This window comes from Pseudoalteromonas sp. 23_GOM-1509m (assembly GCF_000518425.1).
In the GTDB taxonomy this organism is placed as follows: Bacteria; Pseudomonadota; Gammaproteobacteria; order Enterobacterales; family Alteromonadaceae; genus Pseudoalteromonas; species Pseudoalteromonas tetraodonis.
Genome location: NZ_JADO01000011.1, coordinates 1 through 185,574, shown reverse-complemented (window position 1 = coordinate 185,574; position 185,574 = coordinate 1). Strand labels below are relative to the sequence as shown.

The 185,574-nt window shown below is 40.7% G+C and carries 168 protein-coding genes, 3 tRNA genes and 1 riboswitch; of the genes, 67 read left to right on the top strand and 104 right to left on the bottom strand.

Annotation, left to right across the window (positions count from 1 at the left end; translation table 11 throughout):
- Positions 1–250: 250 nt before the first annotated feature.
- The 3 genes from N523_RS0105540 to prlC form a co-directional block, all read right to left on the bottom strand.
- Positions 251–1,006 (bottom strand): class I SAM-dependent methyltransferase, encoded by a 756-nt coding sequence (locus N523_RS0105540; protein ID WP_028834539.1) that lies wholly within the window; start codon positions 1,004–1,006, stop codon positions 251–253.
- A 76-nt stretch (positions 1,007–1,082) separates the two neighbouring features.
- On the bottom strand, positions 1,083–2,261 hold the full coding sequence (locus N523_RS0105535; protein WP_013463997.1) for a response regulator: 1,179 nt from the start codon (positions 2,259–2,261) through the stop codon (positions 1,083–1,085).
- A gap of 162 nt (positions 2,262–2,423) precedes the next feature.
- The gene (gene prlC / locus N523_RS0105530; protein ID WP_028834538.1) at positions 2,424–4,475 is read right to left on the bottom strand and encodes an oligopeptidase A; all 2,052 of its coding nucleotides are present in this window, start codon (positions 4,473–4,475) and stop codon (positions 2,424–2,426) included.
- Positions 4,476–4,727: 252 nt separating this feature from the next.
- On the opposite strand from prlC, the gene gorA reads away from it, so the two are divergent.
- Positions 4,728–6,089 (top strand): glutathione-disulfide reductase, encoded by a 1,362-nt coding sequence (gene gorA, locus N523_RS0105525; RefSeq protein WP_028834537.1) that lies wholly within the window; start codon positions 4,728–4,730, stop codon positions 6,087–6,089.
- A 165-nt stretch (positions 6,090–6,254) separates the two neighbouring features.
- Here the strand turns inward: gorA and zapE (N523_RS0105520) are convergent, their stop codons facing one another.
- On the bottom strand, positions 6,255–7,343 hold the full coding sequence (zapE, locus tag N523_RS0105520) for a cell division protein ZapE (RefSeq protein WP_008465128.1): 1,089 nt from the start codon (positions 7,341–7,343) through the stop codon (positions 6,255–6,257).
- Between the two features lie 133 nt (positions 7,344–7,476).
- Between zapE (N523_RS0105520) and N523_RS0105515 the strand changes: the two genes are divergently transcribed.
- The 3 genes from N523_RS0105515 to N523_RS0105505 all read left to right on the top strand — a co-directional run bounded on the left by N523_RS0105515 (position 7,477) and on the right by N523_RS0105505 (position 10,556).
- Positions 7,477–7,911 (top strand): YhcB family protein, encoded by a 435-nt coding sequence (locus N523_RS0105515; RefSeq protein ID WP_008115546.1) that lies wholly within the window; start codon positions 7,477–7,479, stop codon positions 7,909–7,911.
- Positions 7,912–8,033: 122 nt separating this feature from the next.
- Positions 8,034–9,386, top strand: coding sequence for a Do family serine endopeptidase (locus N523_RS0105510; RefSeq protein WP_008465125.1), 1,353 nt, complete (start codon positions 8,034–8,036; stop codon positions 9,384–9,386).
- Between the two features lie 87 nt (positions 9,387–9,473).
- Positions 9,474–10,556, top strand: a complete 1,083-nt coding sequence (locus N523_RS0105505; protein ID WP_013463993.1) for a trypsin-like peptidase domain-containing protein — start codon at positions 9,474–9,476, stop codon at positions 10,554–10,556.
- Between the two features lie 91 nt (positions 10,557–10,647).
- On the opposite strand, the gene murA is transcribed toward N523_RS0105505, so the two are convergent.
- The 7 genes from murA to N523_RS0105470 are packed head-to-tail and all read right to left on the bottom strand — an operon-like array spanning position 10,648 to position 15,314.
- Positions 10,648–11,907, bottom strand: coding sequence for a UDP-N-acetylglucosamine 1-carboxyvinyltransferase (gene murA / locus N523_RS0105500; RefSeq protein WP_008465122.1), 1,260 nt, complete (start codon positions 11,905–11,907; stop codon positions 10,648–10,650).
- Positions 11,908–11,921: 14 nt separating this feature from the next.
- The gene (locus N523_RS0105495) at positions 11,922–12,179 is read right to left on the bottom strand and encodes a BolA family protein (RefSeq protein WP_007378312.1); all 258 of its coding nucleotides are present in this window, start codon (positions 12,177–12,179) and stop codon (positions 11,922–11,924) included.
- A gap of 5 nt (positions 12,180–12,184) precedes the next feature.
- The gene (locus N523_RS0105490; RefSeq protein ID WP_008465119.1) at positions 12,185–12,478 is read right to left on the bottom strand and encodes an STAS domain-containing protein; all 294 of its coding nucleotides are present in this window, start codon (positions 12,476–12,478) and stop codon (positions 12,185–12,187) included.
- Positions 12,471–13,151, bottom strand: a complete 681-nt coding sequence (locus N523_RS0105485; protein ID WP_028834536.1) for an MlaC/ttg2D family ABC transporter substrate-binding protein — start codon at positions 13,149–13,151, stop codon at positions 12,471–12,473. Before N523_RS0105485 ends, N523_RS0105490 begins: the two co-directional genes overlap by 8 nt.
- Before the next feature lie 5 nt (positions 13,152–13,156).
- Positions 13,157–13,705: an outer membrane lipid asymmetry maintenance protein MlaD gene (gene mlaD / locus N523_RS0105480; protein ID WP_013463990.1), complete on the bottom strand. Its 549-nt coding sequence runs from the start codon at positions 13,703–13,705 to the stop codon at positions 13,157–13,159.
- Positions 13,706–13,719: 14 nt separating this feature from the next.
- The gene (gene mlaE, locus N523_RS0105475) at positions 13,720–14,499 is read right to left on the bottom strand and encodes a lipid asymmetry maintenance ABC transporter permease subunit MlaE (protein ID WP_013463989.1); all 780 of its coding nucleotides are present in this window, start codon (positions 14,497–14,499) and stop codon (positions 13,720–13,722) included.
- Positions 14,499–15,314 (bottom strand): ATP-binding cassette domain-containing protein, encoded by an 816-nt coding sequence (locus N523_RS0105470; protein WP_013463988.1) that lies wholly within the window; start codon positions 15,312–15,314, stop codon positions 14,499–14,501. Before N523_RS0105470 ends, mlaE begins: the two co-directional genes overlap by 1 nt.
- Positions 15,315–15,580: 266 nt before the next feature.
- Between N523_RS0105470 and N523_RS0105465 the strand changes: the two genes are divergently transcribed.
- From N523_RS0105465 to mgtE, 12 genes are all read left to right on the top strand, one after another.
- Complete coding sequence (locus N523_RS0105465; RefSeq protein WP_024601341.1) at positions 15,581–16,549, top strand: calcium/sodium antiporter; 969 nt, start codon at positions 15,581–15,583, stop codon at positions 16,547–16,549.
- Positions 16,550–16,552: 3 nt separating this feature from the next.
- Entirely contained in the window at positions 16,553–17,524 is a 972-nt protein-coding gene (locus N523_RS0105460; RefSeq protein WP_016900276.1) for a KpsF/GutQ family sugar-phosphate isomerase, read from the top strand.
- A complete protein-coding gene (gene kdsC, locus N523_RS0105455) occupies positions 17,525–18,076 on the top strand; it encodes a 3-deoxy-manno-octulosonate-8-phosphatase KdsC (protein WP_028834535.1) in 552 nt (183 codons plus the stop codon).
- Complete coding sequence (lptC, locus tag N523_RS0105450) at positions 18,073–18,627, top strand: LPS export ABC transporter periplasmic protein LptC (RefSeq protein WP_024601343.1); 555 nt, start codon at positions 18,073–18,075, stop codon at positions 18,625–18,627. The genes kdsC and lptC overlap by 4 nt, the downstream gene beginning before the upstream one ends.
- Complete coding sequence (gene lptA / locus N523_RS0105445) at positions 18,617–19,156, top strand: lipopolysaccharide transport periplasmic protein LptA (protein WP_016900279.1); 540 nt, start codon at positions 18,617–18,619, stop codon at positions 19,154–19,156. The genes lptC and lptA overlap by 11 nt, the downstream gene beginning before the upstream one ends.
- The gene (gene lptB / locus N523_RS0105440) at positions 19,153–19,878 is read left to right on the top strand and encodes an LPS export ABC transporter ATP-binding protein (protein ID WP_013463982.1); all 726 of its coding nucleotides are present in this window, start codon (positions 19,153–19,155) and stop codon (positions 19,876–19,878) included. The genes lptA and lptB overlap by 4 nt, the downstream gene beginning before the upstream one ends.
- A 69-nt stretch (positions 19,879–19,947) precedes the next feature.
- The gene (locus tag N523_RS0105435) at positions 19,948–21,447 is read left to right on the top strand and encodes an RNA polymerase factor sigma-54 (RefSeq protein ID WP_024601344.1); all 1,500 of its coding nucleotides are present in this window, start codon (positions 19,948–19,950) and stop codon (positions 21,445–21,447) included.
- Between the two features lie 26 nt (positions 21,448–21,473).
- The gene (gene hpf, locus N523_RS0105430) at positions 21,474–21,761 is read left to right on the top strand and encodes a ribosome hibernation promoting factor (RefSeq protein WP_010390562.1); all 288 of its coding nucleotides are present in this window, start codon (positions 21,474–21,476) and stop codon (positions 21,759–21,761) included.
- A gap of 4 nt (positions 21,762–21,765) precedes the next feature.
- Positions 21,766–22,218: a PTS IIA-like nitrogen regulatory protein PtsN gene (gene ptsN / locus N523_RS0105425; RefSeq protein ID WP_013463980.1), complete on the top strand. Its 453-nt coding sequence runs from the start codon at positions 21,766–21,768 to the stop codon at positions 22,216–22,218.
- A gap of 19 nt (positions 22,219–22,237) precedes the next feature.
- Positions 22,238–23,080, top strand: coding sequence for an RNase adapter RapZ (gene rapZ, locus N523_RS0105420; RefSeq protein WP_010390558.1), 843 nt, complete (start codon positions 22,238–22,240; stop codon positions 23,078–23,080).
- 19 nt (positions 23,081–23,099) lie between these two features.
- Complete coding sequence (locus N523_RS0105415) at positions 23,100–23,372, top strand: HPr family phosphocarrier protein (RefSeq protein WP_013463979.1); 273 nt, start codon at positions 23,100–23,102, stop codon at positions 23,370–23,372.
- A gap of 139 nt (positions 23,373–23,511) precedes the next feature.
- On the top strand, positions 23,512–24,870 hold the full coding sequence (mgtE, locus tag N523_RS0105410) for a magnesium transporter (RefSeq protein ID WP_024601347.1): 1,359 nt from the start codon (positions 23,512–23,514) through the stop codon (positions 24,868–24,870).
- An 87-nt stretch (positions 24,871–24,957) separates the two neighbouring features.
- On the opposite strand, the gene N523_RS0105405 is transcribed toward mgtE, so the two are convergent.
- Positions 24,958–27,141 (bottom strand): YgiQ family radical SAM protein, encoded by a 2,184-nt coding sequence (locus N523_RS0105405; protein WP_028834534.1) that lies wholly within the window; start codon positions 27,139–27,141, stop codon positions 24,958–24,960.
- A gap of 289 nt (positions 27,142–27,430) precedes the next feature.
- Here N523_RS0105405 and N523_RS0105400 point away from each other — a divergent pair, with 289 nt between their 5' ends.
- A complete protein-coding gene (locus N523_RS0105400) occupies positions 27,431–27,979 on the top strand; it encodes an SRPBCC family protein (protein ID WP_028834533.1) in 549 nt (182 codons plus the stop codon).
- On the top strand, positions 27,948–28,829 hold the full coding sequence (locus N523_RS0105395) for a TIGR03899 family protein (RefSeq protein WP_016900283.1): 882 nt from the start codon (positions 27,948–27,950) through the stop codon (positions 28,827–28,829). The genes N523_RS0105400 and N523_RS0105395 overlap by 32 nt, the downstream gene beginning before the upstream one ends.
- A 76-nt stretch (positions 28,830–28,905) precedes the next feature.
- Here the strand turns inward: N523_RS0105395 and N523_RS0105390 are convergent, their stop codons facing one another.
- The 8 genes from N523_RS0105390 to N523_RS0105355 form a co-directional block, all read right to left on the bottom strand.
- Positions 28,906–29,676 carry a TIGR04219 family outer membrane beta-barrel protein gene (locus tag N523_RS0105390; RefSeq protein WP_013463974.1) on the bottom strand — a complete coding sequence of 257 codons (771 nt, stop codon included), beginning with the start codon at positions 29,674–29,676 and terminating at the stop codon, positions 28,906–28,908.
- A gap of 3 nt (positions 29,677–29,679) precedes the next feature.
- On the bottom strand, positions 29,680–30,666 hold the full coding sequence (locus N523_RS0105385) for a DUF2333 family protein (RefSeq protein ID WP_013463973.1): 987 nt from the start codon (positions 30,664–30,666) through the stop codon (positions 29,680–29,682).
- 8 nt (positions 30,667–30,674) lie between these two features.
- The gene (locus tag N523_RS0105380) at positions 30,675–31,184 is read right to left on the bottom strand and encodes a copper chaperone PCu(A)C (RefSeq protein ID WP_024601351.1); all 510 of its coding nucleotides are present in this window, start codon (positions 31,182–31,184) and stop codon (positions 30,675–30,677) included.
- Positions 31,185–31,262: 78 nt separating this feature from the next.
- Positions 31,263–31,589 (bottom strand): hypothetical protein, encoded by a 327-nt coding sequence (locus tag N523_RS0105375; protein WP_016900286.1) that lies wholly within the window; start codon positions 31,587–31,589, stop codon positions 31,263–31,265.
- A gap of 10 nt (positions 31,590–31,599) precedes the next feature.
- A complete protein-coding gene (locus N523_RS0105370) occupies positions 31,600–31,806 on the bottom strand; it encodes a PspC domain-containing protein (RefSeq protein WP_013463970.1) in 207 nt (68 codons plus the stop codon).
- A 10-nt stretch (positions 31,807–31,816) separates the two neighbouring features.
- Positions 31,817–32,497: a PspA/IM30 family protein gene (locus N523_RS0105365; RefSeq protein ID WP_028834532.1), complete on the bottom strand. Its 681-nt coding sequence runs from the start codon at positions 32,495–32,497 to the stop codon at positions 31,817–31,819.
- A 235-nt stretch (positions 32,498–32,732) separates the two neighbouring features.
- Positions 32,733–33,665: a tRNA dihydrouridine(20/20a) synthase DusA gene (gene dusA, locus N523_RS0105360; protein ID WP_013463968.1), complete on the bottom strand. Its 933-nt coding sequence runs from the start codon at positions 33,663–33,665 to the stop codon at positions 32,733–32,735.
- Between the two features lie 123 nt (positions 33,666–33,788).
- Complete coding sequence (locus N523_RS0105355; RefSeq protein ID WP_008115498.1) at positions 33,789–34,409, bottom strand: MarC family protein; 621 nt, start codon at positions 34,407–34,409, stop codon at positions 33,789–33,791.
- A 92-nt stretch (positions 34,410–34,501) separates the two neighbouring features.
- Here N523_RS0105355 and N523_RS0105350 point away from each other — a divergent pair, with 92 nt between their 5' ends.
- The 3 genes from N523_RS0105350 (at position 34,502) to N523_RS0105340 (ending at position 35,892) form a co-directional block, all read left to right on the top strand.
- Positions 34,502–34,936: a transcriptional repressor gene (locus N523_RS0105350; protein ID WP_013463967.1), complete on the top strand. Its 435-nt coding sequence runs from the start codon at positions 34,502–34,504 to the stop codon at positions 34,934–34,936.
- Between the two features lie 63 nt (positions 34,937–34,999).
- On the top strand, positions 35,000–35,467 hold the full coding sequence (locus N523_RS0105345) for a chemotaxis protein CheX (RefSeq protein WP_013463966.1): 468 nt from the start codon (positions 35,000–35,002) through the stop codon (positions 35,465–35,467).
- Positions 35,464–35,892: a secondary thiamine-phosphate synthase enzyme YjbQ gene (locus N523_RS0105340; RefSeq protein WP_024601659.1), complete on the top strand. Its 429-nt coding sequence runs from the start codon at positions 35,464–35,466 to the stop codon at positions 35,890–35,892. The genes N523_RS0105345 and N523_RS0105340 overlap by 4 nt, the downstream gene beginning before the upstream one ends.
- 311 nt (positions 35,893–36,203) lie before the next feature.
- On the opposite strand, the gene N523_RS0105335 is transcribed toward N523_RS0105340, so the two are convergent.
- The 4 genes from N523_RS0105335 to orn form a co-directional block, all read right to left on the bottom strand.
- Positions 36,204–36,279 (bottom strand) — tRNA-Gly (locus N523_RS0105335).
- A gap of 106 nt (positions 36,280–36,385) precedes the next feature.
- A tRNA-Gly gene (locus N523_RS0105330) sits at positions 36,386–36,461 on the bottom strand.
- Positions 36,462–36,668: 207 nt separating this feature from the next.
- Positions 36,669–36,744, bottom strand: a tRNA-Gly gene (locus tag N523_RS0105325).
- Positions 36,745–36,917: 173 nt separating this feature from the next.
- Positions 36,918–37,463: an oligoribonuclease gene (gene orn, locus N523_RS0105320; protein ID WP_028834530.1), complete on the bottom strand. Its 546-nt coding sequence runs from the start codon at positions 37,461–37,463 to the stop codon at positions 36,918–36,920.
- Between the two features lie 122 nt (positions 37,464–37,585).
- On the opposite strand from orn, the gene rsgA reads away from it, so the two are divergent.
- On the top strand, positions 37,586–38,644 hold the full coding sequence (gene rsgA / locus N523_RS0105315; RefSeq protein WP_013463964.1) for a small ribosomal subunit biogenesis GTPase RsgA: 1,059 nt from the start codon (positions 37,586–37,588) through the stop codon (positions 38,642–38,644).
- A gap of 14 nt (positions 38,645–38,658) precedes the next feature.
- Positions 38,659–39,525: an archaetidylserine decarboxylase gene (asd, locus tag N523_RS0105310; protein WP_016900290.1), complete on the top strand. Its 867-nt coding sequence runs from the start codon at positions 38,659–38,661 to the stop codon at positions 39,523–39,525.
- A 108-nt stretch (positions 39,526–39,633) separates the two neighbouring features.
- Here asd and N523_RS0105305 read toward each other — a convergent pair whose 3' ends face one another.
- The 8 genes from N523_RS0105305 to N523_RS0105270 all read right to left on the bottom strand — a co-directional run bounded on the left by N523_RS0105305 (position 39,634) and on the right by N523_RS0105270 (position 47,264).
- Positions 39,634–40,413: a HesA/MoeB/ThiF family protein gene (locus tag N523_RS0105305; RefSeq protein ID WP_028834529.1), complete on the bottom strand. Its 780-nt coding sequence runs from the start codon at positions 40,411–40,413 to the stop codon at positions 39,634–39,636.
- Positions 40,397–41,923 carry a thiamine phosphate synthase gene (thiE, locus tag N523_RS0105300; protein WP_028834528.1) on the bottom strand — a complete coding sequence of 509 codons (1,527 nt, stop codon included), beginning with the start codon at positions 41,921–41,923 and terminating at the stop codon, positions 40,397–40,399. The genes N523_RS0105305 and thiE overlap by 17 nt, the downstream gene beginning before the upstream one ends.
- Before the next feature lie 12 nt (positions 41,924–41,935).
- Entirely contained in the window at positions 41,936–42,727 is a 792-nt protein-coding gene (locus N523_RS0105295) for a thiazole synthase (RefSeq protein ID WP_013463960.1), read from the bottom strand.
- Positions 42,728–42,731: 4 nt separating this feature from the next.
- Positions 42,732–42,926, bottom strand: a complete 195-nt coding sequence (gene thiS / locus N523_RS0105290) for a sulfur carrier protein ThiS (protein WP_013463959.1) — start codon at positions 42,924–42,926, stop codon at positions 42,732–42,734.
- 7 nt (positions 42,927–42,933) lie between these two features.
- Entirely contained in the window at positions 42,934–43,935 is a 1,002-nt protein-coding gene (locus N523_RS0105285; RefSeq protein ID WP_028834527.1) for an FAD-dependent oxidoreductase, read from the bottom strand.
- Positions 43,936–44,038: 103 nt separating this feature from the next.
- Positions 44,039–45,991, bottom strand: coding sequence for a phosphomethylpyrimidine synthase ThiC (gene thiC, locus N523_RS0105280; protein WP_028834526.1), 1,953 nt, complete (start codon positions 45,989–45,991; stop codon positions 44,039–44,041).
- Between the two features lie 142 nt (positions 45,992–46,133).
- Positions 46,134–46,240, bottom strand: a riboswitch (TPP riboswitch).
- A 100-nt stretch (positions 46,241–46,340) separates the two neighbouring features.
- Positions 46,341–46,739, bottom strand: coding sequence for an META domain-containing protein (locus tag N523_RS0105275; protein WP_013463956.1), 399 nt, complete (start codon positions 46,737–46,739; stop codon positions 46,341–46,343).
- 126 nt (positions 46,740–46,865) lie between these two features.
- Positions 46,866–47,264, bottom strand: a complete 399-nt coding sequence (locus N523_RS0105270; RefSeq protein WP_008465083.1) for an acyl-CoA thioesterase — start codon at positions 47,262–47,264, stop codon at positions 46,866–46,868.
- A gap of 102 nt (positions 47,265–47,366) precedes the next feature.
- On the opposite strand from N523_RS0105270, the gene N523_RS0105265 reads away from it, so the two are divergent.
- Positions 47,367–49,466, top strand: coding sequence for a TonB-dependent receptor (locus N523_RS0105265; RefSeq protein WP_028834525.1), 2,100 nt, complete (start codon positions 47,367–47,369; stop codon positions 49,464–49,466).
- A 101-nt stretch (positions 49,467–49,567) separates the two neighbouring features.
- Here the strand turns inward: N523_RS0105265 and epmA are convergent, their stop codons facing one another.
- Entirely contained in the window at positions 49,568–50,542 is a 975-nt protein-coding gene (gene epmA / locus N523_RS0105260) for an elongation factor P--(R)-beta-lysine ligase (protein ID WP_028834524.1), read from the bottom strand.
- Between the two features lie 61 nt (positions 50,543–50,603).
- Positions 50,604–51,170 (bottom strand): elongation factor P, encoded by a 567-nt coding sequence (gene efp / locus N523_RS0105255; RefSeq protein ID WP_010390517.1) that lies wholly within the window; start codon positions 51,168–51,170, stop codon positions 50,604–50,606.
- Between the two features lie 40 nt (positions 51,171–51,210).
- Here efp and epmB point away from each other — a divergent pair, with 40 nt between their 5' ends.
- The gene (gene epmB, locus N523_RS0105250) at positions 51,211–52,224 is read left to right on the top strand and encodes an EF-P beta-lysylation protein EpmB (RefSeq protein ID WP_028834523.1); all 1,014 of its coding nucleotides are present in this window, start codon (positions 51,211–51,213) and stop codon (positions 52,222–52,224) included.
- Here the strand turns inward: epmB and N523_RS0105245 are convergent.
- The gene (locus N523_RS0105245) at positions 52,221–52,430 is read right to left on the bottom strand and encodes a hypothetical protein (RefSeq protein ID WP_024601670.1); all 210 of its coding nucleotides are present in this window, start codon (positions 52,428–52,430) and stop codon (positions 52,221–52,223) included. The two genes, epmB and N523_RS0105245, sit on opposite strands and share 4 nt — an antisense overlap.
- 116 nt (positions 52,431–52,546) lie before the next feature.
- Here N523_RS0105245 and N523_RS0105240 point away from each other — a divergent pair, with 116 nt between their 5' ends.
- On the top strand, positions 52,547–52,837 hold the full coding sequence (locus tag N523_RS0105240; protein ID WP_013463950.1) for a hypothetical protein: 291 nt from the start codon (positions 52,547–52,549) through the stop codon (positions 52,835–52,837).
- Positions 52,838–52,892: 55 nt separating this feature from the next.
- Here the strand turns inward: N523_RS0105240 and N523_RS0105235 are convergent, their stop codons facing one another.
- Positions 52,893–53,378: a DUF3016 domain-containing protein gene (locus N523_RS0105235; RefSeq protein WP_028834522.1), complete on the bottom strand. Its 486-nt coding sequence runs from the start codon at positions 53,376–53,378 to the stop codon at positions 52,893–52,895.
- A 251-nt stretch (positions 53,379–53,629) separates the two neighbouring features.
- Between N523_RS0105235 and galE the strand changes: the two genes are divergently transcribed.
- Complete coding sequence (galE, locus tag N523_RS0105230; protein WP_013463948.1) at positions 53,630–54,646, top strand: UDP-glucose 4-epimerase GalE; 1,017 nt, start codon at positions 53,630–53,632, stop codon at positions 54,644–54,646.
- Between the two features lie 72 nt (positions 54,647–54,718).
- On the opposite strand, the gene zapE (N523_RS0105225) is transcribed toward galE, so the two are convergent.
- Positions 54,719–55,828: a cell division protein ZapE gene (gene zapE / locus N523_RS0105225; RefSeq protein WP_028834521.1), complete on the bottom strand. Its 1,110-nt coding sequence runs from the start codon at positions 55,826–55,828 to the stop codon at positions 54,719–54,721.
- A 58-nt stretch (positions 55,829–55,886) separates the two neighbouring features.
- On the opposite strand from zapE (N523_RS0105225), the gene rsuA reads away from it, so the two are divergent.
- The gene (rsuA, locus tag N523_RS0105220) at positions 55,887–56,585 is read left to right on the top strand and encodes a 16S rRNA pseudouridine(516) synthase RsuA (RefSeq protein ID WP_028834520.1); all 699 of its coding nucleotides are present in this window, start codon (positions 55,887–55,889) and stop codon (positions 56,583–56,585) included.
- A 75-nt stretch (positions 56,586–56,660) separates the two neighbouring features.
- Here the strand turns inward: rsuA and N523_RS0105215 are convergent, their stop codons facing one another.
- Positions 56,661–57,434: a YggN family protein gene (locus N523_RS0105215; protein WP_008115461.1), complete on the bottom strand. Its 774-nt coding sequence runs from the start codon at positions 57,432–57,434 to the stop codon at positions 56,661–56,663.
- A 139-nt stretch (positions 57,435–57,573) separates the two neighbouring features.
- Positions 57,574–60,003, bottom strand: a complete 2,430-nt coding sequence (locus tag N523_RS0105210; protein WP_028834519.1) for a zinc-dependent metalloprotease — start codon at positions 60,001–60,003, stop codon at positions 57,574–57,576.
- A gap of 154 nt (positions 60,004–60,157) precedes the next feature.
- On the opposite strand from N523_RS0105210, the gene N523_RS0105205 reads away from it, so the two are divergent.
- A complete protein-coding gene (locus N523_RS0105205; protein WP_008115459.1) occupies positions 60,158–61,126 on the top strand; it encodes a class 1 fructose-bisphosphatase in 969 nt (322 codons plus the stop codon).
- A gap of 128 nt (positions 61,127–61,254) precedes the next feature.
- Here N523_RS0105205 and N523_RS0105200 read toward each other — a convergent pair whose 3' ends face one another.
- Positions 61,255–61,581, bottom strand: coding sequence for a hypothetical protein (locus N523_RS0105200; RefSeq protein ID WP_028834518.1), 327 nt, complete (start codon positions 61,579–61,581; stop codon positions 61,255–61,257).
- A 43-nt stretch (positions 61,582–61,624) separates the two neighbouring features.
- Here N523_RS0105200 and N523_RS0105195 point away from each other — a divergent pair, with 43 nt between their 5' ends.
- Positions 61,625–61,975 carry a DUF5522 domain-containing protein gene (locus N523_RS0105195; protein WP_028834517.1) on the top strand — a complete coding sequence of 117 codons (351 nt, stop codon included), beginning with the start codon at positions 61,625–61,627 and terminating at the stop codon, positions 61,973–61,975.
- Position 61,976: 1 nt separating this feature from the next.
- Here N523_RS0105195 and N523_RS0105190 read toward each other — a convergent pair whose 3' ends face one another.
- On the bottom strand, positions 61,977–62,807 hold the full coding sequence (locus N523_RS0105190) for a sulfurtransferase (protein WP_028834516.1): 831 nt from the start codon (positions 62,805–62,807) through the stop codon (positions 61,977–61,979).
- Positions 62,808–62,938: 131 nt separating this feature from the next.
- On the opposite strand from N523_RS0105190, the gene N523_RS0105185 reads away from it, so the two are divergent.
- Positions 62,939–63,685: a glycosyltransferase family 25 protein gene (locus tag N523_RS0105185; protein ID WP_028834515.1), complete on the top strand. Its 747-nt coding sequence runs from the start codon at positions 62,939–62,941 to the stop codon at positions 63,683–63,685.
- A gap of 37 nt (positions 63,686–63,722) precedes the next feature.
- Here the strand turns inward: N523_RS0105185 and N523_RS0105180 are convergent, their stop codons facing one another.
- The 5 genes from N523_RS0105180 to N523_RS0105160 all read right to left on the bottom strand — a co-directional run bounded on the left by N523_RS0105180 (position 63,723) and on the right by N523_RS0105160 (position 69,173).
- Positions 63,723–64,142, bottom strand: a complete 420-nt coding sequence (locus N523_RS0105180; protein WP_028834514.1) for a group I truncated hemoglobin — start codon at positions 64,140–64,142, stop codon at positions 63,723–63,725.
- Positions 64,142–64,948 (bottom strand): DUF3034 family protein, encoded by an 807-nt coding sequence (locus N523_RS0105175; protein ID WP_442960087.1) that lies wholly within the window; start codon positions 64,946–64,948, stop codon positions 64,142–64,144. Before N523_RS0105175 ends, N523_RS0105180 begins: the two co-directional genes overlap by 1 nt.
- A 13-nt stretch (positions 64,949–64,961) precedes the next feature.
- On the bottom strand, positions 64,962–67,277 hold the full coding sequence (locus N523_RS0105170) for a bifunctional diguanylate cyclase/phosphodiesterase (RefSeq protein ID WP_028834512.1): 2,316 nt from the start codon (positions 67,275–67,277) through the stop codon (positions 64,962–64,964).
- Positions 67,267–67,932 carry a methylamine utilization protein gene (locus N523_RS0105165; protein WP_028834511.1) on the bottom strand — a complete coding sequence of 222 codons (666 nt, stop codon included), beginning with the start codon at positions 67,930–67,932 and terminating at the stop codon, positions 67,267–67,269. The genes N523_RS0105170 and N523_RS0105165 overlap by 11 nt, the downstream gene beginning before the upstream one ends.
- A 137-nt stretch (positions 67,933–68,069) precedes the next feature.
- Positions 68,070–69,173, bottom strand: a complete 1,104-nt coding sequence (locus N523_RS0105160; protein ID WP_028834510.1) for a phosphoribosylaminoimidazolesuccinocarboxamide synthase — start codon at positions 69,171–69,173, stop codon at positions 68,070–68,072.
- Between the two features lie 217 nt (positions 69,174–69,390).
- Between N523_RS0105160 and N523_RS0105155 the strand changes: the two genes are divergently transcribed.
- Genes N523_RS0105155 through N523_RS0105140 form a run of 4 tightly spaced genes read left to right on the top strand, consistent with a single transcriptional unit; the run spans position 69,391 to position 72,877 of the window.
- A complete protein-coding gene (locus N523_RS0105155) occupies positions 69,391–70,425 on the top strand; it encodes a CDP-glycerol--glycerophosphate glycerophosphotransferase (protein ID WP_036949900.1) in 1,035 nt (344 codons plus the stop codon).
- A gap of 6 nt (positions 70,426–70,431) precedes the next feature.
- Positions 70,432–71,118, top strand: coding sequence for an ABC transporter ATP-binding protein (locus N523_RS0105150; protein ID WP_028834508.1), 687 nt, complete (start codon positions 70,432–70,434; stop codon positions 71,116–71,118).
- The gene (locus N523_RS0105145; protein ID WP_028834507.1) at positions 71,115–72,362 is read left to right on the top strand and encodes an ABC transporter permease; all 1,248 of its coding nucleotides are present in this window, start codon (positions 71,115–71,117) and stop codon (positions 72,360–72,362) included. The genes N523_RS0105150 and N523_RS0105145 overlap by 4 nt, the downstream gene beginning before the upstream one ends.
- 14 nt (positions 72,363–72,376) lie before the next feature.
- A complete protein-coding gene (locus N523_RS0105140; protein ID WP_028834506.1) occupies positions 72,377–72,877 on the top strand; it encodes a DUF3299 domain-containing protein in 501 nt (166 codons plus the stop codon).
- Between the two features lie 48 nt (positions 72,878–72,925).
- Here N523_RS0105140 and N523_RS0105135 read toward each other — a convergent pair whose 3' ends face one another.
- The 11 genes from N523_RS0105135 to N523_RS0105085 form a co-directional block, all read right to left on the bottom strand.
- Positions 72,926–73,174 (bottom strand): hypothetical protein, encoded by a 249-nt coding sequence (locus tag N523_RS0105135; protein WP_231485782.1) that lies wholly within the window; start codon positions 73,172–73,174, stop codon positions 72,926–72,928.
- A 30-nt stretch (positions 73,175–73,204) separates the two neighbouring features.
- Positions 73,205–73,774 carry a DUF2799 domain-containing protein gene (locus N523_RS0105130; protein WP_081745111.1) on the bottom strand — a complete coding sequence of 190 codons (570 nt, stop codon included), beginning with the start codon at positions 73,772–73,774 and terminating at the stop codon, positions 73,205–73,207.
- A 174-nt stretch (positions 73,775–73,948) separates the two neighbouring features.
- On the bottom strand, positions 73,949–75,388 hold the full coding sequence (gene tldD, locus N523_RS0105125; RefSeq protein ID WP_028834503.1) for a metalloprotease TldD: 1,440 nt from the start codon (positions 75,386–75,388) through the stop codon (positions 73,949–73,951).
- Entirely contained in the window at positions 75,385–76,224 is an 840-nt protein-coding gene (locus N523_RS0105120) for a carbon-nitrogen hydrolase family protein (RefSeq protein WP_028834502.1), read from the bottom strand. Before N523_RS0105120 ends, tldD begins: the two co-directional genes overlap by 4 nt.
- Positions 76,221–80,069 carry a YhdP family protein gene (locus tag N523_RS0105115; RefSeq protein WP_028834501.1) on the bottom strand — a complete coding sequence of 1,283 codons (3,849 nt, stop codon included), beginning with the start codon at positions 80,067–80,069 and terminating at the stop codon, positions 76,221–76,223. Before N523_RS0105115 ends, N523_RS0105120 begins: the two co-directional genes overlap by 4 nt.
- Positions 80,069–81,541, bottom strand: coding sequence for a ribonuclease G (gene rng / locus N523_RS0105110; protein WP_013463925.1), 1,473 nt, complete (start codon positions 81,539–81,541; stop codon positions 80,069–80,071). Before rng ends, N523_RS0105115 begins: the two co-directional genes overlap by 1 nt.
- A gap of 1 nt (position 81,542) precedes the next feature.
- Positions 81,543–82,112, bottom strand: coding sequence for a Maf family protein (locus N523_RS0105105; protein ID WP_028834500.1), 570 nt, complete (start codon positions 82,110–82,112; stop codon positions 81,543–81,545).
- The gene (mreD, locus tag N523_RS0105100; protein ID WP_016900308.1) at positions 82,112–82,591 is read right to left on the bottom strand and encodes a rod shape-determining protein MreD; all 480 of its coding nucleotides are present in this window, start codon (positions 82,589–82,591) and stop codon (positions 82,112–82,114) included. The genes N523_RS0105105 and mreD overlap by 1 nt, the downstream gene beginning before the upstream one ends.
- The gene (gene mreC / locus N523_RS0105095) at positions 82,584–83,426 is read right to left on the bottom strand and encodes a rod shape-determining protein MreC (protein ID WP_016900309.1); all 843 of its coding nucleotides are present in this window, start codon (positions 83,424–83,426) and stop codon (positions 82,584–82,586) included. Before mreC ends, mreD begins: the two co-directional genes overlap by 8 nt.
- The gene (locus tag N523_RS0105090; protein ID WP_013463921.1) at positions 83,426–84,469 is read right to left on the bottom strand and encodes a rod shape-determining protein; all 1,044 of its coding nucleotides are present in this window, start codon (positions 84,467–84,469) and stop codon (positions 83,426–83,428) included. Before N523_RS0105090 ends, mreC begins: the two co-directional genes overlap by 1 nt.
- Positions 84,470–84,603: 134 nt before the next feature.
- Positions 84,604–86,610 (bottom strand): formylglycine-generating enzyme family protein, encoded by a 2,007-nt coding sequence (locus N523_RS0105085; protein ID WP_028834499.1) that lies wholly within the window; start codon positions 86,608–86,610, stop codon positions 84,604–84,606.
- Positions 86,611–86,945: 335 nt separating this feature from the next.
- On the opposite strand from N523_RS0105085, the gene N523_RS0105075 reads away from it, so the two are divergent.
- Positions 86,946–87,854, top strand: a complete 909-nt coding sequence (locus N523_RS0105075) for a 1-aminocyclopropane-1-carboxylate deaminase/D-cysteine desulfhydrase (RefSeq protein ID WP_028834498.1) — start codon at positions 86,946–86,948, stop codon at positions 87,852–87,854.
- A 29-nt stretch (positions 87,855–87,883) separates the two neighbouring features.
- Here N523_RS0105075 and N523_RS0105070 read toward each other — a convergent pair whose 3' ends face one another.
- The 3 genes from N523_RS0105070 to N523_RS0105055 all read right to left on the bottom strand — a co-directional run bounded on the left by N523_RS0105070 (position 87,884) and on the right by N523_RS0105055 (position 91,989).
- Positions 87,884–89,530: an EAL domain-containing protein gene (locus N523_RS0105070; RefSeq protein WP_028834497.1), complete on the bottom strand. Its 1,647-nt coding sequence runs from the start codon at positions 89,528–89,530 to the stop codon at positions 87,884–87,886.
- Positions 89,531–89,899: 369 nt separating this feature from the next.
- Entirely contained in the window at positions 89,900–90,601 is a 702-nt protein-coding gene (gene ssb, locus N523_RS0105060; protein ID WP_024602151.1) for a single-stranded DNA-binding protein, read from the bottom strand.
- Between the two features lie 20 nt (positions 90,602–90,621).
- A complete protein-coding gene (locus tag N523_RS0105055; protein WP_024602150.1) occupies positions 90,622–91,989 on the bottom strand; it encodes an MFS transporter in 1,368 nt (455 codons plus the stop codon).
- 163 nt (positions 91,990–92,152) lie between these two features.
- Between N523_RS0105055 and uvrA the strand changes: the two genes are divergently transcribed.
- Entirely contained in the window at positions 92,153–94,978 is a 2,826-nt protein-coding gene (gene uvrA, locus N523_RS0105050; RefSeq protein ID WP_024602149.1) for an excinuclease ABC subunit UvrA, read from the top strand.
- 29 nt (positions 94,979–95,007) lie between these two features.
- On the top strand, positions 95,008–96,069 hold the full coding sequence (locus N523_RS0105045; protein WP_028834496.1) for a hypothetical protein: 1,062 nt from the start codon (positions 95,008–95,010) through the stop codon (positions 96,067–96,069).
- Between the two features lie 146 nt (positions 96,070–96,215).
- Here the strand turns inward: N523_RS0105045 and N523_RS0105040 are convergent, their stop codons facing one another.
- Positions 96,216–98,360 carry a winged helix-turn-helix domain-containing protein gene (locus N523_RS0105040; RefSeq protein ID WP_028834495.1) on the bottom strand — a complete coding sequence of 715 codons (2,145 nt, stop codon included), beginning with the start codon at positions 98,358–98,360 and terminating at the stop codon, positions 96,216–96,218.
- Between the two features lie 284 nt (positions 98,361–98,644).
- Here N523_RS0105040 and N523_RS0105035 point away from each other — a divergent pair, with 284 nt between their 5' ends.
- The gene (locus N523_RS0105035; RefSeq protein WP_013463912.1) at positions 98,645–98,995 is read left to right on the top strand and encodes a hypothetical protein; all 351 of its coding nucleotides are present in this window, start codon (positions 98,645–98,647) and stop codon (positions 98,993–98,995) included.
- 27 nt (positions 98,996–99,022) lie between these two features.
- On the top strand, positions 99,023–99,943 hold the full coding sequence (locus N523_RS0105030) for a TraB/GumN family protein (protein WP_028834494.1): 921 nt from the start codon (positions 99,023–99,025) through the stop codon (positions 99,941–99,943).
- Positions 99,944–100,065: 122 nt separating this feature from the next.
- Here N523_RS0105030 and trpS read toward each other — a convergent pair whose 3' ends face one another.
- The 3 genes from trpS to rpe are packed head-to-tail and all read right to left on the bottom strand — an operon-like array spanning position 100,066 to position 102,452.
- Positions 100,066–101,070 (bottom strand): tryptophan--tRNA ligase, encoded by a 1,005-nt coding sequence (gene trpS / locus N523_RS0105025; RefSeq protein ID WP_008115060.1) that lies wholly within the window; start codon positions 101,068–101,070, stop codon positions 100,066–100,068.
- 33 nt (positions 101,071–101,103) lie between these two features.
- Positions 101,104–101,769: a phosphoglycolate phosphatase gene (locus tag N523_RS0105020; protein ID WP_028834493.1), complete on the bottom strand. Its 666-nt coding sequence runs from the start codon at positions 101,767–101,769 to the stop codon at positions 101,104–101,106.
- Complete coding sequence (rpe, locus tag N523_RS0105015; protein WP_028834492.1) at positions 101,769–102,452, bottom strand: ribulose-phosphate 3-epimerase; 684 nt, start codon at positions 102,450–102,452, stop codon at positions 101,769–101,771. Before rpe ends, N523_RS0105020 begins: the two co-directional genes overlap by 1 nt.
- 296 nt (positions 102,453–102,748) lie before the next feature.
- Between rpe and N523_RS0105010 the strand changes: the two genes are divergently transcribed.
- Both N523_RS0105010 and N523_RS0105005 read left to right on the top strand, forming a co-directional pair.
- Positions 102,749–103,048, top strand: a complete 300-nt coding sequence (locus N523_RS0105010; protein WP_028834491.1) for a hypothetical protein — start codon at positions 102,749–102,751, stop codon at positions 103,046–103,048.
- Positions 103,049–103,052: 4 nt separating this feature from the next.
- On the top strand, positions 103,053–103,238 hold the full coding sequence (locus tag N523_RS0105005) for a DUF2970 domain-containing protein (protein ID WP_013463909.1): 186 nt from the start codon (positions 103,053–103,055) through the stop codon (positions 103,236–103,238).
- Here the strand turns inward: N523_RS0105005 and N523_RS0105000 are convergent.
- From N523_RS0105000 to N523_RS0104960, 9 genes are all read right to left on the bottom strand, one after another.
- Positions 103,201–104,052 carry a Dam family site-specific DNA-(adenine-N6)-methyltransferase gene (locus N523_RS0105000; protein ID WP_008115051.1) on the bottom strand — a complete coding sequence of 284 codons (852 nt, stop codon included), beginning with the start codon at positions 104,050–104,052 and terminating at the stop codon, positions 103,201–103,203. The two genes, N523_RS0105005 and N523_RS0105000, sit on opposite strands and share 38 nt — an antisense overlap.
- Positions 104,053–104,105: 53 nt before the next feature.
- Positions 104,106–105,422 carry an SPOR domain-containing protein gene (locus N523_RS0104995; RefSeq protein WP_028834490.1) on the bottom strand — a complete coding sequence of 439 codons (1,317 nt, stop codon included), beginning with the start codon at positions 105,420–105,422 and terminating at the stop codon, positions 104,106–104,108.
- On the bottom strand, positions 105,423–106,493 hold the full coding sequence (aroB, locus tag N523_RS0104990; RefSeq protein ID WP_008115047.1) for a 3-dehydroquinate synthase: 1,071 nt from the start codon (positions 106,491–106,493) through the stop codon (positions 105,423–105,425).
- A gap of 29 nt (positions 106,494–106,522) precedes the next feature.
- Positions 106,523–107,041, bottom strand: a complete 519-nt coding sequence (gene aroK, locus N523_RS0104985) for a shikimate kinase AroK (protein ID WP_008466255.1) — start codon at positions 107,039–107,041, stop codon at positions 106,523–106,525.
- Between the two features lie 447 nt (positions 107,042–107,488).
- Positions 107,489–109,579 (bottom strand): type IV pilus secretin PilQ, encoded by a 2,091-nt coding sequence (locus N523_RS0104980; RefSeq protein ID WP_013463907.1) that lies wholly within the window; start codon positions 109,577–109,579, stop codon positions 107,489–107,491.
- Positions 109,566–110,102 (bottom strand): pilus assembly protein PilP, encoded by a 537-nt coding sequence (locus tag N523_RS0104975; RefSeq protein ID WP_008115036.1) that lies wholly within the window; start codon positions 110,100–110,102, stop codon positions 109,566–109,568. Before N523_RS0104975 ends, N523_RS0104980 begins: the two co-directional genes overlap by 14 nt.
- Positions 110,102–110,704: a type 4a pilus biogenesis protein PilO gene (locus N523_RS0104970; RefSeq protein WP_008115035.1), complete on the bottom strand. Its 603-nt coding sequence runs from the start codon at positions 110,702–110,704 to the stop codon at positions 110,102–110,104. Before N523_RS0104970 ends, N523_RS0104975 begins: the two co-directional genes overlap by 1 nt.
- Positions 110,694–111,266, bottom strand: coding sequence for a PilN domain-containing protein (locus N523_RS0104965; protein ID WP_028834489.1), 573 nt, complete (start codon positions 111,264–111,266; stop codon positions 110,694–110,696). The genes N523_RS0104970 and N523_RS0104965 overlap by 11 nt, the downstream gene beginning before the upstream one ends.
- On the bottom strand, positions 111,254–112,333 hold the full coding sequence (locus tag N523_RS0104960) for a pilus assembly protein PilM (RefSeq protein ID WP_013463905.1): 1,080 nt from the start codon (positions 112,331–112,333) through the stop codon (positions 111,254–111,256). Before N523_RS0104960 ends, N523_RS0104965 begins: the two co-directional genes overlap by 13 nt.
- A 131-nt stretch (positions 112,334–112,464) precedes the next feature.
- Between N523_RS0104960 and N523_RS0104955 the strand changes: the two genes are divergently transcribed.
- Complete coding sequence (locus tag N523_RS0104955) at positions 112,465–114,939, top strand: penicillin-binding protein 1A (protein ID WP_028834488.1); 2,475 nt, start codon at positions 112,465–112,467, stop codon at positions 114,937–114,939.
- Positions 114,940–114,987: 48 nt separating this feature from the next.
- Here N523_RS0104955 and metL read toward each other — a convergent pair whose 3' ends face one another.
- Complete coding sequence (gene metL, locus N523_RS0104950) at positions 114,988–117,333, bottom strand: bifunctional aspartate kinase/homoserine dehydrogenase II (protein ID WP_028834487.1); 2,346 nt, start codon at positions 117,331–117,333, stop codon at positions 114,988–114,990.
- Between the two features lie 49 nt (positions 117,334–117,382).
- Positions 117,383–118,630 (bottom strand): cystathionine gamma-synthase, encoded by a 1,248-nt coding sequence (metB, locus tag N523_RS0104945; RefSeq protein WP_028834486.1) that lies wholly within the window; start codon positions 118,628–118,630, stop codon positions 117,383–117,385.
- Between the two features lie 198 nt (positions 118,631–118,828).
- Between metB and metJ the strand changes: the two genes are divergently transcribed.
- A complete protein-coding gene (gene metJ / locus N523_RS0104940) occupies positions 118,829–119,149 on the top strand; it encodes a met regulon transcriptional regulator MetJ (protein ID WP_008115021.1) in 321 nt (106 codons plus the stop codon).
- A gap of 69 nt (positions 119,150–119,218) precedes the next feature.
- Here the strand turns inward: metJ and N523_RS0104935 are convergent, their stop codons facing one another.
- Entirely contained in the window at positions 119,219–120,460 is a 1,242-nt protein-coding gene (locus tag N523_RS0104935) for a malic enzyme-like NAD(P)-binding protein (RefSeq protein ID WP_016899301.1), read from the bottom strand.
- Positions 120,461–120,984: 524 nt separating this feature from the next.
- Positions 120,985–121,200, bottom strand: a complete 216-nt coding sequence (gene rpmE / locus N523_RS0104930; protein WP_008115018.1) for a 50S ribosomal protein L31 — start codon at positions 121,198–121,200, stop codon at positions 120,985–120,987.
- A gap of 230 nt (positions 121,201–121,430) precedes the next feature.
- Here rpmE and priA point away from each other — a divergent pair, with 230 nt between their 5' ends.
- From priA to N523_RS0104905, 5 genes are all read left to right on the top strand, one after another.
- On the top strand, positions 121,431–123,614 hold the full coding sequence (gene priA, locus N523_RS0104925) for a primosomal protein N' (protein WP_016899302.1): 2,184 nt from the start codon (positions 121,431–121,433) through the stop codon (positions 123,612–123,614).
- 20 nt (positions 123,615–123,634) lie between these two features.
- The gene (locus N523_RS0104920) at positions 123,635–124,162 is read left to right on the top strand and encodes an SPOR domain-containing protein (RefSeq protein ID WP_028834485.1); all 528 of its coding nucleotides are present in this window, start codon (positions 123,635–123,637) and stop codon (positions 124,160–124,162) included.
- An 80-nt stretch (positions 124,163–124,242) separates the two neighbouring features.
- Positions 124,243–124,761: an ATP-dependent protease subunit HslV gene (hslV, locus tag N523_RS0104915; RefSeq protein WP_008115012.1), complete on the top strand. Its 519-nt coding sequence runs from the start codon at positions 124,243–124,245 to the stop codon at positions 124,759–124,761.
- Positions 124,762–124,773: 12 nt separating this feature from the next.
- Complete coding sequence (hslU, locus tag N523_RS0104910; protein ID WP_013463899.1) at positions 124,774–126,102, top strand: HslU--HslV peptidase ATPase subunit; 1,329 nt, start codon at positions 124,774–124,776, stop codon at positions 126,100–126,102.
- A 65-nt stretch (positions 126,103–126,167) separates the two neighbouring features.
- Entirely contained in the window at positions 126,168–126,542 is a 375-nt protein-coding gene (locus tag N523_RS0104905; RefSeq protein WP_013463898.1) for a gamma-butyrobetaine hydroxylase-like domain-containing protein, read from the top strand.
- Positions 126,543–126,612: 70 nt separating this feature from the next.
- On the opposite strand, the gene N523_RS0104900 is transcribed toward N523_RS0104905, so the two are convergent.
- Complete coding sequence (locus N523_RS0104900) at positions 126,613–128,493, bottom strand: methyl-accepting chemotaxis protein (protein ID WP_028834484.1); 1,881 nt, start codon at positions 128,491–128,493, stop codon at positions 126,613–126,615.
- A 428-nt stretch (positions 128,494–128,921) separates the two neighbouring features.
- On the opposite strand from N523_RS0104900, the gene rraA reads away from it, so the two are divergent.
- Together rraA and N523_RS0104890 are read left to right on the top strand one after the other, a co-directional pair.
- On the top strand, positions 128,922–129,419 hold the full coding sequence (gene rraA, locus N523_RS0104895; RefSeq protein WP_008115004.1) for a ribonuclease E activity regulator RraA: 498 nt from the start codon (positions 128,922–128,924) through the stop codon (positions 129,417–129,419).
- A gap of 1 nt (position 129,420) precedes the next feature.
- On the top strand, positions 129,421–130,470 hold the full coding sequence (locus tag N523_RS0104890) for a formimidoylglutamase (RefSeq protein WP_013463896.1): 1,050 nt from the start codon (positions 129,421–129,423) through the stop codon (positions 130,468–130,470).
- Between the two features lie 6 nt (positions 130,471–130,476).
- On the opposite strand, the gene N523_RS0104885 is transcribed toward N523_RS0104890, so the two are convergent.
- Positions 130,477–132,201 (bottom strand): GGDEF domain-containing phosphodiesterase, encoded by a 1,725-nt coding sequence (locus N523_RS0104885; protein WP_028834483.1) that lies wholly within the window; start codon positions 132,199–132,201, stop codon positions 130,477–130,479.
- A gap of 59 nt (positions 132,202–132,260) precedes the next feature.
- On the bottom strand, positions 132,261–133,508 hold the full coding sequence (hutI, locus tag N523_RS0104880) for an imidazolonepropionase (protein ID WP_028834482.1): 1,248 nt from the start codon (positions 133,506–133,508) through the stop codon (positions 132,261–132,263).
- Positions 133,509–133,618: 110 nt separating this feature from the next.
- Between hutI and hutC the strand changes: the two genes are divergently transcribed.
- From hutC to hutH, 3 genes are read left to right on the top strand one after another with little or no spacing between them, the layout of a single operon-like run.
- On the top strand, positions 133,619–134,347 hold the full coding sequence (gene hutC, locus N523_RS0104875) for a histidine utilization repressor (protein ID WP_028834481.1): 729 nt from the start codon (positions 133,619–133,621) through the stop codon (positions 134,345–134,347).
- Positions 134,348–134,369: 22 nt separating this feature from the next.
- Positions 134,370–136,049, top strand: coding sequence for a urocanate hydratase (gene hutU, locus N523_RS0104870; protein WP_028834480.1), 1,680 nt, complete (start codon positions 134,370–134,372; stop codon positions 136,047–136,049).
- Positions 136,046–137,578, top strand: a complete 1,533-nt coding sequence (hutH, locus tag N523_RS0104865) for a histidine ammonia-lyase (protein ID WP_024602136.1) — start codon at positions 136,046–136,048, stop codon at positions 137,576–137,578. Before hutU ends, hutH begins: the two co-directional genes overlap by 4 nt.
- On the opposite strand, the gene N523_RS0104860 is transcribed toward hutH, so the two are convergent.
- Positions 137,575–138,345 (bottom strand): NADP-binding protein, encoded by a 771-nt coding sequence (locus tag N523_RS0104860; RefSeq protein ID WP_028834479.1) that lies wholly within the window; start codon positions 138,343–138,345, stop codon positions 137,575–137,577. The genes hutH and N523_RS0104860 overlap by 4 nt on opposite strands.
- A gap of 621 nt (positions 138,346–138,966) precedes the next feature.
- On the opposite strand from N523_RS0104860, the gene secA reads away from it, so the two are divergent.
- Both secA and mutT read left to right on the top strand, forming a co-directional pair.
- Positions 138,967–141,675, top strand: a complete 2,709-nt coding sequence (secA, locus tag N523_RS0104855; RefSeq protein ID WP_013463887.1) for a preprotein translocase subunit SecA — start codon at positions 138,967–138,969, stop codon at positions 141,673–141,675.
- 70 nt (positions 141,676–141,745) lie between these two features.
- A complete protein-coding gene (mutT, locus tag N523_RS0104850) occupies positions 141,746–142,144 on the top strand; it encodes an 8-oxo-dGTP diphosphatase MutT (protein WP_013463886.1) in 399 nt (132 codons plus the stop codon).
- Between the two features lie 421 nt (positions 142,145–142,565).
- On the opposite strand, the gene N523_RS0104845 is transcribed toward mutT, so the two are convergent.
- The 3 genes from N523_RS0104845 to pmbA all read right to left on the bottom strand — a co-directional run bounded on the left by N523_RS0104845 (position 142,566) and on the right by pmbA (position 146,816).
- A complete protein-coding gene (locus tag N523_RS0104845; RefSeq protein WP_028834478.1) occupies positions 142,566–144,638 on the bottom strand; it encodes a M13 family metallopeptidase in 2,073 nt (690 codons plus the stop codon).
- 239 nt (positions 144,639–144,877) lie between these two features.
- Positions 144,878–145,357, bottom strand: a complete 480-nt coding sequence (locus N523_RS0104840) for a DUF721 domain-containing protein (RefSeq protein ID WP_028834477.1) — start codon at positions 145,355–145,357, stop codon at positions 144,878–144,880.
- Between the two features lie 109 nt (positions 145,358–145,466).
- A complete protein-coding gene (gene pmbA / locus N523_RS0104835) occupies positions 145,467–146,816 on the bottom strand; it encodes a metalloprotease PmbA (RefSeq protein ID WP_013463883.1) in 1,350 nt (449 codons plus the stop codon).
- A gap of 145 nt (positions 146,817–146,961) precedes the next feature.
- Here pmbA and yjgA point away from each other — a divergent pair, with 145 nt between their 5' ends.
- Positions 146,962–147,486, top strand: a complete 525-nt coding sequence (gene yjgA, locus N523_RS0104830; protein ID WP_013463882.1) for a ribosome biogenesis factor YjgA — start codon at positions 146,962–146,964, stop codon at positions 147,484–147,486.
- Between the two features lie 116 nt (positions 147,487–147,602).
- On the top strand, positions 147,603–148,976 hold the full coding sequence (gene hemN / locus N523_RS0104825; protein WP_028834476.1) for an oxygen-independent coproporphyrinogen III oxidase: 1,374 nt from the start codon (positions 147,603–147,605) through the stop codon (positions 148,974–148,976).
- A 71-nt stretch (positions 148,977–149,047) separates the two neighbouring features.
- Here hemN and N523_RS0104820 read toward each other — a convergent pair whose 3' ends face one another.
- The 3 genes from N523_RS0104820 to N523_RS0104805 form a co-directional block, all read right to left on the bottom strand.
- Positions 149,048–149,563 carry a DUF2489 domain-containing protein gene (locus N523_RS0104820; protein ID WP_024602131.1) on the bottom strand — a complete coding sequence of 172 codons (516 nt, stop codon included), beginning with the start codon at positions 149,561–149,563 and terminating at the stop codon, positions 149,048–149,050.
- A 12-nt stretch (positions 149,564–149,575) separates the two neighbouring features.
- A complete protein-coding gene (gene yihI, locus N523_RS0104815) occupies positions 149,576–150,160 on the bottom strand; it encodes a Der GTPase-activating protein YihI (protein WP_013463879.1) in 585 nt (194 codons plus the stop codon).
- A 732-nt stretch (positions 150,161–150,892) separates the two neighbouring features.
- Positions 150,893–151,525, bottom strand: a complete 633-nt coding sequence (locus N523_RS0104805; RefSeq protein WP_013463877.1) for a c-type cytochrome — start codon at positions 151,523–151,525, stop codon at positions 150,893–150,895.
- A 281-nt stretch (positions 151,526–151,806) separates the two neighbouring features.
- On the opposite strand from N523_RS0104805, the gene yihA reads away from it, so the two are divergent.
- Entirely contained in the window at positions 151,807–152,463 is a 657-nt protein-coding gene (yihA, locus tag N523_RS0104800) for a ribosome biogenesis GTP-binding protein YihA/YsxC (protein WP_013463876.1), read from the top strand.
- On the opposite strand, the gene N523_RS0104795 is transcribed toward yihA, so the two are convergent.
- The 3 genes from N523_RS0104795 to polA form a co-directional block, all read right to left on the bottom strand.
- On the bottom strand, positions 152,464–152,982 hold the full coding sequence (locus N523_RS0104795; RefSeq protein ID WP_013463875.1) for a DUF1285 domain-containing protein: 519 nt from the start codon (positions 152,980–152,982) through the stop codon (positions 152,464–152,466).
- The gene (locus N523_RS0104790; RefSeq protein WP_013463874.1) at positions 152,979–153,566 is read right to left on the bottom strand and encodes a YceI family protein; all 588 of its coding nucleotides are present in this window, start codon (positions 153,564–153,566) and stop codon (positions 152,979–152,981) included. The genes N523_RS0104795 and N523_RS0104790 overlap by 4 nt, the downstream gene beginning before the upstream one ends.
- 500 nt (positions 153,567–154,066) lie before the next feature.
- A complete protein-coding gene (polA, locus tag N523_RS0104785; protein ID WP_028834475.1) occupies positions 154,067–156,802 on the bottom strand; it encodes a DNA polymerase I in 2,736 nt (911 codons plus the stop codon).
- Between the two features lie 509 nt (positions 156,803–157,311).
- Between polA and elbB the strand changes: the two genes are divergently transcribed.
- The 3 genes from elbB to N523_RS0104770 all read left to right on the top strand — a co-directional run bounded on the left by elbB (position 157,312) and on the right by N523_RS0104770 (position 161,314).
- Entirely contained in the window at positions 157,312–157,959 is a 648-nt protein-coding gene (gene elbB / locus N523_RS0104780) for an isoprenoid biosynthesis glyoxalase ElbB (protein ID WP_028834474.1), read from the top strand.
- A gap of 223 nt (positions 157,960–158,182) precedes the next feature.
- Positions 158,183–158,575 carry a c-type cytochrome gene (locus tag N523_RS0104775; RefSeq protein WP_016899314.1) on the top strand — a complete coding sequence of 131 codons (393 nt, stop codon included), beginning with the start codon at positions 158,183–158,185 and terminating at the stop codon, positions 158,573–158,575.
- Between the two features lie 174 nt (positions 158,576–158,749).
- Positions 158,750–161,314, top strand: a complete 2,565-nt coding sequence (locus N523_RS0104770) for a bifunctional diguanylate cyclase/phosphodiesterase (RefSeq protein ID WP_028834473.1) — start codon at positions 158,750–158,752, stop codon at positions 161,312–161,314.
- A gap of 13 nt (positions 161,315–161,327) precedes the next feature.
- Here N523_RS0104770 and rep read toward each other — a convergent pair whose 3' ends face one another.
- Positions 161,328–163,346 carry a DNA helicase Rep gene (gene rep / locus N523_RS0104765; RefSeq protein ID WP_016899315.1) on the bottom strand — a complete coding sequence of 673 codons (2,019 nt, stop codon included), beginning with the start codon at positions 163,344–163,346 and terminating at the stop codon, positions 161,328–161,330.
- Positions 163,347–163,459: 113 nt separating this feature from the next.
- On the opposite strand from rep, the gene ubiK reads away from it, so the two are divergent.
- A complete protein-coding gene (gene ubiK, locus N523_RS0104760; protein ID WP_008112735.1) occupies positions 163,460–163,723 on the top strand; it encodes a ubiquinone biosynthesis accessory factor UbiK in 264 nt (87 codons plus the stop codon).
- Positions 163,724–163,771: 48 nt separating this feature from the next.
- Here the strand turns inward: ubiK and N523_RS0104755 are convergent, their stop codons facing one another.
- From N523_RS0104755 to ilvG, 8 genes are all read right to left on the bottom strand, one after another.
- Positions 163,772–164,416, bottom strand: a complete 645-nt coding sequence (locus tag N523_RS0104755; RefSeq protein ID WP_028834472.1) for an NAD(P)H-binding protein — start codon at positions 164,414–164,416, stop codon at positions 163,772–163,774.
- 1 nt (position 164,417) lies between these two features.
- Positions 164,418–165,083, bottom strand: a complete 666-nt coding sequence (can, locus tag N523_RS0104750; RefSeq protein WP_028834471.1) for a carbonate dehydratase — start codon at positions 165,081–165,083, stop codon at positions 164,418–164,420.
- A 10-nt stretch (positions 165,084–165,093) separates the two neighbouring features.
- On the bottom strand, positions 165,094–166,278 hold the full coding sequence (locus tag N523_RS0104745) for a methyltransferase (RefSeq protein WP_028834470.1): 1,185 nt from the start codon (positions 166,276–166,278) through the stop codon (positions 165,094–165,096).
- A gap of 133 nt (positions 166,279–166,411) precedes the next feature.
- Positions 166,412–167,395 carry an ABC transporter substrate-binding protein gene (locus N523_RS0104740; RefSeq protein WP_036949924.1) on the bottom strand — a complete coding sequence of 328 codons (984 nt, stop codon included), beginning with the start codon at positions 167,393–167,395 and terminating at the stop codon, positions 166,412–166,414.
- 144 nt (positions 167,396–167,539) lie between these two features.
- Positions 167,540–169,093, bottom strand: a complete 1,554-nt coding sequence (gene ilvA, locus N523_RS0104735; protein WP_028834468.1) for a threonine ammonia-lyase, biosynthetic — start codon at positions 169,091–169,093, stop codon at positions 167,540–167,542.
- 2 nt (positions 169,094–169,095) lie between these two features.
- Complete coding sequence (gene ilvD, locus N523_RS0104730) at positions 169,096–170,952, bottom strand: dihydroxy-acid dehydratase (RefSeq protein ID WP_013463862.1); 1,857 nt, start codon at positions 170,950–170,952, stop codon at positions 169,096–169,098.
- Between the two features lie 102 nt (positions 170,953–171,054).
- Positions 171,055–171,297 carry an acetolactate synthase 2 small subunit gene (ilvM, locus tag N523_RS0104725; RefSeq protein WP_028834467.1) on the bottom strand — a complete coding sequence of 81 codons (243 nt, stop codon included), beginning with the start codon at positions 171,295–171,297 and terminating at the stop codon, positions 171,055–171,057.
- Positions 171,294–172,943, bottom strand: a complete 1,650-nt coding sequence (ilvG, locus tag N523_RS0104720; RefSeq protein ID WP_028834466.1) for an acetolactate synthase 2 catalytic subunit — start codon at positions 172,941–172,943, stop codon at positions 171,294–171,296. Before ilvG ends, ilvM begins: the two co-directional genes overlap by 4 nt.
- A gap of 529 nt (positions 172,944–173,472) precedes the next feature.
- Here ilvG and N523_RS0104715 point away from each other — a divergent pair.
- The 4 genes from N523_RS0104715 (at position 173,473) to N523_RS0104700 (ending at position 178,418) form a co-directional block, all read left to right on the top strand.
- Positions 173,473–175,146 carry a phosphoethanolamine transferase gene (locus N523_RS0104715; protein WP_028834465.1) on the top strand — a complete coding sequence of 558 codons (1,674 nt, stop codon included), beginning with the start codon at positions 173,473–173,475 and terminating at the stop codon, positions 175,144–175,146.
- The gene (locus tag N523_RS0104710; RefSeq protein ID WP_008112748.1) at positions 175,143–175,514 is read left to right on the top strand and encodes a diacylglycerol kinase; all 372 of its coding nucleotides are present in this window, start codon (positions 175,143–175,145) and stop codon (positions 175,512–175,514) included. The genes N523_RS0104715 and N523_RS0104710 overlap by 4 nt, the downstream gene beginning before the upstream one ends.
- On the top strand, positions 175,505–177,439 hold the full coding sequence (locus N523_RS0104705; RefSeq protein ID WP_013463858.1) for an LTA synthase family protein: 1,935 nt from the start codon (positions 175,505–175,507) through the stop codon (positions 177,437–177,439). Before N523_RS0104710 ends, N523_RS0104705 begins: the two co-directional genes overlap by 10 nt.
- A 100-nt stretch (positions 177,440–177,539) precedes the next feature.
- Complete coding sequence (locus N523_RS0104700) at positions 177,540–178,418, top strand: TraB/GumN family protein (RefSeq protein ID WP_028834464.1); 879 nt, start codon at positions 177,540–177,542, stop codon at positions 178,416–178,418.
- 6 nt (positions 178,419–178,424) lie between these two features.
- Here the strand turns inward: N523_RS0104700 and modF are convergent, their stop codons facing one another.
- The 5 genes from modF to N523_RS0104675 all read right to left on the bottom strand — a co-directional run.
- On the bottom strand, positions 178,425–179,876 hold the full coding sequence (gene modF, locus N523_RS0104695; RefSeq protein WP_028834463.1) for a molybdate ABC transporter ATP-binding protein ModF: 1,452 nt from the start codon (positions 179,874–179,876) through the stop codon (positions 178,425–178,427).
- Between the two features lie 67 nt (positions 179,877–179,943).
- Entirely contained in the window at positions 179,944–181,668 is a 1,725-nt protein-coding gene (locus N523_RS0104690; RefSeq protein WP_028834462.1) for a response regulator, read from the bottom strand.
- Between the two features lie 119 nt (positions 181,669–181,787).
- Positions 181,788–184,118, bottom strand: coding sequence for a fatty acid cis/trans isomerase (locus N523_RS0104685; RefSeq protein ID WP_028834461.1), 2,331 nt, complete (start codon positions 184,116–184,118; stop codon positions 181,788–181,790).
- Positions 184,118–184,480, bottom strand: a complete 363-nt coding sequence (locus tag N523_RS0104680) for a hypothetical protein (protein ID WP_013463853.1) — start codon at positions 184,478–184,480, stop codon at positions 184,118–184,120. The genes N523_RS0104685 and N523_RS0104680 overlap by 1 nt, the downstream gene beginning before the upstream one ends.
- Positions 184,481–185,206: 726 nt before the next feature.
- Positions 185,207–185,574 (bottom strand): hypothetical protein (locus tag N523_RS0104675; protein WP_028835957.1); only part of this gene is annotated, 368 nt, incomplete at its 5' end.

Genomic DNA, 185,574 nt, shown 5'->3' with positions numbered 1-185,574 from the left:
CGGTCAGCGGTCAGCGGTCAGCGGTCAGCGGTCAGCGGTCAGCGGTCAGCGGTCAGGTAGTAAAATAAAACACCGAGCCTTATGCAAGCCCAGTTTTTATATTATAGGCGAGAGTTTACCTCGCGCACTTTCACAACATGTCAAACTACCTGCGCGGCGTAAAGCCCGGCCTACGTTTAACCCAAACACCGTACTTGGCTTAATCTTTTGCTAACAACTGACAGCTGAAGACTAAAAACTGTTCTTTAACCTAAACCATTGCGGCTTTTACATACACATCAAAGCGGTTCTTCTTGGTTTTGATTTGCATGCTTGGGGGTTTATCATTTAAAAATGGTGCGTAATCGGGGCGTTTAACTACAACACGTTTGCTGGCAAGAGGGTAAGCAAACTCGAGTAAATCATCGGCGTCGGTATCGCCACCTACTAATTCTTGGAATACGCGCATTTCTTTTTTAACCAATGCTGATTTTTCACGGTGCGGAAACATAGGATCTAAGTACACTACATCGGGCATGCTGTCACATTGAGCAAGTAAGGTATGGCTTGAGCCAAATATTAAGCTCATATTTTGCTGCATCCATGGGCCAATTTCACTATCGTTATAAGCACGTTGTAAACCGTCATATAACAGCGCGGCAACCACGGGGTGGCGCTCATGCAAAATCACTTTACAGCCTAGCGAAGCTAAAACAAAACCATCACGTCCAAGCCCTGCGGTTGCATCGAGTACCACTGGCGTTGCACCCTTATTAAGACCAACGGCTTTAGCAATTGATTGCCCTTTACCACCACCAAATTTACGCCTATGTGCAACGGCACCAGTTACAAAGTCTACGTTAATTGCACCTAGTTTAGGCTCATCAGTTTTATATAGGCTTAATCCTTTATCATCGTAATGCAAGCTAAAACCACTGCTTTGCTCTGCCCATTGAGCAAGCCCAAAGCGTGCTTCTAACTCATTTAAATAAGGTCGACACTCTTTAAACGCACACTGTATAACCACTTCACACTCCGATGATAAATTTCATCGCTATTATACCCAAACAGCAGCAATATACGAAGTTCGCAAGGTGTATAGTTTAAAACAACTCAATATCGTTATTTTCACTCTCAGATTCTGGCTGCGCTTGTTGTTTACTTAGTTGTGTTTGAGTAATTAAGTCATCACGCTGTTGAGTAGTTGTTTTTAGTTGGTGCTTAATAAAGGCTAAGTCATTCGTGGTTGCAACCAGCTGCTGTGATGTATGGCTAAGCTGAGTTATTTGCTCATTGAGCTGCGAAGCTGGTAAGTCATTTTGTGTTTGCATTAATGATTGGAGTTGCTCGAGCTGCTCTGTAAGCTGGCTAATCGCATTCGTTTGCATGGCGTTTTGATTTTTAAGCTGGGCAACAATATCTTTAAAAGCAAGGGTGAGCTCATTGTCGCGCATTAGTCGATATTGGTGCTGCTGTATAGTAACTACTTTTTCGTTAGTTACTTCTAAAATATGCGGAAATAAATCTTTATAGCGACCATACAGTGATGGCGTATCTATTGGCATATTTTTAATTAACAGTGAAATATTAGGGTAATTAATAATAGTACTATGACCAATATCAACAAAGCGCTCTGCATTTTTATGCTGCATGAGTAGCTCTTGCTCTAATGGGCATACGCCCGTCTCTTGGCTATAAAACACTCCCTGGTTATTTTGCCAAAAAACAACCACGACATTGAGATGTAATGGCGTAAAAAAGCCTAAAAAGTATTCACTTAATAGTTCTAAATTATCAGCATGGTAGCTTTGACAAACAAAGCGCATAATGCGTCCCATGTCACCGGTTTCAATCATCGCCATTTCAGCTGTTTTATTGGCCTTTGCTATATCATACTGCAGTGCTGCGCATTGCTTGCGGTACTGGTAAAGAATTTTAATACGTGCCATCAGCTCCTGTGCGTTAAAAGGCTTTAAAATGTAGTCAGCCCCGCCAACACTAAACCCTTTAATACGTTCAGCCTGCCCCACTTTGGATGATAAAAACATTACCGGAATGTCTGTTGTGGCTTTATTTTGTTTAATACTTTGGCAGACCTCATATCCAGACATGCCCGGCATTTCAACATCAAGTAAAATAATATCAGGGTTATACTTGTTTGCTTGTCTTATGCCATCTTCACCATTTTTGGCATGGAGCACTTTACAAAACCCAGCTAAAGACTCTTCAATAATATGGTGCATTAATTTATCGTCATCAATTGCCAGTATTAACTTTGCCATGCGTTAGTCCCTTTTAGTACTTTGTTCAAAGCATAGTACGCTATGTTGAAACTACTAAAATTTATTCAAAATATTCTTTAACAACACTGTGTTTTAGGCAATAAAAAAGCGCCACTGGGGCGCTTTTGTAATTATATTTTAATCCGCAAAGGTCAACAGACCCTAAGCGGCAATGCCACTGTGGCGTAGTAGTGCGTCTACACTTGGCTCACGACCACGGAAGTTTTTAAACAATGTCATCGGCTCTTCGCTGCCGCCTTTTTCAAGAATGTGCTGCATAAACGCTTGGCCTGTTTGTGGATTAAAAATCCCCTCTTCTTCAAATTTAGAATAGGCGTCTGCCGAAAGTACTTCAGCCCATTTGTACGAGTAATAACCTGCACTATAACCGCCCGCAAAAATATGACTAAAGCCATGCTGAAAACGATTAAACGCTGGCGGCTTAATGACTGAGGTACGACTGCGTACATCATCAAGCACAGCTTGAATGTTACATGGTTTGTCTGCCACGTAATCGTGGTGGATTTTAAAATCAAATAACGAGAACTCAAGTTGTCTTAACATTTGCATACCTGAGTTATAATTTTTAGCCGCAAGTAGTTTATCAAGCAACTCTTTAGGTAGTGGCTCACCGGTTTCGAAGTGACCTGAGATAAAGCTAAGCGCTTCTTCCTCGTAACACCAGTTTTCTAAAAACTGACTTGGCAACTCAACGGCATCCCATGCCACACCATTAATACCGGCAACGGGGGCTGCATCTACTTGAGTAAGCATATGATGAATGCCGTGACCAAACTCATGAAACAGTGTGGTTACTTCATTATGGGTAAATAACGCCGGCTTATCGCCAATCGCTTTATTAAAGTTACAGACTAGGTAAGCAACCGGTGTTTGTAGCTCACCATTTGCGCGCACTTTTCGACCCATACAGTCATCCATCCACGCACCACCACGCTTGTGATCGCGCGCATACAAATCTAAGTAAAAACGACCACGTAAAGTGTTATTGCTGTCATAAATTTCAAAAAAGCGTACATCTTTATGGTAGCTATCAAAATCAGCGACTTCTTTTACAGTAATGCCAAATAGGCGATTAACCGTTTCAAATAAGCCACTCAGTACTTTATTTGCTGGGAAGTACGGGCGAAGGACTTCATCTGAAATCGCGTACTTTTCTTGCTTTAGTTTTTCACTGTAATAACCAAAATCCCACGCCTGCATTTCACTAATACCATGCTTTTGCTCTGCATATTGTTGCAGCTCTTTAAGTTCTTGCTCTGCTTGTGGTTTAGACTTAGCAGCTAAGTCTTCTAAAAATGAGAATACCTGCGCGGGTGATTCTGCCATTTTTGTAGCCAACGACTTTTCAGCGTAGTTATTAAAACCTAATAATTGTGCTAATTCATGACGCAGTGCAAGTTCTTCGCTCATTATGGCTGAGTTATCAAACTCTCCCGCATTAGGGCCCTGATCGGATGCACGGGTTGAAAACGCGGTGTATGTTTCTTCACGAAGTTCACGATTATCTGCATAGGTCATGATCGGCAAATATGAAGGGAAATCTAGGGTAAATACCCAGCCGTCTAAGTCTTTACTTTTTGCCGTATCGGCCGCTAATGCAAGCGCTGATTCCGGTAAACCAGCCAATTGGCTTTCATCGGTAATATGCTTATGCCATGCAAGCGTGGCATCCATCACATTATTACCAAATTTTGAGGCAAGCTCTGATAAACGCGCACTAATTTCACCGTAGCGTTTTTGTTGCTCAGGATTTAACGCAATACCTGAAAGCTTAAAGTCACGTAATGCGTTAGTAATGGTTTTTTGCTGGGCAGTAGTGAGTGTTTTAAATTCGTCACTGTTATAAAGTGCGTTGTAAGCCTCATACAAACCTTGGTGCTGACCAACAAAAGTAGAGTATTCAGAAATAAGCGGTAAACATTGCTCGTAGGCTTCGCGAAGTTCATCATTGTTCATTACTGAGTTCAAATGCGATACCGGTGAAAACAATCGCGATAGTTTATCGTCAGCTTCTTCAAGGGGTAATACTAAATCTTCCCATGTGTATGATTGCTTTGCTAATACATCATCAATTGCACTGCGACAGTGCTCAATACCTTTTTTTAGTGCCGGGACAACATGCTCTGGCTTTATTTTTGAAAAAGGCGGTAAACCTTCAAGCCCGATTAGGGGATTAGTATGTGCATTGGTCATAGTGATTCTCGGTTTATGCAAAATATAAAAATTTAAGTTGGGGCAAAATACGTAAATACAAGGGCAAACCTGCTTTACTAGTTAACGAGTGCGTATCTGTAAATGATCACCTAGCAGCTTGATCTGAAATAGCATATCTTTCGTTTGATGAAGGATGTTTGATAGATTTTAGCAGCCCCGAACAAGTGACTTGCTCATCGCATATGCTATCATCGGCACAGAAAAGTTAAATTAATATTTAGAGGATTAAACATGGCTCAGCATTTTGATTACATTGCAATTGGTGGCGGTAGTGGTGGTATTGCATCAGCTAACCGTGCAGCAATGCGTGGCGCAAAAGTAGCATTAATTGAAGCTAAACACATGGGTGGCACCTGCGTAAACGTAGGGTGTGTTCCTAAAAAAGTAATGTGGCATGGCGCTCAAGTTGCTGAAGCAATTAATCTTTATGCTCCTGATTACGGTTTTGATGTTGAAGTTAAAGGCTTTGACTGGTCAAAGCTAGTAGAAAGCCGTGAAGCCTATATTGGCCGCATTCACAAAGGCTATGATAATGGTTTAGCTAAAAATGGCGTAACTGTGATCAAAGGCTTTGCAAAATTTGTGGATAGTAAAACCGTTGAAGTAAATGGTGAGCATTACACTGCTGATCACATTTTAGTTGCCGTAGGCGGACGCCCTACTATTCCTAACATTCCAGGTGCTGAACACGGTATTGATTCAAACGGCTTTTTTGAGCTGAACGAACAACCTAAGCGTGTTGCCGTTGTTGGTGCCGGTTACATTGCCGTAGAAATCGCTGGTGTGCTACACAGCCTAGGGACACAAACCCATTTATTTGTTCGTAAGAGCAAGCCGCTGCGCACCTTTGACCCATACATTATCGACACACTGGTTGATATTATGGCAAAAGAAGGCCCTACTCTGCACACTGAGTGTTCGCCAAAAGAGGTGGTAAAAGAGGCTGATGGCAGCTTAACTATTCATTTTGAAAACGGTTACAGCGAAAATGTTGATCAGGTTATTTGGGCGATTGGTCGTACACCTACAACCGATAAAATTAACCTTGCTGCAGCAGGCGTAGAAGTAAACGAAAGCGGCTATGTAAAAGTAGATGAATACCAAAACACCACGGCTAAAAATGTATACGCTGTGGGTGATATTATCGAAAATGGTATTGAGCTTACACCAGTTGCTGTAAAAGCGGGTCGTACTCTATCGGAGCGTTTATTTAATAAAGCGCTGCCGGATGATTTGAAAATGGACTACAGCCTAGTACCAACCGTGGTATTTAGCCATCCACCTATCGGCACCATTGGCTTAACTGAACAAGAGGCGATTTCTCAGTACGGCGAAGAAAATGTAAAAGTATATAAATCAAGCTTTGCGGCTATGTACACCGCAGTTACTCAGCATCGCCAAGCATGTAACATGATGCTTGTGTGTGCAGGCGATGATGAAAAAGTTGTGGGCTTACACGGTATCGGTTTCACCGTTGATGAAATGATTCAGGGCTTTGCTGTCGCCATGAAAATGGGCGCGACTAAAGCCGATTTTGATGCGGTTGTAGCACTACACCCAACAGGGTCGGAAGAATTTGTTACCATGAGATAGGTCGAGGTTCGAGAAAATAAAAAAACCTTGCGGTTAACATCGCAAGGTTTTTTATTTTAAATGACCAACTTTACGCGGGGTAAACCCGCTGCTAGGTAATTTCAACTCGTAGCCCGTAGCCCGTTGCTCGTAGCCCGTCGCCCGTCGCCCGCTAACCTTCGTATTTTAAGCTAAATGCTCTCGGGCTAAATATTCTAACGATTGCATTTCTTGCAGGCGACTAATACAGCGTTTAAATTCAAAGTTTAAATTGCCTTGTGTATAGAGCTCGGTAATGGGTTTTTCTGCAGAGATAATTAACGTCACATTGCGCTCATAAAACTCATCTACCAACGCAATAAAACGCCTTGCTGCATCATCATTATTTTGTCCAAGCTGTTTTACGTTTGATAAAATCACCGTGTTATATAATCGGCTTATTTCCATGTAATCCACTTGGCTACGCGCGGTTTCACACAGTTCGCTAAATTCAAACATAACGATGCAATCAGACACCTTACGGGTTTTGATCATCCGCCCTTCTATTTCAATTGGGGTGTCTACTTTACCGGCCTCAGGGGAGAGCTTATCAAAGTATTCAAATAGGTTTTTATCAGCTTGCTCATCAAGCGGGCTGTGAAAAATTTCTGCTTGTTCCAGTGTACGTAACCGGTAATCAACACCGGAATCTACATTAACTATTTCAGTATGCTTATTCACTAAGGCAATAGCCGGTAAAAAACGAGCGCGTTGTAAGCCATTGCGGTATAAATCATCAGGTATAATATTAGAGGTTGCAACTAACACAATACCACGAGCAAATAGCGCTTCCATTAAACCACCGAGCAGCATGGCATCGGTAATGTCTTGTACAAAAAACTCATCAAAACAAATTATGTCTGTTTCTGCTTTAAAAATATCGGCAACTGTTTCTAATGGGTTTGCTGTGTTGTTTAACTTTTTAAGCTCGTCGTGTACTCGGTGCATAAAACGGTGAAAATGCACTCGCATTTTTCTATCGCCCGGTAAAGCTTCGTAAAAAGTATCAACAAGGTAAGTTTTACCACGGCCTACGCCACCCCAAAAGTATAAACCTTTAATGGGAGCTGGCTCTGCTTTATTAAAAAGCTTTGCAAAAAAACCTTTAGATTGTGGTTTTGCTTGTGTTAAATCGTCGTATAAACGCTGTAAATGACGAACTGCATTTTCTTGTGCTGCGTCATGTACAAAGTCATCGCGTTGAAGGTCTTGCTGGTATGTTTGCCAAGGAGTCATATCTATTTACAGTTAAAACACAGTTTAATTTGTAAAGCATATTAACACGCATCAATACTCAGGGTATATTAGACTAAGTATGAATTATTATTGAACTAAATTTTTTTAGTTATTTTCGCATAGAGGTGAATTTATGGGTACATTTACATGGGTAGGTTTAGTGATAGTGGTTGCTATTGCTGCATTTTTCGTTGGTGCCTTTGTCACTAAAAAACAATTTAAACAAGATGAGTTAGAGCAACAAGCAGAGCAAGCTAAGCATTCGCTTGAGCAGTATCGTCAAGATGTTGCCGACCATTTAGCGAACACTGGTAAGTTAGTAAACAAAATGAAAGAAAACTACGACCAGTTATTAAGCCATGTTGAAGAAACCAATCAACTATTACTTGAAGACAGAAATAAAGCCCCTGCTGAACCGTTTTTCTCTAAAGAAACCACAGAGCAGTTACAAGCGTCATTAAAAGAGCGTAGTTCAGATCGCTCAAACGCCGATGCTCAACCAGCTGATTATGTGTCGGGTAAATCAGGATTATTTGCTGGTGATGTGAATACTTCTAAAGCATCTTGATGAACTTTTTTTTGACCCCATAGTCTTTAGATATAACAGCTTTGTTGTTTTATCTTACTGATATACTTTTTTGAGGCTGCTTATTGCAGCCTTTTGCTTTTTAAGTGGAGTAAACCCTGACTATGAAAATGAAATTATCACTTATCAGTGCTGCTATTTTATCTACTAGCTTATTACTAAGTCCAACCGCCTCGTTTGCTAAATTGCCGGTTGCCGTTAATGGTCAACAATTACCAACACTTGCCCCTATGCTTGAGCAAATTACCCCAGGTGTAGTGAGTATTCAGGTTTCAGGCTCTAAAGAGGTTCGCCGACGCGGTGACCCGCTCGATTTCTTTTTTGGCAACCCGCAGCCACGTAGCCAAAAGCGCCAGTTTAGTGGTTTAGGCTCAGGAGTTATTATTGATGCTGACAAAGGTTATGTCGTTACTAACAACCATGTAGTGCAAGACGCTGAAAAAATGGTGGTCACCCTTGAAGATGGCCGCGAATATGAAGCAACAAAAATTGGTAGCGATAAAGAGTCTGATATTGCGCTACTACAAATAGACGCAGATGAATTAACCGCAGTAAAGCTAGCTAACTCAGATGACTTACGTGTCGGTGATTTTGCCGTCGCAATTGGTAACCCTTTTGGTTTAAGCCACACGGTTACCTCAGGTATTGTTAGCGCATTAGGCCGCAGTGGCTTAAATATTGAGGGTTACGAAGATTTCATTCAAACCGATGCCGCGATAAACCAAGGTAACTCAGGTGGGGCTTTAGTTAATTTAAACGGTGAGCTGATTGGTATTAATACCGCTATTTTAGGTGCATCAGGCGGAAATGTGGGGATTGGCTTTGCTATTCCGTCAAATATGATGAAAAACCTAGTTGATCAAATTGTAGAGCATGGTGAAGTACGCCGTGGTTCGTTAGGTATTTCAGGCCGCCCTCTTGATGCAGGTCTTGCTAAAGCACAGCAGCTTGATGTTAAACAAGGGGCTTATGTTATGCAGGTAATGGATGACACCGCAGCCAGCAAAGCGGGAATTAAAGCAGGCGATGTAATTATTAGTATTAATGGTAGTGAAATTAGTGGCTTCCATGAACTACGCAGTAAAATTGCCACCTTAGGTGAGGGTCGTGAAGTACAGTTGGGGATTTACCGTGACGGTAAAGTTAAAAATGTGGAAGTAACCCTAGATGGTGCATCAGGCATTACCGCTGCGGGCGAAGAGTTACACCCAGCATTCCAAGGTGCAACGCTTGAAAACGTGAAGAAGAACAAAATGAAAGGGATTGAGGTGACCTCTGTAGACCCTCGTTCGCCATCAGCACGGGTTGGCCTTGAAGAAGGCGATGTTATTGTGCAAGTAAACCGTCAACGAGTAGAAAGCATTCGCGACATGAACAAAATTATCGAAGATATTCAAGGTAATATTGTGTTAGGTGTAAAACGCGGGCGTGAGTCTATTTTTGTATTAATTCAGTAATAATACAATAAAAGTAACAGCGGCACTTGCCGCTGTTATTTTTTTTGTGCCATCATAAAGGGATTGCTCACTAACAATAAGAATACCGTGCTAAAACTTCTAAAATTTGTACTTCCTCCTCTATTTGCCGGTTTAGGCATTGCTTTTTTAGTGGTTTTTTTTAGCCCTAACATGCGCACTGCATTGCTACCTAACGTGCCGCTACCCAGTGCAATGACTGCAAGTCATTTGAGCTTTTCTGATGCAGTTAAGCGCGCAGCGCCATCGGTTGTCACCATTTTTTCAGAAAGCATTTCTAAAGAGCCACGCTACAAACGCCAAAATACGGTGCAAGAGCTTGGTTCTGGGGTGATCATGTCACCTGACGGTTATATTTTGACTAATTACCATGTGATCAATAATGCCGATCAAATACTAGTTATTCTTACTGACGGCAGACGTTTTTTTGATGTGCAACTCATTGGATTTGATACTATTACCGACTTAGCATTATTAAAAATAAATGCCAATCACCTGCCCGTTATACCCGTTAATGATAACTACAGTTCGAGTGTAGGCGATTTAGTGTTAGCCATCGGAAACCCACTTAACTTAGGGCAAACCATTACTCAGGGGATCATTAGCGCCACCGGTAAGCAAAAAATTACCGACAGTCCTTACAATAACTTACTGCAAATGGACGCTGCTATTAACGTAGGTAACTCTGGTGGTGCACTGGTAAATTCTAATGGCGATTTAGTAGGGATCACCTCTGCCCAGTTTAAAACCCGTGAAAACTTAAATATACAAGGGATCTTTTTTGCGGTGCCTTACACCTTGGCAAAAGAGGTAATGGGCAAACTTATTCGCCATGGTCGTGTAGTACGCGGCTATTTGGGCTTTGAAGGCACAGCGGTAGACAGTACAGGTAAAGAGGTCAATGATAGCTTAACGCCCGTTGCAGGCATGCGTATTACCAACCTAGACCCTTTAGGTCCTGCATGGCAGGCGGGTATAGAAGAGCAAGATATTGTGATTAAAATTGCTGGGCTTTCAGTGGCTAATCCACAAAATGTATTGAAAAAAATAGGCAGTACCGAACCGGGGAAAGAAATTGAGTTTGAGCTATACCGTAACGGTGAGATACAAAAAATAATGGTGAAAGTAGCAGAGCTTGAAACCAAGCTATAAAGCGCTTATTTATACTTTGGCATTAGACATAAAAAAACGCGATAGATCATCGCGTTTTTTATGGATTAGAATAATAATTGTATTAGTATAACTAATTGCTTTTGCGTTTGATGTTAGCACCTAGCGCACTGAGTTTATCTTCAATACGCTGATAACCTCTATCTACATGATAAATACGATCAACAACCGTTTCGCCTTGAGCCACAATCCCTGTTAAAATAAGACTCGCTGATGCACGAAGGTCAGTTGCCATTACTTGCGCACCCGATAAGCTTTTTGTTTCACCACAAAAGGCCGTATTGCCTTCTAAGCGAATATTAGCGCCCATACGTTGAAGCTCAGGCACATGCATAAAACGATTTTCAAAAATAGTTTCGGTAATCGTCGCACTACCATTAGCCACCACATTTAATGCGGTAAACTGCGCTTGCATATCGGTTGGAAAACCAGGATGAGGCATAGTTTTAATATTCACCGCTTTAAGCTCTCGGCCTCGCATGTCTAAATAAATACTGTCATCGTGCACTTCTAATAACGCATTGGTTGCACGTAGTTTTTCTATTACTGGCTCAAGTGAATGAAAGTCGGTCATTTTACACAGAACTTCGCCGCCAGCCATCGCTGCAGCCACTAAAAAGGTACCTGTTTCAATACGATCCGGTAATATTCGGTGTTCACAACCTGATAAACGCTCAACCCCTTCAATCTCAATACGGCTTGAGCCCGCACCACTGATTTTAGCCCCCATAGCAATTAAGCAATTGGCTAAATCGATAATTTCTGGCTCGCGGGCAGCATTTTCTAGTACTGTTTTACCCTCGGCGAGCGTTGCCGCCATCAGTAAGTTTTCAGTAGCACCTACGCTAATCATTTCCATGAAAACTTCAGCGCCTTTTAAGCGACCATCTACTTTGGCATTAATATAACCGTTTTCAACGGTTATTTGAGCGCCCATACGCTCTAAGCCTTGAATATGAATATCAACCGGGCGCGCACCAATAGCACAGCCACCAGGTAAGGATACTTGTGCCTCACCAAATCGAGCGACTAAAGGGCCAAGTGCAAGCACTGACGCACGCATTTGCTTTACTAAGTCATAAGGCGCTAACGTGCTATTTACCGTTGCACCATCAATAATGAGTGAATCGCCCTGCCACTGAACATCAGCGCCTAACGTTTTTAATAAGGCTTCGGTCGTAATGATATCGCGAAGATGTGGTACGTTAGTAAAAGTACTTTTGCCATCAGCTAATAAAGCTGCAAATAGAATCGGAAGAGCTGCGTTTTTAGCGCCTGAAATAGTTACTTCACCAGCGAGTGAAGTGCCACCTTGAATTACAAATTGATCCATCTAAGGGGCCTTATTTATTGCGGTAAAATGAATTTTTGCTCACGTTTCCACTCTGTCGGAGTAAAAGCGCGGATAGAAACAGCATGAATGGTACCGTCTGAAATAGTGTTCATTAATGGCCCATATACTAGCTGTTGCTTTTTAACACGACTTAATCCGTCAAAGCATTCACCGACAGCGATTACTTCATAATGACTGCCATTGGCTTTTACATGTACTTCAGCTAACTGAAGTTCGTCGCGTAATAATGTTTCGACTTGACTCGTTTCCATAACTCTCACTCAAATAGGGTTGTAACCTGGCCTAACTGCATAAGGTTTTGCAGTTGTTCAGGTGGGTTTTGCAATTCAAGGCGAATGCCTTGTTGCTTAAATTCTGTAAAAGAGTGAATTAACCAAGCTAAGCCGGCTGTGTCAACCCTTGTCACCTCACTTAGGTCAAAATAAAGGGTTTTATGCTCAGTTTGTCGCTTGGTATTCAGAAGCCGTTCATTGCCAATTGAATTATGAGTCAATTCACCACTGACTCGTAGATGCTGTTCATCGACTTGGCTGATTGCCAATTTAGTCATTTGTGTCACTGCCTCTAAACTGAACCGGTAACTTACTTTTTTGCTCTAACAGGTCGCTAACGTGGTCAATACCTTGTTGGCGTAAAATGCCCTGAAGCTCACTTTGTTTTGCATCAAGTAAGCTAATGCCTTCAGCAATCATATCGTAAGCGCGCCATTCGCCACTTCTATCTTCACGTACTTTAAAATCAATTTTAATATCAGGCTTACCGGCTTCTACAATTTTGGTTTTTACCACCACCACATCTTTGCCTTTAAAAGGCTGCTCGGCAGCAAATTCAACTTGTTGATTAGTATACTGGGTAAAAACGCCAGCATAAGTGGCAACAAGGTACTCTCTAAACGCGCCAATAAAACGCTGAATATCTTCAATTGCTTTTGCTTTTTCTGCTTTGTCGGTAATGGCGCGTACCTTAGATACTTCGCTACCTAACACTCTCAGTGCAGCATATTTGTAGTCAATGTAAGGCATCAATTCTTCTTCAACAATGACCCGTAAATGCTCTTTATTAGTGGTTATTAACGGCTGGTCTTTGGTAATACGCTCAAAGGTATTATCAGCAACCTGACGTACCATTTTATTAGGATCAGCCAATTTCACCTCACCGGCATGTACACTTTGTACTAGCGTGACAGTTACTAATGCGATACTTGCTAAAAATGTTTTCAACATAATAATTACTCACTACCTTGGTTGAATAAAAACTGGCCTATTAATTCTTCTAGTACCAATGCTGACTTGGTATCTGTAATAGAATCGCCGTTAGCTAATGCTTTACTTTGAACACCAAATAAATCGTCAATGGCTTGATCTTGTTCGCTGTTCGCTACATCTTCGCCTAAGCATCGCTGTTTAGCTGAATCTGATGCGATAACGGGGTTAATCCCTAAATATTGTTCACCTAAAATACCCGAGGTTAAGATAGAGATGGAACTAGTGTCTGAAAAACGACACAAATACTGCGCATCAATGCTCATATTTACTACTGGTAAAAACTCTTGTGGATGCACATAAATTGACTCTACACGACCAATAACAACGCCGCCCACCTTAATGGGTGCACGTGTTTTTAATGATCCTATATTTTCAAACTTGGCGTTCAATGTGTAGGTTTCACCTGAGCCGCTAATACCCGAATTAGCCACTTTGAGCGCCAGCATTGAAAATGCCAAAATGCCCAATGCTACAAAAAAACCAACTAAAATTTCTAATTTCCGTGAATTCATTATTTAATACCCTATTAGCTGGTAAACATTACCGCTGTCAAAATAAAGTCAAAACCTAATACCGCTAGTGATGAGTGCACCACTGTCTCTGTTGTTGCCTTGCTGATCCCCTCTGATGTGGGAACACAGTCATACCCTTTGTAAAGCGCAATCCAGGTAACAACAATCGCAAATACGATACTTTTAATTAAACCGTTTAGTATGTCTTTTTCAAACGACACCTGAGATTGCATAATTGACCAGAAACTTCCCGTATCAACGCCTAGCCAATCAACCCCCACTAAATGAGCACCAATAATAGCTACAGCAGAAAAAATAAGTGCCAACATTGGCATACTAATCAAACCAGCCCAAAACCGCGGCGCTATAATTCGTCTAAGCGGGTCAATGGCCATCATCTCAAGCGATGATAACTGTTCGGTGGCTTTCATTAAGCCAATTTCAGCGGTTAACGCACTGCCTGCCCTACCGGCAAATAATAATGCGGTTACTACTGGCCCAAGTTCACGCAATAAACTGAGTGCCACTAAAGGGCCTAGGCTGTCTTCAGCGCCATAATCAACTAAAACAGTATAGCCTTGCAGGGCTAAGACCATGCCGATAAACAATCCTGATACAACAATGATCAATAATGACTGTGAGCCAACCATATATAATTGGCGCACGAGTAAAGGTGTGCCTTTTTTAAAATTGGGTACATGCCATAACGCACTTGCCAGCATTTGGGTTGAACGCCCCAGTGCAGCAAATCGGCCCAGCGTTTTGTGGCCTATTTTTTGTAGTAAATCCAACATTACTGCTGCTCTCCTAACAGTTCATCTGCATAGGTTTGTGCTGGATAATGAAATGGCACTGGACCATCTGATAACCCTTTTAAAAACTGTTGAACAAGTGGTGATTCGTGCTCTCGCATCTGCTCTGGTGTACCACTGCCAATAACGCCTTGATCAGCAATAATAATAACGTGGTCGGCAATACTCATTACTTCTGTCACATCGTGCGTGACAATTAAAGAAGATAAGCCAAGTACTTCGTTTAAAGATTTGATCAGCTTAACTAAAACCCCCATTGAAATAGGGTCTTGTCCTGCAAAAGGCTCATCATACATAATAAGTTCAGGATCAAGCGCTATAGAGCGAGCCAAAGCTGCACGACGTGCCATACCGCCAGATAACTCTGAAGGCATTAAATCTTTAGCACCACGTAAGCCAACAGCTTGTAGTTTCATTAATACCACTAAACGGATTAAATCTTCACTGAGTTGCGTGTGCTCTCGAATGGGGAATGCAATGTTATCGAACACCGACATATCAGTAAATAAGGCACCGCTTTGAAATAACATACTCATGCGTTTACGTGCCGCGTAGAGTTCTTTACGCGACATAGCGACAATGCTGTCGTTTTTAAATAAAATATCACCGGAGTCTGGTTTAAGCTGGCCACCTATTAGGCGTAGCATCGTGGTTTTGCCAATTCCGCTTGGCCCCATAATGGCAGTAATTTTACCCTCAGGTACGTCAAAGCTCATATTTTTGTATATGACCCTATCGCCTCTAGAAAAGGTAACATCCTTGACTTCTACTATTGATTGCGACAAGTCGCTCTCCATAACAATACTCTCTCATATTTCTATTTTAAGGGTTTTTTAACCAATATGGAAAAAACAATTCGTAAGATTTTGTAATAGTGTCGCAAAAACAGTTATAAGATTGATTCAAGCAGCCTTAACTTTGGCTTAAAATTTCATATAAAAAGCGCCAAAGAATACTTAAAATAACCGCCTAATGTATTACACCTTATTCTTTTATTTATACTTTTATGGTGGCTTTTGTTACTATTCGCGCTATCTGAATTTACATTAATTGGCTTATCACAATGGTTACCTCGTTTGTCATTTTAATTCTTGGTTTTGCGGCTCTCGTATGGAGTGCAGACAGGTTTGTTTATGGTGCAGCAGCACTGGCTAAAAACTTTGGCGTGCCAACGCTAATTGTAGGTTTAACCGTGGTAGCTATGGGCTCTTCAGCGCCTGAAATGATGGTATCGGCTTCAGCAGCTTTGGCAAATAAAACCGATACTGCCGTGGGTAATGCAGTTGGTTCAAACATCACTAACATCTTATTAGTTTTAGGTATTACCGCCCTTTTAAGACCCTTATCAGTATCTTCAAGTACGTTAAAACGTGAAATTCCACTGGTACTGCTGGTCTCCATTGCAACTTGGTATATTTTTTCAGATAACTATTTTTCATTTTTTGAAGGTGCAGCCTTATTATTTGGCTTTGTTGTTTTTATTGGCGGACTTATTTTTGTCTCACTGCGAGCTAAAAACCAAGACGATCCGTTTGTGAGCGAAGCCTGTGACGAAGTACCTGACAATGTACCAACCAAAAAAGCTGTTTTTTGGCTGGTAGTGGGTATGATTTTACTGCCGGTTAGTTCACACTTTTTAGTTGGCTCAGCCGTTGATATCGCAAAATATTTTGGCTTAAGTGACTTAGTGATTGGTTTGACCATTATTGCTATAGGCACCAGCTTACCTGAACTTGCAGCTTCAATTGCAGGTGTACTTAAAAATGAAGATGACTTAGCGCTGGGTAACATAGTTGGTTCGAATATTTTTAATATTTTAGCGGTATTACCGCTGGCAGGATTAATTAATCCATCGGTTATCGATACTTCGGTAGCTAACCGTGATGTTATTATTATGATTGGCGCAACCTTGGCGCTAATTGCTATGTCATTGAACTTTAGAGGTCAAAGACGTATCAATAGAATAGAAGGTGGCTTGCTCATCGTCGCATTTATGATTTACCAAGGTTATATTTTTAGTCAAGTAGGATAGCCCATGGCAACGCTAAACTTTATTCAACAAGGGTTACGTGTTCTAGAGATTGAACGCCAAGCACTCAGCGATATTACACAATACGTTAATGAAAGCTTTAACCAAGCCTGTCAATTAATGTATGACTGCTCAGGTCGTATTATTGTTATTGGCATGGGTAAATCAGGCCATATTGGTAACAAAATAGCCGCCACTCTTGCCAGTACCGGCAGCCCCGCATTTTTTGTTCACCCGGGTGAAGCAAGCCATGGTGATTTAGGAATGATCACAGCAAATGATGTGGTTATCCTCATTTCAAACTCTGGTGAAACCAGCGAAGTACTTAATATTATTCCAGTATTAAAGCGCATTGGTGCCAAAATGATTGCCATGACAGGCAACCAAGGCTCAACCATGGCAACATTGGCAAATGTGCATGTGTGTATTAAAGTTGAACAAGAAGCCTGCTCATTGGGCTTAGCACCTACTGCAAGTACCACTGCCACACTCGCTATGGGTGATGCCATGGCGGTGGCATTATTAGAAGCACGCGGCTTTACTGCTGATGATTTTGCACTATCGCACCCTGGTGGTAGCTTAGGCAAGCGATTACTCTTAACTCTTAAAGATGTTATGCACAGTGGTGCTGATACGCCTATCATTAACGAGACGCAAACGATTAAAGATGCCTTAATTGAAATGTCGGCCAAAGGACTCGGCATGACCGCTATTGTTGATAGTGACCAGCAATTATCAGGCCTGTTTACCGATGGCGATTTACGCCGTATTTTAGAGCAACGTATTGACATTCATAGCACTGAAATTAATGTTGTGATGACCAAGTCGTGTACTACAGCCACCCAAGAGATGCTCGCGGCTGAAGCGTTAAATATTATGGAACAAAAACGTATTAATGGTTTAATTGTAATTAATGAGCATAATCAACCGATTGGCGCACTAAATATGCAAGACTTACTTAAAGCGGGAGTGCTATAAATGCAATTTGAAGATCTCTATCAACCGCTAAGTGATGATGCAAAGGCGCGCGCAAAAAAAGTAAAGCTATTAATTTGTGATATTGATGGTGTATTTTCTGATGGCCGTATTTACCTTGGAAACCAAGGTGAAGAACTCAAAGCATTTAACACCAAAGACGGATTTGGTATCAAAGCCCTGATTAACAGCGGTTTTGAAGTCGCCGTGATCACCGGGCGCCATTCTCATATAGTGCAGCAACGTATGAGCAGTTTAACCGTACAACATATATATCAAGGCCAAGAAGACAAACTCATAGCCTATCAAGAATTAAAACAAAAATTAGCGCTTAGCGATGAGCAAATTGCTTATATAGGTGATGATAGCCCAGACATGCCAGTAATGGAGCAAGTCGGTTTTGCGGTTGCCGTAAACGATGCTCATCCACTTATTAAACGTTTATCACATTATGTAACCCAACTGCCCGGCGGTTTTGGTGCGGTAAGAGAGCTGACAGACTTACTTATGCTCGAAAATAACAAGCCACTAACTAGCCAAGGAACGAGTTCATGAATGTAGCGCGCATTATACTGAGCGTTTTATTCATAAGCTGTATGGTTTGGCTCTGGTATCCTTATTTTACTAAGGTTGATATTACTGCAAGCGAAGAAACACAAGTTATTGCTAAGCCTGATTATACCGCTATTGAGCTAAAACAAACGGCTTATAATGAACAAGGTAAAGTGAGCCATAAGGTAACTGCGGTAAAAATGGAGTTGTATCAACAACTCGGTTTTACCTTTTTTGAAAAGCCTATATTCACTTTATACAACGAGCAGCAAACATGGCGTATTAACGCCGATGAAGCCACCCTCTACGACGACCGTCAACTGGTGTTAGAGGGTAATGTAACCGCTCAAAACTTAGTAGATAACGCCATGATCGATACGATCACCGCCCAGACCATCAATGTTGATATAAAACTATTAACCATGCAATCACAGCAGCCTGTCGTTATTACAGGACCTAATTTAAAAATCACAGGTAAAGGCCTTGAGGCCGATTTAAAAACCGAGGTGATTAAACTTATTAACCATACGCGAACCCTATATTATGACCAATAACCTATTTAAAATTTTAATTGTTCCCTCACTATTAATTGCTTTTAACAGTAATGGCGCTGAACCTGCTGAAGCCCCCGCTGCTAATCAAATTTCAATTAGTGCAGATAAGCAAGAAGGTCAATTAAAAGAAAACGTAGGCATTTTTGAGAAAAATGTTGAAATTATTCATGGTAATCGCCGTATCACAGCTGACCGTTTAGAAGTGCATAAACGCGATGATCTAGGCGATAACAAACAGTTATTAATTGCCACAGGCAGCCCTGCATATTTTGAAGAAACACAAGCTGATGGCACTATAATGAGCGCCAGTGCTAATGAAGTGCGTTACGATGTGTCGCTGCGTTTTTTAACCTTAATCGGCGATGCAAGCATTGCTCAAGCAGGTCAAAAAATAACAGCTAAAAGTATCACTTACGATATCGAGCAGCAGTTAATTAGCGCAGAAAAAGACGAAAACTCAACAGACCGTGTACACACTATTTTAGTCCCTGTTGAAAATAAAAAAGAAGATGATAAAGGCCAACCATGAGCACATTAAAAGCAGAGCTATTAGCTAAAAGCTACAAAGGTCGTGAAGTTGTAAAAAACGTTGGCCTAGAGGTTGAAGCTGGCAGTATTGTGGGGTTACTTGGCCCTAATGGTGCAGGTAAAACCACCACTTTTTATATGATTGTAGGCCTTGTGCCTAGCGATAAAGGCAAAATATCAATTGATGATAAAGATATTACTTTATTACCGATGCACAGCCGAGCGCGTTTAGGGATTGGTTATTTACCGCAAGAGTCGTCTATTTTTAGAAAGCTGACTGTTTATCAAAACTTAATGGCTATCTTAGAAACACGTAAAGAATTAAATAAACAACAACGCGAAGATACCTTAAATAATTTACTTGATGAATTTAGCATTCAGCATATCCGCGATAGTCAAGGTATGGCTTTATCAGGTGGTGAACGTCGCCGCGTTGAAATTGCTCGCGCGTTAGCAGCAAACCCTAAATTTATCCTTTTAGACGAACCCTTTGCGGGGGTTGATCCTATCTCAGTATTAGATATTAAAAAGATTATAGAGCATCTTAAAAACCGAGGAATTGGCGTACTTATCACAGATCACAACGTACGCGAAACTCTTGATGTTTGTGAAAAAGCCTACATAGTTTCTCATGGGGAGTTAATTGCATCAGGCACTCCAGAATATGTATTAAACGATAAAACAGTACGCGATGTTTATTTAGGCGAGCAGTTCAAGCTCTAATATGTGTGTTATTACACTAAGCATCTGCTAAGATTAATTATACTAATTTAAAAGGATTGTTAGAGATACATGAGGCAATCATTACAGCTGCGCATGGGCCAGCAACTTACAATGACTCCACAGTTGCAACAAGCAATTCGCTTATTGCAACTCAGTACATTGGATCTCCAGCAAGAAATTCAAGAAGCGCTCGATAGCAACCCCTTGCTTGAAGTTGAAGAACACGATTACAGCGAAGACACTGCAGGTAAAAACGAACAAAAAGCCGATAACGATGACTTAACGCTAAGTGCCTCAGCTGACGATAAACCTAGCGAGTATGAGCAAGATAGCGGCGAAGCAATGACCAAAGACACCATTAGCGATGATATGGCTATGGATGTTACTTGGGATGAATATATGAGCGCTGCGCCTGCCTCTTCATCGGGCCCAATGCCAGAAGATGAATCTATTTATCAAGGCTCTTCGACTGAAACGCTGCATGAGTATTTAATGTGGCAACTTCAACTGACGCCGTTTAGTCCTACCGATGAAGCGATAGCTATTGCAATTGTAGAAGCTGTGGACGATTCAGGGATTCTAACCCTTAGCTGTGAAGAAATATTAGAAAGCTTTAACCAAGAAAACGACGGCGAAGATGAAGTTGAACTTGACGAAATAGAAGCGGTACTAAAGCGTATTCAACTATTTGATCCAGTGGGAATAGCCGCGCGTAGTTTACAAGAGTGCTTGTGTATTCAGCTAAATCAATTTGATAAAGACACACCTTTTTTAAACGAAACAAAAATGATCTTAACCGATCATATTGATTTACTTGCTGCACGTGACTATCGCACGTTAATGAAAAAAACAAAGCTTAAAGAAGATGAGCTTAAAGAAATCATGACGTTGATTCATACGCTCAGCCCAAAACCGGCAGACACTATTGTTAGAGAAGAGTCTGAATACGTTATTCCTGATGTGTCGGTTAAGAAAGTTAAAGGTCGTTGGGTAGTTGAATTAAACCCAGATAGCATGCCTAAGATCAGAGTAAATAGCCAATATGCAGCTATGTCGCGTACGGTTAAATCAAGTGGTGATAGCCAGTTTATTCGCTCGCACTTACAAGAGGCTAAATGGTTTATAAAAAGCTTAGAAAGTAGGAATGACACGCTACTTAAAGTAACCAACTGTATTGTGCAGCAGCAACAGGCCTTTTTTGAACACGGTCCTGAGGCTATGAAGCCTATGGTGCTTAACGATGTGGCTGAAATGGTGGAAATGCATGAGTCGACTATATCGCGTGTTACTACGCAAAAATACATGCATACACCACGTGGCATTTTTGAGCTTAAATATTTCTTTTCAAGCCATGTAAGTACTGAAAATGGTGGCGAATGTTCATCAACAGCAATACGTGCATTAATTAAAAAATTAATCGCTGCAGAAAACTCAGCTAAACCATTGAGTGATAGTAAAATTGCAGATATATTGGCAGAGCAAGGAATTAAAGTAGCGAGGAGAACCATTGCAAAATATCGCGAATCTCTAGCTATTCCCCCGTCTAATCAACGTAAAAGTTTGATTTAAGGCGTACAACAAAGAGGAAAATGTTTATGCAACTGAATTTAACTGGTCGCCATGTAGATATTACCGACTCGCTTAGAGACTACGTAAATAGTAAATTTTCGAAGTTACAGAGGCACACTGATCACATAACGAATGTGCACGTTATTCTCGATGTAGAAAAACTAAACCAAAAAGCTGAAGCAACCGTTCATGTTAGTGGCGCTGAGATTTTTGCCTCTACTGAGCATCAAGATATGTATGCCGCTATAGACTCGCTCATTGACAAGCTAGATCGTCAAGTAATTAAACACAAAGAGAAACTTGCTCGACACTAACACTATGAAACTAAGCTCACTTATCTGTCAGGACTGCAGTAAAGCTGCGGTCCTTTTTAATAGTAAAAAAAGAATTTTAGAATTTATCAGTGAATTGGCTCACAATAAGCTGCCCTATTTAACACAACAAGATATTCTTAATGCATTAACTGCAAGAGAAAAGCTTGGAAGTACAGGCATTGGCCGAGGCATTGCTATTCCACATGGTCGCATGAGTGGAGCTCAAGAGCCCCTTGCTTTGATTTTAGTGAGCGAAACAGCTATTAATTTTGATGCGATTGATAACCGGCCGGTTGACATTTTTGTCGCGTTAATTGTTCCCGATGGCGATAATCAGCAGCATTTGAAGACGCTAGCCACGATTGCTGATAAGCTCAATGATAAAGAATTTTGTAAACAGTTACGCGCCGCCAAATCGGATAGCGAACTGTATCAGGTTATCGTCAGTCAATCGTAGTAATAAAGAAAGGTGATAAATGGAATTAATAATTATAAGCGGTCGTTCAGGCTCAGGTAAATCTGTGGCGTTACGCGTTGTGGAAGACTTAGGTTATTATTGTGTAGACAATATTCCTCTTAATTTATTACCATCATTAGTGCGCAGTGTTTCCGACAGTTATAATAAAATTGCCGTGAGTGTTGATGTACGTAACCTACCTAAAGAGCAACAGCAGTTTAATGAAATCATTGAATATTTACCTGGTTTTACTAAACCAACGGTATTTTATTTAGACAGTGACGATCAAACATTAATAAAACGTTTTTCAGAAACGCGACGTCTCCACCCTTTATCTATTGATTCTTTGCCGCTTGATTTAGCCATAAAAAAAGAAAAACAACTACTTGATGTATTGATTAACCGTGCTGATTATATGATTGATACCACGGATTTAAGTGTGCATCAGCTTGCTGAGTCTATTCGTGAAAAAATACTCGGAAAAAAAGATAAACAACTGATCATTACCTTTGAGTCATTTGGTTTTAAACACGGCATCCCTAAAGAAGCAGATTACGTATTCGATGCCCGATTTTTACCAAACCCGCATTGGGAGCCTGAACTTAAGCCACTTACAGGGCTGGACCAACCAGTAAAAGACTACCTAGCAAGTCACAGTATAGTGCAAAAATTTACATGGCAAATTCAAACATTTGTGCAAACATGGCTGCCGCATTTAGAACGAAATAACCGCAGCTACTTAACCATTGCAATTGGCTGTACCGGTGGGCAACACCGCTCTGTTTATTTAGCGCAAACCATTGGCGAAAGCTTTGCAATGAGCCATCCTAATGTAAAAATTCGCCACCGAGAACAAGAATAATACCGAGTGAGAACATGCAATGCGCTTAGAAAATACATTTTTAATAAAAAACAAATTAGGATTACACGCTAGAGCGGCGACAGTATTAGCTCAGCTTTCTGTGCAATTTGATGCCACAATCACTTTATTTCAAGATGACAAACAAGCCGCTGGCGATAGCGTGCTGGCACTTATGTTACTCGAAAGCAGCCAAGGCAAAGAAGTTAAGGTGGTATGCGAAGGCCCCGACGCTGAGCCTGCACTTAGCGCAATAGGTGAGCTCATCGACCAACGATTTAATGAGCAAGAATAAAAAAGTTCATTATTAACTCATCATCCTAAGCTTAGGTTAATAGTGGTTGAGGTAGTTTGCTCACATAAAGTAAGATAAACTAAAATTGAATAGCATTTATACCCTTCCAGCATGTAATACAATTTAATTAAGGACGCCAATGCCTGAAGCTTTAGAACAAGATATTCCACTACAACAACTAAAACAGGTGACTAAGTCACTAAATAGTGGTCAATTTGTTCAAGTTAGACGCATGCTGGCAAAAACGGCGCCTTGTGATACCGCACTTCTTTTAGAATCATCCCCGCATAAAATTCGCCGTATGCTCTGGCAGCTTGTTGATCCTGATGTACAAGGTGATGTGCTTGAAGAGCTTTCTGAAGATGTACGTTTGGGCATTATTGCGCAAATGGCACCCGAGCACATTGCTGCTGCAACCGAAGACATGGGTCATGATGACTTAGGGGAAGTACTACGTAGCCTACCTGACACTGTTTATAAAGACGTTGTTAGCGCTATGGATATTCAAGATAGAGAACGTGCAACGCAGGCTTTATCGTATCAAGAGCGCTCTGCTGGCGCATTGATGAATATAGATACCGTTACTATTCGCCCCGATGTGACTCTAGATGTGGTACTGCGTTATATTCGCTTACGCGGCGAATTACCTGAGGGTACAGATGACTTATATGTGGTTGATGAAAATAACTGCTTTTTAGGCGCCCTATCGCTGAGTACTTTATTAACCAACCCCCCTGAAAAAATTGTTCATGATTTAATGGATGAAGACTGTGAGTCTATTCCTATTTCAATGGATGAGAGCGAAGTTGCACAATTGTTTGAGCGTCATAATTGGATATCGGCACCGGTTGTTGATGACAACGCACACTTGCTTGGGCGGATCACCATTGATGATATCGTTGATGTTATTCGTGAAGACGCTGAGCACAGTTTACTGGGTTTAGCGGGTTTAGATGATGAAGAAGATACCTTTGCACCTGTGTTGAAAAGCTCTAAAAAGCGCTCAATTTGGCTGGGTGTAAACTTACTAACTGCATTGCTAGCTGCAATTGTGGCGAGCTTTTTTGAAAACACCTTAGCTATATTACCAATTCTTGCTGTGCTCAATGGCATTGTCCCGTCAATGGGTGGGGTTGCAGGCAGCCAAACCTTAACTTTGGTTATTCGCGGTATCGCGGTGGGCCATATCAACCAAACTAACCAACGTTTTTTATTATTAAAAGAACTCGCTATCGGTGCGATTAACGGTATGGTTTGGTCTATCCTAATTGCCGGTGTTGTTGCGCTTTGGCAATGGGATTTCAAACTCGGTGGTGTTTTAGCGTTTGCTATGTTTATGAATTTAGTTGCAGCAGGTATTGCGGGTGCTAGTATCCCACTATTGCTTAAAAAAATGAAAATAGATCCAGCACTTGCAGGCAGTGTGGTACTAACCACAGTAACTGATATTGTTGGTATATTTGCCTTCTTAGGTACTGCGACTTGGTTATTGATTTAATCTTTTTATAAACGTTTTTAAACAAAAACACCGCATCAATACGCGGTGTTTTTGTTTAAGCCGATAGTTACTTTACATAAGTTAAGGCTACTTAGCGCGCTGGCGATTACCACCTACCTTAGGCTTAGTGTTGGCTTTTTTAAACTGGCTAAAGCCAGTATGACGAGTAAGCGCAGGACGACCGCCCTTATTGCCTTTACCGCCTTTGGTTTGCCTTTCATCTCGGCCTTCTTCTGGCACTAAACAATTTGGACCTTTACCAATAAGCTTGGCTTTGCCCATGTTACGCAGGGCTTCGCGGATCATTGGCCAACCGGCAGGATCGTGATAGCGTAAAATTGCTTTATGCAAACGACGTTGACGCGCTCCCTTAGGCACAGCAACTTGCTCAGTATTATTTTTAATATTACGAAGCGAGTTCATTTCAGTATGATAAATGGTGGTTGCGTTGGCCATCGGTGATGGATAAAAATTTTGTACCTGATCAAGCTTAAAATCATTCGATTTCAGCCACAAAGCCATGTTTACCATGTCTTCATCTTTAGTCCCCGGGTGAGCAGAAATAAAGTATGGAATTAAATACTGCTTTTTACCCGCTTCTTTTGAGTACTTATCAAATAACGCTTTAAATTCATCATAGGCGCCCATACCTGGTTTCATCATTTTTGATAATGGGCCATCTTCTGTGTGTTCAGGTGCTATTTTTAAATATCCACCAACATGATGGGTTACTAGCTCTTTAACGTAACGAGGATCACGTACAGCAAGGTCATAACGCACGCCCGAAGCAATTAAGATCTTTTTGATCCCTTTAACCTCACGCGCCTTTTTATATAAGTCGATAGTGGGTGTGTGATCGGTATCCATATGCTTACAAATATCAGGATACACACACGACAAGCGACGGCACGTACTCTCTGCTTTTTTACTGGTACAACGCAGTTTGTACATATTTGCAGTTGGCCCACCTAAATCAGAAATAACCCCAGTAAAGCCCGGCACTTTATCTCTAATTTGTTCAATTTCTTCGATAATCGATTCTTGTGAACGGCTTTGTATTATGCGCCCCTCATGCTCGGTAATAGAACAAAACGAACAGCCGCCAAAACAGCCGCGCATAATATTTACCGACGTTTTAATCATGTCGTAAGCGGGGATTTTATTATCGCCATAACTTGGGTGTGGAATACGCTGGTAAGGTAAACCAAACACGTCATCCATTTCCTGAGTTTCAAGCGGATAAGCCGGCGGATTCACCCAAATAGAACGATCGCCATGACGTTGAAATAACGCCCTTGCACAACCTGGGTTGGTTTCTTGATGTAAAATACGTGATGCATGGGCATACAAAGGCTTATTAACGCTAACCTGCTCAAATGCCGGCAGTTTAACGTAAGTTTTTTCCCACGGCTTAGGACGAGCAGGCTGGATGGTAATTGGTTTTGCAGCTTCTGCTTGTAAATCGATGCCGGCTTGCTTAAATTCTGATTTAGCACAGCCCACATCATCCGCGCCATAAGGATTAGGAATAGGGTCTATTTTACCAATTTTATCAATCGCTGTTGAGTCACTGCCACGCCAACCAGGTAAAGGCTCTTTACGAATAACTGCCGTGCCTCTAACATCCTGTATGGTATCGATGGTTTCACCGGCAGCGATACGATGCGCTACTTCAACTAACGGGCGTTCGGCATTACCATAAATTAAAATATCGCCTTTAGCGTCAAATAATACGCTACGACGTACTTTTTCTTGCCAGTAATCATAATGAGCAATACGGCGCAGACTGGCTTCAATGCCCCCTAACACTAATGGCACATCTTTGTAGGCTTCACGACAGCGTTGTGAATAAATGATCACTGCGCGATCTGGGCGTTTACCGCCGACATTTCCTGGTGTGTATGCGTCATCATGGCGCATTCGTTTTTCAGCGGTGTAACGATTGATCATCGAGTCCATATTACCGGCTGTAATACCAAAAAATAAGTTAGGCTTACCCAATGCCATAAACGCATCTTTAGAGTTCCAATCTGGTTGAGCAATAATGCCCACTCTAAAACCTTGCGCTTCTAGCACTCGGCCAATTACGGCCATCCCAAAACTAGGATGGTCTACATAAGCATCACCGCTAATAATAATAATATCGCAGCTATCCCAGCCAAGCGCGTCCATTTCTTCGCGTGTTGTTGGTAAAAATGGAGCTGTGCCATAACACTCAGCCCAATACTTGGGGTATGAGAATAAGGCGCGATCAGCTTTTAATGTGCTCATAAAATTGGCCGTTCAATAACAAAAGGCGCGAATTATACCCTATCGACATCCCCGTTGATATAGCACAAAATGAAAGCGCTGATTAAAAATTGTTTACCTTTATTGCATTACTAAAACTAATAAATCATCTAAACTTATTACGGCTAATGTCTGCTTTTGGAATAATACAAGGTAGATAAAATAGATCAAAAGCAACCGCGACTTCGTTAAACTATTAAATTATTAATAATTGATAGACGCTGTAAATTAAAATAGATGAGGAATACCTATTAAACTACTTAAAAAAATAATGCAGTTTTCAATCATATTGCTTCTGGTTTTTGTTGTCGTTGGATTATTGTTACCACAAAATTATCATGTGCAAAAAAGTATAAAAATTAATGCACGCGCTCCCGTAATAAAGTCATTAGTAGAGGACTTTACCCAGTGGTATAAATGGTCGCCGTGGCAACAAATAGACCCTAATATTAAGTTTAATATTGGAGAACCGAGCTCTGGCGCAGGAGCCTACCAATCTTGGGAAGGTAAATGGGGCAAAGGCGAAATGACAATATCGTCATTAAGCGATAATGAAGTTGTATTTAGTGTGTTATTTAATCAAGAGCATATTATCACTAGCAAATTGCTATTTAGCCCGCACACAAAAACCGTCACGTGGCATATAGAAGGACAAGCAACGATGCCACTTATTTCTGGGTACGTTGCTATATTTGCTGAAAATATATTAGGTAATATAGTGACCCTAGGGCTAAATAACTTAAAAACGGTCGCTCAACTCAGTGATGCACAAGCAATAATGGAAAGCCATGACAGTCAAAACCGCACAAGCCAGGATTAAACTTGCCAATATTATTGAGTCACTGCTAGGTTACTCGGTCACAAAAGTGAGTAATACACCTGCCATTGATGAAAAAACCTATAATCCTCAAGGTAAAGCCAAATCGCTTTATAGTATTAATAGCGAGCATTCAATTTTAGCGCGTGCTCAAAAACGACAAGACTTACTACTGATTAAACAGCAACAAAATATTGAGACTATTTTATCCTTAGCAATGGAGTTTTGTCCTGATGTTGCTTGCGCTAAGCAGCCCGATGCTGATTGGGTGGAGCACTTTATAGCCTTATGTGAAGATACCTCAAATCAATCTATGCAAGTGTTGTGGGCAAAAATTTTTACTGGCGAAACCATTAGCCCAGGTACTTTTTCTATTAAAAGTTTACAAACACTTAAGCACATGACCCAGCGCGAAGCCGATTCATTAAGAAAGTGCGTGTCTATTTCTGGATATAACGAAAAGGATAGCAGCCACCTAATATTCTTGGGGTATTACAAAAAACCCTCATTATTTGATTTACTAGGTAAAGGCAATAAAGTGTCATTAAGCATAGGTAAAAGCGGCGTGAGCTTTCCAGACGTACTAACTTTAATGGATTTAAACTTGCTGTATCGTAAAGAAATAGAGTCAGCGGCATTAAAAGTAGGACAAGAGTTCACCCTATCCTTTTTATCACAAAAACTAACCTTAAAAGCAAAAAGTAACGATTTGGTGCTTAGCTATTATAAGTTTACTCAAACAGGTGATGAACTATTTAGATTAATGAACTACCCGATTAACAAGGTGTACAAACAGTTAATTGGTTCAGCATTTGAAGGGGAGTTTGAATTAGTTTGGCATTCTTTAAAATAGCAAACAGAGATGACTAAAGCGTGTGTTAGCTTTTAAAAATAAGAGCCACACAAGGTGGCTCAAAATAATACTTTAATTAAAAGTGAACCTGAATACCGGCAAACGGCCCCGATGCATCAATATCAGTATTAATATCATCGACATCATCAAGTTCTAAAACCATAGAGCGGTAGCCCGCTTTAACCGCAACATCAACCGCTAGGTTATCAATAAACTCCCAAGCAATACCCATTTGGTAATCTTGTACTTTACTGTCATCTATGGCTAAAAAGCTGCCTTCAGCAAAAACACTTAAACCACTAAATGGTAAACCCGCTTCAAAACGTCCATATACTAACGGCACAACACCAGAGAACTCTTCGATTTCAGTAAAGTTAGCGCCACCTTGTTGTGATGTACCTGTTACAACAAGCTCACCATCAAACTGCTTAGCATTAAGACCTAAATCAATTGAGATTAAATCGTTATCAAAAATCTCGTAGTAAAGAATATAATCAATGTGCGATAAGTCAGTCACTGAATTAACATCAGTGCCAACAATATAATCAGTACCGTTAAAACTAAATGTGTCTTCAAGCACTGTTGAGCCGTTTAATTCAAGCTCAGTGTATTTTAACTTTAAGTTTGGCACTAATGGCACTGGGTGCTCAAGCGCAGCGTAATAACTTACAAAGGTTTCATCTTCAAAGTTGAAGTTTTGCAGGGCGTTATTGTTATCAGAAAAGCTACCGTCATTATCTGCTTTCCAACCATCAACCCCTACATATAAACCCAATACAGTGTCGGCTTGTGCTACAGGGGCTAAACATGCCATTGATAAGGCTGCTGCTATACAATACTTTTTCATTTTTTATCCTTGCGCTAATAATTCGCTAAGTTCAATTAGTGCCGCATTGGCTCTAGAAATATAATTTGCCATAACAAGTGAATGGTTGGCGACATAACCAAATCCATTACCGTTTAAAATCATTGGGCTCCATACCGTTTCTTGGGTTGCTTCAAGCTCGCGAATAATTTGTTGCAAGCTGACACGGGCGTTCTTTTTATCAAGCACATCGGCAAAATCATATTCAACCGCCTGTAAAAAGTGCAGTAAAGCCCAAGTGGCCCCACGTGACTCATAAAATACATCATCAATTTCCCACCATGATGTTTTTATTTGTTGTTGTAAAGGCGTATAGGTGGCCTGTGTATTTGAAGAGTTACCGGCGAGGTCAGTGTTAACCTTATCTTGACCCACGCTTGCACTTAAACGCTGACTTAAGCTGCCTAAACGCTTTTCAGCTTCTTTTAACCAACTGCGTAGGTTATCTGCACGAGAGTAAAATTGGCTATCGCGCTCATGCTGATTGGCTATTTGAGAACGATATACCATTAAATAATCAATTCCTTTTTGGTATTCACCCTCAGCACTTGGCCATGCCCATGCTTCAGAGCTGATATTAAATTGTGGCTGAGCTTTTTTGAGCGCTTCGTGTTCAGTTGATTGCGATTGTGAGCGGCTAAAATCTTTTCGCATAGACAACGCTAAATCACGCACCATTTCCAGCGCACCATACTCCCAGGCCGGCATATTGTCCATTATTACGCTCGGTGGTAGCACATCATTTGATAAGTAACCGCCTGATTTAGTTAAAAGCGTATCAGCTACAGTGATGAGTGTTGAAGTTGTTACATAACCTGTGACTAGTTTTTCACTGCGTTGCTGCGCTTGTTGCTTAGCATTTTGCACAACATCAAAACGTGAAGGCTCTATACTCCAGTACACTGCAATGGCGTAAAACACGACAAATAACAGTACCAGTGCCGTTATTATTTTTCCTTTATGCTGTGACATTTATCCTCCTAATGATGACTATGATCTTTCGATGCTTTTACCGGCTCTGCTTGTGAGGCTAACGAAACGACTTTTGCATTGGTAAATACTCGGTTCCCGTCTTCAAAATATAGCGTGAGTTTACGTTCTTGACCTACTTTTAACGGTTCTTGTGGTTCAAACACCATTAAATGATAGCTGCCTGGCTTAAAATCGAGTTGTTGGTGAGCTTTAATAAGCAATGATTCGACTTTTTGCATTTTCATCATACCGTCAGCGTGAACGTGCTCATGAATTTCAACACGCCCTAGGCCATCAATTGTCGCTTTAGTCAAGGTTGCTGGTACATTGCTGTGGTTTTTAATACTAAAGTAAGCCACACTGGCTTTGGTTGCCGGCAAAAACTCTCTTACTTGCGCATGTGTTACTTGTAGCTGCGCAACAACACTATCGTGTTCATGTCCTTCGTGCGCCATTAACGAAGACGAAAAAACACCCACCATTAATGCACTTGCTATCGAAATACATTGTTTAATCATCAGTAAAATCCTTGTTAAAACAAAAAAATATAGTTCAAATTTATCATAATTCCCCTATGTTAGGCAGCTAATTTAAGCTCAAGAGACGACTTTTTTGTTATCTGCGATTAACCAACACAGCCCTGCTACAAACAATAACGGCCAAGCAATCATCAATGATCCGAATAAAAAAGCTAAAATAGTACCAGCCAGTGCCACCATCGCCGCGCCAACTAACCCCATCGTCACTAAAGCAACAATCGCAATAACAACGATAATAGCAACTAATGCACCAATGAGCTCTATACCTGTCCAGCTAATATCTGAGATCCATAGCGGAAACTGCCACACATCAAAGTGAATAATTGAACCGCTATTAATTAAAAACAACGCAACAATAACTAGGCACACGGCGAATGTTTTCATGCTGCTCTCCTTACACTGCTTTTTCTTCAAGGCAACAGTGAGCAATTAAATAACCTAGCGCCACTGCAAACGGAAAACTTAAAAATAATAAAACAGTCACTAAGCGAGTAGACCATACCGGAAAGTCTAGTCGGTAAGCTAACCCACTACAGACGCCTGATATTTTTTTGTTAAGCGTATTTTTGTACCAACGACGGTGTGTATTAAAACTATTCATAACAATCTCCTTAAGCTGTTTGTTTATTAGCAGTATTTAAACTTGCTTTTAAACTAGCCAGTTCTGCATCAATTTTTTCATTTTTAACCAGTGACTCAATTTGCATAGCTGTATTGCTCGCAGTATCTGTGAGCTCATACGCTTCAACTTGCGACTCTACACTTTCAACGCGGCGCTCTATTTGCTCAAATCGTGATAAGGCAAAAGCCACTTTATCGCTTTGTAGTTGCGTATTTATTTTTGCCCTTGCCTCAACTACGTTTTCACGCTTTGCAAGTTGTGCTTGCTTTGCTTTTGCCTGCGTCATTTTTTGCTGTAAGCGCTCGCAGTCTTCAGTGATTTTAGTAATCGATTGTTGTAATGCCTCAAGCTGCGTTTGCAAGCACCCTATGCTTTGTTCAACTGTGTGTTTTTCGGCTAATGCTGATTTAGCTAAATCGTCACGATTTTTTGTCACAGCATGCTCAGCTTTTAATTGCCAATTTGCGAGCGCTTGCTGTTTGTTACTTATTTGACGTTTAATGCACTTTTCTTCACATAAAAGTGCAGCTGCCGTACTACGACACTCATTAAGCGCTTCTTGCATTTCAGTAAGCATTAAATTGAGTAACTTTTCTGAGTCTTCTGCTTTATCAAGCATAGCTACAATATTTGCTTGAATGACGTCGTTTACGCGGTTAAATATGCCCATGTTATTCTCCTGATGATTTTTATTTATACATCAACAGGATTCCAAGAGTTATGCCAACAACTTAAAATGGTTTTATTTTCATTAAATATCATGTGGTTAAGTTATTTTAAGTAGGTAAATTAATGACTCGCCACTGAATGAAATTAAGTCGAATTGGCTAATAAATTAAACTTTTGACCAAAATTTGGGATCAAAAAAAGCCACCTGAGGTGGCTTTTTCTATACAGAGGATCTGTTATTCGGGTACGTAACTTAGTGCTTTATCCATAACACTTAGATCAGCTTGCTTGCCATGGCCATTTTCAGATAAATGGCGTCTAAAACCACGCGCACCGGGTTGTCCCTGAAAAATACCTAACATATGGCGAGCAACATGCCAAAAGTTAGCGCCTAAACGCATCTCTTCTTCAATGTAATCATACATAGAGCGCACAACATCATGACGTGTCTGAGTATTAGCAGCGTCACCATATATTTTTTCATCCACTTCATTTAGCATAAATGGATTGCTGTAAGCCTCTCGCCCAACCATCACTCCATCTATGTACTGTAAATGCTCAAGGCTTTGCTCAATGGTTTTAACACCGCCATTAATACTTAAATCAAGTTGTGGATAATCTTTTTTAAGCTGGTAAACGCGGGGGTAGTTAAGCTCAGGAACTTCGCGATTTTCTTTTGGACTCAATCCTTTTAGCCATGCCTTACGGGCATGAATAATAAAATCATCACAGCCTACTTTATGCGATGCTTCAATAAGCGCACATAAAAATTCATAGGAATCTTGCTCATCTATACCAATGCGCGTTTTAACCGTAACAGGAATACTGACTTCACTTTTCATTGCAGCAACACACTCTGCCACAAGCTCGGGCTCTGCCATTAAACAGGCACCAAAACGCCCATTTTGCACACGATCAGACGGACAACCTACGTTAAGGTTTATTTCATCATAACCGCGCTCACCTGCAAGCTTGGCACACTGTGCTAGCGCTTGCGGATCTGAGCCCCCCAGCTGCAGCGCTACTGGGCCTTCATGTTGATTAAAGTGCAAATAGTCACCACGGCCAAACAAAATAGCACCTGTGGTGATCATTTCAGTGTAGAGCACGGTGTGCTTTGTCATTTTACGATGAAACGTACGACAATGGCGATCAGTCCAATCGAGCATGGGGGCAACAGAAAAGCGTCGATTTAAAGTACGTTTATCCAAAATGTAGTCCTCAAAAATTTATAATTTAAGCACAGCTTAAAAGGCGCTGCATTTTACACAAAAGCCCCATGCGCAGCAATATTAAGCAAACACCTGCAAGCCAAAGTATTGTGCGATACCGTTTAAAATATTCGTTACTGCGACTGAGCTTAAAATTAACCCCATAATTCGACTAATAATACTTGCCCCACTATCACCTATTATTTTATGTACATGCGTAGCAAGTAATAACAAAATAAGTACCACCACTAAAACGGCCAGCATCATTGATGAGGTAATCATTTGTTCAACCCAGGTATATTCTTCATTACGCGTCATTAATACAGCACCTAACATAGCGCCTGGGCTTGCAATTGAGGGTATAGCCAGCGGAAAAATAGCGGTTTCAGTGCTATCGCGAACACTTTTAATTTCAGCTTCGGGTTTACTTTCACCAAACGTCATGGAGAGTGCAAAAATTAATAAGATCAACCCACCGGCTATTTGAAATGCCGATAGTGGAATCTCAATCACATTGAGTAATTGCTCACCGGCAACCACAAAAAATAACAGTACTAAAGCAGATACACCCACTGCTTTAAAAATTACTTTACGCTTAAACTTGTCGTCATCACCCCGAGTTACGGCGATAAAAACCGGAATTGTGCCGATTGGATCGATAACTGCAAAAAAGAAAATAAATATGGCTAATAGTTCATGCATTAATGAATACCTTTTCACAAAAGCGGTTAATAAAACGCTGCAACTACAATACAGTATGTTAGTATATCACGGCAAAGTAAGGATGAGAGAAGATGAATATAGAATCACTCGTAAGTAAAGCAAAACAAGTATGCGACAACCGTGGTGCGCGATTCACACCTATTCGCGAAAAGGTATTTCGTTTATTAGCAAGCGCTCAAGGTGGTGTGGGTGCATACGATTTGCTAGAGCAATTAAAAGTCACTGAAACAGGCGCAAAACCTGCGACAATTTATCGTGCTTTAGACTTTTTAGCAGAACTCGGTTTTATTCATAAAATTGAAAGCACTAACGCATTCATGTTGTGTCATCACTTTGATCATATTCATCCTGTTCAATTACTAATTTGTGATACATGTGGGTTTGTTAAAGAGCTGCATTCAACAGTAATTTCACATGAGCTCAATAATTTAGCAGCCGAAAGTGGCTTTGTAGTTTCTGGGCAAACCATAGAAGCACACGGTAAATGTGACGCTTGTCGAGCATAGCTGAGCGACTATAGCTATACTTTACGTATACCCTCTATCAGTACCAATTTAAGGATATATAATATGAATGTAGAGTTCATTAATCCCTTTTTATCTTCTTTGATGAATGTATTGAGCACCATGGCTCAAACTCAGTTAAAACCAGGTAAACCTCGCATTAAAACCGATGAAGTAGCCTGTGGTGATGTATCGGGATTAATTGGTATGGTTGGCCCCCAAACTCGCGGTTCATTTTCAATAACCTTCGACGAAAGTTTAGCGCTTACGATTATGGAACGTATGTTAGGTGAGCGACCTGACAGCGTAAATGAAGAAGTCACTGACATGGTCGGCGAAATAACCAATATGGTCACCGGTGGTGCTAAAAACCTATTAGGTGAAAAAGGCTATGACTTTGCCATGGCAACCCCCATTGTTGTGTCTGGTAAAAACCATACTATTACGCATAAAAGTGACGGCAAAAAAATTATTATGCCATTTACCAGTGATGCAGGTAATGCAAACATTGAAGTGAGCTTCGATAAGCTATGAGCTGGTCGCAAACCACGATTACATTAAAGCCTCGCTCGCGGGGCTTTCACTTAATTGATAACGACATACTGACTAAACTCCCACAGCTGAGCCAACTAAAAATAGGGTTATTACACTTATTTATTCAACACACCTCTGCCAGCTTAACCATTAATGAAAATGCCGATCCGACCGTGCGTATGGATATGGAAAGCCACTTCAATCAGTTTGTACCTGAGCGCCAGCCTTATTATCGTCATGACTATGAGGGCGATGATGATATGCCTGCTCATATTAAAACCAGCACTTTAGGTTGCGAGTTAACGATACCTATTAATGATGGTCAATTAGCGCTGGGGACTTGGCAAGGAATATACTTAGGCGAACATCGCGACCATGGCGGGGCTAGGCGTATTATTGCCACTTTGCAAGGCGAAACGTTTTAGAGCTAGGTTTTAGGTTTTATACCAATTCGCTTAATTAAGCGGTCTATTTTGAGGCAGGAAAAACGGGTTGATAGCTAGGCAAAAAATTCGCTATTTAGTTGTTCTAAATGAGAATTTTTTAACACAGATAGCGACACGTTTAGCCCCGCAAAATGATTGAGTATTATTGCGGATTGGTATTACAACACAGATCGTTCGCATCCATTGAGCACTTCAAATCTAATAAAAATTATATAAATTAAATTTATAATGATTCACATGTGGATTATTGTTTGTTATTTGAAAATGAATATCTGGAAAGTAAATAAGATTGGAGCGGTACACGAGGCTCGAACTCGTGACCTCGACCTTGGCAAGGTCGCGCTCTACCAACTGAGCTAGTACCGCATTATATGAAGATTCTAGGTCCTAGGTTCTGTCAAAATTAAACCTTGTTCCTTTCGCCTTTCATCTTGAATCTTTATTTCTACTACAATTTCTTTTGGTGAGAAATTGGAGCGGCACACGAGGCTCGAACTCGTGACCTCGACCTTGGCAAGGTCGCGCTCTACCAACTGAGCTAGTGCCGCATTCAAAATAGTCAGTAATTCGTCCGTTAGTGCGCGACGGGTCGCGTCCTACATTCTGGCAACTGAGCTAGTGCCGTATTCAAAATAGTCAGTAATTTGTTCGTTGGTGCGCGACAGGTCGCGTCCTACATTCTGGCAACTGAGCTAGTGCCGCATTATATCAATTTTAACTTTTCATCTTGAACTACAATTTCTTTGGTGAGAAATTGGAGCGGCACACGAGGCTCGAACTCGTGACCTCGACCTTGGCAAGGTCGCGCTCTACCAACTGAGCTAGTGCCGCATTCAAAATAGTCAGTAATTTGTCCGTTGGTGCGCGACAGGTCGCGTTCAACATTCTGGCAACTGAGCTAGTGCCGCTTCAAAAGTCAAAGCTCAAGCACACTAACCCCGCGGGGGTTATCGTCTTGAGCGGGGCAGGATTCTACAATAATTAGGGTGCTTTGCAAGTATTTTTTATAAATTAAAAAACTTTTCTCGGTAAACCTTTAATTCCATAATCGAATCTTTAATGTCGTCTAACGCTAAATGTGACCCTTTTTTATTCACTTGAGCCAATACATCTGGTTTCCAACGACGAGCAAGTTCTTTAATGGTACTTACATCTAAATTACGGTAATGAAAAAAGTCTTCAAGCTCACGCATATACTTATTCATAAAACGACGATCTTGGCCAATCGAGTTACCACACATAGGTGAAGCACCCGCTGGTACCCATTGCTTTAAAAACGCGAGGGTTTGATCAACGGCATAAGCTTCATCGAAAGTACTTGCCTTACAACGCGCTGTAAGCCCTGATTTGCCATGCTGAGTTGTACACCACTCATCCATACCATCAAGTAGTTCATCACTTTGATGAATGGCAATGGTTGGGCCTTCGGCTAATATATTCAGATCAGCGTCAGTGACAACAGTTGCAATTTCAAGTATTTTGTCAGTCTCTGGTTCAAGTCCGGTCATTTCCAGATCGAGCCAAATTAAATTTGATTTATTAATAGTCATAATTACCTTAAACGGTGCTTTTCTTTAGATCCAACGCATTTCGATATATCATATTAGCATCAACCGTCGAGCTAAAGCTTTTTTTGGCAAACTCGGCATTTAACTCAGGTTATAGGCCTCAAGTGGCAAAACAGAAAAAATTAAGTAAAGGCCAATCCCGTAGGATCAAGGCTAATCATCAAAAGCGCTTATCGAATGCCGATACAAAACCGGCAAAAGTCGGCGCGCAAGAATGGCAAACAGATAATTTAGGTCAAGTGGAAAATGCGATTGTTATTAGCCGCTTTGGACAACATGCCGATGTAGAAACACAAAACGGTGATGTATTACGTTGTAATATTCGTCGTACCGTATCGAACTTGGTTTGCGGCGATGAAGTATTGTTTCGCCGTGCAAAAGTAAGTGAAGGTGATTTAGCGGGTGTTATTGAAGCAACTCAAGAGCGCCGTTCACAACTCACGCGCCCCGATTTTTATGATGGGGTTAAAGTGATTGCCGCTAACATTGATCAAATTTTAATGGTTTCAGCGGTACTGCCAGAGTTTACCCCGAGCATTATTGACCGCTATTTAATTGCCTGTGAAGACATGGGTATCGAACCCATTTTAGTACTGAATAAAATTGATTTAATTGATGAAGCTGGTTTAAACGAAATACAACAAATCCTCGACATTTACCGTAAGCTTAATTATCAGGTGCTGCTAGTTAGTAATATAACTGGCGAAGGCATTAATGAGTTAAAAGAAGTACTTGCGGGCAAAAATAATATTTTTGTTGGTCAAAGTGGCGTGGGTAAATCTACCTTAGTTAACACTGTACTGCCAGATGCTGAAATTTTGACTAAAGAAGTGTCTGAAAACAGCGGGCTTGGCCAGCACACCACCACGGTATCGCGTCTTCATCATTTACCGAGCGGGGGTAATTTAATTGACTCACCGGGAATTCGTGAATTTGGCCTATGGCATTTAGATGTTGAACGCGTCACTTGGTGCTTTAAAGAATTTAGAGAATTTATAGGCGGATGCCGGTTTAGAGATTGTAAACATTTAAACGATCCGGGCTGTATAATTAAACAAGCGGTAGCCGATGGCGATATTTCAAAATTACGCTTTGAAAGCTACCACCGTATTTTAGAAACCATGGCCGATGGCCGTGCAGGCGCTCGTGCGCCCCGCGTATAATAAGGGAATAACCTGTGAGTTTAGATAAATTTAAAATCGCCATGCAGTATGCCATGCCAAAACACTTTATTTCTCGTGTGGTAGGTAAACTTGCTGCAGCAAAAGCCGGTGCGTTAACAACCACATTAATTAAATTATTTATTAAACAATATAAAATAGATATGAGCGAAGCTAAATATTCAGATCCGGCTCATTACAAAAGCTTTAATGAATTTTTTACCCGTCCGTTAAAAGACGGTGTGCGTCCTATGGTTGAAGATGACGATATTATTATTCATCCAGTAGACGGCGCAATTAGCCAACTAGGCGACATTGTTGATGGTCAACTTATTCAAGCTAAAGGCCACGATTACAGCTTACAAGCATTGTTAGGTGGATCACAAGACGACACAACCCCGTTTTTAGGCGGTAAATTTGCAACTATTTACTTGGCACCAAAAGATTACCACCGTATTCATATGCCAATTGATGGCACGCTAAGCAAAATGATTTATGTACCGGGCGATTTATTTTCAGTAAACCCACTTACCGCTCAAAACGTACCAAATTTATTTGCCCGTAACGAGCGTGTAGTGGCTATTTTTGAAACTGAAATTGGCCCGCTAGCTATGGTTTTAGTAGGCGCAACCATTGTTGCCAGCATAGAAACTATTTGGGCTGGCACAGTGACTCCACCAGCTGGCAGTGATGTGTTTAGCTGGAACTACCCAACTAAAGGCGAAAACGCGATCACCCTTAAGAAAGGGGAAGAAATGGGTCGCTTTAAATTAGGCTCAACAGTTGTACTTGCATGGGGTGCGAACAAAGCAGAAATATTAGACGATCAACTCCCAGAGGTAGTTACTCGTTTAGGCACTGCCTTTGCAAAAATTGATGATTAATAGGTAGTGTCAGTTCGAGCTTAAAAAACACCGCGTTTATTTTCAATAACCGCGGTGTTCTTTTCTTGTAGACGGAGAGCTTACTCACGTTAAAAGCCAAGCTTTTCATTACTCATACCCGCCACATTCTTTACACGCTAAATCCTTAGTCATCTTAAAATGCTGTTGCTTTAAGCTTAATGCGTCAAACGTTATAAACACATTCCCTTTAAAATGACCTAACAACATATTGAGGGTTAATTGTGCCTGCATTGACCCAACAATCCCAAGTAAAGGGCTAATTACCCCGGCATTACTACAATTTATAACCGGTGCATCGCTACTTTGAGGGAAAACACAGCCGTAACATGGGCTGTCACTTTGTCTAAAATCAAACCCCATTAATTGCCCTTGAGTTGCCAGCGCAGCCCCTGTAATTAAGCGAGTGTTATTAGCAATGCAATAGCGATTTACCGTGTATCGAGTCGCAAAGTTGTCAGAGCAATCAAGTACTATGTCGGCGTTTTTTAAGAGCAACGCACTGTTGGTATCATCCAGCTTTTGAGTGTGGGTTATTATATTTATTTGATTGTTAAGGCTCGCAAGCACTTTTCCAGCCGCGCGAACTTTGTTTTGCCCCAAATGATTTACTTTATAGAGCACTTGGCGCTGCAAGTTAGACAGCTCAACTACATCGTCATCAATTAAAATAAGCGACCCAATGCCAGCTGCCGCTAAATACAGCAGCGCAGGACTACCTAAGCCACCTGCACCAACTACGGCAACCGTTGAACGTTTCAGCGTTAACTGCCCGTCAAGCCCCACTTCATCAAGTAATATGTGGCGGCTATAACGTAGAGTTTCTTTGTCGCTGAGCTGCTGCGTTTGCATGTTAGCAGGCATTCTCATTTATCACCGATTTTAAAGTATTGATTGCCTCTACATAATCATCAGCCTCGGTAATAGCACGCACCACGGCTACACTGCCCACGCCCGTTTTAGCAACCTCTTGCGCCCTATTTAAATCAATTCCGCCAATAGCCACTGTAGGATAGCTTTGCATTAATGGCACAAACCGAGTTAGCTTTTCAAGCCCCTGTATCTGGCCAGTCATGTCTTTGGTGGTGGTAGGATAAATCGCGCCAAAGGCCATGTAGCTTGGGCGGTAATTATGCGCCCGAAGCATTTCATAAAAGCCATGGGTAGAGAGACCAAGTCGCAGGCCTGCTTCTTTTATAGCAACTAAGTTTGCACTCTCTAAGTCTTCTTGCCCTAAATGCACCCCATAGGCGCCATGTTTGATGGCAAGTTGCCAGTAATCATTTATAAATACCTGCGCATTATACTGCTCACCCAAGGTGACCGCTTTGGCAATCAGTTCATCTAGCTCATTCTGCGTTTTATTTTTAACACGAAGCTGAGCTGTTTTAATTCCTTGCTGTAAGCACTTTTCTAGCCATTCAATACTATCAACCACACCATAGAGGCCAAGCTTTTTACTTTCACAGGCTGCAAAATCAGCAGCCATATTAAAATCAAGCGGCACATCAAAATCCAACTCATCACCTAACCAGCTACCCGGTTCAATCACCTGAGGGTAATGCGCTAAATCGGTAGGAAACTGCGTTTGTGCGACCGGCCCTATGCCCTCGCCATAGCGAACTGATTGCTTTAAACCTTGGTTTATATAGGCTTTAGCTAAAATAAACGCATCTTTTAGCGGGTAGTCTTTTGCAAGACACGCAGCAATTACTGACGCCATACTGCACCCTGTACCATGGCTATGAGGAACTTGAATTTTTTCATTACCTAGCCAATAGTCTTCACCGTTTTGTGTGCAGTAATCAATGCAATACCCGCTTGGGTAATCCCAATGTCCGCCTTTAATCACCACCGCTTTTGCGCCCCACGCCATCAGCTTACTCGCCGCTTCTTTAATCGCTGCAGGGCCAATTAAATACACACCCGTTAATAACTGGGTTTCGTGGGTATTTGGGGTAATTACATCCACCAGCGGTAGTAAACATTCTTTTATCGCACTTACGGTGTCTTCTTCTGTTAGTAAGTCACCGCTTGAGGCAATAGCCACAGGGTCATACACAATAACCGGCGGGGTTGGCCATTTGGCTTTGTAATGGCTTATGTGCTCACTAATTAACTGAATTTGCTGCACATTGGCAAGCATACCAATTTTTATCACTTTGGCTTTCATGTCTTTTTCAAGTGCAAGCAACTGGGACTCAATAATATCGGTAGACACTGCATTAATGGCCTCTACACCTAAGCTATTTTGAGCGGTAAGCGCGGTGATTGCTGTACAACCATGCACACCAAAACTTTGCATTGCCTTAATATCGGCTTGAATACCCGCGCCGCCGCCAGAATCAGAGCCAGCAATTGTCCACACTACGTTTGTCATATTTTTATTTCCTTACTGCTGATGCCAAAATGGCATACCCATTGTTGGGGTTGAGGGGGTTGCAACGTCTTTTTCGGGCATTGCTTTGGCATTGTATGCAAAGCGCCCTGCCTCTACCGCAGCTTTAAATGCACGGCTCATAGTCACTGGGCAACCCGCCCCTGCAATGGCTGAATTTAATAATACCGCATCATACCCTAATTCAAGTGCTTGGCAGGCATGCGATGGTAAACCTAACCCGGCATCAACAATTAATGTTGTATTAGGCAGGCGTTCTCTAATGGTTTTTAAATTATAACTATTTAACAATCCTTTACCGGTGCCAATAGGCGCGCCCCACGGCATTAGCACCTCACAGCCTAATCCATTCAAGCGCTGACACAGCACTAAATCATCAGTGCAATAAGGCAGTACTTTAAACCCATCATCAATCAATATTTTTGTGGCTTCAAGTAATGCAAAGGGATCGGGCTGTAAATTATAGTCATCGCCTATTAATTCAAGTTTTATCCAATCGGTAGCAAATACTTCTCGGCACATTTTAGCTAGGTTAATAGCCTCTTTGACGCTGTGGCATCCGGCAGTATTAGGCAGTATTTTTAAACCGGTGTTTTTAATTAATTGCCAAAAATCATTCCCTGCCGCCGCGTTTTGTTGTCGCCTAAGTGACACGGTGACTATCTCAGCACCTGAGGCTTTAATTGATTGCGTCATTATATCTGGTGACGGATATAACGCAGATCCAATTAACAAGCGACTATTGATTGGCTCACCATAAATTGTTAAACAGTCTTTGCTTTGCATAGCACTATCCACCTTGGATAGGTGACAATAACTCAATACTGTCACCTTCATTTATAACAACGTGGCTATGGCGACTCTGAGGAATAAACTCTCCATTTACAGCCACGGCATAAGGCGCCATTGCACCCACGTTTTTTACTATTTCCAGCAACGCATGGCTAGTCACATTTAAAGGCTCACCATTAATTGTAATGTTCATTTAATACTCACTCTATTTGCGATAATGCTTGTGCCACAAGCGCGGGTGCCAACATATAGCCGTGGCGATACAAGCCATTGATACTGATAACCTTGCTCGTTTTTTTTACCTGTGGGCGATTATCGCTAAACGCTGGGCGTAAGCCTGTTTGAATATTTAATAATCGCGCTTCGGCAAAGCCACTATGAACAGTGTAGGCCGCCGATAATAGTTCAAGGGTTGAGCGCACAGTTGCAGGACCTGTATCTTGCGATTCGATCTCCGTTGCCCCTATGACATATTCATGATTAGGTTTAGGTGCAATATAAATAGGGTAACGCGGATGCATTAATCGCACAGGCCGCGTTAAGTTAACCTCAGGGGCGTATAACCTTGCCACTTCCCCGCGCACACCTCGAAGTGGCTGATCTTGTTTAGCTCCAAGCCCTCTGCAATCAATAATGTAATCAAACTCTCGATTATTCACTTTATTATCAAAGATGCTGGCGCGTTGATTAAACACAAACTTTACTTTGCGCTTATTTAGCAACCTAAAGCTGGCTTTATAAAAGGCTTGGTTATCTATTTGCGCTTCACCGGGTAAAAATAGCCCTTGATTAAAACGCCCTGTAAGCTCAGGTTCTAAATCCGCTATTTGCTGCGTATTAACCGCTTTGGCACTAAAATTTAGTAACGGCTTTATTCGCTGTGCAAAACTTTGTAAGTCGCCTTTATCCTGCGGGTGAGCAACCACTAAGGTGCCCTGCTGTTGAAAGAACACCTCACTGTTTAACTCATCTAAAATAGCAGGCCAGCGAGCAATAGAATCTACTCCCAATAGTGCTAAATCATGTTCACACATAACCGACTCAGCTAGTGGTGCCAGCATAGCCGCCGCCACTTTACCCGCACTATTTTGAGTATGCTCGTCATCAGCTTCAAATACAGTAATACGGTGCTGCTTACTTAATTCAAGCGCCGCCAAACGCCCCGCTAAACCAAACCCCACCACAGCAATGTCATAAAACATAAACACTCCTACATTTAGCTGCGAGCTGCGGGTCTCTGGCTTCGAGCAACAAGATGTTAAGATAAACATTTCGCTACTCGATGCTCGCAACTCGCAACCTATTTTATATTGCTTTATGGTAAATCTCTGAGCCTGTTTGTTTAAACTCTTCAGATTTAGCTTTCATCTCGGCCTCTACATCTACCATTTTGATTTCAATGGCATCACCCACGTTATTAGGATCAATACCGCGCGCTTCTAGATCTTTGGCGTAGTCACGTACTTCTTGGGTTATTTTCATCGAACAAAATTTAGGGCCACACATGGAGCAAAAGTGGGCTACTTTACCTGATTCTTGTGGCAGTGTTTCATCATGGTATTCACGAGCGCGAACAGGGTCTAAACCAATGTTGAATTGGTCGTGCCATCTAAATTCAAAGCGTGCTTTTGATAGGGCGTTGTCTCGCTCTTGTGCACCGGGGTGACCTTTGGCTAAATCGGCGGCATGAGCGGCAATTTTATAGGTGATAAGGCCTTCTTTAACGTCTTCTTTATTTGGCAAACCTAAATGTTCTTTCGGTGTTACATAACACAGCATGGCACAGCCATACCAAGCTATTTGCGCAGCCCCAATCCCTGAGGTTATATGGTCATACCCTGGTGCAATATCTGTGGTGAGTGGGCCTAAGGTATAAAAGGGCGCTTCGTCACAATGTTTAAGTTGCTCTTCCATATTGGCTTTGATCATATGCATAGGCACATGCCCAGGGCCTTCTATGAACACTTGTACATCATGCTTCCAAGCTATTTTAGTCAGTTCGCCTAAGGTACGAAGCTCACTAAATTGCGCTTCATCGTTAGCATCAGCAATAGAGCCTGGGCGAAGGCCATCGCCTAATGAAAAACACACATCGTATTGTTTTAAAATTTCACAAATATCTTCAAAATGCGTGTATAAAAAGTTTTCTTTGTGATGCGCTAGGCACCATTTAGCCATAATAGAGCCACCGCGCGATACAATGCCTGTTACGCGTTTTGCTGTCATAGGGACATAGCGCAAAAGCACGCCGGCATGAATAGTAAAGTAGTCAACTCCCTGCTCGGCTTGCTCAATCAGCGTGTCACGAAATATTTCCCACGTTAAGTCTTCAGCTACGCCATTTACTTTTTCAAGGGCCTGATAAATGGGTACAGTACCAATAGGGACTGGCGAATTACGCACTAGCCATTCGCGGGTTTCGTGAATGTAGCGCCCAGTTGATAAATCCATTACGGTGTCGGCACCCCAACGGGTTGACCACACCATTTTTTCAACTTCTTCCTCAATAGATGAACCAACTGATGAATTACCTATATTGGCGTTAACTTTAACTAAAAAGTTACGACCAACAATCATAGGCTCGGTTTCTGGGTGATTAATATTGTTAGGTAAAATAGCGCGACCACGCGCTATTTCAGCACGCACAAATTCAGGAGTAATAAACTCAGGAATACTCGCGCCAAACGACTCCCCTTTATGCTGCGCAGCTAGTAACTCTTCACGTATTTGTGCACGCCCCATGTTTTCACGTATCGCTACATATTCCATTTCTGGGGTAACTATCCCTTGGCGGGCATAATGCATTTGCGTTACGTTTTTACCCGCTTTTGCACGGCGAATTTTTGGTAAATGCTCAAAGCGAATATGATCAAGCCCATCGTCAGCCATACGCTGCTGCGCAAACTGTGAGGTAACTGACTCAAGTACTTCAGTGTCACCGCGGCTTTCAATCCACTGCTCACGGTATTTATCAAGCCCTTTACGTACATCTAATTCAAAATTAGGATCGGTATACGGGCCAGATGTATCGTAAACACGCAGCGGCTCATTTGGCTCATACACGGGGTTTTCATCTGTGCCACCTATGAATGTATCGCTTAATGTTATTTCGCGCATACCCACACGCACGCCTTGCAGGCTTCCTTCAACATACACTTTATGAGAGCTTGGAAATGGTTGACCCGTTAGGTTATAAATATAGTCAGATGCAGCAGCACGAGTTTCTCGGCGCGACGATTTTTTTGTAGTGTTTGACATGACTTACCTCATTGCTTAAGGGTTGTCTTGCCAGATATTCCGATGGAATAGAGAAAGATCGTAAAGTAGCTTTATGCCACTTTGCAGCCTAAAATGACGGGTTTGATGTTGTTGTACGCATAAAAAAAGACGCACAAGCGTCCAGTTTAGGCAGCTTGTTCCCTACGCAGGTATTAACCTGATCAGGTTCACGGATCCCGCTTTCGCGATCTCAGCCTAAATAAAACTTAGGCACTCCGACAAGTAGTTAAATTGTTCGTTGATTTGATAATGTTTTAATCGAATCTGCTATGAGTGTACGCCAGTTGAAAATTCCCCGCAAGGGGCTGTTTTTCAAAATGTGTAAAATTTACTTAGGGATAAACACAAATTTTTGCTCGCCTTGCATCACCAATTTTTGGTCTTGCAGGTTAAGCTCGGCACCTTGCTTAAGCGCTTGTAAAAACTGCTGTTCAAACTCATCCAGTTCAGGGCCGCATGATTTGCGTGTCATACCTAATTTACTTACGCTCAAGCTGCTATCTTCAAGCGAACCTTCACCAAAAAACTTATTGCATCCGGCAAAGCCATTTATTTGTAGCGCTTCTATAAAGCTCATTGATGCTTTAAAAGATGCGGGAATGGCCAAACCATCAACCTTTGATAATTGCCATTGTGTATATTTTAGCTGCTCAGTGGTAACTGTCCCTGTTGATGCGCAACCAACACATAAACCGATTACAAGCATCGGTATTGCTGCTAATTTCATGTTACTACTAACTTATTGTCTAATTAGTGTAATAGTATCAATATTTGTCAGGTTTATCCGTTAAAAATGCATGTTTTAAATGTAAATTTTTGTTCTAAGCTAGTTTAAAAGCAGTGCTATTTGGAATTAAGCAATTGCTTGGAATAAGTTATCTATCTGTGGTGGTAAAAATGGACGACCTTTCTCGTTAACCGACGTACCTATTACTAAGGCATTGAGCATCACTTTTTCGTCTAATTTGCGAACTACCGTTTGTTTAAACGCAAATTTAAGGCGACTAATGCGTACAGGCTCTACTGCTACATAAAATTCATCCGCTGGCTTTAAAGACTGCTTGTAATCCATTTCACTGCGAAGTACCACTAAGTTAATTTTATCTTTGGCAAGTTGTGCAAAATCAACACCCTGTGCGTATAAAAACTCATGACGAGCGTGCTCCAGATAATTAAAATAAACACTATTATTTACAATACCTTGTAGGTCACACTCGTAGTCACGCACTTTAAAGTCTACTTTAAAGGTCATATTAGTAATCCAAATTATTTAACGTATAATTGCCGCGTTTATAGCACAAGTGTTGAAATAATTGCTACCATACAAGTCCCTAAAATGGAGTTAAGTAACCTAATGAATTTACGTTTGTCTTTAATTACAGCCACGTTATTACCACTATTCGGTGCCCCAATCTACGCCAATGCAGATGACACCGACCTAGAGAAAATCATTGTTACTGGTGACTTTCAAAAAGAAAGCATTCAAACGTTAAGTGCCAGCGCAAGTTTATTTTCTGAAGATGAAGTAAATCTCAGAGGGGCTACTTATTTAGATGAAATGCTAGCAAGCGCTGCAAATGTGAATTTTGCTTCAGGCGCCTCACGCGGACGTTATATTCAAATTAGAGGGGTGGGACTTCGTTCACAATTCGTCGACCCAATTAACCCATCTGTCGGTTTAGTGATTGACGGTATAAATTATTCTGGCCTTGGTGGCAGCTCATTATTATTTGATATTGACCAAGTAGAAATTTACCGTGGTCCACAAGGTACACGTTTTGGCGCCGATGGCATGGCGGGTATGATTCAAATGCAATCAGCTAATGCAACCAGCGATCCTAGTTTAAAATTACATTTAGGTGCTGGCACTTATAACAGCCATGAAGCAGGCGTTGCTGCTAGCACAGGTTTAACCGATGATACCAGTGCACGCGTTAGCTACTTTCGCAGAAAATCTGACGGTTACGTAAACAACCTCTATTTAAATGATGAAACACAAAATCAAGATGAACAAGTTGCCCGCTTTAAATTAAATAGCCAACTCACAGCTCATTTAAATTCAGAGCTAAACCTGCACTATATCGATATCAATAACGGTTATGATGCGTTTACCCTTGATAATTCTCGCAACAGCGTTGCTGATCAACCAGGCGAAGATAACCAACAAAGCTATGCTGTTGGCCTTAATAATACTTACACCGGTTTTGACGCCTTTGATATGAGCTTAAACCTTTCAGCCATTGATACTGAGCTTTTTTATAGTTTTGATGAAGACTGGGTATGTAACGATACAAGTAAGCCGCAAATATGTGCTGCCGGTCTGCACCCAGATGGTTATAGCTCAACAGATATTTATAGCCGCGATCGTGATGATCAAGCGCTCGATCTGCAGTTTAATGGCAAAACAGGTAATTGGGTGGCGGGTATTTACTATCAAAACCGCGATGTTGACCTTGAGCGTCAATATACATGGTTAGCCAATCCATTTGCCTCAACCTATGAAACCAATAACATGGCAGCTTATGGCCAATTAGCCACAGCAATAGGCCCAAAAACTACGCTTATTACCGGTTTACGTGTTGAGCAATATCAAGGTGATTACACAGATAGTAACGGTTTTATTGAAGAAACTGACGATATTATGCTCGGTGGCAAGGCTGCACTTGAATACCAAGTTATTGACCGCACCATGATTTATACCAGTATCACGCGCGGTTACAAAGCCGGTGGGATTAATTCAGAAGCGCTAGCAAAAGCAAAAGATGAAGGGTTAAGTTTAGATGCTGATTTTTTCAAACAGCATACTAGCTTTGATCCAGAGTACTTATGGAGTGGTGAGTTTGGTGTTAAAGGCAGCTCATTGGATGATAAGTTTACCCTGCGTTTAGCTGCATTTTATATGCACCGTGACAATATTCAATTAAAGTCGTGGCAAGTATCAGACCAACAATTTACCGGTTATGTCGCCAATGCCAGCTCTGGCAGTAACTATGGCCTTGAAATTGAAGGCAGCTATCAACTAACACCAAACTTATTTATTACCGGAAGTGCCGGATACTTAGACACTAAAATTAATGACTTTGTTACTAAATCTGGTTTAAATCAAGACGGTCGTGAGCAAGCACAAGCGCCTAAATATCAATATGCATTTAGTGCACGCTACAATGTTACTGATGAGTTATATGCTATGTTAGGTGTTGAAGGTAAAGATGATTATTACTTCTCCGATAGCCATAATGCACAAGCTCCAAACACAAACTTAGTGAATGTAAGCCTTGGTTACGAAGCCGATATGTGGGCTGTACGCGCATGGGCACGTAATGTGTTTGATGAAACCGTTCCAACTCGCGGTTTTGAATTTGGCAACAACCCGTTAGATGGTTACGCAACCCAAACTTACACACAATTAGGCGAGCCTCGCGTAGCCGGTGTTACGTTTACGCTTAATTTGTAATACTGCGACCAGTTGTCAGTTCGAGAATAAAAAACACCGCGTTTAATGCAAACGCGGTGTTTTTTTATCTGATAGCTGACCACTTTAAGCTATTAGCTGCTTTAAGCTCTTGCCACATCAAACGCAATCACCTCTTTTATTTTTTGCTTATTGGTTGCTAGCATCACTAATCTATCAATTCCCAATGCAACCCCCGCACATTGCTCTAAACCATGCTCTAATGCGGCAATTAAACGCGTATCCATAGGTACTTGTTTTAAGCCACTAGCAGCGCGGTAGGCGTTATCTTGGTTAAACCTTTTTGCTTGCTCTTTGGCATTGGTGAGTTCATTAAAGCCGTTGGCTAACTCCATATTTTTATAATAAAGCTCAAAGCGCCCTGCAACTCGCTGATCGTGCTCACAGATTTGTGCAAGTGCCGCTTGCGATGCGGGAAAGTGATACACAAAACAGGGGATGTCTTGACCAATAGTCGGCTCTACTTTCATACAAAATAATAATTGTAGCAAGGTATCTTTATGAGTCTCGTTTTTAGCTATATCAGCAAATCCGTGATCGCAGGCGAGTTGTTGTAACTGCGTGATAGAGGCAGTTAATGGATCGACCCCTAGCGTGCGTTCAAATGCGTGTTGGTAGGTAATCCGCTCTGCAGGCGCAACCTCAAGAATAAGCTGCATCAACTCATCTATTTCATCCATTAAAGCAAATTCGTCAAACCCAGGACGATACCATTCGAGCATTGTAAATTCAGGGTTGTGATGACTACCCGCTTCTTCATTTCTAAATGCCTTACAAAGCTGGAAAATAGCGCCTGAGCCGGCCGCTAACAAGCGTTTCATCGCAAACTCTGGAGATGTTTGCAAAAACAGGGGAAGCCCACCAGCATGACCTGGGCCGACAAATGTAGTATCAAAGCTGGCTAAATGCACATCGGTTACACTGGCAGCACTTAAACTTGGTGTTTCGACTTCCATTACATTACGAGCATAAAAGAATTCACGAATGCTGCGCATAATCGCTGCTCGTTGCTTGAGTGTATCTATGCTGGCACTCGGCGCCCAAAGATCTGCTGACATATTTTCTCCAAAAAAAAATCCCAGCTTAAGCCGGGATTTAATTAATAAGGCGTGTTACAGCTTACTTAACACGGCTTACGTATTCACCATTGCGAGTGTCTACTTTAATTACTTCGCCAATTTGTACGAATAATGGAACACGTACTACAGCACCTGTGCTAAGCGTTGCTGGTTTACCACCCGTGCCTGCTGTATCACCTTTAAGGCCAGGGTCGGTTTCAGTGATCTCAAGCTCAACAAAGTTTGGTGGAGTTACAGCAATTGGGCTGCCGTTCCATAATGTAATAGTACATACATCGTTTTCAACTAACCATTTGCCAGCATCGCCCAGTGCTTTTTCATCAGCAGCGATTTGTTCAAATGTTTCGTTGTTCATGAAATGCCAAAATTCACCGTCTGTGTATAGATACGCTAAATCGGTATCCATTACATCAGCACCTTCAACCGATTCACCCGATTTAAAGGTTTTTTCAAGTACCTTGCCAGAGATAAGCTTACGGATACGAACACGGTTAAACGCTTGGCCTTTACCCGGTTTTACCATTTCATTTTCTAAGATACTGCAAGGTTCGCCGTCCATCATAATTTTTAGGCCGCCCTTGAACTCGTTGGTGCTATAATTCGCCATCGTTTCCTCTATTTATATTTTTCGAGTAATCTACGTGCCAATGATACAAAGAAATGAAGCAAATTTGCATAAAAACTGGCAAAAAGAATTAGCAAATGTAGTTACCTGCCCAAAAGTGTTGCTAGAAATGGTTGGTTTATCGAGCCAAGTCCATGAAAACGACATAAAAGCTCGTAGCTTGTTCCCTGTTCGTGTGCCATTGCCTTTTATAAAAAAAATTCGTCACGGCGATGCAAATGACCCTTTATTGCTGCAAGTTATGCCCCGCCATCAAGAGTTTTTAACTAAATCGGGGTTTAATAAAGACCCGTTACTTGAGCAAGATAACAATCAACCGGGTCTGTTACATAAATATAAATCGCGTGTTTTAGTCATGTTTAAAACCGGTTGTGCTGTAAATTGCCGCTACTGCTTTAGACGCCATTTTCCTTATCAAGAAAACCAACTGAATAAACGTAGTCTTATTGATGCATTGAGCTATATAAAATCGGATAAAAATATTAACGAAGTGATTTTAAGTGGTGGCGATCCACTAATGGCCAAAGACGATGCTATTAGCTGGTTTTTAGATAAGCTTGAGCAAATACCACAAATTAAACGCATGCGCATACACAGCCGCTTGCCTGTGGTTATTCCTGCACGTATCACTGAACAATTATGTGAAAGATTAGCAAAGTCACCATTAAAAATTATATTCGTTAATCATATTAACCATGCAAACGAAATAGATAATGACTTTAAAAACGCCATGAACATGCTCAAAAAAGCAGATGTGCTACTGTTAAACCAGGCGGTTATTTTAAAAGATGTGAACGATACAGTTGATGCGCAAATAAACTTAAGTGAAGCGTTATTTGATGCGGACGTAATGCCTTATTACTTACACTTACTGGATAAGGTAGAAGGCGCAAGTCATTTTGATATAGATGAGGCGCAGGCCATAAAAATAATGGCAGAGCTTTTAGAAGCCCTGCCAGGATTTTTAGTGCCTAAACTAGTTCGGGAAATAGGAGGTCAAAAAAGTAAAACCCCTATCGACCTCAAATTAGTTTAAACATAAACGTTTACATTATTCCCAAGTGTTGCAGTGACCGACTTAGCCGGTGTTTGCGCACTTGAAGATTGTGTAGCACCTTCAATAAGTGCCAGTGCAGCGGCACCATCAGCTTGCTGTTGCTTTTTAGATAAAGCAGCAGTTAATACTTCTGCGCCTTGGCCTGCACCAGGCATTGTAGGTAGATTTCCACCTGATATATTCATAACTCACACCTGACTTTTAACTGTAATACACGTATTATAGTCGCTGAATTGGTAAATTACTTTACCAACCCACTTAAGTATTTATCGGCAACATTGCACTAAGCTTTAGGAAAACCATGGATTCTATAATTGAACAACTCAACGCCAACTTAAAAATTGTTTACCGTCAGGCACTTGACGCTGACAAAAAACTCGATGAGTTACAACAGCAAGGTCACGGAAAATTTAAAGCCTTATTTGCCGAGGACGCTGGATTTAGTTTCGAAGCTAAACGTTTTAAGCCTTACGTGTTAGACGTTGCCGCTGATGTAGAAAGCTTATCGAGCGACGGTTTGGATGAAGAAAAACTAAAAAAAGCGGTTATCAAACTACAAAATTTACTAACGCTGTTAGCGACCTTTAAATAAAAATTAGCGACTTCTTTGCAAAGCATCTACCAAAGTAGATGCTTTGCATTATTAGCTAGATACGCGGTAAAATTTGCTCACCAAACCACTCTGTTAATAAGCGTTTTTCATAGTAAAATGCTTCGTCTCGACCCATTTTAATTTTATCCATAAAGCCCATATCTTTTAAGCTCACGTTGTCTTCTTGTGCAACAACACCACTTTCATTACTAAGCACATAGTTAAATTCAATCCGTGGAAAGTGAATGGGTTTAACCACCCGAATTTCGTTAACACCGCCATAGCGCACGTCACCAGCTAAATCTAAATCGGTTACTTCAATTTTTAAACTATAATTTTTAGGAAGCTGCTCACTGAGCTTTGCAAAGTGCTCATCAATATTTTTGGCAATTTGCTTATGGTATGAGCCTTTAGTTTGGTTTGATGGGCGTACATCGCGATAATCATTAAAGTCATGCCATTTAACTTGTGCCTCACCCGCGCAAACAACACTCGGTAGTGCAATAAATATCAACATTGCTATTTTTTTAACTGAGTTCATACGTTTCTCCAACGAGTATGCTGATCATTATAATCAACTAAATATTTTACAAATTGCTATACCTTACTTTAGCAATTACATATGAACTATAACTTAATCTTTCTACTGCGGTGTTATTAAAATTGCACAAAATGTAATCAAAAGTACAGCTTGCGATGTTACGATTGCAAAACAAACAAAATAATACATGTAAAAGCTCAGTATTTATGGTGAAATTAACTTAATTGAACAGAGGTTTCCAAGGAGCATTCATGGCAATTTTAGTAACCGGTGGCGCAGGCTATATTGGCTCACACACCGTTTTAGAACTTTTACAGCAAGGCAGCGACGTTATCGTGATTGATAACTTAAGTAACTCCTCTGAAGAGTCACTTGAAAGAGTGAAAAAAATAACTGACAAAGCAATTACTTTTTATCAAGGTGATATTTTAGATAAACCCTTTTTAGACTCGGTATTTGCCAAGCATACCATTGAAAGTGTGATTCATTTTGCTGGCCTAAAAGCCGTGGGAGAATCGGTCGTAAAACCCATTGAGTATTATCAAAATAATGTACAAGGTACACTAACACTGGTTGATGCTATGCGTGATGCAGGTGTATTCAAACTGGTATTTAGCTCATCCGCCACTGTATACGGCGACCCAGCAAGCTTACCAATACGCGAAGACTTCCCCGTTGGCGGTACAACCAATCCATATGGTACGTCTAAACTAATGGTTGAAATGATGTTGCAAGATATCGCTAAATCAGATGAGCGCTTCGCGTTTGCTATTTTGCGCTACTTTAATCCTGTCGGTGCACATGAGTCAGGTTTGATTGGTGAAGACCCTAATGGTATTCCTAATAATTTATTGCCTTTCATTTCACAAGTTGCGGTTGGCAAATTAAAGCAACTTGCTGTATTTGGCGACGATTATGATACGGTTGATGGTACTGGCGTTCGTGATTACATTCACGTTGTAGATTTAGCCCTAGGGCATTTAAAAGCACTTGATAAAATAGCCGCAGAAACCGGTGCGCTTGTTTATAACCTTGGTACAGGTAACGGCTATTCAGTATTACAAATGGTCAATGCGTTTATTAAGGCTAGCGACCAAGCAATCCCTTATGCGGTGTCACCTCGTCGCCCAGGTGATATTGCAGCCTGTTATGCTGCGCCAGAAAAAGCCCTTAGTGAACTAGGTTGGCAAGCTGAGCGTGGTATTGATGTCATGATGCAAGATACTTGGCGCTGGCAATCAAATAATCCAAATGGATATAAGTCATAAAGGCTTCTTTAAGTTATCAGCTTAAAATTAAAACACCGCATTTAAATTAAATGAGGTGTTTTAATGTTGTACTTACCAATTTTGTATTTCTACAATCCGTGACTGGGTTCGCGCATATTCAAAACATAACTTTTTACCTTGGTATAACTCGTTTATGTCGGCCTGGGCATTAATTACTAGTAATTTGTGGCAATCGTAAAACTCATCGACTAAGGCAATAAAACGCCGTGCTTCATCATCGAGCGTATGCTCATCTAACTGCTGCTTTTCGCGCTGATAGCTGTCTTCTATACCATGTACAATAACTTTACCGGTTGCTTCTTTGCCCATTATTGGCACATTCGCGATATATAGCACCGAAAACTGTTCTGCTAAAAACATATAGTCATTGGCGCTGCGAGGACCTGCGCACAGTGCCATAAAATCAATCAGTAGTGCATCGTTAGTTTTTAATAAATAGGGAAGTGCTCGACCATGCACAGTCATTGTATTATCACGCGTTGCTTGAGGGTATGCGGATAAAAACCCAGCCTCAAATTCCGCGTGGGGCAAGTTAATAAAATAATGACGACTGCTTCTACCGTACCTGAAGCGGTGGTCTTCCTCCCCCGCTACGTTAATTACATGACAATGCGCATTTATTAAATCGATAGTTGGTAAAAATCGCGCGCGTTGCAAACCGTTGTAATAAAGTTGCTCGGGTTTTGCGTTAGAGGTTGCGACTAGTACCACGCCTTGTTCAAACAAAGCGTTAAATAACCGAGCCATGATCATGGCATCACCAATATCACTAACAAAAAACTCATCAAAGCACAGTACCTTTATCTCTTTGGCCCACTGTTTAGCTATTATTTGTAGCGGATTTTTATCCCCTTGTAACTTGGCCAATTGAGCATGAATTTTTTCAATAAAGTGATGAAAATGCAGGCGCTGCTTTTTCTCTGTGGGTAAGTTTTCATAAAATAAATCCATCAACATAGATTTACCCCGACCAACCGGGCCATATAGATATATTCCCTTAATTAAAGGTGCTTTTTGCCACCAGCTTGTAGGTTGACTTAATTGCTCATTTAAAGACTGTAACGCACTCACAGCTTGGTGCTGCGCCGCATCAAAATCAAGCTCTCCTGATGAAACTTTGCGGTGGTACAGGCTTAAAATTTCTGTGCTGGGCTCTGTCATGGTATTTCACTATCCGCTATACTCGCGGCCATTGTAGCCGACTAAAAATGTGAACAACATGAAATTTCCTTGCCGTTTAGATAAATTTATTAGCCATTTAGCAGAGTTACCACGCTCAAAAGCCCGTGCGGCAATAAAAAGTCAAGCGGCTAGCGTTAATGGTGAGGTGATCACGGCATTCGACTTTCAAGTTAGCCAACAAGATGACGTGCTGTTTTATGACGAGCCATTAGTTTTTTTAGGTAAACGCTACTTTATGCTCAATAAGCCGGTAGGTTATGTGTGCGCTAATTCGGATGAGTTACACAAAACCGTATTTGATTTGCTTGATGAGCCAAACATGGCCGATTTTCACATTGCTGGGCGTTTAGACATAGACACCACTGGCCTAGTGCTTATTACTAATGATGGCGACTGGTCACACAAAATTACCTCGCCTAAAAAGAATAAATTTAAAACCTACTTGGTTGAAACTCAAGAGCCGATTACCGATGATGCACTGCAGCAATTACGCGACGGTGTGCAGCTTCACAATGAAAAAGATTTAACTCGCCCTGCTATTGCTGAGCGCTCAGGGAATTATGGTTTACGCTTGTCTATTTCTGAGGGTAAGTATCACCAAGTAAAACGTATGCTAGCAGCGGTAGATAACAAGGTAGTTGAATTACATCGTGAACAAATTGCGGATATAAAGCTAGGTGAAGATCTGGCTGCAGGTGAATACCGCCCACTAACCGCCGCAGAGATAAAACTGTAAGGTTGTTTGGGTATTAGGAAAACAGCTTCAAACTGACCGCAGCCCTTTCTGAAACCTGGCGTCTAAAACCTGCTCTTACGATTTAATTTGTACTAAATCAAAGTCTGTCATTCCGGGTACAATCGCTTGCAGACGAGACTCAGTAATATCTAGAGAATTTAAGCATTCACAGTATTCAGAAGCTTTAAGTTCTAATTGGTGGGCTTTTTTCTGCAACGACTTATCGATTTCTTTGGTAATGATATCCATGCGTTGCCCCATGTCGTTCATGCGGTCTTCTATATTGCCTTCTCGAGATTTAAACGCATCCCCGAGCGACATTAAAATAGCACCCAAAGAGCCATGTACTGCAGAGTGTATTTTTTGGCTAATTTCTTTAGTAAAAAAATCATCAATTTGGGAAAGCGATTGAGGGGCTATAAAAAAGAAGTCGTCGCCACGCTTAAACTTATCCATAAGTGCACGCTCTACATATTGTAATTGCGTTTTTAGCACTTCGGGTTCTTTATCTGACATGCCCTCAACAACATGCTCAATAGCACTAAGCCCAAGGTTTACACCGTCAGTCGCTAAATCGACTAGCTCAGGAACCGTTTGACGAATACCATTGCTAAATTGTTCTAGCACTTTACTTTCGTCGGTACTTAAATCGACCCAGTAGCCTCGAATAAACAGTTGATTATTATTGTTAATTTGCACCCTAGTTTGGCCTTTATCAACAATACGGATCACATCATCGGTAATAATTAAACCATGACGAAGTTCAACATCACATTGCTTTTGTGCGATTGCATTGCAGCTTAAAAGTGCCATTGATAACGCCAATATCGAACGAGATAAAAACGCCATAAACACCTCAAAAAGACTAAAATAGGGGGTGGCTAGATTAACAAAAAACCAACTTTATGCAAGCAAAAGTAACACCCTAAAAACAAGGCACCATGAAACGTAACGTTTATACAGCGCCTTTATCCTCTGGCTTGTACTATTAAATAGGTGAGCCTGGTGGTATAGGTAACGCTTTAAAATTATCAGGCCACTGGCCTGTTGTTAAAAACTGATTAATTTGCGCCGCTAAATAGTCTTTAAATGCGCTGTCACCTACTTCAGGATGGCTCAGTAAAGAGTGTTGATTAAACTCATCCGCTAGTTTATTTAAGTAAAAATGCAGTTGCGCTTGCACCTCTGGACTTAGTGTTTGGCTAGCGACAAGATCAGCCATAGTTTTTGCCGTTAAGTACTGTACTCGTTGCGTTACTTTTCCTGCCATGGTGGCAGGCGCTGATACATTAAACACCTGCTTATATAATTGTTTAAGCAGCTCATCTAAGCCATAAAAGCGGTTATCTCGCACTTGTTGCTGTGCTAAACGATTTAATCGTTGAGCATTAAGTAATAGCGATAAGCTATGCTGCGCGGCGACTTCAGGTAATGCAAGTGCATCCATAGTTAAGCCGGTACGCCCCACTATACTTTCTCGTGATTTAGACTCGCCATACGCTTTAGGCACGATTAAGGAAAGTGTCGACTCTGGAAGCGTTAAGTTGCTTGCTTTTAGGGTCGCTAAAATGGCATTAACCGCTTGTTGTTGAGCCTCTTTAGTTACAACTTGGGCGCCTTTAACGGGTGCATCACTGCGTATCTCATAATCATAATCAACGCCCGCGATAAGCTTAGCAACCGCTTCAACTTGATAACGGTGGAACAAATAAAGCGGTACTAGCTTTTCTTCCAATTGCGATAGCGCAACCCCAGTTTTTATATTATTAATGCCAAACTGCCCAAGCGCCTGCTTTCGCACATCAAGCACTCTAAGTAATTCTTCACTTGGATTACTGCCGTTATCCCAAAGATGCGCTGTAGGGTGCGCCCCACCTTTGGCACGGGCATCACTGTCAGAAATAAACGCCAAACCTTGCGCTTTATTTTGCTGTAAAATAGCAGCGAGTGCTGCGCTTTCATCTTGTCCGGTAAAGTCGCTGTAGCCATATTTTATCACTTGGGTATCCCATGCCCCCATGCCTTTAGCATAACCATCAGATACGTCTAACTGACCATTATCAGCAAAACTTAACAACGGATGCGGATAGTCCATCACCGAAGCACGATTATTTACTGACGCAGCAAAGTTATGCGCAATACCCAGTGTATGACCAATTTCGTGAGCACTGAGTTGACGAATACGATCAAGTGCCATTGCATGTAAAGTGCTTGCCACTTCATTGCCTTTTAAATAAGGCGCTGCCAGTGATTCAGCAATAAGGATATCTTGACGCACTCGCAACGATCCTAGTGTGACATGGCCTTTAATAATTTCGCCTGTACGTGGGTCTATAATTGAACTGCCATACGACCAGCCTCGGGTAGCACGGTGCACCCATTGAATAACGTTGTAGCGAACATCCATAGGATCAGCATTACTTGGTAGCACCTTAACCTCAAAGGCATTTTTATATCCTGCTGCATTAAAGGCGTCATTCCACCATTGCCCGCCTTCTAGTAAGGCCGTTTTAACTGGTTCAGGTACGCCAGGGTCTAAGTAATACACAATGGGTTCGACCGGTTCACTTACAGCCAGACTCGGATCTTTTTTTATTAACCGATGACGTGGAATGTAACGCACATACATAGACTCATCGAGCCCTGCCGCATAATTTTTATGCTCCACACTCCAATAACCCGATTGCGGGCTAAATTTTCGTGGCGTGTAATTGTCATCAGGCAATTTGATTAATGAATGGTGCATATGCACGGTTAGCGCGTATGGATCAGCACTCACTTGGCGCACATATTCACCTGGTTTAGACCCTTTAAAGGTGAGAATGGCTTCAAGTTCAGTATTTTTTACAAATGCTTTTGAGCGATTCATAAATACCGCACTGCGTGACTCATCAAGGCTAAACTGCCCTTGCTTGCGCGCAGCTAAAGTACGACTTACGCCATGTACATCGCTTAGTAAATAGGGGGTGTAATCAATTAATGCAGCATTGTCATCTTGCGCGACAACTTTAAAACCCGCCAAAATACTGGATGCAAACGCTTCTTTAACGCTTTGCTGCTCTGCTAGATTACTTGTGTTAGCACGGTAGTAAGTATTTACAGCGCGCAACATCACCTTATTGCCAAAGCGCTCAAACTGTACCAAATAAGTACCGCCTAATTGGCCTCTATCTAAACCAATATCGTTAGACCCTACTCCATAAGGCAAGCTATGCTGTAGTAAAAATTGTTGTTCAAGTTTATCAACTTTTAAATACACATTGCCGTTTTGCGTATCGTAAAAGAAAGAAAAATAACCAGGGAAATGGTTCATTTTTTCAGTAAATTCGTCAATAGACTTAATTGCTGCGTGCGCTTGGGTTATCATACAGAGCAGCACAGTAAAGAGTATGTAACTTAATCGTGATATTTTTTGCATAATCTTATCTTTGTTATTAGCGTTTTAAATGCGATGTAGGTACCCCATTATAGGGGGTTATTTATACAATACAGTTATTTAAGACGAATTTCAGCGCTCTAAACTAATCTCTCTCACATTATGATTAGTTTTAACACGTTATCAGGAAAAAAGAATGCGTAGACTCCCACCAGTATTACTAGAAGATGGCTGTTCAAGAGAACTTTTGTCGTTAATTCGTACTATTTTAGCGGCATGTAAAGAAATTTCATTTCGCGTCGGTCAAGGTGAATTATCGGGCGTATTAGGCTCAACCCTCGATGAAAACATTCAAGGCGAAACACAAAAGAAACTCGATGTACTGTCTAATCAGTTATTAAAAGATATATTGCTGGAGTCAGGCACAGTTAAAGCGATTGCCTCTGAAGAAGAAGATTATACCGTTGCCGGTAACCCAGATGCTGAGTACATTGTTGCATTTGACCCACTTGATGGCTCGTCAAACACCGATATTAACTCGCTAGTAGGCACTATATTTTCTATTATGAAAGCGCCGGTGGGCTCAGATGCTGCTGATGAAAAGATTTTTATGCAACCTGGGCATCAACAAGTAGCTGCAGGTTACGTACTGTATGGCCCATCAACTATGCTTGCGCTAACAACGGGTAAAGGTACACGCATGTTTACCTTAGATAAAACCCAAGGTAGCTTTTTACTTACCCAAGATTTTGCCGCTATTCCTGCTAAAACCAATGAGTTTGCAATTAATGCCTCAAACCAGCGCCACTGGGAACCGGCGATGCAAAACTACATTAATGATTTACTTGCCGGAGATACAGGCCCTCGTGCTCAAAACTTCAATATGCGTTGGATTGCTGCAATGGTTGGCGATGTACACCGTGTACTTAGCCGTGGTGGCTTATTTACTTACCCAACTGATACTAAAGATCCTAATAAGCCTAATAAACTGCGTTTACTTTATGAAGCAAACCCAATGGCAATGCTAGTAGAGCAAGCAGGTGGTATTGCTTCAACAGGCACTGAGCGTATTATGGATATTCAGCCTGATGCCATCCATCAGCGTGTTGCGGTTATTTTAGGCTCTAAAGACGAAGTAGAAACTTGCTTGAGCTATCATAAGTAAACAAGTTGTCAGTTGTCAGTTGTCAGAAAATACTAAGCCGCATTTAACTTAAATGCGGCTTAGTATTATTTATCCGTTACATAAAACCGCAGTAAGCTCGCATCTAAAAGAGTTGAGTTAGCCTAAATCTAGTCCTTTAATAATGCTAATAATTGTTCAAGCTTTTTGTGGCTAAGCTCTCCCATTTGCTCGCTATTACTCAGCGCATAAATAACCCCTTCATGCTCAGCGCTATCTATATCTGCTCTTGATTCAATGACGTTGGCCCAAAGCGCGAGATCATCGAGATCTATTTCATTACTTACACAGCGCTTAAGCACATCAATCAATATGGGTGTCGTTAACTTATAAAGTGGCTTAGCATTGTGCGCAGAGCTTGACACTATTACTGAGATTGCTTCATCTCTTTGCTCTCCAAAAGTAATAAATTCAGCCAATGCTTTTTGTATATTCATAATGTTTGTTATTCTTGCTGCTCTACTGTTAATAAGACCTAAAATGACCCAGATAAACTGCAGCCAATGTAATACAACGCTTAACTGTAATGTTAATGATATAACCGCATGTTGGTGTTATCAGTTACCCGCTATTTTACCACTCGATGATACAGCAACTAGCTGCTTATGCCGATCATGTACTCTTGCTAAAATTAATTACTATTTAGAAACTATATATACCCAGCCAATAAAAGCTCAAATCGCTTTTGCTAAACAATTTAGAAGTAATGATAATTTAATTGAAGGGTTAGATTACACCATGCAAAATAGTTACATGGTGTTTAGTAAGTGGTATTTTTTAAAGCGTGGTACTTGCTGCAAAAATGGTTGTAAAAATTGCCCTTATAGCTAAATTAGCCACACACAGCAATAGGCAGTGAGTTATCAGCGCCCCATTCACTCCACGAGCCATCGTACACACTTAAATTACTATAGCCGCATTCATCGGCAAACAGCGCAAGCGCACAGGCAGTAACGCCAGAGCCACAGCTAAATTGTAAGTGGGTTGCATTACCGACTAACTCACTAAACTTTGCCTGTATAAAGTCGAGTGATTTTGCCTCACCATTTTCTAATAGACTAGTTAAAGGTAGCGAATAGCTATTAATAATATGGCCGCTGCGCATTCCGGCTCTTGGCTCACTACTTTTGCCGGTAAAGCGCTCATAAGCGCGTGCATCTAAAATAACTGTATTGGCATCCTCAGTAGCTCTTAGCACCTGTTTTTTATCAATAAAGTAATCAGGCCGGTATTGAGCAATAAAATCGCCTTTTAATGATGCTTGTGTATAGTTTGATTCAATCGGAAGCCCGAGTTCAAGCCACTTGGCTAAACCGCCACTGAGGACTTTTACGTTATCAAACCCCATGGCTTTAAACATCCACCAAGCTCTAGCTGCACTGAATAACCCTGCATCTTCATAAATCACCACAAGTGAATCGTGATTCACTCCCGCTTTTTGCATCACTTGAGTAAATTGTTCTGCACTACACAAGGTATTAGGTAATGGGTTTGAGGGATCTGCGAGTTCTTTTTTGATATCAAACCGTTGTGCTTTAGGAAGCATGGCAACGGGTGAGTACTCCCCCGCAGCTGAGGGACGTAACATACCCGCATCAAAAATAACCAGGTTAGCTTGCTCTAAGCGAGCATGTAACCATTGTGCACTGACCATGTTTTTCATCGTCTTTCCAAATTTGAGGAAATGAAATAGCTATATATTATTACAGCCTGTTTATAAACAGAATTTAGACTGGTTACAAATTATAATAATGCTAAAATAGCTGCTTTGAGGTTTCTAAATAAAATAAAATTATGCCAATCCCTTTTTACATTATCAATATGCAAGGCTGCGAAGACCGTTGGGAAACAACCCTAAAGCGACTTACCAGCCTACACTTAAATGCTGAACGTTTTGAAGCGACCATTGGCAAAAACCTTAGTGAAGAAGAAACCCTCAAGTGGTATTGCCCGAAAAAAAATAAAAAACGTTACAATCGCAATCTATCTGCAGGTGAAATTGGTTGCTATGTAAGTCATATGCGCCTTTGGCAAAAAATGGTTAATGAAAACATGCCTTTTTGTGTTGTATTAGAGGATGACCTTTTCATTGAGGCTTCGCTTAAAGATGTTGTTGATGCGGCAATTAAATTGAAAAACTGGGATTTAATAAAATTATCTGACAACAGAAATTTTCCATTTATTGACAGTGCCCCATTAGAAAATAATCTAACAGTCGGTAATTATAAAAAAGCACCAAATGGCACTCAAGGCTACATCATTTCATTAAGTGGGGCTAAAAAACTACTGCAAAGAAAACCATTTTTTAGACCTGTAGATGTCGATATGCAATTTCACACAGAAGTAGGGCTAAGTATGATTGGCATAAAACCCTACCCGGTTGCCGAAGATCGAAGCTTTATTAGTGAAATAACAAGCGCTAATGCAGGTTCGCATTCTAATAAAAGTACATTTATTAGAAACTTAAAACACAGGTTAAACTTATATATGCAACGCAAAAAAATATCAGCCGATGTATCAGTTATAACTAAAAAGTTATAACTGTAGTTCAATATATTGGCTGTATGACTGCGTTCGGTTAAATCTTAATAATTTTGCCACGCAGTGGCGCCATTTTAGCTAAAATTTTATTTTGCACTGTATGTGGGATATTTTGCTCGTTCATTGCATTTATTAATAAATCGACAACGTGATTGAAGTCTTTTTCATTTATGTTCATCCCCGTATGAATGGCGACCATAGAGTCACCTTTATATTCACAAGGGCCATCTGTTAGGGAGCATAAATGACTGATAAACCCTTGTCGAAAATGACTGATATTACTGTGCTCAAAGTAATGAAACACTTGTTGGTCATTACCTATTTGTGTAATAAAACTATCAGTTAGTCTCTCAAGCCCAGCTTGTTCGCCAAGCTGCTGATACAAAGAAGTGTTGGGTTGTGTTGTACACCCTGCAAGTAAGTTTAAACAACAAAAAATAAATACACTCAGTTTCATTACCAATACCCCGTAACCGATAAATACCAGCCAGTTTGATTATCAACACCAGCAATCCGCCCTAAATCTAAATAGGCCGCAGTCACACTCATATGCTTATTAGGTATCCACGCTATAAATAAATCGCGCCAGTCTTGCTCGCCTAGTCCCAAGTTATTGGCTTTTTGCCGATACTCAATGCCAACGGCTAATTCGCGGCTTAAAAACACCGCACTACTTGCTTCTAACAAAATATGGCTGCCCTCATTAGCACCACCATATCCCAACAGCCCTAGCTGATTGGCTTTACTGTAGCGAGTAGTCACATTCCAAAACCAGTTATATCCAGCAAGTGCACCTAAATGTAATTTACTGGCTGCAATATACACATCTGTACCGCTGGTTTTTTTAGCGCCAACTAACTTTGCAACTGTGCCATCATCCAATGACTTATGCTGTACGCCCACACTTAACTGTGGCCACTGACTATAAACAATATCACCGTATAAACGTACTTTTGCTCCAGTAATTGACTGCTCTATTTCGGTATTGAGCGCCGGTACATCAAACTGCTGCTCCGCATAACTGAGCTCAACACGATTGAATAGGTTAAGCTGCATGCCGCAGGCATCAAGACGGTAGTCAGTAACATCAGCACGACTACAAAAACCATTAACAGCCCATTCGTCTTCACTGGCATACCCTGCCAATTGTGCCCAAGGAACTAATCCTCCCCCTGCACTGCCTTCAATTTGAGACACCCCAGGTGTTGCCAATAACTTCCCCGTTGCAGCTACAGTTAACGTACTGCAAAGTAAGAGTGTCATGCTCAGTAAAAATTTAATGTACACGCTGATATTCCTCTAACCATTGTTCTAATTGCTGCGCTTTTAAAGGGCGACTTAAATAGTAACCTTGCGCATGATCGCATTGCATTTCGTGAAGCATTGATAAAGATTCAGCGGTTTCCACACCCTCAGCCACAACAGAAAACCCTAATTGGTGACCCAATGTGATTGAGGAGCGCACTATGTATTGATCTTTTTGTGATTCGTGCAGAGTTAAAATAAAGCATTTATCTAGCTTAAGCTCATCAATAGGTAACATTTTTAACCGTCCTAGTGATGTTTGCCCTACGCCATAATCGTCCAATGAAATTTTAACGCCAATGCTTTTTAAATCTTCTAACGCTTTAATACCTTGGGCCTCATTTTCAATCATATCTCGCTCTGTCAATTCAATAGTCACAGAGCTTGGGTTAACTTGGTATTTATTTAAGGTGGCTACCAACGAAGCGTGAAAACCTGAATGAGCAATATCTTGGGCAGAAACATTAATAGCGGCTTGTAAATGAATATCTTTTTTTGACCAATCGGCTATTTGTGCAATCACAGTATCGACGACCCAAGCGGTCAGCTCCACTATTAACCCTGACTGCTCGGCTAAATCAATAAAGACCTCAGGCGACACCCAGCTCCCATCTTTTCGTTGCCAACGAATAAGAGACTCTACCTTATCAATTTTCTGACTTTTAATGTTCAACTTAGGCTGATAGGTCATGAATAATTGCCCATTATCATCATCAATTGCTTGTTTGAGTTCATCAAGCATAATTAAACGGTCTAAATGCGCCTCATCTTCACCGTCTTGATAATAATGTAAGCTTTGCTGACTCGTTGTAGCTGCATCTACAGCAATGAGTACACGTCGCATTAAATCGTCTGCTTTAGTCCCTTGCTCTGGGTATTGCACAATACCAGCATTAAAACGTAAGCTTATTTTTAAATTTTTAACCTTGTAAGCTAGCTGTAATTGCTTGAGTAAATCAGCCACTGCACATTTTACCTGCTCAACCTCTGCACAAGGGTAAACCGTTAAGAATTCATCGCCACCAATTCGAGCATGAAAACCACCTAGCTCATCAGAAAATTGACGAATACGGTTTGCCACTGCAATTAAACATCCATCCCCTACTTGTGGGCCAAGTTTATCGTTTATATGCCTTAAGCCTTTTATATCAATAGCAACAAGCGTGTACCGCGCATCGTTAGTGAGCCGCTTTGCTAATAAATCTAACATAGCAGAACGGTTATAAAACCCCGTTAAGGTATCATGATGTGCTTGAAAACTAATTTGCTGTTCACGCTTATTAATATCATTACCCATGTTATTAAAAGCGCTCACGAGGGTTTCTATTTCACTGCTTTGCTTTTTACCTTCAAATTTAAAACGGTAGTCGCCTTTCGCAAACTGTCTGGCAATAACCGCTAACTGTGAAAGTCCAGTCGTTAAATTATTTGCTAACAAACTACTGGTGATCACACCAAATAACATAGTTAAAACAGCGAGTGTGATCAGCGTTAATAATAATTGCTCAATATCGCGATAACTCGAGGTTAAATCTGCGCTAAGCAGTAAGGTTATCGGATGCGATTGTAAAGAGGGTAAAGCTATTTGTTCGTTTTCATAGGCCAAATATTCGGCAAAAAAACGAGCCGTAGTTTTATTGGTAAAGTACGCTATTGGTTGAAAGTTATCTGGTTGGGATACTAGCGAGCTTGTTGCAAAATCATCTAATTGCGCAACAAAACTAACCTCCATTCCGGTTAAGCTTTTTAGCTCAGTAGCCACTGCAGATGTTATTTTAAATCCGACCAAACTGTAAGCTATGGTTCTGGGAGTTTTAACTGGCAATAAAATCACTTGATACAACTGGTTATTTAACACCACAAAACTCGATTGTTCAGAATTATTTAATAACTCATCCATCAAGGGTTGTAGGTTATCGGCAAAATTTTGTGCATTAACATTAGCTGACACTAACCGCCCTGATAAATCGAGCAACAGCATAAGATCCGCATTGATCCGTTGACTGTGGTTGTATAACACACTGCTAATAGTGGCGGCATCACGAGTTGCAACCGCTTGCTTAAAACCAAAATCAGCGGTTAACACCTTTGCGGCTGTTAATAATAAGCTCTCTTTTGATTTTAAATATTGTTTATAAACGCTTTGCGCAACCGTTATATTTTGTTGCACTTTTTCTACCTGAAATTTACTGGTAGACCACCAAAAGCTCAGTAAACTAACCAAGGTAGTGAGTAATACCAAGCCAACGCAAAGCGTTGTAATACGACTGCGTAAATTATTGGCCATTGCCTTCCCTAAATTGACTGCCAAAGGTATTACGTGGTGCAGGGGTAGATGTATTTATAGTTATTGATAACGGGCTGGTTGATTCTATATTAAACAGTTTTTTATTATCCAAGGGAGCTGTTTGCAGTGAATGCCAAACACTGGCTTGCACAGGAAAAGTGTCTACTTGCAGCTTTATCTGGCCTTGCTCGTTACTGGTATACACATGACTACTGTTAGCGACATATATATAGCCCACCATGGAGTCATGAATATTGCAGCCTAGAACAACAACACCTTGATTATCAAACTTAATAGGTTCTTCTGGCTGGCCAGAATAGAGCTTTAATTGAAAAGGTTTAGCTTTTGAAAAAGAATAAACATGGTGGCGAATATTATCGCTATTTGGAAAGTCGACGTACTGACCTTGGTGCACAATAAGCAACTCTGGAGAAAACTGTTTATCAACTTGATCCATTACCGCTGTGGGTAAATTGCCCGAAGTTTTTGAAGAAGGTAAATGATTTATTTCTACGACAGCATTAGGCAATACTTGGTCATGCTGATCTTTAATAACCAAATTAATGGTATTACCAAAAGCCGATACACTAAACAATACACCCAGTACTAATAAATAACGACGTTTTGCAATAACTTGCCATGCTCGCTCTAACATAACCACACCCAAAAATTCACCATAGGTTAAGTTAATTAGAGACGAGCACTAATTGCAAGAATTATAGCTCAGTTACTTAAAATAAATACTTTTTCATTAGTTAAAATGAGCTTTGCTATATCTGTCTACTTACTACGTTATTTAACGATTAAACCGTAATCAGCATCTAAAATAGCAATCACTTCTTGGCGCGGATCATTAGGTATAATAATCTCTTTACCAATAATTTTGCTCGCGATGCCCACATAAGTGTCAGACACTTCAAGCATTACTGACTCAGGTAAAATATAATCTTTTGCTAACTGCTCACGCTCAGCCATACGGTCTTTATTTAATAACACATCGCTCTCTGGCACGTTATTAATTAATAGCTGACGGAAACCTTCTTTTGAGTTTTCAACAATTTTGCCATCTTTATAAGATGCTTCATCCCAAATACGTGATGAATCGGGTGTCCCTACTTCATCAATATAAATAAGTTGCTGCGCACCATTTAAATCTTCTACGTAACCAAATTCAAATTTAGTATCGACGAAAATTTGCCCGAGCTTAGCTAACTCATTACTAATTAGCTCGAACCCTTCTACCAATAATTTTTCGTATTTGGCGACATCGTCAGCCGATTTAAAATTAAAAACATCTAAGTTATTTGTAATATTCTCACGCGTAATATTTACATCATCAACAGCAGGAATATCAGCCACTCCTTCAATAATGCCTTTAGTAGAAGGAGTAATAAGCACCTGTGCAAGCTTTTGATTCGCTTTTAAGCCTTCAGGAAGTTGTAAACCACAAAAGTGTCGTTCGCCTTTGGCGTAGTCACGCCACATACTGCCGGTAATATATTGACGAGCAATCGCTTCAACTTTAACCGTACTGGCTTTACGAACAATCCATACATAAGGATGAGGAATATCAACAATATGATTGCCAGCCAAACCAGCTTCATCAAACATGTTAAACCAATGAGCGGCCACTGAGTTTAATGCAATCCCTTTACCAGGCACGCCATTTAGCCCATTTTCACCTTGCCATATGCAATCAAAAGCAGAAATTCTGTCTGAAATAACCATAATGGCAAGTTCAGTATCGGCAGGTACGTTATAGCCTTTTTCATTTATTAAGCGTTTACTATCTGCATCGGTTAACCAATAAACTGAACGCACTTTACCACTGTGTACTTTACCTTTGGTACGAATGGGTAAGTCATCGTTTACGTCTAAAACTTTATAGCTAGTCATGCTATCTCCGGGGTTTGGCATGCTCAAAGAGCAAAGTATGGAATTGGGGTTAGGCGCTCTATAATAATCTAGCCAACCACAAAGCTCAATCTTAGGCTAAAAACAAATCATCTCAGTATATTTATCTAGCTAGCACATTGGGGTAAACTTGAATGATTACTTGCCCTAAGGAGCTAGCTTGAACTATTTAACTGCCACTAAGAATAAGAAATATTTAATGTATATTTCTCAAAATTATTCCTACGCTATTTTAAGACCTTTGCAAGCAGAAATATTAGCTCAAGGAGGGGAAGTTAAATGGTTTTTAGAAGGCGATAATGTTAATCCTGACTTTCTAAAAAGTGATGAAAAAACGCTAAGCTCCATCCACGAAATAAATCAATGGGCGCCTGACGCAACCTTTGCACCAGCGAACTCTATCCCTACATTTTTTCCCGGAAAGAAAGTGGCTGTTTTTCACGGCTTTGATGCTGGAAAGCTAAATAAAAAAGGCCAAAACGATCACTTTAAAGTGCGGGGCTGCTTTGATTTATATTGTACACAAGGCCCAAATACAACGGCTCCATTTACGGCGTTACAAAAAAAATTGGGTTATTTTAAGGTAGTAGAAACAGGTTGGCCTCCCCTAGATCAATTTTTTAACGGTAACTCAAAGCCTAGCCACATTGATGAAACAGACTCTCGCCCAACAGTATTGATCTGCTCTACATTCTCAAAACGCTTATCTCTTGCACCTAAACTTTATGAACAAATAAAACACTTTAGTGAAAGCGGTAAATGGCGACTCTTAGTTCAGTTTCATCCTAAAATGGCACAAGAGTGGGTTGATAAATACAAAGCGTTAAGTAATGACAATCTGACCTTTGTTGAAACAGACAATGTTATTCCTTTATTACAATCTGCTGATGTAATGCTGTGCGACACTTCATCCATATTACTGATGTTTTTGGTACAACGAAAACCAGTTGTAACGTTTTGCAATAAAGCACCTGAAAAACACTTACTTGATATTACGGATAAAAATAACGTTGAAGCCGCAATAGACTACGCACTAACTTACCCAAAAGAACTTGTAGATAATATTGAAGCTTTTTGCCAAGAGTTACACCCATACACAGATGGTAAATCAAGCCAACGAGTACTTTGCGCAACCAATGAACTGTTGCACAGTGATGAAAAACTCAAAGCAAAACCGCTTAATTTTATTAGACAATTTAAAATGCGCAAAAGACTTAACTATTGGAGTTGGTAAGCCGTTATGATCAACCTTGAGAATGTCTCTTTCAAATGGCAAAAAAGCGCAGTCACCCCGACTCTCGCTATTAAGCAGCTTACGATTAATGCTGGGGAACATGTTTTTTTACATGGTCCAAGCGGTAGTGGTAAATCTACCTTACTAGCGCTACTGGCAGGCATTAATGTAACCACTAGCGGCCAACTTTGTGTTTTAAACCAAAACCTAAGTGCGCTCACCAACGCACAGCGCGATGCATTTAGAGCGGATCATATTGGCTATATTTTCCAAAACTTTAATTTACTACCTTATTTAACCCCATTAGAAAACGTGTGTTTAGGGTGCCAATTTTCGAAAAAGCGTCAGCAACACATGCTCAGCCAAGCCGATAATTTAGAGAGTGAAGCAGCCAGATTACTCAATGCACTGGGGTTAGAGGCGCACTTTCATAATCAAAATGTTGCCACTTTAAGTATTGGGCAACAACAGCGTGTTGCTGCAGCACGCGCATTTATAGGCAGCCCTGAACTTATTATTGCCGATGAGCCTACTTCAGCACTTGATACCCAAAATCGTGAAAGCTTTATTAAGCTGCTATTTGAACAAGCAAAAAAAAGTAACAGCACGCTTGTTTTTGTCAGTCACGATGAAACATTAAAGCCACTCTTTAGCCGCACAATCGACTTAGTAAGTTTACAAGGTGATGTATGATTTTATTTAAACTTGCCTATAAAAGTTTGCTCAATAGACGTGCCAGCGTATTACTGACATTGCTCACTATTGCGATTAGCGTCATGTTATTACTCAGTATTGAGCGAGTTCGCGTAGATGCTAAAAGTAGTTTTAGTAATACCATTTCGGGTACCGATTTAATTGTTGGCGCACGCACTGGCGATATTCAATTACTCCTCTCCTCGGTGTTTAGAATTGGCCATACCAACAATGGGATGAGTTGGCAAAGCTATCAATACATAACAAAACAGCGCGGGGTTAAGTGGAGCATTCCTATCAGCCTTGGAGATAGCCATAAAGGTCAAGCTGTCTTAGGCACCACACTCGATTATTTTAAGCACTATCGATTTGCTAAAAAACAACCCTTAGCATTTGAACAAGGACAGGCTTTTTCTAGCATCAATGAAGTTGTTATAGGTAATGAGGTTGCAAGTAAACTGGCCTATAAAATTGGTGATGAAATTGTGATTTCTCATGGCATGGGCAATACTAGCTTTCATCATCATGATGATAACCCTTTTAAAGTGGTTGGTATCTTAAAGCCTACCGGTACCCCGGTGGATAAAACCTTGCATGTGCCACTGGCGGCAATTGAGCTGATCCATGGTGGCGGCCATCATGATCATGACGATCATCATGATCACTCGAGCCATGCATTAATTGGGCACCCAAAACAAATTACCGCCTTTTTAATGGGCTTCGACTCCCCGCTTTATACGCTACAAATTAGGCGCAACATTAACCAATATAAACAAGAACCTCTATTAGCGATTATGCCCACAGTCACTTTAAAAGAGCTTTGGGAAATGCTGGCAATAATAGAAAAAATACTGCTGTTATTTTCATTTGTGGTGGTCATTATTAGCTTGCTCGGTATGTTAACCACATTACTTGCTAACCTTAATCAACGCCGCAGAGAACTGGCAATACTGCGTTCTGTGGGTGCCCGCCCTTGGCAATTATTTTCGCTGATCAGTATGGAATCACTGCTTACCACCTTTTTAGGTTGCTTAGTAGGTTGCACTCTATTTTATGCGCTTATGGGTACGACCGCGGGTTACTTACAAAGCCAAGCTGGAGTGAGTATTAATATCAGCATGCTCTCTGACTATGAACTCACTTTGATTGGCGTTATTATGGCTGCGGGATTTATTATTGGCTTGATCCCCGCTACACGCGCTTACTTTTATTCTCTCAGTGATGGTATGAGTATAAAAATATAAACTTTAGGATGATCATGACGTTGTTTAAAGTAACTACACACTCTTTAATGCTATTAAGCGCAGTGCTAATTAGCTTTGCTAGCATTGCAAATCCACCCAAGGAAATTTTTTGGGAAGACCTCATACCCGAGGGCCATGTACAAATAGATACTCAAGCACAAGCTAATCACGAAGGCAGTGAACAAAACTGGGTGCAACCTGATTTAGACGCGCCAGTTGTTAAAGCACTTGATGGGCAGTCTGTTAGCTTACCTGGTTTTGTTGTACCTCTTGAAGGCGATAGCGAACTTATCACCGAGTTTTTATTAGTCCCTTACTTTGGTGCCTGTATTCATGTGCCACCCCCGCCGCCAAATCAGCTGGTTCATGTGACCATTAAAGGCGGTGTCCCTATCGATAGCTTATACGATGCGATTGTTGTAACGGGTATTATTAAAACGCAAACTTGGTCTGGTGAAATCGCCCAAGTAGGTTACACAATGCAAGCTGTCGGTGTTGCTCCTTTTGAGCTTTAATTCTTAAAATACAGAGCCCACTCTATAGTGGGTTTTTATTTTGTTCTATCAACCACCCGTTCTTATATCTCGTTCAAGTTCAGACTGCGTTTTCACTGGATGACAAGTCGACTTCACCGTGCTCTTATTACTTTCATCTTCGTCAGAACTAAAAATTGTGTAGCTATAGTCTGTTTCAACTTCACCACCTAAGCACTCATGCTCTGCAAATACTTCATCTCCATAACCCTCTGGCATTTCTTTTGACGCACACCCACTGAGGATCAGAAATGTTATTAAAATTGACATTACTTTCATATTAATCACCTTAAAAGAACACGTTATAAATTATAGTTCGTACTCAAAATGCCATGATGGAAGCTTGTTGAGTAATGGCAGAAGTGCTTTTTCTTTTCTTAAATCACGACGCTCTCTCTCCAACTGTTCTCGCTCTCGGCGTAACTCTTTACTTTGGCTACTTGACGGTTTATCACTCGTTAATTCATCACTAATAGATTGCAGCCGCCAATTAATATTATTAAGTCGATCATCTATCTCGGCTTTCCTTTCTTCAAATTGATAACGCTCATTACCTTCTTGCCATGCTTTTCTAAACTGTGTGTCATTACAAATCCCGTTATACGCATCGCCTCGTAAACCTAGGGTAAAGCCATTTTCAGGCTCACAAAAGGCTGCGAGCCCCTGTTTGTAACCAGCTTGATAATCATCTAATTTTGCAGTGATGCCAAATTCACTACAAGCAGATATGATTTCTCTGCCATGTTCAAATGTATACCCTTGCTCACCATGACTAAAGCCTAAATTTGTCCAATTGGCCTGTATACATTCATCCTGAGACAAAGAAGAGCATCCTGATAGCAATATGAAAAACAGTAAAAACAAGTAACGACTAGACATTATTTTTCCTAAGATAGCCAAACTCAACTAAGTACCTATTCTAGGGCGAGATAAAGGTAAAGTGAATAATAAAAATGTAACAAGCTATTCTAGTAATAGCTGAAATTTAGAATAAAAAAACCTTGAAAGCATGCACTTTCAAGGTTTTATTTATAGCGTTTTACAGTTATTAAGTTAAGCAGTACCACCTACCGTTAACTGATCAATTTTCAAACTTGGCTGGCCTACGCCTACTGGTACACTTTGACCGTCTTTACCACAAACACCTACACCTTTATCAAGCGCTAAATCATTACCTACCATAGAAATTTGTTGCATAACCTCAGGACCATTACCAATTAATGTTGCCCCTTTAATTGGCTGAGTAATTTTACCATTTTCAATCAAGTAAGCTTCTGAGGCACTAAATACAAACTTACCCGAGGTGATATCCACTTGGCCGCCACCAAAATTGGGAGCAAACACGCCTTTTTTAACCGTGCTGATAATATCAGCTTGGCTGTGCTCGCCGCCTAACATGTAAGTGTTGGTCATACGTGGCATTGGTAAATGCGCGTATGATTCACGACGAGCATTACCTGTTGGGTTTACCCCCATTAAACGCGCGTTCATTTTATCTTGCATATAGCCTTTTAAAATACCGTTTTCGATAAGTACGTTATAGGCTGCAGGCGTACCTTCGTCATCTACATTAAGTGAACCACGGCGATCGGCCATAGTGCCATCATCAACCACAGTACATAGCTCTGAAGCAACTTTTTGACCTACTTTACCGCTAAACGCAGACGCGCCTTTACGGTTAAAGTCTCCCTCTAGGCCATGACCTACGGCCTCGTGCAACAACACGCCTGGCCAGCCATTACCTAATACCACTTCCATAGTACCCGCTGGGGCATCAATAGCTTCTAAGTTTACTTTAGCTTGACGAACGGCTTCTTCTGCAAAACCCATCCAACGCGGCTTACCATCTACCAGCTCTTTAAAGTAACCATAATCTAGGCGCGCACCGCCACCAGCACCGCCACGTTCACGACGACCATTCTTCTCTAGCAATACAGAGCAGTTTAAACGGATCAGTGGGCGAATATCGGTAGCAAAGGTGCCATCGCTGGCTGCAATTAATACTTCTTCGTATACCGCAGACATTGAGCTAATAACTTGCTCAGCATCAGGGGCTAATTCACGAATATAATTTTCAAGCTCACGTAACAAATTAACTTTATCGGTATCGCTCATACTAGAAATTGGTTGATGCGGTGCAAACTGCTGCTTTGCAGCCACGTCACTAAATACTTTAACCGCTTTATCTTCACCGGCATCGGCAATACTTCGTGCTGCCGTGGCTGCTTTGTTTAACGCTTCAAGATTGATTGCGTCTGAATATGAAAAACCGGTTTTTTCACCGCTTACAGCCCGCACCCCCACGCCACGCTCAACGTTATAAGAGCCTTCTTTCACTAAGCCGTCTTCTAATACCCAAGACTCATGATGGCTCGATTGAAAATAAAGATCGGCATAATCAACTTTGTGCTGGTGAATATAAGCTAATGTTTTTTCGAGTTCTTCTCGATTTAGCTGGCTGTCGTGTAATAAATGCTGTTCAACCGAATTCATAATAATGGCTCTCTAAATCGTTGGTGAGATTGCAGCGGCATATCTCGTCTAATTTTGTGTAACTGGTTTAAATCTACGGTGCAACTAATAAAACCAAGCCCTGTTGATTTTTCACTTAATGTTTCACCCCAAGGCGATAACATGAGGCTGTGACCATAAGTTTGCCTACCGTTTTCATGCGTTCCATATTGCGCTGCAGCAATAACATAACATTGCGTTTCTATAGCTCGCGCTGCAAGTAGCGGCTGCCAATGCGCTTTACCTGTTGGAACAGTAAACGCACTGGGTACTAATATAATTTCGGCGCCTTTGCGAACTAAGGCATTAAATAAACCAGCAAAACGCAAATCATAACACACTGTTAAACCAATTTTACCAAAGGGCGAATCAACGACCACAACCTCATTGCCGGCTTGAGTAAAATCGGATTCTCGGTAGCTGCCGGTCTGGTCATCTACCTCAACATCAAACAAGTGTATTTTGTTATAGCTTGCAACAATATTGCCTTGATTATTAAATAAATGAGAGGCGGCGTAATACTTATGCTGGTTATAGGGCTCTGGTAACGTGCCAGCGTTTAACCAAATGTTGTGTTTACGGCACAATTCACTGATTTGCTGTTTATATTGTTCAATACGCTGTGACACTAACAACGTATCACCTGCGTGTTTACTAAACACTAAAAACGCTTCAGGTAAACATACTAACAAAGGTCGCGTGTTTGGCAGAGCAGCTAATGCTTGCTTTAAAAGTGCAATGTTATCATCAGGGTTTAAGCCAGAGCACATTTGCAATGCGATAATCGCAGGAGATGAGTTTATGTGTTGTTTATTCATTGTGTGGCGCTAACCTCGGCATCTTTAAGTTTTAACTCTGAGGATGCTTGTGGCTGGTTTTGTGCTGCTTGCGGTAAAGTCACCTCTCGACTCTTACGATCTAACTCTTGTACCTGAGGATCGTTCATTTTGCCTGTTACTTTAAAGTTGATCTCTGAGATCACTCGGGCAGAATGAATCACTTTATCAATTGCTAAAGCTGCAAGCCCCGTTACTGGATTAACCATCCAAGCCACAATCACCGGAATGCTCGAGGTTACTTGTGGTGCCACGGCTAAGTCGTAGTCAATTTCGAGAGTATTTAAATTTGCATACCCTTTTATAGAGAGATCGGCAGGTACCCCATCCATTTTAGTATCTTGGGTATAGGCAATGCCTTTATCTATCTGCATGGTGCCTTGCATGCTGTTATAAAAAAAACCTTTAGAAAATACATCTCTAAAATCAAGCTTTAGCTTACGCACTAATGAATCAAGGCTCAGTAATGAGAATACGCGTGCACCTCCATCACTGATTTCAGTTAAATGGCCTTCGCCTAAATCCCAGCTAATTTCGCCATCTAAACTGGCAATGTCTAAATCATAAGGTGCCGCTTGCCAATTTAGCTGATAATTTAGATTGGCGTTTGAGTCTTTAATAGTGGTGGTAATATCAAACTCATTAAATAAGGCGCCAATATCATTACTTTTAAGTTCACCGTTCATCGCCGTTAGGCCATTCTGCCACTGCCCTTTAGTCCGTAATATATGGTCGCCCTTATCAACCACTAGCTCAGAAATAAGCAGCTTTTTACCATCGCCTAACAATGAGGCGCTTACCTTATCAAGCTGATAATGACTTACTTTACAATCGGCACATTCAAATTCAATAGCCGGTAATTTTGTAAGCCATGCAAGTTGTTCAGGGGTTGATTTTTCGCTCGGTTGCTCTGATTCTGTATCTAAAAAATTAAGCCTTAAATAATCGCTATTAATTCGAATCGGCTGACTTGATTGCCCGCTAGGTATAAATACTTCGGCTCTTAACTCTTTGGCATTGAGCTTTAATTGCAAATTATTATTTAGGGGCGATAAACGCATATCAAAATCATTAAACTGCATGCCACTCACGTTAAAAGAGTTAATATTCGCAACCACTTCATGTAAAGGCGGCATCACGCCCGTCGAGGCACTGTCAGACTGCGCTTTAGCTACATTAATAATTTGATCAATTAAATCAACCCAAGGTAATAACTCACTCTGCGCTAAATTAATACTCACCGCTAAATTTTGTGAGTTAAGCCCTAAATCTTTTTCACCGATGATAAAATGAGCGTTGGTAAACTGCGATTGAGTATTGTCTAGAATGGCATTGAAATAAAATAACTCATTAATATGTGCAGTGATCAGATTAGAGATATCATCACCTTGAATAACCGCACTCAGAGGCCAAATTTGCTCACTGCTTTTTGTATATACTCCTGGCAAGGAACTATTTAAGCCAATAAGTGGCGATTCAACTTCGGCACGATAGTTAAACCCTTGCTCGGTAAAATTAAGCTCTAAAGCAACATCAACGTCACTTTGCCCGCTTAAGTAACCATCTAAGATACCTTGACCATGGTTTATGAGTGTTTGCGCATCAAGCTGAGCATTTATATTTATATTAGCGCGATAATCCTCTGCGTTTGCGTCACTAGTGTAGTTAATCGTTAATGGCATACCAAGCCATGTAGCCGTAGCATCGGTGAGGTTTATTTGTTGATTATTAAAGCTAAGCTCCCCCTTTAAATGCTCAAGCGAAATACCGGGAGCAGAAATATAAAGAGGTGAGTCGAGTAAATTAACCTTACCAGTTACACTCGCTCCGCCCTCAAATTGTGAGCCGATTAGCAATTCAATGTTTGCGCTGGCAAGCCCCTGTCCTTGCACAACATTAAAAATATCAGCTAATGGATTTGCTAAAGGCGTGGCGACAAAAAAATCGTGCATTTTTTCAAGCTCAGCTTGCTTATCAATACTAACCACCAATGGCGCATCGCCCATTAAGTCATCAATACTCACATGTACACTACTGCCAACGTCAAGGTTTACCAGTTGGCCTTGCTGGCTATAAATATCCATTCGCTCATTTGCAAAATGCAGCTTTACACTGGCATTTGTGACTGCTGGCCAAGCCGGATCGAATTGATAGGTAGCATTATCTATTTGCGCTAAAACATCAAACTGCCCAGAACCATTGTCAAATGGAAAGCCTGATAATGGACCAGAAAATAACACCTGAGCATTTGTTACTTCACCTGATTTTATTGCGCCATTTAAATAACTAACTAACTCAGGGCTCATTAATGTTAAAGGAAAATAATGACCGGCAATACTGGCATCGGGGGCAAATGCTTCGGCATATAAATCTAAGCGAGGCGTCTTACCTAAACTTAATTGCATCTGCGCGCTTAAGGTCACTTCATTGTTATCAAACCACAGGTTATCACTGCTAATATGCCAATCGCCTGAACGCTTAGCTAAATCTAATTCGATGTTTAGCTGGTTATAGTCAATATTATTACTAAAACTAGCACCTGTAATTAAGTGGCTGTTTTCACCAAAAATAGTGATCCGCCCATATTGCTGATTAACCAATCCATCAACCCTTAAGGATTGAGCGGCGGGTACGGCGTTTTTCTCTTGCCAGCTAATTTCATCGGCTTCAAACCATAGTTGCCATTGCTTTGCATCGGCAAACTCTAGGTACGCGTTTTTTATTTCACCACTGGGTTGGCGAGCTAAGAAAGGGGTTAAGTCAGTAAAATTAGTTAATTCTGCTAAATCATTTAATAGGGCTAAATCGAGTTGCTGTAGCCATATTTTATTTTGCTTGCCTAATAAAGCTTCAAATTCGAGGCTAGGCCACGTTATTTCGTTGGTACTAAACGCTAAGCCGGTACTTTTTAACCGCCAGCTATTTTGCTCAGGGTATAAATGAAATCCCCCTTCACTTAGGCTGACCTTTTGTGTTTGCGCATTGAGTTGCCAATTTACCGCACTCGGTAACCACTGTACTTTTACGTCACTTACTAAGCCTTGCTCTAGCCTAAGCCATGCTTGTAAGTTTAAATCACTATGCAGTTGCTGCTTTTGAGTATTTATATACTGGGCCAACCAATTTGACACATCAACCTGATTAGCCTGCACATATAAATCGCCCACCATTTGCTCTAAGGTTTCACCTTTGAGCGCAATACGGGCATCAAAATTACCCACAGAAATACCCGGTAGCGCTAGGCTACCGCTACCAAGATGCTGTTTATCTTGGTTTTGCCATACAATGTTTTCTAATAACAGTTTACGTTCTTTGTTATCTTCTAGTACAAAGCTGATGCTGGAGTTTTCTATTGCAAAGTGACCGGTTTCACCTAAAAACAGTCCTTCTATTAGTTCTTTTTGCTCAAATGAAACTTCATCTTGATTACCAGCAAATAAATTAGCGACATTAACCTTGGTATGAAAGCCATTGATCACAAAGTAATTTGATTTAAGCTGCAGCGACTTTAAACTTTCCCACAGGTTTAGCTCTAAACTGGTTTTAGCTATGGTTAAAGAGATAGGGGCTGTTTGGTTGTCTTTAAATGATAATTCTTCGAGTACTAAAGCGGGACCACTGCCTTGCCAACTTGCTGATATAGCACCTATAGATAAACTAATATCAAACTTATCATCAAGGTAGCTTTCTATATCTCCTTTATAATCGTTCGCGTAGGGTAAGGTGTATTTTAAAATAGAAACAATCACGGCCAGTAGTACTAAAATTACAGCACTTATTTGCCATAATTTTCGCACACAATAAAAACAGGCCGCTTTAAATTTCATTACATCATTACCACATCAAACTGCTCTTGGCTGTATAAACTTTCAGTTTGAATATTGACCTGCTTTCCAATAAATAGTTCTAATTCGGCGAGGTTATGATACTCATCATTTAATAGCGCTTCACAAACTGCAGGCGAAGCATACACTACAAACTTATCTGCATCGTAAGCGCGATTAACACGTACTATTTCACGAAGAATTTCATAGCAGACTGTCTCAACTGTTTTTTGTGAGCCTCGCCCTGAACATGCTGGGCATACATCACACAATACATGTTCTAGGCTTTCGCGGGTACGTTTGCGGGTCATTTCAACTAAGCCTAATGCCGACAAACCATTGATATTAGATTTGGCACGATCTTTATCGAGTGCAGATTCTAATGAGTGCATTACACGGCGTTTATGCTCATCGCTTACCATATCAATAAAGTCGATAATAATAATACCGCCCAAATTGCGCAGCCTTAGTTGACGAGCAATAGCAGAGGTTGCTTCAACATTGGTATTAAAAATAGTTTCTTCAAGGTTACGGTGACCAACAAAAGCGCCTGTATTTACATCAACAGTGGTCATCGCTTCAGTTTGATCTATGATCAAATAACCACCCGATTTTAAAGTAACTTTACGATGCAGTGCTTTTTGAATTTCACTTTCTACATCAAATAAATCAAAAATGGGGCGCTCACCTGGGTAATACTCAAGCACTTGTGATAACAAAGGCACAAACTCTTCAGTAAACAGCTTAAGCTCTTGGTAGGTAAGCTTAGAGTCAACACGAATGCGCTCCATATCTTCACCTACGTAATCACGTAACGTTCTAAAGGCAAGTGTAAGATCTTCATGCAAGATACTGGCTTTGCTGGTTTTTCGGCGTCTAGAGACAATTTTATCCCAGAGCTTTTTTAAAAAAGCTGCATCGTGTCTCAGCTCCGCTTCACTTGCGCCTTCAGCAGCTGTTCTGACAATAAAACTACCGTTTTCATCGCCGTATTCGGCTACAATTTTTTTCAGCCTTGCACGCTCTTCTTCCGTTTCGATACGCTGACTCACCCCAACATGTGTCGCATCAGGCATAAACACTAAATACCGTGAAGGTATCGTGATATCAGTGGTTAAACGTGCCCCTTTGCTACCCAAAGGGTCTTTAACCACTTGCACCATAATGTACTGACCTTGGCGAACAAGCTCACGAATATCTTGGACTTTTTTAATCGGCTCGTCGTCAACGCCCTCAACAATAGAGGCACTATTAACGATATCTGAAGCGTGTAAAAAGGCGGCTTTCTCTAGGCCTATATCAACAAAAGCGGCTTGCATACCTGGTAACACGCGGCTTATTTTACCTAAGTAAATATTACCCACGATACCTAAGTTACCAATACGTTCTAGCTGAATTTCTTGTAATACACCGTTTTCGATTAGGGCAACGCGACTTTCACTTGGCGTGACATTGATCAGTAGTTCTGTACTCATGCTACCCTCTTAAGAATGTATTTAATAATTGTTCTGTCTCATATAAAGGTAAGCCGACAACGGCAAAATAGCTACCCGAAATATGCGTTACAAAGCGCCCACCTAACCCTTGGATACCGTAACCACCGGCTTTATCTTGAGGCTCGCCCGTTTGCCAATAAGCATGTATTTCTTCATCACTGAGCGTTTTAAAGGTGACATCTGTACTGACCACACAACTGAGTACTTTATCTGATGTAGCAAAAGCGATGGCAGTTAACACTTGGTGCGTGTTCCCTGATAAGCGCTTTAAGGTTTGAGTAAAATCGTCTTTATCTCGAGGCTTACATAATGATTGGTTATCCATCACCACCACAGTATCACTACCTAGCACTGGTCGGTCAGTATAACCTTGCTCTACGCCCATTTGCGCCTTTAAACGCGCTAAACGCTCTACATAGTCATGCGGGAGTTCATTAGCAAGCTGACTTTCATCGGCATCAACACTAAACTGTGAAAATTCAATACCCAATTGGGTTAGAAGCTCTTTACGACGGGGAGACGCGGAGGCTAAATATACTGCGCAAGTCATTATCTGATCCTAAAATGTCTACGGTATTTTCGAAGTAATAAAAATACCCATATCCAGCTCAACATGCCTGTTAATACAGGCCATAAGTAATGTGGGCTAAAATAAACGCCAAGTAAAAAGTGATTTAACCAAAACTGCATTAAGTGGTAAAGCGTTAAGAACAAGCCTATAAGTAGGCTTTGTTGCCACAATGAAAAATTGCGAATTTTTTGGAAGTTACTTGCAGTAACAAAAATACACACTGAATAAGTTAAGGAATTAACACCCAATGAGGAGCCTGTTGCTAAGTCAATTAATAACCCAACAACCCAAGCAGTCCCTATATTTAGTCTATGCGGTAAAGCTAAAGACCAGTACATAAGCACCAATAGCACCCAATCAGGACGAAATGGTTCAAGTGAAAAAGGTAACGGCATTAGCGCCATTACTAATGCAAAGAAAATACTTAATGCGATTAAAAGCATATGACGGTTAATCATCACCCATCAACTCCTGCTGATTTAGCCATAACACCACTAATAACCGAATTCGATCTAATTGAGCTATCGGCTCAGCAAATACTTGCGCAAAAGGTTGGCCTTCATCACGAGTTATTTCGGTGATCACCGCTACCGGATAACCTTCAGGAAAGGTACCTCCTAGGCCAGAGGTCACCAGCACATCACCAATACGCACATCTAAGCTATGCGGCACATGTGATAGCTTTAGCACGTTAATTTTACCGATACCTTCAACCACTGTGCGCACATCGTTTCGTAATATACGCACCGGTGTTGCATGGGTGGTATCTGTAATTAACAGCACCCGCGAGGTTGTTGAACCAACTTTAGTCAACTGCCCGACTAACCCCATATCATCAATCACCGCTTGGCTTTCGCTTAAACCATCGGTGGTTCCCCGATTTATCACCACTTGGTGACTATAAGGATTTGAATGAACAGAAAGTACTTGAGCAATAATTTTACGATTGGTGTGTTTAGAGGACGAGCCAAGTAATGCACGAAGTTTTTGATTCTCTTTTGCTAAAAACTCATACTGCTGGATTTGCTCACTTTGCAATACTTGCTTCTTTTTGAGTGCTTCGTTTTCGGTTAGTAACTGCTCACGGGTATGCAAACTTTTGGCGCTAAAGCTAAATACTTCGTAAGGTAGGTTAGCAACATAAATAAGTGGACTGACCAACGTATTCAAACTAGTACGAATGTTCTCGCCACCTTGCGTGTACTTGTCTCCAAGGATCAATACGATACTCAAAAGCACTGCGACAAAAAGTCGCAGTTGCAAAGAAACCGTTTTTTCAAACATTGATTTCATTAATCGTAACTAAAAACGTCACCACCGTGAACATCAATCATTTCAAGGGCCTTGCCGCCGCCACGTGCAACACACGTAAGTGGATCATCAGCAACAACCACTGGAATGCCCGTTTCTTCCATTAGCAGGCGATCTAAATCCTTAAGTAATGCGCCGCCGCCAGTTAACACCATACCATGCGCTGAAATATCAGATGCCAGCTCAGGTGGAGACTGCTCAAGCGCCACCATGACAGCGCTTACAATTCCCATTAGTGGCTCTTGTAATGCTTCTAAGATTTCATGCGAGTTAAGCGTAAACGAACGAGGAACGCCTTCTGCAAGGTTACGACCACGCACTTCTATCTCTACTGGTTCGTCTGTTTTAAATGCCGATCCAATTTGGTGTTTAATATTCTCAGCGGTGGCTTCACCGATTAAGCTACCAAAGTTACGACGCACATAATTAATAATGGCTTCATCGAACTTATCGCCACCAATACGTACTGATGATGAATACACAACACCATTAAGTGAAATAATAGCGACTTCTGTTGTACCGCCACCAATATCAACCACCATAGAACCCGTTGCTTCAGACACCGGTAAACCGGCACCAATTGCAGCTGCCATTGGCTCTTCGATTAAGTAGACTTCGCGAGCACCTGCACCCATCGCTGATTCACGAATTGCACGCTTTTCAACTTGGGTGGCTCCACAAGGAACACAAATAAGCACGCGTGGGCTTGGGCGCATAAAATTATTATTGTGCACTTGTTTGATGAAGTGCTGTAACATTTTTTCAGTAACATAAAAATCAGCAATCACACCGTCTTTCATTGGACGTATAGCTTTAATATTACCAGGCGTACGGCCCAACATTTGCTTAGCTTCTGTACCTACAGATGCAACACTTTTAGGTCCACCAGCACGCTCTTGACGAATAGCAACAACTGAAGGTTCGTTTAATACAATACCTTCTTCTTTTACATAAATTAGTGTGTTGGCTGTACCTAAATCGATCGATAGATCGTTTGAAAAAATACCACGGAGTTTTTTAAACATGAGGCTGGATGACCTTTGAAATTCGTTCTTATTGTAGTTGCGCTTACTTTAACATTCTCAACACAATGAGCAATGTAAAGCGCAGCCGTCTTTGTAATCATTAAAAAGAGGAAGCACCGCTTCCCCATTAAATATTATCGTTCGCTCATTAAGCGAAAGCCAATATAATTAGCTCTAAAATCTGGCGCTAAAATTAAACGCGTTGATGCACGAGCAAGGCTAGGGGCAAAATTCCATGCACCTCCGCGAACAACGGCATCTTTTTTATTCCCTGTGCTGCTAGTCCATTCCCATACATTGCCTACAGTATCGTATAAGCCAAATGCATTTGCAGAGAAAGACCCTACCGGAGCCGTGCGTTTATTCGACCACTCGCTACCACACCAACCACAGTTAGCTAGGTTTTTACCAATTTCGTTACCCCATGGGTACTCTGTCTCAGTGCCTGCACGCGCCGCATATTCCCACTCAACCTCAGTAGGTAAACGATACGTTTGCGCTGTTTTATCAGAAAACCACTCGGCGTACGCAATAGCGTCATTTTTTGTCAAACACACAGCAGGAAACTCATTGGTTTGCTCAAATCCTGGAGCACGCCAATTTAAGCTTGCTTCCCAAACAGGTTCACCGTTGAGGTAATATGCGCAACCTTTGCCTTTTTCAGCTTCGGTTTTATATTGCGTTTCGTTTACAAACGCTTCAAATGCGCCAACAGTTACTTCTTTGCTCTGCATAGCAAAAGATTCACTAATCGTTTTTTCAACCACGGGGCGTTCATTTTCAAGCCCATTGCCGTTTATATCACCCATTTTAAATTTACCAACGGGGATCATCACTGCTGATGGGTCCACCATAGGTGGGCGTGTATCAACTTCCATTCCTTTTGGGCAATCTGCTTGTATTATTTGCTCTCGCTTTTTAGTCGGTGCAGCAATCGACTCTGACTTTTTTTCCAACTGAGCAAAAAGCGTTCGCGTTTTCTTTAAGTCAATTCGCGCTTTATAAGGGATGTAACCCTCTTTGCGTATTTCTAACTTATGCAAACCACGTGGTAAGTTCGTCACCAAACGAGTAGAACCTACTCGAATATCATTAATAAATACTTCATCGCCGTGTACATTAGAGCGTAAGGTTAACTGAACTAATTGATCTTTCTTGTTCTCAGCGACCACTTTAGGCTTTTTATTAACTGTTTTAGCGACAACGGCAGCAGCTTTATTATCCCCATTATCGCTGAATGTTAACTGACTATCAGAGAAAGTAGTGCTATAAGCTGGCTGATAAGTATTTGCCAGCGGGGTACCATACTCTAAACAAAAACTATTATTCACACTAAGTAAGTGACATAAACGACTGCTGTTTACATCTCCGCGCATAGTAACGCTTAAATTGACGTTGTAATCACCTTGTCCGCTAAATGCGCTCTTAATCACGTGACTACTTAAAATTTGTACTTGTGCCCCTGCCATGTCTCGCTTAGGTTCAACAAGACGTTTTTCTGTAAGATTTTCAAATATTTGATCTAAAAAACGTTTAGTTGCCTTTTTCAGCCCTATTTGCTGACCGCTCTGCTCACATGCCGCCAGTGTTTCAGTGCGCTTACAGTTAATGGTATGGTCAACTTCAAGCGTACCCTCTCGGGTAAACTCATTGCGTAATCGCTCTACACGCGCCGTGGTATATTGCACTTTTAAGCTTTCAATCGTGTTTTGAAGTGCATGTTTATCAGCGCGAATTTGCTCAATATCTTTTAGATGGGATGCAATTGCCGCCAATTGCATAGAAATATCATTTTTATTTTGTTCTTGATCAACAACGGCTTTTTGATAACGCGATTGTGCAGAGGTAATGTCTAGCGACGGATTATCAATTAAACGTCGATACATATCATTCATCGCATCCAACGCTTGGTTTTTTTCTTTATCAAGCTGTGTGGAACGCGTTCTCAGCAATTCAAGTTGTGTTTGAAGTTGATTCTCTTCTTTTAAATATTTGTCGAGCATCGTCGTTGAACGAGTGTATTCTGTTTGTTTCGTATTAATCTCTGATTCAATTCTGTTTACAGTAGTTGTATCTTGTGCAAATACTGTGCTTGCAAAAAAGCTAGCAGAAATTAACAGAGATAAAGGAGCAATTCGCATATATTCCAGTCCCAAAAAAGCGGCAATTATTTGGTTATTATTATTTTTTATAATAAAACCTTATGCTATGTACTTGAAGCACAAAACACAAGCTTTGTTCATTTATTATCTCAGTTTACAACTATTATCCCGTTTCATGCCAGTAAATAACCGTTTCATTTGTACTAAATAGCTAATTTATTTAACAACACCGAGATTTATCTGCATTTTACGCTATTAAGATGCCAATTTAGCCGCGTATTCATATTTTTTAGTTTGCTTAAGTAATAAAAACTGAGTCAAAATAACGCTATTACACAGCACATTCATCATGTAACTAATGAAAAAGAGTGATAATGCCAATACCATTCAGTATTAATGAACATAGCTATTTACAAACAATTACCAGTGAATTACTAACAGACAAGAAAATAACTTTAACTATTAAGCGCGATGATTTATTGCATCCACTTATTAGCGGTAATAAATGGCGAAAGCTCAAATACAATTTAGTTCGTATGCAACAACTGGGTAAATCTGAATTACTTACATTTGGTGGTGCTTTTTCAAATCACATTCATGCGTGCGCCGCTGCTGGTAAAGAGTTTAACTTAACAACCCACGCAATTGTGCGCGGCCCACAGCTTGATCTAAATAATCCTACTCTAAAATTTGCACAGCAATGTGGTATGCAGTTACATGCTGTCAATCGTATAGAGTACAAACAACGACATGATGAAGCCTATTTAGCCGCATTACAGGCACGCTTTCCAAACGCATACATTCTACCTGAAGGAGGCACTAATTCGTTTGCTATAGAGGGATGTAAAGAGCTTGCCCAGAGTTTACCTGAGCACGACTACTTAATCTGTCCAACTGGCAGTGGCGGCACCTTGGCTGGATTGATAGAGGGCAGCTCAAATAAAATCAACCTACTAGGGATTGCTGTTTTAAAGCAAGCCGACTACCTACGGGACGAAATACGCGCTCTTAGCCCTAAAGCAAAATCACAAAATAACTGGCAACTACTTACACAATTTCACGGTGGTGGATATGGTCATTTTACAGCTGATTTATGGCAGTTTTGCCAACACATGCAGCATCAACATCAATTACCCTTGGAGCCTATTTACAGCGGTAAAATGATGTACGCACTTTGGCAGCTCATCAATAATGATTACTTTGCCCCTAACAGCAAAATTATTGCAATACATACTGGTGGGTTGCAAGGTTTAGAAGGGCTAAAATATCGCAAATTAGTGTAGAGTATATTTAACTTGTTAATTGCTTAGCATTAGTGAAATGCGACTTGAGTATAATTGGGGAGTAATTTAGAAAAATATCCTCCTTGCGCGCCGCTAATGCCTATTACTTTTAAAAGCTGTAGCTCCTGAGGCGTCTCTACATCAAGTGCAAATACTGACAAGCTCAATAATCTACTTATATGCACAATCCCCCTAACGTATTTTTGTTGTGAATTACTGCGCTCTATCCCATGGACAAGTTCAGAAGCTAAGTTAAGCCCTGATATTTGTTTATTAAGCGTAAACTTAAAAATATTTTTACTGCTTCTCACATCATCAATTACAATATTGCAGTTTAGTGCCGCTATTGCTGCAAAAGCGCCTTGCAAACGTAATTGATTATTTAAGAATTCTGATTCATTTATAGAAAATTGCAGTGTATGTTGGTTTTTTAAGTCATTGATATAAGCAGTTAACCAGCTCCAAAACTCGTTATTAAACCAGTTTTTAGGATGTAACTTAATACTAATAACTGACGATGATTTATCTATAAGCAATAGTTTTTTTACTTGCATAACTACCGCTTGATCGTGCAATAGCGCCTCACCTTCGCTATAAAATTGACTGATACTTTCTTGATTAAGTAATTGTTTATTTCCCCTGTCATTACTTTTAATTGATACGTAATGCTTAATAATAGCGCCGCTATCGAGCTCGTATACTGGTTGAAATAAAATAGCCAATTTTTGCTTTTTAATTCGTTGTGATATTGAGTGTCTATCGAGCTTTTGAACATGACCATAATTTAACGCTAATTGGTGATAATGCTTAACTCGATTTTGCTGCGAAAGAGTAAGTGCTGACTTTGCCAACTGATACACCATAACCTGATCAGCCTCGGAATAATAAGTACATAAACCTACTTTTACATGCCTCTGTGCAGTTCTTGGCGCCAATACATGAGCGGCACTTACAATGCATTGATGTAAATATTTAGCGCAATTGAGTTTATCAATTGCATCAATCCCTTTGAGAGTAAAAGCGAAATTGCCTGCAGTTAATAACTTAACGGATATTTCAGTCGTATTAATAAAGTCTTTTGCCAATAAGACTTTAAGAGTCGCTTGTAAGTCAGTGTTTGCATCAAAATGACATTCACACTGAATAAGTGCAAATACATTATATTTAATTGCTTCCTGCACATTAGTTGTCGCTATTGGAGCGAGCTGTAAAGAACTCACTTTGGGTGCATAACGCACTTTCTTATTATTAAAGTGCTGCTGACGTTTAGAGGTTATTGTGCTGTTTTTTATTGTTTTAGGCTTTTTAAAACGTCGAATACAAAGCATAGCGAGCAAAAGAACCGCGTTTATTATTAAAAACAAATAGCTATAGCTATACCAAACTGGCCATGAGTAGAGCAAAATTCCTTTTGAGTTAGCGCTAAAATAATGTTTTTGTTTTTCTATATAAATAGAGTTTTTATTAGGGGCGAGCGTAAAAGGCGTATTTGCAATAAGTTGTTTTTCATTGGCCAATGGCTGTTGCAATTGCTTCGCTAGCTTTAAACCAACTTGCTCGTTTTGATGCTGTAAAACCAAACTTAAACCGCTATTAATAATCACTAGCAAGGCGATACACAGAGCATAAAACAAAGCATTTGAATAATTGGTAAAGTGAAATTTACTGGCTTTCATAACCCACCGGCACATCAAATAAGTTATTAAAGTGTTGTCTACTATTTGCAATTGTACAAGCCAATAATAAAAGTTTAGCAGAGGTTTAAAAGTTAGTACTTAATGTTTATAAACATTATATTTAGCCTTCAATTAGTTAACTAAACAGCTGTCATTATTTATATATTAGTTTGAACAAAGGAGGGCTTGGCTCAAAAAATAAAAACACCAATATCACAGTGCTTTTTACACATTCATATGTTTACTTTAGGAAGTGTTTATTCAGATTTAAAAACTGTAGAAATGGAATACGGTCATTTTTTTAATAAAAAAAGCCGCTTAATAGCGGCTTTCTAAATTATTTTTCAACATTCTATTTTTTGTCTTTGATCAGAACGGGATATCGTCATCAAAGTCGATTGTTGGTTCCATAGGGTTTGATGCGCCACCTTGCGGTGCATTTTGTGGCTTAGGTGCAAACCCGCCTTGCTGTTGTGGTGCACTATTTTGTTGTGGTGCAAAACCACCTTGCTGCTGTGGCTGGTATTGGTTGTTTTGCTGCGGTGCTGGCTGCTGAGCAGGTGCAGATTGCTGCTGTGGAGCATAACTGCCTTGCTGGCTATTTTGGCCTTGGTTATTTTGACCATAACCACCGCTTTGTTGCCCGCCTTGGTTTCCTTGATAGCCACTACTTTGTTGACCACCTTGGTTACCTTGATAGCCACCACTTTGTTGATCGCCACCGCGTGCACCTAGCATTTGCATTTGACCCGTAAAGCCATCAACAACGATTTCTGTGGTGTATTTTTCTTGGCCTTGTTGATCAGTCCATTTACGGGTTTGAAGTTTACCTTCTACGTAAATTTGTGATCCCTTGCGGCAGTATTCACCCACAATTTCAGCTAACTTGCCAAAAAATACCACACGGTGCCACTCAGTTTTATCAACCATTTGGCCAGTGTTTTTATCTTTATAGCTATCTGAAGTTGCTAAGGTAATATTTGCTACACCATTACCATTAGGCATGTAACGAACTTCAGGATCTTGCCCTAAATTACCAACCAAAATTACTTTGTTCACACCGCGTGCCATGGAACCATCTCCTATAAACGTTAGATTAAACCAGCCACTCTTCGGGCTTGGTCTAGGTCAAATTCTTTATCATTAATCTTTAAGTAGCTACGACTTTCATCGCGAACTACGGTTGCTTCTATTACGCCGGGTAAAGCAACTAACTGAGAAGCCAGTGTTTGTGCCTGCTCTTCAGAATCTAATTGGGTCATTAAACTAATAACTTTGCTTTTCGGTGGGACTTGCATTTTCCACGCAATAATAAGCCATATTACCCCAACAAGTGCCGCCGCCGCAAACACAGCTTGCGTACTAGTTGTTTGTGCTACATACCCGCCAAGCATGCCGCCTAAAAAAGCGCCTAAAAACTGGCTCGATGAATACCCCCCCATGGCTGAGCCTTTTTGGCTTGCTGGAGCAATACGCGACACAAGAGCCGGCATAGTGGCTTCTAAAAAGTTAAACGCAACAAAATATAACAGCATACAAACCGCAATACCAACAACGCTGTTTGCCCACATAGACATACTTAACATGCTGACTATTAAAACCATAACAGAACCAATAAATGCTTGTTTTTCTTTCTCTTTTTTAATCGCCACTATCATTACTGGCACCATTAAAAAAAACGCCAAAAATAAAACTGGGATATAAAGCTGCCAATGGTTTTCGGCCACTAAGCCATCTTTAATTAATTGGCTTGGTAATACTACAAAAATAGTCGTTAATGTTAGATGCAGCAATAATACGCCTGCATTTAAACGTGCCAGCTGTGGGTGTTTAATCAATTTTTTGATGTCACTAAAACTGGCAAGCGTATCGCCTTTAGGGGCTTTATTTATTGCACTGGGAACGAGCATAGTGACTATAAAAATACCACACACAGCCAAAATAGCCGTTAGCCAAAATACGCCTGCAATGCCCCACGAAGCTGCCACTATCGGCCCTAATAACATCGCAAACGCAAAACTCATGCCGATGCTCATGCCAATCACCGCCATAACTTTGGGGCGCTGTTCATCTCGGCTTAAATCTGATGCAAACGCTAATAATGCGCTGGCGATAGCTCCCATGCCTTGTAACGCACGCCCTACCGTCACCATTTGAATAGACTCTGCCAAAGCGGCAATTACCGAACCTAAAGCAAACACCGCCAAACCACCGACTATGACTTTTTTACGACCTATTTTATCGGAAAGTCTCCCCATTGGGATTTGTAATACGGCCTGAGTTAAACCATACGCACCAATTGCAAAACCAATCCAGATAGGTGAAAAGCCTTCAAGCTCTTGACCATAAATAGCTAAAACAGGCATCAGCATAAACAAGCCGAGCATTCTAAATGCAAACACACTCGCTAACGATACGGCGGCGCGTTTTTCTCGTGAATTAAGTGAAGATGCGGTCATTATTTGCGTGATCTTACTGTGTTAAAAAATTAGGCAAGGATTCTATCACAAGCTTGGCAATAATTAATCGTCTATAACTAAGGATTTTTTCGATGATCAAGGATTAATATTGCAGCGTATTATGCGATACTGAGCAAATAATTTTGGCAATAAACGAGATAGCATGGAAAACATTGAAGTCCGAGGCGCCCGCACGCACAATTTAAAAGACATCAGCCTAACCATCCCACGTGATAAACTAATTGTTATTACTGGCTTATCTGGTTCAGGAAAGTCATCACTTGCATTTGATACGCTGTATGCAGAAGGGCAACGCCGGTATGTTGAATCACTCTCTGCTTATGCAAGGCAGTTTTTGTCATTAATGGAAAAGCCCGATGTAGATCATATTGAAGGCCTTTCTCCTGCTATTTCCATAGAACAAAAATCAACCTCGCATAACCCACGTTCAACCGTGGGAACTATTACTGAAATCTACGATTATTTACGCTTGATGTTTGCACGCGTTGGCGAACCTCGCTGTCCGACTCATGATTTACCGCTCGCGGCGCAAACAATCAGCCAAATGGTCGATACCGCACTGGCGCTGCCTGAGGGCACAAAGCTAATGCTCTTGGCCCCTGTTGTTAAAGACCGTAAAGGCGAACATGTAAAGCTATTAGAGCAGCTTGCAAGCCAAGGCTACATTCGCGCACGTATTGATGGCGAAGTGTGCGACCTATCTGATCCACCACCACTAGATCTACATAAAAAGCACACAATTGAAGTCGTGGTTGATCGCTTTAAAGTCAAAGACGGCCAGCAACAACGTCTCGCGGAATCATTCGAAACAGCACTTGAAATGTCAGGCGGCGTTGCCAACATTGCGTTTATGGACGATAGCAATGCTGAAGAAATGCTGTTTTCAGCAAATTTTGCCTGTCCAACCTGTGGCTATGCGATGACAGAGCTTGAACCGCGTCTATTTTCGTTCAACAACCCAGCCGGGGCTTGTCAAAGCTGTGACGGTTTAGGTGTAAGGCAATACTTTGACCCTAATCGCGTGGTTCATAACCCTGAGATAAGTTTAGCTGGCGGTGCAATTAAAGGTTGGGACAAACGCAGCTTTTACTACTATCAAATGTTGCAAGCAGTTGCACAACATTACGACTTTGATTTAGATGTGCCTTATCAGGAACTAGCTAAAGAACATAAGAAAATTATTCTAGATGGCTCGGGTGATACTAAAATTGCATTTAATTACCGTAATGACCGCGGTGATTTAATTACACGTAATCATGTATTTGAAGGCGTGTTAAATAATATGAACCGCCGCTACCGCGAAACTGAATCAAACTCTGTGCGTGAAGAGCTAGCTAAGTATCAAACTAGTCAAGCGTGCCCTAGTTGTAAAGGTTCGCGCCTTCGCCAAGAAGCACGTAACGTATTTATTGGTCAAACTAACTTACCAACCATCACACATATGAGTATTGGTGAGGCAATGAGCTTTTTTGAAGGCTTGCATTTGACTGGGCAAAAAGGCCAAATTGCGGAGAAGATTTTAAAAGAAATTCGCGATCGTTTATCTTTCTTAATAAATGTTGGCCTAAATTACTTATCACTTGAGCGCAGCGCCGACACGCTCTCTGGCGGTGAAGCACAGCGTATTCGTTTAGCGAGTCAAATTGGCGCTGGATTAGTAGGTGTAATGTATGTACTGGATGAACCATCTATTGGTTTACACCAACGTGATAACGACCGTTTATTAAAAACCTTAGTGCATTTACGTGATTTAGGTAACACCGTTATTGTTGTAGAGCATGATGAAGACGCGATCCGCGCGGCAGATCATATTATTGATATTGGTCCGGGTGCTGGTGTGCATGGCGGCCATGTTATTGCTCAAGGTACACGCGATGATATTTTAGCGAGCAAAGACTCGGTTACCGGTCAGTTTTTATCGGGGGTGCGTAAAATTGAAGTGCCTAAAGAGCGCCATGCTACTAACGATAAATGGTTAGAGCTGTTTGGCGCTACCGGTAATAACTTAAAAAATGTTGATTTAAAAATACCCTTTGGCTTAATGACCTGTATTACCGGTGTATCGGGCTCAGGTAAATCTACACTCATTAACGACACCTTATTTAAACTTGCTCACACTGAGCTTAATGGTGCCACAACCGCAGAAGCGGCGCCTTACAAGTCAATTGCAGGCCTTGAACACTTTGACAAAGTGATTGATATTGACCAAAGCCCTATTGGCCGCACACCGCGTTCAAACCCTGCAACTTATACTGGTATTTTCACCGGTATTCGTGAGCTGTTTGCGGGTACTCAAGAAGCCCGTTCACGTGGTTACAAAGTGGGTCGCTTTAGCTTTAATGTTAAAGGTGGGCGTTGTGAGGCATGCCAAGGTGATGGCGTTATTAAAGTAGAAATGCACTTTTTACCTGACGTTTATGTACCGTGTGATGTGTGTAAGGGTAAACGTTATAATCGCGAAACCTTAGAAGTACAATATAAAGGCAAAAACATCAACCAAGTGCTCGACATGACCGTTGAAGATGCCCATGACTACTTTGATAAAATACCGGCTATAGCACGCAAACTTAAAACCCTAATGGATGTTGGACTTTCTTATATCCGCTTAGGCCAAGCCGCTACAACACTTTCTGGTGGTGAAGCACAGCGAATTAAGTTAGCACGTGAGCTTTCTAAGCGTGATACCGGTAAAACGCTATACATATTAGATGAGCCAACAACAGGCCTGCACTTTGCTGATATAGAGCAGTTATTAGTAGTACTGCATCGTCTGCGCGATCATGGCAATACCATTGTAGTGATTGAGCACAATTTAGATGTAATCAAAACAGCCGACTGGATCGTTGATTTAGGCCCTGAAGGTGGTGCTGGCGGCGGTGAAATACTGATTGCAGGTACACCAGAAGAAGTGGCTGAATGCCAGCGCTCTCATACTGGGCACTACTTAAAACCGTTATTAAATAAATAACGGTAATACGCTTTAGATAAGGAAAGTCGGTGTTAAGGTATTTAAAAATTGCAAAATGGCGTGCTAATAAGCAGTTTAAGCAACAGCAAAAAAGCTGGCAACCACACCAAGTTAAACTGCTTAGCCATATAAAAAGCATATGGTTTAACCTTAACACCGCGCAAAAACTTTATCTGCTTGCGTTTATAACTCTAGCCATTTTTAAGTTAACGTGGCTATGTGCCACTATTACTATTATTGCGCTGATCATAGAATTTTGGCCTAAGTTTAATCAACTATGGAATTCACTCGCCGGTAAAGCACTTATTTTGGTATTTTATGCCAGTATTGCTAACTTTGTTTTAGCAAGTGCTAGTGGCATTGTAAATGAAGTCACTCAGGTATCAGCTAATCACTTTAATTACACTCATAACTTTGCCACTTTATTATATTTACCGCCTTGGACACTAGGAATAACTCTGGCAACACTGCTCGGCTTACAACTTATTTTGCCTTTTTACATCATAGTGTTATTACTAATCAAGCCATTTGGATCTGATCGCATAAAGTTTATTAGCCAAAGCTACTCACCACTTCTAACTGCATTAACCCGCTTTTTTTTAGCGACGGTAGTGTTTGTAAGTCTGATTGCATTTATTGATGAAAAACCGCCTGAAAAAGTATTAAACGATATAGTAAATAGCTTTGAAAATAGCCAATCGCTCGCAAATAAATCCCCCGCTGAACAAGAGCAAGCCATAGAAAAATTGAGTGAGCAAATAGAGAAAAAACTCCCCTCTTCAGACAATGACGGCGCTCAGACAAAAACATTTGGTATTCACTTAGAAGGCGAAGATGAGAACACTCAAACGGTTAGGCAGTTTTTAGATACTAAAGGCTACTTTGAACGTAGTAAGCGCTTAATTGCCATGTTTGCCTATAGTTATGAAGCAGACAGTTATTCACGCTGTAAGAAATCAATAGAGAGTAAGTCAATCGAGCTCAATGATTACGAAATTATTGAAATAACGCCTGATCAAGGCATGCCTTACGGTTATCAATTTATAGTTAGAGCCTGTGAGTCTGCCGGTATTTCTGCTACAAAACATTAAAATATAAAAAATGCCGCTAAATTAGCGGCATTTTTATATCTGCAAATAAGCGCGCTTATGGGCGTGGAATAAACCCAACCGCATCATAAACTGCTTTTTATGTAGTTTCTTCACGCGCGCTGGCTTTTTCGGCATAATGAATAGTGCTATTCGCCCCAACTAATTTGTACTATTTGCATATCTTTATACTTAGATCCCGTAAACAATATTTCATTGCTTTCGTTTACCTCAAAACCAATAGGTCGAAAGTCCACGTGTGTATCTTGTATGGTTTGATCTTGTAAATTTAGCCTAGCGATTCTAGAAATAGAATCTGAATAATAGAAATAATTTTTGCTAATGCCATATGCAACTGACTTTTTGGCATTTTTAGGTAATTCCCAGCTTTGCCTATCTGAAAGGCGAATTAATTGATTATCATTGGTTACGTATCCGTTACCTTTACTATCTGAAATGAGTTTATTCGCTTTTATTCCTTCTATCACGCGTGTATCGCGGGTGAGTAAATTAAATTCTGCCAATATATTTTTTGAACCAAGTCGCTTAATATAAATAATGCTTTCGTTATTTTTTGACCAAATATAGCTTATTATTTTATGCTTATTAAATTCTTCTAACGGATAAAATTTTTGAGCGTTTACGTCATAAAGTGAATAGCTTTTATTTTTTATGAACATTATGCGCTGCTTATTGGGAGAAGCTCTGAGCATTCCTAATGCAAAAATCGAAGGGGCATCATCATAATTAAAAAAGCTAAGTTGCTTTGTAAAACCATTTTGAGAGAGCCATAATTGACTGCTGCCAGAACGCTCAGATACGAAAACATGCGCAGGCCCTTCTTTATTAACTATTTCAATAATGTTGTAGTCGTCTTTATCACTTTTATAGAGTGTTTCATACTTAGGTGTATCGCCAAAAGGGTCTGTTGCTTTAATTAGCGAGTATGATTGGGTTTTATTCTCTGAATAAAAAAGACTATTGGCAGAGTGAACCGCTATATAATAAGGATTTATCTTTGGGGTTACTGTTAGCGTATGTTTAACAATGTTTTTTTCATCAAACATAATGGTTGAAAGCTCAGAACCTTCAAATACAATCACGCCTTTATCGTCAGCAAGCCAATCAAATGCAAAGCTAATCGTGCTTTTTTCTGCTTTAAATAACCGCTTGGTTTCATGGGTCTCAAAGTTATAACTAAATACAGAAAAAGGCTTACCCTTTTGACTAAGTATATATGCTATTTTATTACCAGAATGAGATAAACGCGGCATGATTACGCCATACATTACCCCTGGTGGTGGGATCACTATGAATTCTTTTTTAAGTTCTAAATCAAATTTATATAAACCTGAACCTTCATGCTCATTTTTATATTCGGTGTAATAAATATGTTCACCACTTTCGTCTACTTGCGCATAACCTGTATATCTAAGGTCACACTTTTTAATAGAGGTAGCCTCCCCTATAACAGGAAACTGGCTTAAATCAACAAGTACCATTTCGCACTTTTGCTGCTTTAAATTGGTAGCTTGTAATAGCACTGAGTGCTGGTTTAACTGCCATGATAAAATAGACACCTGAAAGCCTGGATAGGTAATTTCAATCTCTCGCTGATCTGAAAGACGCTTAACAAATGCATGCATTACGTCATTTTCAGGTTCTATATTAGTGTAAGCTAAAAACTGTTTATCAGAAGATACCTCGGGGTGAACCTCGCTGCCAATATTCCACGTACTTGCTACCTTATTAACCGTGATCTGTTTAATCTTTTCGCTAGAAGGTGCATTAATAAAAAACAACCCTAACCATACTAAAAAGCATATAAAAATAATGACGACTAAAGAATAAATCAAAAAATTCTTACTATTCGTTTTTTGCACCGGTTGAGAAGTAGTTGCAGTCACTACCTCCTCATTTTTTGCAGAAATATCCGGTGAGTCAGGCAAAAAGTTTGCAGGCTCTTCAAAAACGCTTGCTTGCGTTAAGCGCTCTGGTATGACGGTTAGACTGTACCCTTTACGGTAATGCGTTTTCAAAAGCGGCGCTTTTTCAATGGGGTGAGCAAGCTGCTTTCTTAACTCTGAAATAGCACGATTAATGGCATTGTCGTCTACAAAGCTTTGCTGCCACACACTCTCTATTAGCGCTTGACGGGAAACGATTTGTTGAGGCTTATCTATAAAATACAGTAATAGCTTTACTAAAAGTGGGTCTAATTCCCTTTCCATGTTGTTTGAAGTAATCACACATCGATTACTAATAAATTGCCAAGGTCCGATTTGATAATTCATAGTGTTTACGTATTTTTATTTTTCACTAACCCTATCACAGGTACACTTTTTAATATAGTTAGGTGAATTAGAAACCTTATTTCTGCAGATAAGGTTTAAGGCTAACACTTTAATTTAAAACAATAAAAAAAATAAAAATTCTTATAAATAAATCACTCACAACTAGATAAGCGACTCTCGGTAAATTCAGCGATATTCTTTAAAACGTCATCAACAAGCAGCTTACTGAACACGACTTTTAAATGTTAATTAAGCTGACTTTTAAACATAAAAAAGGTTTCATTATGAATAACGCAACTAAAAAAGTATTACCCGTAATTATATTAGCAACAGTATTTAGTACAGCCTCTGCAGTTGCTACAGAAAGCAAAAGCAACACGCTATTAGCTAATTCAGGGCAATGTGCAGCCGGTGAAATAGTCATCAATAGCAATCAAATAATTTATGCTACAAACACCGATTCACTCATTAAGCATGAAGTAAACACTGAAACATTATTTACTAGTATAGAGAATCAAATAACGGCCGACTTTGAATCTTCTATAAACAAGATGAACGCAAAAATTGATAGCAACCTTTCGAAAATAACGTCATCACTAACAACTTATATAAGCACTATTTTAACCAATCAATAATAAATAAAATTTCATTAAGGAAGTGTTATGAACGCATTTACTAAAAAAGTATTTTCAGCAACTGTATTATTGAGCAGCGGCTTATTAGCAACGACTGTGCAAGCACAAAGCTCAGTGTGGCAGGTAAGCAAAGGAAATGACTCATTATTTATTGGCGGCACAGTACACATTTTACCTAAATCAGAAATGCCTCTACCAGTGGAGTTTAACCACGCCTATAAACAAGCAGATACTATTGTATTAGAAGCACCAATACCTGATCCTAGCGATGCACAAGCACAAATGAAAATGTTGAGCGCACTATCCTATAAAAATAATGAAACATTGAGCCAAAAGCTAACTCCAGAGGTAAAGCTCGCATTAGAAAACAAGCTGGCTGAATTTGGTGCAAATCTGAATAAATTAGATAACTTTCGCCCAGCAATGGTTAGTATTGTGCTGATGTCGATGGAGTTGCAAAAACAAAATTTAATGGGTGAAGGCGTTGACGCTTACTTTACTAAAAAAGCGACATTAGATAATAAAGAACAACAATACTTAGAGACGATGGCATTTCAGTTAGAGTTATTTAAGACTATGGGTGAACATAACGAAAGTGACTTTATCAAAAATAATTTAGCTGGGTTTGATAATTACGGTGTGATGTTTAAAAAATTACTCTCAGCTTGGCGTGAGGGTGATACACAATCGCTCTATACAGTAGCACTTGAACCGATGCAAAAAAATGATCCTGCAACTTATAAACAATTAATGACCGATAGAAACAATAACTGGCTAGTTAAAGTAGAACAAATGTTTAAAAACGATAAAAGTGAATTTGTACTTGTGGGCGCAGGACACCTCGCCGGAGAAGATAGCTTACTGACATTACTTGAGAATAAAGGCTACCAAGTATCTTTAGTTGATATTAACAATACAACTTCCAAAACAACTGCTGAGGCCGATTGATGGATAAAACAGACAAGCAAGCAATGTCACTTCTATTTATATTTGGCTTTTTAATGTTAATCAGCGTGATATAAAAAATGCCGCTAAATTAGCGGCATTTTTGTATCTGCAAATTAACGCGCTTATGGGCGTGGAATAAACCCAACCGCATCATAAACTGCTTTTAATGTAGTTTCTGCACGCGCGCTGGCTTTTTCAGCCCCTGTTCTCATGATGTCATTAAGAAGTGTTTGATCTTCACGAATTTCTTTAAAACGTGTTTGAATTGGCTCAATCATGCTGACAACAGCTGCTGCGGTGTCTTTTTTCAAATGGCCATACATTTTGTCTTCGTATTCAGGGACTAACTCTTCAATTGAGCGCTTAGTTGCCACACTTAGTAGCGTAAGTAAATTAGATACACCTGGCTTTTCTTTGCGATCAAAGTAAATACGCGCTTGCTCGTCAGAATCGGTAACTGCTTTTTTAAGCTTTTTCTCAATCTTTTTCGGCTCGTCTAACATCATAATAAAGCCATTTGGATTTTCATCTGACTTAGACATTTTCTTCAGTGGATCTTGCAGGCTCATTACTCGCGCACCAAATTCTGGAATATACGGTTCTGGCAGCGTAAAAATATCGCCGTAAACATTATTAAAGCGAGTTGCAATATCACGCGTTAGTTCAAGGTGCTGTTTTTGATCTTCACCTACAGGTACTTTGTCTGCTTGGTACAGTAAAATATCAGCCGCTTGCAAAGCCGGATAAGCAAATAACCCCACATTAATATTATTAGCATGCGTTGCCGACTTATCTTTAAACTGGGTCATGCGATTAAGCTCACCCATTTGCGCATAACAGTTTAATACCCAGCCAAGTTGCGCATGCTCAGGTACCTGAGATTGTACAAATAACGCTGCTTTTTCTGGGTTAATACCGCATGCCGTATATAACGCAACGCCATCGAGTACACGAGCACGCAATAATTCAGGGTCTTGGCGTACGGTAATTGCATGCAAGTCTGCAAGCATAAAGTAGCTATCATATTCTTCCTGTAGCTTAACCCACTGGTTAATAGCGCCAACATAGTTGCCTATTGTCATACCACCGGTTGGCTGCATGCCACTTAATACTACTGGTTTACTCATGATTTTCCTTTATTTTTACTTAATTAAAAATGCTTAACGCTGTGTTAGTGTCGGTATTATAGCTAAGAAGTTATCGCATAGGTACTGCGGATTATAATCCGCTAACTGCTCTCCCTGGTGATACCCATAAGTAAGCGCTATCACGTCAATGTTAGCGGCTTGCGCTGCGAGTATGTCACTCTTTGAATCACCAATCATAATCGCTTTATCAGGCGTTATATTTAATGCATCGCAAGCAAATAATAGCGGCTCAGGTGACGGTTTTTTTGCCATGTCGTCACCGCAAACAATCACTTCAAAATGACTGCGAATAGCGAGCTTATCTAAAAGCATTTCAGTAAAGCGGCGTGCTTTATTAGTAATAAGTGCTTTAGGCATACCACTGAGAGCAGCAAGACCAGTTTCAACATGCTGATATAACACACTGTATTCACCGATCTGCTCACTGTAATGTTGATAAAACAGATTGATAGCTCGTTCGCTTAAAGCCTCATCGAGATGCTCACTAATTTGCATATCGCCGCAAAGGGCTCGTTTAACTAACACCTCAATGCCGTTACCTACCCAACTTTCAACTAATCGCTGACTGACAATTGGAAACGCTAAATCGCTAAGTGTTAAATTTAAAGCCATATACAAGTCGTACACGCTATCAACTAGGGTGCCGTCTAAGTCAAAAAACGCTGCATCATATTTCATTATTTAACACTTTCTAATTGCTGACGCATCTCATCAATCACCGTTTTATAATCAGGCTGATTAAAAATAGCTGAGCCTGCAACAAACATATCGGCACCCGCTTCAGCCGCCGCTGCTATGTTATCTACTTTAATACCACCATCTACTTCTAAACGAATATCACGTCCAGATTCAACAATGCGTTGTTTTGCCTCTCGCAGTTTCTCGAGTGTTTGTGGAATAAAACTTTGCCCACCAAACCCAGGATTTACTGACATTAATAAGATCACATCTACTTTATCCATTACGTGATCGAGGTAACTTAAACTCGTTGCAGGGTTGAACACTAAGCCTGCTTGGCAACCTTCATCTTTTATCAATTGCAAAGTACGGTCAATATGCTCGCTCGCCTCTGGGTGAAAGGTAATAATTGATGCACCCGCCTCGGCAAATTGTGGGATTAAACTATCTACCGGTTTTACCATTAAATGCACATCAATCGGGGCTTTAATCCCGTAGTCGCGAAGTGCTTTACATACCATTGGGCCAATCGTTAAGTTAGGTACGTAATGGTTATCCATTACATCAAAATGAACGACATCAGCACCTGCGGCTAACACTTTGTCGACATCTTCGCCTAATCGTGCAAAGTCTGCAGATAATATTGAGGGCGCTATTAAGTATTTTTGTTCACAGTTGAGCATCGCTAATCCGTTAATGAATAATTTATGCCGTTAATGTAACTTAATTAGCGAAGTTACCCAAGTAGCACCTTTAAAAATAGCGCCAAATAAGTAATGTTAAAGCCTTATTGCGGCTATTCATGAAAAAGAATAACCTGCTGAGGATGTAGGCTTTATAATTAAAAAAAGAATCAGTTTTTAAGCGGGGGCCACTCAGTATTTAAAACACAATACAAATAAACAATAACAAAAATAAAGTGTATTATTTAAGCAGTTTTTGTTATGCTGCGCGAAGAACTAAATTATTAGGTTATATTATGCGTGCTTTTAAAATTGGATTATTAATCACGTCGGTAAGTGTTATTATTGGAGCAACATCGCTTTGCTCAAATACTGAGCAAGATTTAAGCTCTGCCAACATTTGTCTTCATAAAGAGCAAACCAACGCTATTAATAATAGCGCAACCCGTTGCATTCAAATTGAAGAGGATTCGTCTTGGGCTTCTTGGTTAACAGGTGATAGCCGTAGCGCTCAGTTTCATTACTTAGACTTGCTAGAGTTGTTAACGGGTACTGATGACAAACACAAGCCCTCTTCAATCAAGCCATTATTTTAATTAAATGCAGCACTTTTTTAGCGCGTTACAAAGCGTACTGGCTGCATTTTTTGGTGTTCAATCTGAAGATAAGCGCAAAACAGACTTTAAGCACCACTCTCCAATTACGCTAATAGCTATTGCCGTAGTACTGTTTGTATTATTTGTACTGGCTATTTATGCAACCGTGACTTCGGTGCTAAATACATAGCCATTAGCTCATCCACTTTATTTCGTGAACCGCCCTTTGGACTAATCGTACGTTTAACCTGAATTTTATCCAGTGATGCTTGACTGTAAATTTTGCGTGTCCACACGGTATCGTGGTTTGAAATAAGGACTGGCGTGTTATTCTCAAATGCCGCTTGCTCAGCCAAGTTAGCTAAATTAGCCTGATCATCTAAGTTAAATCCGCCTTTAGCGTAAGAGGTAAACGATGCGGTTTTACTTAATGGCACATAGGGCGGATCGCAGTATATCACCGCATTTTTAGGGACCAGTTTAAATACATCATCGTAGCCTAAGCAGGTAAATGTTGCTTTTTGTGCTTTGTTGGCAAAAAAGTACATTTCTTTTTCAGGAAAATAAGGCTTTTTATATTTACCAAAAGGCACATTAAAAATGCCCTTTAAGTTATAGCGACATAATCCGTTATAACCATGGCGGTTCATATATAAAAATAAAATAGCTCGCTCATACACATCGCTGCTTTGGTTAAACTGCACACGATAATCGTAATACGCATCTGGATGGTTATTTAAATCAACAAATAGTTTTTTTGCATCGCTAATAAACTCATCCGGCGAACGTTTAAGCTCTTTATATAAATTGATTAAATCAGCATTTATATCGTTAAGTACGTAGTGTTTAAAATTACTATTTAAAAACACTGAGCCCGCACCAACAAAAGGTTCAACCAAGGTATCTGCATGTTTACTTGCTTGATTTAGTCGCGCGTTAATATCTTCAACGAGGCTGTATTTTCCGCCAGCCCATTTAAGGAAGGCTCTACTCTTTTGCTGCATTGGCTCTTTACTTCAATTCGGTGTTGCGCGATTTTACACTAAAGTCACTGAGTTTACTGATCAACTCGTGCAATTTCTTGTTTTATTTTGCTAATTTTTTTATAGAAAGGTTTATTTTTTCTTACTCCAGCGGGGAGTGCTTGCAGTGCTTGTTTTGCCTCATTTAAGTTAGCAAAACTGCCTGTTGTTACCACCCACCATATTTTACCATTTCGCTTAGTTTGATATGTATTGGTAATACTTTCTAGCTTATGTTCAGCAATAAACTCATTGCCTACCTGCTGCTGAGTTACGGCTAATAGCTGAATAACAAAATTATCTTCAGGTTGTTCTAGGTACCAGTTACTGGGTATTTTTACTATTTGGCTTTGCTGCTTTACCACCTCAGGTATGCTAATGGCTTCTTCAACCGGCGGCGGTGCTGGCTTTTCTTGTTCAGTTAAAGTCGATGGCTCAGTTAAACTTCCTACAATTGCTGGCACGTCATTGTGGGCACTCTCATCTGTAGTTGGCTCTTTAGTTATAGGCTGTGGCGAAGTAAACAGGGTTGGTGATTTAACCGGTTGTTGTTTATTTTGAATAGCTTGCTCGGTTGTAATAGCGGTTGTGAGGACTTGCTCATCGCTTTGACTATTAGCATTTTTCCACCATTGGGTCATATCAGCTTTGTATACAACGCCAATAATCAATAACATAATTATGAGTAATAGTGTGAGCAACTGTAAGCGCCAAGATACTTTGTCTTTTACGATAATATCAGCAACTTGTTCGCTAGGCTGCCAGGCTAATAAAAGACTTGGGTTACCTTGGGCTTCAACTAAAAAGGTTTTAAATACAGGGTCTTCATCATAAGGTAAAGCCGTGAAGTACCATCCCATTAGCTGCTTACTTTCAACCAAGTTTAATGGCTCTAAATGAATATTAACTGCCTCTTTAAACGGCAATTTAGATTGCGATGCAATCATAATGTAAAGCACATTGGGCGCACTTTTTGATAACAGCTCGAGCTCTGCAATTAGTTCTTCAGATAGGTGCCTGCCGCCATCGATAACCCATAAACACGCGCCGCATTGTTGTTGCTTCGCTAATTGATAATAGTTTTGTGATAAGCTCAGGTTGTGATCAATTAAAGGGGCATTAAAGCTTTGCTCTAATAATTGAGTCATCAATTGCACATCAGTCATTTGAGCGCCAACTTGCACAAACGCTTTATTAAAATCGTTATATTTATCAGTGATGAAGGTTTCAAGCAAATAGCTTTTACCTAAACCAGAAGTGCCCAACAAAACAATTAGGTTTTGACCATATTCAAATTGCAATGCGATTCTATCCACCAAAGCCGCACGGCTCGGTAAAATTTGTGACTGCATTTATTGCTCGATCAATGCTCTGACTTGATCATCAGACACATCATCAACTAATGCACATTGACCAAATTCGGTGGGTAAAATGAATCGGATAGTCCCTTTTTTATTCTTTTTATCTTTTCGCATATGCAGTAAAAAGTGCTCACTGGTCATATCGCTAGGTATCTCGATTGGTAAGCTATATTGCGCTATTAATGCAGCAATACGCTCTACATCTTCTCGTGTTAAATCTTGGCGAGTATAAGCAAGCTTTGCAGCAAGCACCATACCTGTTGCGACTGCTTCTCCATGTAACCAAACACCGTAACCCATTTGTGCTTCAATAGCATGCGCAAACGTGTGCCCTAAATTTAACAACGCACGAAGGCCCTGCTCTTTTTCATCTTGTGCAACAATGAGCGCTTTAATTTCACAGCATCTGAAGATGATGTGCTGTAAACACGTCTCGTCTAATTGTTGTAATTTAGCGATGTTATGCTCTAGATAAGCAAACAGTTCAGTATCGTAAATCAAGCCATACTTAATAACTTCAGCCATGCCTGCAGCAAACTCGCGTGTTGGTAAGGTATGCAACGAACGCGTGTCAATAAATACAGCTTGGGGTTGATAAAAAGCCCCAATCATATTTTTACCTAGCGGGTGATTAACCGCTGTTTTGCCGCCAACTGAAGAATCAACTTGAGATAATAAAGTGGTTGGTATTTGGATAAAAGGGACGCCACGCTGATAACAAGCAGCAACAAATCCAGTTAAATCACCTACAACGCCACCACCTAATGCAATTAAGCAGGTGTCACGGCCGCAATTATTCTCAAGTAGGAATGCCGAAATTTTTTCAAACCAAGTGAGTGATTTATATTGCTCACCATCTGGAATAATAAAATGCAGTGGGTTTAGCTGTGCTAATGAATCAAGCAACTGTTGAAGGTACAGCGGTGCTATCGTTTCATTAGTAATGATGATAGGCCGACAATCACCAATGTGATGGATTAGACGGCCTGTATCTTGAAGTGCAGATTGACCAATATAAATAGGATAACTTCGCTCGTCTAAATTAACAGTTAATTCAAGCATGCTGGGTTAGTCCTTTTTAATACTGGCTTTTAAAAATCCAATTTCTCGATGATTTGGTTAGCAACAACTTTCGCGCTCTGCTCATCAGTGCGTACAACAAAATCAGCTACTTCTTTATATAATGGTTCACGCTCTTCTGCTAAGCGCTCAAGTACATCACGAGGTGCTTCTTCTGTTTGCAGTAATGGGCGACGCTTGTCGCGTTGCGTACGTGCAACTTGCTTTTCAATCGGTGTCTCTAAGTATACAACAATACCGCGAGCCGAAAGCTTGTTTCGAACTTCTTTACTCATTACTGAGCCACCACCGGTTGCAAGTACAATACCTTGCATTTCGGTTAAGTCACCAATAACAGATTCTTCACGAAGTCTAAAGCCTTCTTCACCTTCAAGATCGAATACCCAGGCAATATCTGCGCCCGTGCGACGTTCGATTTCTTGATCAGAATCAACAAATTCAAGGTGTAATTGGTCAGCGATGTGACGACCAATCGTGCTTTTGCCAGCCCCCATGGGGCCAACTAGAAATATATTACGTTTCTCAGCCATATCTTTTAGTACAAACGAACTCTAAAATTTGAAATAAAACCCCGCCTAACGACCTGGCCCCAAAATTAAGAAAGGGATTATCTCAGTAATCGGTCGGGTATTTCAAGTCAATTAGGATAAAAAGCCATATAACGAGCAATTAAACTAAATAATTACCCACTGGTTAACAAAAAAGCACCTTATTATAGGCAAGTTTATCTTCTAGGGTTAAAATTTATGCAATTAAGGTTACTACATTGTTGCTTCATGAAAGCTTTTGCATGGTAACTTTACAAGAGCCTGAATTACAAACAACATAAACGCAGCCTTAAATACATCCGCAGTACAGTACATGATCAAAATTATATACTGTCTTATTGTACATTTATAGGGAGTGTTCACACCACGATAACTAAATTACATACCCATACTATCTAGGCTGGTATTCAACCTAGATAGCTTAAATATTTAGTCTATTTGGATTTTAGGTGTGACAAAAATCAGCAGTTCGCGCTTTTCATTGAACTCGCTTGTGCTTTTAAATAGTCTTCCTACGTAAGGAAGGTCGCCCAATAAAGGTACTTTTTTGGTCGAATTAATAATTTGCTGTTGGAAAATACCACCCAACACTACCGTTTGTCCATTCTCAACGAGTACTTGAGTCTCAATTTGTTGCGTATCGATGGCAACCGCTGGGCCTGTACCTGTTTGAACCGTATCCCCTCGGGTATCTTGAGTAATGATTAAATTTAAAATAACTTTGTTATCGGGTGTGATATGAGGTGTCACTTCTAGGCTTAGTACCGCCTTTTTAAAACTTACGGTTGTTGCACCACTTGAAGCTGACTCCACATAAGGGATCTCAGTACCTTGCTCAATACGCGCTTTTTGCTGATTAGCAGCAGTAATGCGTGGGCTTGCAATGATTTCACCTTTGTTTTCTTCTTCAAGGGCGGTTAATTCTAAATCAATTAATGTTCCGTTAGCCAATTTAGCAATGTGCATACCTATACTCGCCGATGGATTCGCCACTGGTAAATTAACGTTAAGTCGATCAGAAAGACTAGGGATATTACCATTAGAAATCGTTTCAGCTCCTTCTAATGTGCCAGAAACACCGTCTGAGCCTTGCTGATCACTAAACCCCCAACGTACCCCCAAGTCTTCAGTTACGTTGTCACGTACGGTTACCATACGCGCTTCAATAACCACTTGTTTAACCGGTATATCTAAAGTTTCGACCATACGACGAACACTTTCAATACTTTTTGCAGTGTCTTTCATTAATAACGTATTAGTACGTTGATCAACAGACACGCTCCCTCTGGCTGTAATAATACTGTTGGTATCTGTTTTTAATAAGTCGGCAAAATCTTCTGCTTTTGCATAATTTAAGCGGATGTATTCACTGTAAAGTGGCTCTAAATCCTCAACTTGCTGTTTAGCTTTTAACTCTTTTGCTTCACGGGCAGCCAGCTCTTCAGATGGTGCAACCATTAAAATAGAACCGTCCATGCGTTTGTCTAAGCCTTTTATTCTAAGCACGACATCTAACGCCTGATCCCACGGAACCCCATCAAGGCGAAGAGTAATATTGCCTGTCACTGAGTCGCTTGTTACCAAGTTAAAATCATTGTAACCGGCAATAATCTGTAACACAGCACGAACAGAGATATCTTGAAAATTAAGCGTCATAGGACGACCCAAGTACTCTTTACCACCATCTAAGTAGGCATTTTGCGTTTCATCTTTCTCAACCGTTAAGGTAAAAATATTCTCAATTTGCTGATAGGTATAGGCAAATGCAGTGTTTGGTTCAATCACTAAACGTGTAAGGTTATCTTCTTTAAACGTTTCAATACTGCTCACCACAGTGCCAAAATCAAGTACATCTAATTCATACAATAAATCATCTAAAATATCGGTATGATGAAACTCGGCAATGATTTTTCCACCGCTTTCATGAACCTCTACAGCTGCCTGAGTATCTTGTAGATAAACAAGTACTTTCGCTTCACCTTTTTCTCCACGTCGAAAGTCAATTGCTTGAATACCGTTAATATAATTAGACGTGTAAGCAGGCTTATCTTCGCTGGTTGTTAAAATTTGCTCTGTGAGTGGGTTATCAGAAATTCTAATAGAAACTAAATTATTGTTTACTTCAGTCTCATAAATTTTTAATCGGTCCAAGTTAATGGTCACTTTTAAACCCGCACTGGTCATCATACTCGTGATGTTACTGATACCAGCTTGGTTGATAGCGATATTCGTCAACCCTTCATCTAATTCTACCCCATCAAATAGTAGCTCTATTCTTGCAGGGCTATTAAAAACTTGTACTGCTGGTTGCTGCTGCAACTCTTCATCAAAAACTAGCTGTAATTCGGTTTCACCTTTAAGCAATGGATTATATCGAACGTCATAGAGTAAAGGGGCTGCACTTACGGCTTTTGTCATTAGTAGTAAAAAAACAAACAATAAAGCAGATAAAATACGATGATGCGAACACTCACCTTTGTGCATATAGGGTATACCTTTTTTCTTATTAATTTGCGCCATTGGTTGCCGCCTCTAACATTTCTAATTTGGTCAAACGTTCTTTCCAACAACCTGACCCATCAGGGATTAATTCTACTAATTCAATATAGTCACTATTAACACTGCTTACTTTTCCGTCATAGGTGCCTAAATAGCTTCCTATTGTTACTCGGTGCAAGGTGTCATCAGCAGCTGTAATGAGCGCCCATGTTTTGCCGTTCGATCCTATTGTGCCCCTCATTGCTAAATTATCTAATGGGTACTTCTCCAGTGGCTGACGAACACGCTCTGGATCTGGGTGAAGACAGTTTTTAACTTGTGTTAGCTTGTTTTGAATAATTTCTGGTTCTGGCGCTACAAAAGGGCTACGTAAGTCTTTGGCGTTATACTCAAAGTGCTCAAACTTAACTAGCTCAGGTATTTTTTCAATACGTGCCGTGGTATTTGCCTTAACCTGATCAATAAATTCTTTTTGCTCCGATGTATCCTCGTTACAGCCACTGAGCAAAAACATCGCAGTGGTTAAAAAGAGAAGCTGCTTCATCATCTCACCCCCTCTTCATAACGGTAAGTTTTTGCTACTACACTGAATGTTAGCTGCTTTTCGCCAGATGATAAAATAGAAAAGTCATGTAAACTGACAATTCTTGGTAGTTGAGCCACTTTCCCTACAAATTCGCCAAACTCATGATAAGTACCTACCACTTCAATTTTAATTGGCAACTCGGTATAAAACTCTTTTTCAACTTCTGGCAACCAACCAATTTTTAAAAATGTTAACCCGCTGGTTGTACCCACATAAGAAAGGTCGTCCAATAATCCTGGCGTCTCATTTGAAGTAGGTAGGCGTTTTAATAATTGAGAGAATTTATCTTCCATCTCAACCATTTGCTCACGATAAATATCAAGCTTACTGGCAACTGCATATTTAGTTCGGTAGGTTGTGCGTAACTCAATTTCCTTAGCAACGGCATTGTGGTAGCTGTCTATTTCATCCGACACTAATAAGCTGTAGCTAAAAAACAACACCAAACAAGCTACAAAAGTTCCGCATATTGCTTTTACAATAACGGGCCACTCACCGATGTTATCGAGCTCGATTTCATTCCAATCGATTTCTGTAAACGATTTAAAATCAAGGTTCATTACGTACCTCACCTATTTTGCCAAATGGTTTTACGTAAAACTCCATATTAAAATCGCTGAGTAAACGTGAAGATTGATCGCCGGCAACAATACCTTGCATAGTCGGGCGCTCTAATAAGTAAGAGCTTTGTACCTGTCTGAGCATAGTAGATAAACGATTATTAGACTCACTTTTGCCTAACACATGAATTTGATTACCTCTGCGCTCCAGCTTGGTTAAATAAACCCCTGCAGGCACTATTTTTGCCACTTCATCCATTATTTGGGTGCCTAAATTACGACTACTTTGTAACTCTTCAATTAAACGCATACGTTGTTGTAAGTTTTCTTTTTTCTTGTCTAGATCACGTATGTCGCGAATTTTATTGTCGAGCGTTGTAATTTCTGAACTAAGATAATTATTTTTTAACGTTTGCCCTTCTTTTAGAGCACCATAAAATACACTCAGCATATACATACCAGCAAAACAGACGATAACCACAGCCATAAGAAGTGTTATAAATTTCTTTTTAGACTGCTCACGCTGTAGCTCACGCCAAGGTAATAAATTTATATGTGGCATGATGAAAAGCTCCTCAACGCCAGGCCAGTCGCAATTGCAAATTGAGTGCGGTGACGCTGTATTATATTACGATCAACTCTAGGAGATATTTCCATCTTATCAAATGGTTCAACAACAACTGTGTGTATTCCTAATTCTTCAATCAGCAATCTATCAATGCCTTTAATCATCGCTGAGCCGCCCGTCAATACAATATAGTCCAATTGTTCTTTACCTGTGGTGGTTAAAAACATTTGAACAGCACGACGAACCTGCTGGAGTAACGATGTTTGAAAAGGAGCTAACACTTCAAATGTATAGTTTGGAGGTAAATCACCGGTTGTTTTGCCAATTTCAGCTTCATCAAAGCCTTTGTTGTAGTAAGCAACGATACTATTTGTGTATTGGTCGCCACCAAATACTTGGTCACGGGTATAAATTGTCTCACCAGATTGCACTACACTCACCAAGGTGAGTACAGCACCAATATCAACCACTGCAACCGTTTTGTCATATGCATCTGATGGTAACTGTTGGTAGTAAACATCCATAGCGCGACTTAGCGCATAGCTTTCAACGTCCACTACTTTTGCGGTTAAATTCGCAGCACTTAACGCACCGACTCTGGCTTCAACGCTTTCGGTTCTAGCGGCAGAGAGCAGTACATTTATTTTGCTCGGGTCAGCACTATTTGTAGAGAGCTTTTCAAAATCAAGACTCACTTCATCTAGTGGGTAAGGAATTAAGCTGTCGGCTTCAATTTCAATCTGCGACTCTAATTCAGCGTCGCTTAAGGAAACATCCATGAAAATAACTTTAGTAATCACGGTTTGCCCAGAGACGGCAACAGACGCGAATTTTAGCGACTTTGGTAGCTTTCGTTTTAACTTGATTATCACATTACCAATTGCTTCAATATCTTGAATATTACGCTCGCTCATAGCGCCTTTTGGCATAGGTTCAATTGCAAGTGCTTCTAGTCGAAGCCCAGTTTCTGTTTCACTTAAAAGTACGGCCTTGATAGAGTGCGATCCAATATCAATACCTACCATCATTGGTGATGGTTTTTTTATTAGTTGACTTAGCATGTTTGCAACTTTGCCTTTGTTTTAATAATAAACAAGTTATAATTTATATCTTAAAAAATATTATTCAATTTTTAATCAATATATACTAGCAGTCTCAACCTGTAATTGGGAGTCCGTTTAGGGAAATATCAGTGATTTTATTAAAAAGAACTTTACAATTTTTGATCATTTGTGCATTACTTGCACTAATTACATTGCTCAGCCTTTATTACTACGTTAAATCCGATATTCCCAGCGTGCAAGTTTTAAAAAACGTGCAATTACAAACGCCTATGCAAGTATTTACTAAAGATGGGCTTTTAATCAACCAATTTGGTGAAAAAAGACGGATCCCTGTAACTATAGACCAAATTCCCCAGCCTTTATTGCAGGCTTTTTTGGCAACTGAAGATAACCGCTTTTACGATCATATCGGTATTGATCCAATTGGTATTGTGCGCTCAGCGCTAGTACTTATTTCTACTGGTGAGAAAAAGCAAGGTGCCAGTACTATTACCATGCAATTAGCTCGTAACTTCTTTTTAACACGAGAAAAAGCCTACATTCGTAAAGTAAAAGAAATATTTATTGCCATTCATATCGAAAACCTCCTCTCAAAAGATGAAATATTTGAGCTTTACCTAAATAAAATAGAATTAGGAAATCGTGCCTTTGGTATTGGTGCTGCGGCGCAAGTTTATTATGGTAAAGAACTAAAAGAGTTAACTCTTGCGCAAATGGCAATGATTGCTGGTTTACCAAAAGCTCCTTCGGCACTTAATCCTATTCGTAATCCAGAACGTGCTAAAGCAAGAAGAAATGTGGTGTTAGGAAGAATGCTTGAAGAGAAGTATATTTCAAGAGCGCAGTATAACGAAGCCACTAACCAACCAATTACCGCGTATTTTCATGGAGCTGAAATTGACTTATATGCGCCGTACATTTCAGAAATGGTACGAGCAGAAATGGTGTCACGCTACGGTATAGATAAAGCCTATAACTCAGGGTTTAAAGTGTACACTTCTGTTGAATCAGATGTTCAAAAAGCAGCACAAACAGCTCTAGTTAATAACCTACATGCCTACGATATGCGCCATGGTTTTAGAGGCCCTGAAGCCATATTGTGGGATCCGCAAACAGAGCCGCCATTAACGCAGTCGAAATTATTAAACACTTTAAAAACTGTTAATGAATTTGGCCCTTTAAAAACGGCTGCGGTGTTAAGCGTGAGCGATAAAAGCGCTGAAGTTATACTTAAAAGCGGCGAGCGCACAACCCTTACTTGGGATAACCTAAAATGGGCACGTAAGTTTATTACACGCTATCGCCAAAGCTTTGCGCCTGAAACAGCAAGCGATATATTAACTCCAGGCATGCAAATATGGCTGCGCAAAAATGACGATAATAGCTATATTTTAAGTCAAATACCTGAAGCGGCGAGCGCCATTGTTTCTTTAGACCCACAAGACGGGCGCATAAAAGCCATTGTTGGTGGATATAGTTTTGAACAAAGCCAATATAACCGAGCTGTACAAGCTAAACGCCAAGTAGGCTCAAATATTAAGCCGTTTATATATTCAGCTGCGCTTGAAAAAGGCTACACACTAGCGTCAATTTTAAATGATGCTCCTATAAATCAATGGGATAAGAGCCAAGGCGTTGCATGGCGACCAAAAAACAGCCCAGCTATTTATAATGGCCCAATTCGCATTCGTCGTGCTTTAGCCCAATCTAAGAATGTAATTTCCGTACGCTTATTAAGGGGCGTTGGACTGCAAAGAACAGCCGATCATTTATTAAAATTTGGTTTTGACGATAAAGATATAAATCGTAGTGAGTCACTGGCATTAGGCAGTGCATCCATTACGCCGCTTGAATTAGCTCGTGGGATGAGTGCTTTTGCTAATGGCGGTCACCTAATTGAGCCGTACTTTATTTCACAAATCCAAGATGCAATGGGTAATACGTTATTTAAAACCAATCCCACCATTATTTGTGATGATGAAACGACAACACCTAGCTCGCTAATGCTAGGTGAGCAAGTAGCACCAAATTGTGCGCCGCAGATCATCTCTAAACAAAATGCATTTTTAATTGCCAGCGCAATGAATAGTGCTATTTGGGGTGGCGGTAGCTGGTCACATAAAACCGGTTGGAGTGGAACAGGCTGGCGTGCACAAGCGCTAAAACGTCGCGATCTTTCTGGTAAAACAGGCACGACTAATGATTCTGTAGATACTTGGTTTAGTGGCTTTAACCGCGATGTGATGACATCAGTTTGGGTTGGCTTTGATAACCCAGGTAATACACTGGGACGCTCAACCTACAATAACAACTTAGGAAGTGGTCAAATATCAGGTGCTGAGTCAGGCGCAAAAACAGCTCAGCCTGCATGGGTTGATTTTATGCGCGCCGCACTGGATGGCAAACCTGCTGCGCCCATCGAACCACCTGAAGGCTTAGTTTCTATTCGTATTGATTTAGAAACCGGATTATTAAGTCATAAAAACGATTACACCAGCCGTTTTGAATACTTTGAAAAAGGCACCGCTCCTACCAAGTATGTGTTATCACAACCAAGTGATATATTTGAAGAAAACACTAAAACTGAAGAAGAGCTATTTTAAATATAGCGAACAGTAAAAAGGCCGCAAATTAGCGGCCTTTTTGATGGTCTAACTAATATTTTGTACCAACCAGTATAAGTCAGAGTGAACGCCAGCAGCAGTCACTTCTTTACCCGCACCGGGGCCTTGTATCACTAATGCGTTTTGGTTATACCACTGGGTATTAATCACAAAAATATTATCGCCAGGGGTCAAATTCGCAACCGCTTCGCTTTTTGGTACATAGGTAATCCCTACCTTAGCGTTTAGCGTGTTGTTTTCAAACTCTAATAACCCAGTGTAGCACAGTGCAGCATTTTGTTGCTGAGCCGCTTGCGCATGCTGCTCAATAAATGCATCTAAACGAGCCTTATTATCAATAAAGTCATTCCAGCTGCCTGCACTTAACTCATCGGGCATCAAAGCGGATAAAGAAATGTCATCAAGTTCCAATTCAATACCTAATTCACGCGCTAAAATAAGCAACTTACGTTGCATATCTCGTCCAGATAAGTCTTCTCGAGGATCAGGCTCTGTGAATCCCAAAGCTTGTGCTTCTAGAACTAAATCTGAAAACGCTTTACTGCCATCATACATACTGCATAACCATGACAGTGTGCCAGAAAACACGCCTTCTATTCGCGTTATTTTATCGCCACTATTTTGTAAATCAGCCAAGGCAAAATTAATCGGTAGTCCGGCCCCTACACTTGCATTATAACGCCAATGTAAGCCACGTTGAGCAAGGCTTTCACGTAGTGTTTGATACCACGAAAGCGATGCGGTTCCCGCGTATTTATTAGCACTAATTAGATGGCAGTTTAATTCAACTAACTTACTATAAAGCTGACTAAAATGTTCACTGGCGGTAATGTCGATCACTATTTTATGTTCATACTCAAGAGTATCTATGTATGACAATAAATCGGCTTGTTTATAGGAGCTTGCATGGTTTTCCCATTGAAGTTGCCAGCTTTCACAGTCTAATCCATTAGCATTCACCAGCATCTGCTCTGAGCGTAAAAGCGCTACTAACTTGACGTTAAAATCAGTTGATAAGCGTGCTAGTTGAGCAGGTAATTGGCGCATAAACTCAGCACCTACATTACCAAGTCCTGCAATAATTAAAGCTATTTCTTGTGCTTTATTAATGAGCTTGTCATGTAACAGGCTCAGCACATCACTTTCAAGTACTTGATCGGTTAATAGTAACGTATATCCCTCACCGTAATGGGTAAACCGAGGCTGGATAGATTGTGTTTGTAATAAGGCTTCACTTTGCTTACCAAGCGGCGCTACCTCTTGATCAGGTGCAATAATCGCCACCCCATTTAAGTTTGACTCACTAATATTGGCGCGGCCAGCAAAATAATTAGCCACCTGATGTGTCGCTGACGCAGGGACTAGTAAGTAGATTTCGCCTTCGTGTTCAAAGTGATGCAAACTATGCTGAATAAGTTGGCTAACATGTGCTACTTCGCCTTCACTCAGATCATCAACAATGAGTAAATCAACATTATTTACTGTGGTTAAAAAGCGTTTTTGTTTACTCATTCCTAGTTTAACTATTTCGGTATGACTGCCTTGAGGATCGTAACTACTGCGAACAACTAATTCTATATCGGTATCTTTTAATGGCGATAATGTTTTAGCGTGTAATACTGGATTACCTAACCTCGCTAATAAATTCGCTTGATCACGGCACACTCGCGCATACTTAACCGCATTAGCAACCTTACGCGGATCAGTACTAAAAACACCTTGAGTGTCAGTCCAAATAGAGACTTTTTTAGCATTGCAATACCGCGCTAATAAAGTGGTACTGTAATCACTGCCATTTCGCCCTAAGGTCACTGTTTCACCATGTAAATCAGCCGCAATAAACCCAGTAACTACATTAATTTTACTCGTCTGTATGGCTTTTAAGCACTGCTGCTGATTATTAGCATGCTGCAGCTGTCCGGTATCTAACGTAAATAACTGCCTAGCGTCATGGGCACAAGCGCTAACGTTAAGCTGTTCTAAGTAAGCGCTTAGTAACCTTGCAGACCACAATTCACCATGTGCTAATAACGCAGCTTCAGCTAATGTTCCTTGCTTAGTCTGCTTGGTAATAATACTGAGCTCAGTTTCAAGTAAATCAAGCGCATGGTGCTTAGCGTTAGCTATTAATAATTGCTCAATCAGAGCTATTTGATGGTTACTCAATAGCAATACAATATCAGCAATAGCTTGAGTGTCTTGCTGTTGATAGCTTTGCCACAGTTTAACTAAGGTATCGGTGGTTTTACCGGCAGCCGATACCACCACACAATCCCCAGCTTGAGCATGAGTTAAAATAATATTTGCGACACTTTTAAAGCGATCCGCTGAGCTTAAACTCGAACCACCAAATTTATGAACCTGATTTACCATATTAATACCGACTCGCATTTATGTTTTGTATTTTGAAGATTGGTATGCACTACCATAACGCCGGATGCGCCGCGTTTAACTTTGCTGAACCAAATGATTCACTAGCACCACTTTTTGCCGATAGGCCGGGATCGGCTTGTCCTGGGCGCACCAAATTAAATACCCTGTCTAAGTCAGCGAGTAAATCATTTACATCTTCAATTCCCACCGAAATACGAATAAGCGTGTCGCCTACTCCGGCTTCTGCACGCGCGGTTGCGTCCATGCCGGCGTGGGTCATAGTCGCAGGGTGACAAATCAAACTTTCTACTCCACCTAATGATTCCGCTAAGCTAAATTCATTTAAGCGCGTTAAAAACGCTGCAGCATCGTTTATATCGCCTTTTATATCAAAGCTAACCATAGCACCAAAGCCAAGCTGCTGCGCCTTAGCTAGCGCATGTTGAGGGTGTGATTCAAGACCTGGGTAGTAAACTTGGGCAACAAACTGGGAGCGTTCTAAATACTGTGCAATGGCGAGTGCATTTTCTTGGTGTTGCCTTAAACGCACGTTTAAAGTACGTAAGCCTCTGAGCGTTAAATAGCTATCAAATGGCGCGCCGGTGATGCCAATGTTATTTGCCCACCACGCTAACTCTTCACCTAACTCAGCAGTCGCTGCGATAACCGCGCCACCAACAACGTCTGAATGGCCATTGATATATTTTGTGGTTGAGTGCACCACAATATCAGCGCCAAACTTAATCGGGTTTTGTAATGCTGGCGATAAAAATGTGTTGTCGGCGGCAACCAGTGCACCACACTGTTTAGCTGTATCAGTTACCGCTTTAATATCTGTTAAGCGTAAAATAGGATTGCTAGGTGTTTCAATCCAAATCAGCTTAGGTTTAATAGCAAGGATGCGTGTCAAACTGTCGCTTTTGGTAAAATCGACCACTTCTAGTTTTAATAAGCCGCGCTTTTCTAGCGAAGTAAATAAGCGATAGCTGCCCCCATAACAGTCATGAGGGATCACTAACGTATCGTCACTATTAAGTAATTGTGTTGTTAGGTGAACGGCTGCCATGCCTGTTGCGGTAATAATGCCTTTAGCGCCACCTTCAAGCTCCGTGAGCGCCTCAGCCAAAATGTCACGATTAGGGTTACCACTGCGGCCATAATCATATTGACGCTTTGTATCAAAGTCAGCAAATGAGTAAGTTGTTGATAAATAAAGCGGTGGAACAACCGCACCATGCTGTTTGTCGGCTTCTATTCCACTACGAACAGCAATTGTTGCCTTATTTTTTTCACTCATTTTCGCTACCTTTACTAATTTGGATGTTTAGACGTCTAAAAGGTAGCGCATGCAATTTAAGATGTCAAAACATTTAAATGTCTAGATAGCTAAATAACTAGTATTTGACTATCTTTTTTAAACCGATAGAATTTCACGCATATTTACACGCTTTGATGCTGTGTGAGCAATTTATAATCTGAGGCAACGATACATCTTATGGCTAAATGGAATGGTGAATATATTCACCCATACGCAGAACACGGGAAAAAATCCGAACAAGTAAAGAAGATCACCGTTTCGATCCCGCTAAATGTATTAAAAGTATTAACTGATGAACGTACTCGTCGTCAAATAAACAACTTACGTCATGCAACAAATAGCGAGCTTTTATGCGAAGCGTTTTTGCATGCGTTTACCGGGCAACCGCTGCCTAATGATGATGATTTGCGTAAAGATAACGCAGAAAAAGTACCTGAAGAAGTGAAGAAAATAATGCAAGAAATGGGACTAGAAGTGCCTATTTTAAATGAAGACTAGAAGGGTCTTTATACAAAAAAACCTCAGCAAATGCTGAGGTTTTTTTTTGCGCTAATTTACACTTAACAATTACGCCATGTAGTTTTCTGGCATATCAATTTGTGCAACGCCAGAGTCTACCGCCGCCTGCGCAACCGCTTTAGCTATACGTGGTAACAAACGTGGATCCATTGGTTTTGGTATAATATATTTAGCACCAAACTCTAATTTGTCGATGCCTGCGGCAGTAAGCACTTCAGCCGGTACGGGCTCTTTAGCAATACTGCGGATTGCTTCTACAGCAGCAATTTTCATCTCGTCGTTTATTTCACTGGCACGTACATCTAACGCACCACGGAAAATAAACGGAAAACACAATACGTTATTAACTTGATTCGGATAATCAGAGCGACCTGTAGCCATAATTAAATCGTTACGTGCAGCGTGTGCTAATTGCGGATCGATTTCAGGATCGGGGTTTGAACAAGCAAATACCACGGGTCTATCAGCCATTAATTTTAAATCTTCAGGGGCTAATAAATTAGGGCCCGATACACCCACAAACACATCGGCATCTTCAATTACATCTTGTAAAGTACGTTTATCGGTATTGTTTGCAAATAATTGCTTATATTCATTCAAGTCATCACGACGCGTATGAATAACTCCTTTGCGATCTAACATATAAATATGTTCACGCAACGCGCCACACTTAATTAAAAGCTCCATACAGGCAACAGCTGCAGCGCCGGCACCTAAACATACAATAATTGCATCTTCAATTGCTTTGCCCTGTACTTCCAGCGCGTTTAGCATACCCGCAGCCGTTACAATAGCCGTACCATGCTGATCATCATGAAAAACAGGAATGCTACAACGCTCTATAAGCGCTTTTTCTATTTCAAAACACTCGGGCGCTTTAATATCTTCTAAATTAATTCCACCAAAGGTGTCGGCAATATTAGCCACCGTGTTAATAAAGTCTTCGGTAGTACGGTGCTTAACTTCAATATCTATAGAGTCTAACCCTGCAAAACGCTTAAATAGTAGCGCTTTACCTTCCATAACGGGTTTTGAAGCCAGTGGACCTAAATTACCTAAGCCTAAAATTGCGGTGCCGTTAGTAATAACCGCAACCATATTTCCTTTACCAGTATATTTGTAGGCATTTGCTGGATCAGCGGCAATTTCACGAACAGGTTCTGCGACACCGGGGCTGTATGCGAGCGCGAGGTCTTTAACCGTCTCAGCGGGCTTGGTCAGCTCAATACTGATTTTACCTGGAACGGGATGGGCATGGTAATGTAGTGCTTGTTCACGAAAATCTGACATAACGCGATTATATCCTGCAATTTAAGTTAAAGTGAGAGGTAGTTTTAATCTACGATACCTTTATTATTTTTAAATTCCAAGCAATATCAGGTCTATCCTGTTATATGCTAGAACTGTTAATTTTAAGTGATTTATCAGCAACTTCCCTAGATTATCCTGACATTTTTAAAATATAAATTCGTCATAAAAATGAAAAATACAGGTACTTTTTGCCCTTGTTCTATTTTTATAAAGCGTATTTTTTAGTCTTAAATTAAAATAGTGAAATACCGAATTTTATTTAACTTTAAACACAAATAACCTCACGTTACCTGCATTTGAGTACCATCTTTAAAGTTTAACAAATAAAAATATAGAGAATATTGGCTGTTTTGTCTGCAAATGTTTATGCATACTCAGAATAAGAACAGGAAATAGTTATGCAAAAAAAATAAATACAAAATTGCTAAGAAAGCAGGTAGGAAAGTAAATTTTGGCCACAAAAAAAGCACCCTAAGGTGCTTTTTTTACATAGAAACAAAAAATTATTTTTTGCTGCTAAGTGCACCGAAGCGCTTGTTGAAGCGATCAACACGGCCGCCAGTGTCTAAAATCTTTTGCTTACCAGTGTAAAACGGGTGACACGCAGAACATACGTCTAAGTGAATGTCTTTACACAGAGTAGAACGAGTTTCGAATTTGTTTCCGCATGAACAAGTTGCAGAAATTACTTCGTACTTAGGGTGAATACCTTCTTTCATAGGAACCTCTAGTTAAGGCCGCATCGCTCTCCAAACCCGAAGTCTGGCACCATACGTCGTTAAAACAAATTTATTGGTCGCGAATTTTATCCAACAACCCGCACGCACACAAGCTTTAATTACCCTTTTTGCTAAAAAGTCGGCAAACACCTATTCATTACTGATTTGTCGGTAGGCTTTTAATGCTATTTTTAGTACATTAAACCATTACGTTAATTGGTTGAGTTGTTATGCGTTTTGCTGAAGTTGCAATAAAAGTCCCCTTGCCTCGCACCTTTGATTATAAAGTGGATGAGCAATTAGTACCGCTGACTCAATTACAGCCTGGTATGCGCGTGTTAGTCCCTTTTGGTAATCAACGTAAAGTAGCAGTTATTCTTAGCTTAAAAACGGAAACAGCAGTCCCCGAAGGCAAAATAAAATCTATTATTGAAGTTATTGACGACTCACCGGTGTTATCTGCGCAGCATTTAGAGCTACTGAAATTTACAGCGCGTTATTATTGCTATCCACTCGGTGAAACTATTCATATTGCATTGCCCAGTGCACTGCGCCAAGGTGAGTGCCCTGATAAAACCAGTATAAACATGGTGACATTAAGCGAAAAGGGGGCACTTTTACCGTCTTTAAAAGCTAAAACACAGCTTAATTTGCTTAAGCAATTATCAGCGTCCGGTAAATCATCATTAACCGAACTCAAAGCCCTCGGGTTTAATAAAAAAACCATTGATACCCTTTTAGATAAAGAGCTAATAATTCAAACCATTGAGCACGACAATCAATGGCAACATACCTCGCCAACGGTTGGCAGCAAGCCTCGTTTGAATAAAGAGCAAGCCATTGCCTGCACTGCAATTAATCAAAGTACGGGGTTTAATAGCTTTTTGCTAGAAGGTGTCACTGGCAGCGGAAAAACCGAAGTTTACCTGCAATGCCTAGAAGAAGTATTAAAACGTGGCGAACAGGCGTTAGTGCTCGTTCCTGAAATCGGGCTAACGCCTCAAACGGTCAATCGTTTTAGACGTCGCTTTCCTGACACTCCTATTATGTTATGGCACTCGGCATTAACCGATAACGAACGTCTACAAACATGGCGTTTTTGCGAAAAAGGCAGTTGTGCCATTGTTATAGGCACCCGTTCGAGTATTTTTCTGCCATTTTTAAAGCTTGGGATGATTGTGGTTGATGAGGAGCATGATGCCTCATTTAAACAACAAGACACTTTACGCTACCATGCCCGTGATTTAGCTGCGTATCGTGCCTATCAGCATCAAATTCCACTTATTTTGGGTAGCGCTACGCCAGCACTAGAAACACTGCATAAAGCTATTAATAACAAATACCAGTTGCTTACATTAAGTGAGCGCGCACAAACCGCCACCGATAATCAGTTTAAGCTGCTCGACATGAAAGGTCAGCCTGATCGAGCCGGTATTGCACATGCCAGTCTTGCAATAATGCGCCAGCACCTGAATAGGGGAAAGCAGGTGATGGTATTTTTAAATCGCCGTGGGTTTTCTCCTACCTTGATTTGTCATGAATGTGGTTGGTTGAGTGAATGTAACCGCTGCAGCACCAGTGCGACTTTTCATAAGGCAATAGGCCAAATGATTTGCCACCATTGTGGCGATCAATATCATGTACCACATCAATGCCCTGACTGTGGTAGTACGCAAATCTTTCCTAACGGCAAAGGCACCGAGCAAATAGAAGAGTTTTTGAGTAGTGAATTTGCAGACACCCCGATCAGCCGTATCGACCGTGATTCAACTCGGCGTAAAGGTAGCCTTGAAAAAGCACTGGATGAAATAAACCAAGGCGGCGCACGTATTTTAGTTGGTACGCAAATGCTGGCAAAAGGTCACCATTTTGCTGATGTTAGCTTAGTACTTATTTTAGATGTCGATAGTGGTTTGTATTCGTGTGACTTTAGGGCTACTGAGCATTTAGCACAATTAGTAACACAAGTTGCAGGACGCGCGGGACGTTCTGGCGAACCCGGTGAAGTATTATTACAAACGCACTTTCCTGAGCACCCGCTATTACAAGACTTAGTTAATAATGGCTATCAAGATTTTGCCCGCTTTGCACTCACTGAGCGAAGTGATGCACAGTTGCCACCTATTACGAGTATGGCAATTGTTCGCGCACAAGGGCATAACATAAAGCAAGTCGTCGACTTTCTCACGGATTTGGTTCCTGTCAATGGGGTATCTGGTATACAATTGCTCGGACCGATCCCCGCGCCTTTAGAAAAAATTGCGGGAATGTATCGTTTTCAATTACATATTCAAGCGCAAGATCGACGCATACTACATCAGTATCTCGCGCAAATGGTTGATTATCTCAGCACTAGCAAACTTGCACAAAAAGTTCGCTGGAGTTTAGACGTAGACCCTACAGACATGATTTAGGTAAGGCCACATATAACACCATGGCACAGCACGATTATATTAATAAAAAACCAAAAAATAGAAAAAACACTAAACAAGAGCCGGCTAAAAAACCCTTCCCGTTTTTGTTAATCATTATTGCCTTGTTACTAGTCGGTGGTTTTGCATACGGACTCTGGTTTGTTAAAAACAATGCCGATCCAGAGCTTGTTGAAAAGCAAGCAAATCCAACACCCGAAAAACAAGTAGAAATAGCTAAACCGCGGCCACCTAAATTTATTAAAGAAATTAAAGAGCATGAGATTCAGGTTGAAGTAAAAGAACTTGAACAAAAAGGCCCTTATGTCATGCAATGTGGTTCATTTAGAACCCATCAGCAAGCTGAAACCTTAAAAGCTAAAATAGCCTTTGCAGGATTAATTTCAGAAATCAAAAAAACCACAGGCAGCAATGGTATTTGGTACAAAGTGCGTTTAGGGCCTTATGAAACCAAGCGTCATGCAGAAAGTGACAAGAACAAACTTAAACGAATTAATATTGTCGGCTGCGGAATTTGGGGCTGGACTTGAATTTAAACCATTCACCCATATAACCTCTTCATAATCGTTTTTTACGCGCTGCCCCTTGCAGCGCGATGATGAGGAATAACATGACTACAATCGTAAGTGTACGCCGTGATGACAAAGTTGTTATTGGTGGTGACGGCCAAGTATCTCTTGGTAACACAGTAATGAAGGGCAATGCCCGAAAAGTTCGACGCCTTTATAATGGCAAAGTTATCGCTGGGTTTGCTGGCGGCACTGCTGATGCCTTTACTCTTTTCGAACGTTTTGAAAGCAAACTAGAAATGCACCAAGGTAACCTCACTAAAGCGGCTGTAGAAATGGCTAAAGATTGGCGTAGCGATCGTGCCCTGCGTAAACTTGAAGCTTTACTTGCTGTTGCTGATGAAACAGCTTCGCTAATTATCACCGGCAACGGTGACGTGGTGCAACCAGAAAACGACCTAATCGCAATTGGCAGCGGCGGTAACTTTGCGCAATCAGCTGCAACCGCCTTATTAGAAAATACCGACTTAAGTGCTCGTGAAATTGTAGAGAAAAGTCTAACAATTGCTGGCAACATCTGTGTATTTACGAATAACTTCCAAACTATCGAAGAATTGTAATAGGAACTCGCTATGTCTGATATGACCCCAAGAGAAATTGTTCATGAGCTAGACCAACATATTATTGGCCAAGCTAAAGCGAAAAAAGCGGTTGCTATTGCCCTTCGTAATCGCTGGCGCCGTATGCAGTTAAACGAAGACTTACGCGCAGAAGTAACGCCAAAAAATATCTTAATGATTGGCCCTACGGGTGTAGGTAAAACTGAGATTGCTCGTCGTTTAGCAAAGCTTGCCAATGCACCTTTTATTAAAGTTGAAGCCACTAAATTTACAGAAGTAGGTTATGTCGGTAAAGAAGTTGAAACTATCATCCGTGATTTAGTTGATGTTTCAATTAAAATGACACGAGAGCAACAAACTAAAAAGTTCAAACATCGCGCTGAAGAAGCGGCTGAAGAACGTATATTAGATGTATTACTGCCTCCAGCGAAAGATCAATACGGTGAAGTTCAGCGCGATGAAAATTCATCGACACGCCAATCGTTTCGTAAAAAGTTACGCGAAGGCCAATTAGATGACAAAGAAATTGATATTGATTTAGCCCAAGCTCAACCTAATATTGAAATTATGGCTCCTCCTGGTATGGAAGAAATGACCAACCAGTTACAGGGAATGTTTCAAAACATGGGTGGTGATAAACGCACTAAGCGTAAGCTTAAAATTAAAGAAGCGTTTAAGTTACTTACTGAAGAAGAAGCCGGTAAACTGGTTAATCCTGAAGAATTAAAAGAACAGGCCATTTTTGCAGTAGAGCAAAACGGCATTGTGTTTATTGATGAAATAGACAAAATTTGTAAACGTGGTGAAGCCTCAGGCCCAGATGTAAGTCGTGAAGGTGTACAACGTGATTTACTTCCGCTTATTGAAGGCTCTACCGTTAATACTAAGCACGGCATGGTAAAAACTGACCACATGTTGTTTATTGCCTCAGGCGCATTCCAAATGTCTAAACCATCAGACATGATCCCTGAGTTACAAGGCCGTTTACCTATTCGTGTTGAACTTGAAGCACTCACAGCCGATGACTTTAAACGTATATTAACGGAGCCACACGCGTCACTTACTGAGCAACAACGCGAGCTACTCAAAACAGAGCAAGTCGCTATTGAATTTAGCGACGACGCAATTGAGCGTATTGCTAAGGCAGCATGGCAAGTAAACGAAAAAACCGAAAATATCGGTGCGCGTCGCCTTCATACAGTTATGGAAAGGCTAATGGAAGAGATTTCATATGACGCTTCTGAAAAAGCGGGTTCAAGCCTTGTTATTGATGCCGCCTACGTTGAAAAACACTTAGGTGCGCTAGTTGAAGATGAAGACTTAAGTCGTTTTATTCTTTAATTGAAAACACAAACAGTTATACTAAAAGCCTCCAATATGGAGGCTTTTTTGTAAGCGAGATGACGATGAAACAAGTTACAAAAGTGCACTATCATAGTGTGAGTAAAAATTTAGATGTTTATTTTGATGATCACTCTGAGGTTATATTTAGCGCTGAGTTTTTACGGGTACACTCTCCCTCAGCAGAGGTTCAAGGCCATGGATCTGAGCCTATGAAGTTAGTACTAAATAAACAAGCAGTGGGCATTAAAACCATTACGCCGGTAGGGCATTACGCGTTACGTTTAGAGTTTGACGATGGCCATAACAGCGGGCTGTTCAGCTGGCAATATTTTGCTAAGTTACAAGCTGAACAAACAAGCTTATGGGATACGTATTTAGAGCGTGTTAAACAACATGAAAACAACAAAGACAGCGTACCCATAAAGTTTGTCCCCTAGTATTTAGTCTGAACTTATACTCTGTGAATGAGAAAAAAGCGGCAATTAAGCCACTTTTTTCTGTTAGTAGTTAAACCTTATATTTTGAAATCGCTTGATGAAGTACCCTTGCTTGCTCAGAGACCTCTTCACTGGTTTGCGCATTAGTCTGTGAGTGAGCCGCAGCCCCCTCTGCAATATCTCGAATACGGACCACGTTTTTATTTACCTCAGAAGCCACCTGACTTTGCTCATCAATAGCAGTAGCAATATGTGTACTCATTTCCATAATAGTTTGCACATCAATAGTAATTGATCCTAGCAGCTCACCCGCTTTTGTTGCTTGTGTAGCACTTTCGCCACCTTGAGTACGACATTGGTGCATGATACTCACAACTTCTTGAGTACGCTGTTGTAGGGTGTTAATAATGCCTTCTATTTCGCTGGTTGACTCTTGCGTACGCTGTGCAAGTGAGCGCACTTCATCTGCAACAACCGCAAAGCCACGACCTTGTTCACCCGCTCTCGCCGCTTCAATGGCAGCATTTAAAGCAAGTAAATTAGTTTGCTCTGCAATCGCACGTATCACATCAAGTACAGAACCTATGGTTTCACCATCTTTTTCTAGCTGAGACACCACGCTGGAAGCTTTACCAAGTGAATCAGATAAGGCATTAATATGCTTAATAGTTGACTCTACTTCAACCTGACCTTGCTGGGCGCTTACATTGGTCGATTCAGCTTTTTTAGCGGCGGCTTCAGTATTGTGTGAAATATCTTGAATCGTTGCCTGCATTTCTGTAGCAGCGGTTGCTACCATATCCGCTTCATGTAATTGCTCTTGCATACCAGAGCTAGTCGCTGAGGTTGTTTCAGATAGGTTCCCTGTTGCTATATTAAGCGTTGTTAGAGCCGTATTTACTTCGTAGATGAGATCTTTAAAGTCACTAATTAAACTATTAAAGTCTATGGTCATCCTCGTTACTTCATCTTTCCCTTTATGCTCTATAAACAAGCTTAAGTCATTGTTTTGTCTTATCTTATCTATTGCTTGATAAACTTTTTCAATAGGCTGGATAATTGAACGACTGGTCAAGTACACAAGTAGCATAACGATGATACTAGCAATTATAAAAATGACTATTGCTAATAATTGCGCCTGCTGCGCCGTTTCACTTACTTGCTCTTTAGTCGCATTAGTGATCAAAGTAACCACTTCATCACTTTTCTTAACACTTATTCTCATTTTCCCTAGGGCACCCGAATTTAAATCGACGCCTAATTCCACCTGCGCCTCTACCAATGCAGTAAATTTATTTTGGTAGTTGGTCATTAACGAGGCTAATTGATTACGTGTATTATTGGGTAGCTCTGCAGCATTTACTTGTTGTTTTAACTCGCTTGCTAATTTATTAAATCGATCTAAATACTTGGTATCTAAACGTAGCATAAAATCTTTTTCAGCTCGACGCAGCTGTAGCATAGTGGTGAGTAATTGGTAATTATTTTGCTCACTAAGCAATGTTTCTATTTTATGAACTGCTTCTCTCAGCTCGCCATATAAAGCGTCTTTTGGGTGCAACCCGATTTTACGCTGTAGTTTTACAACATTTTGAAAGTCGTCATAGTACTGTTGGGCTAACGTAGAAAATTGATTGACCTGAGCCGTAGCAATATTTAAATCTGCAGATAAAACAGATAGCTTTTCTAGTTTAAATTGTAGTTTTTTATATTCTTGTGCAAATAGCTCTAAACTAGACTCATCTTTGTAAAACAAAAAGTCTTTTTCGTATTTACGCATCGAAAGCTCATGCACATCTAGCTCTTCAGCGTACTGAATAGTTTCATTTAATTTAAGCATAATACGTGCTTCATAAATGATGATGCACAGCATAACAATCATGGCTAAGCCAACGATTAATGCGTTAAATTGTAAACGACGTTTAATCGTTAGATTCTGTAAAAAGTTCATTGTAAATACCTATATTAAATTTGCCAGTTCAGTATAACGTGATGCTTTCTTGTATTAACATAATTTTGTTACATGAAATAAACAATAATGCCTATCATTAAAAACCATAAAAAAGGGCTACCAGTAAAATTTAACCATTAACAAACTCCCTTTATACAAATGGACAATATAATCATCGGCCTAATCACAGTATTGTTTAATTTTTACAGTCTCGCCAATCAGAACTTAAATCTCTCGCACTTAATAAGCGCTCAGTCCATAGCTTTAAAATATTTATTTATAAAGATGACAATTTTATTAAAAAATTATGAGTCGTGTTATTGATTTAGTTCTATTTCTGGCTAAATTTACTGCAATTAAGTCGTTGTTATTGAATATAAGGAGGGTATACTAAGTCACTAACTTATGTATCTTTTGAGGATAAAATAATGGATTACAGCACTTCTGATTTATGTGACCATTTCGCTGATGTGGTTGACGTGCTTGAACCTATGTTCATCAACTTTGGTGGTCGACACAGTTTTGGTGGCCGCATTAAAACGGTAAAATGTTTTGAAAATAATGAACTGATCCGTCAATTGCTTTCTCAAGATGGTACAGATCAGATTTTACTTATTGATGGTGGAGGCTCCACTCGCAGAGCCTTAATTGATATTGAACTGGCTGAGCTGGCACTTGAAAACAATTGGCAAGGTATTATTGTATATGGTGCACTGCGCCATGTTGATGAACTTGAAGAACTGGATTTAGGAATTCAAGCCATTGGATCAATTCCGGTTGCAGCTGACAGTGAAGGCGCGGGTGAAAGCGGCATAGGCGTTAACTTTGCGGGTGTATCATTTTTCGATGATGATTTTGTTTATGCCGACAGTACAGGTATTGTACTTTCTGCTGAAGAATTAGAGCTAGAAATAATAGAACTGTAGCGTGACAGCACACCTTAAAGTATATAACGAAAGCACGCTCAAGCGCATTTGTTCTAACCGTGCAGGTGAACAAAAAGCGTGGCAGTCAATGGCATTACTTGACGCAAACGTTAATATACAACAAGCGCTTACTGATGCTGCACAGTTTGGTATGCGCTTTGTTTTACTGGGCGTTTGCGAAGACATTGGACCTAGAGCCAATTTAGGTAAAGGCGGAGCACAACATGCTTGGCCCGCTTTTTTACAACACTTTTTAAACCAACCTCACAATCACGCTATTGCCATGCAAAAAGTGTTACTCCTTGGCGAAGTAAACCTCGATGACTTAATGGAACAAGCACACCCGCTTGATAACCAAAATCCTCTCGATTTAGACCAATTACGTCAGTTGTGCGCTGAGATTGATGTGCGGGTTGAAGCAATTTTAAGCATGATTTTTAAAGCCGGTCTTGAACCCATCATTATTGGTGGCGGACATAATAACTGCTTAGGTATTATTCGCTCGCTTGCAAAATATAAAAACAGCGCAATTAACGCCATTAATTTAGACCCCCATGCCGACTTTAGAGAGTGTGAAGGCAGGCACAGTGGCAATGGGTTTCACTACGCCTATCAAGAGCAGCACCTTAACAGTTACCATGTGATTGGCTTGCATGAGCTTAAAAATAATCAACAAATTTTTAATGCGATGCAAAGTGCAAAATTTAGTTTTACCAGCTATCAAGCGATTAATGTTAGGCGAGAAATAAGTTTAACAGAGGCAACTAACAATGCACTAAACGCATTTGATAACGCACCGTTAGGAATAGAAGTTGATTTAGATAGCCTAACCAACATGCCTGCAAGCGCATTTAATTATTGCGGTTTTGATGTTAGCGATGGCGAGCATTATGTTTATTTAGCTGCAAGTAATCATCACAGTGCTTATTTACATTTATGCGAAGCAGCACCGTCGCAACATCCTCACTCTCTTGCTGCGGGTAAATTACAATGTGGTCAAGTTATTAGCGCCTTAGTAAATACCTACCTACAAACAAAGCAAAAAATCTAATCTTCCCTAGTCTTCTTGTGCCTGTAACCACTGTTTAAACCAACTCATTAACCCTAAGCTACTTAAAGGGTGTCCGAAGTAGTAGCCTTGTGAGGCATAAGCTTTCAAACTTTTCACAAATTTAAGTTGGTCCAGTGTTTCAACACCTTCAAAAATCACTTTTGTTTGTTGCTGATTATGCATTTCTACCATACCGCTTACTAAGCTGCGTATATTATTTTGATTACTAAAGTCAGCAGTTAAGGCAGGAGATACCTTAATATACTCCACCGCTAAACTTGGTAATTTAGACAGTAATACGGGGTTATCTCCCAAGCCATCAACGCATACTTTTAAACCTAAACTGTTAAGCCTTGCGATCATGGCTCTGCCTTTATCATCGAGGCTGGTAAAAACATGAAGCGGACATTCAATAATTAAATCGCCTGGCCTTAGTTGATGTTCACCAATGACTCCGTAAACAAAATCAACAAACTCTTCATTGAGCATTTCTGGGCCAAATAAATTAACACTCAAAGGCACCGACATCCCTTCCATACGAAGTGCCATGGCTAATTCGCCAGCACGCTCTATAACAAAGGTAGCCAGTGAATAACCAAGCCCTGCAATTCTAATATCATTTATAAATCGGCTTGCCGATAAGGTGCCTTGCGTGGGGTGTTGCCAACGTAATAACAATTCTAAAAACTCAATTTGGCCATCGCCGTTGCGAATAACGGGTTGAAAAAACAGCTCAAACTCATCAGCAAAGCTGATATTCGCAAGCTCTGTTAATCGCGCTTGTTGCTCTAAATGCTCAACCGTCATTTGTTGATGATAAGCCACTATTTGTTTACTTGGCTGACTATCAAGTGCCAAGTAAGCATGACTAATTAAATCATCAAAGTTCGTACTTTGTTGATCGCAATGAACATAACTGGCTCTTACCTTTACTTCAATAGTGCAATTTGCCACGTTAAAGGGCTTTAATGTAGCGCCAATAATTTGCTTGATAAGCTGTTGATGTAAATGATTATGGCTTTGTAGATCACAAATAAACGCAAAATTTAAGCCGCCTAAATGCGCTAATTTAGCGTGCGGAGCAAGGAACAACACTTCATCACTGTCTAGTAAGTCTTTTATTCGATTTGCCGACTGCGACAACAATAAGTCACCAAAATCTCGTCCAATATGTTGATTTACCTGCGCAAACCCCTCTAGCCTTAATACAATAAGTGCGGCTCTGAATGAACCTTCATCAGTAAGCTCATTATACTTTTGACGTAACTGTTGTTTATCGGGGAAGCTGGCTAAGGGTGAGTTTTCAACATACACCTCAGGCTCGGTTTGTGGCTTTAAAGGCGCAGTAGCTTTAGGCTCATTATCAGCTAAAAAACCACTGACTGAGAGCAGTAAAATAGCCATGAGCAACCACGCTAAATGCAGCGTAAAAAAGAGATACCCTATTAACAATAAAGCAAGTAATGCGCTTGCACAGGCACTGATAAGAAGCGGTTTTTTTTGCTTTTGTAACTTCGCTTGATATAAATTAAAACCAAAACCTAGCGCTAGTAAAATAGCGAGCCAAGGTATTGCACTACTGACCATAGCTAAGCCAATGAGCCCAGTACATAAAAAGCTGAGTCTCATTACGTTACTTTTAACGGTTAATAGCGTGGCAACCATTGCCATTAAAAGTGCACCACTTAAAAAAATAGCTAAATTGCTGTAGCTCAATAACGTTCCATCCATAGCTGACGTACTCACTGACATTAAATAAAACATAGGTTTAAGAGTTAATTTTATACAAACTAACTAAGTTTACCCAATATCCATAGATTTAACAGTTTATTTACCCCAAACTGATAACTTAATTGTGCAGGATGGTCAATTTGCCAATGAGCGATATCTGCGCGAGCGCCAACTTTTAATACCCCTCTATCAGTAAAACCTAAAGCACGAGCCGCATGTGCTGTTACGCCAGTTAATGCCTGCTCTGGGGTGAAATTAAATAAGGTGCAGGCCATATTCATCATTAATTGCAACGAACACAAGGGTGATGTGCCGGGATTAAAGTCACTGGCGATCGCAATGGCTACTTTGTATTTATTTAACAGCTCAATTGGTGGGTATTTCGTTTCTTTTAAAAAATAAAAAGCCCCAGGCAGTAATACCGCCACAGTGCCTGCGTTTGCCATAGCTTTAACGCCTGCTTCATCAAGGTATTCTAAATGATCAGCCGACAGGCCATTGTATTGTGCTACCAGCGCTGCACCGTGTTGATTTGATAATTGCTCGGCATGACACTTGATTGCCAAACCCTGTTTTTTAGCTGCATCAAATACGCGTTGAGTTTGTGCGTAGCTAAAGCCAATGTCTTCACAAAATACGTCAACGGCATCTACTAGGTCATTTTCAACAAGCGTGCTTAGCATTTCATTGCATACCAAATCTATGTAATCATCACTGCGGTTTTTAAACTCCAAAGGTAGCGCATGTGCCCCTAAAAAGGTGTTAACTACTTCAATGGGGTGATGTTGATTTAACAGCCTAGCCACCTCCAATATTTTTTTCTCATTGTCTATATCAAGCCCATACCCTGACTTAATTTCAACCGTCGTCACCCCTTCAGCTAACAATGCATTTAAACGCTCTTTTGCTGCTACAAATAACTGTTCGTGGTCAGCCTCTCGGGTTGCTTTAACTGTACTTGCTATTCCCCCTCCCTGCGCGGCTATTTGCTGATAGCTCACGCCCTGCAAACGCTGCTCAAACTCTTGCGCACGAGAACCGGCAAACACTAAATGTGTATGGCAATCAATTAAGCCTGGGGTTAACCATTGCCCTTTTACACTTAATATCGGAGTGGCTAACACATCAAAATTAGGTAAGTCAGCTTGCTTACCTAGCCACACTATTTTGCCATTTTTAATAGCTAATGCCGCATTTTCTATCGCCCCATAAGGCGCATCAATATTGCTATCCATGGTCGCAATGTTGGCATCTGTGAGCAATAAATCGATATCATTTAACTGTTCTGTAGATTCTGTGGCTTGCATAAGTTTCTCCGCGATAATGTTCAAACGAGTTTAACAACACATCTTGTATATACAAGGTAATTATGCCATCTTATTAAGTATTGTTTATTTTTAATACACCAAAAGCGTTTATGCCAACACCTAAATTTACACAAATAAAACAGTTTATTGTGGACAAAATACGCAGTGGGCTTTGGCTTGAAAACCAACGCGTGCCCTCAGAAAATGAACTGGCAAAGCAGTTTGCGGTAAGCAGAATGACCGCACGTCGAGCGTTAAGTGAGCTAACTGATACAGGCATTTTAACCCGTAGCCAAGGGCTAGGTACTTTTGTCGCAAGCTTTAAGTCGCAGTCATCACTACTGGAAATAAAAAACATTGCACATGAAGTCAAAGAGCGAAACGGAAACTACAGCTGCACAGTACAGGTGTTGGAATCAATCAATGCCGTGGCGCCAATTGCTATTGCTTTAGGTGTTGAGGTAGATAGTGTGGTGTATAGAAGTGTCATTATTCATAACGAAAATGACAGCCCCTTGCAAGTTGAAGAACGCTTTGTAAACCCGTTACTTGCCAAGGATTATTTACAACAAAATTTTACCGCTCTCACCCCACACGAATACCTATCAACGGTTGCCCCTTTAACACAAGCAAGGCACACCGTAGAGGCTATTACACCAAGCAGTGAAATGTGCCAATGGCTTAACTTATATAACGAAGAGCCATGCTTACAAGTAATACGCCGCACTTGGTCGGTTAACGGGATTGTTAGCTTTGCACGACTTATATCGCCGGGCAGTAAGTATCGCTTGGGCGGGCAATTAACATTTAAAAATAATAATAAAGCGCATAACGCTTAATACTATTTAACAGGAGTGAACAATGAATCATCGACTGGACACACAACGCGAAATACGCGCGCAACATGGCAATCAAATAACCACCAAAAGCTGGCAAACCGAAGCGGCAAAACGCATGCTAATGAATAATTTAGACCCTGATGTTGCAGAGCATCCTCAAGCTCTGGTGGTTTATGGTGGGATTGGCCGTGCTGCCCGTGATTGGCCAAGCTATGACAAAATAATTGCTACACTGGAACGCCTTGAAAATGACGAAACCTTATTAGTGCAATCAGGCAAACCTGTGGGTGTATTTAAAACTCATAGCAATGCACCACGGGTATTAATTGCCAATTCAAACCTAGTACCGCACTGGGCAAATTGGGAGCACTTTAATGAGCTAGATAAAAAAGGCTTAATGATGTATGGCCAAATGACCGCTGGGTCTTGGATTTACATTGGCTCTCAAGGCATAGTGCAAGGCACTTACGAAACGTTTGTGGCTATGGCAAAACAGCATTTTGCTGGTAATGCTAAAGGTAAGTGGGTATTAACGGGTGGTCTTGGAGGTATGGGGGGCGCACAACCATTAGCGGCTACTATGGCAGGCTTTAGTGCCTTGGTGGTGGAATGTGATGAAAGCCGTATCGATTTTCGGATAAAAACAGGATATGTCGATGTAAAAGCCACAGATCTTGAGCATGCACTAAAATTAATAACAGATGCTTGCATAAAAGGAGAAGCGCTTTCTGTGGGGTTACTAGGTAACGCCGCCGATGTGTTTAGTACCTTGGTAAAGAGTGGTATTACTCCCGATATAGTTACCGATCAAACCTCAGCTCATGATCCACTTAACGGTTACCTGCCACAAGATTGGAGTATGGAATACGCAGCTAAAATGCGAATCGATAACCCACAAGCAGTTGTAAAAGCGGCTAAACAGTCAATGGCAGTCCAAGTAAAGGCGATGCTGGCACTACAAAAAGCGGGCGCAGCAACAACCGACTATGGCAATAATATTCGTCAAATGGCGCTCGAAGAAGGCGTGAGTAATGCATTTGATTTCCCTGGGTTTGTGCCTGCGTATATTCGTCCATTATTTTGTGAAGGTATTGGTCCATTTAGGTGGGTAGCGCTATCTGGCGATCCTGAAGATATTTATAAAACCGATGCAAAAGTAAAAGAGCTCATTCCAGATGATAAACACCTGCATAATTGGCTTGATATGGCGCGTGAGCGAATTCAATTTCAAGGCTTGCCTGCACGTATTTGTTGGGTCGGTTTAAAAGATAGAGCGCGCCTTGCTGTTGCCTTTAACGATATGGTTAAAAGCGGTGAGCTTAAAGCGCCGGTAGTTATTGGACGGGATCATCTCGACTCAGGCTCAGTTGCCAGCCCTAACCGTGAAACTGAAAGTATGAAAGATGGCTCCGACGCGGTCTCCGATTGGCCACTATTAAATGCCCTGCTTAATACCGCAGGCGGTGCTACTTGGGTATCACTTCACCATGGCGGTGGTGTAGGCATGGGGTTTAGCCAGCACTCAGGCGTAGTGATTGTTGCCGATGGTACTGATGAAGCAGAGCAGCGTCTTGCTCGAGTATTATGGAACGATCCCGCCACCGGTGTAATGCGCCATGCTGATGCGGGTTATGAAATTGCAAAAAACTGTGCGCAACAGCAGCAGCTAGACCTACCAATGCTTAATGAGGACAAGTCATGATTTCATATACACTCAAACCGGGTCAGCTTGACTTAAACACGCTAAGAAAAATTAACAAATCAGCCATACACTTAACTCTGGCCAATGATGCACAGGCGCAAATAGCTGCCAGTGCTCAAACAGTCCAAAACGTGATAAACGAACATCGCACTGTATATGGTATTAATACTGGCTTTGGGTTATTGGCCAATACTAAAATCGCTGACGATGAACTCGAACTATTACAACGCAGTATTGTGCTTTCACACGCCGCAGGTATTGGTGAGTTAATGGATGACAGCACCGTTAGATTGATGATCACACTAAAAATAAACTCTTTATCGCGCGGTTATTCTGGTATTCGCTTAGCTGTGCTTGAGTTTTTTATGCAGCTGCTTAAAAGTGAAGTTTACCCTTGCGTGCCTAAAAAGGGCTCAGTGGGTGCATCGGGCGATTTAGCACCGCTTGCGCATATGTGTTTGCCTTTATTAGGTGAGGGTAAAATGCGTTATCAAGGTGAGCTGATAAGCGCTACACAAGGGCTAAAAATTGCAGGTCTTGAGCCACTAACATTAGCTGCAAAAGAAGGGTTAGCCTTATTGAATGGCACCCAAGCATCCACTGCATTTGCACTACAAGGCTTATTTAGAGCCGAAGACTTGTACGCACAAAGCTGTGTTATTGGCTCTATCAGTATAGAAGCGGCCATGGGCAGTCGCGCGCCATTTGATGCGCGTATTCATGACATTCGTGGTCAGCAAGGGCAAATAGATACGGCTCACGTATTTAGAGAATTACTCGATACCCACTCACAAATTAGTGACTCACATATTAATTGTGAAAAAGTACAAGACCCATATTGCCTGCGCTGCCAGCCGCAAGTTCTTGGTGCATGTTTAACCCAAATACGTCAAGCCGCCGAAGTACTACTGTGTGAATCAAACGGAGTAACCGATAACCCTCTCGTATTTGCCGATGTAGGGGATATTATTTCAGGCGGAAACTTTCATGCTGAGCCCGTCGCTATGGCCGCTGATAACCTGGCGATTGCTATTGCTGAAATTGGCGCCTTAGCTGAGCGACGTATTGCTCTATTGATTGACTCTAACTTATCAAAATTACCGCCATTTTTAGTAAAAAACGGTGGGGTAAATTCAGGATTTATGATTGCTCAAGTCACCGCTGCTGCACTGGCCTCTGAAAACAAATCCTTAGCACACCCTGCTTCGGTAGATAGCTTACCGACTTCAGCAAATCAGGAAGACCATGTTTCTATGGCAACGTTTGCAGCACGACGACTAGTTGATATGGCTAATAATACGCAAGGCGTACTGGCCATAGAATGGCTCAGTGCTGCCCAAGGGCTTGAGTTTAGAGCACCACTACGCGCGTGTGATAAAGTAGAAAGTGCCAAAGCACTGCTACGCCAACATGTTAGCTATTACGACAAAGACCGGTATTTTGCTCCCGATATTGAAGCGGCCAACACGCTACTAAGTGAAGGTAAGTTGTGTGACTTCATAAGCCACTCCCCCTTACCTTCTTATTAAATACCATACTGATAACTAAAACCCAGTGCTTCTATCGCTGAGCCAATAACTTTGCGCTCAGCGACCTCATTACTACTAAAGCTCGGCATTTGTGTGCCATACAGCTCACACTTTTGTGCATAATAATCTGCTTTGGTCGGGTGCGCTGGGTTCACCACGTTATAAATGCTCTGTCCTTGCGACCAGTTATTAAGGACCGCATAAATAGCATTGATCACATCTTGTTGATGCACCATATTCACCACTTGCTGACTAGAGGTATTGAGTTCTTTACCCGCCACAAAACGACCAGGCTCTCTATTTGGCCCCAACAATCCGGCTAAGCGAAGCACTTTACCTTGCTGTTCAAGCACTTGCTCTTCAGCGTCATACAGCTTTATTTGTCGCTCGTTAGTGCCTGATATATCGCTGCTTTCACTATAAACGCCAGGTTCTTGATCATACACCCCAGTCGATGAGCACAATAAAAAGCCTTTGCAATTAAGCTCAGTTGCCAGCTTTAACGCCTGCTCAAGCACTTGCGAATAATCACTTTCGCTATCTCGACTGCGAGGCGGGATTGCACAGACCCAATACGCATTTTGCAAATCCACTTGGTGCTGCAACTCACCGTTTTGTAAAACAAACTGACGTTCAAAATCAAATTGATGAGTGTCACTACGATGAGTCCCCTGCACTTGCCAACCTTGTTTTTGTGCATCAATACATAAGGCTTGGCCAAGCCAGCCAGCGCCAAGAACGACTAAATTATCTTTGTTGGTTTGCACTTTATTTACCCTTATTAAAACTCAATCAACGCGTTTTATAGCGATAAAAAATATAATTAACTTTATGCGACTAAAAATAATTTTAGCAAACGCTGGTTGCAGAAGATATTAACACACGCTTTTTTTGCAATTAGTAATCTCTTTAATGATACCGCAACCATTCATTACATACCTGCAGATAAAGCGTATGACTTAAGTGACTTATCGAGAGTAATATATAAAACGATTGCTCAATTTAAACTTTAAAAAACGATGGCTGCTAACAAGGCGTTTAAGGGTGAAATTTAAGCGCTTTGCTCTTGTTTTTAATTTATTCAGCACCATATCTTAAGGGTCTGTTTATCTGCAGTTTTAATCAAGTTTCGTTACATAACGCTATTTTTATGAGCGAGATCTCATTTTTCTGTTTTAAATGAAGATCTTTTTATTGAGGTAGTTTGATGTTTAGCAGAGTCTGGTATAGTAGCGCAGGTAATAAACAGTGCTTTTTAAGCAGCTTAATACAAAATTGCTAATTAATGTGTCCTAAAGGTTAATTTAAAGAATACATTAATTATCAATTGTAAAAAATGGGTTAGCCGATGCACGGCTAGCAAAAAAACACATTGTAACGGTTTTATCATGATATCTAATTTATTTACCAAGATTTTTGGTAGTCGCAATGACCGCACTATTAAAAACCTAAGAAAGACGGTCGCACTGATCAATGCACTTGAAACGCAGCTAGAAGCGCTTTCAGATGAAGATTTAAAAGCTAAAACAGCCGAGTTTAGAGAGCGTTACGATAACGGACAAAGCTTAGGCGATATTCTACCAGAAGCATTTGCAGTGGTGCGTGAAGCATCAAAGCGTGTAAACGGTATGCGTCATTTCGACGTGCAGTTATTAGGTGGTATGGTTTTACACCAAGGTCGTATCGCAGAAATGCGTACCGGTGAAGGTAAAACACTCACAGCGACACTGCCGGCTTATTTAAATGGTTTAACAGGTAAAGGTGTTCATGTCATTACCGTGAATGACTACTTGGCCAAACGTGATGCTGAAACCAATCGCCCATTATTTGAATTTTTAGGGTTAACCGTAGGCTGTAATGTTCCGGGCATGATGCCACAACAGAAAAAACAAGCTTATGCAGCTGACATCACTTATGGTACCAATAACGAATTTGGTTTTGATTACCTGCGTGACAACATGGCATTTAGTATTGATGAGCGCGTACAACGCCCATTATTTTATGCTGTAGTGGATGAAGTGGATTCAATCCTTATTGATGAAGCACGTACGCCACTGATTATTTCTGGTCCCGCTGAAGATAGCTCTGAGCTATACACTGAAATAAATACCATCGTTCCTCTACTTGAATTACAAGAAAAAGAAGACGAGGAAGGGATTGAAGGCGATGGCGATTTCACCATCGATGAAAAATCTAAGCAAGTTCATCTTACTGAGCGTGGGCAAATAAAAGTTGAAGAGCTACTTACCGAGCGCGGCTTAATTGAAGAAGGTGATTCACTGTACTCAGCAGCGAGCATCACGCTACTTAGTCACGTTTATGCAGCTCTTCGTGCGCACAAGCTTTACCAAAAAGATGTTGACTACGTTATTAAAGAAAACGAAGTTATCATTATTGATGAACACACGGGTCGTTCAATGGAAGGGCGTCGTTGGTCAGAAGGTTTACACCAAGCTGTAGAGGCAAAAGAAGGTGTGAAAATTCAAAACGAGAACCAAACATTAGCCTCTATTACGTTCCAAAATTACTTCCGCTTGTACGAAACGCTAGCAGGTATGACAGGCACAGCCGACACAGAAGCGTTTGAGTTTCAGTCTATCTACGGTTTAGACACTGTGGTTATGCCAACCAATAAACCAATGATCCGCGATGATCGCGCTGATTTAGTTTACTTAACGCAAGAAGAAAAGTACGAAGCGATTTTAGCAGACATTAAAGACTGTCAAGAACGTGGTCAGCCGGTACTTGTAGGTACTATCTCAATTGAAAGCTCTGAGTACTTATCGCAGTTTTTACGCAAAGAAAAAATTAAGCACAACGTACTTAATGCTAAATTCCACGCACAAGAAGCAGACATTGTTTCTGATGCGGGCTTACCAGGCACAGTCACCATTGCCACCAACATGGCCGGTCGTGGTACCGATATTGTACTTGGTGGTAATTGGAACAGCGAAGTTGAAAAACTTGAGAACCCAACTGACGAACAAATTGCTGAAATAAAAGCAGCATGGAAAATTCGCCATGATGCGGTAATTGATGCTGGCGGCTTACACATTATTGGTACTGAGCGTCATGAATCACGTCGTATTGATAACCAATTACGTGGTCGTTCTGGCCGTCAAGGTGATGCCGGTTCAAGCCGTTTCTACCTATCGATGGACGATGCGTTAATGCGTATTTTTGCTGGTGAGCGCATGACTAATATGATGCGTAAACTAGGTATGCAACGCGGCGAAGCGATTGAACATCCATGGGTTAACCGCGCAATCGAAAACGCTCAGCGTAAAGTAGAAGCACGTAACTTTGATGTGCGTAAACAGCTACTTGAGTACGATGATGTAGCAAACGATCAACGTCGTGTTGTTTACTCACAACGTAACGAATTGCTTGAAGAAGGTGATATTTCAGAAACGATTACTGCTATCCGTGGTGATGTGCTCGCTGGTGTGATTGATCAATACATTGCTCCACAAAGCTTGGCTGAAATGTGGGATATACCAGGACTCGAAGAACGCTTAAAACAAGACTTCTTAATTGAGTTACCAATTACTCAGTGGTTAGCTGATGACAATAAACTGTACGAAGAAAAACTGCGTGAGCGTATTGAAGAAGCGGTTGAACAAGCTTACAAGCAAAAAGAAGAAATGGTTGGCGATTCTGTACTACGTCAGTTTGAAAAAGCCATTATGCTTCAAAGTCTTGACCAGCATTGGAAAGACCATCTTGCTGCAATGGATCACTTACGTCAAGGTATTCACTTACGTGGTTATGCACAAAAGAATCCTAAGCAAGAATACAAACGTGAGTCGTTTGAATTGTTCTCTGAAATGCTAGAAAACTTAAAAGTCGATGTCGTCGGTATTTTAAGTAAAGTGCAAGTTCGCGCTGAAGAAGATGTTGAAAAAGTAGAAGAGCAACACCGTAAAAGTGAAAATGCCCCTCGCGAATATCAACATGAAGAAGCAGAGCACGTAGGTGGTGAAGCACCACAAAGCGCTCAGGTTATGGCGCGTAGCGAGCCAAAAGTGGGTCGTAACGATCCATGTCCATGTGGTTCAGGTCAAAAATACAAACAATGTTGTGGTAAATTAAAATAACACCACTTTGTTAAGTTAGATAAAAAGCGACGCTTGCGTCGCTTTTTTTATGCTATTTAAGGGAGAGATAATGACTAAAGTAATCATCAATGTTGCTGTGGGTGTAATTAAAAAAAACAACAATGTGTTTATTTGTAAACGTGCAGATGAACAGCACCAAGGCGGCTTATGGGAATTTCCAGGCGGAAAAATTGAAGCCGGAGAAAGTGTTTTTCAAGCACTGAAGCGCGAATTATTTGAAGAAGTAGGACTGACTATTCATAGCTCAAGCGAACTTGTCACTATAGAGCACGACTATGGCGATAAATGCGTACGACTTAATGTACACGTGGTCAGTAACTTTAATGGTCAAGCTCATGGCGCAGAAGGGCAACCAAGCGAATGGGTAAGCATAGACGAACTTGATAACTATGATTTTCCTGCGGCCAATGTCGAGATTATCAGCGCCATAAAAACGAAATATAGCTAGGGTCTGTTGACCTTTCAAGATTAAATTTGCAGCAGTCTGTTTGGTATTTAGGCAAGGCAGAGCCTATGTGGTGTGGTTATTCCCCATAAATAGGCGATAACGCAGCATCAATGCTAAACAGGCGCTGCCCTTCGGGTTCTGCCTAGGGGCAATTAACTCTTTGTTGCCTACATGGATGTAGGTAAGGGGCGTGAGCAGGACGCGGAAGCTTTGCTCGGTTTTTACTTAGCCCACTAGGTTACAAACCTCGCGCCGCGATTAAACCGCCCCTATTTTGAACAAATTTTAATCCGCAAAGGTCAACAGACCCTAGTTTTATCATCAGGTATAAAAGTAACTAAAAAGCCAGTGGGCATCATGCTCACTGGCTTTTTATTTTGCGATTAGTGGGGCTAACCGCTTAAGCTAATTTCAGATTAAATTACCAAATTTTTACGCGATCTTCAGGCTTGATATACATTTTATCGCCCTCTTTAACATCAAACGCTTGGTAAAATTCCGGCATGTTCGACAAAATACCAATCACGCGATAATGACTCGGTGAATGTGAATCGGTCATTAAACGATTGCGCAATGCTTCATCACGGTATTTACGACGCCAAATTTGCGACCAGCCCATAAAGAAGCGTTGGTCGCCCGTATAGCCTTCAATAATGGGCGCTTTAGAATCACCCAGCGATAATTGATACGCTTTATAAGCGACGGTTAAGCCGCCTAAATCACCAATGTTTTCACCCAGTGTCAGCTCACCATTAACGCTGGCATCTTCAAACGGTTTATATTGATTATACTGCGCAACTAAGGCAGCACTTCGCTGTTCAAACTGCTTAAGGTCTGACGCGCTCCACCAATTACGTAAATTGCCATCACCGTCGTATTTTGCACCTTGGTCATCAAAGCCATGGCCTAACTCATGGCCAATAACCGCACCAATAGCACCATAGTTAACCGCATCATCTGCTTCTAAATTAAAGAAAGGAGGCTGCAAAATCGCCGCAGGGAATACTATTTCGTTATTCACTGGGTTGTAGTAAGCATTCACTGTTTGTGGCGTCATATGCCACTCAGAGCGATCAACTGGCTTACCTAATTTAGCAATCATATCTGCATAAGCCCACTCACTGTAGCGAATATAGTTACCTACTAGTTCATCAGGATTAATTACTAAATCTGAATAATCTTTCCATTTATCTGGGTAACCAATTTTAGGCGTAAACTTATCCAGCTTTTCTTGCGCCGCAACTTTTGTTTCAGGGCTCATCCACTCAAGGTTTTCAATTGCCACTGAATAGCCTTTAATCACGTTATCAACTAATTCTTCCATGCGCGCTTTCGCTTCTGGCGGGAAGTTTTCTTTAACGTAGACTTTACCTAAAATTTCACCCAGTACACTGTTTGATGCATCAACGGCTTGCTTCCAAAGTGGCGCTTGCTCTTCAACACCGCGCAATGTGGTGCTGTAAAAATTAAATTTCAAATCCACTAAGTCTTTATTTAGCAACTGCGCGTAATTACTAACGAAATGGAATTTTAAGTAGTTTTGCCAAACCGATAAGTCTGTATTTTTGAAAATGTCTGCAAATTTTTCAAAGTAACTTGGTTGGCGCACAATCAACTCTTGGGCATCAACACCAACGGCTTCAAAGTAAGCACTTAAATCAAAATCTCCCATTAACGTGTTAGCTTCAGCTACTGACATTTTATTATATGATTTTGTTGCATCACGACTTTGTACCCGACTCCACTGTGCATCAGCAAGTGTCGTTTCAAGGGCAAGTATCGCTTTGGCTGCATCCGCGGCATTATTAACGCCAGCTTTAGCTAAAATATCGGTAATATAGGTTTGATATGCCGCGCGAATTTTTGTGAATTTTTCATCATCTTTTAAATAATAATCACGGTCAGGTAAACCAAGTCCCGCTTGATAAGCATAAAGCGCATTTTCACTTGAGTTTTTAGCATCATTATTTACATACCAGCCAAAAGGAAGATCTCCGCCTTTAACTTGTAGCTGTGCCATCAGTGTGACCAACGCGGCTTTATCTTTTACTGTATCAATGCTTTTAATAGCTGGCTCAAGTGGTAACATCCCTAACTCTTCACGAGCATTTTCAGCCATGTAGCTAGTATAAAATGCGCCGATCTTATATTCATCTGAACCTGGCTTTGCGCTGCTATTGGTACTGGCATTTTCTAGTACTGTTTTCATTGCTTTTTGCGATTCATCATATAACTGTGAGAACGACCCATAGTTTGACTTATCGCCAGGGATTTCAGTTTTTTCTAACCATTTACCGTTTACGTGGTAGTAAAAATCATCCTGTGCACGAACACTTTTATCGATATTTTGTAAATCAACACCTAAGGCACCAGGGGTTGCTACCGGTGCGGTTACTGTTGTTGCTTCTGCTTGCATTTCTTGTGGCTTTTCGCCGCAACCAACCAAACCTAACGCCAATGCAATACTGGCGGCAGTCATTGTTATTTTTTTCATAAGAATTCCGTATATTAATTAGAATAAATACGCATTTCATTAAGATTTGATAACTCAAAAAAACAACAATAGGATGCAGTCTATTATCTGCTTAATGAAATACGCATCAGCTACAACCTAATTTAGGAAGTACTAACTAGGCATCATAAACCTGATTTAAATAACAATAAAATCGAATATGTAACAAAGTATTTTAAAGCCAGCAAAACAAACCGAGCAAGGTGTTAAATGGTATTTAATTAAGGTTTATTTTTACCATGTAAAGCTAAGCGTTGAAGCTTTTCTTTTAATGACGGTGGAGCAGAATCGGCGATCGCATTTAAATAATCAGCCGTTTGTTCACTCATTTTAAGGGAGTTCGTTGGTTTGCCACCAGCCACTTTAGGTCGAGTGCTTAACCGTTGAGTTGCCTGTGGATTGGCAGTAATTTTTATTTGCCCAAGCTCGGCCATACCCGCGGCTCTAAAATGCGATTGCATGTCCATTTTTAAATAATTAAGCCTAAGGGCAATAGGTGCAGAAACGGCTTCTATCATTAAGGTGCCGTCACGGTAATTACTTACTCGGCACTTTTCACCTAACTTAGGGCCTAAGAAATCGCGCAACAATTGTTGCTGTGTATCCAGTGCTTGGCTTTTTCCCGCATAGGCTGCTAAGCGGTTGTTCAGCCCAGCCATAATATCGGTTAACGGTTTTGGCGCATATCTATCTTTAGCCATATCACACCTTAAAAACATCAAAAGAAGGCTTGCTTAAATTAAACTTAATTTAAGCAAGCAAAGTGGGTTTATACCAATTCACTGAAATAAATATTATTGCGGATGGGTATTAAGCACCTGCTACTTGCATTTGTTCAATCAGTACTGAACCAGTCTGAATCCCGCCGCGACGTTCTATATCGCCACCTATAGCGGAAATACCTTTGAACATATCTTTTAAATTACCAGCAATCGTAATTTCGCTTACTGGGTATTGTATTTCCCCATTTTCAACCCAAAAACCAGCCGCACCGCGAGAGTAGTCACCGGTTACAGTATTCACGCCCTGCCCCATCAATTCTGTAACTAATAAGCCCGTACCCATGGTTTTTAATAATGCAGTTAAATCTTGATGCGTTTGTTCTACTAACCAATTATGAATACCGCCAGCGTGCCCTGTTGGGGTCATATTCATTTTACGTGCCGCATAGCTTGCTAATAAATACGTTTGTAACTCGCCACCGTGAATTATTTCTCTGTCGAGAGTTTTAACCCCTTCGCTATCAAATGGCGATGATGCTAAACCTTTAAGTAAGTGCGGACGCTCTGAAATATTAACGGTTTTGCTAAATACCTGCGTGCCTAAGCTATCCAATAAAAAGCTGGATTTACGATACAGTGCGCCACCACCAATTGCTGATACTAAATGGCCAAACAATGAATTAGCAATATCGGCTCTAAAAATAACCGGCACTTTCATGGTGCCTAGTTTTTGGCTGTTTAGTTTTGCTAGGGTTTCTGCTGCAGCTTCAAGTCCAACACTTGCTGCATCTTTTAACCCTGCTTGATCGCGAGAAATCGTGTAGGCTGAGTCGCGCTGCATATGCTCGCCCTCTTTACCTATCACCATAGTGCTTATGCTGTGGCGAGTACGTGGAAAGCCGGCAATTAAACCATGGCTGTTACCATATACTCGCAACCCTTGATGCGATGAAAAGCTAGCGCCATCTGAATTCACAATTCGCTCATCGGCGTTTAATGCGGCTTGCTCTGCTGCATGACACAAATCAATCCCTTGCTCTGGGCTTACATCCCAAGGATGAAACAAGTCTAAATCTTTAGGGGCAAACTCAAGCAGTTCTTTATCAGCAATGCCATTACATGGATCGTCTGAAGTGAATTTAGCAATATCGATGGCTTTTTCGACCACAGCACGTAATGTTTTAGGATTTAAATCAGCCGTTGATGCCGAGCCTTTGTTATTGCCAACATACACGCTAATACCTAAACCACCGTCTTGATTAAACTCAATGGTTTCTACCTCCCCCATGCGCGTACTTACCGACAGCCCCGAAGTGCTAGACATAGCAGCTTCTGCAGCGGTAGCACCTAGTTTTTTAGCATGTTCAAGTACTTCTGATACAGCGTCTTTTACTTGAGAGATTTGCGAATAAATTGGATCTTGGTGTTGGCTTTTCATAAATTCTGTCCTGAGCCCTGAAGGCCATATTGCACACATTTTTTATATTTAAATGCTAACACACTCACTGCACCACATCAGCTAATATTAATCACTAAAAGAATCGCGTATAATAGATGAAGTTATTTTTATTTAAGAGCACCCCATGGCGAAGAAAAAAGGCAAGCCTGCTGAAATTGAAGAAGAAATTATATATGTATCAAAAAGTGAACTTAAGCGCGAAGCGCAAGAGTTTCATCAGTTAGGATCTGAAATTGCCAAAATGGGTAAAAAACAGCGTGAACGCCTGCCGCTCAATGATGACTTAAAAGAAGCAATGGTGGTTGCTGATAAAATAAGTAATAAAAGTGATGCCTACCGCCGACATTTAAATTACATCGCAAAAACCCTTCGTACGGTAGAAAATATTGAAGAAATTAAAGCGATCATTGATGTCATGCTTAATAAAAATAACCAAGCTGAGGTTATGATAAAAAAAATTGAGCAACTGCGCAGTGATTTAATTGAACAAGGCGATGACTTAATCAACGAAACAATTGAACAATATCCAGCTCTTGAGCGCCAAAAAATGCGCCAAATGGTGCGTAATGCTGCCAAAGAAGTAAAAGCTGAAAAACCAGCGAGAAGCTACAAAGAGTTATTTCAGTACTTAAAAGACGCCATAATGTAACGCAGCCGCGTTATATATTAAAAAGGTGCTGCGGCACCTTTTTTTGTTGTAGATCAAAACCTCCTCCCCTTTGCTTTTTTACAATACGCAGCAACTTAAAAGATAAGGTGCGCGTGATGATTAAACTTCCTCAATGGGATCAAACTTTAATAAACAAATACAATGTATCGGGCCCGCGTTATACGTCTTACCCGACCGCACTTTCGTTAGCTGATGGTTATCAGCAACAAGATTTGATTAGCGCTATTGAATCATCGCAAACCCGTTCGTTGTCTTTATATATTCATATTCCTTTTTGTAGTCAGCTTTGTTATTACTGTGGCTGTAATAAAGTCATTACTCGCCACCAATCTAAAGCCGATACCTACCTAGACTTTTTAGCTAAAGAAATTGCAGCACAAGCACCGCTGTTTCAAGATTATCGGGTTGAGCAATTACATTTGGGGGGCGGCACACCAACTTTTTTAACCGCAGCGCAAATGACGCGCTTAGTAAAGCTGCTAGAGCAACACTTTAACTTTAGCGATACCTGCGAGCGCGGTATCGAAATCGACCCTCGCTCACTGGCTGACAATATGCTGGTTGATTTAAGCGAGTTGGGGTTTAATCGTGTGTCATTTGGTATTCAAGATTTTAATGATCAGGTTCAGCTAGCTGTTAATCGCCCTCAGCATGTTGATGAGGTAAAGCAATTAATTACCCAAGCAAAACAGTTGGGCTTTAAATCAATTAATGCTGATATGATTTATGGCCTGCCACTACAAACACCTGAGAGCTTTACGCAAACGATTGAGCAACTTATTGCCTTAAACCCTGACCGCGTTTCAGTATTTAACTACGCTCATTTACCAGAACGTTTTGCCGCCCAACGTAAAATTAAAGACGCCGATTTACCCAGTGCGCATAATAAGCTCACCATGTTTAAAAATACCCTAGAGCAAATGACGCAGGCGGGCTATCAATTTATAGGTATGGATCACTTTGCAAAAGTTGATAATGAGCTAGCCATTGCACAAAATACGAATCAGCTGCATCGTAATTTTCAAGGCTACACCACTCATGGCGAGTGCGACTTATTGGGCTTAGGTGTCTCGTCTATTTCACAAATAGGCACAGCGATATTACAAAATAAAAAAGAGTTAAAACATTATTATCAAGCAGTTGATGAGCAAGCAGGCAGTGCCATTAATAAAGGCATGCATTTAACCCAAGATGATATTATTCGCGCCGATGCGATTAAGCAGCTTATTTGCCAGTTTGAGCTTGATATGAGCGTATTCGCTAACAGACATAAAATCAGCTTTAATGACTACTTTCAAGATGCTTTAGAGGCACTCGCACCATTAATTGCCGATGAAATGGTAACAATAGAAAACAACCTAATTAGCGTAACACCAAAAGGGAATTTATTTATTCGTATTATTTGTATGTGCTTTGATGCGCATTTACAAAAACAGATAAATGCCACTCGCTTCTCACGCGTTATATAATTTAAAACTAGCACGCATAAAAAAAGCAGACCAAGGTCTGCTTTTTTTATATATGCCGTAAAATCTAAGCGCTAGTTAAAAACCACGTTTTCGCTGCCTTGGGCTGCTTTAAACTCAACAATAATTTTTTTACAGTCAGCTTCAATTTCATCACTCAGTGATTCTTCTGCGCGCCAGCGCGCCGTGTCTTGCTTAAAAATTTCTTTTTTAGCGTACTTTTTGCGCGAATCATGGGTTGGCATTTCTTTTACCACGTCGTACATTTTATAAATACCCGGGTATGCACTCGTTAGGTCGCGCTCAGTATCAAAACTATATTGCGACATAAGCACCCAAATACGTAAGCACCCCTCAGAATAATCACATTGCTTTTCATTCATAGCACGTGCAATTAAATGAATACTATCGGCTAACTTCGCATTACGCTTTAAACGCGACTGTTTTAGCTTTTGCTGTTGCTCTGCCTGTTTTTTGCTAATTAGCTTTTTTTGCACATTTAGCTTGTAGAGTAACTGACCCGCATAAAATGCCAAGCCCGCTATAATAGCAGCACCTACAACTAAGGCTAAGATCACTGCTGTACTCATTGCGTGTCCTTATTACTTATCTTCGTCGTCATCTAGCCATTCATTCGCTAGATCGTTTGATAGGTATTGATCAAAGTCTGAATTACTGTCTTCATCGCTGAAGTCATCTTCAAACTCTTCTTCATCTTCAATGCCTAATAATTTACAAAGCACTTGGTGACGCGCTATACGGCTATTGAAGTATTTTGCATCTTTACCCGTTAGCATTTCACCTTGCTCATGACGCTCAACTAATTTAAGTAAGCGCTCATCATTTTCAAGGGCTTCTAACTCTTGTTCAGGCGTTAATTCTGGTTCAACGGCCTTTTTAAGCTCTGCTACAGGTTTAAGGTTACGTTTCATTTCGATTTTTGGTTCAGCAGCAGGTGCAACTAATGGCACTGCTTTTTTACTACCAACGCGTTTATCTTTAGCAGCCGAACCTGCTTTTTGAGTGTCATTACTCAATGCATCCGGTGCATTACGTGAACCAGGCTTAGCGCCCTTAGTTTTTTTAACACGTTGCTCTTTCAATGCGCGCATTTCTTTAAGCTTATCTTGACTTAAACGAACGGGACCATTTGATGGAATTTTACGTGACTTTTTCTTTCTACTCATATCTTGATCGTCTCACTTAAGAGGTTTTGAGCGAGGCGCAACTCAATGGGCATCGCGGTGCTGGCCTAGCCAGGAGAATTCAGTTTGGGCGTTTTGCGCGCCAAAGCACAGTTAAGGTGCTTTTTTTAAACGGGGGGTATTGTAACAGGACAAATAAAAAGGCGGTAGAGAAAACATCTCTACCGCCTACTAATCTGAGCGCCATTATATGGACACTTCTCCCTTCGACTTTTTAGTCTTTATTGTTTTTATTATTATTTTCTATCCGTATTTTTATTATTTATCTTCCGTGTAGCATTCCATTTTGTTTTTATTATTAAACTTCCATGAGTATTTTATTATTTTCGGTCTTCCTAACACTTTTTTGATATTTCCTTTGGTAGCACACTCTATGTGCTATTCAGTCGTGCCGCGCTACTATCCTTATAACGTTTTCCTATTTGTTATTGTTTTTGCGACAGGGGTTAATTTACTCGTTAATAATTTTGTTACAACTAATTTATATCTTTTTTCTTGTACTACATATGACAAAAAACACTAAAAAATATAAATAACAATAAGTTACATTAAAAAATAAAAATAAAATGAGATTTTTCTTACACCAAAGTATGGTCAATGTCTTACAAGAGAAGGAGCTTTATCGGTCACGGCAGGCACAAAAAAAGCAGCTAAAGCTGCCTTTTTCACTAATTAACATTATATTATGTTAACAACATCTAAATAAATACGACTTTAGTGTAGACCACCAAGGTATTTAGAGAGTGTTTCAATGTCTTTATCTGTTAGTTTCTTTGCAATGTCCTGCATAACACCATTTAGGTCGTTATTACGAACACCATCTCTGAACTGTTCAAGTTGTGACTTGATGTATTCTGGATGTTGGAAAGAAATCTTTGGGAATTTAGCAAGTGAAGAGCCATTACCACGTGGACCATGACAAGCCGCACATGATGGGATACCGCGCTCAGCATCACCTGCTTTATATAACATTGCGCCTGTTTCTTGAACATCTTTCGGTGTAGCACCTTCAGACATGTTCAAAGAAGCAAAGTAAGCAGCCAAGTCTTTCATATCTTGATCACTTAATGGCATTGCCATACCGCTCATTACTGGATTCATCCGACCTTCTTTACCGCCCGAAGTCATACCTAATTTAAATTCAGTAAGTTGCTTGTATATGTAATCTGCGTGTTGGCCTGCAATTTTTGGGTAGATGTTAACCGGCGCATTACCGTCTGGGCCGTGACAAGCCGCACACGTTGCTGATTTTTCTTTACCTGCGTTTACATCGCCATCAAATGCTGTTGCGTTGCTTGCTGACAACGCACCAAGCAATATAGTTAAAGATAGTGCTATTTTTTTCATGGTGAATTCTCTGTTTCCGACCCTGTATCATCTACAATATGGATGTTGTGATTTTTATATTCTACACGATATTAAATTCTCTGGCACGTTTTCTACACACATTAAACCTATAAATTATAGGGTTTTGAGTAAAATTAAACGCTAAGCCAGTTAAAATGTACTGTCAGCAATGATCTTACATGCTCAAATACACTTTTTAATAGCTACTTTATAGTATAAAATACGCGCCACGGGTGAATTTGGTTTACCCAATGTTATTTTTTTAAGTTTTAGGAGAGCCTGTGCTCAAATCTCGTATCAAGTATAACACTGCGTCTTTTGTTACAAGCGCGCCAGACATCACTAAATTACCTGCTGATACGGGAATTGAAGTCGCGTTTGCCGGTCGCTCTAATGCAGGTAAATCAAGTGCGCTAAATGCCCTAACCGATCAAAAGTTAGCACGAACCAGTAAAACACCCGGCCGTACTCAGCTGATCAACACCTTTGAACTTGCCGATGTAGATAATATGCGCCTAATTGACCTACCTGGCTATGGGTTTGCAAAAGTGCCGATTGAAATGAAAAAGAAATGGCAAAAATCGCTAGGCGAATACCTGCAAAAACGTCAAAGTTTAAAAGGTATTGTGGTATTAATGGATATTCGTCATCCATTAAAAGATTTAGACCGCGACTTAATTAATTGGGCTGTAGGCAGTGAAATTCCGGTATTGGCACTATTAACTAAAGCCGATAAGCTAAAGCAAGGTCCGCGTAAATCACAAGTTCTTAGCGTACGTCGTGAGTTAAGTGAATTAGATGGCGATATTACGGTTCATGCATTTTCATCACTTAAAGGCACCGGCTTACCAGAAGTCGCTAAAAAGCTAGATGAGTGGTATTTAGGCCCAATCGTGGCCGTTCCACCTGCTGATTTAGTAGCGCCAGATAGCGAATAATTACTGTAAGTAAAATTTCTGCTGTGCGGAGGTAATAAAATAGCCGAGCTCATCTGTTTCGGCTATTTCAGCCCACTGATAAAACACATTTCGCGCAACTCGCGCAAAGCAGCCGTAGGGTAACTGCATATAAGGCACAGCCGCGCCTTTGTAGTCATTGATATAAAGTGACTCAGAACGACTTAATAACCATGTACGGTTTAAGTTATCAATACAACAAATAACACTTCCCTCTGATGTCTTTTCACTATGCCAATTTACAATAATAAAAGGCGCATCCTTCACCTCAATCGCGATTTTTTCTACGGGTGTTTTTAAGTAAAACTGCCCATCTTCGTTGCATAATACACTGGCAAAAAGTTTCACCATTGATTGACGGGTAATTTCACTACCTGCGTAAAACCATTTACCTTGCTCATCAATCAATAATGGTAACTGCCCGCAGTGAGCGGGCTGCCATTGTTCAAAAGGTTTGCTTGGCTCGCTGAGTTGCTTGCTAAGCTCGTTAAGTGAAATCACTGTTTTTTAAATGTCAGTGCAAAAGTAACTGGCACGGCAGTAGCAATTGAAGGTAATCCGGCTAATTTTTGTAACTGCATTACCCCTTCGGTGATCTTAAAGTCATCACTGTTGATAATGATAGGAGTGAATGATGCCACACTTAAATCTCCATTGGCCGCACTGCTTACGAGTACATCAACAGCAAGTGGCTTTTTATGACCATGAAAGTCTAGCTCAGCGCTAATACCTTTTAATACGTACTGCCCTGGTTGCTTAATAAGTGACAACTTATCAGATAAGTCAGCGGTTAATACTGCGTTTGCAAACGTGTCAGACTCAAACAATATCTTACTTAAACGTTCGTTACGGATAGGGATAAAGGTTTCGGCTGAGGTTAAATCAACGTTTACGCTAAATTGACCCTGATCGCTCAGCTGCCCAGCTAACTGAGTAAAGTGACTTGCTTCAGCAATGCTATTTTTTTTAATTGATACAAAACTTAATTGGCTTTTATCGTTCAATAGTTGCCAGTTTGCCGATGCAGCACCTGAAACTAGTAAACATGATAAAGATAAACCTGCGATAGCTAACGTTTTAAACATAATGCACTCCTAAAATAAAAAGACTTATACCGGTAAAAATAATACTTTGATCAGCCCAGCTGAAAATCATTAGTTACTGTGTGGTAAATCGAAAATGCTAAGTAGACTGATGGTATCACTTGAAACGCTAAGTGCAATTAGAGAATAAATTTAACGCTTGGATGCAAGGCAATAAAAAAACGGCCCATCAAATATATGATAGGCCGATATAGCAAACTGGGGAGAAGCTATTAATACGTTGCATCTTACGATGCATCATCAACAGGATGTCCTACAGGATGAGGACGGGCGGCACTTTACCAAAAGCAAGTGTAAAAATACAAGCATATTATTGATAATCGTAGCGAATTGACGAACCTCTAACGATTTAATACAAACTGCTGTTTAATTTAACTTTTTTTTAACCTGCAAGATAAAGAAAAAGCGCCTAGCGGCGCTTTATGATTCTCTTTTTGGACTCTGTATTTGGCCTATATTAAAACCAGTACAGTAGCGCTAAATTAGTGTGCTTGTTCCCAGTTATCACCTTCGTCAGCTTCAACAATAAGTGGTACATCTAACTGCGCCGCTTGTGACATCAGCTTACAAATCTGTTTGGTATATTGCTCAGTACATTCTGTTTTAATCTCAAATACCAATTCATCGTGTACCTGCATGAGCAGCTTAACTGTATTAGGTGCTTGCTGATTAACCCAAGTATGCACGCTTAACATCGCTTTTTTAATAATATCAGCCGCAGTGCCTTGCATCGGCGCATTAATTGCTGCGCGCTCAGCGCCTTTGCGACGAGCGCCATTGCGCGCATTTATTTCTGGTAAATGTAAGCGACGGCCAAAAATTGTTTCTACATAGCCATTTTCGGCCGCTTTCTCACGCGTTGTTTCCATGTATTCTAAAACACCTGGAAAACGCTCAAAATATTTATCAATATAATGCTGCGCTTCATGGCGTGGTACATCAAGTTGACGTGCTAAGCCAAATGCTGACATGCCATAAATTAAGCCAAAGTTTACCGCTTTAGCTTTACGGCGCATATCTGATGTTACCTCTTCAAGCTCAACCCCAAATACTTCAGCAGCCGTGGCACTGTGAACATCTAAGCCATTAGCAAATGCGCTTAGTAATCCCTTATCTTGCGAGAGATGCGCCATAATACGCAGTTCTATTTGGCTGTAATCGGCAGCCACAATTTTATACCCATCTGCGGCAATAAACGCTTCACGAATACGACGCCCTTCCTCTGAACGAATAGGAATATTTTGTAAATTAGGATCGCTTGAGCTTAATCGACCTGTTGCTGTTACCGCTTGGTGATAAGAAGTATGCACTCGCTGCGTGCGTTCATTGACTATCAAGGGTAACTTATCGGTGTAGGTTGATTTGAGCTTAGATAAACCACGATGCTCAATAATCACTTTAGGCAATGGGTAATCATGCGCTAACTCTTGTAGTACTTCTTCTGCTGTAGAGGGCGCGCCTTTAGGTGTTTTTTTGATAACGGGCAATTCGAGCTTTTCAAATAACAGCACCTGTAGTTGCTTTGGTGAGCTTAAGTTAAACGGTTCGCCCGCGATTTCAAAGGCTTCTTTTTCAAGCTCAAGTAATCGCTCACCTAAACGTTGGCTATGCGTGGCCAACATGTTGCTGTCGATAGCAACACCGGTGCGCTCAATATCAGAAATAACACTTACTAGTGGCATTTCTATATCTTCAAACACCGATTTTAGTTTTTCATCCGCTTCAAGTTTCGGCCATAACACTTGGTGCAAGCGCAAAGTAATATCGGCATCTTCAGCGGCATAAGGCGCTGCTTTTTCAAGTTCTATTTGATTAAATGTAAGCTGCTTTTTACCTTTACCAGCAATATCTTCAAAGCTAATATTTTTGTGGCCTAAGTATTTAAGCGCCAACGAGTCCATATCATGACGGGTGCCTACGCTATTAAATACATAAGACTCCAGCATAGTGTCGAACTTAATACCATTTAATTCGTAGCCTGCATTGGCAAGCACGCTTTTGTCGTATTTTAGATTTTGACCTACTTTAGCTTTATTTTCGTCTGCTAATATTGGCCCCAACTTTTGCATCACAAATTCAAGGCTTAACTGATCGGGCGCACCGGGGTAATCGTGTGCTATTGGTAAATAAGCAGCTTCCCCTGCTTTAACCGCAAAGCTCATACCGACCAATTGCGCTTTCATATACTCTAAACTGGTTGTTTCTGTATCAAAAGCAAATAGCTCAGCTTCATTAAGCTGTTCTATTAATGTCTCAAATTGGGCCTCAGTTAAAATAGTTTCATAGTGCGCATCTTCAACTTTTGGCAGCTCATTCTCTTGCGTTGGTACTGCTAAATGTGTGTCGGCATCTTTTGGGTTGTCTAGCAATTCAGCTAGCCAACGACGAAACTCACATTCACCGTATAAGGCAATTAATTCGTCTTTATTCGGTGTTTGTAATTTAAAAGTATCAAGATCAGATTCAACCTCAACATCACATTTAATAGTGGCAAGCTCATAGCTTAACGGTAAATGATCAATCGCTTTTGCCAGTTTCTCGCCTATTTTACCTTTTATATCAGAAGCATTATCAATTACGCCCTGAAGCGATCCGTACTTTTGTAACCATTTAACTGCTGTTTTAGGTCCACAACCCTCAACGCCAGGAATATTATCTACTTTGTCGCCCATTAAAGCTAAATAATCGATAATAAGTTCAGGTCCAACACCAAACTTTTCAACCACAGTTTCGGGATCTGAAATACTGTCGGTCATGGTATTAATCAAGGTTACATGCTCATTGACCAACTGCGCCATATCTTTATCACCAGTCGATACCAGCACATGACGTTGTTGCTCAGAGGCAATCCGTGCAAAAGTACCGATTACGTCATCGGCTTCCACGCCCTCAATACTAATTAACGGAAAACCCATTGCTTTGATAATACTGTGCAGCGGCGCTATTTGAGTACGCAGATCATCAGGCATTGGCGGACGGTTCGCTTTATACTCACTGTACATATCATTTCTGAAGGTTTTACCTTTGGCGTCAAATACCACCACCATATGTGAGGGATCATATTGTTTGATCAAACTTTTAAGCATGTTTACCACGCCATAAATGGCACCGGTGGCCTCACCCTTAGAGTTGGTTAGATGTGGTGGTGAATGATAAGCACGAAACAAATATGAAGAGCCATCAACTAAAATAAGCGGGTTTTCGGGGATCTGAGCCATGGTAAAATTGGATCCTAAATACAAAAAAGTAATATGAGTGTAAGCATGCCATAAGGCAGTAAATAAAACGACTGTGAATTAATGTGAGTAATCGCGCTACATTTTTAGTAAGTTGTGGATAACTATGTAGATAACACCCACAAGCAATTCATCCGAAGCATCTTGAAATGCCTAGATTAATTTGTAATTTATTGTTTTGTTTAAAAAAGATAATTCGAGGTTCTTTTTTATTATTTTTCTATTAATGTGGAAAAAGCATTTATACCGTCACTGGTTTTATAACCCACCTTAATTATTTACGTCCATTTAAATAACTGGATGAGCATTCTAGCATAATGGATCAAAGATCATAGCGATCCTTTATAATTTTTTTCATGGCTACTAATCACTAAATGGCATATAGCGCATAACAACGTGCTTTGCGCCTAAAAAACGAGCAAATAAATTTTTAAATCGGCTGATTCATCGTGTTAAACTTTATTTAAGAGACTTTAATGGAGCGAAATGATATGAAAAATATAGCTGTAATTTTAGCAGGTTGTGGTGTGTTTGATGGTAGTGAAATTAATGAGGTGGTACTGACTTTATTACACATTGAAAAAAATAATGCTCAGTATCAGTGCTTTGCACCTGATATAGAGCAGTACCACACCATTAATCACATCACTGGTGAAGAAATAGCACAGCCGCGAAATGTATTAGTTGAATCAGCTCGCATCACCCGTGGCAATATAAAGTCACTCGCTGAATTAGACGTTACACAATTTGATGCACTCATTGTCCCTGGAGGCTTCGGGGTAGCTAAAAATCTATCTGACTTTGCTATTAATGGCACTAACGCTAAAGTAAACGAGGCAGTACTTAGCGCTTGTAAAGCGTTTGCGGATGCAAAAAAAGCCACTGGTTACATGTGTATTGCACCGGCTCTATTGCCTTTTATTTATCATAAACCTCAGCTTACTATTGGTAATGATAGCGACACAGCCGAGGCTCTTAGCACATTAGGCGCTGAACACGTAGAGTGTAAAGTGGATGATATTGTTATTGATAAAAGCAATAAACTCGTTACGACACCGGCCTATATGTTGGCACAGTCTATTATGGATGCTGATGCAGGAATCGATAAGTTAGTGCGTAACGTATTAGCTATGAGTTAGTCGTAAGGGCTTTGATCGCATTAAAGGCGTGATGATCCCGTTTTATAATTTAACTATGCGCTAAACCATGTAATTTTATTGAGTTAAGACAATCATTAGTCGTATTTCTAAATAAAATCGACTCTGAGCATTTTATAAATGACTTAGTGGAGTTATAATTGGTTTAAATTCCGTCATTTAAAATCGTGATTGATCACGTTCAAATTGAAGTGGGCAAGGCAAAATGAAAAAACTATCAGCTGCAGCATTACTTGTGCTAGCAACCACCGCATACGCACAGCCATATGATAACTCTATGACTGAAGATGCAATTAAAAAACGTTTAGCGCCTATCGGTGCTGTTTACCTTGAAGGTGAAAAAGTAGCGGTTGCTGCACCAACAGGGCCTCGTTCAGGCGAGCAAGTATATCAAGCGGCCTGTTTTGCTTGTCATGGTACAGGTGCTTTAGGCGCTCCTAAATCAGCTGACGATTGGGCTCCTCGTATTGCTAAAGGAAAAGATACCTTATTAGATCATGCAATCAACGGCTTCAATGCAATGCCGCCACGTGGTACATGTATGGATTGTTCTGATGATGAAATAAGCGCAGCAATCGACTTTATGACTGCTAAATAAAATCAGTCAGGCTAAAACTATAAATGAAAGGCTTACTCACAGTAAGCCTTTTTTGTTTCTAATTATCGACTTTTCGCAGCATAATTAAGATAAATATCTACTTGACGCAAAATGTTAAAAGTGGAACTATAATGATTAATAACTATACAAAAAATTATAACTGGTTAAACATCATTGGAAGATAAACTCATTGTACCGAGTAGCGTAGTGCGCCAAAATAAACGACTAAAAGCACTATTGAAAAAGTACAAACATGCCTACCACCTCCACAATGCCCTGATACAGCTATCAGAGCAAGCAAGTACTGTTGCCGAATTAACCTTACTTTACCCAGCTATTCATGACATCTTACAAAAGTATGTCCCGAGTAAAAGCTTTTATGTGGTGCTTGTTGAGCCGCAATCACAACAGTTGGAACTGTCTTATTTTTCTGATGAAAAAGATGGAATTTCTGTACCACTTAATCGGGAGAATAATTTTGAAGAAGGCGCAACGGGTTATGTGTTTAAGCAAGGAAAGACCACTTATTTCACTAAGCAACAAATGCATGATGCTGCACAGCAAGGCTTATTTAAAGCATTAGGTACACCTGCAGAACACTGGGTAGGCGTTCCAGTTTATCAAGAAAAAAATATTATTGGCGTATTAGCAGCGCAAAGTTACGACACTGAGCAAGGTTATAGTTCGCAACAAATAAACCTACTTGAAGCAATGTCACTTTATTTAGCGACAGCTATTGAACGCGTTAAGAAACGAGAGTTGCTCGAATCAGAAGTAAAACTAAGAACCCGTGCATTAACGCAAAGCAATGATGCTTTAAATGTTGAAATACAACAGCGAAAAAGCGCCCTGCAACGCCAGCAAATATTATTTAAAATTTCAGAGCTGACAACTCAAGCTAAAAACCTAGATGATGCTTATTTTCAAATACACGAAATAATAAAAACCATTACTTACGCAAAAAATCTTTATATTGCCTTGTATGATAAAGAAACGGGCTGGATTAGTTTTCCTTACAGTGTTGACGAATTTCAAGGCAGCACCCAACCAAGGCGCTTTGCAAAAGGGTACAGTGAGCTGGTGATCAGCACCGAAGAAACACAAATAATTCACCCGCAAAGAGCACAAGAGTTATTAGATAGTGGCATTGTAGAGCGTGAAAAACCAATTGATGAATCTAGAAGAGCCACCAGCTGGCTTGGCGCTCCGCTCAAAACATCGCAAGGGGTTATAGGTTTAATTGTTTGCCAAGCTTATAATAATGAACATCTTTTCACACAAGATGATGCAGAACTCATAACCTTTGTATCGCATCAAATTGCCACGGTATTACAAACAAAATTAGCCTCACAGGCGCTGAAAAAGAGCCACCAAGAGCTCGCTTCTCGAGTAAACGAAAAAACCAAAGAGCTAAGCCAAGCAAATTTGCATTTACAGATGCAAATTGATGAGCGTAAAAAAATAGAGCAGCAGCTGTATCACGATGCGCACCATGACTCATTAACAAGCTTGCCTAATCGTAATTTATTTTTAACGCAGCTAGAAAAAACGCTACAGTTTTACCAACGTCACCCTGATGAGCACTTTGCGGTACTGTTTATTGATCTTGATAAATTTAAAGATATAAACGACCAGCTTGGGCACCATGCCGGAGACGAATTTTTAATTAGCGTGGGTCAGTTGTTCTCTCAATGTATCCGTGAGCATGATTTATTAGCACGCTTAGGGGGAGATGAATTTGTAATTTTACTCACTCATTTAACCGAGCCAAACCAAGCTGAAGATGTTGCAAATCGAATCATCAACATCATGCGAAAACCTTTCTGTACAAAAGGTATTTGTGTGCAAAGCGGCGCGAGTATTGGTATCACTTATTCAAAACAAAGCTATAAACATACAGATGAAATTATTAGAGATGCTGATGCCGCAATGTATTACGCTAAAAACTCTGGTAAAAATCGCTTCGAATTATTTCACCCGTTACTCACAGAGCCAATGCTGCAACATGAGTCACAAACATTGCACCATCTTGATGTATTACCTATGACGTTTCGTAGCTCAGATATTATTTCTATGGATGAGCATTATCAATATGCCTCATTATTTGAAGCGTTTGGTGAACACCCTGTACTTGGCTTTACTAGTTTTGATATTTTAAAGAAATTTGCAAGTGATAAAGAACAGCATATAAAAGTAGAACTCCAACTGATTTTACAAGCGTATCAACAAGCGAAAGACTCTGAAATAAGCGTTGCTCTTCTGCCTTGCTCAAGTCTGCTTTTAGAAAATCATGAGTTCTCTTTATTAACTGCTGCACTAAAGCAGCCATTAAACATTGATCCACTTTGTTTGTTGTTTGATGATCAAGAATTACGTTACGCCAGTGCGCTGCAACTAGAAAACTTAAAACAGCTTAAAGCGCTGGGCTACTCTATTGGTCTAAATAATTTCGCAAAGGATAAATGCGAGCTTAATTTAGTGACCGAAATAGAATTTGATTACTTACTATTAAGCTCCACTTTCAGTAAACGAATATTGCAGCAGGAATGCTATGACTTGCAGCTACAAGGTTTGCTGGCTATCACTAAACTTAAACACATTAAAGTGATTGCTAAAGGCCCGTCAATATTAAACTTCAGAGCCCTTTTAGATAAGCATGGCTTGAACTTGTTTGTTGCCAAACAGCACCCACTTAAAAGCGCGATACGTTCAACACTTATAAGCTCAGAATCAAAATAACGCTAAACACATGCTATTGTGGTTTTTTTAGCATTGCCCTTAAATTTGCAACCCGAGCTTGGCCTTTTTCCATGCGTTCAGCTTGAGTATTAGGCGCTTTTTTGTTTTCAAAGGCTAAGTCATCTTGTGGTAGCTCTTGCACAAACCGGCTGAGCTCCGTTTGCGATGTTTCACCAAATTGACGACGAATTTTAGCATACGTTAAGGTTAGCTCTTGCTGCGCGCGGGTAATACCTACATAGGCAAGGCGGCGCTCTTCATCTACATTATCCTCATCAATGCTTACTTGGTGTGGTAATAGCCCCTCTTCCATGCCTACCATAAATACATAAGGGTACTCGAGTCCCTTTGAAGCATGCAGCGTAAGTAATTGTACTGCATCTGCTTCATCTTCTTCCTCGTTACGCTCTAGCATATCGCGCAGGGTCAATTTACTAACCACTTCAGCTAACGTCATTGGCGGATTATCGGCATCGCCAGTCAGCATATCGGTGATCCAACGGTACAGCTCCGAGACATTTTTCATCCGCATTTCGGCGGCTTTGGCACTCGGTGATGATTCATATAAATAGGCTTCATAATTAATATTTCGCACTAAATCTTTGACCGCTTCTAAGGTATCGCTGCGTACAGCGTTATCCGACAGCTCAACCACCCAACGGGCAAACCCAGCTAACGCATTAAAACCACGTCCTTTTAGTCTGTATCCTAAGTCGTTATCAAAACAGGTGGCAAACAAGCTTTGATGTTTTTCATTGGCTAAGGTGCCTAGTTTTTCAAGCGTCACCGTGCCTATTTCACGCCGTGGCGTATTCACGATTCTTAAAAAGGCATTGTCATCATCTTGGTTCACTAAAAGACGTAAGTAAGCCATGATATCTTTAATTTCAGAACGTGAAAAAAACGACATCCCGCCGCTAATTTTATAAGGTATACGGTTACTCATTAACGACTTTTCAAAACCACGCGCTTGGTGATTACCCCGGTACAAAATCGCGTAATCTTTATAGCTGGTGCGCTTCATAAACTTATGCGAAATAATTTCTGCAACCACACGCTCAGACTCATGCTCTTCATCGCGACAACCAATGACTTTAATTTGCTCACCATAGCCAAGTTCACTAAAGAGCTTTTTTTCAAACTCATGGGGGTTATTTGCAATTAATATATTAGCCGCTTTAAGAATGCGCCCTGCACTACGGTAATTTTGCTCTAGTTTTATTAATCTTAATCCTGGATAATCTTTACTTAATAACACCAAATTTTGTGGGCGAGCACCACGCCAAGAGTAAATTGACTGATCGTCATCTCCTACCACAGTAAAGCGTGCACGTTCACCAACCAGCAATTTTACTAATTGGTATTGGCTGGTATTAGTATCTTGGTATTCATCCACCAGTAAATACCGAAAACGCTGCTGCCAACGCTCACGTGATGTGGCATTACTGCTTAAAAGCAGCGTGGGGATCATAATTAAATCATCAAAGTCGAGTGCATTATAAGCGCGAAGCTGATTTTGATAACGCGCATATAACTGAGCAAACAAGGCTTTTTGTGGCTCTCTGGCTTCGCGAATAGCTTGCTCTGGTAAAATGAGTTCATTCTTCCAGCTACCAATTTGCATTTTAAGTAGATTAAGTAAGTCTTTGTCTTTTTTAAGCTCATCTTCGGTTAAATCACCGAGTAGTTGATTCGTATCTTGGTCGTCAAACAGCGAAAAACCAGGCTTAAAACCCAGTGTTTTTAACTCTTTTTTGATGATTTCAAGCCCGAGTGTATGAAATGTAGAGACCCATAAACCTTTAGACTCTTGCTTTCCTAAGGTTTGCAAAACCCGCTCGCGCATTTCTTTAGCCGCTTTATTGGTAAAGGTAACCGCCGCAATATTACGCGCTTGATACTCACACTTCTGTACTAAGTAAGCAATTTTGTTGGTGATAACTCGTGTTTTACCCGAGCCTGCGCCGGCTAATACTAAGCAAGGACCACTAATGTACTTTACCGCTTCATCTTGTTTAGGATTGAGTTTCATAACGACCAGCTGATTGCAAAAAGACGGGCAATTTTAACGTAATCACTACAATACGCCTAGCCAATAAGGTAATATTAGTTATTATCATTTTAGGCAACAGGCAAGGGACGACTATGATTAACCCAGCAAAACTTGAAGAAATTGCGAAACAGATCACTAATAACATGCCACAAGGTGTAAAAAACCTGGCTGATACACTTGAAGGTAAAACCAAGCAAGTGTTACAAAATAAGCTTGCCGAAATGGACTTTGTAAGCCGTGAAGAGTTTGATATTCAAAGCCAAGTGCTGATCCGCACCCGTGAAAAGCTGACTGAATTAGAAGCAAAAGTAGCGATACTTGAACAGCAATTATCGGCAAAAACAGACGCAGAATAATAAATATAACGCCATAGACGAACCTGCTTTATGGCGCTAATCACTCAGTTATTCAAATAGCTCGTCGAGCACATAGTAACCCGTTGCTTGTTGCTGCTCTATGCTCACCCTTAGCAATTTATTAGCTACTTGCTCACCGGTTATTGGTCTATACCGTTTGAAGATGCCAAAACGCGTTAACAGTGGCAGTACCACCTCACCTAACTTTTCTGCAATTCTAAGCTCTGATCGCTCGCCGACTAACAAAGACGGTTGCAATATACTCAAGCGCGAAAAACCAAGCTGCTTTACCTGCTGCTCAAGTTCCCCTTTGATTTTTAGGTAACGGCTCATGCTATGCGCATTTGCGCCACTTGATGACACCAAACAATAATGAGGAACACCGTTATTGGCCGCCATTTGCGCACAAATAAATTGGTATTCAAAATCAACTTTACGCTGTGCTGCTGCGCTTCCAGCTTGCTTTAGCGTGGTGCCTAAGCAGGAAAAAAACACGTCACCTTTGAATAACTCAACGTAATGTGTCAGGTTCTCAAAATCAATAACATGGCTAGTTAATTTAGGATGAGAAAAGTCTAATTGGCGGCGCGATAAGCTCACTACTTTCGTATAGCAAGGAGATGCTAACAGCTGTTGTAATAACTGGCTGCCCACTAAGCCGGTACTGCCGATTATTAGCGCCGTTTTAGCCATATTAAGCGTGACTACCCGCTGACTTGTTCAGTACATGTTGTACTGCTTTTTTATAGCTAGTGCATTCTTCTTCAGCGCAGCTAACTACCGACTCTAAATCATGCAAGTGACCGTTTTCTAATCCATATACCCAGCCATGCACAGTGAGCTCTTGACCTCGTAACCAAGCATCTTGAACAATGCTAGTGCGCGATACGTTACGCACTTGCTCAATTACATTAAGCTCAATTAAACGATCAAGACGCTGTTTTTCTGGTAGAGCATTAAGTTGCTCTAAATGCTTTTCTTTTACATCACCAACGTGGCGTAGCCAGTTATCAATAAAGCCAAAGCGATCTTCGTTTAATACCGCTTGTACACCACCACAACCGTAGTGGCCAACAACCATAATATGTTTAACTTTTAATACTTCGACCGCATACTGCATAACCGATAAGCAATTATGATCTGTGTGCACTACCACGTTGGCAACATTACGATGCACAAACAATTCACCCGGTAATAAATCAACAATTTGATTAGCAGGAACTCGTGAGTCAGAACAACCAATCCATAAGTATTCTGGATTTTGTTGCATCGATAAAATTTTAAAAAATTCGGGGTTAGCTTCGCTTGTTCTAGATGCCCAGCGTTTATTATTTTCTAGTAGGTTATTTAAATTTCTCATTACATCTCTTTTAGGTCGAGGGCGTTAAACTGGCTAAAATTAAAATATTACGGGGTGTTAATTGCTTCTCACAAAATGTACTAACACTGACGTTATAGCCTTGCTGTTGCAAATATAAAGCACGATCGAGCACAAGCCAAACTTCTATTGCTCTTCTAAACACATGTCGAACCAGTTCAACTCGCTCGGTTATCTTTTTTCGCGCCTGCCCAATCAATAAAAATTTATTGTAATCAATATCTTTTGGCAGTTTTAAGGCTTTTTTATCTGCCGCCCACTTACAAAATGATTCAAACGAATCTGAAAATATTGCTTTATTCACTGAGGGCACACTAACATACGCCGACTCACCGGTGAGTGACTTTCTTAAAGCATCAAACCCGAGTCGCCACTCAACTTCTGTTTTTCGTACTTTGCCCACTCGCGATGGAGCCGTGACGGTTTCTTGCAAGGCGAGTTTTAAATCTCGATGAGTTAAATTAAGCGCACTTCGCTTCGCCTGTTCGCTCATTGCTTGATAATTATTCTCGGTAAACAAGTGATAGCAACAAGGTGAAAAACTAATTTGTGTTACTTTGGCCGCACTGGCTTGATGCATAAAAGTTTGATGTAACGCACCGCAGGCATGTAAAGCAACGGCATGGGTTTGTGGGTTAAAAAAATCCTGAGTGTTATCTGTGAGTACATCAGCTTGGCTAAATTGCATAGCAAGCCCCTGTTGCTGCGCACTTTTTTGTCCTTGCTCACATAAGTGAGATTGTAGCTCAATACTGTGCACGCTCGGCGCACCATTAAAAGCTAACATTCGTCCTAAATGGCCTTTGCCTGCACACCACTCTAAAATAGGCTGTTCATTGGCAGGTAGCGCACCAACAAAGTCTTGTAGCTGTGTAAACTTTCGTCCTTTAATACCGTTACTAATCCAAAACGGATAATCCGTTCGACTGCTTGTTATGACAGGGAGTGAAGCTAATTGGCTTAATTGCTCAATACCGGGTATGTAAGGTGAAAAAAACTGATAAAGTTGCGCTTGATCAGTATCTAACTCAGCAACGTCCTGATCAGTTAAAGCAGTTAGGGGGTCGTGTAATTCAGGCCACGGTAAACAGTCAAAATCAAACGCAGTACATTGCCAATACGAGCGCGTATTCATCAGTAACGAATCGAGGGCAGTAAATTGCTCAGTTAAGGTCATAACAGCTTAAAATATTAAAAAGGCAATAAATTATACCAGTACACTCGCGCCTAATTAAGCGGTTATTTTTTTAACCTCGCAGAGCAAGGGGATTACTTAACTTTCCCACCTTTTCTATTGGTTAAATTAGCCATTAGCGTGCTTTGAACATTAACCGTAAATAAAGGGGAATAGAAATAATACTAATAATAATGGCCGCAATCAGCATCCAAGAAAGCTGCAACGTTTCTTGTTTTTTATATTTATAAATAAAATCGGCTTTTACTTCGTCAAACTTTGTTTGGTCAATCTCATATAAATCAGCAATTAAACGCCATTTGGCCATCGACATATTACCCACATTGGTGCTTGGCGGCGCAATATAGCCTTTTAGCACTTCGGCCTCATAAGCTAATTGATGAAAACTACGCTCAGGGGCATAAAACTGCTGAGTAATGGCGATGGCTTCATCCATATTCATTACCGCATAACGCCACCCTTTTAAACTCGCTTGGTAAAACTTTTCTACCGTATCGGGGTGGTACTTAATCATGTTATCACTGGTAAATAAAATATCTGCGTATACGTCCATACCATAACGTTGTGGACATATAAGTCGATGAGCAATACCTTGCTGATCCATATAATAAGGTAAGTCGGTAACATAGACTTCGATGGCATCTATTTTATTTTCCATCCATGCTTTTTGTAATTTATCGCCTTTGTATATAGCCAACTTTTCGATATTTATACCGCTGCGCTTGAGCATAGTTAACAACTCAGAATTGCTCTCTTTACTCACTTCACTTACACGTTTATTGACAAAATCACGGGCATGAAAAATATCAGAGCTTTCTTTGACCATCCAGCAATAAGGAGAAAACTGTAATATGGCAGCCATGGCTACAAAGGGTTTACCTGCAATACGCTGCTGTAAAATACCAGAATGCGCAACCCCAAACTGGGCTTCACCACGCTCTACCGCGCCAAAACTATTGGGTCGTTTTTGATCTGCAGGCACAATAGTAACGTCTAAACCGGCCTCATCATAATACCCTTTTTGCTGAGCCATATAATAACCCGCAAATTGAAATTGATGTGTCCACTTTAATTGTAGTGTGACTGATTCCTGCGCCATTAACTGGCTACAAAAAAGGCAGGCGCTAATTATCATTCCTTTAAGTAACAAAGAGAGTTTCCAAAAAACGTAGTGATTAACGTAACTATATGTAAAGCAGCTGATAAAGCAAGCATCCACAGAAGATGCCTGCTTAAAATAGGATTATGCTAAGGCGAGCTTTTCAAGCTTTTCTGCTTGAGGTTGTGTGGTTAAAAACTGGGTGAAACACGGGTTATGGGTTTCGTCTTGAACACTGTAACCTAGGCGGTTTAAGTGCTCATTAAACATCTCATATTGACTTGGCTCAATAGCAAAACCTGCCAATACATTACCCGTTGAACCGCCATGATTACGGTAGTGAAATAAAGTGATATTCCAATTACTACCCAGTGTATCTAAAAAGCGCGCTAATGCACCTGGGTACTCTGGAAACTCAAACCGCAGTAAGCGTTCATGTAGCTGCTCTGGCGCTTTACCACCAACCATATAACGTACATGAAGTTTTGCTAATTCGTTATCTGACAAGTCGCAAAACGAATAGCCATTATCGGTTAGGCTTTGTTTAAGCTCCTCAAGTTCTGCTAATCCTTGGCGCAGTGCAATACCAACAAAAATTTGCGCCTCGCCAGGCCCCGCATAACGATAGTTAAATTCGGTAATAGCGCGCCCACCTAAAGATGCACAAAACTGTTTAAAGCTACCGCGTTTTTCATCAATTGTTACCGCTAATAATGCTTCGTTCTTCTCACCCAATGCAGTACGTTCAGCTACATAGCGTAAGCGATCAAAATTTAAATTAGCACCAGACAAAATAGCCGCTAAGTTTAACCCCTTTAAACCCGACTGCTGAGACCATTTTTTAAGCCCTGCAGTTGCAAGTGCGCCTGAAGGTTCGGCAATAGCACGGGTTGATACAAAAATATCTTGCATGGCAGCACATATTTCATCATCTGATACGGTCACCACTTCATCGCAAAACTTTTGCGCCAGTCTAAATGTTTCGCTACCAATTATTTTTACGGCAACACCATCGGCAAAGCTTCCTACTCTTTCTAGCTCTACAGGCTCTCCCGCTTCCATGGCAGCTTTTAAACAAGCGCTTTCATTAGCCTCGACCCCAATCACTTTGATATCTGGGCGCAGCGATTTAATGTATACCGCCATACCCGCCAGCAATCCGCCGCCGCCAACAGGAATAAATACCACGTCTAAGTCGTTCAGCTGTTGCATTAGTTCACGGGCAACTGTGCCTTGACCAACAATGACATCGGGGTCATCAAATGGAGGGACAAATACGCCGTTTCGCTGCTCAGTTAATTCAAGCGCATACGCCTTTGCGGTATCAAATTGATGACCATGTAACACGACTTCCCCGCCCAATGCCCTTACCGCATTAACCTTAATTTCAGGCGTCGTTACGGGCATAACAATGGTGGCTTTATGCCCTAGGTGTGAAGCACTCAGCGCCACCCCTTGAGCATGATTGCCTGCCGATGCGGTTATCACGACCGAGCCCTTTGGCAGCTTATTTAATTTATTAAAAGCACCGCGTAATTTAAACGAGTACACCGGTTGCTGATCTTCACGCTTTAACCAAACATGATTACCTAATCGTGCACTCAATTCGGCCATTTCACTCACCTCAGTCACCTTAGCTAAAGGCTCCATATTGGCTTGGATAATAGCGCGAAAATAATCGAGTTCTTGAGAAACCATACCTAACTAAGCTCCTCCAGTTTGGCTAAATCACGCACCGCACCTTTATCGGCACTGGTTGCTAGTAGCGCATACGCTTTAAGCGCAGATGACACATAACGATCGCGGTTAAGCGGCTTATACGCTTGTTTACCACGAGCCAATTGTTTTTGCCTGCGAGCTTCGAGTTCCTCATCGCTTAATGCTAAAGTGATTTCTCGAGTAGCGATATCGATGATAATTTTATCGCCATTTTCAACATAAGCTATCGCGCCACCGCTGGCTGCCTCGGGAGACACATGGCCAATTGATAAACCTGACGTACCACCCGAGAAGCGACCATCGGTGATCAAGGCACATTTTTCAGCCAAGCCTTTTGATTTTAAGTAGCTGGTTGGGTATAGCATTTCTTGCATGCCTGGGCCGCCTTTAGGGCCTTCGTAACGAATTACAACTACATCGCCGGCTTTTACTTCACCATTTAAAATACCTTCTACAGAGTCATCTTGAGACTCATAAACAACAGCAGTGCCTTCAAAGTGCAGCATTTCATCGACAACGCCGGCACTTTTAACAATACAGCCATCAACCGCTAAATTACCTGAAAGTACCGCGAGGCCGCCATCTTGACGAAATGCATGTTCAACACTGCGAATACAACCATGTTCACGATCATTATCCCCTTCGTCCCAACGGCAATCTTGGCTCATGGCTTTAGTAGTACGAATACCAGCGGGACCCGCGCGGTAAAACTTTCGCGCCACTTCGTTATTAGGATCCGTTGCATCCCATTTTTTTACCAGCTCACCCATGGTCATGCCGGCAACATGATTAACCGATAAATCAACCAAGCCGGCTTTACCAAGCTCGCGTACTATGGCCATCATGCCACCAGCGCGGTGTACGTCTTCAATATGGTATTGCGCGGTAGCTGGGGCAACTTTACATAAAAACGGGGTTTTACGTGAAAGTTCATCAATGTGTGACATATCAAAATCAACGCCAGCTTCTTGTGCCGCTGCGAGTAAATGTAATACCGTATTTGATGAGCCGCCCATGGCAATATCAACCACCATAGAGTTCATAAATGCGGTTTTATTAGCGATGGCACGAGGCAGTACGTCTTGGTTATCTTTTTGGTAATACTCGCGGCATAAATCAACGATGCGAGCACCTGCTTCAACATACAATTGTTTACGGTCTTTGTGGGTCGCAAGCGTGGTACCGTTACCCGGCAGCGCAAGGCCTATTGCTTCTAATAAACAGTTCATTGAGTTGGCAGTAAACATCCCTGAACACGACCCACAGGTAGGGCATGCAGAGCGTTCAACTTGCTCTGAGTCGGCATCACTTACCGATTCATCGGCACCTTTAACCATGGCATCTACTAAATCGAGTTTAATATCGATATTGGCTAATTTAGTTTTACCCGCTTCCATAGGGCCACCCGATACAAAAATAACCGGTATATTTAAACGCAGCGCCGCTAACATCATCCCAGGGGTGATTTTGTCGCAGTTTGAGATACAAATCATCGCATCAGCACAATGGCCATTGACCATGTACTCTACCGAGTCGGCTATTAAATCGCGCGATGGCAGTGAATAAAGCATACCGCCGTGCCCCATGGCAATACCGTCATCTATGGCGATGGTATTAAATTCTTTTGGAACACCGCCCGCTTGGGTGATGGTTTCAGCCATTAGTTCACTGAGCTGATTAAGATGCACATGCCCCGGCACAAATTGTGTAAATGAGTTAACCACAGCAATAATGGGTTTACCAAAGTCGGTGTCGGTCATGCCTGTTGCACGCCATAATGCTCTTGCGCCTGCGCGTTTACGTCCTTCAGTAGTCGTTGCACTTCTTAATTTAGCCATAGTTACCTCAGTATTTGCCGCAAAAAATGCGGGCATTCCTCATTCTAAAAATTGATGAGTAACCACGTGAGCAGTTACTCGTAAAATCTGTTAAATTTTTTGTTATACAGCTTGTTGCTGTAAGCTTTGCAGCGTGACATGTTTCACATCAACCAATTTATTTAGTTGACTGGTAAGCAAATAAATTGGTTTATCGCTATCAACCGTCATGGCCATATTATATTGGCCATCGTCCATATTGAGCTGCAAGTGAGTTAAATCAAAACCACGATGACGCACGACACGTAAAAAGCGCTCGATTGCGACACTTTGGCTTTTTAAGGCAATAGTTAAACTGTGTTTCATTGTGCTTTCTCCGTCATCATTTCATCGTTAGCAGCCCCAGGTGGAACAAGTGGCCATACGTTTTCTTTATCATCAATACAAGCATGAACAATGTAAGGTCCATCGCTATTTAATAAGGCTGTAATTGCATCATCCACTTGGTTGGCATGGGTAATCGTTTGCCCCGCAATACCAAAAACAGCCGCTAGCTGCACAAAGTCAGGGTTATCTGACAAGTTAGTTTCGCTATAGCGCCCTTCAAAAAATAACTCCTGCCATTGGCGTACCATGCCTAAACGCTGGTTATCAAGTATCAGTATTTTTACTGGTAAATTATTACGACGAATAGTGGCAAGCTCTTGGATATTCATCATGATTGAGCCATCACCTGATACGGTGATCACAAAGTCATCTTTTCTCGCTATTTGTGCGCCGATTGCCGCAGGTAAACCAAATCCCATGGTGCCTGCACCGCCACTGCTTAAGTGGTTGCATGGATGGTTAAATTTCATATGCTGCGCAACCCACATTTGGTGCTGACCCACATCGCAGCAAACAACACTGGTGCTTGGCATACGCTGGCTTAGTTGATTAAGTAAATAAGGGGCAAATACTTTTTCACCAGGATAGTCGTAGCGCCATGCATGCTTAACCATCATTTGTTTATTATGATCGCACCACGCTTTTGGCGTAACGACGCACTCAAGGGCGGGAAGTGAGGTTTTTAAATCAGCAATTAAAGAAGCCTTTGCGGGTTTACGTTTACCGACCTCGGCTGCATCTATGTCTAAATGAATCACGTTTGCTTTTGCAGCAAACTTAGCTAAGTTGCCTGTTACACGGTCATCAAAGCGAGCACCAATACACACTAATACATCACATTCTTGCACCGCTAAATTAGCGGCTTGACCACCATGCATACCTAGCATGCCTAAATCATATTCGTAATCAGGTAATACACTGCCCAATGCTTTAAGGGTTGAAACCGCAGGCATTTGCGTTTTATTTAAAAATTGCATTAATTCATTTTGCGCATCAGCGGCATGAACGCCCCCACCAACATACGCTACGGGTTGCTTGGCTTCACTGAGTAATTGATTGGCGATAGCAACTTGGTTTAAATCAAGTTGCGGTAAGTATTCATCTGCCGCTAACCAAGGTTTAAAAGGCACCTGCGCCATTTGAATGTCTTTGGGGATATCAACTAAAACGGGGCCTGGACGGCCGCTTTGTGCTAAATGCATCGCTTCTTGTAATATTTCGGCTAAATCTTCTGCTCGCTCAACCATGTAACTGTGTTTAGTACACGAAAGCGACATGCCAAGCACGTCAATTTCCTGAAAAGCATCAGAGCCAATAGCGGCGGTTGGTACTTGCCCTGTAATAGCAAGTAAAGGCACTGAGTCCATCATGGCATCTGCCAATGCGGTAATTAAATTAGTAGCTCCAGGGCCTGATGTTGCCAAGCACACACCTAAACGTCCAGTACTGCGTGCATAGCCCACGGCGGCAAACCCTGCACCTTGCTCATGACGAGTAAGATAATGTTTTACAGGCGCACCATACAAGGCATCGTAAATGGGCATAATAGCACCACCTGGGTAGCCAAATACTTCATCTACGCCGTGTTTGGCGAGTAAATCTATTGTTAGTTCTGCGCCTGTCATTAGTAAATCCTCATTCCTGTGTGACAACCCATTAAAAATTTAACTCTAAAACTAAAAAGCCCCCCGGACGGTTAAGTGCGGAGGGCTTTTCAATGCTTAGTTTTTTAAAGCACTACGAAGCCCTCGCGGGAATAATCACCACGATAATAATCAGGACTAGGTTAAGTGCATTTTTAAGCATAAAATTCAGTACCATTTAAGATTTAGTCATTGCGAACATCTTGTTTCGCTGTCTTTTTATATTAGTACCGCGCTCAGGGCGGTAAGTCAACACCAAATTCAATTCAAAATAATTATAAAAACACGCTTACTCAGGTTTTAAAATTCAATTAAAACAGGTTAAATAGATTTTTTATCCCTTCATTTCAACTCAGGAAATTCACTATTCTTATAACACTGAATTCTGGTTTGATTAATTTTTAGTAAGCCACCTCATTTTTATCTAACAAAATTAAAATAAATCGATTTCTTAAGAGTTTCTTAAGTCTGGCAGCCTAGCATAACAACGTTCACGAAAAAGAGGCGTGTTATGAACCCAACTTTTAAACTCAGTAAGCAACCGCAAGAAAATACTAAAAAACGCTTTTATTTTAATTGCAGTGCTAATGCATTCATTATTTTTATGGCTTGTTATTACGGCTTAGTTATTAATATTCCATTTATGCATGGTGCGTTTAGCGCTATTACCTCGTTGCACACATTTTCATGGCTATTTTTGTTTTCTGTGCCGTTACTACTGATTTGTTTGCTAATCATATTCTTTTCAGTGGTTTCTATTCGGGGAATACTAAAACCCATTAACTACTTGCTGCTAGTGCTCTCGAGTGCGGCGTTATATGGCTCATTGAACTATGGTGTGGTGTTTGATTATTCCATGATACAAAACACCGTCGAAACTGACTCTAGTGAAGCGTTAAGCTATTTAAACTTGCAACTTGTTGGCTTTTTACTGCTTTTTGCCGCATTACCTGTCTTTATTTTGAGTAGAATAAAAATAAACTGCGCTCGCCCATACAAAGAAGTTATTAGCCGTCTTAAACTGCTTTTAGCAAGCTTTGCACTGATTGCATTAGTGGTCGTTAACTTTTACGCCGATTACGCGGCAACGGGTCGTAATAACCGTATTCTTAAAAAAGAAATTATTCCATTTCAATATCTCTCTAGTGGCTACAAATACGCCCGTGACCAGTTACTTTATAGCGATATTGAATTTAAAAATATTGATACCACGCCAACTTTAGCATCGCCAAGCACAACACGAGTTACTGTCATCGTGGTAGGTGAAACCGCTCGAGCTGAAAATTTTTCCTACCAAGGCTATGAGCGTAATACCAACCAATACACGCAAAAACATAATGTCACTTATTTCGATAACGTATCGTCGTGTGGCACGGCCACAGCAGTGTCAGTACCGTGTATGTTTTCACTGCAAACTCATGCCAATTTTTCTCGTTTAGACAGTGATAACCAGCAAAACGTAATTGATTTGATACAACAAGCAGGCGCAGATGTCTTGTGGGTTGATAATAACAGTGGCTGTAAAAACGTCTGCACGCGCGTACCTACCATTAATATTGATACCAAAGCATCTGAACTATGTGATGGTAAATACTGTTTTGATGAAGCGTTACTAGCCCCTTTAAAGCACAAGCTTGCCAATTTGAGTCAGGCTAATACGGTTATAGTGCTGCATATGATGGGTTCACATGGCCCTACTTACTTTAAGCGCTACCCTGAAAAATTTAAACAGTTTAGTCCAACCTGCGACCGCAGCGATATTCAAAACTGTAGCGCTGAAGAACTGGTTAACACCTACGATAATACAATTGCTTATAGTGATTTTATCAACGCTCAAGTTATTGAACAGTTAAAGGCACTGCCAGCTAATATTGATAAGCAATTACTGTATGTGTCAGACCATGGCGAGTCGCTCGGTGAAAATGGCGCATACTTACATGGCTTTCCCTATGCATTTGCACCAACAGCTCAAACCCATGTGCCTCTTTACATCTGGGCTGATGAGCATAATCAGCGCATTACAGCCAAGTGTCTCAACAACTTAAATAGCACTTTAGCGCAATCACACGATGCTATTTTTCATACCCTTTTAAGCTTAACCGGTGTTGCGAGTAAAACCTACCAAACCTCTGAAGATTTACTCGCGTCATGTCAAACGATTAACCATAGCGAAACTAAAATATGAATAATAAAACCGTTATAAAACGCCAAGGCCTAATGCGCCTAATTTTTACCTTAAGCCATACATTTAACGGCCTAAAATGGATGAGCCGATTTGAGGCTGCTTTTCAGCAAGAGTTGGTTTTATTTAGTTTGCTAGGCGTATTTGCCTGCTTGCAAGAAATTACTTTAAGTAGCAAATTAATCTTGATTGCCAGCTTATTGTTTGTGTTATTTGCTGAGTTGGTCAATACCGCAGTCGAAGTGGTGGTTGATCGCATCGGTAGCGAATATCATGAACTATCAGGCCTAGCTAAAGATATTGCATCCGCCAGTGTCTTTATCGCCATGCTTATTGCTATTTTAGTTTGGTGGTCTGTGCTATGGACTTAATCAGTAGCACTAAAAAAGTACTGGGGCCATTGTGGGTTTTAGCGGTATTTTTTTTCGCACTCCTATGCTTGCTAACTTTTGCGCGATTAGGTTTAAGTTTGTGGCAAAGTGGCCGTGTATTTACCGAAGGCGCCTGGCACTTTGTTTTTGTAGGCGGTTTACGTGTTGATATAGCAACATTATGCTACATCATAACCCCCGCTTTGTTACTAACACTTGCAGCACATGCTCTCAAATTAACTGCTTATATTCGAGGAGTCGTAAAGTGGTATTTAGTAATAATGGCTGCAATGTTAGTGTTTTTTGAGGTTATTACACCCACGTTTATTAACGAATACGACTTACGCCCTAATCGCCTATTTATTGAATACCTTATTTATCCTAAAGAAGTCTCTAAAATGATTTTTTCAGGTTACAAACTCGAAGTCCTCTTCGCTGTTTTAGCGCTCGTTTTCACCATTAAATTTGCTAACAAAATTCTTACTCAGCAATGGCAAAACCGCTCGTCCCTAGGGGCAATAAAACTATCACTATTAGCTGTTATTATATGTAGCCTAACACTGTTAGGCGCTCGAAATTCATTAGGCCATCGTCCATTAAACCCCGCTATGGTGGCATTTTCGACCGACCACTTGCTGAATGACCTCACGCTTAATTCATCATATAGCGTAGCATTTGCGTTAAAACAGCTCTCCAATGAGCAATCAAGTCAGGCATATTATGGCAAGGTCCCTCAAGAGGAGTTACTCGCCACAGTACGTAGTACCATGCAAAATCCTCAAGCAATATTTAATAATCCAAATGCCCCTACCCGCACTTTTCATCAGGCAAGCTACCAAGGTAAAAAGAAAAACCTGGTTATTATTCTGCAAGAAAGCTTGGGCGCTCGTTATGTAGGTACCTTAGGTGGCTTACCCTTAACGCCTAATATAGATGCACTTTATCAACAGGGCTGGGGATTTGATAACTTATACGCTACCGGCACTCGCTCTGTACGCGGTATTGAAGCAGTTATAACCGGTTTTACACCGACTCCCTCACGCGCGGTTGTAAAACTCGATAAATCACAACGTGACTTTTTTACCTTGGCTAGTTTTTTAGCAAAGCAGGACTACCATACTCAGTTTATTTATGGTGGAGAAAGTCACTTTGACAACATGCGTAGCTTCTTTTTGGGTAACGGCTTTAGTGATATTGTTGATAGTGAAAGCTTCGATAACATTAACTTTAATGGTTCATGGGGCGCATCTGACGAAGATTTATTTACTCAAGCAGATAAAGAGCTGAATAAATTACAACAACAGCAAAAGCCATTTTTTAGTCTGATTTTTAGTAGTTCTAATCATAGCCCTTATGAATTTCCGGACGGTAAAATAGCCCTGTTTGAGCAACCAAAGCAAAGCCGTAATAACGCAGCTAAATATGCAGATTATGCCCTTGGCACATTCATTGAAAAGGCGAAAAAATCATCTTACTGGGACGATACTGTGTTTATAGTGATTGCTGATCACGACTCACGCGTGTCTGGTTCCAGCCTTGTACCTATTGATCACTTTAGAATTCCTGCGGTTATTTTTGGAAACGGTATTAAGCCCAAACGCGATCATCAATTAGCCAGTCAGCTGGATATTCCTACCACCTTACTGTCGCTTATTGGCGCCAGCGGTGAACACCCAATGATTGGTCACGATCTCACTCGCCCTGTGGCCAAAAATAAGCAGCGTGCAATGATGCAGTACGATAAAAACTTTGCTTACATGCAAAACGATAACGTTGTTATTTTGCAGCCAGATAAACCAGCAACCACCTATATTTATAAAAATAAGCAATTACACCCCAAGCATAACGATAGCGCACTCATCAAGCAAGCTCGTGCGCTGGCTAATTATGGCAACATGGCCTACAGCAATAATTGGTATCAATAACACCGAAAAATGCCTGATTGATTAATCAGGCATTTTTACGTTACCTATAAAGTAAACTAAGTTAGTATTTATAAAACGACTTAAACTTGGATAGGATTTTATGAACGTGTCATTACGTATTAGTCATTTATTTATGGTGTTATTACTTTTAGCCTTTAGCGTCAATGGCTATGCAGCACCGGCTCTATTCAAAATAGAAAAACAAGGCGCTAGCTCGTATTTATTTGGCACCGTGCATGTGGGTGATGCCAGCATGAAAGGGCTACCACAAAAAGTGACTCACGCACTGGATAACAGTAACCAAGTTGTTGTTGAAGTGGATATTAGTAAACTATCACCATTACAAATGCAACAACGTTCTATGCCGTTTATGCTGCTTACTAACGGGCGTACGCTACAGAGCGAGCTTTCAGAAAAAAATTATCAACTCCTCAAAGACTACTTTGCTAAAAAATCGATTGATATTGCCATGTTCAACAGTTTTAAACCTTGGGCTGTCATGTTGACCATGATGCAAATTGAGTTTCAAAACGCGGGCTATTCAGATAAAAACGGCATCGATAAGCAAATACTCGAGTACGCGCAAAAGCACAGTATTAACATTGCGGAGCTTGAAACCATAGAGCAACAACTACAGATGTTTAATGGCTTAGAGTCATTAAGCAATGCCATGATGGCAGAAACTTTTGAGCAACTAAGCGATATTAATACCTACTTTATCACCCTAGTAGATGCATGGAAAAAGGGCGATATGCAAACCCTAACCAGCTATTACCACACCAGTTTTGATGACAGCCAATACGGTCAACAAAGCGAGCAAGTGATGCTGATTGAGCGCAATAATAATTGGGTCACTCAGCTCACGCCTAAACTTGAACAAGGTAAGGTGTTTATTGCGGTAGGTGCTCTGCACTTAGTTGAGAAGCATGGTTTAATTAAACAACTTCGCGACCAAGGGTTTAAGGTTACTCAGTTATAAACAAGCTTATATAAGCGTCTCACTATGAGCAGCTTGTTGCCCATAGTGAGCCGGTTTAAAATCTTCCATTTTTAAGGTGTGTTCAATCCCTTTAATGGTATCTGCTGCATGATGGTTTACATAAATAACGGTACTCGTTTTTGCAGCACACACCTTTTCAATCAGCAGTAAAACGCGTTGACGATTTGCCTCATCAAGCCCTAAACATGGCTCATCTAAGATAAGCAAAGCAGGATGTTTAACCATTGCGCGCACAATCAGTAATAGTCGCTGATCGCCATACGATAGCTGGGTAAAAGCGCTATTTGTTTTGTCACTTAAACCTATTAGTGCCAACCACTCTTTAGCTAAACGCGTTTGTAACTCACTGGCTTGTTGATATAAACCTATACTATCGAAAAACCCTGAAATAATAGTATTAAGCGCCGAAATACTCACTCGATACTGCAAATGTAGCGTATTTGAAATATAACCAATGTGCTGTTTTATATCCCAAATACTCTCCCCTGTGCCACGCTTAAAACCAAACACTTCAATCTCATTGTTATAGCACTGAGGGTTATCACCAGTAATTAAATTTAATAAACAAGTTTTACCTGAGCCATTTTTCCCGGTGAGTTGCCAGTGCTGATATTGGTTAATCGTCCAGTTTAAATTTTCAAAAATTGTTTGTTCGCTGTAACGCACATGAACATTAGTGAGCTTAACGAGTGGCGTGTTTGTCGCTGATTTAAAACAGCGCTCAGGCGCATCGGGAATACTTAATGATGTATGCTCTAAATGAAGTAATTTGAATAAATCCGCTTGTTTTGCTGCACACGGTTTTGCCAAGCTATGTTGTAAACGACCATTATTCACATAAGCAAAGTGATCAACAAACGCTGGAATTTCATCAACACGGTTTAGCACAAACACAAAGCAGGTTTGTGCGCTCAACTGCTGTAATAGGCGGTTTAGCTGCCCAACCGATTCAGAGTCTAAGCCATCAAATGGTTCATCAAGCACAACTAAATCACTGTTAGCAGATAGCGCTTTAATTAATAATAATTTACGCGTTTCGCCAGTAGATAAATCAGTAAAATCACGATTAAGTAAGGCATCAAAATTAAAAGCGGTGATTAACTGTTGGCATAAATCGCTATTTATTTCAGGCTCAGCAAAGAGCATGTCTGTTACTTTTTGTGGTTTTTCACTTTTACGATGCGTGTTAAGTAACTGCTTTTGTAGATCACTTGACACTAATTGTAGCTTGTTAAAGGTACTATGACGTTGCCCGCTTTGTTGTTTTGCTTCACCAATTAACGCTGCTGCGAGTGCTGATTTTCCAGCACCATTACCCCCGAGTAAGACCCAATGTTCACCCTGCTTTACTTGCCAAGTTAAATCGTCGATATAATACCGAACACTGTCATCGGTAGATAAATAACCACTAAATTGCTGTAGTAAAATTGAGCGCACGTTAGATCCCAAAACAGAGCTTAAAAACTCAAACTAACGTAATAAGGAATAATTAAGCAAGTGAGATTTAATCAACCTCAGGTAGAAAAGCATCGTTTAGCGCCGCGATTATGCTTTGCTGATCTATGGGTTTATGAATATGACCTATTGCTCCACAAGCTTTAGCGCGAGCAAGATCACTATCAGAGGTGTTTGCGGTAACCACAATAATCGGCAGTGTTTTATCGTTATCATGCAAGATTTTAGTGGCTTCAAACCCATCCATAACCGGCATATTTAAATCCATAAAGATGACGTCATAAGATTTTTTGGCGACCATTTCACACGCTATTTTGCCATTCTCAGCGCATTCAGCGTGTATGTTCAATGCGGTTAATAGCTTAGTGAGTACCAGCATATTAAGTGGGTTATCTTCAACGACTAAACAATGTAAGTTATCAGGAATTGACGATGACTTGCTTAAAGTAGTATCCATCTCTAATGGTAATGTTAAAAATACAGAGGCCCCTTGCTGACGATTATTTTCAAAACGAATTTCACCCTTTAAGGCGTCAACAATATATTGTACACGGGTAAGGCCTGTTCTGAGTCCTTGAAAATGGTTACTTTGCTCAGTGCTGTCTAATTCTAATTGCTCGATAAGGTGATCAAAGCCACAGCCGGTGTCCTCGACGCTCAGCGATAGTTGGTTATTGTTGAGCGTAGCGATGACTTTCACCTCTCCTTGCTCTGTAAACTTTAATGCATTACTAAGTAGCTCATTAACTATTTGTTGTAAGCGTGCATGATCTACAATCACCGCGCAGTCTAAGCTCGCTGCTAACTCTCTAATTAACTTTAACCCTTTTTCAGTACAACCATATTCATACACAACTAACACTTTATTTATGGTGGTTAGTAAGTTGTCAGAGGTCGGGTTTAACGACCAACGATTTAAACTCAGCGCTTGTAAATCTTGTAATTCATCTAACATCGCCAACAACCTCGCCGAGCAATACCGAGCTTGGCGTTGTATATCCTGCTGTGAAGTGGGAGTTTTTAGCTCATCGATCGAGGTAATTAACCCCTGTAATGGGGTTCTAAATTCATGACTGGCTCGTGCAATAAAGTGCTCTTTGTTATTACTTACCTGCTCTGCAAATTCTTTTTGTTGTTGATACTTTTGTAAGGTCTGCAGAACTCGTTTTTCCATCGGCATAAACACAAATCTAAGTTCTAAAAACAATAATGCCAGAGTAAAAAACCAACAAAGCAGTTCAATACTAGAGATCCAATCAACCTTTTTTACCGCTTGTTGCTCAAATAAGCTCACCGCAGTGTCTAATTTTTTAAGTAATGCTTCAACTTCGCTCACAGAAAACGAAGCCAAATTAATAGGCTCCTTTTGAGAAACCAAATTTTTAGCTTGCGTTATAAAGGCCAACACTTCTGCATCTAAGTTGTTTGGGGGGGCATAATATAAATCAAATAAAGGTGTATTTAGATAAACTGCGTCACCTTGTTCATCCTTAGTGAGTAAATATTCATGGGCTTGTTCAAATAACTCAAGGGAGTGTTTTAACGATTGAAGATGTTGTGCGTGATTATACGTTTGATTAATTAATGCATTGCTATGCCAAGCTATTTTTTGCGAAAGCATACGTTGCTTGCCAGCTATATTGATAATTTTTGCATCGTACTTTTGCACTGAAAAGAAGTATTGCATCAGTAATGCAGATACGCTGACCAATAAGGCAATAGCAACTAAAGCCCAACGGTAACGTTTGCGAATACTCTTAACAATGTTGAACATAAACTAGGTTACTTTTTTTGTTTTAACTGTAGCCTAAGCTTAGCAAACTAATTACTAAATTATTAAATATAAAAAACCCAGCTAGTTAAGCTGGGCTCTTGTAACCGTTTAGCGTGTACCTAACGATTTTCTAGTCGATTATAATCAAACATACCAAATTCAACACCTCGATACTGGCGGGCAACCTGATGTAAAATATCGCTGTATTGCCAAAATTGCGGGTGAGTTCGACGAATCGCAAACTTAGACTTTAAAGCGCGATAATCAGCTTCCACTTGCACTAGCGGTAACTGTTCGGCAAAGGCCGAAACCTGTTGGGCGTTATTTAAATACCAAATTGCAGAAGGGTAATCACCAATAAAGCCCGGAACAATTGTCACCGTATCTTCTTCATAAGCGCGCTGTCCATCTTCGTTTAGTAGACTCGAAATATTATAGTGCGCGTTATGGTGAATAATCGTATAGCCTGTGTGTCCATCCTGCTCTTTCACTAGCACATACGATAGCTGTGGCAGTAAGTTAACTGCTTTAGCAGGCATGGTATTAATCGCACTTAATGGTGCGGGTACTTTTTTATAGTCATAACGAGGACTTAAAACGGGCTCTAATGCCTCTTTAATTAAGCCATATAGCTCTGATTGCGGTTCATCTGTTTGATAGTTAATACCGCTGGGTTGACTAAACTCACGATTGTTTTCAAAAAAGGTCGACAAACTAGGTGGTGATTTTCGATACCAACTCTGTTTAATTGTCTCTCGCTGAGTTTCAGGTAACAAAGCTAAAAAGTTGTGCTCACCCTCTAAACGTAAAAAGTCCATGTATAAGCGCGTTATTAATTGATGGCCAATATTGCCATACACATCAAAGCCCGCAACTAACAAGTAATGAATACGCTCAAACAGCGCGTAATCAAGCACCCACATAGTTTTAGGTTGTTGGCCAATAAAGCCTTTAACTACAGTTGCACTATCAAAGTGTCGAAAAATAGTCAGTGCCGCATTTTGATTGTGCCCATCCCCTTTCCACAATAAGTCGGTGGTTAAATGCTCGCCGTTTTTGAACAGATTATTAGCAAGCTCTACCTTGGCTTTTAAGTAACGTTTTTCGCGAACCGAGTATTTGACCCAATTAGAAATCGGTAACGCATTACTTTCCTCTGCTGCGGGCAACTCTAATGCATCCTCATGTTGCACCAGCATTTTACCTACCGCCGGAGTCGCTACCTTTTTAGGATCAGCAAACGCCACCCAAAAATGATCATTAATCACATTGAGTGCTATTTGACCACGACAAACAGGGCCTTTAATAAAGCCCATAATAATTAGCTCAGCTTCATCTAGCATAAATTGATATTTTGCATCTATAGGCAGTGCTTCAAACGTTTTAAACGGGTTTGATGCAAGGGTAGGCTCATAGCTTGGTAAACTAGATACAGTGTAATTTGGCGCAATAAATTGCTGGTAAATACGTGCCAACTTTTCATCATTAAGTTTAAGCGGTAAATGCGTTTTTGATAAAATAGTAGAACGGTCGTGAAGCAGTCGATAATAAACACGCTCAACGTTTGGATTATCGTAAGGGCGACGAGAACTTATTAATTTAATGTCTTCACCAGGGGGAGTACTTGAGCGTACCAACTTAAAAAAGTTAGGTGATTGTGCATCACTAAAGTAGATGTGTGCTAAAAACCAATGCTCATAAATATAGCGCGCTGATAATTGGTACTTCAAACCATCTTGATTTAAAAATGCTTCCCAGTTTTTTACTTGCGCAAGCTCAGCAGCTGATGGCGGCTTGATGTGCGCCATTTTCCCGCCTTTTTTAATCCAGTTTTGTAAGTGCTGAAATTCAGCAGCAGTCACTCCAGGCAAGCCATAAGGCATACCCGCATGCGGTTGCTCATCCGCTAATTGGTCAAACTCACCCATCGTCGCACAACTTTGGTTGCGGCTAAGTGAAAAATCAAAACGTTCATCTAATACTTCATCTTCTGGCAAGGGTGAACTTTGCTTTAATACCAGCGTATTAAATAACACACTACCCGCTAAATTGGCTTCTTCAGTTTGTGCTCGCTCGTTTAATACCGGGCTAAATTCTTTATCACGCCATTGCTCAGTCGTGGTTGCATCAAATAATAATCGGCTCGGCGTTGAAGCTAACAACCGAGTACCATCGTAAACCAACTCTTTACTGAGGCCTCTGTCGATACCTTCAGGAGAAGAGAGTTTTAATTGGCAAGGCGCATCATAACAGCCATGACAAACCACGCAGCGGTTATCGAGTACAGGCTTTACTTGCTGTAAAAACTCAGCCCCAGCACCGCTATTATGAGCAACCATACGATCTTGTGTTTGCTCAGGACCGAATAATTCATTGTAATGTGCATTACCTAAGTAAGCACAACCACTTAAGATAATCAGTACAAAAGTACCTATAATATTTTTTTTCATTATTCAGTCTCATCACCTAAATCGAACGTAGGCATCATATCGATTTGTGGTGATACGAATGTTAGGTTTTCAACAGTAGTCACCACAGCGCTTAATAGAGGGCCCTGTGTTATGGTTAATTGAGCGTCATGCTCGCTATGCGCTATGGTAGCAAAGCTTGAATTGATGATATTCAACTCATAGTCTGCAATGCTAATGCCTATACTACTGTCAGCACTGGGGTTCTGGCATAGTTGAGTAAGCAGCTCATCACTTAAGATAACTGAAATTTCCAAGTCAGGCTGCGCTAAGTCACGGGTACTTAGTGTTTCATCTAGAATAAATAAAGGAAGTGTTAAATTGCTATCTTGTTCAAGTTCCATTGGACTCTCTGCGCTACTGACTATTTAATTATTACCTATTATAACAACGTTCCAACTTAAATAACGATAAACAAGTCTTAAAATAGCCTCGTTAATTTTTAAGCAGCGGTATCAATGCTGCTTTAAACTTCGTTAAGACAACAACAGGAACGCCAAACTTCACTCATTAAAACCTGAAACCTGCAGCATTACAGTAATTGAGAACTCAACGATCGTTGCTACTAAGCACCAATGCATAAGGTAAGTGTAGAACCTTCATGCTTTACCCTCTAAGTGCGATAAAACTCAACCCAAGTGACAGTGTTAAATTTACACCGAGCTGCTTTATACCAATCCGCAATAATACTCAATCATTTTGCGGGGCTAAACGTGCCGCTACCTGTGTTAAAAAATTCTTATTTAGAACAACTAAATAGCGAATTTTTTGCCTAGCTATCACCCCGTTTTTCCTGCCTCAAAATAGACCGCTTAATTAAGCGAATTGGTATTACCTAAAATCTTAAACCTTGCACCTGAAACCTTTATTTTATTGCAGGCATTAAAAAACCCGAGGCTAAGCTCGGGTTTTTTCGTATTAATTAGCTAGGCTAATTATTACTCGTTGAACGTTGCTACAAAGCACCTACGCCTAAGGTAACTGCGCCACCTTCACATGATGTAAATCGCAGCCATTAAAAAAGGCCACCTAAGTGACCTTTTTCTAACAATTAACTTAAACGTTAATTATTACTCTACGATAGTTGCTACAACACCAGCACCTACAGTACGGCCACCTTCACGGATAGCGAAACGAAGACCTTCGTCCATCGCGATTGGCGCGATTAGCGTTACAGTCATCTTAACGTTATCACCAGGCATTACCATTTCTACGCCTTCTGGTAACTGTACGTCACCTGTTACGTCAGTTGTACGGAAGTAGAACTGTGGACGGTAACCTTTGAAGAATGGAGTATGACGACCACCTTCATCTTTCGAAAGTACGTATACTTCTGAAGTGAATGTAGTGTGTGGCTTGATTGAACCAGGCTTAGCTAGTACTTGACCACGTTCAACGTCTTCACGCTTAGTACCACGTAAAAGTGCACCAATGTTCT

What these genes read in the sequence shown, in the direction of transcription:
- zapE (WP_028834521.1), bottom strand. Translation starts at nt 55,828, where the DNA reads ATGACAGAGCCCAGCACAGAAATTTTAAGCCTGTACCACCGCAAAGTT.
- can (WP_028834471.1), bottom strand. Translation starts at nt 165,083, where the DNA reads ATGAGAAATTTAAATAACCTACTAGAAAATAATAAACGCTGGGCATCT.
- N523_RS0105130 (WP_081745111.1), bottom strand. Translation starts at nt 73,774, where the DNA reads ATGTCTAGTCGTTACTTGTTTTTACTGTTTTTCATATTGCTATCAGGA.
- N523_RS0105040 (WP_028834495.1), bottom strand. Translation starts at nt 98,360, where the DNA reads ATGAATTATCAAATCGGACCTTGGCAATTTATTAGTAATCGATGTGTG.
- metL (WP_028834487.1), bottom strand. Translation starts at nt 117,333, where the DNA reads ATGGTAAATCAGGTTCATAAATTTGGTGGTTCGAGTTTAAGCTCAGCG.
- ssb (WP_024602151.1), bottom strand. Translation starts at nt 90,601, where the DNA reads ATGGCACGCGGTGTGAACAAAGTAATTTTGGTTGGTAATTTAGGGCAA.
- mreD (WP_016900308.1), bottom strand. Translation starts at nt 82,591, where the DNA reads ATGATTAACCGTCATATGCTTTTAATCGCATTAAGTATTTTCTTTGCA.
- rsuA (WP_028834520.1), top strand. Translation starts at nt 55,887, where the DNA reads ATGAAATTTCCTTGCCGTTTAGATAAATTTATTAGCCATTTAGCAGAG.
- N523_RS0105005 (WP_013463909.1), top strand. Translation starts at nt 103,053, where the DNA reads ATGCAGCACTTTTTTAGCGCGTTACAAAGCGTACTGGCTGCATTTTTT.
- N523_RS0105265 (WP_028834525.1), top strand. Translation starts at nt 47,367, where the DNA reads ATGAATTTACGTTTGTCTTTAATTACAGCCACGTTATTACCACTATTC.
- rapZ (WP_010390558.1), top strand. Translation starts at nt 22,238, where the DNA reads ATGGAATTAATAATTATAAGCGGTCGTTCAGGCTCAGGTAAATCTGTG.
- metJ (WP_008115021.1), top strand. Translation starts at nt 118,829, where the DNA reads ATGGCTAAATGGAATGGTGAATATATTCACCCATACGCAGAACACGGG.
- N523_RS0104745 (WP_028834470.1), bottom strand. Translation starts at nt 166,278, where the DNA reads ATGACCTTAACTGAGCAATTTACTGCCCTCGATTCGTTACTGATGAAT.
- N523_RS0105245 (WP_024601670.1), bottom strand. Translation starts at nt 52,430, where the DNA reads ATGAATATATCAGGTGGAAATCTACCTACAATGCCTGGTGCAGGCCAA.
- galE (WP_013463948.1), top strand. Translation starts at nt 53,630, where the DNA reads ATGGCAATTTTAGTAACCGGTGGCGCAGGCTATATTGGCTCACACACC.
- hutI (WP_028834482.1), bottom strand. Translation starts at nt 133,508, where the DNA reads ATGCAAGCCACAGAATCTACAGAACAGTTAAATGATATCGATTTATTG.
- kdsC (WP_028834535.1), top strand. Translation starts at nt 17,525, where the DNA reads ATGCAATTTGAAGATCTCTATCAACCGCTAAGTGATGATGCAAAGGCG.
- N523_RS0105470 (WP_013463988.1), bottom strand. Translation starts at nt 15,314, where the DNA reads ATGGAGAGCGACTTGTCGCAATCAATAGTAGAAGTCAAGGATGTTACC.
- N523_RS0104965 (WP_028834489.1), bottom strand. Translation starts at nt 111,266, where the DNA reads ATGCCACATATAAATTTATTACCTTGGCGTGAGCTACAGCGTGAGCAG.
- N523_RS0105150 (WP_028834508.1), top strand. Translation starts at nt 70,432, where the DNA reads ATGATCAACCTTGAGAATGTCTCTTTCAAATGGCAAAAAAGCGCAGTC.
- yjgA (WP_013463882.1), top strand. Translation starts at nt 146,962, where the DNA reads ATGGCGAAGAAAAAAGGCAAGCCTGCTGAAATTGAAGAAGAAATTATA.
- yihI (WP_013463879.1), bottom strand. Translation starts at nt 150,160, where the DNA reads ATGAGTAGAAAGAAAAAGTCACGTAAAATTCCATCAAATGGTCCCGTT.
- rpe (WP_028834492.1), bottom strand. Translation starts at nt 102,452, where the DNA reads ATGCTCAACTGTGAACAAAAATACTTAATAGCGCCCTCAATATTATCT.
- N523_RS0105295 (WP_013463960.1), bottom strand. Translation starts at nt 42,727, where the DNA reads ATGCAAAGCAAAGACTGTTTAACAATTTATGGTGAGCCAATCAATAGT.
- prlC (WP_028834538.1), bottom strand. Translation starts at nt 4,475, where the DNA reads ATGACCAATGCACATACTAATCCCCTAATCGGGCTTGAAGGTTTACCG.
- N523_RS0105270 (WP_008465083.1), bottom strand. Translation starts at nt 47,264, where the DNA reads ATGACCTTTAAAGTAGACTTTAAAGTGCGTGACTACGAGTGTGACCTA.
- N523_RS0105200 (WP_028834518.1), bottom strand. Translation starts at nt 61,581, where the DNA reads ATGAATATACAAAAAGCATTGGCTGAATTTATTACTTTTGGAGAGCAA.
- N523_RS0105405 (WP_028834534.1), bottom strand. Translation starts at nt 27,141, where the DNA reads ATGAGCACATTAAAAGCTGATCGCGCCTTATTCTCATACCCCAAGTAT.
- N523_RS0104775 (WP_016899314.1), top strand. Translation starts at nt 158,183, where the DNA reads ATGAAAAAACTATCAGCTGCAGCATTACTTGTGCTAGCAACCACCGCA.
- elbB (WP_028834474.1), top strand. Translation starts at nt 157,312, where the DNA reads ATGAAAAATATAGCTGTAATTTTAGCAGGTTGTGGTGTGTTTGATGGT.
- N523_RS0104685 (WP_028834461.1), bottom strand. Translation starts at nt 184,118, where the DNA reads ATGAAAAAAAATATTATAGGTACTTTTGTACTGATTATCTTAAGTGGT.
- N523_RS0105190 (WP_028834516.1), bottom strand. Translation starts at nt 62,807, where the DNA reads ATGAAAAACATGGTCAGTGCACAATGGTTACATGCTCGCTTAGAGCAA.
- N523_RS0105170 (WP_028834512.1), bottom strand. Translation starts at nt 67,277, where the DNA reads ATGGCCAATAATTTACGCAGTCGTATTACAACGCTTTGCGTTGGCTTG.
- N523_RS0105120 (WP_028834502.1), bottom strand. Translation starts at nt 76,224, where the DNA reads ATGAATAAACAACACATAAACTCATCTCCTGCGATTATCGCATTGCAA.
- N523_RS0105085 (WP_028834499.1), bottom strand. Translation starts at nt 86,610, where the DNA reads ATGCGAATTGCTCCTTTATCTCTGTTAATTTCTGCTAGCTTTTTTGCA.
- N523_RS0105185 (WP_028834515.1), top strand. Translation starts at nt 62,939, where the DNA reads ATGCCAATCCCTTTTTACATTATCAATATGCAAGGCTGCGAAGACCGT.
- N523_RS0105180 (WP_028834514.1), bottom strand. Translation starts at nt 64,142, where the DNA reads ATGAAACTGAGTGTATTTATTTTTTGTTGTTTAAACTTACTTGCAGGG.
- N523_RS0105165 (WP_028834511.1), bottom strand. Translation starts at nt 67,932, where the DNA reads ATGTTAGAGCGAGCATGGCAAGTTATTGCAAAACGTCGTTATTTATTA.
- epmB (WP_028834523.1), top strand. Translation starts at nt 51,211, where the DNA reads ATGATACAAAGAAATGAAGCAAATTTGCATAAAAACTGGCAAAAAGAA.
- N523_RS0105415 (WP_013463979.1), top strand. Translation starts at nt 23,100, where the DNA reads ATGCGCTTAGAAAATACATTTTTAATAAAAAACAAATTAGGATTACAC.
- N523_RS0104975 (WP_008115036.1), bottom strand. Translation starts at nt 110,102, where the DNA reads ATGAAGCAGCTTCTCTTTTTAACCACTGCGATGTTTTTGCTCAGTGGC.
- N523_RS0104705 (WP_013463858.1), top strand. Translation starts at nt 175,505, where the DNA reads ATGGACTTAATCAGTAGCACTAAAAAAGTACTGGGGCCATTGTGGGTT.
- N523_RS0104970 (WP_008115035.1), bottom strand. Translation starts at nt 110,704, where the DNA reads ATGAACCTTGATTTTAAATCGTTTACAGAAATCGATTGGAATGAAATC.
- murA (WP_008465122.1), bottom strand. Translation starts at nt 11,907, where the DNA reads ATGGATCAATTTGTAATTCAAGGTGGCACTTCACTCGCTGGTGAAGTA.
- N523_RS0105000 (WP_008115051.1), bottom strand. Translation starts at nt 104,052, where the DNA reads ATGCAGCAAAAGAGTAGAGCCTTCCTTAAATGGGCTGGCGGAAAATAC.
- metB (WP_028834486.1), bottom strand. Translation starts at nt 118,630, where the DNA reads ATGAGTGAAAAAAATAAGGCAACAATTGCTGTTCGTAGTGGAATAGAA.
- N523_RS0104740 (WP_036949924.1), bottom strand. Translation starts at nt 167,395, where the DNA reads ATGGCGCAGGAATCAGTCACACTACAATTAAAGTGGACACATCAATTT.
- N523_RS0105535 (WP_013463997.1), bottom strand. Translation starts at nt 2,261, where the DNA reads ATGGCAAAGTTAATACTGGCAATTGATGACGATAAATTAATGCACCAT.
- polA (WP_028834475.1), bottom strand. Translation starts at nt 156,802, where the DNA reads ATGGCTCAGATCCCCGAAAACCCGCTTATTTTAGTTGATGGCTCTTCA.
- hslU (WP_013463899.1), top strand. Translation starts at nt 124,774, where the DNA reads ATGTCTGATATGACCCCAAGAGAAATTGTTCATGAGCTAGACCAACAT.
- mgtE (WP_024601347.1), top strand. Translation starts at nt 23,512, where the DNA reads ATGCCTGAAGCTTTAGAACAAGATATTCCACTACAACAACTAAAACAG.
- ilvM (WP_028834467.1), bottom strand. Translation starts at nt 171,297, where the DNA reads ATGAAACACAGTTTAACTATTGCCTTAAAAAGCCAAAGTGTCGCAATC.
- gorA (WP_028834537.1), top strand. Translation starts at nt 4,728, where the DNA reads ATGGCTCAGCATTTTGATTACATTGCAATTGGTGGCGGTAGTGGTGGT.
- N523_RS0105390 (WP_013463974.1), bottom strand. Translation starts at nt 29,676, where the DNA reads ATGAAAAAGTATTGTATAGCAGCAGCCTTATCAATGGCATGTTTAGCC.
- N523_RS0104710 (WP_008112748.1), top strand. Translation starts at nt 175,143, where the DNA reads ATGAATAATAAAACCGTTATAAAACGCCAAGGCCTAATGCGCCTAATT.
- N523_RS0105055 (WP_024602150.1), bottom strand. Translation starts at nt 91,989, where the DNA reads ATGACCGCATCTTCACTTAATTCACGAGAAAAACGCGCCGCCGTATCG.
- N523_RS0105340 (WP_024601659.1), top strand. Translation starts at nt 35,464, where the DNA reads ATGAGCTGGTCGCAAACCACGATTACATTAAAGCCTCGCTCGCGGGGC.
- N523_RS0105205 (WP_008115459.1), top strand. Translation starts at nt 60,158, where the DNA reads ATGCGTAGACTCCCACCAGTATTACTAGAAGATGGCTGTTCAAGAGAA.
- hslV (WP_008115012.1), top strand. Translation starts at nt 124,243, where the DNA reads ATGACTACAATCGTAAGTGTACGCCGTGATGACAAAGTTGTTATTGGT.
- N523_RS0105160 (WP_028834510.1), bottom strand. Translation starts at nt 69,173, where the DNA reads ATGACTAGCTATAAAGTTTTAGACGTAAACGATGACTTACCCATTCGT.
- ptsN (WP_013463980.1), top strand. Translation starts at nt 21,766, where the DNA reads ATGAAACTAAGCTCACTTATCTGTCAGGACTGCAGTAAAGCTGCGGTC.
- N523_RS0104905 (WP_013463898.1), top strand. Translation starts at nt 126,168, where the DNA reads ATGAAACAAGTTACAAAAGTGCACTATCATAGTGTGAGTAAAAATTTA.
- N523_RS0105115 (WP_028834501.1), bottom strand. Translation starts at nt 80,069, where the DNA reads ATGAAATTTAAAGCGGCCTGTTTTTATTGTGTGCGAAAATTATGGCAA.
- hutC (WP_028834481.1), top strand. Translation starts at nt 133,619, where the DNA reads ATGCCAACACCTAAATTTACACAAATAAAACAGTTTATTGTGGACAAA.
- N523_RS0105070 (WP_028834497.1), bottom strand. Translation starts at nt 89,530, where the DNA reads ATGAAAGCCAGTAAATTTCACTTTACCAATTATTCAAATGCTTTGTTT.
- N523_RS0105365 (WP_028834532.1), bottom strand. Translation starts at nt 32,497, where the DNA reads ATGGGCATATTTAACCGCGTAAACGACGTCATTCAAGCAAATATTGTA.
- mutT (WP_013463886.1), top strand. Translation starts at nt 141,746, where the DNA reads ATGACTAAAGTAATCATCAATGTTGCTGTGGGTGTAATTAAAAAAAAC.
- N523_RS0105155 (WP_036949900.1), top strand. Translation starts at nt 69,391, where the DNA reads ATGTATATTTCTCAAAATTATTCCTACGCTATTTTAAGACCTTTGCAA.
- ubiK (WP_008112735.1), top strand. Translation starts at nt 163,460, where the DNA reads ATGATTAACCCAGCAAAACTTGAAGAAATTGCGAAACAGATCACTAAT.
- efp (WP_010390517.1), bottom strand. Translation starts at nt 51,170, where the DNA reads ATGGCGAATTATAGCACCAACGAGTTCAAGGGCGGCCTAAAAATTATG.
- N523_RS0105090 (WP_013463921.1), bottom strand. Translation starts at nt 84,469, where the DNA reads ATGTTTAAAAAACTCCGTGGTATTTTTTCAAACGATCTATCGATCGAT.
- thiE (WP_028834528.1), bottom strand. Translation starts at nt 41,923, where the DNA reads ATGACAAACGTAGTGTGGACAATTGCTGGCTCTGATTCTGGCGGCGGC.
- rep (WP_016899315.1), bottom strand. Translation starts at nt 163,346, where the DNA reads ATGAAACTCAATCCTAAACAAGATGAAGCGGTAAAGTACATTAGTGGT.
- secA (WP_013463887.1), top strand. Translation starts at nt 138,967, where the DNA reads ATGATATCTAATTTATTTACCAAGATTTTTGGTAGTCGCAATGACCGC.
- hemN (WP_028834476.1), top strand. Translation starts at nt 147,603, where the DNA reads ATGATTAAACTTCCTCAATGGGATCAAACTTTAATAAACAAATACAAT.
- priA (WP_016899302.1), top strand. Translation starts at nt 121,431, where the DNA reads ATGCGTTTTGCTGAAGTTGCAATAAAAGTCCCCTTGCCTCGCACCTTT.
- N523_RS0105370 (WP_013463970.1), bottom strand. Translation starts at nt 31,806, where the DNA reads ATGAATAGTTTTAATACACACCGTCGTTGGTACAAAAATACGCTTAAC.
- mlaD (WP_013463990.1), bottom strand. Translation starts at nt 13,705, where the DNA reads ATGAATTCACGGAAATTAGAAATTTTAGTTGGTTTTTTTGTAGCATTG.
- N523_RS0105210 (WP_028834519.1), bottom strand. Translation starts at nt 60,003, where the DNA reads ATGCAAAAAATATCACGATTAAGTTACATACTCTTTACTGTGCTGCTC.
- N523_RS0105395 (WP_016900283.1), top strand. Translation starts at nt 27,948, where the DNA reads ATGACAGTCAAAACCGCACAAGCCAGGATTAAACTTGCCAATATTATT.
- N523_RS0105285 (WP_028834527.1), bottom strand. Translation starts at nt 43,935, where the DNA reads ATGTTTTATGACATTGCTGTGGTGGGGTTTGGTTTAGCGGGGCGTTTG.
- N523_RS0105350 (WP_013463967.1), top strand. Translation starts at nt 34,502, where the DNA reads ATGAATATAGAATCACTCGTAAGTAAAGCAAAACAAGTATGCGACAAC.
- N523_RS0105485 (WP_028834536.1), bottom strand. Translation starts at nt 13,151, where the DNA reads ATGTTGAAAACATTTTTAGCAAGTATCGCATTAGTAACTGTCACGCTA.
- lptB (WP_013463982.1), top strand. Translation starts at nt 19,153, where the DNA reads ATGAGCACATTAAAAGCAGAGCTATTAGCTAAAAGCTACAAAGGTCGT.
- N523_RS0104700 (WP_028834464.1), top strand. Translation starts at nt 177,540, where the DNA reads ATGAACGTGTCATTACGTATTAGTCATTTATTTATGGTGTTATTACTT.
- N523_RS0105020 (WP_028834493.1), bottom strand. Translation starts at nt 101,769, where the DNA reads ATGAAATATGATGCAGCGTTTTTTGACTTAGACGGCACCCTAGTTGAT.
- N523_RS0104935 (WP_016899301.1), bottom strand. Translation starts at nt 120,460, where the DNA reads ATGTCAGATTTTCGTGAACAAGCACTACATTACCATGCCCATCCCGTT.
- N523_RS0104690 (WP_028834462.1), bottom strand. Translation starts at nt 181,668, where the DNA reads ATGTTCAACATTGTTAAGAGTATTCGCAAACGTTACCGTTGGGCTTTA.
- thiS (WP_013463959.1), bottom strand. Translation starts at nt 42,926, where the DNA reads ATGAACATTACAATTAATGGTGAGCCTTTAAATGTGACTAGCCATGCG.
- N523_RS0105145 (WP_028834507.1), top strand. Translation starts at nt 71,115, where the DNA reads ATGATTTTATTTAAACTTGCCTATAAAAGTTTGCTCAATAGACGTGCC.
- tldD (WP_028834503.1), bottom strand. Translation starts at nt 75,388, where the DNA reads ATGAATTCGGTTGAACAGCATTTATTACACGACAGCCAGCTAAATCGA.
- hutU (WP_028834480.1), top strand. Translation starts at nt 134,370, where the DNA reads ATGAATCATCGACTGGACACACAACGCGAAATACGCGCGCAACATGGC.
- uvrA (WP_024602149.1), top strand. Translation starts at nt 92,153, where the DNA reads ATGGAAAACATTGAAGTCCGAGGCGCCCGCACGCACAATTTAAAAGAC.
- N523_RS0105380 (WP_024601351.1), bottom strand. Translation starts at nt 31,184, where the DNA reads ATGATTAAACAATGTATTTCGATAGCAAGTGCATTAATGGTGGGTGTT.
- thiC (WP_028834526.1), bottom strand. Translation starts at nt 45,991, where the DNA reads ATGTCAAACACTACAAAAAAATCGTCGCGCCGAGAAACTCGTGCTGCT.
- N523_RS0105030 (WP_028834494.1), top strand. Translation starts at nt 99,023, where the DNA reads ATGAACGCATTTACTAAAAAAGTATTTTCAGCAACTGTATTATTGAGC.
- N523_RS0105275 (WP_013463956.1), bottom strand. Translation starts at nt 46,739, where the DNA reads ATGAAATTAGCAGCAATACCGATGCTTGTAATCGGTTTATGTGTTGGT.
- N523_RS0104995 (WP_028834490.1), bottom strand. Translation starts at nt 105,422, where the DNA reads ATGCAGTCACAAATTTTACCGAGCCGTGCGGCTTTGGTGGATAGAATC.
- N523_RS0105175 (WP_442960087.1), bottom strand. Translation starts at nt 64,948, where the DNA reads ATGACACTCTTACTTTGCAGTACGTTAACTGTAGCTGCAACGGGGAAG.
- N523_RS0105465 (WP_024601341.1), top strand. Translation starts at nt 15,581, where the DNA reads ATGGTTACCTCGTTTGTCATTTTAATTCTTGGTTTTGCGGCTCTCGTA.
- N523_RS0105240 (WP_013463950.1), top strand. Translation starts at nt 52,547, where the DNA reads ATGGATTCTATAATTGAACAACTCAACGCCAACTTAAAAATTGTTTAC.
- N523_RS0105105 (WP_028834500.1), bottom strand. Translation starts at nt 82,112, where the DNA reads ATGACTTGCGCAGTATATTTAGCCTCCGCGTCTCCCCGTCGTAAAGAG.
- N523_RS0104840 (WP_028834477.1), bottom strand. Translation starts at nt 145,357, where the DNA reads ATGGCTAAAGATAGATATGCGCCAAAACCGTTAACCGATATTATGGCT.
- N523_RS0105495 (WP_007378312.1), bottom strand. Translation starts at nt 12,179, where the DNA reads ATGGAAACGAGTCAAGTCGAAACATTATTACGCGACGAACTTCAGTTA.
- N523_RS0105215 (WP_008115461.1), bottom strand. Translation starts at nt 57,434, where the DNA reads ATGGCGTTTTTATCTCGTTCGATATTGGCGTTATCAATGGCACTTTTA.
- N523_RS0105375 (WP_016900286.1), bottom strand. Translation starts at nt 31,589, where the DNA reads ATGAAAACATTCGCCGTGTGCCTAGTTATTGTTGCGTTGTTTTTAATT.
- N523_RS0105140 (WP_028834506.1), top strand. Translation starts at nt 72,377, where the DNA reads ATGACGTTGTTTAAAGTAACTACACACTCTTTAATGCTATTAAGCGCA.
- N523_RS0105510 (WP_008465125.1), top strand. Translation starts at nt 8,034, where the DNA reads ATGAAAATGAAATTATCACTTATCAGTGCTGCTATTTTATCTACTAGC.
- N523_RS0104820 (WP_024602131.1), bottom strand. Translation starts at nt 149,563, where the DNA reads ATGAGTACAGCAGTGATCTTAGCCTTAGTTGTAGGTGCTGCTATTATA.
- N523_RS0105345 (WP_013463966.1), top strand. Translation starts at nt 35,000, where the DNA reads ATGAATGTAGAGTTCATTAATCCCTTTTTATCTTCTTTGATGAATGTA.
- rraA (WP_008115004.1), top strand. Translation starts at nt 128,922, where the DNA reads ATGGATTACAGCACTTCTGATTTATGTGACCATTTCGCTGATGTGGTT.
- N523_RS0104845 (WP_028834478.1), bottom strand. Translation starts at nt 144,638, where the DNA reads ATGAAAAAAATAACAATGACTGCCGCCAGTATTGCATTGGCGTTAGGT.
- N523_RS0105400 (WP_028834533.1), top strand. Translation starts at nt 27,431, where the DNA reads ATGCAGTTTTCAATCATATTGCTTCTGGTTTTTGTTGTCGTTGGATTA.
- dusA (WP_013463968.1), bottom strand. Translation starts at nt 33,665, where the DNA reads ATGCTCGATTGGACTGATCGCCATTGTCGTACGTTTCATCGTAAAATG.
- N523_RS0104715 (WP_028834465.1), top strand. Translation starts at nt 173,473, where the DNA reads ATGAACCCAACTTTTAAACTCAGTAAGCAACCGCAAGAAAATACTAAA.
- N523_RS0104805 (WP_013463877.1), bottom strand. Translation starts at nt 151,525, where the DNA reads ATGAAAAAAATAGCACTATCTTTAACTATATTGCTTGGTGCGTTGTCA.
- rpmE (WP_008115018.1), bottom strand. Translation starts at nt 121,200, where the DNA reads ATGAAAGAAGGTATTCACCCTAAGTACGAAGTAATTTCTGCAACTTGT.
- N523_RS0105435 (WP_024601344.1), top strand. Translation starts at nt 19,948, where the DNA reads ATGAGGCAATCATTACAGCTGCGCATGGGCCAGCAACTTACAATGACT.
- epmA (WP_028834524.1), bottom strand. Translation starts at nt 50,542, where the DNA reads ATGTCAGCAGATCTTTGGGCGCCGAGTGCCAGCATAGATACACTCAAG.
- lptC (WP_024601343.1), top strand. Translation starts at nt 18,073, where the DNA reads ATGAATGTAGCGCGCATTATACTGAGCGTTTTATTCATAAGCTGTATG.
- mreC (WP_016900309.1), bottom strand. Translation starts at nt 83,426, where the DNA reads ATGAAATCAATGTTTGAAAAAACGGTTTCTTTGCAACTGCGACTTTTT.
- N523_RS0104980 (WP_013463907.1), bottom strand. Translation starts at nt 109,579, where the DNA reads ATGGCGCAAATTAATAAGAAAAAAGGTATACCCTATATGCACAAAGGT.
- hpf (WP_010390562.1), top strand. Translation starts at nt 21,474, where the DNA reads ATGCAACTGAATTTAACTGGTCGCCATGTAGATATTACCGACTCGCTT.
- N523_RS0105195 (WP_028834517.1), top strand. Translation starts at nt 61,625, where the DNA reads ATGACCCAGATAAACTGCAGCCAATGTAATACAACGCTTAACTGTAAT.
- zapE (WP_008465128.1), bottom strand. Translation starts at nt 7,343, where the DNA reads ATGACTCCTTGGCAAACATACCAGCAAGACCTTCAACGCGATGACTTT.
- N523_RS0104790 (WP_013463874.1), bottom strand. Translation starts at nt 153,566, where the DNA reads ATGTTTAAAACGTTAGCTATCGCAGGTTTATCTTTATCATGTTTACTA.
- N523_RS0105075 (WP_028834498.1), top strand. Translation starts at nt 86,946, where the DNA reads ATGCCAATACCATTCAGTATTAATGAACATAGCTATTTACAAACAATT.
- N523_RS0104900 (WP_028834484.1), bottom strand. Translation starts at nt 128,493, where the DNA reads ATGAACTTTTTACAGAATCTAACGATTAAACGTCGTTTACAATTTAAC.
- N523_RS0105490 (WP_008465119.1), bottom strand. Translation starts at nt 12,478, where the DNA reads ATGACTAAATTGGCAATCAGCCAAGTCGATGAACAGCATCTACGAGTC.
- rng (WP_013463925.1), bottom strand. Translation starts at nt 81,541, where the DNA reads ATGAGTACAGAACTACTGATCAATGTCACGCCAAGTGAAAGTCGCGTT.
- N523_RS0105135 (WP_231485782.1), bottom strand. Translation starts at nt 73,174, where the DNA reads ATGAAAGTAATGTCAATTTTAATAACATTTCTGATCCTCAGTGGGTGT.
- orn (WP_028834530.1), bottom strand. Translation starts at nt 37,463, where the DNA reads ATGACTATTAATAAATCAAATTTAATTTGGCTCGATCTGGAAATGACC.
- ilvG (WP_028834466.1), bottom strand. Translation starts at nt 172,943, where the DNA reads ATGACAGGCGCAGAACTAACAATAGATTTACTCGCCAAACACGGCGTA.
- aroB (WP_008115047.1), bottom strand. Translation starts at nt 106,493, where the DNA reads ATGCTTGAATTAACTGTTAATTTAGACGAGCGAAGTTATCCTATTTAT.
- hutH (WP_024602136.1), top strand. Translation starts at nt 136,046, where the DNA reads ATGATTTCATATACACTCAAACCGGGTCAGCTTGACTTAAACACGCTA.
- N523_RS0105460 (WP_016900276.1), top strand. Translation starts at nt 16,553, where the DNA reads ATGGCAACGCTAAACTTTATTCAACAAGGGTTACGTGTTCTAGAGATT.
- N523_RS0104920 (WP_028834485.1), top strand. Translation starts at nt 123,635, where the DNA reads ATGGCACAGCACGATTATATTAATAAAAAACCAAAAAATAGAAAAAAC.
- N523_RS0104960 (WP_013463905.1), bottom strand. Translation starts at nt 112,333, where the DNA reads ATGCTAAGTCAACTAATAAAAAAACCATCACCAATGATGGTAGGTATT.
- N523_RS0105305 (WP_028834529.1), bottom strand. Translation starts at nt 40,413, where the DNA reads ATGAGAATGCCTGCTAACATGCAAACGCAGCAGCTCAGCGACAAAGAA.
- aroK (WP_008466255.1), bottom strand. Translation starts at nt 107,041, where the DNA reads ATGGCTGAGAAACGTAATATATTTCTAGTTGGCCCCATGGGGGCTGGC.
- N523_RS0105355 (WP_008115498.1), bottom strand. Translation starts at nt 34,409, where the DNA reads ATGCATGAACTATTAGCCATATTTATTTTCTTTTTTGCAGTTATCGAT.
- N523_RS0105235 (WP_028834522.1), bottom strand. Translation starts at nt 53,378, where the DNA reads ATGAACTCAGTTAAAAAAATAGCAATGTTGATATTTATTGCACTACCG.
- ilvA (WP_028834468.1), bottom strand. Translation starts at nt 169,093, where the DNA reads ATGGTTTCTCAAGAACTCGATTATTTTCGCGCTATTATCCAAGCCAAT.
- N523_RS0104755 (WP_028834472.1), bottom strand. Translation starts at nt 164,416, where the DNA reads ATGGCTAAAACGGCGCTAATAATCGGCAGTACCGGCTTAGTGGGCAGC.
- N523_RS0105010 (WP_028834491.1), top strand. Translation starts at nt 102,749, where the DNA reads ATGCGTGCTTTTAAAATTGGATTATTAATCACGTCGGTAAGTGTTATT.
- pmbA (WP_013463883.1), bottom strand. Translation starts at nt 146,816, where the DNA reads ATGAAAAGCCAACACCAAGATCCAATTTATTCGCAAATCTCTCAAGTA.
- trpS (WP_008115060.1), bottom strand. Translation starts at nt 101,070, where the DNA reads ATGAGTAAACCAGTAGTATTAAGTGGCATGCAGCCAACCGGTGGTATG.
- N523_RS0105035 (WP_013463912.1), top strand. Translation starts at nt 98,645, where the DNA reads ATGAATAACGCAACTAAAAAAGTATTACCCGTAATTATATTAGCAACA.
- ilvD (WP_013463862.1), bottom strand. Translation starts at nt 170,952, where the DNA reads ATGGCTAAATTAAGAAGTGCAACGACTACTGAAGGACGTAAACGCGCA.
- N523_RS0104885 (WP_028834483.1), bottom strand. Translation starts at nt 132,201, where the DNA reads ATGGATGGAACGTTATTGAGCTACAGCAATTTAGCTATTTTTTTAAGT.
- N523_RS0104680 (WP_013463853.1), bottom strand. Translation starts at nt 184,480, where the DNA reads ATGGAACTTGAACAAGATAGCAATTTAACACTTCCTTTATTTATTCTA.
- N523_RS0105515 (WP_008115546.1), top strand. Translation starts at nt 7,477, where the DNA reads ATGGGTACATTTACATGGGTAGGTTTAGTGATAGTGGTTGCTATTGCT.
- N523_RS0105385 (WP_013463973.1), bottom strand. Translation starts at nt 30,666, where the DNA reads ATGTCACAGCATAAAGGAAAAATAATAACGGCACTGGTACTGTTATTT.
- lptA (WP_016900279.1), top strand. Translation starts at nt 18,617, where the DNA reads ATGACCAATAACCTATTTAAAATTTTAATTGTTCCCTCACTATTAATT.
- mlaE (WP_013463989.1), bottom strand. Translation starts at nt 14,499, where the DNA reads ATGTTGGATTTACTACAAAAAATAGGCCACAAAACGCTGGGCCGATTT.